A 197,654-nucleotide genomic window follows, 5' to 3' on the forward strand; every position below is an offset into this window, starting at 1 on the left:
ATTTAACTATCCTATTCCCTTAAGGAGGAATTCTCATATGAAAGTAGCCGTTATTGGTTGTACACACGCAGGAACAGCAGCAATTGTCGAAACAGCAAAGCGTTATCCAGATGCTGAAATTACCGTATATGAACGTAATGATAATATCTCGTTTCTATCTTGCGGGATCGCATTATACGTAGGTGGTGTGGTAAAAGATGCGCAAGGCCTCTTCTACTCTTCGCCAGAGAAAATGAAAGAACTTGGTGTGAAGATGCATATGCTCCACGATGTAACTGAGATCGATATTGAAAACCATACGCTGCACGTCCGTGACTTGCAGACAGATGAGCAAAGAGAAGATACATTCGACAAGCTAATCATTACAACAGGCTCGTGGCCAATCGTTCCTAAGTTTGAAGGCATTGAGCTGAACAATATTTTGCTCTGCAAAAACTATAACCATTCGAATACAATTATGGAGAAAGCGCAAGAAGCTAAAAACATTGTCGTTATCGGAGCTGGCTATATCGGTATCGAACTAGTAGAAGCTTTCGAAGAAGCTGGTAAACAGGTAACACTGATAGATATGGAAGAACGTATCATGCCGAAATATCTTGATCCTGAATTTACAGCTCCTGTAGAAGCATCGTTCCAAGAACGTGGTGTGAACCTTGCACTTGGCGAAAAAGTAGAGCGTTTCGAAGGTACAGATGGCAACGTTCAGGCAGTTGTGACAGACAAAGGCCATTACGATGCCGACCTCGTTATTTTGTGCATCGGGTTCAAACCTAATACAGAGCTGTTCCAAGGACAATTGGAGATGCTTGATAACGGGGCAATTAAGGTAGACGAGTATATGCGCACAAGCCATCCTGATGTCATGGCTGCAGGGGATTGCTGTTCCATTTTATACAACCCAACAGGTGAACAAGTGTATATCCCACTAGCTACAAATGCAGTACGCATGGGTACGATCGCAGCTTGTAACTTGAAAGAAAATCGCATGCGCTCGCTTGGAACGCAAGGTACATCGGGTATCAAAATTTATGAGCATCATATCGCATCGACAGGTTTAACAGAAACAGCTGCTGCACAACTTGGCATGAACGCAGCAACAAGTACATTAGTTGATACGTATCGTCCAACATTTATGCCTACAGCTGAACCGCTGACTTTGAAAGTTGTTTACGAAGCTGATACACGCCGTATACTAGGCGCTCAACTCGCTTCGACAATTGACTTAACACCAGCGATTAATACGATGTCGGTATGTATCCAAAACAATATGACCATAGATGAACTCGCGGTTGTCGATTTCTTCTTCCAGCCGCATTTCAATAAACCGTGGAACTACTTGAATGCCGTAGCTCTGCAAACTTGGAATGAAGCTCATTAATCCGTTTCTGCTTACTCGTACAGGATTGTGTAGTATCGATATCATCTTAATATTGCCCCACCATTATATATAACAAAAGAGGCTGCTTATCCTAATGGATAAGACAGCCTCTCTATCATTATCGGTTCTCCGATACTTTAAGACGCGCAATTGCACGTTGAAGCGACAGTTCCGCACGACGGAAGTCAACATGATCCTGCTTACTGCGATCTGCCATCGATATACGCTGCTCCGCACGAGACTTAGAAGCCTTCGCACGATCCACGTCAATATTTTCAGGCAATTCTGCACTTTCTGCCAGCAAGACCACTTTATCCTTTCGTACTTCCAAGAAGCCGCCATGAACAGCTACGAAATGCTCTTTGCCGTCCACTTTGATCTTCATTGGAGCGATCTGAAGTGGTGTGACCATCGGAATATGCCCAGCCAAAATGCCGAGCTCCCCTTCAACGCCTTTCACGCTGATGCTGTTCACTTCCTGTGCAAATACTTTGCGCTCGGGAGTAACAATCTCCAACATAAAGGTGTTCAAACGCGGTTCCTCCTTCCGTTCCGAACTTCGTTAGATGAAAGAATCGGACCGTATCACATCAAGCTGTTATTATAGCGATTTCGCTTTCTCAACAGCCTCTTCGATCGTACCAACATACAAGAATGCTGCTTCTGGAAGATTGTCATGCTTACCTTCCAAAATCTCTTTGAAGGAACGTACTGTTTCTTTAACAGGTACGTATTTTCCTTTGTGACCTGTGAATGGCTCTGCCACGTGGAATGGCTGGGACATGAAACGCTCGATCTTACGTGCGCGCGCAACAGTCAGCTTATCTTCCTCGGACAACTCGTCCATACCCAAGATTGCGATAATATCTTGAAGCTCTTTGTAGCGTTGAAGAATACGCTTAACGCCTTGAGCAACGTTGTAATGCTCTTCACCTAGAACTTCAGGTGTCAAGATACGAGAAGAAGATGCCAATGGGTCAACCGCAGGGAAGATACCCATCTCGGAAATACGGCGCTCCAAGTTCGTCGTTGCATCCAAGTGAGCAAACGTCGTTGCTGGAGCTGGATCCGTATAGTCATCCGCTGGAACGTAGATCGCTTGGATCGACGTAACGGAACCTTTTTTCGTAGAAGTAATACGCTCTTGCAATTGACCCATCTCTGTTGCCAATGTAGGCTGGTAACCTACTGCGGATGGCATACGTCCTAGCAATGCAGATACCTCAGAACCTGCTTGCGTGAAGCGGAAGATGTTATCGATGAAGAGCAATACGTCTTTACCTTCTTGATCACGGAAATATTCCGCCATCGTCAAGCCTGTCAATGCAACACGCAGACGAGCTCCAGGAGGTTCGTTCATCTGACCGAATACCATCGCTGTCTTCGCGATAACGCCGGATTCACTCATCTCATGGTACAAGTCATTACCTTCACGTGTACGCTCACCAACACCTGCGAATACGGAGATACCGCCGTGCTCTTGTGCGATGTTGTTGATAAGCTCTTGGATCGTTACCGTTTTACCTACACCCGCACCACCGAAGAGGCCGATTTTACCGCCCTTCGCGTATGGAGCAAGCAAGTCGATAACTTTGATACCAGTTTCAAGAATTTCCGCTTGAGTGGACAACTCATCGAATGTTGGTGCTTGTCTGTGAATTGGGTTAACCAAGTCACGGTTTACTTCACCAGCGTTATCGATTGGCTCACCCAATACGTTAAATACACGACCCAATGTTACACTACCAACCGGTACTGTAATCGGTGCTCCGAGGTCTACTGCTTCAATACCACGAACCAAGCCGTCTGTAGAAGACATCGCAACGCAGCGAACTACGTTATCGCCCAAGTGGACGGATGCTTCCAACGTCAGATTGATATCAGGTACGCCAGGAGCTGTCGATTTTTGTTCGATCTTGATCGCGTTCAAAATTTCCGGAAGTTGACCACGTTCGAATTCAATGTCAATAACCGGACCTGTAACGCTTAACACGCGTCCTTTGTTCATCTCGTTCCCTCCTACTGAAAAACTGCCTTATCCATTAAGCCTGAGCGCTCGCTCCTGCTACGATTTCGGAAATTTCTTGCGTAATAGCCGCTTGGCGCGCACGGTTGTATGTCAGTGTCAAAGAAGAAATCATCTTCGTTGCATTCTTCGTCGCACTGCCCATTGCCGTCATTTGCGCACCGAACTCACTCGCTTTCGCGTCGAGTACTGCGCTATAGATAAGCGTTTCTGCGTACTTCGGCAGCAAGTGAGCCAACACCGTATCCGCATCTGGCTCATACTCGTAGGTTGCCGTAGCTTGCACCGCTTTAGCACCGCTTACAGCGTTATCTTCTAGCGGAAGCAAACGCTTTTCAACCGGAGTTTGCGTAATCGCATTGATGAACTCGTTGTAGAATAGATTCAATTCATCGTATTGACCTTCTTCAAAATATTGAACCGCTTTGTAGGCGATTGTTTTGATGTCGGCAAACGTTGGTGAATCTGGTACTTCCGTAACATCCTCTACGATTGGCAATCCTCTGCGGCGGAAATAGTCACGGCCTTTGCGTCCAATAACGAACAACGCGTACTCATCTGTCGAACGATGTCGCTCTGCAATCGTATCCATCAGCTTACGAATGACGTTGGCGTTGTAACCGCCTTTCAATCCGCGATCTGATGTAATGATGAGATAACCCGTCTTCTTGATAGGACGCTTCACTAACATCGGATGCTGAGCACTTTGCGTACCTGCCGCGATGCTGTTTACAACTTCTTTAAGCTTATCTGCGTAAGGACGAGCTGCTGTCGCAGCCTCCTGTGCACGACGAAGCTTCGCTGCTGCAACCATTTCCATCGCTTTCGTGATTTGCTTCGTGCTCTGAACGCTCTTAATTTGGCGCTTTATTTCGAGCATACCTTTAGCCACTTACGTTTCACCTGCCTTATCAGCCCTGCATGAGGCAGAGCTTGCTTCTTCGCTTGAACGTGGTGAACCGGGACGCGACATCGCGCACCCGGCTACCCTTTATATTTCATTAAGCCGAAACGGCAAAGCTTTTCTTGAACTTTGTCACTGCTTCAACGATCTGATCTTCAGTCTCTTTGGAGAGATCTTTTGTGTCACGGATCGAATCAAGAATCGCTTGAGCATTAGACTCAACGTGAGCCAAGAACTCTTGCTCGAAGCGACGGATATCGGACAATGGAATCTCGTCAAGATGACCACGAGTAGCAATGTAAAGACTCACTACTTGCTTCTCAACCGCAAGCGGTTGGTTAACACCTTGTTTCAAGATTTCCATCAGACGGTCACCACGGTTAAGACGAGACAACGTGGATTTATCCAAGTCGGAGCCGAACTGGGAGAATGCTTTTAACTCACGGTATTGTGCGAGGTCAAGCTTCAACGTACCAGCTACCTTCTTCATCGCCTTAATCTGTGCAGCACCACCTACACGGGATACAGAGATACCAACGTTAGTCGCTGGACGCTGACCCGAGTAGAACAAGTCTGACTCTAGGAAGATCTGTCCGTCTGTAATAGAGATAACGTTAGTAGGAATGTACGCAGATACGTCATTCGCTTGCGTCTCAATGAACGGCAATGCCGTCAAGGAACCGCCGCCATTCTCATCGCTCAGCTTCGCTGCGCGCTCTAGCAAACGGGAGTGCAAGTAGAATACGTCACCCGGATATGCCTCACGGCCCGGAGGACGACGTAGAAGCAACGAAAGCTCACGGTATGCAGCCGCTTGCTTGGACAAGTCATCATAAACAACGAGAACGTGCTCGCCTTTGTACATGAAGTACTCACCCATCGCACAACCAGAGTAAGGCGCCAAGAAGAGAAGCGGAGCCGGCTCGGATGCGGATGCCGTTACAACGATTGTGTAGTCCAAAGCACCGTGACGGCGAAGCGTCTCAACTACTTGTGCTACAGTAGATTGTTTTTGGCCGATAGCAACGTAAATACATTTTACGCCGTTACCTTTTTGGTTAATGATTGTATCGATTGCAACTGTCGTTTTACCTGTTTGACGGTCACCGATGATCAACTCACGCTGACCACGACCGATAGGAACGAGCGCATCGATAGATTTAAGTCCAGTTTGCATAGGCTCATGAACCGATTTACGGTCGATAACCCCTGGTGCTGGGGACTCAACTGCGCGGAACTCTGTCGTAGCGATTGGCCCTTTGCCATCTACTGGCTGACCAAGCGGATTCACGACGCGGCCAAGCAATGCTTCGCCGACTGGAACTTCCATGATGCGTCCTGTACGTTTAACTTGGTCACCTTCACGAATGTCTTTGTAAGGACCAAGAATAACGATACCGACGTTGTTCTCTTCCAAGTTCAGGGCCATACCCATGACGCCGTTTGAGAATTCGAGCAACTCACCGGACATACATTGTTCTAGGCCGTGAACACGGGCAATACCGTCACCGACTTGAATAACGGTACCGACCTCTGCCACTTCGATTTGAGACTGGTACTTCTCAATTTGACTTTTAATCAGCGTGCTGATCTCTTCAGGTCTGATGCTCACTCGCTTCACCCCATTCTTCCGTGCTTTATCTATTACCGTGCAATTGCATTCAATTGTTGTTGTACGCGTGCCAATTGACCGGACAAGCTGCCATCATAGAGACGGTCGCCGATACGGACTTGGATACCGCCGATCAATGTAGGATCGACGACATTTTGTACACGAATCGTCTTGTTATCTTTCTTGCCGAACACAGCAGCGATCTGCTGTTGTTCTTCTTCACTAAGAGCAACTGCTGAACGAACCTCAGCATTTGCCACTCCAAGTGCTTGGCCTGCAATGCGGACATAATAGTCCAACAAATCGCCAAGCAGCAAGATGCGACCGCGTTCCACGAGCATTTGCAGCGTGTTCAACACGATCTCGGAAGCATTTCCTGCGAAAGCCGCTTTCAATACATCCACTTTTTCCGAACTATTAATGTTTGGCGTTGTCAGAAGCAGTTCCAACTGATGGTTGTTACGTACTGCCTCTACGACCGAGCGCAATTGCTGCTCCGTCTCAACAACGGATTGACGTTCGTTCGCCAATTCGAACAGCGCCTTGGCATAACGTTTAGCAACTACGGATTCTCGGCTCATTGTTTGCCTCCTACCTCATTCAGGTATTCGTCAACCAATTGAGCTTGGTCCTTCTCATCCACTTGTTTCTTCAACAATTTGGAAGCGATTGCGACAGACAAGCTGCCCACTTCTTGACGAAGCTCATCAACTGCTTTGTTCTTCTCATTCTCGATATCGCGTGCTGCTTCATCTTTGAGACGAACCGTTTCTTGCTTCGCTTTGTCAATGATCTCGTCTGCTTGACGAACAGACGTCTGCTTCGCTTGCTCAATAATATCGTACGCTTCTTTGCGAGCTGTTGAGAGAGCTTCTTTCTGCTCTTCCACATACGCTTGAGCTTGTGTACGGCTATTTGCTGCATCGTCCAACTGTTGCTTAACCAATTGGCGACGCTTTTCCATTACTTCTAGCAATGGCTTAAACGCATATTTCTGGAGTAGCACATATAGAATAAGGAAACCCAGAATTGCAAACACGAAATTCTCCCAAATAAACGCCACTACAGTCACTCCTTTCCGGTAACCTCACTTACAGGTCCTAACAAAACGAAGGCGCGGATGGCATCGGCCTTCCCCGCCAAACCGTTTGACTATGAATTAAGCTCCGAAGAAAATCAAGAAAGCGATAAGAGTAGCTGCAAGAGGGATAACCTCTACTACACCGACACCGATGAACATAGTCGTTTGCAATTGACCACGTGCTTCTGGTTGACGAGCGATAGACTCAACTGTGCGGGATACGATCATACCGTTACCAATACCTGCGCCCAATGCGCCCAAACCTACTGCTAATGCTGCTGCTAAAAATTCCATTTGTTACATCCTCCTTAGAACTGGTTAATTGTTTTGAAATGATAAATACTGGAACATTTCTTACCTTCGTTATTCTCGAGGTGAGTCATAACAGCTAGTTCATTAATGTTCCTCATGAATCGAAGCTTGAGCGATGTATACCATCGTCAGCATCGTGAAGATAAACGCTTGCAATGCACCGACGAACAAGCTGAATCCTTGCCAAGCCGCAATGAACGGCAAACCGAAGAAACTAGCCTTGATAAGCGTCGATAGAATTACTTCCCCTGCAAAGATATTCGCAAACAAACGAATACCAAGCGCTACCGGCTTCGCCAAGTTCTCCACGATATTGAGTGGAAGAAAGACTGGGAATGGCTCAATGTAGTGCTTCAGATAATGCTTGCGGTTGTGTTTCAAACCTAGGTAGTTTACCAGAATGAAAATCACAGTCGCTAGTCCCATGGTTACCGCGATATCTGCTGTTGGAGATTTCCACCAGAGCAATTGAATATGCTCGCCTTCGCCAAGTGCGTCAAACGCTGCTTGGTTCGTAGCCAAAATCTCGAAACCAAATATCGATGTTGGTCCATGTGGTTCTGTAATGATTGCAAATGGTAATCCTAGTATGTTGGAAACGAAGATAAATAGCATTAGGGTCATACATAACGATATGTATCCCAAACCTTTCTTCAAATCCATTGTACTGCCGATAATGCCTTGCACGAATTCGACAAGCCATTCCATGAAATTCTGCATACGGGTAGGGTTGTCAACAGACAAGTTTCGGACAGCCAAGCGTGCTAGGATAAACACGATGAGACCGGAAATGAGGAGCATTCCTATCGTCGATAGGTCAAAGTTTATCCCCCAAATCTGAATTATTGGAGCAAAATGCATGTAATGTGTTCACCCCTTTCCATAGCTTTATTTATTTTTAGATGCTACTGAAATAGCGACAACCAAGATTATGAGCTGCGATAAAAACAACCCGATAATTGTCGACATAAGGGATATCTGTTCAAACTTCACTGCGATCATAACGACCAACAGCGAGATGCACATTCTTGTGAGCAGGCCGAAATTAACTCGTCCTTTCTCTTGATTGGCCGCCATTTCCGACAGGCGCATAACCTTCATGGCTAAATTGCGCACCGTAAGCAAACCTGCGACCAAGCCTAGTGCTAAACCGGCCATTAACGGCCGATGTTCGGGTAAGAACGCCCATGCGAACAGCGCTGCTGACATCAGTAGAAACACTGTTCTAGTAGCTGCGTTCACTATGGAAGATAGTTCACTCATTTTGTTCCCCCATGAACTTTGTCACATAGAAGATGATATGAATCACCCCGGCCACGAATCCGACAATGACACCAAGGCCAATCCAGATTCTAGGACCCTCCCATTCTTGCTTCAGCCAGCTCCCTATCAAGTATCCAACAAGTATATACAAAATAAGGGTAACGCCTGCTCCGCCGATAGCAAGGGCTGTACGCCATGTGCTCTCGTTATGATTACTAGGTTTCATAGGCTATAATTCCCATTCATTTTACTTAAAACTATAAGAACTTGTCAACGAATGTTAGCCAGATTTTGCCACGTCTTGTAGACAAATGTCCAAACTGTACGGCTTGTACGACTATTGCACAAAACCGTACAGTACTACTGTATGCTGAACCGTTTTCAAAGAGAAGAGCCTAACGCATTAAATTGTGAACTTTGTGTGAAAAGGTTCAGGTCTTTCTTCGTTTATACCGAAACTGTGAAGAATTGCACTGACAATTCTCGCAGAAGCCTTGCCATCTCCATATGGATTGGCAGCTTGGCTCATGCGCTCATAAGTAGCGGAATCTTCAAGCAACGCCTTCGTACGCGCATAAACCTGTTCTTCTTCCGTACCAACTAACTCTAATGTACCAGCTTCGATTCCTTCTGGACGCTCTGTCGTATCACGCAGCACGAGTACAGGAACACCAAATGATGGTGCTTCTTCCTGCATCCCTCCGGAATCTGTCAGAATGAGATGCGTATGCGGATAAATATTGTGGAAATCTACCACATCCAACGGCTCAATGAGCTTAATGCGTGGATGATCACCCAACATTTCATGTGCTGGCTCACGTACAGCCGGACTTGGATGTACCGGATACACGATAGCAATATCTTCAAACTCATCAGCAATACGGCGTACAGCACGGAAAATATTACGATGCGGCTCACCTTGTGATTCGCGGCGATGTGCAGTCATGAGAACAAGACGCTTACCCTTCGCCCACTCTAGCACTTCATGCTCATAATCATCCCGTACTGTATATTGAAACACATCTGTTGCTGTGTTGCCTGTGACATAAATCGATGATTCTGATTTGTTTTCTTTACGCAGGTTGCCAGCAGACCAATCTGTCGGGGCAAAATGCAAGTCAGCCATAACGCCAGTCAGCTGACGATTCATTTCTTCCGGATAAGGAGACATTTTATTCCAAGTGCGCAATCCAGCCTCAACATGACCAATCTTGATCTGCTGCATGAATGATGCGTAGCTTGCCAAGAATGTCGTCAACGTATCTCCATGAACAAGCACGATATCCGGCTTTGCTTCACGAAGTACAGGTTCAAGCCCTTGAAGAACTCGAATGGAAATATCATTCAAAGACTGCTGCTTCTGCATAATGTCTAGATCGTAATCTGGTGTAATCTTGAACACTTCAAGCACCTGATCAAGCATTTGACGATGCTGAGCGGTTACACACACAATAGACTCAATATGCTCTGGGTGCTTTTGCAGTTCCAAAATCAATGGAGCCATCTTAATTGCTTCCGGTCGAACACCGAAGACCGTCATGACTTTGATTTTACTCATAGGTCAATCCTCCGATATATCATCATGAATGTAAGCGGCATACCGAATAGGCTGCCGCTTTGTTAATCGTTTTACTTTGTTCCAAACAAGCGATCGCCTGCGTCACCAAGACCAGGTACAATGTAGCCGTGATCATCAAGTCTTTCATCCAGAGCAGCCAAATAGATGTCTACATCAGGATGCGCTTCTTGAACAGCTTGTACACCTTCAGGAGCCGCAATCAAGCACATAAGCTTAATTTGTGTGCAATCGCGCTTCTTCAAAGAGTCGATAGCTGCAATAGCAGATCCACCCGTTGCCAACATCGGATCAATAACGATCAATTGACGCTCTTGTACATCTGTAGGCAGCTTTGTGTAATACTCAACGGGCTGCATCGTTTCCGGATCGCGGAATAGACCTACGTGGCCGATTTTCGCACCTGGAATTAGCTTGACAACACCTTCAACCATGCCAAGTCCAGCACGCAGAATTGGAATCAAGCCAAGCATTCTTCCTGCTACAATTTTTGCTTCCGTTTTCGCCACTGGCGTCTCAACAGTTGTAGTTTGCAGCGGCAGATTACGCGTAATCTCATATGCCATCAATGTTGCCACTTCATCAACTAGTTCACGGAAATCTTTTGTCGACGTTTTTTTGTCACGAATCAATGTTACTTTGTGCTGAATTAATGGATGATCACAAATGACCAGTTTGCTCATATAAATAATTCCCTCCGCAATTTACTCTCATCGTTGAATGCAAACAGCAACACTCGTCCGTCTTCAAACAGCCTCTATTATAACATTTTTACCTATTGACTGCACGTCAAAGAGCTTCCCATTTCTTGTCCGTACACATTTTCGTAGGATGCACAATTGAAGCTTACCCTATTTGCCGATTGACCTTCCGTGACAGATTACATATCGCTTTACCTTTTAATAATTAAGATGATTAAGAACTGCCGCATCCCGAGCCACATGAACTACCACAACTTGAGCTGGAACCAGAATCACTGCCGCCTCCGTTATCATTCCCACTATAATCACCGCTAGACGAGCCACAAGCGCTCGCTCCTGAGCAGCTGCTCTTATCATGTTCCGACATCTCTTCTTCGTAATCTACATGATCCGTCGTGGATGCGATAAACATAACCGAGGCCGCCAGTCCCCATTGAAGATAGCTTTGATCTTGCTGCGATTGTTGACGTGAGACTAGATGACCTTGGCGATCCTCCAATCGATCACGCAGATCACGAACACTTTTCATATCGCGCCATTCATCGGCTTGCTGCATTTGCAAACGAGCTTGTTGAATCAAATAAGTCGCTGCCTCTCTAGCCTCAGGAACCTTTCTCCAGCAACTGCTGCGAAACAATCGACGCTCCAGCTCTTCCCACTCCGAATGCACAAAATCCTGCTGAAAAACAGGATCTAATGGATAACGGAAAAACTTCCCCCACAGTTGCTCTGTATATTCAGTCGGGGCGAACAATTGACTATAAACCCAATCAAACCATGCTCGCAAATGAGGAGTCGCACTCACCGTAACGGCAGGCTCATGATGAATTTTTTCTCCCATATAACGTGTTGACCATTGGTCATAATTATTAGTAAACATAAGCATTTCATGCCATATTGCATCCACTTTGCTGCTGAACATAGGCACTTCTTTTAAAATGGCGCATATCACAAAATACCGATCTAACTCCAACTTGCGCCAACTGTATTCTGAATCGGTCATACCCGAAAATTCTTCAAGCATTCGCAGCTTCAGGCGCTCCTCGTATTCCGTATTCCAGCTATGTAAATAATGCTTAACAAGCGGGTACACAGGATGGCTATGTTCTACACCTAGATAAGCCGGGGCATTCCCTGTATAGGGCTTCTCCTTGTTCAATCGTCTATTTCTTGCTTTGGGAGACGAAAGTGTAATAACAAGCAATAAAACGAAAATGATAGCAAAGACGATTAATATTATCTCCATCTGTTACCCCTCCTCTTCAACCATTACTATATTATACGCTCACATTTCGAAAACGGATCAATATTTCATTTTATAAAATCTTCATAAAAAAACCGTTCGCTACCACTAGGGCAACGAACGGCTGGTAAACCTATACTGCATGATGCTATACCTTGCTAATACACATGCGGTCACGCTTATGCGTCGTAGGACAACTGTGTATACAGCGGATACTGATCCGTCAAAGCACGAACTTTACCACGAGCCTGCTCCAACGTTGCTTCATCTGTAGGATTTTTCAACGTCATTGCAATTACTTCTGCAATTACACGCATCGCTTCGCCATTCATACCACGCGCTGTTGCTGCAGGCGTACCAACGCGAATACCGCTCGTAATGAACGGGCTCGTTGGATCGAATGGAATCGCATTTTTGTTACAAGTGATGCCGACAGAATCAAGCACTTTTTCAGCATCTTTACCCGTAATATTGACACTGCGAGTATCAATAAGCATCAAATGGTTATCTGTACCGCCAGACACCAAGTTCAAACCGCGAGCTTGCAGCTCTTCAGCCAACACCTGTGCATTGCTGACAACGTTTTGTGCGTATGCTTTGAATTCTGGCTGCAGTGCTTCACCCAATGCAACTGCTTTTGCAGCGATAACATGCATAAGAGGTCCACCTTGCGTACCCGGGAACACAGCTTTGTCGATCGCTGCTGCCCACGCCTTACGGCAAAGAATCAAACCGCCGCGAGGACCACGAAGCGTCTTGTGCGTTGTTGTCGTTACGAAGTGTGCATGTGGCACTGGATTAGGATGCAATCCAGCTGCAACAAGCCCCGCGATATGAGCCATATCCACCATGAACAATGCTCCTACATCATTCGCGATAGAAGCAAGTGCTTCAAAGTCAATAATACGTGGGTATGCACTTGCACCAGCCACGATCATTTTCGGACGGTGCTTGAATGCTGCCTTACGCACTTCTTCATAATCGATGCGGAATGTTTCTTTATCCACACCATATTCTACGAAGTTATAGAGAACACCTGAAGCATTAACTGGACTTCCGTGCGTCAAGTGACCGCCATGCGCCAAGTTCATACCTAGAACCGTATCTCCAGGTTTCAATGCTGCCAAATACACAGCCATATTTGCTTGAGCACCAGAGTGCGGCTGCACATTTGCATGTTCAGCACCGAACAACTCTTTCGCACGGTCGCGTGCGAGATCTTCAACGATGTCGACATGCTCGCAACCACCATAGTAACGACGACTTGGATAGCCTTCCGCATATTTGTTCGTCAATACTGTTCCCATTGCTTCCATAACTGCTTCGCTTACAATGTTCTCAGATGCGATAAGCTCGATGTTGTGACGCTGACGCTGCAGTTCCAAATCCATTGCCTTCAATACTTCTGGGTCTTGCTTTCTCAAAAAATCTACCATCGACGTATCCCTCCCACAATTCATCCATACTTCACTATGCTCAACACTTTTATATAAATTGACCGAAACGACTATGCCATTCATGATCGTTCCGTGAGCAAATCAATTCCTCTACTATGTTGTTCCAAGTTCGAACAACCATGTGATTAAACAATCGTTACGAACAACTGCCGACTTCATCATTTCCACGATGTAGCTCATGGCTATATACCGCTCTCTCGCCGCCGATTAGTTTAGGTCGACTGGTCGCCATCGTAACGCGTGCAGCACCAATTGTTCGGACAGCGGTTCGTAACGGGACAGCCACATGGCGCACATGCATACCAATTAGTGTTTCCCCAATATCTATCCCTGCATGTGCAGACAAATGCTCCACCACACACGGATCGCTCATGTTGCGATAAGCGATGGATGGCATGGAACCTCCTGCTCGTGGAACCGGAATGGCACTGACTTCTTCTAAGCGCATAGCTTCGCACAGTGAGCGCTCTATCACCAATGCCCGATTCAGATGCTCGCAGCATTGAAAAGCCAATTGTAACTGATAGCGCGATTGAAGAACTTGCAATCCATTATAGAGCGCACTTGCTACATCCAATGTACCAGATGTGCCAATGCGTTCTCCAATCACTTCACTTGTGCTGCAACCGATCACCACAATTTGACCAGGCCGTAGTTGAGCAGCCTCTACTAGAGCATTGGCCGCTAGCTCTGCTTCAGCACGAATGGACTCAAGCTGATCTGGATGCTGCATGATGAGTCTCCTTTCCGCTTAAGGAGCTGCGTGATATTTGCGCTCGATCTCCGCTACTTTGTTCAAGCGGCCTGTATGACGCTCCCCTTGACTAAACTCCGTAGACAGCCATACTTTTACAATTTCTTGCGCAACACCTGGACCTGTTACACGTTCTCCTAGAGCTAATACATTCGTATCGTTATGCTCACGCGTCGCTTGAGCGGAGAAAAGATCGGTTACAAGCGCACAGCGAATGCCTGTCACTTTATTCGCCGCAATGGACATGCCGATACCTGTACCACAAATGAGGATACCGCGATCAGCTTCTTTATTAACAACTGCCTCTGCTACTGGCAATGCATAATCCGGGTAGTCAACAGATTGGTTGCAATCACAGCCATAGTCCTGTACTTCATGTCCCATTTGTTGAATCACTTCAATAATATCTTGTTTCAAACGCACACCTGCGTGGTCTGCTCCGATTGCAATTTTCATAGCAAGTTACCTCCTACGGTTTATGCCACTATTATAACGAATTTTGTAGAAAAAGACGCATTTCTCGCAAATTCGTCACAAGGGATTAACATCCAGATGCACAAGTGACATGCAGGAGAGGTATGCAGATAACAAAAAAAGAGCGAAGCATACGCTATATGCGTACACTTGCTCTTCTGCCCAGGCGACCGGCCGTATTATTCGATGCTCCATCGTGGTATTTCTCCACTCTTGTCGCCAGTCACATCGAACCTCGCGTTTGATAATTGAATCATATCGCAAACCGATAACAAATTCAATTTATTTTTGGTCAAGCTTGTCCAACAAACGTTCTAAAGCGGATCGAATCTCTTCGGCTGTTGATTGATATTGTTCCAAGTTTCCACCATATGGATCCTGAATATCCAAACTAGGCATGCGTGCCTGGAGTTGATAGACTCTTGCTATTTCCAGTTCAGAGGGCTGTTCTCCCATTGATAACTTCAATTGCAATTCTGCCATCAGCGAATGCAGCTCTTGATGGATCTGCTCTTGCTGACTGGACGTATCGTTCTCCTCCACATATTCCTTAAGTGTAAACACTTTATCAGCGACACCCTCGAATTTGTGAATCACATGCTGTTTGTGACTCGCGGTAAGCGTTAGTATAATATCCGCCCAATCTATACTTGCCTTTTCCAAAGAACGGGAGACAAAAGATTCATTCGACATATTCCGTTCATACAGCACCGACTGTGCATGCCTCGACATCGACATTCCGTCCGTTGCTGCCACTCCTGCCGAGCGTACTTCAACCGCGATCCCACGTTGAGACGCCATATGACGCAGCAGGGATTCTGCCATTGGACTGCGGCATGTGTTACCAGTGCATACAAATAAGATGCGTGTCATCGTTGTCCCTCCACGGTGCATTTTCGTGCGCTCAAGCGCTCTTTATATCTATTGTACCCGATTCTACGATGGAATCAAAAAAAGAATACCGAAGATAAGCAGCACCGCTCCTCCTATCGCCTCGCCATACTCGCCTATACGCTGACCAACAAGGTGGCCCAGCTTTAATCCCAATATAGACATGATTCCACCAAATATACCGAATAAAATGACCGTAACAAACAAGTTCCAATGGAACATGCCTAGCGAAACACCAACCGAAAAAGAATCCACGCTGACGCTTAACGCAAACAACAATGTTCCCCACCATGTACCTGTCTGAAATAAGCCCGCAGAATCACCTTTCAGCGTACTATATATCATATGTATGCCTAGCAAGAGCAAGAGCCCCCCAGCCGCATAACTTGTAACTTGTCCGAACACCACGCTCATATAGGCTCCCGTTAAGAGCCCTAGCAATGGCATAGCTATATGAAAAAGAGCGATGCTAATACTGATACGCACCATATCAATCGCCCGCATCCCCTGCATTCCAATACCTAAACAGAGAGAAAACGCATCGCAACCAAGCGCTAGCGCCATAATCATAATGGTCATCAGTTGGCCAAACGGAACAGCCACTATATCTCCCAAGCACTTCCCCTCCTTGTCCGATATCTAATTCAGCCTATGCGGACAAGGAGGGAATCATGACAGAGCAGGCCTGCAATCTACAGAGCGCGAACGACCTCATCGCTGCAGCATCACCTTGCGCTAACATACGACGATGCTATGAGCGCCATCTTTTGCGGCGCTGGCCTACTCTGTTTGGGTCGCGGTCGCCATCGTTCCACTGGAACGAAAGGCGTAACTGACGCGTGCGTTATGGCACGCGGACGAGACGGTGTCCGGCGGCCTTTACGAGGCGGTTCATGACCGCCAAGCCAATTCCTTCGGCTGGACATGTCTCGGCGGCGATGTACGTTGCGCCCGCTTCATCGAAGCGGCGGAGCGCATCGTACAGCAGTTGGGCAGCTTGCTCTAGCTGCTGCAAGCTGCCCAGCTCTACGACGACGTCGGCGCGGTAGCGTGCGGCATGCTCACGGAAGGTGAGCACGCCTGTCTTCTCACCGCGCTGCTTGGCGTCGTCGAGGTCGGCTTGAATGTATGCCGACACAGCTGTATCATCATCGCCTTGCACGAGATACATCGTGCCCTGCGGCGCATAATGCGCGTATTTCATGCCCGGCGAGCGCGGAGCGACCGCCTCTGCCACCGATGAAGTAACCTGGCTATCCTTCGCAGGTTCTACAACCAATTGCTGTGGTGGCTGTTGCAGTTGCTCGATATCTGTACCATTTACGTTCACTATTTTCTTCTCAAAGCCTATGCTAATTACTGTTTCATTTTCAGCCGCTGCAGACTCCCTCGGGATGATTTCTTTACCCGCATGGATATAGTTCGGAGCAACCTCAGCACCTACTAATGTCGGGTCCACTGCACGATCAACCGTAACAGGTGCACCGAGCTCTGCTAACATATCAAGCGTCACACCGCCTGGTCGCAGCACGTGGATACGATCTCCATCAAGTTCCACAACCGTAGACTCTACGCCAACTCCTGTTGAACCACCATCGACAACACCTGCGATTCGCCCAGCCAAATCCGTCACAACATGCTCGGCTCGCGTTGGGCTTGGCCGACCTGATCGGTTGGCACTCGGTGCCGCAATCGGCTTGCCCGACGCAGCAATAAGACGAAGTGCAACTTCATGATCCGGCATACGCACCGCTACCGTTGATAGGCCTGCGGTTACCCGCGGGGAAACTGCACCAGAGCGTGCAGGCAGAACTAATGTCAATGGCCCCGGCCAAAAACGCTCCATGAGTCGCCGGGCAAGCTCATTATACGGCTGTACGAGATCATCAAGCTGTTCTCGATGCGCTATATGCACGATAAGCGGATTGTCAGATGGCCTTCCTTTTGCCATAAAAATAGATTCAACAGCCTCGGTAGATGTAGCATCCGCACCTAAGCCATACACGGTCTCTGTTGGAAAAGCGACCGTCTTCCCTTCCGCCAAACACAATGCCGCTTCATGAATCCACTGCTCTGCTAACGCTGGTTCTGTACCTTGCAGCTGCCATACTTTTGTTCTCTCTTCCGGCAGCAATCCAGATCCGCTGTATTGAGGATCCTTATTATTTATTTTCATGATGCCTATTGCCTCCTGTCACTTTGCACAACATGTACACATCCTATTTAGCAACAGACACTGCGCTGCCAAACTAATCTATTTTCACTGCTGAACGCTATATTCATTGTCAAGAAAAGCCTAACCGTAATAAAGAAGATGCCGGGATCAGCGGCATCTTCCTGTCATTTCTCTCGGATCTTGTTATTCATAATAAACCCTCAAGTCTTGCTGCAATGGTTCTTGCTAAGAACAAGTCATTTTTACTATACCAAACAGTCTCTGCGACACTCTGCATTCCGTACTTTCGCTTAGCGACTCTCGACTGTATATCTCACATTGTTGAACTACATTTATTATAAATGAAATGATGGCCATGAAACAATGATTATCCAATTCCTTAGAACGCTTAGAACTCGTAACAACTGGTTTAACCAAACTCATTCTCTTACTACATCATGTCGGTATATCCACCATGCATATCACATCAACATTTAAAATATGGACTTAGCTGTGTTAGCTATCCACTCAAAAATGGATACGAGTACATCCCATAAGAAAAAACGAACTTCCCGATCCGGTGTACCAGCTTCTTTCTTATTTGCAGTTTCAACCGTTTCAGCTGCTTCTGCCTTTTCCGCCTCAGCTGCGACAGCTGTGCCTTGTGTACCATCTACAAAACATAATGGAGGAAACAATACACACCACCAGTTCTGACCTTCACCACTGCCTAACGTAATCCGTAAAGCCTCATAGTTGCCAGCTGGATAAGCTTGACCTCCGTATAACTTCGCAGGGAACGGAACAACCTTCAACTCCACCTTTACTCCATAAGCATATCCCGCTTTCGCAACCACTTCATCTGCAATTTTTTGAATTTGTTCGAGATGTGATTCAATCCAATTTCTTGCCTCTTCACGGGAGCGAGGCGTGCTGCCTTCTTCTAACCAACCATTCATCCCTTCGACGACAGCATCACGCACCTGTCTTTTCACAGCCTGATCCGCTTCTTTATCAGAATGAGCTAATATACGAAGTCGAATAGCATCTTCTGGAATAGCCTCTGTAACAGCTGTCACTTCTGTAGCTTCTATCGTTTCATTTCCATCCCAACTCATCACGATACCAACAGCTAAAGTTGCTAGCATCAGCATGTTCAGCCAAGTGCGACGTTTCATAACGGTTATGCTCCTTGTGAGGTTGGGCGCGCCTCTTAGCCATCATTATGTCCCCAACCTCTCAACGCTAAACCTATGAAACTATCAAAAAATGAAACTTCTACTGTGCACACTCAAAATCTACTATTCAAACTTCTTATTTACTATAACAAAGTTTTAAATATTCATACCTCTTACCCGATCATGCATCGTAATGTACTGAACCTAGCCTGCTTCCTGTAATTGCTGCCTCTCACTTCGTATCTTCACAGCATACAAATCGATAGATTTGTCCTAGCAAAAGTGGACATGCATTTTCCAAAAGACGTATACGCTTTCGCCAAGGTAATTAATCATTTATATACCATATATTGAGAATAACCCGTACAGCCCCCTACATATTGATTAGATGAAGGCGTTAGCCCCATTCTCTCCAATGTCCACTTTTGCGAAGACATTTCCACTCTTATTCTCCAGCACACAAACACTTTCGAAATATAAGACCTTTGCTTGAGAAGTTATATACCCAAAGCATCATTTACCACATAAAAGGAACTAGATCCTCCATCCACAAAAATAAAAATAGACGAGCATCGCCCGTCTATTCAGCAGTTTTACATGTTAAGCATCTATGCACCTAAAATTAAGAATCTAACATACCTAACACATGCCGCTCAATCCCTGCAAGGTCGTTAACGATACGGATGTTAGGATAACCGGCTTCACGTACGAGCGCGGCAACATCCTGCGCCTGACCACGACCAAGCTCAAAGGCAACAATGCGCGGTAATACGGCAAGTCGAGGAAGCATCGCCATCATGCGTCGGTACGGTTCCAGACCATCCTGACCACCGAATAAAGCGGTATGCGGTTCATAGTCACGTACTTCACGCATTAAGCCTTCTCGATCTTCATCAGGGATATAGGGAGGATTCGATACGAGAACATCCAGCTCCAGACCTTCAAGGGGCAACAATAGATCCCCTTCCAGCCACTCCAAACGCTCTGCCACGCCCAACTGCTGCGCATTCGAGCGTGCCACACTCAATGCCGCGGTAGATATGTCGACCGCCCTAATATGCCAAGAAGGACGCTCTGATGCTAATGCACAAGCAATAGCACCACTGCCTGTACCAACATCCGCTGCACGAATGGATGCTGTCGCTCCCCATAGGCGATCTGCCTCTTCCAGCACCGCTTCCACAAGCAATTCCGTTTCTGGACGAGGAATCAGGACGTCTGGCGTAACTCGGAAGCCTAGGCCATAGAAATATGCCTCTCCAATAATGTATTGAGTAGGCTCTCCACAGCCACGGCGCTCGATTATTTCACGATATGGTTCGCAGCTTACTGCAGGCAGTTCCTCTTGCATCCGCATCAGATACGTCACGCGCTCCCAATCGAGCGCATGTCGCAACAGCAGCTCTGCGTGGTGTCCAGCGTCCTCCACACCAGCAGCAGATAAATAAGAAGAAGCCTGAACCCAGGCTTCTCTTATCGTAAGTGGAGGAATAAGAGAGAACGGCTGTAACGGTCCGTCAATCAAGTTCCGTTCACTCATCCTTGATTCTCTCTCTCCATAATTTCCGCTTGCTCTGTTACCGTCAATGCTTGGATAATCTCTTCCATATCGCCATTCATGACTGTCTCCAGCTTATGCAGCGTGAGGCCGATACGGTGGTCCGTTACACGGCTCTGCGGGAAGTTGTACGTACGGATACGCTCACTGCGATCACCTGTACCTACCTTACTCTTACGTTCTCCCGCATATTTCGCTTCTTCCTCTTGACGCTTAATGTCGTAAATACGCGCGCGTAGAACTTGAAGCGCCTTGTCTTTATTTTCGTGCTGCGACTTACCGTCCTGACACTGTGCTACAATGCCCGTTGGAACGTGTGTTACACGTACCGCGGACTTCGTTGTATTAACCGACTGGCCGCCTGCACCAGAGGAGCAGAACGTATCGACACGAATATCTTTATCGTGAATTTCGATTTCGAAATCATCAATTTCAGGCATAACCGCCACAGTTGATGTGGATGTATGAATACGTCCGCCGGATTCCGTTACTGGAATACGTTGTACACGATGTGCGCCGCTCTCATACTTCATTTTGCTGTAGGCACCTTTACCTGTAATCATAAAGATAACCTCTTTGAAGCCGCCCAAGCCGTTCACGTTTGCTTCCATAAGCTCTGTACGCCAGCCTTGTGAATCTGCAAAACGAGTATACATACGATAGAGGTCTGCCGCGAACAAAGCCGCTTCGTCACCGCCAGCTGCACCGCGAATCTCAACGATTACGTTCTTATCATCATTAGGGTCCTTCGGCAAGAGCAGAATGAAAATACGTTCTTCCAGTTCTTTTTGACGAGCGGAAAGATCCTCAATCTCCATTTTTACCATTTCGCGCATTTCATCGTCGAGCTTTTCTTGCATCATCGTCTTAGCCGCTTCTAACTCAGACATGACGGACTTATATTCCGTATATGCTTCATAAGTTGGCTGAAGATCAGATTGCTCCTTCGAATATTCGCGAAGTTTCTTAGAATCATTAGCGACATCCGGGTCACATAGTAGCTCGCTCAGCTTATCATAACGATCAGCCAACGATTGCAAACGATCTAACATGAAACGTTCACCTCTCCTCACAATTATTGTGTATATATCGAAATCATCTATTGGGACTAAGCCGTCTATGATGGCTATTTATTAAACGTTAAAGCGGAAGTGCATCACATCGCCATCTTGAACAACATACTCTTTACCTTCAAGACGCAGTTTACCTTGCTCTTTCACCACATTCATAGAGCCACCAGCAACCAAATCATCATAGGATACAACTTCAGCACGAATGAAGCCGCGCTCGAAGTCGGAGTGGATAACACCAGCAGCTTGTGGAGCCTTCATGCCTTTACGGATCGTCCAAGCACGAACTTCTTGTACACCAGCAGTGAAGTACGTGTACAAGTTCAGCAAGCGATACGCTGCTTTGATAAGACGGTTCAATCCGGACTCTTCCAGGCCAAGCTCTTCAAGGAACATGTCACGATCTTCGCCTTCCAGCTCAGCAATCTCCGCTTCTACCTTCGCACTGATTGGCACAACTTCTGCGTTTTCTGCCGCTGCAAACTCACGAACTTTTGCAACATATTTATTGTCTTCCGCAGATGCCACTTCATCTTCACTTACGTTCGCCGCGTACAATACAGGCTTAATCGTCAACAAATGAAGCTCACGGATAGCAACCTTTTCATCGTCAGTCAGCTCGATACCACGAACAGGCGTATCGTTGTAGAGAGCTTCCTTCACTTTTTCCAACACTTCTACTTCAAACGCAATTTTTTTATCTCCGCTCTTCAAGTTCTTCTTGGAGCGATCAAGGCGTTTCTCGACAGACTCCAAGTCAGCAAGGATAAGCTCAAGGTTAATCGTTTGAATATCGCTGATCGGATCAACTTTTCCATCAACGTGTGTAATGTTCTCATCTTCGAAGCAGCGAACAACGTGAACAATGGCATCCACTTCGCGAATATGAGCCAAGAACTTGTTACCCAAACCTTCACCTTTGCTTGCACCGCGCACGATACCAGCGATATCAACGAATTCAAAAGCAGTTGGAACTGTGCGGTTAGGTGTAACCAGCTCTGTCAATTTTACCAAACGCTCATCTGGAACTTCTACAACCCCTACATTTGGATCAATCGTACAGAACGGGTAGTTTGCAGATTCTGCCCCTGCTTGTGTAATTGCATTAAATAGTGTAGATTTACCTACGTTCGGAAGTCCGACAATACCTGCCTTAAGTGCCATATCAAATATCTCTCCTTCTCATCATCATGTCATGTATCCAATCAATCCGTGCACACTTATGCCCGTAATAAAAACATAAGCTCACTAGAACAACATGTTCCCTTAACAACGTATCCAGACGTGTCTTACTACGTCCTGCAAAAATTCCTTAACCATTATAACCAACAACGCAAAAAAAACCTAGTCATCGACTAGATTTTTTCCGACTTCTCTACATATTCTGCTAAATAAGGAAGGCCGTGTGACATTTTTAAAAACGACCATGCTTATCTGCGAATTAACTCTCGTTTATTTACAGCTTATTTATAGTCCATTTATAACGTTACCAAAGTCATTCAATTGATGTTTTTTATCATTTTCTGTATTAATCATTATCTGTAATAAATAAAACCATGGAACGTCTGAAACCTAACACCTCATTGTCCCCTTGCAGCAGTGCTATAAAGTTTTCCCGCTCTTCTGCCTGATTATCCTCAACAAGCGGCAGTTCGTACACCTTGCTAGTCTCACCATCTTTAAAGGTAACCGTGAAGATCGTATCTACAAAATCTTTTCCTGCTTTCGCAGAACCACTGCAGAAGCACATCGTCGCTTCAATTGTACCTTTTTTCCCACCAACTCGCTCTACAGCAATTTTAATAGTGTCTCCCTCAACAGCAGATGTATTTGGTTTGCTGAACTGGATCTTGCCGCGTTGTTCCGTCTCACCGCAAGCTTTTCGATCTGTAACCGCAGTTGTCAATGTCTTGCTGTAGTTCTCATCCTTAATGGTGAGTGTTACTTGATCGTCTCGCTTTTCACTTTTCACCGAAAACACATCATTCGATTTGCCCGGCTGCAAAATTTCAAAGCCACTATCCTCAAAACCAGACATACCTTTTGTAAACCAATTTACCTTAATAACCGAACTACCATGATTGGATACACGCCATTTGTCGAAGCCTTTGTTGTCCGAACATACATAAACAGCCTTCACATTTGCTTGCTCAGGAGCTTTATTTGCATAAGCCTGAGACGGTGCAACGACTCCCATAACTACAAGCATAAGTACAAATAAGGAAACTAATAATCGCCTGTTACCATTATAGAAAACAGAACTAGACATCGCACTACTCCTCCTCGCTTTATTGGTATTGATACAATATGTAACGAGACTATAGTACGATACTAATCGTATCATTGTCAATGAAAACGTATAGTTTTTTTATCCTAGTTGCATCTTACTACTGCGACAATATGCGACCTTAGAAACATAACTAATGAACTATACAAAATGTATCGAAAGGATGATAGGAATGGAAAACAAGACACATCGCGGCAATTATAAAGGTACGACCCACATGCATGCCAAAAATCAAGATATGGCATTCGTCAATGATACGTTGGAGCAAGCTAAAACAGCAGTTCCCTTTCAACAAAAGCCAAAGAAGACAGATTAGCGAAGGCTCTCCCTTAACCATTGCCGCCTTAACCTACCGCGATAAGTATAAGTCCGTTTATTAGACGCATAACAAAAAAACCTCGAACGCCTACCTAACGCGTTCGAGGTTCCTAATTATTCGTACCTACCTACAATCAATGAATTGTAGCTGCCGCCGTAGGCAAAAGAGCTAATCATCGCGTGGCGAACCGTCGCTTCTTGGCGCCCACTTGTAACAAAATCCACATCCACACCTTGCAATGGCTCATTCAAATGAAGCGTAGCAGGGATACGACCCGTTTGCATAGCATTTAGCGCTGTCCACAATCCGATAGCTCCTGCCGTACTATGTGTTTCACCAAAGTAAGACTTAGGTGCACTCACAGGAACCGAACCAGCGAACACACGATTAAGGGCATGTGCCTCTGCATAATCGAATATACGATGCCCGCAAGCCGCGGCTGCCACGTAGTCAATGTCCGAAGCAGACAACTCCGCATGATGAAGGGCAGCTCGGAAGCTATCCGCCCATTCTGTTCCCCTTGGATTGATGCCGCCAAGCAAACGAACATCAGATGTCATGCCAAATCCCTTCAACTCCCCCCGCACATTTGCATTGCGCTCAAGAGCCGCTTCTTCACTCTCAACGATGTAACAAAAGCTACCGCTGCCTAACACCGCTCCATCTCGATGTTTATCAAACGGACGAATAACACTTTTACTCAAATAGCCTGAAACACGCTGGTACCCTGCCAATAACGGCTCATTGAACTCATCCGATGAAACAACGAGCACTGTCTTGCATTGTTCAAGCTGAATCATAGCATTTGCATAATAAAGCGCATTGATAAATGAAGTTCCACCCGCCGCTATAGTAGATGTAGGCCCTTTAATATTAAAGTTTAATCCGATATGGCCTGCTGGCGCATTCGTAACTGTATTCGGGAACAGCTTCGCATTGGCCGCCTTGATACCATCCTTAATAATTGCGCGATTAAAGGCATCCACCGTCTCAATTGGGCCTGTCCCTGTCGCAAATATAACGCCTATCTGCTCCTGATTGGCACGATTAACCACAATCCCTGCATCCAGCAAGGCCATTTTCACAGCTGCTACAGCTTGCTTGCTAATCGTATCCATTTTACGCAATAGGTTAGGATTGATCATCTTCGCATACGCAAGTTCAGGGACTTGTCCAGCCTCATGAAGCTGATATGCATTCGAATCGAATAGTCGAATCGGACTAATTCCACTCTCGCCACGGTCCATCAGCTCTTGCAGTTGCTGAATAGTAGCAGCATTACCAGCTAGTCCACCAACCCCTGTTATAACAACCTTTTTACGAGCAGAAGATAAGCTTTTTCCAGATGGTTCTTTAGACTTTCCGAGCAAAATGGTTGCATTATTGCCACCAAATGCAAATGAGTTGGAGAGCGCCACCTGTACATCTGTGTCCCGACCCTCATTCGGAATAAAGTCCAAATCGAACTTCTGATCAGCAGCGTTAAAATTGATCGTAGGCGGTATATAACCATCTTGTATGGCCAATGCAGACACAATGGATTCCGCTGCTCCAGCAGCGCCCAGCATATGCCCTACCATCGATTTGGTAGAAGAAATCGGAACGTGTTGATCCTGAATGAGAGCACGCATCGCCTTCGGTTCAGAAGAGTCATTTGCAGGCGTCCCTGTGCCATGTCCGTTAATATAGCTAACATCCTCTACCGTAACACCAGAACGCCTAAGTGCACCTTTCATCGAACGCAGCGCACCGGCCCCACCCGGTTCAGGCGCTGTTTGATGATACGCATCAGCGGATAGATCATAGCTGAGTACCTCAGCAATAATCGTAGCACCGCGCTGCAAGGCTACATCCATTCGCTCTAGTACGAGGATGGCTCCACCCTCACCTAGATTCAAACCCGCACTCGTGCTGTATGGTGCACAAGCTCCAGCACTCAATGCCTGCAAGCCATTGAAGCCGCTATAGGACAGACGTGCCAGTGGATCAACGCCGCCAGTAAGCATGATATCCGCTGTACCCATCCGAATCATGTCAGCTGCATAACCGATCGAGTTTGTACCGGCCGCGCATGCGTTGGCAATAACACTTCGCGGTCCTTTCAAACCAAGATCATGTGCAATATTGTCGCAAGGGGCATGCATCGGATATTTCATCAGCAAATGCTCTTCTGTATGCTCCAGCCCTTGAGTAATCCATTGTTCATGAAAAGCTTCCCCGCTTCTCAATCCGCCTAAGCATGTACCCAATACGATGCCAAGTCGATAAGGATCAAAGCTAGCTATATCCAGCCCTGCTCTTTGCACGGCCTCACGTGCTGCAATGACTGCGAATTGGCCAGCGCGATCTAGGTGCTGGAGTTCTTCAGGGGTGAAGTAGTCTTCAGGACGAAAACCATCAACCTCACCACCTAGCTTAGCATCAAGATCTGCTGTATCAATTGTTGTCACGAGTCGTATCCCACTCTGACCAGCTGTCACATTGCGCCAGAACTGATCAATATTTTGTCCATTTGCACAGATGATGCCGACACCAGTTATCGCAATCTGAACCTGATCGTTTGCCATAGGATCACCTCATATCATCTTAATGGACCATGATTTTGGGAGCACATAAGGAGAAGATACCGTATGCAGCACAACAGATTCCCCAGCTTCATTGATACCTTCCAACTCAATTCCAGATACAGCACAAGCATCATCCAACAAAGCTAGGCCGAGCTTTTTCTCAAGTGTAGGACTGTAGACGATCTGAACGATGTGTCCCACCTTATTACTGGACAACATAACAGCGTTCCCGATTTCAAGAGTTAAAGTATTAACCGCTGTAAAACCAACGAGATGCTGCTTGTTCTCCTGTTGAAGCTGCTGCTGCAAAGCATTGTAGCCTACATACTCTTCCTTGTGATAGCTTACAAACCATTGCACAGCCGCTTCATAAACCGTCAATCCATTACCTTCAACTTGAGCACGAGGCTGGCGTACCTCTAACATGGCGATCTCAAGCGCTTCGAGACCAACAGGTTCTACCTTAATCTCTAGCTCTCCCTCTTCCTCTTCCCATTCTTTCAATTGGCTCCAAGTAGACATCGCTTGATGATGCGGAACGATGATCTTATATCCATATTCACCCGTAAATCCACTGCGGATAAATACAATCTGCTCGTCCTCTAGCTCGATCTCAACGAATGCTTGATAAGGGACTGAGGAAATATCAAATGGCACGATTGTTTGCGCAAGCTTCCAAGCATAAGGCCCTTCAAATCCGATCATCGTTCTTGAAGCATTCCAGTTCTCAATTTCAACGCCATCGCTTTTACGCTCAGCAAGCCAAGCTCCAACTTGGTCCCGTCTTGCTGCAGAGGTCTCAATAAGAATGGCCTGTTCCAAACGATATACACTCACCATATCGATGATCTGACCATCTTCATCCAACATAAGACTCGTCACTGTTTTTTCTATATCAAGGAATTCAATATCCTTTGTTAGTAATGAACTAACGAACTCAACAAAGTCTCCCCCACTAATCAAATAAAGACCTGATGCGGACAAATCAATTAGGCCAACATGATTGCGCAATGTATGATATTCATGTTCTGCGCCTTGGAAGGTGGCAATTACACCGTATCCTGATTCATCACGTAGTACCCCGTGCTCAGCTAAACTTTTTGTTAATTCGGACATGTTCAATACATTTATCATGTGATCACCCGATTTCATCATAGTATGAGCGTTAATCTGTTACCGTTGGAAGACTGCATAATTCTCTATTAAGAAGCAGCTTTCGTATTGGATACAATATAGTCAGCCACTTTATTTACAGATCCAAAAACCGCCATATTATCATCAAATATCGTTACGCCAAATTCATCTTCAATCGCTACCAATAGCTCTAGAGCATCGATAGAATCCAGACCAAGACCACGTCCAAAAATAGGCTGGTCGTCCGTAATAAATGCTGGGTCAATATCCATATCAAGTCGCTGTACGATAATTTCTTTAATTTTACTTGTGAGTGCCATTCTCTCCGCTGCCTGTGCAAAGCCAGCCTCATACGTATTCATCTATGCATTCCTCCCTAGGCTATATACACATTTTCAATCCATTCACTGCTTCTGCCATAACGTGCCGTTATGATACTGCTCAATCCGTTCTCTCATCGTTCCTGGAAGCTGATAAATCGTCTGTCCTTCTGTATTCATCAACGTGTGAACGGAACGGCCTTCTGCGAGAAGTTCGCGACCATATTTACGTAGAATACGATATTCAAATTCAAGCAGTGCCTTGTCCGGCGTCTTCAGTATCGTTTCGATAATGACGGTTTGACCGAAGCGAGCAGATGCTTTGTAAGAACACTGAATATCAATGACAGGGAAAACAAAGTTATTTTTGTTAACAAACGCTTTTCCCCCGATAACACGTATAATTTCAACGCGCCCCAACTCAAACCAAACTAAATACGTACAATGATGCGCTACTCCCATGAGATCGCATTCAATGTAACGGACAGGAACTTCCATCGTTACCGGCTTAAAAATAGGAATTCCTCCTTCGTGGAATGAACGATATGAATGCAAACCTGCACGAAAATAGATACAGTAAAATAGAACGGTAAAGTCAAGTACAGGAGTAACCGCTTACAATTCGATCAATTCATTCATGTGATGTAATTTCAGAAATGTAAAAAATGTAGGACTGATAAGAAGAAATGATAAGGACAATCTCAGAAAATAAATATTGAAAGTGTGGACTTACAAATAAATCGATGTATTAGCGATGATGTATGTAGACATGAAGTAGATTGAACTAGCATGAGTAACGATTATAGACATACGGACTTGCCGAAATGATTAGGAACATTTCCCCTCCATTCAAATTACAATTGATGACAACATCAGTCATTCAACCCTTTTTTCTGATTAAATAGTCGCATTTTCGACATTTCTTTTATATTCGCTTCTTTCTTTATTTTTCCTTCTCCTTTCAAAAAAATTTTAACGTTTCAACTTCATAGAATGTGGTGATTAATTGTTAGCATGTTTCCCCTTAAATATATAGCGAGCAACCTTGGTCACTTCAAGCGGCTAAGGTTGTTTGCGTGTATCCGTCTAAGCCCATTAAGCTTGCTCAACACGGTGAGAAACATTCAAGCTACCTTCAGCTACAATGTGCTTATCCACCATAGCGGACACCTTTACTTGATATAATGCGCCTAACGACCTTCCCACTTGAACTTTTAACAGCAATTGATCGCCTGGTACAACTGGCTTCATAAATTTGAAATCCCTTATTGATGCTAAATAGCCCACTTTAGAGGAAATGTCTTCGCCTTCTCCAGCCATCAGCTTCAGTATATTTTCTCGGCTAACTGCTGTTTCACTATCAGCCTGTTGGATTTCATATAAAGCTCCTGTAATATGTACGAGTGCTGTCATTTGAGCCAATGCCTCTACGATAAGAACTCCCGGCATAATTGATTCTTTAGGAAAATGTCCTTCGAAAAATGGCTCGCTTACCGTAACGTTTTTAATTCCAATCCCACTCACACCAGGTTTTAATTCGACTATACGGTCAAGTAGAAGAAAAGGCCAACGATGCGGCAATAGCGAACGAATATCATCAGCATTTAGTATTGTCTTCATTTGTAAATCCCCCTTTACATGTATAACAGACATAGTCGGTCATTCATTCTGCCTACCCATTCACCATTCCGCCATCCACCGTATACACTTTACCTGTAATGTAAGAAGCTCGGTTTGAGGCTAAAAAGGAGACCAAATGTGCGACTTCCTCTGGACGACCCATACGTTTAAGCGGAATATGCTCGATATATTTTGACAGTACCTGCTTGTCCATTTTCTTTGTCATATCTGTCTCAATAAACCCCGGAGCTACAACATTCGCCCGTATCTGATAGGCCGCTGCTTCAGCTGCCAAGCTTTTTGTGAACGATATCATTCCACCTTTTGAAGCTGCGTAATTGGTTTGTCCCGGTGTGCCTGTAATACCACTAGTCGAAGCCACATTTATAATAGAGCCCGACTTATGCTTCATCATCACTTTGAGCGCTTCACGCGCACATAGGAACGTTCCCTTCAAGTTCACTTGCAGCACGTCATCCCACTTCGCCTCGCTCATGACCGCCAAAAAGCCATCTTGCGTAATGCCTGCATTATTTACCAAAATATCAAGTCTGCCATACTCTGTCTTCACGATTTGAAACAGTCGTTTAATATCCTGTTCATAAGCCACATTTACTTGTACAGCTTTTGCGTTGCCGCCAGCCGCCTTTATGTCAGCTTCAATGGTTAATGCTGCCTTTTCATTACTAGAATAAGTGAAAACAACCGTTACGCCTTGGCTCGCTAGATCCTGTACAATTGCTTTGCCGATCCCCTTCGATCCTCCAGTGACAACCGCAATCTGTCCTTGCTCAAACCACGCCATCCTTATGCCCCCTCTTTAAACTTCCGCATCAGTTGCAATACTTTCTCAAGCTCCATAGGAGAATTCGTAGATTGTCCTTTCCAATGGCTGCCGAATGAGCGCATCATCCCTGTAAGCGTATTTCCAGCGCCTACTTCAATGACATGTTGGACTTCATACTGACCAATCGCTTCAATAGTTTGTCTCCAAGCTACTGGCTTTGTGCACTGTGCGCGAATATCCTTCATAATATCCACCACTGCTGTCGTTACTTTTGCTGATTCATTCAACACGACCGGTACTTGAGCATCATAGAAGGATAAACCTGCTGCATAAGCCATCAAAGGCTCTTCCATTTCCACCATTAGGCGAGAATGGAATGCATGCGATACGGCCAATGGCTTCGTCCTTATTCCTTGTATTGCTTGCAACTGCTCCAATAGCATAGGAACGATGTGATTAGCGCCGGATACGACGATTTGACTCGGTGTATTCATACCAGCAATATCAAGTTCCATGTTCTTAACCTCTGCTATCACCTGTGACATTTGCTCGGGTTGGGATACAACAACAGCAGCCATCGCTCCCGGTGTTCGCACAGCTGCCATGAATTCACCACGCTTGTGCACTAGCTTCACCGCATCTGCAAACGATAGAACACCCGCAGCTACTAAAGCCGAATATTGACCTACACTATGCCCAGCTACAATGTCAGGACGTAGACCTTCCCTTTTAAGCACTCGCAAAATACCACTGCTAACTGTGACAATGGCTGGCTGTGCAATTTCCGTCTTCATCAGATCACGCTCGGGGCCTGCATAACATAGCTGCCTTAAATCAAAACCAAGCGCATCATTAGCCTCTTCAAAAATAGATTCAAAGTCATTACCAAATCTTCTAGCATAGTTTTTACCCATGCCTACGATTTGAGATCCCTGACCAGGGAACAAGAAAGCCACTTTGCCCATAGCGCCCCTCCAGCTTATGCATTTAGATATAGGCGTCTGCTTCTTACCGTTTTGCAGCGCTTGTATACTGCTTTAAAGATATAACGAATGAAAGAAAAGAAGTGAACTTGGATACTAATAAAAACCGAGGCAATTGCGGCTCCCTCCGAAAAAGAGAGAGGTTACATCTTCTTGCGGGTATTATCTCGTTCATACATACTTCTAAATTTGGCTTTCTGCCTCCTTTGTTACGTTATAAATGACATAGTCGAGGATTCGACAATATTTGTATTCGTCATCTTCCTTTTTTATCCTTCTGTCGAATCAAAAAAATATTTGAAAATGAATAGTTTAACCTATTGACAATAAATTCTACATTTCGTCAAACAAAGACATGTTTCAACACCACGATAAGCGGTTAATCCTAAAATAGAACGACATTCTCCCTTTTTTATATAAGAACAAAACACCCCCAGCTGCTAAGAGTAGCTGGGGGTGTTTGTATTACTTAACTGGTTCAGGGAGTACGACGATTACATAAGCACTGCTTTGCGCAGGAAGTGAGAAAGTAGTCGCTAGGGAGTGATAAGCAGCTACCTTTGTACCTTTCTTAATCTCTTCTGGCTTCACCGGTGTACCTACAATGTTAATAATAGAAGTATCCTCATTGAGATGAAGGATGATATCGTTCTCGCGCTTTTTGTCACCTGCTGTATCGATATAGATGCTCTTCGCATCTTTACTCATATCTTTTCCTACAACGCCTTCTACGTGGCTTGTTTCACCCAAGACAACAATCTTTTGCGCCGGGCTAATTGGTGGCAAGCTTGCTGTCATCATCGGGCCATAGTGAGCTTCAATACGCTGGCCAGCTTTCAGATCAGACTGCTTAAGCGTTTTACCATCTTTATCTGTGATAACCGTCTCTTCAGACAAGTTCAATACGATTTTGCTATCGCCAACCATAACGACACGGTCTTTTCCTGTGGAATCAATGATACCTGCAGATACCATCGCTTTCACCTCCGGACGCTCAACTACGAACTTCTCTGCATTTCCTTTAGCTGGCAAGCTCTTCGTAATTGCTGGATTATAATAAGCTGTTACCGTCCATTCTTGCTGCAAAGCTTCCAACAAATCAGCCGGGTTACCATGCTGATCAACAACTGGTACGCTGCTAGATACATTCAAGATAATCGTATCCTGATCTACTGGGCGTACCCCTTCGCCTTTAACAAAAACTTGGGTGCCTTTCTTAGTATGTACAATTTGCTCCAACAATCCTTTAGTTCCTGCTTGCTCAACTGCCTCTTGCTTAGTTTCGATAACTTTTGCAGTAGGAACTGGCTCTGCGGAATTAACGCTGCTAAGAGCGGATGCTGATAATGGTAATGCTAAAAGTGTAACGGCTGTTGTAGTTAGGAGAAATTTGCTCCATGCTTTCATAACTAGTGCCTCCTCAAAGTTGTGTTGTTCTGTCGTTCATGCTCTAGACGGACTGTATATGTCGAAGGTTGCACATACGCACATTTATTATGAGTGGCAATTTTTCCTAATTAATTTCTGTACAAAAAAGAAGCAAACCGCCCCAAACAACGAAGGTGGCTCACTTCTTATTTATTTAACGCTACTTTTCAATTCTTAATTTGAAACGCTCGTTTAAATAATACCCGCATACTTAAGGAAGATAAGCACGATTAGAATTGGGGCAATATAACGCATCGAGAACAACCACGCCTTAAGCCACCATCCTTTTAGACCCGTCTCTTCCCCTGCACCTTTCCAGACAAATCCGACTAAGATCGTCACGAACAAACCGCCGAGCGGAAGCATAATATTCGACGTTACAAAATCCAGCCAATCGAACAAGTTGCGACCTGCAAACGTCACATCTGTCAGCACACCGCCTGCAGCTAACGTAACAGGCAATGCCAGCACATACATCGCGATCATAACGAATACAGTCGCCTTCGTGCGGCCATGGCCGTATTTACGCATTAAGTACGCTACCGGCACCTCAATCAACGCCAAACAAGACGTAATTGCGGCGATTGCTAGTAAAATAAAGAACAAACCACCAAACAGATTGCCAAATGGCATCGCTGCAAATGCAGCTGGCAATGCTACGAATACGAGGCCTGGACCTGCATTCGGTGCGATTCCGAATGTAAATGTCGTAGGGAAGATGATGAGACCTGCAATTAGAGCATAAGCCAAATCCCCTGCACCAACGGCAAGCGTAGCTGCCGATAAAGACTGATGCTTCTCTACATATGCTCCGTACGTTAGCATCGCGCCCATCCCTAGAGAAAGGGAGAAGAATGCTAAGCCCAATGCCTCAAGAGCAGATTGGAAAGTAAGCTGCGAGAAGTCAGGATATAAGAAGTAACGAATACCTTCCGCAGCTCCATCCAACGTCAGCGTACGTACCAACATGATAACGAGAATAATGAGCAAGCCCGGAATAACAATTTTATTAAACTTCTCGATACCACTTGATATTCCTTTTGCGATAACAATACCCGTTATGACGAAGATAGCAATTTGCCACCAAATAGGGGCTGAACTTGCTGTAAAAGCATCATACACGGCTTGATAATCTGTACTTTCAAATAAAGTTCCGCTTATCGACTGTACTGCATAGTGCAGAGTCCAACCAGCGATTGTACTGTAAAACGTCATTACGAGGAAAGCAGCCATGACAGCAACAAAACCGAGTGCTCCCCACCACTTCTTGCCTGACAACTTAGAAAAAGATATAACGGCGTCGCCACGTCCTGCACGACCAACTGCCAACTCTCCCATTAATACGGGCAAGCCAACAATAAACAAGCAGGCAATGAACAATAGGAAGAAGGCTCCCCCGCCATTCTGTCCTGTCACATACGTAAACTTCCACATATTACCCAAACCTACAGAGCTTCCGATTGCCGCCAAAATAAAGCCCGCGGAACTGAAACGTTCTGTTGTGCCAGCCTTCTTGTCTACAGTAGAAGGACTTTCTTGCTTGTTTGACATGCTGCTGATGGACACCTCTCTACTCTAACTCCGATTGTGATTTGGTCGTAAGACCGATAAGTATAAAGACCATTGTAATCACAACAAACCGCTAATTGCTAAAGGTAAATGTTACCGGTATCCAAAGTCTATATGGCAGTACCTGTTTGTGATTATTTTCTATCCTTTACTGTTCCCATAATGCTCTTTACTACTCTTACCTGTACGTACTGCATCTTACTTCTCTTACTATTTCTTACTACCTATCTTTGTTGTTCAAGACGGAATTTATTGACTTGTTCGTCAAGCCCGTATGCCATTTCATATAGTTCATCCAAAATAGTAGATATGCGACTCATCTGATCCAGCTGAGTTGTCGTCATCGTTGTCACAAGCTGAACTTCTTCCGCTGCATGTTCAGACAAGGCTGCCATCTCCGAGCTGGCAGCTGTAATTTCTTCTGTACAAGCACTCATCTCTTGAACAGACGCTGACACAGACTCCGTTTGCTCCACCACTTCGTTAATTTGCTGATGAAGATCTCTAAACATAACACCCGCTGCTGTTACCTTTTCTTGCCCCGCTTGTGTTTGGTTCGATACTTCAGACATCGCATTTGCCATGTAGCCCGTATTGCGTTGGATCGCATCTACCATACTGCCTATTCGTTTCAAAGACTCCCCGCATTGCTCGGCAAGCTGACGGACCTCATCCGCAACGACACTAAATCCTCTGCCATGCTCACCAGCACGAGCAGCTTCTATAGACGCATTAATCGCCAATAAGGATGTCTGAGAACTAATTTGCTGAATAATTGTAATCACCTGAACGATTGCTTTGGAATGCTGCTGCAGCTCTTGCAGCGTATGTTCAGCACCCTGAACAGATTGATGAACACGATCCATCTCAGTAACGGCCTGTTCCATCGTTACGACGCCCTGTGCTGCGTGCTGACCTGCATATTGTGTTATATCGGCAACTTCGGTCGTAGCGTGAACAATATGCTGGATGCTATTTGCCATATCTTCCATGGCACGCAATGTTTCGCCAGAAGAAGATTGTTGGCGCTTAGCGCTCTCGTCCGTCCGCACCATTGCTGCTGCCGTCTGCTGAGCACTTTGCTGAGACTGTACAGCAAATTCTGCAACTACAGATACATTGTCCATTAACACATTTGTACTCGTTTGAATGAGTTCAACAAGCCGCTTCAAACCTAGAATCATTTCGTTGTAGCTGACAGATAAACGTCCCAGTTCGTCGGTTCCCACATTCGTGCTCGTCGCACTCAAGTCCCCTTCTGCTGCTCGGGCCATTAAATGCTGTATAGAATCAATCGGCCTTCGGATCGCCTTCATCGTGGCTACAGCCATCCATATGCAAGCAATAGCTACAGCTATCGTCATAACAACATTCAAAATCCGACTTTGTGTCGCATCTGACTTGTTAGTCAAGTAAATTTGCTCTGCTGCTTGTATACTGCTTTCTTCAATAAGCAGCATATCAGCAAACACTTTTTTCTCAATCGGTCTTATTTCTGCTTCGATCTCTGGCTTAAACTGTTCCAGCTTGCCATCAGCAATATATCCTTTCATCTCGGCAGCCAAATACTCCAACTTAAATAAATGTGTTTCAATGGCTTCCAAATACTTTGCTGCCTGCTCTCCATGTTCACTATTCACAATCTCTTGTAGTGGCTGGCGAACCTCCATAATAAAGCGCATATAGTCATTCACATGGCCTGTCGCCTCTTCCATCGATTCACTCTCAATCGTACGTTCCAAGAACAATTCGGACTGCTTGAAAGCAAGCATCATTTTTTCTGCACGAATAACATTTTGCATATGTTCGTTATACATCTGGTCCATGCTATCGACGAGTGTTCTCGAACTAAGATTGGACACCGTCCCTGCAATCATAAAGCCGAGCGTAATTATAGTTACAAGAATGATGAAACGCTGTTTAATAGACATTCTCTTCTTCTGAAAAACGCCTTGCATTGAACGAGCAATTGTTGCTACCTTCTGTTTCATGCTGTCAGCCCCCTGATGTATAGATTCGACTACTTTGCACACATTGCCGATAATACGGCTCCGCAATTACAAGCAGTTGAACGACTATATGTACCTATAATTAAATGTATATGTAGATGCATACTCATATAAAATACAACATATAATAACTATAATTTCAAAAAGCCGATACAGCGGCTACCCACTGTCATCGGCTTAATAGAACATAGCAAATATGAATACGAACTTACTTATGCTCCTGCTATTCCTTTTTCAAAAGTCGCTTTGTACAGCGCAGCTCCTCGATCGTACGCGCTCCAATACCGAACATCGTTACTCTTAGCTCAAATTCAATTTGAGCCAGTACATCATCAATCGCTTCTTCAGAATCGACAGCTGCCTGCAACAGCGAACGCCCAAAGCCCGCTGCATCCGCACCTAATGCGATCGCTTTAGCTGCCTCAACCCCGTTGTGCAGACCGCCGCTTGCGACAATTTTCATATCCGGAAGCGCTTCGCGAACTTGAACGACACTATCAGCAGTCGCAATTCCCCAGTCTGTGAAAGCATCAGCTGCACGTCGCTTCATCGCGTCGTTAGAGCGGTATTTCTCTACCTGAATCCAGGAAGTCCCGCCTGCACCCGCAACATCGATAAATTCGACACCGGCATTAGCAAGCTGCACCGCTGTATCGGCAGCGATACCCCAACCCACTTCTTTCACACCAACTGGTACAGAAAGCGTACGACATATTTGTTCGATCTTAGCCAGCAATCCGCTAAAATCAATATCTCCTTCAGGCTGAAAAACTTCTTGCAGCGCATTCAGGTGAAGAATTAACGCATCAGCCTCTACAATCTCTACCGCCCTTTGGCATTCCTCTATACCCATACCAGCATTGAGCTGAACGGCACCAATATTGGCGAAGATAGGTATGGTAGGCGCAACATCCCGCAAACGGAAGGTCGAAGCTACTTCTGGATTCTCCACCGCCGCGCGAACAGATCCTACCCCCATTGCCCATCCACGTGACTCAGCCACCTCTGCCAATCGGCGATTAATACTGCCTGTACCGTAACTGCCACCTGTCATTGAACTAATGAGTAAAGGAGTCGAAACTCGCTTGTTGAACCATGCCGTAGTCAGATCAATGTCATCGAAATTGATTTCGGGCAGTGCCTGATGAAGGAACCGATACTGCTCCAATCCCGTTAATACACCAACACTGTTTACTGCTTCATCCAAGCAAATACGGACATGCTCCGCTTTGCGCTGCTCGGTTGCACCGTGCTTGGGCGCATCCTGACTATTCCATTCTGACATCGGTTACGACCTCCTTGCAGTACGCTGCTTCAGCTTGGATTTATGCGTATAGAATAAATGATGGAGCAGTAGCTTATTATTACAGTTAACTTGAAAAGCTATCTTTATAAGCAAATAGGCAATAACGCCGCTTAAATAAGTATAGGTTTGGCTTGTCCACTATTCATTTACGCCAGTGCATTTCCAAAGAAAGATTGGAATGCACCTATTCATTGTTACATTTAGAATATCAAATATTTATTATACCGTATATGTCCAACTGTTTAACATAGCAACATTCCATCGTATGACAAGCTTCCTCATCATGAGCACCTGCTCTCCTACTGCATAATTTGCTTCTTCAATCGTTCACCTGTAGGTGTTGCAGCAAGACCGCCCTGCGCGGTTTCTTTCAAAGCAACCGGCATCGTTTGACCGATTCGATACATCGCATCGATAACCTCATCACATGGAATGACGCTCTCAATGCCTGCGAGCGCCATATCTGCCGCCATCATTGCCACAGCCGCCCCCATCGCATTGCGCTTTACACATGGCACCTCAACCAATCCTGCTACCGGATCGCAGACAAGCCCTAGCAAGTTCTTAAGAGCGATTGCCATTCCTTGAGCAGATTGCTTCGGTGTTCCTCCTGCCAAAGCGACAATCGATGCTGCCGCCATGCCTGAAGCCGTACCCACCTCGGCCTGACAACCACCCGCTGCACCGCTAATAGATGCATTATTCGCAGCCACAAGCCCAAATGCTCCAGATGTGAACAAGTAATCGATCATCTCATCCCGACTTGGATTCAATTTTTCACGTAAGGCAAACAAAGTACCTGGTACAACACCTGCGGAACCAGCCGTTGGTGTTGCGCAGATCATGCCCATTGCAGCATTGACCTCATTGGTCGCAATGGCCTTACATACCGCATCAAGCAGCGTGTCTCCGCTTAAGCCTCGCCCGCTGTTCATGTATGCTTTCAGCTTCACTGCATCTCCGCCTGTTAAGCCAGAGTGAGACTTAACACCTGCCAACCCGCGTTCTACCGCTTGCTCCATCACATCAAGATTGCGGCCCATCTGAGCGCGTATCTCTTCCCTTGTTCGATCCGTAGCCTTTATCTCCAGCTCAATCATAATCTCCGCGATCGAACAGGAATGCTCCTCCGTTAATGCAATCAGCTCCGCTACATTGCGAAACATAATGTACCCCCTCATTTATATATCCAATATTAATCTTCCATTCGAAGCACACGAATGACGCCCGCCAGAGCGTTAATCTCATCCAACAACGGCTGCTTCATTCGTTCATCGGTTTCTATAATCATCAATGCGCGCTCGCCTTTTTCCTTACGGGATACTTTCATATTCCCAATGTTCACTTGTTCTCTGCTAAGTAATTGTGTAACGGCAGCTACGACTCCAAATCGATCCTCGTTCACAATTAAAATAGCAGGACTTGTGCCAGACAGCTGAAGCGGAAAACCGTTCAGCTCACAAATTTCAACTTTACCGCCGCCAATCGAGATCCCGACAATCTCCATCTTGTCCCGCTCATCCTGCATGCGTATACGAGCTGTATTGGGATGCTCGGGCACCGCTTCCTCTGTCGTAATGGTTACTGCCATCCCTGCTTCCTCTGCATAACGCGGAGCTTCCGGCAGCCTCATATCATCCGGCTCATAATCCAACAATCCGCCGATTAAAGCCACATCTGTTGCGTGACCTTTATAGGTCTCTGCAAATGATCCATACAACGAGATATGCACCGACTGCGGCTGACGCCCAAAAATACTGCGAGCAAGTCTGCCAATCTTAGCAGCTCCCGCAGTATGCGAACTTGATGGCCCTACCATAATGGGCCCGATTATATCAAAGACGCTGCGATATTTCATAAAGCGCACCTCCGTCTTCTATTCAATATGATTTCTCTATCCACTGTGTGCGTAAAATGCACGAACAACCCTAATTGTACGCGACAACGATACATTCTCCAACTTCAATTTTTCATTTCTGATTTGAAAATATTTACAGTGATAAATCTGATATCTCCTCCGCAGAAAAATAAAGCAAAAAGCCCGCCCCTTCTCATCCATATAGGAGAGAGGGCGGGCTATATATTAGTACTTCAATATTGGTGCAATAGCAATTATTTCGCGGCCACTGCCAAAGCAGAATAATCCGTAGCTACCGTACGCAACAAATCCGCATTTTGCTTGAAAGAGAGTGCATCTTTGATGCAATTGCGTCCTTTTCCATGAGGTACACACATCGGTGTACCGAAGATTGGGTCGCAACAGATCATGCAGTCCATCTGGAATACATCCTTCACAAGCTGTGGGGATAGTATTTCTTCTGGTGCACCTTCTGCGTAAATGCCTTTATTTTGCACAGCAACGATATAATCTGCGTAACGACAAGCCAAGTTCAAGTCATGCAGTACCATGACAACCGTACGGCCTTCTTCACGGTTCAAATCGTACAGCAAGTCTAGAATTTCAATCTGGTGGCTGAGATCCAAATAAGTTGTAGGCTCATCCAACAGAATGATATCCGTATTTTGAGCCAATGTTAGCGCAATCCACGCACGCTGACGTTGACCACCTGATAGCGCATCTACCGGACGGTGCTTCAGTTCTTCCATACCTGTAACTTTCAAAGCATGATTAACACAGCGCTCATCTTCTTCTGACCACTGCTTAAGCCAGCTCTGATAAGGATATCTTCCCTGCTTCACCAGCTGTTGTACTGTCAAGCCTTCTGGAGCGACAGGCCCCTGTGGCAAAATAGCAAGCTTGCGTGCAACTTCCTTCGTGGAAGAAGTATGGATATCATGTCCATTCAAAAGGACAGAACCTTCGTTAGGCTTGAGCAATCGAGCAAGCGAGCGCAATAGTGTTGACTTGCCGCATCCATTACTGCCGATTAGTACTGTAATCTTCCCCTGTGGAATATTTAAAGACAACTGATCCACAATGACCGTGTCATCATAAGCTAACGTTATCGATTCAGTCTGTAATCCAGCCATTGACGGCCCTCCTCAACGTATGGGCCCAGCTCGAATTCCAACCCCATACCTAAATTGATAAACTGCAAGCGTTAAAAATAATGATAATCGTTCTCATCTTTTCTCTATGATGACATATGCCCATTAGATAGTCAATCGTTTCCATGGCACAATATAGGTTGAATTTTTTCGTCCTATAATAACGGAGAGAATAAGCGAGCCAAAGACTCCAAGAACCTCGTTCTTTTCTTGCGCTTCTTGAATTGCTCTTCATTAATACGGGCTGCTGATTGAAGATCGCGTTCAAAGTCTGTCACAAGCCGTTCGATACTATCTGTACGCACAAGCAGTGCATTTACCTCAAAGTTCAAGTAGAAACTGCGCATATCCATATTCGTCGTGCCAATGGTCGCAATTTCTCCATCGACAATGACGAGCTTGGAGTGCAAGAAGCCCTTTTCGTATTCATAGATTTTGACACCAGACTCGATTAGCGCCGGAAAATAAGAATGTGACGCAAGAAAAGGCAACCAGCGATCTGGCTTTGCAGGAAACAACAAACGAATATCCAGCCCTGATAAAGCCGCTACTTTAAGTGCTGTAAGCAAGTCCTCATCTGGAACAAAATACGGTGTCGCGATCCATATCGACTTCTGTGCAGATGTGACCATGGAGAAGAACAGATTCTTCATCGTCTGAAATTCCTGATCAGGTCCGCTCGCAATAATTTGGACAGCCCCATGCTCTGCTTCTGGATTTAAGGTGTTGCAAGATACAAAATATTTCGGTTCTACAACCTTCTCCTTCGTCATATGACGCCAATCTTTGAGGAAAATAGCTTGCAGCGTTTGCACCGCTTCCCCCCTAACAATCATATGCGTGTCCCGCCAGAAACCGTATGTCTTGTTACGACTCAAATATTCGTCCCCAACATTTAATCCCCCCATAAATCCGACGCTACTATCGATAACTACAATTTTACGATGGTTACGATAATTAACCTTATTGGACACAAGATGGAATCGCACAGGACCGAATACAGCCACCTGAACACCAGCTTCACGCAGTTCTTTTATGAAGCTTTTTTTCAAATACACACTGCCTACACCATCATACATAAATCGAACATGTACCCCGGCTTTTGCTTTTTCAATAAGAATTTGCTGAATTTCTCTACCAATATCATCATCTCGGTATATGTAATACTCCATATGGATGTGATGCTGAGCCATTCGCAATTCATGCAGCAGGGCGGAAAAGGTCTCTTCTCCATTCGTCAGTACCTTCGTCTCTGTAGAGAAGCTAACCGTGCTGTTGCTAATGCGATTCATGAGCAGCAGCAGCTTGCGTTGTTCTGCCGTAAATTCTCTGGCTGAGTATTGACTTTCGATCCACTGCGCCTTAAGGAACGCATATTCTTCTTTATCACGTTTCGCCTTCTTCGAGTACTTGCGCCGTTTGCGATAATTTTGCCCGAATAACAGGTAAAAGACGAAGCCTACCACAGGTATAAGTGCTAGAATTAACAGCCAAGCCATCGTACTGGATGGATGCCGATTCTCCATAAAAATAATGATAGCCAGCGTTACAACTGCTAATGGGGTTAAAATACTTAGCGCCGTGGCAATGGTTCGCCCAAATGTATCATTTACGTAGTACCCGAGCGTTAAGAGCATGATAAGAAATAATGTAATTTGTATGCTCCTTCTCATTACGCTTACCCTCCACTTCGGATGTCTATCTGTTTATTATGCCCTTAACTCTCTTCTCTTGCCAGCCTACATTTCCTAACGATCCTTACACCTCGTATTTGAGGTTTAATCCTCAATACTAACAAATGCAGCAAAAAGATCTTTTCTTATATATATTGACAGACATATCGACGTGTGAAATAATAGCAACATATTAACTAACGACCGTTAGGTAGTTGATAAAGCATACAGAATTCTCTAGCTTGTATGTCCAGTAGAAACAACATGCTTGGAACAAAATAATACAAATGAGGAGGTCTCCTATTATGACAGCGAACCGAATCCAACAAGTCGCACTTGCCCACTTCGCGGAGCATGGCTACGCGGAAACTTCACTCGCCATGATTGCTGAAGAAGTCGGCATTAAGAAGCCTTCGATATATGCACATTTTAAAAGTAAGGAAGATCTCTTTTTGCGGGTCGTTCAAAATGTATTTCAATCTGAGCTTGACTACATCACGAAACTGACTGAAGCGAATCGTGAACTGCCCTTGCAGCAGCTGCTGCCGTTGGTGCTTACAACGTACCATGAACGGTACGATACGAACCCAGACATGAAATTTATGCTGCGTATATCCTTCTTCCCACCTGCTGGGATGGAACAGGAAGTAATGGAGCGGCTGTATACGTATTTGGACACATTGGAGAGCTATGTAGCTTCACGCATTGCGGCTGCCGCACAAGCTGGAGAAATTGACCATATAGACGCAGAGCAAGCGGCTGCTGCGTTTCTGTGCTTACTTGATGGGTTTCTTGTTGAGTTGCTTTACGGCGGCCCGGAACGTGCAAATAGAAGATTGAACGCGGCTTGGCTAATGTTCTGGAGAGGATTAAACAGTTAACAACCACTAAGGCAATCCATTCAATTAGGGCAGTTTGAACTATTTAAAATATATAAAACGTAAAGGAGAGAATCACCATCATGAACAAACATTGGGGATTGGTGTTCTTAGCTGGATTTCTGGAGATTTTCTGGGTATCTGGTTTGAAATATTCAACGGAATGGTGGCATTGGGCCCTAACAATCGGTGCAATTGCCCTTAGCTTCAAGGTTCTAATTGAAGCTGCTTCCAAGCTTCCGCTCGGCACGGTATATGCTGTGTTTACCGGTATCGGTACTGCTGGTACTGTTTTAATGGAAATTCTTGTATTCGGAGAGCCTGCGAATCCAACTAAACTGTTCTTCATTGCAACGCTGGCTGGTGCCGTTATCGGGCTTAAGCTGGTAACGAAAGATGAGAATGAAGAAACGAAAGAAGGTGCAGCATAATGGCATGGTTGATATTGATTACTGCAGGTTTGTTTGAAGTGGCGGGTGTACTTGCGATTAAACGTGTTACGACACATCGCAACTGGCAGTCTTACTTGATGCTTGCCGTATCCTTCGGACTAAGCTTCTCTATGCTTTCTTATGCAATGAAGTCCATCTCGATGGGTACTGCTTATGCCATCTGGACGGGTATTGGTACAGCGGGTAGTGCTGTATTAGGAATGACCCTGTTTAAAGAACAGAAGGACTGGAAGCGAATCTTATGTATCGCAGTTATCATCGCTTCTGTTATCGGTCTAAAGCTGTTAGCATAACCGATTTGTTGAAATATCGATCAAACAATAAAAGCAAAAAGACCTGCCTCAAATGGCAGGTCTCAAGGGCTATCTCCATACATTTAGATGATGGAGATAGCCCTATTATTATTTTTAAAGCTCTATTACCTATGCTGCGTCCCCTTCTAGTGCCCAACGTGCTTCACGCGCCACAAATTCTTGCAGCATCATAGCAATAGCACCGTACAAAGGATGTGTCGTATACTGCTTCAAATCAGCAGCGAAACGCGCCGCCCAACATTGCAAATGTTCTTTCACAAAACGACGCTGCCCATTCATATAACGGCTGAATCTTTCTTCGGTCATAACCGTATTCAGCATTTTTTCAATTAACGTAATCATAAATTCGAGTTCAATTGCAATATGATCGTCCGTCTCGCCTCTCAACTTCTTAAAGTGAAGGCTAAACTGTTCATATTCCTTGCAAACCTCTTGTGCATAAGACTTCGGCAGCATCTGCTCATTCGCACGATACATCGTCTCACATGGAGTTACAGGCAACTCGCCTCCACGGTTGAACAAACGTGCATACTCATCACGCAAGCGAGCGAACAAACGATACATATCCTCCGCTGTCATCTTGTACAACGTCTCATGAACGATACGTGCTCCTTCTGAGATCTGTGACAATCTAATCAGTTCTGGATGATTGCGCCATGACATTATTACTTCCAATGTCGGTGCTTCTCCAAGAAAATCAACCAATAGTTGATAACCGGCCTTCCGTATCTCTAACTGTTCTACTGTATGTTCATTCCAATGGACTGGCTGTTCTGCCGTTGTCGCCATCGTCGGTCCCCTCCATCAAAATCATCCTTTTCCTATCCTTACATTTCCATTTTCCCACAATTGAAGATGAAATAGTGTGGCAAAAATCAAAAAATCGAGCTAGAATTCGAATATTATGTGAACCTCATCTCAAGGTAAGAACAAACTGTTCTCAGTTCGGCACTAGTCGGAAAATGATACCACATCTTTCCTACTTCTCTGTTCATACCTATATTTATCGCCACGATCATTCGTTATCCCGTATATTTCAACACACCCGTAGTCGAATATAGTCGAAAAATGTTCCACGAGGAACGTGAAGCATTTGGAAATATGTTTGATGTGTAATCCTGCGTGCGTATGGTGTTAAGGTGAAACTCTTTCGTCAGCATTGCAATTGCACTCCAGCATGGAAGCGGTATGCCACTTGCTTTTAGAACATACCTAACCACTTAAAGCGTAGGACGAGACATTTATAGAACGTTCCTGTGCGTACATAGTGTCACAATCGCAACCGCTCTAGCATGGAGCTCATGAAGCTTCCTCCTCTAACGGTTGCCATTGACGTTATTGTGGCAAAATCGATGGGTTACAATTGTAACGGTCGCAGGTGCACTTATTTTAACTACTACGCTTAATGATATCGCTCACATTGAAAAATAAGCTCATTGGCGTCCCTTACAATCCAAAAGAATCAAATTTGAGCTAAATAGCCTCTGTGGCGACCGTTTCGTTTATGCAATCCATGTAATCCAAGCAACCCATGAAATTTTTGCAATTTATACAATGCACATAAGCTCTCCCTTCACCTTTTTTAACATGCCAATCTCCTTCAACTATTCAACTAACTATTCGACTGTTAACTATTTCAACTAATCAGCTATTTCACACCTACTCTAAGCACTCCAACTTCGACATTTAAAAAATTACTTCTACAACTACCGCGGCTTTCCTAACCAGATTCGCATTTATGGGGTAAACATGATATCGTCGATATATATCAAATTAGAACGGAAAGGATGACCACACCATGAATAACCTCGTACAACAACTCTATACTGCTATGGAGCGCAATAAGTGGGATGCTATGCTTATTACCGATCCGAAGCATGTGTATTACTTTACAGGCTTTGCTTGTGACCCGCATGAGCGGTTCCTCGGCATCGTACTTGCGCTAGGACAAGATCCTGTCCTGATCGTCCCTGCTCTAGATGGAGACAAAGCTGCTGCTGATTCCTCCATTAAGCGCATCGCAACACACAAAGACACGGACAATCCTTATCTAATTCTACGTGAACAGCTACCTTCATCCCTTCACACATTCGGGATTGAAAAGGCACATATGACAGTCCAACGCTATGAAGCACTGCAAACTGTCGTACAAGCTGCAAACGTAGAAGATATTGGGCAAGAGCTACAGTCACTACGCGTTGTAAAAACTGACGAAGAAATCGAGCGCATGCAAGCTGCTGCTGACTGTGTAGAAACGGTGCTTGGAAACGTCGTAGAGCGCGTTCGCGTCGGTATGACGGAAGCAGAAGTTGTAGCAGAGCTAGAGTATGAAATGAAGAAGCAAGGCGCTGAAGGCCCTTCCTTCTCGACTATGGTGCTGACAGGTGACAATTCTGCATTGCCGCATGGTATTCCAGGCAATCGCCGCATTCAAGAGGGCGACCTGTTGTTGTTCGACCTTGGCGTTTATTTAAACGGCTATGCTTCCGATATTACGCGTACGTTCGCAGTTGGCGAAGTAAGCGACGAATTAAAAGCAATCTACAACACCGTCTTAGTAGCAAACGAAGCTGCCATCGCAGCCGTGAAACCGGGTGTTACATTCGGTTCCCTTGACCGTACAGCACGCGACCTCATTACAGAGAAGGGCTACGGCGAATACTTCACACATCGCCTAGGTCACGGTCTCGGTATCGATGTACATGAGTATCCTTCGATTCATGAGCATAATGAAGATACGCTTCAACCAGGCATGGCATTCACGATTGAACCTGGTGTATATGTGCCAGGCGTTGGCGGGGTACGTATTGAAGATGATGTCGTCGTTACGAAGGATGGAGTACGTGTATTGACCTCCTTCCCTAAAGAACTGACGGTTATTGGTGTGTAACAGCTATACAAGTGTGCGGAAATTCTAACTTTCCGCACACTTTCTTTATGCCTTCTGCCTCTGTTTCTCGGCCACTACACCCGTTGATCTCCTGCCCCTTTATATTCCAAAACATTTTAAATCACATCTATTTCTATATCGATGTAGAAATGATATTGCCCCTACTTCAACCCGTTCGGCAATCGGCTTGAATTTTTGGAGTGGCATGCGAACTGTCATACGTAAAGGAAATCTACGTAAATATTTATTAATAACTTAGTTGACAAGTTGGTTTACTATGAAATAATATAGTGGAAATATTAGTATTAGATGCAACAATGTGAATCAGATATATAGCTGACCGTACGGACGGAAGCCCTATTTCTACACGATGGATGCACCCCACGCAGCCATCGATGAAATCTGGGCTTTTTTATATCCTTTTTACAAGGAATGTCCTATCCAGGTTCCTACCCTGCAGCATACTCCTGTCCCCGCACCCTCCCTCGTCGTCGCAGGAGTGCGCGGGAGTAGGAACCGATCCCACTATCCTATACTGTGCTCATTGGAGTTACCGAAGTCGTTAAGGCAGGACAGCAAAACATCAATTGGTCAGGGCTCTACATCTGAAAAATCAAGTACAGCAGGGTCTAGTGCAAGTGGATGTGTGAAGCAAATCAAAGACTGTGGCAAGATCGATCTTATCCTAGCTAATATGACCATTACAGACGGACGTGGAGATGCCTATGCACAGGACAACATTATCCTTTAGGTATGGGCACGAAAAAATGCTGGCTACACCGTACTTGCAGACAAGTTAGAAAAAGAGGCCCCTATCACTCCGGCGAGGAAAAAAGGCGTTTATCGTATATAGATGTGATAATTTCTTTTGATACTCGAAACACCCCTTATCCTACTCATAGGACAAGGGGCTTTGTGCTGTCGATTTTCACCATTTCGTAGGTTTACGGAATAAATCCTTGAGGTTATAATAATCATAGAAAAAAGAGCCATGCGTCAACATGGCTCCGGCACAACACCGCAATAAGAGCGGTCGGCTGCAATAAGCACCGGTACAGAAATAGACCGAACCTTTGCGGGGGGCGGTCTATTTCCGTTTATTGACGGATATCAGCGCGATGAGAAGCGTCCCAAAGCTTATCATAAGCGTAAGCGCTTCGTACACTGACATGGGGCATCACCTCCCTCTGGGGAAGCTAGCCGACCGCGCCCTTATGGCCCTTTTTGTGCTTGTCTCATTATATCATGATTTACGCGCTAGAATTAACAAATGTTTCTCATATGGACTACTTTTGGTAAAAATTTATCCAACTTTAAGATTCATGTTCGAGCTTGCACAAAGTTGCTTCGTTGGATCACCGACTTCTCCTTCGTACGGACAAAAGTGCAGCTATTTTAAGTAGAAATCATCATTTTGAGATACATAAGGACAATTGTGCAGTTATTTTCTCGATTGTGCACTTGAAACGGAAAAGTGGACGATAATAAATGCATATTTGACCATAATTCCCCGGATACGTATGTTTTCAGATGAAACAACTGCATACTTGTCAGTAATCTAAACGAGAAGCCCTCCACTAGCCGCTAGTGGAGGGCTGTCCATTCTAGTTGGATGCACTTGCTAAATCAATCACCGTTTGTCCATCTGCCTTTTTCATTACGACCTCCAGCTCTAATGCTTGAGCAATCTCACGAATAGGCACATACAGCGTTCCTTTCACCAGGATAGGGCCGTGATACTGCTTCTTATCCACTTTGCAAACATCAGATTCCTGTACACAAATTTGTTCAGGCTTATAGATCTTCTTATCATGAGGACCGCTATCTTTACCTACAGGACGAGTTTGAATCCAGAAGCCGCGGTGCTCGTTGCCCCAGACCATTACTCGCTCTTCATTGAAACTAAACTCATACTGATGATAATCGTAAAGCTCAGAATGCTTGGTATAACTGATTTTGGCTTGTAACTTATCCGTTAACGCTCGCAACGACACATAGCTCTTTCCGTCATTTACATATACGTGAGAAGTGCTCACGTTTTGCCCAAATACCGATACTACATACTTAGATTGTTGAGCAATTGCTTCCCCTTTTGTAAGGAACCCAGCCGTTAAAATAACAAAAGCAGTTAGCAATCCCATAGCTACCCTCATCGTTGTTCGCTTTATCTTCATAAACGAACCTCCTTATTTTTAAAATGATTTATACCATATGAATCACCAAATGATTTGCCATTGAATTGCTAACTTGATTTAATCAATCGATTCACCAATAAACCTACATGAAAATAAAAGAGCGCAGAAAAGCCAAAAGCAAGCATATAAAATAGAACATTATTAATGGTCAAGGTATGTCCAGCAATTAGCCGACTAGCAGCAATATAAGCCCAATAAATAATCACGCCTGATAAAAAGAAACATACAAGACCGACCACGTATTTTATAAAAGAAGAGCATTTCAACTTTTGAACCATCGAAGTCAAAGCAATTGAGGTAGGTACACCGATTAGAAGGGAGAATGGGGCAGCAAATGTAAGGTAGATGAGTACAAGATTGATATAGGAATAGTTCAAATAGAGTGAATGATAACCTGCTCCTTGATTAATATTGTGCATCCAAGCTACCAACGGACAAGCGAGCAAACTAGATATGAGTGCCGTAATCAGTTCTTTCTTAAAAAGCCTCTTAAACCACATCACACCAACTCCTACTCATCCTATTTTCAGAGTAATTATATCCAATTGGAAATGCAGATGAAATAACATTAAGCTTATTTTTTCATCACTTCTTTGCATTTAAAAAAGGTTGGCTGTCTCTCCACATATTTGTAGAGAGCAGCCAACCTTTGCTATTATTTCATGCCGAGCGTGAAAATTTCCGCTGCGCCAAGATCCACGTTAGCGCACTGCGCGTCTGCGCTGGCGATCGCTTCGCCTGCGCGCTCCAGCACGTCCGAGCGGTAGAACCTGCTCGCTGCTGCTGGCAGCGTTACGCTAAGCGCGCGCGGCTCGTGCGCAAGGTTGTACCAGCGCGCGACCATGTCGCCGGTCTCTTCCGCCATCTTCAAGGAAGAGAACGCGACACCTTCGCCTTCCCATGCCAAGAAGGCGTGGTCTGCCGCGAAGCGGCCTTCGTGCACGTCCGTTTGACGCACGAGGAATGGCACTGGGAAGCTGTAAGCTTCCGCATAGGCACCAGACGTCACAACGTCGCCCGCATGCGGGATGATGCTGTAGGAAGCGGTATTTGTGCCAAGGCACTGCGCTTCTGGCGTCGGGAAGTAACCCCAGTCACCAAGCTCGCCCGAAGAGCGAAGCAATGTCACTGCAATCGTGTTCTTGTTGTCTTGCGATACTTCGTATTCGCATAAACCGATGTTCGCAACCGTCAACCCATGCACGTCATCGCTCACGCTGACGAATGCTTGCTGGTGCTGGTCGTTGCTCGGGTTATGCCATTCTCCCGCAGGCACGTTGTTGCGGCGCGCCACTTCGAAGATGGAATCCGCGACATGCGTCTCCGCCGTAAAGCCAGTTGGGAACAACGCACGTACACGATGGTCCTTAGATTGATTCTCCATCGTCACGTTCACATCCACACGCTTCGCACCACGATCCAACGTGTAGCGTGTCACGATCACGAAAGGCACCATCTCTGTGGAACGCTGTGCCTGACGTTTCGGGAAGTCTACGATGTCCAGCATTTCTTGCTTCAACATCTCATCCGCAGATACTGGGATGCTCCAGTTATGTGTTACTTCAATTACCGCACGGAACGGTGTATTTTCGATCAGCTTACGCTCCGCCTGAACACCTTTCGTCGTCAACGGCGTAGAGCCTTGCGGCATACGGAACATGTACTCGTTGCCGATGTCACCCGCGTCTTCGTAGACGTTAAGGCCATCGTACACGTGTCCTGTACGCTTATCCGTCAGCTTCAATGTACCGTCTACTTGAACTTCTGCTTGCAGGAATTCGTTCTCCAACGTGAACTCGCCTGTAACGAGGCTAGCAGAAGCCTCTGCCGTTGCTGCTGCACCCGCTTCTGTAACAGGCACCCATGCCAGTGTCTTGAAGCCGAACGCCTTAATATGCTTCGCCTGCACGCGAACCTTAATGATCCGTGCCATATATGGCTGGCGGAACTTATCTTTCGGCAGATCATAACCGAACATCACACCTGCATCTTCCCACTCGCAATCGATTGCGTTGCCGTTCGCATCGATAACAACACCTGGCTCAATCGGCTCTGGCTTCATTTCTGCCGCCAACACCGTTGGATGAGCTTCACTGAAGTAACGGCGCTTCAATTCAAGCGTTACTTCTACGACACCATTGCGTTCATAGCCAGCCGTGTTGAACACCGTAAACGGCACAGCACGCTTACCGTCAAATGCCATCGTATCGATCTGTGGCAATAAGGAATCCAAAGACTCGTTCACGATCATTTCAGTCATATGCTTCGACTTCTCAAAGCGCGTCACCATTTCGCGGTGAACCTCATCTACGGAGCAGCCGCAAATGCTGTCATGCGGATGGTTCTGCATCAATGTCTTCCATGCGTAGACGAACAAGTGATGTGGATATGGCTTGCCTGCTTGATGAGCGAATGCCGCCAATGGCTCTGCTACTTTTTCCAACAACGTCTGATTGTCTGCATTCATCTGCTTCAAATACAAACGAGAAGATGCCGTATTTACAAGGGTGTACCAGCCATCTGTGCGCTGACTGCGCAATTCGCCTTCTACCGTCTTCAAGTTCTCAGGCATTTCCTCGCGCACACGGTCCACATACTCGTTAAAGTTGGAGTGTACGAAGTCTACGTCAGGGAACAATTTTTTAGCCACTTCGATAGCTTGTGAAAGATCAGTTTGAATCGGTTGATGGTCACAACCGTTCATAAACAACAAATGATTCGTCGAGGCGAATTTCTCCGCGTCTGGAATGCGCTTCTCCCAATAAGCTACTGCTTGCGCTTCATCTACTGGCACTTCCATTCCGTTGCAGTACCAGTTCGCAAATAGAATACCGATGACGCGCGAGCCATCTGGAGACTGCCAGATCATTTCAGAGAATGGTGACTCATAGGAAGCATCTTCAGATACTTGGTTGTTGAAGCCTGTTGGCTTAACGCCGCGGCCAAACATCGCCACATCAATATCTGCTTGCTTCAAAATTTGCGGTGCCTGCCCCATGTTCCCGAAGGAATCTGGGAAGTAGCCTACTTTAGAAATTTTTCCACCATACTGCTTTGCATCACGATGACCGATCTGCAAGTTACGAATATTCGCTTCGCTGCTCGTCAGGAATTCATCTTGAAGGATGTACCATGGACCGATATGAATACGCTCTTCCGCAATATATCGCTCCAACTTGCCTTTCATCTCTGGACGTACTTGCAAGTAGTCCTCCAGCATAATCGTCTGTCCATCGAGATGAAAGCTCTTATAGTTAGGATCACGCTCAAGTGTTTCTAGCAACGTATCCATCAATTCTACTAAGAGTGCATGATGATATTCATAAGGCATATACCATTCACGATCCCAGTGTGTGTGGGAAATAATATGAGCTGTCTTTTTCGTCATCGTTGTCTCTCCTCTCCAATAGAAGGGCGTTTAGAAATGATTTTCATGACTATCAGGTATCATTGTCTCTGTTTGGTTAATAGATCATGTTTCCGTTCGGTTGTATTCCAGTTCCTATGTTCTTGCCTTCTATTTCTTCAACCAGAATTCACGGTAAATTAGCTCAGAGAACAAGCTGTTTGACCAAGCGAACCATTCACGCGTAAATTGCTTCGCATCGTCTTTGTGGAAGCCTTCGTGCATATAGCCTAGTTCTGCATCTGTATCTACTAACATCGCGATAACTTCTTGAATTTCTTCATCCGTGCTAGCCGTCAAGCCTTGCATAGATAAAGCGATATGCCAAATGTAATCTTTCGGCGTGTGCGGACTGCCAATACCGCGTGCTTGCTCGCCTGCGTAGTAGTAAGGATTGTCTTCGCTCAAAATAAGCTTTCTTGTATTCTGATAAATCGGATCGTCAGCAGACGTATAACCAAGGTACGGAATCGCGAGTAAGCTCGGCACGTTCGCGTCATCCATCAAGTTGTAGTTGCCGTATCCGTCTGTTTCATACGCATATACTTTTCCGTATTTTGGGTGATGGAAGATACCATAGGCTTGAATGCCTTCATCAATCTCTGTGCTCAATCGACGCGCCTTCTCTGCAAACAGCTCATCCTGGTACACATCGCGTGCAATCTCCTCCAAATAACGAAGAACAACAACCGCGAACATATTGGACGGGATCAAGTAGCCAAACGTACATGCATCATCACTTGGACGGAATGCAGACCAAGTCATGCCTGTATAGTTAACGGGCATACCCATGCCATTATTTTTAAGCGTATCTGTTGGACGGCAATCTTGACGCTGGAAGCGATAAGAAGACTGCTCAAAATGGCGCTGCTCTGTCGTCCACAAGTTCATAATGATATGCGCAACATGGTGGAATTCGCTATTGAATAGCGATGCATCGCCAGTCGTCTTCCAGTACAAGTATCCAAGCTGAATCGGATAGCAGAGTGAATCAATCTCGTATTTGCGCTCCCACACCCAGCCGTTCAGTTCCGTTATATCACGGTGATGAATCTCTTCTAGCGGAACAGGAGTCTCGTTGAATGCATTTGCATACGGATCGATCTGAATATATTTCAATTGCTTACGTACAAGGCCAGCAATAATACGGCGTACGTCTGCATCTTCTGCTGCCAAAGGCAAGTACTGGCGAACTTGGGCGCTGGAATCACGCAGCCACATCGCAGGGATGTCACCTGTAAATACATAAGATGTGCCATCCTCATGGAGCTTTGTCGTTGTTTTCAACGTATTCGGAAAACAGTTGAGGAACAGCTGCTTCAGTTTCTCATTATCATGTAATCGAATTGATGCTTCTTCCATCACGCGAAGTACGGCTTGGGGTAGACGTTCCATATCGATTCTCTCCTTCTCTCCATTAGACATTGAAAAGTGCATAGACTTGCCTATCGTTTTAAGAGCAAATCGTTTTTACGATCGCTGTTGTAGTCGAATGCTTGGATGACGAAGATGGTTAGCATTCGACCACAAAGGCGACCACTTCGTTTCTCCAAAACGATTTTGCTCTCTTTCTTTTAGCAAGTCGAAAGCCATTCAATTTCTATCCAATTGAACTTTCCATTCGGAAGTTTCTATTTAACAAAAACAAAGACAGTAATCCCTGTAATGCACAATCAGGTGAAGCCGATGCTCCACCTGATTGCATAGATCGGGCTATTCACTTCGCTTCTGCGGATGTTCCATTCTTGTTGTCAATGCTGCAGCAGACGAAGGCTCGCCCCAATCACATCGAAACTTATTTTTTGGATGCTTTCCACTCATCCAATTGCAATTGCATTTCAGCTTGAACTTTATCCAAGCCAGCTGCTTTGAACTTCTCGATTGCTTTAGGAACGTAAACTTTAGGGTCTACTGTACCTGTGAACAAGGAAGCGTAGAACTCTTCTTTCACGTTTTGCAATGCTGCCACTTCAGATTTCACTTTATCAGCGTTGAAGTGGAATCCAAGCAATGGTGCATTTTCAGCAGAGTTGTTGAACTTCTCGAATTGCTCCCATTTGTCTTTAGGGTCTGTAGGCAGCTTATCCAAGAGGAAGAAGTTGCCCAATGTGAATCCTGGCATATCGTATCCTTCTGTCTTAGCAGGCAAGAATTCGATTGTTTCTGCGTCAATACGCTTGAAGTGCTCGCCTTCGATACCATGGTTGATCATGTTACGCAGCGTCTTGTCAGAGTTCAGCAAGTTCAAGAACTCCACTGCTTTCTCTGGGTATGCAGAGTTAGCAGATACCGCGTGCATCGCACCCATTACAGACCAGTTGTATACATATGGTTTCGTGTAAGGTGTAGAAACGACTTCATAACCCATAGATTGAGACCACAATGCGTCAGCAAATGGTTGTGTATCCGGCATGTCTACGAGCCAGTTACCTGTTTTCATTTCATCGCCGCTGGAAGCAGTAGAAGCATCTTTCTTCAGGTAACCTTTTTTGTAGTACTCATGCATCGTTTCCAAGTCTTTCATTGTATCTGGCTGTTCCAAGACGTTTACGAGTTTCATTTCATTCGTATCTGTCAAAGCAACACCGATCGGCAAGTTCTCCGATATCAAGTCATAGTTCAAACCGAATTTGAACTGCTTATCCGCAGATAGCGGATACATGCCTGGCTCGCCTGCTTTTACTTTCGCAAGGATCGGCTCTAGGTCTTGAAGCGTTTTCACGTTTTTGTAGTCGATACCGTATTTATCTACATACTTCTTGTTGAAGCGGAATACTTTCTGTGCAGGCAACTCTTTGTTAACGGGAATTGCATACGTCTTGCCATCGATCTTCGCACCTTCTAGGAAGGATGGGTGAACGTTTTTCGTAATATCTTGGCCTTTTGTTGCCATAAGCTCATCGAGTGCTAGGAAAGCACCTTTCTTCGCGTTTGTTACATAGTCGAATGCCCAAGAAGCTGTGAACGCGATGTCATAAGGCTCACCGGAGTTCGCGATTACTTGCATCTTCTCGTTGTACTCGCCCCAATCATACATTTTCATCTTGACGGTTACACCGATTTTTTCTTTTGTATACTCGCTGACTTTTGCCATTACTTTGTCAACGTCTTTTTGTGGAGTACCGATTGTGTACCAGATTAGCTCAACTGGCTTTTCAGCTGTGCCTTCTGTGCTACCGCCAGTTGCTTCTTTTTTACTGCCGCAGCCTGTGAGAACAAGAGAAGCGACCATTACGAGACAGAACGTCATCATGAGCAATTTTTTTGCTTTAGCCATTCTTGTCAACCCCTTTGTATAAGCGTGATGAATTGCATATATGGTGTCTGCCCTGACCACTTTTGACCCTGAATCCCCTATCACTCAGTGGCCAGAGCAGGAATACCCGGCATTACTCTTTTACTGCACCAATCGTCAAACCTTGAACGAAGTAGCGCTGGAAGAACGGATACGCACAAGCGATAGGTACCGTTGCCAGTACAACAAGTGCCATTCGCGTTGCTTCTGCAGGCAAGGAACGCATGAGATCCAAGGATTGACCCGATGCGCTTAGCTGCGCGTTGTTCATTAAGAACTGCATACTGTTCTCGATTCGCATCAACATCGCTTGCAATGGAACGATGTTCGGATTGTCGATGTAGAGCAAAGCGTTGAACCAGTCGTTCCAATAACCAAGCGTCGAGAACAATCCAATCGTCGCGATACCTGGCAAGGAAATCGGCAATACGATCGTTATGAACGCCCTTAGCTCGCCCGCACCGTCAATTTTCGCAGATTCGATAATCGCATCCGGAACGGAAGTGCTATAGAACGTACGCATAATCAAAATGTAAAATGCATTTACTGCCAACGGTAGAATTAGCGCCCAAATGCTGTCTTTCAAGTTCAGCACTTGTGTAGCGACCATATACGTTGGTACGAGACCACCGTTGAATAGCATCGTGAAAAAGGCCATGAAGGAGAAAAATCCACGATACTTGAAGTTCTTACGAGAGATCGCATAAGCGAACAAACAAATCGTAACCAAGCTGATAAGTGTACCTACAATGGTAATAAAGATCGTTACCCCATAAGAGCGAAGCAATTGATCGCCTGCTTTGAAAATGTACTCATAAGCAGCGAAGCTCCATTTTTCAGGCCAGATCGAATATCCATTTTTGTTCAATGCCGCCTCATCCGTAAATGAGATAATGACGACGAATAAGAACGGGAATACACAGAGTAAAGCGAATCCGCCTGCGATAATATTGAACACCAGATTCATCATCGGTGAGAGATGGTGGACGTCGCGGTGTTTTTTCTTGCGCATAGTCAGTCCTCCCTACGTTAGAACAACGCGTTGTCTTTGTTGAATTTACGTACGATCCAGTTCGATGAAATAACGAGAATGAATCCGATGAACGACTGGTATAGACCTGCTGCCGTACTCATCGTAATTTCCCCTGTCGCCTTCAAACCACGATAGACGTACGTATCGATAACGTTCGTAACTGGGTACAGCGGACCAGAGTTCCGCGGTATTTGATAGAACAAACCGAAGTCTGCGTAGAAAATACGACCAATCGCAAGCAGCGTCAAAATCGTTATTAGTGGTGTAATAGATGGTAGCGTGATATGGCGAATTTGCTGCCATTTGCTCGCTCCGTCAATCATCGCTGCTTCATAATACGTTTTATCGATACCAACAATTGCTGCTAAGTAAACAACGCTGGAGTAACCGACGCCTTTCCATATGTTCATGAAAGTTAAAATATAAGGCCAATACTTTGTCTCGGAGTACCATGAAATAGGTTCCGCACCGAACCAAGCAAGAATTTGGTTCATAACCCCTTTATCTACACTCAAGAAGCTGAATGTAAAGTAGCTGACGATAACCCAAGACAAGAAGTGTGGCAAGAACATCCCTGTTTGATACACTTTTGCTAGACGCTTGTTTACAATCTCGCTTAGGATGATAGCCATTGCGACCGAACATACTAAGCCCAAAATGATAAACACAAAGTTGTACAAGATTGTGTTTCGTGTTATTAAGAACGCATCATTCGTACTGAACAAATATTCAAAGTTCTCGAAGCCTACCCATTCACTCTGCATCAACCCAGCAAAGAATCCATCTCGATGAATTCGATAGTCTTTGAAAGCGATAACAGTTCCGAGCATCGGTAGGTAGGAGAAGAACAAGAACCATAGTGCTCCCGGGAGTACCATGAGAAGAAAAATCCGGTTGCGATAGAGGTTCTTTAAGCTGTTCATAATCGTTTGCATCCGATTCATCCCCCGTTGCTTTAATGTAAATTAAGCGTAACGGATCTGGGATATTTTCTATAGTCAACAAACTTTAGATTTGGTGTACAAAATAAAGAAAGGGCTTACATTGGCTATAATTAGGACACCAAATGATACGAACATCCTCATTAGCTATAGCTGTGTAAGCCTTTTATCATGTGAAAAAGGAGGCTGCGCACGCATGTGAGCATGCACATCCTAGCAAGATGGCGCTAACGATCGCCACAGAGGCTATTTGGCCTCTTTGTACCTATTTTGCAATGTAACGGTTGTCAGCGAGCCTATTTTAAAGAGTTATCGAAATCATTTAGGAAAATTTCTAAAATAGGCTCTCTCACGACCGTTAAAATTCTAATATGGACGATTTCTCTAAAATAACGTCAATAGCGATCGTTAGAGGGAGCTGTATTGTACGCCAACGACACATGCTCACAACGCATGTTCCACGGCCCTTCTATTAAGAAAGCAGGCTTTGTTCACTACCTTGCCGTTAGGAACGCAGTTCTTGTTCCACACCGCTTCGCATTTCCCGATACTCCTTAGGTGAAGTGCCCACATACTTTTTGAACTGTTTGTAAAAATAACTTTTATCCCAATAGCCCACTTTCTCAGCAATTTCGGTCATGCGATAGTGTGTCTCTACTAATAGACGCTTCGCATTTTTAATACGTGTCTTGTTCAAATAATCAGAGAACGTACCGTTCATTTCTTTCTGGAACAGCTGCCCCAAATAAACAGGATTAATATTGTATACCTGGCTTAATGTCTTCAACGACAGCTCTTCCGCGTAGCGTTCCTCCATGTGCTGCAGCACCTGCTTTACAACTGGAGACATATCTTGCGGCTGCGTGAGTAAGTCGATAAGATGGTCCGCTATTTTCTCCACATGCTCTCTTATCGCATCTAGCGAATGCAAACGATAGACTTCACTAAACCAATCAATATCCTTAACAGGGAGTTGAACAGCTGTCTCCTTAATAGACTGCTTCCACACCATTAACAACTCAACAGCAAAATTGCGCACATCGCGCGGCTCCGCTCCATCTGTTTCTGTAAGATGGAGGAAGTCCTGCTCCAATTGCTCATGCAGCTGCTCCCTACTTTTTGCGTACAACAGCCGCACATAAGGCTCAATATCAGGTTGCAAGGAAGATGGTCTTGATGAACGGTAGCGCATCACTTCCTCGTAATCTAAAATATTTTCATCCATCCGCACAAGGTGGTACGGCTGAAGTTGTTTTGCATGAGTATAGCTTTGCGCTGCTTTCGTGTAGCCCGCTTGAATACTGCCAGTCGTCATCTGTAGGGTGATGCCACCCAGCTTTTGTTCCATCTCTTGCTTCCAACGCTTTAGCAATCCAAGCAGCTGCTCCTTATCTGACTGTGTATCTCCTATTCCGAATACAAACACAACTTCGCCGTCCCATTCACGCACAATAAAGCTGTATTCATAGGAGCGGATAAATTCATTTGCAACACGCCACAGCTGTTCCTGCTGGGTCTGTTGAATGTCAGGCGTAAATTCCCCCTCCATACGAACGAGCACCGTCCAATAATACGCATGCTTAAATTGTAAATTTAGCATGTCCGCTCGCTGCTGCAACTCCTCCATATGAATCTGATCCCGTATCCAGCGATACAACACGTTTTCACGCAAAATATCACGATTATGCTGCTCAACCAACTGACTAGAGCGCGATTGCTCCATCTTCTGTACGGTTGCCTCCAAGGTAGAACGGAATTCCTCTAGATTAATCGGCTTCAGCAAGTAGTTTTCTACCCCAAGCTTAATGCCTTCCTTCACATAGCCGAATTCATTGTAGCCACTCAAAATAATGAAACGTGTATGAGGATGTGTATGCTTCATACGCTCGATGAGCTGCAATCCTGTCATTTTCGGCATCATAATATCCGTTACAACCAAGTCTACTGGCCTCTCCTGTAAAGCTTGCCAAGCCGCTTCCCCATTTTCAGCCTGACCTACAATCGTTAAGCCATAATCGTTCCATTCTAAAATGCTTTGCAGCCCTTCTATGATGAATGGTTCATCGTCTACTAGAAATACTTCAAACATGTCGTATCCCTCCACATCAGATGCGTGCGTCACTAGCCTATTGGAATGCGTATTGTTACCGTTGTACCCTCTTGATAAATACTGTCGATCTCTATCCCCGCCCCATCGCCGTACAAAATTCGAAGACGGTTATGGACATTTTTAATGCCTAAAGAGCCATGGTCCTGCAAATCATCGCTGCTTAATTCTTCTTGCAGCTGCTGCAAGCGCTCAGGTGCAATACCCGAACCATTGTCACGAATGCGAATGATGAGGTCATCTGCCTCGCGAAGCACATGTATCCATATATGATTGTCTGTTCGCTCCAAGCCCAAGCCATGGACCAGATAGTTTTCAATCATGGGCTGTACAGATAGCTTCATCACCTGGTAGCCCCCGAGTCCAACATCCATCTCAATCGTGTACTGCAGCTTGTCTCGGTAGCGAATGCGAGTCAGCTCTAAGTAGCGCTTACAGTTCTCTATTTCTTCTTGCAGCGTAATATGCGTCTTGTCCTTAACCATATGTCGGAAAATGGAAGCCAAGTTATAAATCATATCGCCTACATCATGCGCGCCTTTTGCTACAGCACGCATGCGGATCACTTCAAGCGTGTTATATAAGAAATGAGGCTTAATCTGTGATTGCAATGCCACAAGCTCAGCATGCTTCTGCTTCAACTCCGACTTATAGACACGATTAATGTAGTCCGACAAGTCGTTCACCATATGATTGAAACTATGTGCAATATCAGATAATTCATCTTCTTGCTGAAAATTAATACGTGTGTCCAGCTTACCAGCCGGCACTTGCTTCATCGCTTTCACAATGACTTGCGTACGTCTAGAAATACGAATCACGGTTACATAAGCGATGCCAACGACCAAAATGACACACAACACCGTCACAACACCAATAGTTGTTCGTACACCTGCCAACCGATCCGTCACCTCATGCGATGGAAGCATAGAAATGACTGTCATCCCCAACTTATTCGTTTGCGATAAAGTCACGTACGTTTCACCTATTCCATCCAATATCAGCTTCAACGGTTGATTGCGCTTCATTGCCAACAGCTCAGCTCGATTATGCTCATAGGCGGTCGCCATTTTCTTATTATTGAAATAAATGATTTGATCCTGCTCATTCAATACAATAACGGAATCAAGCTGCTGAGCATCCACCAATCTGTGGCGAATCCCATCTATGCCGAAGTCGATCATAATCTCACCAGATGTCGTTAACGTATCTGGGTTGTTGATGCGATTGGTTACCGTAAAATAAGGGAGCGCAGATGGCTCTTTGTCTGCCTCTAATGAAGCCTGTTCCTCTGCCTCCTCGCTGTGTTGAGATGCAATAGAGTTATCGGTATCTTTAACTGCATCCTGTACTTCATTTTGCATTTCATCTACATCTGAGGCCTTTGATTCATTGCTTTGCAATGGATAACGATCTCGGAGAAATTGAGGATCAGGAGTAACTTCCCACGGATACACTTTGCGGAAAACACCGTTATCGCTATACATAAAAGCAAAGCCTTGTCTCGGGCTTACTAGGACAATATTTTTCAAATCAGAATCTTTCCAGAATTGATTCGCATAGAACGTGTGGAAGTCCCGCACAAAGAAGCTATTGCTCTCGCTATACGTATCTAGTCGATATCGTAAGTAGGACTCATAGCCATTTTCCAAAAAGTATACGGTATCTCTTATTAGAACGTTGTCTTGATAAAGCTGCTGTATAAGCAGTTGCGAAGTTTCGTACTTCTGATCAAAATAGCGATTCATCGCGTCGACCGAACGCTGCTGTTCTAGCAGCATAGAGCTCATATCTTTTCGAACAAAGAATTGATAGGTAAAGAGAGATAGAGTTACTAACGATATAAGAGCGATACAAGAGTATACGACAATTAATTTATTAAATAGCCTGCGTTTAAAATGAGTCTGATAGATTCTTTTCAGCATCAAACAAAGCCTCTTTTCCCCGTACAATCGATACGATAAGTGGCATTACTCCAAAATGTAAGCGCATACGATTATGATTATCGCCTGTCTTTCTAGTATTAATATAAATGATATATATGTATATAACAAATGAGAAATGCCATATGATTGGCAAAAAAACGACTTAAAATCGCTGCCCAAATCCTCTTTATTACCTTTTTGTAATCTTTACCTCTCCCCCTTAATCTCCCAATATAGCGGGCCTTACAAGCATTATCCATAATGTGGGTGATCATTTTATACAGCTAACCGTTTGACATGGTTACAATTTTGTAAGACAATAATCCATGTATTAAGAAACTGTCATAACTGATACTGTTTACATACATTCACGTATTCGTGATATCAGATTTACAGGTTACGACAGCTTCATATGAAATTCCAAATACTTATGTAGTTACTTACAGGAGGCGATGATTTGAAAACGGCAATAAAGACAGTTCTCCTAGCGGGAGCGGTCTTCGGATGCATGCTCTTTACGGATGGCGCGCTCGGAACGAAAGCTTACGCCTATGACGGAGACAAAAAAGCTTCAATTACAATTAACGGTCAACAACTTACCTTTACAAATACAGTACCTGTATTGGAAGATGGGGAGACGATGTACGTCCCGCTTCGCGATTTCGTGAACAAGATGGGATGGACGATGTCCACATCTAACATTAACAGCAACCATATGAAAATTATCGTCAAAAGCGCTGATGCGACAGTTGAATTCCGCACAGATTCCGCTACAGTGAAAGTAAACGGAAAATCGGTTAAGATGTCGGATAAGCCTTGGTTATATAAAGATACAACTTACATTCCATTGCGCTTCTTTGTAGATGAAATGGGCGTAAAGTTCACTTGGGATTCGAAATATTTAAAGACAATTCCATCTGTAGATCGCTACAAGAAGGAAGTTTCTATTCAATCCAGCAAGCAAGACTTGAGCAAAGCAGATGCTGTTATTAATACAGCTTACAGCTACCTAGGTGTACCGTACGTTTGGGGCGGAACAACTCCAGCTGGATTTGACTGCTCTGGCTTCTTGAATTACGTATTTGGCAAGCACAATGTAGAGCTTCCACGTACAGCACATGATATTTACAAAAATGCGGGTACAGCAGTTAAAAACCCTCAAAAAGGAGATCTGGTATTCTTCTCTTCGAGTGGTTCACGTATTACGCATATTGGTATATACCTTGGAGATAACCAATACATTCACGCTTCCTCTGGGAAAGTTAAGGGTGTTACGGTGTCTAGCCTTGGTTCCAGCTGGTCTAGCAAGACTTATGTTGGAGCGAAGCGCGTTCTATAAAAATTTAATAAGAAGCTATTTATCTAAATGTCCAAAAACATGATAAGGGTTGCCCACACGTCACATTCGTTGACAGGGCAACCCTTTTTTTCTATACCTATACTCTTCATTTTTTACACGGTGTCAAAATAAATCAATAACGTTCTTTATCCGCAATGTTTTCTTCTTGGTGCAGCTTATATGTAGATTGCGGCAGCCTCTCTTTGTTAACGACAACGCCGTTCCGTTTCTTTATGCGATACGAATCAACGATAATTCTCGACTGTTCCGGGGCTAATTTATCCGTAATCTGATTGCTAATCTTCAAGACAGGGCTAGTGCGCTGCTCAGTTATAACATCATACGTAATTCCAGGGAGCTGTTGACCATACACTTGCACCCGTAAACGATCGCCATCCACTTGCGTTGTCCAGACCATATCTCCACTCGTTTCATTAGACAATACAAGGTCAGGACCACCCGTTGAATACGTAGCATCCCTTCCGAGCGGCACATAGGGGACAGGAAGCGAGTGTGAATTACGCTCAACGACCCCCATACCCGCTAGTAGACCTGCATTATACATCGTCGTAGACGTTTGGCATATCCCTCCACCAATTCCATCTACCATGCGACCATTTTCTATGACAGGGGCTATCATCAGCCCGTATTGATCCTCTGTCTGCTTGACGATGTCACTGTAGCGTATTTGCTGATTCGGGCTCACAACGACGCCGTTCAATGCCTTCGCACTTGCACGTACGTTATGAGCATGGCCTTCTCCACGGTTTGCAATCACCGTTGTGTATTCGCCAAGCAGCGCATCAGGCTTACGTGTCTTCAATGCGTTGACAGTCACATCCGCTGGTATCGTAACAAGCGGCATCCGCACGGTCATCGGCTGTTTGACATCAGGATGGGATTTCAATTTGCTCACAAGCTGAATAAGCGACTGCTCTAACTTATCTTCATCCAGCTCCCATCCATCTACTTCTTGCTTATAATTAACTTTAAAAGGTGTTATGTATTGGGCTTGTGCATTTTTGGGCTTACGATCAATTGTGGTTCCGAACGACTTGCGTACAGCCGCCGTCATCTGATCGACATGAAAGCTAGTTTCTACATCCAAGCTTTCTTCAGCTAATTCACGACCAAGCTTCCATTTATGTGCGACGTTTCCTTCTTCCCATTGCTGCAACTGATAAACAGCTTCTTCGTTGCCAAATGTGAAGCCAAGCTCTTTTAGTGTAAAGGTCTGTTCCGTTAAAGGTTCCAACCTTTGATCCGTACGATCTGGGACAAATTGAACAGTCATTCCCTCAAGCGCAGCAACGTGTTCGTTCATTTTCACCATTACTTCATCAGGCTGTAATCCACCTGCATCTATGCCCATCACGCGATATCCATGTGGAAGCGGAGCTTCGTCCAGATGCATCGCGAAGTAAGTTCCTAAACCTATAATTACAAGCGAAATCATGCCAAAAGCAGCAGCAACCTTTCGTTTATGGGGTTTGACCCAACCAAAGAAGCGGCTGTACCAAGAGGATGAAGGTTGGTTTGCATTTACAGGATCATGCTGTTTCTGAGAATCCCTGTCCAACGGTTCTTTATGTTCATTCATGCAGTCTCAATCCTCCTTTGCGCTTACCACTATATCGGAATATCCATACAGAAGGGTTACAACGAGTTTACGTTTTGATAATTTCCTTCTCTTATCGTGCCTTCCTTCCCCCTAAAAGTATACAGAAGTCGTCGTATTTATGAATCTTTTGCTGAAATGCACCACAACACCAAGAAATACAGTACAAGCTCAAACGCGTAAAAAAGCCTTTTCCTCTACCATAAAAGTAGAAAGAAAAGGCTCCTCAGCAAATGTTATATTTAGTTCTTCGGCAGTTGGAAGGAACTCTTCAACGATACGATCAAGTTAAATACGATCTTGCCGTCCTTCGTATGCTTCGGATCAGCGTTGAAGTAGCCGTGACGGAAAAATTGCAGCTTGTCATGCGGCTGAATATCCTTCAGATTCGGTTCTACGAAGCCTTGATCAACAACCATTGAATTGGGATTGATTCGATCAAGGAATGTTGTCTCTTCCGTTGCTTCTTCTTCTGTTTCATCAAGAATGAGCGGCTCGTACAAACGGAACTCCGCAGGAACAGCATGTGTTGCCTCCACCCAGTGGATCGTGCCTTTTACTTTACGACCTGTAAACCCACTGCCTGACTTCGTTTCTACATCATACGTACAATGGATTTCTGTAACGTTGCCATTCTCGTCTTTAATGAAGTCGTTGCATTTAATGAAGTACGCATGCTTCAAACGCACCTCATTGCCAGGGAACAAGCGGAAATATTTCGCTGGCGGGTTCTCCATAAAGTCATCCTGCTCGATGTAAATTTCACGAGAGAATGGAATTTGGCGCATCCCCATTTCTGGAACTTCAGGGTTTACTTCCGCATCCAGCCATTCCACTTGACCTTCTGGGTAGTTCGTAATAACCACTTTCAGTGGTTTCAAGATCCCCATCGTACGAGGTGCTTTCAGCTTCAAGTCTTCACGAATGAAGTGATCCAAGTACTTAGAATCAACCGTACTATCAGACTTCGTCACACCAATCTCACGACAGAAGTTGCGGATCGATTCTGGTGTGAAGCCGCGACGACGCAGGCCTGAAATGGTAGGCATACGCGGATCATCCCAACCATCAACGACGCCTTCATCAACAAGCTGCTTCAACTTACGCTTACTCATTACCGTATTCGTAATGTTCAAACGAGCGAACTCATACTGATGCGGCGTGCTCACCATATCTGTTTCAGCAACAACCCAGTCATAGAACGGACGTTGATCTTCGAACTCCAGCGTACAGATCGAGTGCGTTACACTCTCAATTGCGTCTTCTAATGGATGAGCGAATGCATACATCGGATAGATGCACCAAGCATCACCAGTATTGTGGTGTGTTGCATGTGCAATTCGATAAATAACAGGATCACGGAAATTGATATTCGGTGAAGCCATATCAATCTTCGCACGCAATACTTTTTCACCATTACCGAACTCACCGTTACGCATACGTTCGAACAGATCAAGATTTTCTTCTACCGAACGGTCGCGATAAGGGCTGTTCTTACCTGGCTGCGTCAATGTACCGCGCATTTCACGCATTTCATCTGCATTCAATTCACAGACGAACGCTTTGCCCTTTTTAATGAGGAGAACAGCACGTGCATACATTTCCTCGAAGTAATCGGAAGCAAAGTATAGTCCGTCCCAGTCAAATCCGAGCCATTTTACATCTTCCTTAATGGACTCTACATATTCTGTATCTTCTTTTAATGGATTCGTATCGTCAAAGCGTAAATGTACACGGCCTTTGAACTCTTTAGCCAGTTCAAAGTTCAAGCAGATCGACTTCGCATGACCGATGTGCAAATAACCGTTAGGTTCAGGAGGGAAGCGAGTAACAACACCATCTACTTTGCCTTCCTTCAAATCATTTACGATAATATTGCGTATAAAATTCGATGCGCTCGGAGTTTCCACCATAAATCAACCTCTCTGTCTAATAAAACTTTGTTACATAAATATAACGTCAAACCCCCATCAGTTCAACTCTGGGGGTTATAACTTCCAACCTTTTATACGAGCAAATCAAACAGAAGCGGATTTTTGTTCAGCTCAACGTAGTCGAGCCCCTTCTTATTCATTCGTTCAATAAGCTGCGTATAATCATCCGCATGCTTCAATTCAATACCTACAACAGCTGCGCCATTGTCTTTATTATGCTTCTTATGATACTCAAAGCGTGTAATATCATCATCTGGCCCTAGTACATTTTGCAGAAACTCACGCAGTGCACCTGCACGCTGCGGGAAGTTAATCGTAAAGTAATGTTTCAATCCTTCATAAATGAGCGAGCGCTCCTTGATCTCCTGCATACGGTCGATATCATTGTTGCCACCACTAATGACACAGACGACATTTTTACCTTTAATTTGATCCTTATACAGATCAAGTGCAGCAATAGACAATGCACCTGCTGGCTCAACGACGATAGCACTCTCGTTATACAGCTTCAATATCGTTGTACACACTTTTCCTTCAGGCACATGAATAACATCGTCCAGTACTTTTTCACAAATTTCATAGTTCAGTTGTCCAACGCGTTTTACAGCTGCACCATCGACGAACTTGTCGATCTGATTCAGTGTAACGACATGCTTCTCAGAAAGCGATGCCGTCATGGAGGCAGCACCTTTCGGCTCGACACCTACAACTTTAGTAGTTGGGCTTATCATTTTCACATAAGTACCGACACCAGCAGCCAAACCACCGCCGCCAATCGTGACAAATACGAGATCAGCAGGCACGTCCAACGACTCCATAATTTCCATACCGACTGTACCATTACCTGCAACAATATGAGTGTCATCGAAAGGATGAATAAAAGTCATTCCCTGTTCATTGCAAATGCTCATTGCCTTTTCGTAGGCATCGTCGTACGTATCGCCTGTCAAGACAACAGTAACATAAGAGCCACCGAATCGCTTGACTTGGCTTACTTTTTGACTTGGTGTCGTACTTGGCATCACGATAGTGCCTTGAATCTGCAAAGCTTGGCACGAATAAGCTACCCCTTGCGCATGATTACCCGCACTCGCGCAGACGATCCCTCGCTCCAGTTCACTCTGGGAAAGATGGCGAATTTTATTATAGGCTCCGCGAATTTTAAATGAGCGTACAATTTGCAAATCTTCACGCTTCAAATACACATTGCAATCATATCGAGCGGACAGTATCGGATCGCGCTGCAGCGGAGTCCGTACAATTACTTCTTTTAATACGTGATGGGCACGTACGATATGTTCCATCATGCCAGTCGTAGTCGTCATGGTCTGTCTCTCCTTCTCCATCCTATGTCTGTGTAAGTCTGCCATCACATCTGAAATGCTTAGTTGTTTGCCGCATGGTATACGTACATAATCTATAAAAATGAGTACAAAAAAACTCGCCCCTAAAAAGGGACGAGTTGATCTCGTGGTACCACCCTTGTTCCGCACATCGCCAACTCCAACATAAGGAATCTAGAATTCCAGCATAGCCAGATATTCTATGTTCCATGAGATGAAGCTGCCGTTCCGATCTGCGACACTCCGCTGCGCATTAGCGCTATCCCGATAACGTGGGATTTGCCGTCTGCACTTACTGTCTTCCTTATACAAGTAAGACCCGTTCAGCGCAGCATGTCAGAGAGGATATGTATCTGCTTCCGTCACCGACTTACACCAACCGTCGGCTCTCTGTGGACTTCCCGCTGACACACCTAGTCTCTTCAACCATATTGAATCTCTAGCACAGTTCATCACTGTACTACTGTAGGATTATCACGTACAACCGATATAAATTGCACGCAACTAGAAAGGTAATTCATTCCTGTTTCCTGCAAGTTATTAATCCCTATTATGTGCTCGCTGATGTTAAAAAGTCAATCGTTCCTTGCGGAATTTGTCTTCCTTGGGTAGACAATTTCCATAAGGAAATAGCTTATTAACATGACGAGCGGCAGTTACTTTGAACTCGCAATGGCAGCCTGCTCTGTTAGGTCCCCTAATTGCTCGGATTGTCGCATACGAAGAATAGAGATAATCGACAATATGCCAATAATGAAGAGCACAGATGATATGCTGTACATATAAGATAGTGGCAGCATGCTCTTCAAAACGCCAGCCAATGACATCGTAATCACCATCGCACCCATAAACATCGGGCTTAAAATACCATTAACTCGACCGATAAAGCTGGACTCCGTATTTTTAAGAATCAACGTATTGATACCGATCTGGATGGCTGGAAGGAAAAGCCCACTGAAAAATTGTGCCGTTAAGGTTAGCCACCACAAATGGGACACACCGATTACGACGAACACAATCGAACTAACCGCCATCCCAATTGCAAGCATATGCTGTGGCTGGAGCCGCTTAGACATTATCATTGCCAACGCTCCGCCAATCAGCATCGCACCGCCATTGACCATGAGTAAATACTGCAAGTGCCCTTTGGGAAGCCCCAACTGCTCTGTAACGACTAATATGCCAAGCGGTTGAATAAGGCCGATGGCCAATCCCGCCATCGCAAAGCAAGCCATCAAAGGCTTAAGAATGGAACTGCTCCACACATAACGTGCCCCTTGCGCCAATTCATAACGCAAAGATGTGTTCACTTCTTTCTTTTCTTCCTTACGATCAGCCGGCAAGAACAACAACGCAACCGCTGAAAGTAGAAACATGAAACCGGTAATAATTAATGAAGTTTGAATGCCGTATTGTTCATATATAATGGTACCAATAGCAGGACCTGCGACCATAAATAATGCAACCATCGTCTGAAAGATAGACATGCCTGCTTGTAATAGCTCCTCAGGTACGTGCAGCTTGAACAGTTTCATAGATGAAGGTTGTGAGAACTGTGACAGAATGGCTGAAACAAAGGTTGTGAAAAATACGGCTTCCCACGAACCCTTTATAATCGTTAACAGTACAACAAAAACAGATATTGCGCTTAAAACATCACACCAAATCATCGTGCGTTTTGGACGCCACCGATCTGCAAAAGCACCACCAATAAAAGAAAATATAAAGATAGGTGCAAATTCCACAACCGAGACCAGCGATAACGCTATCGGGTCATTGTTGGTCATCTCCACGACATACAATAGAACAGCAAAGTTCCGTATCCATATGCCTAACTGCATAAATAGGCCAGCCAGCATAATCGCCTGTACGAAGCGATTGCTGAACAAGCTAACTGCAGAAGGTGTTGCTGCTTGATTCATTTGAGTCCCCCCATTTATTTCTAGTAACATTAGATCATAAGTTTAACCATAACATAGTTGAACTTCAATACATCGATAGCATCGTTTCTATCTCCATCTCTAGACGTACATCGGGAGTATAAATTGGGCAATATATGTGCTAAAAAAGGGAGATTGGAGGGATAGTAATGAAATAGAATCATAATCCACTCTTTACTTCATCTTGGTAAAGTGGTAATGTATTAGCAAACAAACGCAATTTGCAATTTTATTTTCATATCCTTGAATCTTATATCCGTTTACGACACGTGCTCATTTCTATTTAAATGGAAACGGTACCTATCATCCTGTATTCAAACATGGATGTTACATGACTTTCATACTTTTACAAGACGGGTGACTTTCTATGAATGCTGTATTACTATCATTGGCTGTTCTTTTCATCATAAGCCTATTCCGAATCCAGGTCGTATTCGCTCTCTTGGTTGCAGCCGCTGTTGGCGGTATTGCAGGAGGCTTATCGTGGGCCACTACCATTGAGACCTTTACGACAGGCCTTGCTGATAGTGCTACCATCGCTGTGAGCTACGCTTTGCTTGGCGCTTTCGCCGCTGGCTTGACCGAGACAGGTCTGCCCTCCCAATTGGTTAACGGAGCGCGCAAGCTGCTAGGACGCTCTACCCAAGATGGCAGCTCGCGCCGTACAACAATTATCGTTCTTATGCTACTCGCAGTTGCCTTTATAGCCAGCCTATCGCAAAATGTTGTACCGATTCATATCGCCTTCATTCCGATACTCATCCCACCGATGTTGGTCATCTGGAATGAGATGCGCGTGGATCGACGCGCGGTTGCATCTGCATTGACGTTCGGCTTGATTATGCCTTATATGCTAATCCCAGCCGGGTTCGGGGCGATCTTTCATGACATCGTTGCGAAAAATATGACGCAGAACGGTCTCGCTGTTGACGCCAGCATGCTGCCGCAGGCGATGTGGATTCCGGCGTTAGGCATGTTCGCCGGACTACTTGTCGCAATCGGCGTGTCCTACCGCCGTCCGCGCAGCTACACGTCAACAGCAGCGGCGGCTCAGACTAACGCCGCTGCTGTTGACGAGCGCGACTCGAGCGCAGCGCAGCTGCCAGGCGCTCGATGGCGCACGGTGGCAGGCATCGCGTCCATTGCCGCGATGCTTGCCACGCAGTTGGCGACCGGCTCCATGATTGCCGGGGCCGGAGCAGGGCTTGGCGTGCTCCTGTTAGCACGCCTGATGACGCGCCAGCGCGCAGAGCGCGTCTTTACAGAAGGCATGCGCTCGATGTCATACATCGGCTTCGTCATGATGTCTGCCGCTGGCTTAGCTGCCGTCCTACGCGCAACTGGAGACATTGATGCGCTAGTTCAGACATCAGTTGCTTATGTAGGCGATAGCCGCGCCATTGCAGTCATACTCATGCTGCTCATCGGTCTGCTCGTCACGATGGGGATAGGCTCGTCATTTTCAACGATTCCGCTGATCGCAACGGTGTTCGTCCCGTTGTGTATGGAATTGGGCTTCAGCCCACTGGCTACGATTTCGCTGATCGGTACCGCAGCAGCACTTGGCGACGCAGGCTCCCCTGCATCTGACAGTACGCTCGGCCCCACAGCAGGCCTAAATGCCGACGGACAGCACGATCACATTTGGGATACATGTGTACCAACTTTCTTGCACTACAATATCCCACTGCTCATCTTTGGCTTTATCGCTGCCATGGTGCTGTAGAACAGGAAGAACAACACAATACAACTATCTACAAATGAAAATGAAAAAGTGCTGGGCTCCAAGAAGAACAATCGTCTTCTCGGGACTCAGCACTTTAATGTTTACTATACTCATTAGCCGACATGAGATGCCTTAGCTCTCTTGTCACGCTCTGGTTTCTCAGCCTGGATGCGTTCTCCGCCCATAAGCGCAATCGAAATAAGCGCGAGGACAACCGGAACGAGAATCCAGCCGAACGTACCGCTAATCGACTCTGCCAAACTGTTAATCAACTGATCATATACATCAGGCGGAATTTGCTTACGCGTCTCCTCAGCCAACAACACTTGAGCATCGATTCCTTGCATCGCCTCTGCACTAGGCATCGCTTGTGAAATGCTGCGATTGAACAACGCAGACTGTACCGCTCCAAATACCGTGATGCCAAGGGTCATCCCAAGCGAACGGAAGAACGACTGCGTAGCATTCGCTGTTCCACGCTGATTAAAGTCCATTCCATGAACAGAAGCCAAACTGATAAGTGAGAACGAGAACCCTACTCCCATTCCCGTAAGCACCATGTACAACGTCATCATCGTACGAGGAGTATCAGGCGACAGTGTACTTAGCAGACCAATTCCTGCTGCCAACAATATACCCGATACGATCATAAGTGAACGGAATCTAAGTCTGGACAAGAGAATACCCGCTGCTGTACTAGTCACAACCGAACCAAGCATCATCGGTGTTAAAATGAGACCGCTATTCGTAGCTGTTCCCCCATACACCCCTTGAACAAACATCGGAATATAAACAACCGCAAATACGAAAATCATCCCATACAAGAAGCCAATACATTGGCTCGTTGCAAACAGCCTTCGTTTAAACAGCGAGAACGTAATGATCGGCTCCTTAGCCTTTGTCTCAATCCATAGAAATAGAGCCAAAAACAGTGCAAATACGACGAACAAACTAATAATTGGTACAGAGTTCCACGCATACGTCTTTCCGCCAAGCTCAAGCGCGAACATGAGACTGACAATTGCTATAATAAGCGTAAATGCGCCAGCCCAATCGATCTGCTGCTTCTTCGTTGGTGACGTTTCCTTATAGAACTGCATAATAAACCAGAACGAAACGATACCGAGCGGCAAGTTAATATAGAAGATCCATTCCCAGCCCCAGAAATCTGTAATGTACGCACCGAGCAGCGGCCCCATTACACTAGAAGTACCAAATACGGCACCAAAAAGCCCTGTCATTTTACCGCGTTTCTCTGGTGGGAATATGTCAAAAATAATCGTGAAGGCAATCGGTACGAGCGCACCACCGCCTATCCCTTGAATGACACGATATACGGCCAACATTTCGATGCTGTTTGCTGTTCCGCACAGTATACTGCCTAACAAAAACATCAATAGACCAAATATGTAAAATCGTTTACGGCCAAACATATCAGAGAGCTTACCGAAAATCGGCATACCCGCCATCGTAGCAACAATATAGGCCGAGGTTACCCAGACAAATTTCTCCCAGCCCCCTGCTCCGCCGATATCGGCAAGAATGGTTGGCATCGCGGATGCGACGATTGTGTTATCCATCGCAGACATTAATATACCGAGCAGTAAACCCGCCACGACAAATGGGAGCTTATTTTGATGTTGACTCATTACCATATTTCTCGTCTGTCCCCCTTTATTTATCGACCCTTTATGCCGATAGATCTACTACACACCTTTTCACCATGCTGAATTGACCCCTAATCACTAAACTTCCCCTGTATACAATGATGCAGCAATAGCGACATGATTATTTTTCTATTTTCTGTTATCATTTCTTACAACACTACAACTATACCATAGTTAATGAACCACCAGTCAGCCTAACAAACGCTCTTATGATACCATAAAGTATACTCACCTTCAGGCAACCTTCTATTATTCAATTACAACAACCTTCCGTTAGCATTCCCGTCACAGATTAATATCACAATTCCATGTTTATTTATTATGTAGAATGCAGATATACACACTAGATTGTAAGTCAGCCCTTTAAAATAGGATACCACTTACGTAACTGCAGCATCCTGTTACACCATTCCATGATTACATCATCACACTCATTTCCATAGCAAAGGAGAAACGTACCCATGCTTAACTTAGCACATTCACACGGCCGTGACCGTTTCCTATATGCAGGCTTATTTTTACTTCTCATTGTCGCAAGCATCGCTCTAATTGGCTGCGGCAACGGCAGCCAGCAGGAGCTTCTCCCTCCTACGTTTGTAACACTTCCACAATGGGGGCATATTCCCATTCCTGAAAAAGTGAAAGAAGATGAGTCCAAAGGTGATCGCCTGAACTATTTGATTGCATACGAATACAGAGCTTTTGTTGATTACTATTTAAAAGAACTACAAGCACTGGGCTGGCGGTTGGAGGAGTTTGAGCCGAACAAATTATTTCATGCCAGCAAAGGGGAAGACGACTTCGTCATTATAATGACAAAAACAGATAAGAAGGATGTCGTACGACTAACCATTAAGCGAAAAGAAGTAACGGGAAGATAAGTGACGAACCAGATACAGCAATTATTAAAAAAGCGTACTAGGTGGTCTACCAAGCCGAGGTTAACCCTCCGTGTAGTCCTAATACGCTTTTTCCGCTATAAATATCTAGATTTCTATCAACGAATATCGTGCATGCGCACTTACATACATACTTATACACGCAGTCACGCTCTCTGCACTTTACCGAAGCAGCGCCTGAACATCTTGCTTCAAGCGTAAAAATTGTGGGTTGCTCAGCAGCTCTTCACGACGAGGACGTGCAAAAGGCACATCCATTCGCTGCACCACACTAGCAGGTCGCGCGCTTAATACATAGATAGCGTCGGACAATAGCAAAGCCTCTTCGATGCTGTGTGTAATAAACAGCACCGAGCGGCGATGACGCTCCCACAGCTCCACAAGCCAACGCTGCATATCGCTGCGCGTTAGCGCGTCTAAAGCGCTGAAAGGCTCATCGAGCAGCATCAGCTCATGCGGGCTCAGCAGCGCACGCAGAAATGCCGCACGCTGCTGCATACCGCCGGACAGCATATGCGGATAAGCCCGCTCATAGCCTGCGAGCCCGACATTGCGCAACCATTCGCGAGCCTCAGCTCGCAGCTCGCGTTTCCCGCGTCCCGCAATCTCTTGACCGAGGATGACATTGTCCTCAATCGTACGCCACGGGAACAGCGCCGCCTGCTGGGGCATGTAACTGACATGGCCTGTCTCGCCCACTACCGACTTGCCATGAATGGATATATTGCCAGCTTCGGGCTTTAACAGCCCACCTATCAAGTGGAACAACGTACTTTTACCAGAACCAGAAGGCCCTAGCAAGGATACGAATTCACCCTTTCGGACGGATAAGGAGATGCCATCTAGCACTTGCACCCTCCCTTTTGCTCCTTTAAACGACATATCGACCTGATCAATATGCAAAGCCAATGGAGAGCTGCTGTCAGCAGCACATTGCTGCATCTGTTGTTGTAATCGTTCTTGCGCTTGTTGTTGCCCGTCTCCCTCATTGTTCGGATTGAACTTCGTCTTATCTTCATTCAGCATGTTCATCGCCCCCTTCTACTCTTCATCCGTGGAACGCTGTCCTTGCCAATGAATAAGCTTACGCTCAATAAACTGAATGGCATGGAACAATATGACGCCCAGCAGCACAACGATGACGATAGCAACGAACATGCGATCGGTACGATAGGCGGCTTGCTGCAGCAGCATATAATGGCCGATCCCTTTATCGGTTCCGATCCATTCCGCTACAAGGGCACTCATAACGCTATACGCAGCAGCAATTTTCAATCCGGAAAACATCGAAGGCAGCGCATGCGGCAGCTCCAGCTTCCAGAACAGCTGCATACGGCTCGCCCCAGCCATTCTCATATAATTGAGCATCATGCGATCCGTACGAGATAACCCATCCATCGTGGCAATGGTAATCGGGAAGAAGCAAACAAGTGCGATCACTATTATTTTAGGCAGCAAGCCAAATCCGAACCAGATCATAAGCAGTGGAAGCAAGGCGATCGTCGGTACATTTTGACTAATAATAATTAAGGGATACACAGCTCTTCTTATTATCGGAACAGGATGCAGCACCATCGCAACGAGTAGCCCTATAGCTGAACCAATGCCGAAACCAACTAGTGTCAGCTTAAGCGTCGCCCAAGTATGACCTAGCAGCGATTCCCAATTATTTATCGCTTCTCGTACAATATCGGATGGACTTGGCAGCATCCATTTTTCAATATCGAACACCGATACGGTAACTTGCCATACAATTAGGAGCAGAAGAACCGCCACTAAGGGCGGTCCGACTTGTACCATTTTCCTGCGCAGCATTAACGGTATTTCTCCGTCAGTTTATCCATACTGATGCCGCTTGGATTGTACACGATTTTCACTTGTGACATCACACTTGCACAGCCCATCTCGACCATCGCTTCACTCATTTGTTCAATGACACGCAGCAATGTGGAGAGCTCCCCTTCCATTGTCGTTTCCAATGGATTCACTTGATAGTTCACACCTGATGCTTCAATAATAGCAATTGCACGGTCTACATAAGGGATAACGTCCTCACCATTTGGTGTTTTCGGGATAATTTGAACACTTACTAAACTGTTTGCCATGTTCATCTTCCTTTCCTCAATAAAGGTACGCTGCCCTATTGAATCAACAATATCAACAATAAGGCTTATTATATATTCAACTGCATCATCACTAAGTTAAACTTACTTCTATTTTCACAATTACTTGGCACTAGGCAAGAAATCATTCGTAAACGCCTTGTCCACATCAATCGACTTCTCCATCAGCTTGTTGTCCACAAGCCACTTCGTATAGTTTTCCCATACTTCGCGCTTCTGCTCGCCCCAACGCGGGGCATCGTCTTGATACTTCGTGGCAAGCCACTTTTGACTAGCATGTACAAGCTCTTTGTTCAAGTCCGGCACAGCCTTAAGCAGCAAGTCTGCCGCTTCCTCCGGCTTCTCCATCGCATCTTGATAGCCTTTCGCGGTTGCTTTCATAAAGGCTTTTACTAGCTCAGGATCTTCCGCAATCAACTTTTCATTCGTTGCAATGACAGGTGTATAGAAATCCAGCTCTTTCGCAAACTCATTCATATAGAGCATATCAACCGGCTCGCCGCGCAGTTCAGCCTCAATCCCTGTCCAACCGTAGAACACCCAAGCAAAGTCAATATCACGCTTCACGGCTGTAAAGTAATCGGCCTCGCCGATATTTATATTTTTCACTTTGCGATAGTCAGCACCTGCTTGCTCCATTACCGTACGCAAGATGGCTTCTTCTACCGGAGAACCCCAACCGCCGTAATTTTTGCCTTCAAAGTCTTTTGGTGACTTGATCCCTTTGGACTTCGGAGCAGCAAATCCAGATGTGTTGTGTTGAATAATCGCTGCTAGCGATACGATTGGTACTCCTTGCGAACGCGCTTGCGTCAATGACTCTTGTACAGAAATGCCGAACGGAACTTCACCAGACCCAACTAGCGTATTCGGGTCCCCAGCTGTGGATTGAATAATATCCACATTCAATCCTTCCTGCTCATAATAGCCTTTCTCCTTCGCGACATACAGACCTGTGTGATTCGTATTTGGCGTCCAATCAAGCACAATCTTCACATCACGCAATTTGGCTGCCTCACCAGCTTGTCCATTCGGCTCTGTTGCTTGCTTCTCTTTTGCTCCACAGGCCGCCAATGCTAGCCCCATCATGAACACTAAAAAAACGGCGATTGCTCGCTGCTTACTTGAAAATTGCATCTCATATACCTCCTTAAGTAGGTGAATCTTTCTGGATATGGATAACAAAAAAGACGCCCCTTCCGGGACGCCATCGCTGCGTAATTGGATTTCAATGTATGGTGATCAAACCATCGTGCATATGATTTCCTATGTGCCTCTGGTGTTCATCTTGCAAACAGACACGCGTATTTCTGGAAGTCATTCTCTTAGATGTTATCTCAGGACGTACAACTTGACGCCCTATCCCATATTCACTGAATCAATGTTTCCTACGCTGGCATTACCCAGATCAGGTTAAAAGGGTCGGTATCTTCATGGGATACATTCTCAGCCGGCCATATTCCAGCTCCCCGAGTGCTATAGTCACTCGTAAACAAACGTTTACAACTCGTAATTATAGACTTCCCTATAGGGATTGTCCAGATATTTCAACAAAGTTCGACTCATGCTATTATGATAGTACTAGGACTTTGATCGTCATATGTTATAAAGCTTCACTTTAACCTATCATCGTTATAACGTGGTGCATAACCTTTACGAAAGGAACATGTAATGAGTAATGTGTAATGCTAATAATAACGAGCCTATAAGCTCCGATCAGTCGGTACTGAAACGAATAAAGAAGCGAGCCGAGCAGTTCTGGGCGGCTAGCAAGTATGATGTGATGGCACGTGGGTATGCTTCCTATAAACAAATATCTGCTCGCTATCGCGATGCATCTACTACAACCGATTATGAAGCAGCCATATATAGCATATCTCATACACTTAACGTTCTTCCCTATACGAAGAAAGGCCTTCGAACCTCGATTGAGCATATGTGGGGATATGTGAGCAAGCATGTGCATGAAGAAGAACGAAGCCTATTTCAGCGAACATTCGAGGCAGTGGATTGGCAGTCAGAGACTTCTGAGCAAGAGGCATTCGAGGCAGTGGATTGGCAGTCAGAGACTTCTGAGCAAGAGGCATTCGAGGCAGCAGTGCCGCTGTTGTCCCTTATTCAAGAGTTAGCTGCAAAATACGATGTCGCCTATATTAAGCAAACGATGGCTAACAGCTTTACACGATTGACAAGATTAGCCGAGCAACATCAACAAGATCACAGTGAAGAACAGTAATAAGCTGCATGAGCATGCTCGAACTGCGGTCCAAATCGCTAACTACTATGTTACATCCATTATACCTATAACCATATACATGCGGCATGACTTCATGTACAGACAGGAGGGTTATTTCAACGATGCAAGATGTACTTATCGGAAGTGCCGTCTCCGCAATGTCCACGGGGCTCGGAGCAATTCCTATTTTATTTATGAAAAATGTTACCCATCGCTGGCGTGATATTTTGTTGGCTTACACGGCAGGGATTATGACCTCCGCTTCGATGTTCAGCCTTATTCCAGAGGCACTAAGCTTATCCAACACATGGATCGTTGCATTCGGCTTAATGCTGGGCTGCTTAACTTTATTATGGTTAGAAGGCATCGTACCTCATGTAGATCTTGAAAAAATGGAACATGCTTTAGGCAGTGGAAGCGGTCATGCTCACGCTCCTATTGACCACAAATCGATGCTTATTATTGCAGCGATTACGCTGCACAATCTCCCTGAGGGACTATCCGTTGGGGTCAGCTATGCAAGCGGAAGTGAGGCGCTCGGTCCGTTAATTGCCTTTTCCATCGGCTTGCAAAATGCACCGGAAGGTTTTCTAGTTGCTCTCTTCCTCGTTACTCAAAATGTGAACCGTTGGAAGGCGCTAGGCGTAGCTGCTTTAACGGGCGGCGTAGAAATTATTACTGCACTGCTGGGGTTTTATTTAAGCTCAGTCGTGAGCAATCTCGTTCCTTATGGTCTATCTTTTGCCGCTGGTGCGATGCTGTTTATTATTTATAAAGAGCTTATCCCGGAAAGTCATGGCGATGGGCATCAACGTTCAGCTACCATTTCCTTCGTTGCAGGTATTATTACGATGCTCGCTCTGACGCAGTGGGTTTAATGGTGAATATATTGGATACGACAAGCAAAAAGACGAGGCTGTGATTACTCACAATCTCGTCTTTTTTACCATCAGAAACAAGCGCCAGAACGGTTAAATAGCCTTAAACTTCACTGGAGACGAAAAATTGACTAGCGTTGTAGATACCGAATATTCTGAAACCTCATCAATAAATGCCTCTACGTCATGAATGGACTCCGCCACAATTTTAACGATATAGCAATATTGTCCCGTAACGCGGTGGCACTCCATAACAATAGGTGACTGTTGGCAAACTTGTTGGAACGCGAGCATTTTTTTCGTTTCAAACAAAATAAATCCGGTAAAGCTTTTGTTTAATTTCTCAGGATTGACGATAGCACGATACCCCTCAATTACGCCAGCACCTTCCAGCTTCCGCACTCGTTCCGTAACCGCTGGAGTCGAAAGATTCACCATCTGACCTAGCTTGGTCATGGAAATACGTCCGTCCTCTTGGAGGATACGCAGCACTTTTTCATCAATATGATCCATCTTGACGTTCTCCTTTATTTTTTTAGGTTTGATCGCAATATAGCTAAAAATATTTAGTTTCGAGGCTGAAACACCTTCGAAATGTTATGTAAGTTCTTTCCTGTAATTCATATACTTTTAGTATAACGAATACATGTTCGAGGGGGAACTTAAAATGACACTAAAGATGATGACGAATTGCAAAAGATGCAGCCAGCGTATTCAAGAGAACGGCGCAGCCTATATATGTGTTGAAGAATGTACGTATTGTGAATCTTGTGCGGATGTACTGGAGCATACTTGTTCGACTTGCAGCGGAGAGCTCGTTCGGAGACCTCAGCCTGCCATGTCGGCACATAAAACAGCAAATCGCAGTGGATGGAGTGCATATGGGATGCTTCCTTACTGAATGCTTCGTGTAAAGGCTCAAATGTGAAAATAAATTGATACTTATTGAATAACCATATGCATTCCTAAAGTGAATGGGGCAATTAAATTGGGCTAATGGTTGCCACGGAGCCTATTTAGGCTAAACGACTGTATTTTGAATGCTAACGGTTGTCACGGTGCTTATTTGTGGGATAGAGCGTGTTCATTCGCCCATTTGACTTAAATAAGCTCGCCTACAACCGTTACATTACCATAGCGTGCAATATCACGGAAATAGCGTCCATGGCAACCGTTAGGGAAGACGTATAAGATGATGGGAAAATAGCGGAAGACAACCAAAAACAAACAGACCCAACTAACAAATAAAAAGGCAGCCAAATAGCTGCCCTCTACTACATCGAGCAATCTTATCCGCTATAGGGTAAGATTGCTCTTTCATTTTCTATTTTCATTTATATTCACAAACACCATCTACCACTCACGCGTGCGAATGTTGCGCGCCCAGTACAGGAACGGTGTCGATGCAATCGATACAATTAGTTTGATTACATACGTTGTAATGAAAATCTCAAACCATACATCCCATGGGAAAACGAACGCAAAAGCGATAAAGCAAAATACGAACGAATCTGCCAATTGACTTAGTCCCGTACTTACATTACTGCGAATCCACAGCTGATTCGGCTTATCGAACTTCTGCTTGATGATGCTAAACAGCTTCACATCTAAGAACTGACTAATAAAGTAAGCCGTCAAGCTTCCGATTGCGATACGCGGCATCAATCCAAAGATCGATTCCATCGCATGCTGCATCGTCAAATCTCCTTGTGGTTCAAACACAAGTACAAGCTGCATCAGGACTGTCGTCATAATAAGCGTAAAGAACCCAAACCATACAGCGCGGCGCGCTTCCTTCGGTCCATACTTCTCATTTAACAAGTCTGTTGTGAGGAACAAGGTGGCATTCGCCGTATTGCCTAGCGTCATCACAATTGTAAACATTTCAATCGTCTTTGTTACTTGGATGTTAGCAAGAACAGTCATAACCCCGATCCATGCATACATCCCAGCTTTACCGAATTGACGGTAACAGAGTAGGAAAAATACGAAGTTCACGAGAACGAACAGTATCCCCCAATAAAAATTAAACATATGGATTTCCTCCTAGTTTTGATATCGCGGGATGGTTACGAACCGCGGTGCATATCGCACATTGTATGAGCACAATGAGTAACTATATCACAATTAAAATAGAGCGCCAATATTTTTTTGTTTTCCGCTGGAATTGTGATATTTATCATAGTAATTTAGCGCTAATTTTGCGTATATTTCTGGAATTGTGATGAAAATTTGAACATTGTTATCGATCTCTCAATATGATGCAAAATACGTCCTCTCAAGGCTTGAATCGTATTGCGAAAGTGCTACAATGGACTTGAAATTAGTAAGATATTTTTTTCACAAAGTAATAATAACTTAAATTTACAAATTAAAAAGGTGGGGGAAATCATGAAAAAACTTTCATTGATCCTTGCAGTAACTATGGCATTTGGTTTACTCGTTGGTTGTGGCGCGAAAGAAGAAGCGAAAGACGCGGCTCCTAAAACAGAAACAACAGCTCCAGCTACAACCGAACAACAAGCAGCGTACAAAGACGGCTCTTATCGTGCTGAAGGCAAAGAATTCGATGCCAAATCCGGCTGGAAAGGCACTGTAGAAGTTACCGTTAAAGACGGTAAAATTGCAACTGTAAACTGGGATGCAGTCCATAAAGATGGTGGAGACACGAAAAAAGTCCAATCTCAAGATGGCCGCTATGACATGGTAAAAGGCGGAGGCAGTTCGCATTGGCATGAGCAAGCTGCATCGATGGAGAAAGCACTTATTGAGAAGCAAGATCCAGCAGCTATCGTGTTAAAAGAAGACGGTAAAACAGATGCAGTAACAGGCGTGTCGATTCACGTATCTGAGTTCGTTCAATTGGCTCAAGAGGCTCTTGCAAGCGCGAAATAATGAAATGCTAGTCATGAGACAGCTCCGCTGTAGAGAAAGCACGTATGGATCTCACATTTTGTGGAGTCCTCCCCTTTTCTGCAGCGGAGCTCCCTTTTACGTATAGATTGATTTAAATTTGAACCTTTCCACTATATCACTAGCATGATAAGTCCAATTGGACACTAAACATTTTAGGGGTGACCAAATACCATGAAGAAAATCGTTGTACTCGGTGGCGGTTATGGTGGTGTCTTAACAGCGAAAAAGCTGGCGAAGCGTTTAGCGAAGCATAAAGACGTTAGCATTACACTTATCGACCGCCATCCATACCATACGATGATGACGGAGCTGCATGAAGTAGCAGCGTGTCGTGTTGATGAAGAAGCGATCAAGATGGATCTGAAGCAGATCTTTGCAGGACGTAAAGTTGATGTCGTATTAGATGAAATTAAAAAGATCGACTTTGATGGCCAATCGCTAAAAGGAAGCAAGAAAACGTATGACTACGACTATCTTGTTATCGGTACCGGCTGTAAGCCTACATTCTTCGGCATTCCAGGTGCTGAAGAGCATGCAATGACACTATGGTCGTTCGATGATGCCGTGAAATTGAAGCGCCAAATTCGCGATATGTTCAACCTTGCTTCGAAAGAGCTAGATGAAGAGAAACGCAGACAGATGCTGACGTTTGTCGTCGTTGGAGCAGGCTTTACAGGTATTGAGCTAATTGGTGAAATTGCAGAATATCGTGATGAGCTATGCCACGAATATCATATCGATCCGAAAGATGTGCGACTCGTCGTAGCCGATATGGCACCGAAGATTCTGCCTATTTTGCCGGACAAGCTTATTAAGAAGTCTGAGAAGTATTTGCAAAAAATGAACGTGGAAATGATTACGAGTGCGAAGATTACAGGCGTGACGGAGAACTCTGTCGTGCTTGGTGATAAAGGCGAACTGCAAGCACAGACAATCGTCTGGACTGCTGGCGTGGAAGGTTCGGAACTAGTTGGTAACCTTGATGTACAGCAAAATGGCCGCAAGCGTATCGTCACGAATGACAAGCTGCAATCGGCTGATCATAAAAATGTATACGTTGTTGGTGACAACATCTTCTATGTGCCAGAAGGCGAAGAACGTCCTGTACCGCAAATGGTTGAAAATGCAGAGCACTCTGCTACACTAATCGCTCACAACATTACGGCCGATATTAAAGAAACAGGTAAGTACAAATCTTACAAACCTACGTTCCATGGTACGATGGTATGTATCGGTGGACGATATGGGGTTGCCGCTATTGGCACACCGAAGAAAATGTTCCATTTCACAGGCTTTATGGCGATGTTCTTCAAGCATATGATTAATATCGTCTACTTCCTGCAAGTGCTTGGCTTCCATAAAGTTTGGTCTTATAAAATACATGAGTTCTTTAAAGTGAAAAATAAGCGCAGCTTCGTAGGCGGACATCTCGCGATGCGTTCACCGAACTTCTGGCTCGTTCCACTTCGTATTTTCCTAGGCTTCAAATGGTTAAGTGAAGGTTTGGCGAAGCTTCCTAAAGTGTTGGAAAATCCATCGAACATCTTCTTAATTCCGCCAAAAGCAGCCGATGGAACGACAGGTGCTTCACAAGCAATTGAAGCTGTTCAGCAAACCGTTGACGGGCATACCGCTGCTTCTTCCGTCCAAACAGCAAAGACAGCTGTTGAAGCGATTCCGGTTCCGGATTTCCTCAAGAGCATGGTCGACGGAAGTATGGATATGTTCTTCTACACAGCGGATGGAGGATACACGGCGTTAGCGTCTATTTTCCAAACGGGAATGGTGTTCGCAGAAATTATTTTCGGGGCAATGCTAATCCTAGGCTTGTTCACATCGCTAGCGTCGCTTGGCACAATTGCAATGGGCGTTATGATCTATACATCAGGTATGGCACCATTTGAAATGCTGTGGTATTTCTTCGGTGGTATCGCTCTCATTGGCGGCTCAGGCAGCACACTTGGCCTCGACTACTACTTGTATCCGCATCTCAAACGAATTTGGAAGAACATACCTTTCGTAAAAAAATGGTACCTTTACACGGACTAATCCGTAGTAATTAGTATATTCATTTATATAGGAGCAAAGTAATGTGTACATCGTGCACATTACTTTACTTATTTTATCGGGAGGCGGGGGATCATGATAACGCAATTCATTCAAGACATGTATGAACAACTAGAGCGAGAGCTTCCACAACAAGCCGGCATACAGCTCAACGCAGATCTATACAACATAAGACTTCAAGACATGGCCGTTCGCTTGCATCATGTTGAAATGGCTCATAAAGAACGACTAGCATTGCTTGGCTGCTATGCACTTGTCCTTCTTTCCTTGCGGATTCATGATCAACTTCCTACCGACCCAGCAGCTGCTGGACGTTCTGTGCTGGATGGAGACTTTATTATGAGTTTCTATTTGCAGTTCGCCCTGCGCCATGGATTCATCGACTTGATTGCCGAGCTCGCCCCTGTCATTAAGCAAGTACAGATTAAGCGTGCTGAGCGCAAGCAAACGGATGAAGCCCACATTCACAAACAAACCGTAAAATATATAACTAAACGATATAAGAAACTGTATCCATTGACTCAAACGTTTAAGCAGGTGACGTATGACGTTGTCTAACTCTTCCCTATCCGACCAATTGCAAATTTCAATGAAGCAGATTAACCGTGATTTGGAGCGTATCGTCACGGCCGATCCTGATGTGGCATCCCGCTCTATTGTCAGAAAGAGCGTGCTGGAGCTCATTCGTTCTGGAGGCAAAAGGCTCCGCCCCATCATGGTTATCATCGGCAGCCGATTCGGAATTAAACCTGAGCGTACTAATGTATATCAACTAGCTGCTGTGTGCGAGTTCATTCATGCAGCCTCCCTTGTACACGATGATATTCTAGATCAAGCTGACACCCGCCGTGGTCAGCCTTCCTTACACAAAACAACAAACGTACAAACAGCCGTACAGGTTGGTAATTATATGATGAGCCGCGTATTGGAACTGCTGTCTGCTCGAACGAAGGATCGTGACCGTAACATTGATGAGCTTGCTTCTTTAACAACGACGCAATTGTGTCTAGGCGAGTATCAGCAGATGGATAATCGTTATAATTTTGACCTCACCTTGGAACAATATTGGGAGAAGACACGAAATAAAACAGCAATACTTATGGCTACCTCGCTGCATCTAGGAGCTAGAGCAAGTGAAGCCGATGAAGAAGTAGCTAAGCAGCTGTACGAATTCGGTGATCAACTCGGCATGGCGTTCCAGGTGCGAGACGATGTGCTCGATCTGCAGCAGTCGGCAGAAGCACTCGGCAAGCCAGCAGGAGCTGATTTGCGCAATGGACAAGTTACCCTACCAGTACTACTGGCCATGGAGGAACCTGCTATTGAAAGCCATTTACGCAAGCTGCACGAAGGAGCGCCCGATCAGCTCTTCGATGAAGCGATCAAGCTCATTCGAAACAGCGGCGCAATAGAACGAGCATTAGAAGTAAGCCACACCTTTATGCAGCGCGCATGGGATATTACCGAACAGCTAGCTGACTATCCCGCTCATCGAGACTTGCAAACGTTGTGGCATTATTTTGAGAAGCGTACGTATTAATATCATCAGCCATCAACTGGCGAGTACGGCTGACAACATAATAGGAACCAATATTGTGGAAATATAAATAAGCTCTTCGCTTGTGTACGATGTACATGCGCGGAGAGCTTTCTGTTATACGGCATGAATGACTCTTTTTCGTGTATAATCACAATGGTAAAATAAAAAGTGGGACAACGGCACTCACATTGTCCCTTACAAACCACCTGCACGATACTATTGCTTATAGGTGGGCGTTCATAAAGGAGGACCGAAATGTGAAGCCACGGCGATTCGTAATTGAAGCAATCATGTTAGCCGTATACGGTCACCTATTCGTCCCGAAACGGCCTGTAGAATATATGATTCCATATTCAACGATTAGTGAATTGTATGAGATCCGCATTACAGGGGAGCGCATCATGCCTGATCCGGAAGATGACCAGCATGCTAAGGCACATGTGGACTTGCTGATCGAGCTGTTCGAAAGACCGTTTAATAAGAAAAAGATTGACCGTGCACTTGGTATTCCTTGGCGGCAGAGCGCTCCTTTGCTCATTAACGAGCATGTATCTATTATCATCATTAATGGGATGGACAGCATGCAGTACGGCGAAACTTTTGATCCGATCGAAACAGAGCTTATTCTTACTTGCATGCGCGAGCAAGCCCCATTGCTGACCGACCAATTGGAATACATGGAGCGACTTATTCAGCATGAGGTGCCAATTCCGATCTACGATATTGAAGATTATGAGTATGCGTTAGAGCATACGGAGGAATAATCCGGATTGAAGATTGAATTCACAAATGGCGCAGGACGGTTAAATGACGACTAAATTCATAACATGCAGTTGGCGAAAAACGAAGCTTCTCGTTATACACATGTATAGACGGATGAACGGTCCTGTTCGGTTCGGTGACCTAGAACATTCGTGCCTTTTATTTTTCGCCTCTGCAACTATGAAGATGCGGCATAATTGCCACAGCCACACCAACCGTTTCTGCTTCCTTGCACAAGTACAATAGAAACACCTTTCACAACGTAACGAATCAGCAGTATGACCGCGCTAACGGTTGCCACAGAGGCTATTCCGCCTTTTTTACTTGTTTTTGATATGTAACGGCTGCCAGCGAGCTTATTTACGATGCATAGCGCTCATATTCACCCATTTGACTGAAATAAGCGCTCGTGGGACCGTTACAATCTAAATACGAACGATTTCGCGAAAATAACGTCAATAGCGTTCGTTAGAAGATTGTTGGATGAACACCACTCCATGCCCAACACTAACATTAGGTTTTCGTTTTCGTTTTGGTTTTGGTTTTGGCTCATTAGGCTTTAGTTAAACCTCAGGTTTTAACTCACTAGGTCTCACCGATCACACGATTCAACGAAACTTGGAACAGCTTCCACTCCTCTGTTTTTTCTTGAAGCTGCTTTTTCCCTTTATCGGTAATGTAATACGTCTTGCGAGCCCGGCCCTCTGCTTCACTCCATATCGCTTCCACATGACCTTCATTCTCCAATGCATGAAGTATGGGATACAGCGTTCCTTCTTTCAATGCAAATACTCCATTCGATTGAGCATCCAACCGCTTAATGAGCTGATAACCATACATCGGCTGCTGCTCCAACATGGAAAGCACGAGCATAACTGTGCTCCCCTTGAGCATTTCTTTGCTCACTTTCATCTATCATCTTCCTTTCCCAATTACAACTGTCCTATCCCATCTAGCTTCATGTTGAGGGAGAGTGTCTTTACGCATATAAATATTCGTACATATGCCAAGCGCAAACATCCATATGAGCATTGAATTGGCACCATAGCTTAATAGCGGCAAAGTCGCCCCATTCATAGGAACTGCACCAATTAGCCCACCTATATTGAATATAACAGGGATTGTAACATAGCAGCTAATGAATAACATTAAGCCTCTCCCAAAACGCTGCTTTACTTGATACGAAGAACGGAACAGCCAAGTCAATCCTCCAAGTAAGGCCACCAGTACTCCTAACCCAACAATCCAGCCGAATGCATAAACAATAACGACTAATATATGATCAGAATGGGGATATGGAATATCCGCTCGTTCAACCCATCCTTTTCCCCACCAACCTGCTTGTACAAATAAATCCTGCAAATGATAGAGTAACGCTGATGCATCCCTCGTATGATGACCTAGCAAATGGTTTCCCCACGCTTCTAACCTCTCAATCTGTATTTGGTAAGATGGTAAACTTAGAAATGCCAGCACGCCTATCGTTATTGCAGTAATTGCCCCAATCATTAGAGCTTTCAAAGAAAACGAATGTATGAACAATATCAGAATGAAGCCCAGTAAATAGACAACGACTGCATAATATTGTGAACTGATAACAAAGGTGAGAACCGGAATAATCCCAATGAACGGAAGAACCAGCTCCCTTCTAATACTAAGCTCAGGATACTCGGCACGATATTGTGAAATGATTAAAAAGATTGCAAATAAAAATAAAAAGGTCGTCAGAAATCCAACATCCAATGCAATAGCACCGATAGCAATCCAATATCCCGTTCCATTTACCTCATCCCCTATTAATTGTCCAGAGCCGAATAAACCTGTTGCAGTCACATATAGCAACCATCCTTTATTGCGCCACCAACGATAATCGATTAATGAGGCAATAATGAATATAACAAGTCCAAAGCCTAGAAAAACAAGGTGTCTATCCAACAAGCTCCTTACCGCATAATTACCATTCACGGTATGTTGAACCGCCCAAATACCCAATGTACTTACAAGCAATAAAATAGCGATCATGCCCCAAAACAACCATGGGAACCGTGTTCGATGCACGATATTAAACTTCTCTGCTATCGTATTTACGGATCCCATATGTCTAATCGCAGTCGCTTCGGCTTTAGAACGAGACATCCCTTTGTCCATTTGCTCCTCGACCTGATTGTACAGATGATCCTCCAGCTCTGCTCGTATGCTGGCTCTCATTTCTTGCGCATGAATCCCTGCCTCTACTTGATCCACAAAAGAATCTAATAAAGAGCGTTTATTCTCTTCTCGATCCATGGACAGACATACCTCCTCTTATTCGCACTATTTTCCATAACGCACCAATTTTATACCTAGAATTACTATACATAGATTTACTATGTGTGTAAAGGTACCTATTTATTTTCTAATAAGCAGATACGATTCACATCAACCGAGGAGCGCGCTTGAAAGTACGCGTAAGTAGCGTGTGCATCGGTAATTCAACGATCGTTCCATAGAAAAAGGAGCAGCTAGTAGTTTCGCTGCCCCTTTCATGACCTTAGTTTCCTCCCCCGATTATAAGACTCCTCATGTTAAACAAATCCCGCTTATGGCTTTATTCTACTTTCTACTCCCTCCCCCTTGTCATTCCTATCCTCTAACTCCTATCGCAACGTGGGCTAGCCTACTCCGTCGTTCATTCCCCTTCTACAACCTATATGCTTACTCTACCCAAGTCCCTGAACACATTTCCGCCGTAAAACCTGGTCCGAATGCGGCTAATAACCCTTTATCCCCAGGCGAGCACGTTCCCGCTTCGAATAGACGAGCTAATACATCAAAAACAACAACGCTGGATAGGTTCCCACACTCTGCTAAGCTCTCTCTACTCAAACCGACACGCTGCTCTGCAATACCAAGATGCTTCACCAGCTCATCTAATATGCGCCGCCCCCCTGTATGGAATACGAAGAAATCAAGATCGGATGGTGTCCGCTGAACCGTCTCTTCCACAAATTCGCGCATAACAGGAGCCACCGTCTCAATCGTATACATGACCTGCTTGTCCAGCACAAAATGAAATCCGGTGTCTTTCATGTCATAGGCGATATAGTTCTCCGTATGCTTAATCAAATAAGAGGCATTCGACTCTACCTGAAATCCTATTCCTGCCGTACTTTTCATAACACAAGCAGACACGCTGTCTCCGAATAAAGCAGCCGATACAAAGTCAGAGATCGCACGCTCAGCAGGCTGGAAGCAAAGTGAGCACAATTCTGCGCTTACGATAAGGACGTTGGCACCAGGGAAGGCTTCGCAATATTCAGCAGCACGATTAATCGCAGATGCCCCAGCAGCACAACCAAGCTGTGCAATAGGAAGCTGTTTTGTTTGTTCACGGAATGGCAAATCACTTATGAGGTAGGCGGTTAAGGAAGGCATCATAAATCCGGTACAAGATGTCACAATGATGAGGTCAATTTGAAAAGCTTCTAGTTCAGCATTCTCCAGCGCTTGCTCAACAGCTTGGACACTAAGCCGTCTCATTTCTTCTTTGTAAATAAGGCTGCGCTCTTCAAAACGAGAATGTGCAATAATCTCTTCGATGGGACGGACGATATACCGCTCATTCACTTGTGTGTTGCGAAGCATACGGTTAATTTTGCTCCAGTCGGGATGATTGGGATGGAGCTGGTGGAGCATATCCACCATTTCATCTTGCGTAATGCGATAAGGTGGTCGTACGATAGCTGGCTTCGTTAATATACCCATGCAGGTCACCTCTTCCTATACAATTGGGATGGAAAACGATATACACAACAAATGAGCTTCAAGCAAGGATGGCATTATCATTTCATAAATTAGAAAATGAAAAACTTCTTGATAAAATGAAAGGTGTCCGGCAGGAACAGATGGTAGGAAGAGAGTAAGCTTTCCCGTGAGTGAGTATAAATCTTGATTATGCATGGCTTTGTTGCCATTCATGAGGCAGCGGATGGTTAGAACATGTAGGATTTCTGTCTGTAGATTAGAATACAATAATTTTTCCGATGGGGAAATATGTATTTTTTCATGTGTTTCTTGGCTCTCCGTACCTATTTCTGTCGAAAGATAGGAGAATAAAAATAGCCACTGGTCGAAAATACGAATCGTTCGTACTTCTACAGCGGCACGTTTTGCCTCTATTTATAGGCGACTCATTTTATAAATACGACTTGTTAAAGCTCTGCTCCCCAGACTATCGATAAACTTACGATAAGAACTGATCCAATAGTGTACAAGCTAATATAACCATACTAATGACTTGATTCAAATTGTACGAAGCAACATTCATCCGCTCACGGCTAGATGGCTTAATAATTCGGTGTTCAATCGCAAGCAGGACAATGGCCAGGCCTATCCCTATCAAATATACCAATCCAAGCGAATCTCGGAAAAAGTATAGCACAATAAGCAGCAGCACCATCACCGTATGCAGCGTACGTGCAATAAACAAGGCATCCTCATAACCGAATACACGCGGAACGCTCCACAACCCCGCGTTTCGATCAAATTCGATGTCCTGCGTAGCATAGATGATATCAAAGCCTGCAATCCACAGCATAACGACCGTACCAAGTATGAATGGCGTCAACGCAAATTCACCTGTCACCGCAAACCATGCACCAATAGGCGCAGAAGCAATTGTAAAGCCGAGGTACAGATGGCTCAACCATGTAAACCGCTTCGTGTACGAATAGCTAGAAATAAGGATAATCGCCACTGGGGACAAGGCCAAGCATAGCGGATTCAACATCCCCGCTGCAAGGATGAATAGCGCATAGTTGCATACGATAAATACGGTTACTTCTCGCTCCATAAGTAAACGTTTAGGCAAGTGACGATGAGCTGTGCGTGGATTTTGTGCATCAAATTCCCTATCCACGAGACGGTTGAACGCATTCGCTCCATTGCGTGCTGCCACAAGTGCAAGGAGTGACCACAGCATCACCTCGCCAGCAGGCAAACCATTGGCTGCCCATACCATCGAAATAATAGCGAAAGGCAAGGAGAATAACGTATGCGAGAACATAACCAGTTCTCCGAACATACGAGTCTTATAGAAGGCCTTATGAATCGCGTCCATCTTCCGTCCCCCTCTCTTCATCGGCATAAACCGCTTCAGAGAGAACTTCATCTAGCACCGAGAGCATCGCATCGATCTCCGCTTCTGGCATGATAAGCGGAGGCTGGAAAGCGAGGACGTTGCGCCCGACACCATTTTTACCAATCAAATAGCCGCGATTTTTCATCTTCTCCAGCACACGATCCGTCAAAGCTGCATGTAATGACGCATTACCGGTATTTAGCTCGGCTCCTACCATAAGCCCTTTGCCGCGCACATCTGCAATGCAACCGTGCTTGACTTGGAGTGCACGTAGTCCATCTTTCAGTTGATTACCCAACTCGGCGGAGCGCGCTACAAGCTGCTCCTGCTGAATATAATCCAACACCGCCATGGCCGTAGCAGCAGAGACAGGATTACCACCAAATGTCGAAGCAGATGGACGATTAAAACTGACTGCAATTGCGTCTGTCGTAGCAAAAGCTCCGATTGGCACACCGTTGCCAAGTGCTTTCGCCATCGTAATGATGTCTGGCGCAACCCCATAATAGTCCATCGCGAACATACGCCCCGTGCGACCGAAGCCAGTCTGGATTTCATCTGCGATGAGCAAGATCCCGTACTCTGCAAGCAATGCTTTCATTTCGCGGAAATACCAGTCAGGTGGGACGATCATCCCTCCATTGCCTTGAATCGGCTCCACGATCATGGCAGCAAATGTATCGCCCTTTTCCCCAAGCACCTTTCGCAGCGCCTCAATGGAACGATGAGCTGCATCTTCCACGTCTAGCTCTTCATCGTAAGGACGAGGAATAAAGGTAACATGCGGGTCGAGGTAATCATCCGTTCGCCACATTGGCATCCCTGTGACTCCCATCGTGAGGAACGTTCTACCGTGCAGGCCGTACTCCAGCGCAAGGAAGTCTTTGCGCTTCGTATGCAGCCTTGCCAACAGCAAAGCCCCTTCATTTGCTTCAGAGCCGCTATTGCAGAAGAACGTTCGCTTCAACTCACCTGGCAAGCATTCATTCGCCAACCGCTCTGCTAGTTGAACCATGGGCTCTGTTAAATAAATGGTCGTCGTGTGCTGCAGCTTGGTTAATTGCTCTGTCGTCTTAGATGTAATCTGCTCGTTGCAATGTCCGCAAGCAACGACGGATACACCTGCAAAGAAATCTGTATATATCTTACCTTCATGATCAATAAGCTGATGCATGCTTCCCTGCACGATTTGTGGCGGGTCTTCGTAAAAATGATGGGTACAAGGAAAGAAATATTGTTTACGCTTCTCTAGCACTTTTTCTGGACCTATATAGGTTGTTGGATGCATTGTTGTCACGCTTGTCATGCGTATTCACCTCGTCACATATTGACTCCGTACTTTCTGCTCGTTTACATGTTCATCGTTATGGACCCTAGAATTTATATCATTACAATCACATAAAATAGCTTGAGCTCGGCCTACGCATTCGTGCTTATCAGCTCCATATGGCGAGCCGCTCCGAACTGCAAGCTTCCTAGCGTATAGCCTGCATAAACAGGATTCATCTGAGCGAATAAAATACTGCATTGATCCAAGTGATCCGCTGCTTGACGGTATGTGCGTACAATGGTCCGCAGCTGCTCGTCCGTATATGTCTTGCCTTCAATTCGGAAATGACGGACCCCTGCTTCATACAACTCTTTCATCATCGGCAAATAGCACAATTCTTTGGACAAAGCGAGATGATTGCGTCCGCTCCAATCCCGATAGACCGGACTTTCTCCTTTGTCCGTCATAAGGACAAGGTATTGATTGTCCACATAAGCGTTATCCTCTTGGCCAATCGACTCCATCACTTCTGTATTTTCATAGAGATCAAGCTCCAAATACATCACAATCGGCGAGCCATGAACCGTCATCTCCACGGGTACTTTTGTATGCTCAATGAAGTTCGCCAAATCATGGAGCGGCAGCTCCATCGAAGCGTGAACCCGCTCCACGCCGAAATACTTTTCATACACAGCAGCAGACATGTAGTTGTACACATTCAAATTAGCATCGCCAATCATAGGTAGCCCTAACTCTAATGAACCAAACTTATGCAGCGCACCGAAGTTAGATACAAGCAAGCCATCCAGCCCATACATCCCTCTTTGCTTTCCTTGCTGCAAGAAGTGCGTATACTGCTCCATATGAAGCTCCGTCATCATCCGAGGTGTGCCTAGAATAATTTGCGACGCGCCTTTAGATGCAGTTAGCCGTTCTATATCTTCAAGACTGTATGGACGATCTGGCATGTATACATCACCAGTCAAATAGATGATATCTGCTCCTTCTTCAAGCGCTGCATGTGCCTGCTGTACATTGTTGACATGTACAGCAATCTGGGGCAGAGCCTGCTTAGAAGTGTGATCGATATCTCTTTTTGCATCAGCAAGACGCTCCCGAATTTGCGTAACACGCTCTTCTTTCAGCTCACGTTCAGCGGCAGGTGTACTGAACACCTTCCCTGTACTGTAGAACTTCCCTGTCCCTTCATATCGTCTATTAATATAGCTAAGACCAGGCTTGCCAAATGCATAGGCGGTTGAAAAATCTCGCTTCCGATTGTCATACAGCTTGTCCGCATTCTCCGTGCGGTTAAAGCCAATCGGGTCAGCTATATAACGATCAATCGCATCCCCATATTGATTGACCAACAAGTTCAAAAACTCGATATCACGCATTCTGCCTTCAATTTTGAATGACATAATGCCTGACTTGATCAGTTCTGGAATATGCTCATACATGTACATGTCTTTCGCTGCAAGAGGATATTCTGTCGGGTAAATATGCCCGTCCTTCTTTACGCGATAATCCCAACGACAAGGCTTCATACAGCGTCCACGCTGAGCACTGTTACCAAAAATCATCGAGCTAATCGTACAATTCGCACCGTGAACCGTGCACATGTCGCCATGAACAAAGTATTCGAACTCCATCCCGCTTTTCGCTTGCAACAGCTCTGCTGTATTCAGATCCATCTCACGAGATGCAACAACCCGAGTTACGCCAAACTTCTTTATCGCTTCGATCATTTCCAAATTGTGAATGTTCATCATGACAGAAGAATGCACAGGTATATTTGTATAGTTCTGCTCGTGAATCAATGGAAATACCGCCATATCCTGCGCAATAATCGCATCGGGGCCAACCTCATTTAGAAATTCGAAATAGCGCTTCGCCTCATCCAAATCTTCTTCGTTTAATAAATTGTTCACGGTAACATACGCACGCTTGCCTCGATCATGTGCCATTTGAATAGCTTCGCGAACTTCGTCATAGGACAAATTGTATCCTTTGCGCATCATCCGCATATTGAGCGATGGTCCACCGAAGTACACCGCATCACAGTTCATATCAATAACCTCTTGGAAAATAGGAAACGTTCCCGCAGGAGCCAACAACTCTATCTCTTTACCGTTGAAATATCTAGCCATAATCGTTCCTCCCCATCCTCATTAACGTGAACATTTTCACAAATTAATTGCTATTTATGCATACGATTAAAGTTTGAACCCACATAAGAATTAACATATTTAGCGAAATCTCTAGCGCCTACCTCTATTATTTATGGAAACAATTGAAGCTTGCTCTACATCACAAAAGTGAAGACAAGCATCGCTGCAAAGCCGATAAGAAACAGCGAATCGATTCGCCTCCACTTCAACATACGAAGTGAAGTCCGTGCTCGATCCAGCACATATCCCCTCGACTCCATCGCATGCACCAAGTCTTCCGCTCTGCGAAAAGCCCCTACAATAATCGGAATGAGCAGGGTCAGCAGCATCTTCCCTTTTGCCGCAAACTTCAAATCGTTAATATCTGCTCCACGGGATGCTTGGGCCTTTAATATACGATCCGCTTCCTCAAATATCGTCGGGATAAACCGCAACGCGATCGTAATCATCATCGTCCACTGCTGTGGAGAAACACCGACAAGCTTAAGCGGCTTCAATACTGCCTCAAGGCCAAGATTCAATTCGATCGTTGTCGTCGTAAAGGTTAGAATCGACGTAAAGCACACCAGCAGCAGCATGCGCCATACGGCTGATAGCCCTAGTAATATACCCTCGCGGCTAACTTGGAAGCTGCCTATTTCAAACCATACGCTGCCACCCTGCTCAAACAGCGTATAGAACAAAAACATAAAAAACATAAGCGGCCATAGCGGCTTGGAAGCCCGACCAAAGCGGGATAACGGAATGCCTGAGCTTGCTAAAATAAGCAAGGCGATTGCGGTTATCGCAATCAGCTCTACGATTGAATGAGCGCTAATAACAGCGGCTAGAAACAGCAGCATCGCTACTAGCTTCGCACGCGGATCTAATCGATGTACCCATGACGAAGCGTCTATATAGCGGCCCATCACCAGCTTAGATGACCTAATCATCGTTCTTCCACCCCTCTAGGAAGATGCAGAGCACGATACGCACTTTCACTTCCCCCCGTTACCGCATAGTAAACATTAGCCTCTGGCTCTGTTGATTGCTTGGATTGATACCGTTGAAGCAGCTTTTCCCTGCTAACGCTAGCAGACAGGGCTTGCTCTCCGTGTTGTTCCTGCTCACGCATCTGACTCATCTCAATCAGTCGTTCTGCCCATTCACTGGCCGTAACGGGCATTTCTTGCCCCTGTACTTCCAATCCACAGCGCTGTCCTCTGCATCGCTCTCCCACCAACTGCCCAAGCCGCAATGCGGCAGGCAAAACGACTCCAGCGTCTTGCAGTTGCAATGGCTGTGCCAGCAGCTCAGCTCGACTACCTTGAAAGACGATTCGTCCAGCCTTCATTAACAGATAGTGGCTCGCAACAGGCAGCACTTCATCGAGCCGATGCGTAACGACCACAACCGTCTTACCTTGCTCGACTGTAAGCCGGTGCAAGAGGTCGAGCAGTTCGGTTCTACTAAGCGGATCGAGCGTAGCAGTCGGCTCGTCCAACACGAGCAAATCTGGATTGGATGCCAGCACAGCTGCAATGGCCGCCTTGCGCATCTGTCCGCCGCTGAGCTGGAAGGGGTTCATCGTGAGCACAGCTTCAGGCAGTCCCACCTTGCGCAGGGCCCCCCAAGCCGCTTGACGTGCCTCCTGCTCAGACATGCCAAACTGCAAAGGGCCAAACATAAGGTCCTGCTCCACCGTATCTGCGAACAGTTGCTGCTCAGGGAATTGGAAGACGAGCCCGACTCGTTTGCGCAGCGGCTTTAGCCCTTTTTGCTTTATCCCAGCCTCGAACGTCATATCCAGCACACGAAGTCGCCCCGTGGTCGGCTGGAAAATACCGTTTATGTGCTGCAGCAAGGTCGACTTGCCGGAGCCAGCAGCACCAAGAATCGCATAGAATTGTCCTTGTTCCCATTCGAAGCTAATATCCTTAAGCGCAAACGATGGTTCACTGCCACCGTTAGCAACATATTGATAACTTAATTTTTCACTGGACACGATGGCCATAGTGCATTCACCAACTCTTCCTCATCCCGGCATATATCTACATCAACACCACGACGCCTTAGCTCTAGCGATAACTCTACAGCAAATGGCGGACGTAAGCGGCATTCCTCCATCAGCTCTTCCCGCGCGAACAGCTCCATCGGTGACAAATCAGCTACCAACTGGCCATCCTTTACAACAAGAACTCGATCCGATGCCATAATTTCTTCCGCATCATGCGTCACTGATACAATGGTAAACCCTCTTTCAGCACGCAATTGCCGCATATGAATCATACACTCTCGCCTTGCCTGCTCATCTAACATCGACGTCGCCTCATCCCAAATCATGACTTCCGGATTTAGCACAAGCAGCCCAGCAATCGCAACGCGCTGTTTCTGTCCCCCAGACAAGGAAGATGGATGGCGACCCAACCAATCTCGAATACCTAGCTCAACCGACACCTGATCGATCCTCCGCTGCATTTCTGCTTGCGGCAAACAGCGGTTCTCCATTCCAAATGCCATATCATCTTGCACCGTATTCGCTATAAACTGATTATCTGGGTTTTGAAATAAGTAGCCGACTCGTCCACGTATATCACTAACCGTATGGCCATCCAGCTTTACACCGCCGATCTGAATCGTGCCTGACTGCGGCACAAGCAAGCCATTCATCAGCTTCGTCAATGTCGATTTGCCAGAACCATTCGGACCTACAATGGTTACCCATTGTCCCTGTTCGATATGAAAGGACAAGTCTGTAAACATTGGCTCACCCTTCGAATACTGAAAAGCCACTTGATTGAATCGTAGGATAGCTGCCACCGCCTTTACTGCATTTCTGGTGCAAATGGTTCAAACAACGACAGCTTGGAAAGTGAGGCAACCACGTATTTCACAGCGATTCCGATAAAGATACCGGTCACAATTCCGAGCAGCATTAAGGCTGGAAGATAGTAATAGATCTTGGTTGTTTGAAAAACAATATACGCCGCCGTTAATTGCCCCACATTATGCGCTACGCCGCCCATTACACTAATTCCGATGAGACTAAGACGACCTCGCCCGATTCGGATAAGACCGTACATAACAATGAAGCTAAACAGCGCACCTAGAAAGCTAAATAAAAACGCGGAAAACGCACCGTATATCAAAGTCATAATTAAGGCTTTCAATATAACTAGCGCCATCGAATCTCGCCAAGACAGGAAGCATAAGCAAGTCAGAACCATAATATTGGCTAGACCTAGCTTGGCACCTGGAATCATCATAAACATTTGTGTCGGGAGCATCGCTTCTACTAATCCCAGAACAGCAGCTACTGCCGCAAATATGGCAATGATGACCGTCTTCCTTAACTTAAGCGATGAAGAGACCGAGGAATCGTTAGCTGACAACCGCATCTAGTTCACTCTCCTCTGCTTGATCCGTTTTCAGTTCCACAAGCACGCGATGCGGCAGACAAACAATGGTATCTCCTTTGCGATTCACAAAGCCAAAGGACAAGCACACTTGATCAGGACAATCCGCCTCAATCATTTCGATTCCATAGTTATGAACTTTCAAAATATTTGTACCGTGATCAGTCGGCACTGTAATTATTTGCTCTTCTTCGGTTAGCGTTACTGTCTTAAACAGCTTGCCATCGACCGTAATCTCTGCTGTCATTGTATTATTGTGATTATTTTCACTTGAGTTCTGAATCAACCACTTAGGAATAAAAAATGCAAGAGCAGCCACAATGACGAGGCAGATTACTACTACATCCCCGCGTTTCATACCTAGCATCTCCTTAAGCTCTTAAATAACAATCTATAAAATTTTAATGATTATAAATTTCAATATTATTATACTGCCACCTCATTTTTCGTTCAATGTTGACGGCTTGGACAAATGCCAGAAAAACCCTTATGCAGCGGGATTTTGGCTGTTTTTTTGTGATAAACTTCCTAGGCAATGCATCTTCATTCTGATATAATGTTGTGCTAAAAGACAGGCAGATCGTACAAGCCTTAACCTATGGACAGATTACGGAGGGACAACTATGAGAGGAATACGCTCGATGAAACTTCCACGCTGGGCTTACATTGTTGCAGTGGCGCTATCCATCACGATGTTGGCAGTAGGATGTGGTTCACCATCATCTGATTCTAAACAGGTGCAGCAGCCAACGATTCAATCCAAGTCCTACTTTATATTTGATACCATGGTTACGGTGAAATTATACGATGATCCTGCTTACGCGCAACATTTTGAACATATTTTGAACATTATGAAAGACATCGAAAGCAAGATGAGCCGTACGCTGGAAACAAGCGAACTGTACAAGCTGAACACCCATGCTGGCAAAGGCCCTTATCAAGTTTCTGATGAAACTTTCATGGTTATCGAGAAGGCATTGGACTATGCGGAGAAAACGAATGGACGCTTTGATCCAACGATAGGACCGCTCGTTAGTTTATGGGGGATCGGTACCGAACAAGCCCGTGTACCAGCTCAGGCGGAAATTGATGAAGCACTCAAGCTAGTTGGCTATGACACAGTAACGCTTGATGCTGCCAACAAAACGGTGTCCATGGCGAAGCCCGGCATGGAGTTGGACTTGGGCGGCATCGGCAAAGGATATGCAGCTGACGCTATTGTCGATTACATTCGTGAACAAGGCGTAAAGAGCGCCATTATTGACTTAGGCGGTAACATTTATGCAGTTGGTACCAAGCCAGCCGGATTCGATTGGACGATTGGCGTGCAAGATCCGAATGAGACGCGCGGCAATCAGATCGGTACGATGAAAATAAAGGATCGCACCATTGTGACCTCCGGCGTGTATGAACGTTATTTGGAGCATAATGGGCAATACTATCATCATATTCTCGATCCGAAGACAGGCTACCCTGCTAAGAGCAATCTAAACAGTGTTACTATCGTAACGGATCGCTCTACGGATGCCGATGCGCTGTCGACATCTGCCTTCGCGCTTGGCGTTGAAGAAGGGATTGCCTTCATTGAAGCGAAGCCGAATGCCGAAGCTATTTTTATAACAGAAGACAAGCAAGTATATACCACGTCAGGCATCCCCAGCTTTTTCACCCTGACGGATGATGCATATAAATATAAGTTCAACAAGTAAGGTGTTCAGCATCAAAGAATGCATCCCTTTCCGTACGCGGACTGAATGCCATGAATGAACATTTTCAACACGAAGTTCGACACAGACTAGACCCGCCCATAGAAAAGGCTGACCGGTCAAAAGGACCTGTTACGTCTTTTCGCTGGCGGGTCTTTATCTATATACAGCTGTAGGTATGAGAAAGGCCACTGTAAGAAATGAATGCATGTAGCACGCTCTATCCAGCACTAGTATCAGCTTTGTTCAACAGAAAGGAAGGAGCTACGTTATATGTTTCTATTGCAATTAATTATCGTCTTGCTGGCCATTTATTTTGGATCAAGACTTGGAGGAATAGGTCTTGGCGTTATGGGCGGGCTTGGACTTGCTATCCTTACGTTCGGCTTCGGACTCGTCCCTTCCGATCCGCCAATTGATGTCATCCTGATGATCGCGGCTGTCGTAACAGCGACCGCTACGATGCAAGCGGCAGGCGGTATGGATGTGCTCGTCAAAATAGCAGAACGAGCGCTGCGCCGCAATCCGCATCACATTACATTTATGGCGCCTGTCGTTACATACTTGTTCACGCTATGTGCGGGAACTGGACATGTCGCTTACTCGGTTATGCCTGTTATCGCGGAGGTAGCGCGCCAATCCGGTGTGCGCCCTGAGCGTCCGATGTCGGTAGCGGTCATCGCATCGCAGCAGGCAATTACGGCAAGCCCTATTTCTGCGGCTACCGTTGCGCTCTTGGCTCTGCTTGCACCGCAGGGTTATACGCTGCCGAACATATTGATGATCAGCATTCCAGCTACGATTATTGGCTGTGTCGCGGCTGCGCTTGTGATGAACCGCTACGGCAAGGCACTAGCAGAGGATGAAGAGTTCCAGCACCGTGTAGAAGCAGGAACGGTGCCGCCAATTGGCGAAGCGGATCGCTCGGGCTCTGCTGCCAGTGATGACGGCACACTGCCGCGTGGAGCAGTTGCATCGGTATTTATTTTCCTAGTCGGCGTGATTGCCGTTGTGTTGTTCGGCTCTTTCCCAGAGCTTCGCCCATCCTATTTGGATGCAGAAGGCGTTATGAAGACACTCGGTATGCCGCAAGTCGTTGAAATCGTCATGCTGTCGGTCGGCGGTTTGATTTTGCTCGTATCGCGCGCTCCAGCAGAACGCGTGGTGAAAAGTAATATTTTTAGCGCAGGAATGCAGGCTGTCATCAGCATCTTTGGTATCGCATGGCTCGGGGATACATTCTTCCGTGGCAATATGGAGATTATTGATGCAGCCATTAAAGACACGGTTACAGCTGCGCCATGGATGTTCGCAGTAGCCTTGTTCTTTATGTCCATCCTGCTTAGCTCGCAGGCAGCGACAGTGCGTGGATTGATGCCGCTTGGTATTGCGTTAGGCATGCCAGCACCAGCCTTGATCGCCATGTTCCCATCGGTAAACGGCTACTTCTTCTTGCCGAACTATCCGACGGTTATTGCGGCGATCAACTTCGACCGCACAGGTACGACGCGAATTGGCCGCTATTTGCTGAACCACAGCTTTATGGTTCCGGGCTTAGTGGCAACGATTGTTTCTGTGGCCGTGGGCTTTGGCTTAACAAAAATTTTGTTATAGCAGCATACAATAAGTAAGCATAAGGACGCAGGCATCTCCATCATCACGGGAGACGGCTTGCGTCTTTTTATAATAGAAAGCTAACTTATGGACTCACCACTACCTCAATTTGTTTATTATCAACATGCATCGGTGAAGAAGGAATCGGCTCGGCAGATACATGTATCGTAAATGGAATAAGGATGGCGATTACGACTAAGGCTAGTGTTAAAATAGCTTGTGAGAAATCAATAGTAGCTCCGTTGTTCATGTTTAGGTTCGCTCCCTGCTTGTTTATATGGCAAGTATAGCGAATGTTCAATCGAGGTGCCTTCGATTTAGCTGTTGGAACCTTTCAATCTTGTCATCCAACTGCAAGCTCGATGAAGTTTGAGTTAGTACTGCGTCACGTCCTAATCTTATCGCCTCGTCGAGCTTACATGCTTTACCCTATCAGCTTGACATCTTTATCAATTTATATTATCTTTAATTCAAGATAATTAATATCGAGATATAACTCACCACCCTTGAGGAGGTTCCCATAATGAATTTGAAAGGGATTCACCACGTTTCATTACTAACTGCAAATGCCGAGAAGAACCTGGCATTCTATACCGATATACTAGGCATGCGTCTTGTGAAGAAGACAGTTAACCAAGATGATACATCGATGTATCATTTGTTTTACGCTGATGCAGAGGGCAACCCTGGAACAGAGATTACCTTTTTCGAAATTCCGATGGCAGCTGGCCAACAATACGGCATTAACAGTGTTTCCGCTACTTCTTTGCGAGTCGCTTCAGACGAAGCGCTATTGTTCTGGAAACAGCGCTTCGAAACACTCAAAGTACCGCATGGTGAAATTACAGACCGTACGGGGCGCAACTCGCTATCTTTTACTGACTTTGAAGGCACCAAATTGATTCTTGTCTCCGATGAGCATAACAGCGGTGTTGCTGGCGGAACCGCTTGGACGCACAGTGACATTCCATCACAGTACGGTATCATTGGACTAGGACCAATTAAACTAACGGTTCGCAAAGCTTCATCAACGATCAACGTACTAACATCTGTGATGGGCTTCCGTCGCAAAGCCTCCTACCCATCTTGGTTCGATGGCCAGCCAGATATTATTGTCCTTGAAACAGGCGAGGGTGGAACGGGTGCTGAAGTTCATATCGAAGAACGCAATGACCTGCCGATGGCAAGACCGGGGCGTGGTGCTGTGCATCACGTCGCCTTCCGTGTCGATAATGAAGAGGAAATGCATCAATGGGTTAATCATATTGAACAGCACAACCTGCCAAGCTCAGGCTTTGTAGACCGTTTCTACTTCCGTTCGCTTTATTTCCGCGAACCAAACGGTATATTGTATGAACTAGCAACAGATGGGCCTGGCTTCGACACCGACGAAGATATGGAGCATCTAGGTGAGAGCCTAGCCTTACCACCCTTTTTAGAGCCACAACGTGAAGAAATTGAAGCGAAGCTGAAACCTCTTCGCACAAAATGAGTGTTCCTTCTTCAATCTAATATACAAGCGTTACTGTAGAGCTATTTATATGCAACGTGAAAAGAGACGACAGTTTTATTCCTACATCGGATAAAAGTCGTCTCTTTTCATGTTTGTAATTGTTCTATAGTAGACTCTCTATTTCTTCGCCTGCTCCAATGCTTGCTTCACAGCAGCGATGACACCTTCGGACGACTTCGTTGCACCAGTCAGCGCTTCAACCTCATCCGCTCCCTGCTTCTCAATAATTTCAGGAACTGTATTGTCCGTTACCGCTTGAATCATTTGCGCAGTCTCTTCATGCTGCTTCACTTCAACGGATTCTATCTTGCCAGACTTCACAGTTACAGCTACAACGATATCACTAGTTGCTCCTCGTGACTTGCCTTCATACACTCCATCTTTATAAAGACCGCCGTTTCCACAGCCCGACAATGCGAGCATAGCTGCAATCCCTAATATGATCCATGCTTTTCTCTTCATCACAATCTCCCCTTGATGTCTATATACGTAAAGTAAAATTACGACAGTTCCTCAAAATGTCCCGAAGCCATTCCGTCCCGCTACTTTATGCCAATAGTCGTAATAGCTCATTACTGCTCTGCCTTCACATAATTGAACGCATTCAATCCTGCAATTTTTCCGAACGTAATAATGTCTGCCAACGCATTGCCACCAAGTCGGTTGCCGCCATGAACCCCACCTGTTACTTCACCTGCTGCGTATAGACCCTTTATCGCTTGTCCATCCTTATTTAGCACTTGTGCATCTGTATTAATCTTTACCCCACCCATTGTATGGTGTACAGCAGGTGTTACCTCAATCGCATAGAACGGACCGTTGCTCAACTCACGCGGCAGATCTGGACGCTGGAATTGCTCGTCTTTGCCTGCCTTCACACCTTTGTTGTAAGCATTCAATGTGTTATCTAGTACAGCAGACTCTACCCCCAGCTTTTCAGCTAGCGCCGCTATACTTTCTGCTTCAGTTACGAGCTGCATGTTGAAATACTCTTCTGTCGCCTTCAAGCTGTCCCGAAGCCCTTTATCGAACAATAAATAGGCACGACCATCCTGCTGACTTAAAATAGCCTTGGACACAACATCACGAGTAAGCAGCTCATTAACAAAACGCTCACCCTTTTTATTAACTAAAATAGCGCCATTGCCTCGGACTGCCTCCGTCACCATCACACCTTTATCTGGAACAACAGTTGGATGTGTTTGAATTTCAGCCATATCAACAAGAGCCGCACCATGCTTCTCCACAATCGTGATGGCATCCCCTGTCGCTCCTGGATGGTTCGTTGTGGCGAAGCCTTTCAAAGCTGGCTTATATGCTACGACCATCTCTTGATTCGCAGAAAACCCTCCCGATGCCAATACAACCGCGTTTGTATTTATCATATACTCCTTGCCTTCTTTGTCCTTTGCCTTTATACCAGTAACTGCGCCTTCTTTATTGATAACGATATCTGTCATTTCATGCCGCGTACGTACATCAATGTTCTTTTCCTTGGCTGTCTTCTCTAGCACCATAGCGATATGAGAGCCTACTGCCGCTCCACCTGCTGGACGATGAGTACGATTAACGCTGGCACCAGCCATTCGACCAACATCAGACATGTCCGCACCATACTTCTCCAACCACTCTACGGAATCTTTCGCTTGCTCCGTGAGCAATTTGACCAGTTCTGGGTTGTTTTTGTCATAGCCGCCTTTCATCGTATCCTCATAGAACAATTCCACACTATCTGTAAAGCCCTTATCTATTTGCTGCTTCGTCCCAGCAGCATTCAAACCACCTGTCGCACGCGCCGTATTCCCGCCCACAATCGGCATTTTTTCCAACACAATCACATTCGCACCTTCTTCTTGCGCACGAACCGCGGCCGCCAGACCTGCACCGCCCGCTCCAACGACAACAACGTCTGCCGACTCCTTCTTTGCTCCACACCCCGACAATAATGACAACGCCATTGCAGCCGCAAGTACGGTAGGTATCCACTTTTTCATGATGCAGCACTCCCTTATGATGATGTTCTCTCTGTCTATGAAGTGATAGGCTATATGCTCGCTAATAACTAGTAAAGCTCGCCCACACTTCCTCAAGTGATTGTTTTCACTTGAAATCAACATCATCGTAGCACATCACCAACTTCATATATGTGAACTATTTCACATATAATTCTGAACGACGTATTCAGCCTCGCTTCCTAACTAGCTAGCACCTATTAAAATCGAACCATAACATAGCACAACATATGTCTTCCAGATGCAAAAAGCTAGCAAGTTCCAACCAACTCATTGCTGGCTCTACCTTGCTAGCTCTATCATTCATTGCTCATTCTACCATATAAATATACGATGAATATTGACCCTGCTCTGATAGCTTAATCGGTAATCGGATATGCACGTCAAATCCACCACCTATACTTGTAACGATCTTGATTTCCCCTTCTAGGCTGCGTACGCGTTCATAGATGCTCGATAATCCCATATGCATTCGATTATGCTTCCAAGCTACTTCATCCATCCCGATCCCATTGTCTGTATATCGGAACAAAATATATTCATCGCTTTGACGCAGCTCAATTATGGCGCAATCTGCTTGAGCATGTTTGTCTGTGTTCCGAAGAAGCTCTTGCACGATACGATATACACCTGTCATCAACTCGTTGCTCAGTGTAGCGTTCATAGGAAAGGCTAGCAGCTCTATTGAAAAGTTTACTCGAAGCAGCTCATGCTCAATAAGATGCCTAAGCGATTCAGCTAAGCCCATTTCTTTTAACAATTGTGGTCTCAGTTCTTGACAGGTCTCACGTATTTGGTGAATGACATCAAGCAAACCTTCCTTAATCTCCAGCAGCTCACACTTCAGCTCAGGGCTCATCGGGTAATCCATCATAGACGTCTCCAGCTTACGGTACCAAATAATTTGATCTTGTAAGGCTGCATCGTGTAAATCGGAAGCAAGCTTTTGTCGCTCATTTTCAGATAAGCAAAATAATAACCGCGACATCCAAGGGGAAGTTAGCTTGCGATTGTTCAACTGATCTTGCAAGTCCTCCACCATACGTTCCACAGAGTATAGATTTTCATAAACAAGACTGGCATAGCGCGTAATCGTTTGCAGCCACTTCCATTCATCGGGATTGAACTGTGTATGATTGGACTTATTGCTCAGCCATCCTACTCGATACGTATGCTTGAAACAGCCTAGCACAAGAAGAACACCATCTGGCAATTGAACAAGCTCGGCTATACGAAGCTCACTCACCTCATTAAGAATAGACTTGGAAGCATGTCGTGCCATGACGGTGTTGGGTAGCGGGGTCACCTGCTTGGCAGCCAAATTTACATCGAAGAACTGATAACTGCACAGCGGTAGCATTTCGGTCAATTCCTGTCCAAGAATACGCTCCAGTTCTGCATGCTTCATAACCCCTGACAGCTGGCGAGAGAACCGTTCCAAGCTATCCTGTCCATTAAACGACTTACTAAAGAGACGAGAACGAAACTGATTCTGTAGGATCTCGTTCCCATACAAAAGCAGCGTAATCGATAGAAGCATGACAAGGAAGAGTTTTACTAGTTTACCCGTAACGAGGACAAATCCGAAGTCAACAACGGTAGCTATTACCGAAACGATAATAACGGCTGGGAGAAAGGCAACAACGAGAAATTTTCTAAATCGGTTCACGATAAAATCGATATCAAATAACTGCTTGGATGAAATTAAATACATGTAGCTAATAGGCAAGCTGAACAAAAATAACGTACTAAAAGGGACATTCGTGTCCTCTCCATTGAAAAAGTACGGCATAATCACATTGAGCACAATGAATGGTGTAAATGCTACGATATGCACAATGAGGAAGATTTTAAATAGGGGAGGAGAGCTATCGCGTCTATGACGTAAAAAAAGTTGAATTAAACGAAATAAACAAATCCCATAACCAACCGCAAGCGTTCCTTTTATTAGTAACGGGTTCGCTCCTTTTATATCAATGAATGTAAATACATAGCGATTGGACCAAGCAAAGACACTTATGATTACATCAATGACAAATAAGAAGGCAAGCACTTTCTTTGAAATAAAAGATAAGTAAAACTTCTCCAAGAAAACGTTCATAAAATGCATAAAAATATAGGGGAGAGCAGGAAGAGCAATCATGATAATGGCTCCACCTACTACATCCATATTGTAAGATGCAACGTTTCCATAAAAGGATATACCAATGATAAGAAAGCAGACGATAAGAATTCGAGCATCTGGCTGATCTCGTTTATTTTTCCATAAGTAATAGGACATATAAGAAAACAAAATTAAAAAAATAGGAGACAAAATAAAGAGGACAATAAACAAATCCTGAGGCAATCCCTCACGCCAATTCTCTTTTAACAAAGCTGTCTGAACTTGTTCATCTTGTTTCTGTATCGTTAGTTCCTGTACAGTTCTTGGAATGTTATAATAACCATCCATACGGTCTTGCTCCGAATAATACTCATGGACAGGAATACCATCTAGCTTAAGAAGCTTATCCCCCTTCTCGATTGGAGCATCATATACGGCTGTATCTGATAATACATAATGAACAACATAATGCTGCCCATCGATTCGATCGAGAGTTATCGTTCTAGGCGGAGCAAAATAGGAAGCACACGTCAAATACACAACAATAGACAGTAAACCTATGATTACTGCGTATAGCTTTACATTAGTTTCTATTCTTTTAAACATGGACAGACAACACCTTTATACATAAATAGTTTTTCTGCATGCCTATGCAAAAGCATATATTTATTTATGTTCTACTGTCCATCATATGTAAACGAATTGTTGTCTCGTAATTTCCACAATTATTATTGCGGTGCGGCTTCTGTCTGCTCAACGCCCAGAAAGATAGCTTTGAATTCTTCTAGGTAAGGAGCAGTTATCGAATTCTGCTTGAACAAATCTTGAAATTGATAGTAATGAACTCTCATTCTCACAGCAGAAGCAATAAATGTCCCTGTCTTTTGGCACGCTTCATGAAGCTGCCCTATCTTCTCTTCGGGAATATGATCGGAATGCCCATTCACATAATCCTTAATCCATTTATATTCGTGCCCATCAATGGCTTCAGCCAAATACAAGAGCGGTGCTGTACGCTTTCGATTATGAAAGTCGTTTTTTGTGGTAAGCTGATACAAGTCCTTCATATCATTTTTCAATTGTGAAGCAAGGCCCATTTCCTTCGCATAAGCGGCTACCGTTGCATCCCACTGTCCTGTTGCCAAAATGACCCCTGTCATACATGCCATTACGAACATAGATGCTGATTTGTGCTCCACCATTTCCATATATGCAGGAATGTCAGCGATATCATTTTCAAGATCGGCCATTTGCCCATTTAACGCAACTACCATCTGGTGATTCATCATCTCCAATGCCGCACACACGTATTGCTCATTCATGGTTGAACGGCATTGCTTCATGGCTACAGGCACTAACTGCAACAGCCCTAACGCTACGTTAAGTGACAATGGCATCGGTAACTGCATCCAACGCTTACCCTCATTATCTTGATCCTGCAAATCATCAATCACATCGGATGCAAGCAAAAATAATTCAATTGCCGCACATGCCGAGTAAATGCCTTCCTCTGTTCCTCCGAACATGTTGTAATGATACTCGGCCAGAAGCCCGAATCTTGAATGTTCTTCTACTCGTTTATCTTGTAAAAATTCATGGGCATACTGCCGCATTTTCGACTGTGTAAATGATTCGTCGATCAAATCCTTAATGATGGTATCGATTCGGACCACTTTATGTTCCATAGTATCTCCTCTTTATTAGGACTAAGAAAAATAGGACAGCAGTAATCAATCAATTGATCTGCGAGCACTATAACTTTATTGAAATAGGTATATACATTCATTTATTCAATAGAAAAAGGCTCATTCCTCCTATATTTCGAGATGGAATAAGCCTTATTTTCATACGATGTACGATATTTAATTTGCTTGTGCCTTAACCTTATCTAGTGCAATCGTATTATTGTTTACAGCAACAGGTGCTGTTTCGGAGCAAGGTTTCAAGTATGCTATATAATAGGCTCCCGCGACGAACAACATCCCGCCAACAAGGTTGCCAAGCCAAACGGGGATAAAGTTCATGAAATAATCTCCCCATGTATAGTAGCCTTCAAAGATGGCAGCAGGGATAACGAACATATTCGCTACAACGTGTTGAAATCCTATCGCCACGAATGCCATCGTCGGGAACCAGATACCTAGAATTTTACCGCTGAAGCTCTTAGAACCATAACTGACCCATACCGCAATAGCGACCAGCCAGTTACAACCAATCCCTGATATAAAGGCTTGCAAAAATGATTCATCCAGCTTATGACCAGCAACGGCTATCGTCTTCTCCAAATATACGCCGCTAGCTGTTAGCCCGACAATATGCCCGAATGCGTATGCAACGAATATGGCTCCTGCAAAGTTAGCAAGCGTAATGATAATTAAATTTCTGGTTACCTCCCAAGTCCTAATACGCTGTTTCATACGAGCTAAGGGCACTGCCATCATATTTCCAGTGAGTAATTCTCCGCCACCCAATAGTACAAGAATGAGTCCTACTGGGAATAAAGATGCCCCGATGAGCCCGCCAATACTTCCCCATTCACTAGGTACTGCCGCCGTAATACGGATATATAATAAATAGCCAAGTGCAATAAAGGCCCCTGCCATAAATCCAAGTACCAGCATTACGGGTAACGGGTTTCGTGCTTTGGCAGCTCCAGTCTCCACAGTTGCTTCCGCAATTTCATGCGGTTTTAAGTATCCTGCCATATTGCCATTCCTCCCTTACCACTCGCGAATGATCGATATACTTTCATTGTATTCATCGCATGCGAGCTATTATGTGATTATAATCACATAATAAACAATAACCTTACTATTCCAGCACCATGCATGAGGTAGGACATTTGATGCCTTTCCTATCATATGTCTATGTTTCTTTCCGCACACTCCAAGATTCAACTTCATGCATATTCTACTAGTAAGATAAGATAGAAATGGAGAGGTGCGCATATGCCGAATCAAACCGTATTCAACACCTCATCGATGCCATTGTTTACATCTATGACAAATACGTATACGAACCCTGGTGTAGGATCAAGTGCTGCGCAAGCGGCTGCATCAGCAGGAGTCGGCTTTCGGCTAACGACAGCTAGTGCAAGTGTAGGAGGAAGCCAAAACCTACTGCTTCAGATTACAAACCCCGCAGCCAGCGGTAAAAATATTTATTTAGTGGATATTTCAGGAGGCACTACCGCAGCTGCCACGATCAACGTATCGTCAGGCGGCACTATCGCTGGAGGCACGACTCCTGTACCTGTTAACACTCGACTCGGTACAGCCACGACCAGTGTCGTCACTACAAGACAGCTTAGCGGAACCTTGGGCGGAACACCAACGACATTTCTAACCACCTACGTCACTGCCGGGGCTTATCTTCTCGTTTTCGATGGCGGGCTAATCGTCCCTGCTAACCAAGTACTCACCGTCTCATTAGGCGTAGGCGCCTTAACAGGCTCGATTAACTTGCAATGGTGGGAACTATAATGCCCAACTTCGTACCATTCAACCGTTCCGACCGCCCTGTCTTCGATCAAATTACCAATGCACTTGATTCACCAGTCATTGTACTGGGAGCTCCGTACAGCGCAAGTGTTGATGGCAATGTATTCAGCGCATTTACTACAACATCCGCCTCATTAGGTTTACTCGGAGGTACCGTGCAATCCTCCATCCGCCTAAACAATGCAAGCAGCACGAGAACTTGCTACATTATACGTATTGCAGGAGGTGTTGGAGTCGGTTTAAGCTTGTTATCCAGCTTAAACGCCTCCTACTCCCTATATCAGAATGGGACTCACACATCTCCCGTTACCCTTACACCGCAAAATGCTAACTTAGGCAGTACAAACACGAGCAGCATGACTGTAACTGGTTCAACTGGAGCCATCACCGGCGGAACTTTGCTGCTCACGGTACCTGTCACTGCCGGAGCGATTACGGCTGATTACAACGGCAGTATTGTCGTACCACCATCCACGACGCTTTCCCTTGCCGTCAGCGCCTCCCTTACCGTTGCAGGTACCTTGTCTACACAAGCAAGCCTTCTCTGGTGGGAGGTGTGATGAACCGCTGTTACAGGCAAAAAGCCCGTCAATCCATTCCCACACGAATGAGTTGACGGGCTATAATTATATTTATATTTGGTTAGCTGCGCTTTGCAATAATGCCGCGCGCGATATGCACGCCTGCCGCTCCTGCTTGTGCGAGACCTCGCGTGATCCCCGCGCCATCCCCGCCACAGTACAAGCCTGCAATCTCGGACTCAAAGGTAGCGTCCAACTTCGGGCGAGCCGAGTAGAACTTCGCTTCTACACCATAAAATAGCGTATGCTCAGATGCTATACCCGGGGTTACTTTCTCCAATGCATCCATCATTTCGATCAAACTTTTCATCGTATTATAAGGAAGAACAAGTCCTAAGTCCCCTGGAACAGCCTCTCTCAACGTAGGCTCTAAGAAACCTTCACGAATCCGATTCTCCGTCGAACGTCTGCCACGGATAATATCACCGTATTTCTGCACAATAACACCGCCGCCTGACAAATCATTCGCGCGCTTACATATTTCACGAGCATACTCATTCGGCTTATCAAAAGGCTCCGTAAATTTATGCGAAACGAGCAAGGCAAAGTTCGTATTTGGCGACCCCAGCTTCGGATCTTTGTAAGAGTGACCGTTCGCGCACATAATGCCGCTATGGTTCTCAACGACAACATGCCCTGATGGATTGCTGCAAAATGTACGGACACGTGTACCTACAGAAGTGTTAAAGACAAATTTCCCTTCATATAAATGGGTGTTAATTTCACGCATAACGACATCGGATGTCTCTACTCGAACACCAACATCGACTTGGTTGTTGTACATTTTCAAACGGCGCTTCTTCAATATATCCGTTAACCACGCCGATCCATCACGACCAGGAACAATGACGACAGCGTCCGCTTCATAGCGCTCACCGTTCTTCAGCTCAACGCCCTTTATCGTATGACGACCCTCTTCTTTCACCGTGATAATATCCAACACTTCCGCTTTATAAATCATATCCACATGAGTAGCAAGCTTCTCATAAATTGATTTCAATATTTCCAAGTTCTGCTCTGTCCCTAGATGACGCACTTGTGCACGCAGCAGCTTCAATCCAGCTGCATATCCCTGCTGCTCAATTCGACGCACCGTATCTGTTGTTGGATCCGTAATATCTGTCGTTGCACCATGCTCCAAATTAATTGCATCTACATAACGAATCAAGTCTAATACTTGCGTCGGAGGAAGATAGTCCGTCATCCAACCGCCGAATTCCGTCGTAATATTAAACTTACCATCACTATAAGCTCCGGCTCCACCGAAGCCATTCGTAATCGAACATGCCGGCACACAACCAGCAAAATCCTTCTTGCCCGCCGCAGGAGGGCATTTCTGAATTTTCTCCTCCAAGATTGGACAATTACGTCGATAAATATCATGACCTTTATCAATAAGTGCCACCTTCAACTGTGGCGCCTTCAACATTAATTCATAACATGTAAAAATACCTGCTGGTCCTGCCCCGACTACAATTACATCGTATTTGCTCATGAGCTCCTCCTTAAGGTCCATTCGAATCGTTGCCTGCTGTACACTTTCCTCATCCATTGGTTTTGACGATTGAACATGCCAAACCTGCCTACACGAAGGTGCGTCAAAGCGCGCCTCGTCGTAGACAGGAATTTACGGCTCCTTGTAGAGACCCCTGAACCTTATTATCAGGGTTATACGAACGAAAAGGATTTCTATTTATAGTAACCTTCGTGCAACAACACTTATTGTAGAAGGATAACACGAACGAGTCAACAATAAATTTATTTATTGTTCGTGTTTTAATATTTCTTAATAGTTTTCATCTATAAATAGATCTTTATATATTGTATTTTACGAACATTATTTTGATACCCGCAAATAACCATATTTTATCTAACTTATTGAAATATTTCGTATTATCATTGTTAACAACTTATTTTCGCCCACAATTTAACTACAAATCACTTTCTTTATGCAACTGTATGGCAAAACAGATAAAGCACGTATTCAGTCCTTACTGCAGCTCGTTGGTCTTAAAGATAAGCAGCATATTGCACTTGGAAAGCTTACCCCTTCCGAGCAGCGGCGATTTCATTTGGCACTAGCAGCCGCACAGCGTCCTAAGCTGTGCGGCTTATTTTAATTGAAGATCCTGAGTTCAAGCTTGATAAGGAAGGAAGCTATTTGCTAAGACTATGGATTCAATCTGTGACTGAGGAAGGAATAACGGTATTACTGACCATTCCCGCCCTTGAGGATGCACTGATGCATTAACATTAATACTAACTCCAAATGTAATCCTCTGGACAAGAACAGGCTTCAAATCCGTCATTATAGAAGGGGAAGAAGAACGATGTTACCGATAGTAAAGCTAACATTCAAGCTGAGTATGCTTTTCCAAACAATTTTGAACCTGAAACAGCTGCAGCAGTAGGAGTTCTGTGAAACGGCGGAACCGTTGCAGAAATTTGGAAGCCAATCGCAATTATAAGTGCATGGATGACAGCTTCTATCTTTGCTTGCTTAGCACGTTATCGCAGCAAACGATACGACGGATAACGTCAATTGATGACAATATTTCCCGAGAAATAACACAATAATCCCTGTTAAGGAAAGCTAGATCATTCTTTAACGGGATTTTGATGTAATTGGAGCACAACATCTAGTTTTCGATATCTAACATCCAGTATGTAAGTTCTAATTGTCGGCCTCTTCCATTTCTTTTGTATAGCGAAATTCCACTACATACATACGAACCATCTTTTTGTTGGAATACTACTATTATTGTAAATAATATTGTAAATGAACATGAACATACATAACCGTTGAACGCAATTGAACAAATACACTTGATGAACACATATTCCACTAACGAGCGCCATGGGCGCTATTTTCATGAAATGGTTCATTTCAGATTTTTAGCGGTTGCCGTTGAGCTTATTTTAGCAATGAGGACAAATGATATCGATCACTCAGAGAAATAAGCTCCGTCGTGACCATTACATGTTAAAATCCATCCATATTCACGGAATAGCCTCCGTGGCAACCTTTAGGACATCAGGGAGTCGGAGGCATCCGTTCCCTTGACATAAGAGGTAATATTTCCGTTGCTCAAGGCGAAAAATTGTCCTAGACAGGAATGTTTAGTATGTGTTAATAACTTCCATGCCCTAGAGGGTTGGAATTTGACCTAGAATATTATAAAGTTGTCCTTGTTGCATATTTATACTTATTTCGGTATAGGAGATACAGATCATGAATTCACATAAAGAAACGGCACCGTCGCCGGATAAATGGCCAGCACTCGCTTCTATTTTAGCCTTTGCTATCCCATCCATCATCGGCCTTATGCTGTTCGTTGTTCCAGTTACATGGAACGGTGAAGTGACGGTACCAATCGCTTTTTTAGCAAAATATATTCAGCACCTGCTCGGCGACTTTATCGCTCCAGCTACGGTAGCCATCATAACAATCGCATGGATCGGCTCTACGATTTCTCTACTACTTAAGCCTAAACAGCTGTTAGCAAAATCGTTATGGCGCACCTTATTTCATATACCGCCATTTTGGTATGCGGTTCGCACGGTAGGACTTCTATTTGCATGGTCCGTCTTGTTTAAGATCGGTCCTGAGTGGATTTGGTCAGCGGATACAGGCGGAATGCTGCTCGAAGGGTTGCTCCCTGGCTTATTCGTTGTATTTTTACTGGCAGGCTTGCTGCTGCCATTGCTCGTCGACTTCGGCTTACTGGAGTTCGCAGGCACATTGATGACCAAAATTATGCGTCCACTCTTCAAGCTGCCTGGCCGTTCCTCCATTAACTGCATGGCTTCTTGGCTTGGAGACGGTACGATCGGTGTCATGATGACAAGCAAGCAGTATGAAGAAGGCTATTATACCAAGCGTGAAGCCGCTGTTATTGGTACAACCTTTACAGCCGTATCGATTACATTCAGTTTTATCGTCTTGTCAAATGTTAAGCTGGGACATTTGTTCCTCCCGTTCTATGCGACAGTTACAGTTGCAGGTATGGTGGCAGCTATTATTATGCCTCGTATACCGCCTCTGTCTCGCAAATCCGATACGTATTATGAAGGTGTAGAGCCGCAGCAGGATGAACTAATTCCTGCACAATGGACACCTTGGCGATGGAGCCTGCATCAAGCAGTTGTGAAGGCACAAAGCCACAAAGGGCCCGGGGCATTTGTGAAGAACGGCTTCCATAACATTTTAGACTTATGGATCGGCGTACTTCCTGTCGTAATGGCAATCGGTACAGCTACCGTTGCGTTGGCAACGTATACGCCATTGTTTGAATGGCTCGGCAAACCGTTTATCCCTATTTTAAATGTACTAGGTGTGCCTGAAGCTGCAGCAGCATCGCAAACAATCATGGTCGGTTTCGCAGACATGTTCCTGCCTACGGTATTGGCATCTGGTATAGAGAGCGAACTCACTCGCTTTGTCATTGCTGCCTTATCAGTAACTCAACTTATCTATATGTCTGAAGTAGGCGGACTATTGCTGGGATCAAAGCTTCCTGTGAAGCTGCACGATCTAATCATTATCTTCTTGCTGCGCACCATCATAACATTGCCAATTATCGTTGGCATGGCACATCTCATTTTCTAAAATGAAGAATCCTCACTTACAATAAGTAAGGATTCTTATCGTTAAGCACCTCGAATCGTAATCAATGGGAACCTTTGGCAGCAAAGAATCGTTCCTGTGCATACGATAGGGGTGCTTTTTTACTTACACATTGCTGGAGTGTGTTAGCGTTACTTAGCCTATATTTAATGCAAAATAATCAGCATTTGCCCGCCCTGATAAAAGAAAGACATGATATTCCTTATTTTCAGGCTAAATTGTGTATTGCAGACCCCGACAGACAGGAGTATCGTTAACTATTACATCCAATAGTAAAGAATGGATATTTGTATACATTCCCTTACATATAAAGCGAGGTGTCACTCTGATGTCACAACCATCAGCAATCACTACGAATCATACTGCCGTATCTCAATCGAACAATGCCCATAAGCTCCCTGCACAGCAAACGACACCAGCTCCCAGAACTCTGTACAACATTTTGCTGGCAATTAGCTTCGTTCATTTGTTCAATGATTCGATACAAGCGGTTATCGTAGCCATTTTTCCGATTTTAAAAGACTCTATGCAGCTTAGCTATACCCAAATTGGCTGGATTTCGTTCGCACTGAACGTCACTTCGTCCATTTTGCAGCCTGTCATTGGCTTTGCCTCAGATCGCAGGCCTACACCCATGCTGCTCCCAATCGGGATGTGCTTCACCTTTACAGGTATGCTTGTGCTCGCCTTCGCTCCGACCTATGCAGTCGTAATGGCAGCAGTTATCTTCGTCGGACTAGGCTCGGCCATCTTCCATCCAGAAGGAATGCGAGTCGCTCATATGGCTGCCGGTGGACGAAAAGGCTTAGCCCAATCTATTTTCCAAGTTGGCGGCAACATGGGACAGTCACTCGCTCCACTATTAACGAAATGGGTATTCATCCCCTTCGGTCAAATGGGGGCACTAGGCTTTACTGCTATCGCCGCAGCAGGTATCGCTGTTCAGACCTATATCGCACGCTGGTATCAAGCTTCCTTGAATAACGGCTACGTATTTGCCAAACGTAAACCACAAGGTCAAGTAGATGCTGCACAGCGTAGAAAAGTATGGGCGATAACGGCTATTATTATCGTACTTGTCTTTGTGCGGTCATGGTATTCGTCGGCGATCGGCACCTATTATTCTTTCTATTTAATTGAGAAATACCGATTGTCTATTGATGAAGCTCAAGTCTATATTTTTGTCTTCCTGCTTTCAGGTGCAATTGGAACGTTCTTTGGTGGTCCATTGGCAGATCGTTTTGGCAAACGGAATCTCATCATTGCTTCATTGCTCTCCGTTATTCCATTCGCACTTCTACTGCCCCATTTACCACTATCTTGGGCAATGGTTGTACTGGGCTTAAGCGGCTTCGTCTACTTCACAAGCTTCTCGACTACGGTCATCTATACACAAGCGCTACATCCCGGTAGCATCGGTACCGTATCTGGTCTTATCACAGGCTTCGCCTTCGGTATGGGTGGATTAGGAAGCTTAGCGATTGGGCAGTGGATTGATAGTAGTGGCATTGAAACGGTTATGTTTATTTGTGGATTTCTGCCGCTGTTCGGGTTGCTAAGTCTATTACTTCCAAACGACAAAGAGATTGATTCTTGGACTTCGACAGCCAAACAATAATTGCATAAAAAATAGCCACCGCAATGGTGGCTATTTGCATCATCTATAGGTATCACTCAAACGAGATTTTGTCTTATCTAGATGTAATGGAAATGCGAATATGAACGGATTGTGGTTGATCACTCAACAACGCAGCATATTTTTGCAGCATTTTTGAAGTCGCTACGCCAGAAGCGAAGCCTTGCACATCTAATTGGATATCACCGTTTGCCAAATGAATCTCTTCCTGAATCGGTAGGGAAGGAACATGTACAGAACGACGATCATTATCAAGTGGAATCGACAAATCATACTTCTTCGTCACTTGATCGTAGATTTTGTGTTTCTTCAACCACATATAGTAAGCATTGTTGTGCGGGAATCCTAACCCTTTGCGTATATCTGATACTTTGTAAGTTGCTCTTAAAGATTTAAGCGCCTCAACTTTTTGGTCATTATCTAACTGTTCCAGCTCGGAAAGTGTAATAGATAGGTCCATAGCTAGCCTCCCTCTTATATTATCAATTTGAAATATTAGAAACATAATAACACTAAAATTGTAAGAAGGAAACGGGATGAACAGCTCTATATACACTATTTTTCACTTTTTTTTTAAAAAACCGACCCGAAATATGTTAGGAATTACATGATATCACCAATAATATCGCAAATAGTATGGATTTTTTTTCTATTCCACCATTATGAATAGTTATGCACGCTCGCTAACTTTGACTTGAACTTTTCCAATGACGAAGATCAAAATCAACAATCCCGCTAAGACGGCGCCTGCAATTCGTAATCCCGTATCATAACTGTTTGTTAAGTAACCAATACCTGAAGAACCACCTACAACACCAAGCGAGAAAAATGCATAGAACATACCGAATGCTTTACCTTTATCTTTCTCTGAAACATGGCGGATCAGCAGCGTATTCATCGAAGGGAACAGCAGCGCGTAACCTATGCCGTATACAGCCATCGTTACATACATCATGGTCTCATTCGTAGTAAAAGAGAGTGCAAGTAAGGACCCTATAACAATCCCGCCGCCAAGCATAATGAGCTTTATTGGTACGACCCGATCAAATAATCGATTCGTCGGCAGCATAAAGACCATAATCGCAACCAAGCCAAACGTACTCATCATCATGCCTGAAGCTTGGCCTCCAAATTCTAGTGCATCTGTCTTTATCGGTAACGCGTAAGTAAGAGAACCCATCCCGAACATAAGTGCAAACGCAGCAATATAAGATTGGACGACTGGACGCACAGCAAACAAGGTTCTGAAACTACTCTCCGGCTGGTCCTCTTGAAGTTGCGAACCTGCATTTCCGTTATTATTTTTTCCCTTGCTCGATTGTTCGCCTTCCGTACGAGGAATAAATATCGTCAGCAGCACGCCAAGTGCCAGCAGAGCCGCCACGGTGAGAAATGGAGCTTCGAATCCTAGCTTTGCTTTCATAATGCCACCTGTAGCTGGTCCAATAATGGCAGCTAAGCCAACTGCTGCCCCAGACAACGCCATCGACTTCCCTTGACGTTCGTCAGGTACATGACGGGATATTAAGGTGAACACACTTGGCACAAGTAGTCCCCCTGCTAAACCATGTAGAAATCTTACCGCAATGAGCTGGGTATCATTATTCACTTGTGAGTACAACAGCAATATCGCGGAAGTAAGTATAAAACCAATCAACAGCACGCGTTTGCCGCCGTAGCGATCAATCCAACGTCCTGCTGCAATATTGCCCAGCATATTGGTCAACGAATACATACCAATAGCCAGCCCAGCGCCGAAAGAACTCGCCCCTAAGTGAAGTGCATAAGGTCCGACGACTGGCAGTTGTACAAATGTATCCATAAAGCAGATGATGACCAACATATACATCAATGCTTTCATCTAACTCGTGCAGGAGATCACTACCTCTTATTAAGTAAGGAAGTAATCGTATCGAATTCGTCAGAGTCTAGCCCATTCTATTATCCGATACTTTCCCCTGCCCCTCCTTTCCGAGATAAAGTTTGGGAGTTATAAATATTGCTTCTACTCTCATGAAAAAAGGAATGCGTACATGCATTCCCTTATATTTTACGTGATTTGACCGTAACACGCGATAGCAGGAATACAGAAACGTATCGGAAACGTTTGATTCTGTTCACGGTTTGGACATATACGGTCTTCCTTTCTTACACACCGACCATGCCTGCTTCCTAGCTGCTATAGCATCGTAATTACTCACTAATTACAGGGGCGAATAAGGACGGCCTGAATAAACATTACAGCATTTACAACTGCACCTTCATACTATCATAAGCTACCCTAATGCCTTGTGGCTCGAACAAATGACATAACTCCTGATGGGTCAGATGTGCATTATGGCAAAAATGCGTCACGATAAATACCGTGTGAGGATCAGCCGCCTCACACGCAATTAAGCGCTCTTTCGTCTTAAACACCTCAGCTGCGTTCATATGCGTACCGGAATCAGGGTCATTCCCCATCGTACATTCCAAGATGGCAGCACTCAGCCTATTTCCTTCCCGACCTTGCTGTTCCAACCAACTCCACGTCTCATCAGGAAACCAACCGCTGTCATGAGCATGTAGAACACTATGACCATTCTTTTCGATCCAATAAAGGAGACAGGTCTCTTCATCCATATGATAGGCAGGCAGCGCAACGACTGTGGCCGTTTGAGTCACCGTTGGTACAAACAACTGCACTCGATGTAGAACATATTTACTCGTTTGGCCTACTCGTTCACGAATTCGAGCTAAGGGCATGTCATGAGCGTAAATATGGATGGGTTCTTCACCTGATTGCGCGTACCCTGGCAATCTTGCTTCTAAGTCTTCTGCATACAGATGATCAGAGTGGGAGTGAGTAATGAGCAGATCTTGAATTTCCTCCAAGTCGAGATCATCACGCAGCATATGCAGCAGCGTATCTGGCGGAAAGTCTATTTTCAGCTCATGATCAATAACAACTGAAGTGCGTGTACGAATATCTTTCCCCTTGAGCTTTCTAGCTTGTTGGCATAGTGTACAGCGGCAAAACAAGGATGGAATGCCTTCATAGGCAGCTGTGCCAAGCAAATGGAGCAGCATACTGACTTCCCCCTTCTTATTTCACTTATCCTATGCATATGCAGCAGCATGACTAAATTGGCTGTAAGTTGTACCGGAGATGTTGTATGACAGGAAAATATACATAAATCGAAGTATGATATGAAAATTAAATAAAACGAAGCAAGCCCCTGACTGAATTAAAAAAGAGACCATCAAAAGATAGTCTCTGTTACATGCTGCACTCTGGTAGTTCATGAAGATGAAGCTCTTACATCCACTCTTGTCCATGCTTGCGAATGAATCGAAGCTCCTCTTGATAATGATCATAATGTCCTTCGTCGATCATCTTTTGAAACGCCATATCGCCTTCTTTGGCTTTTCTTTGAATGGTTTTACATAATCCCTCTACTCGCAGTATTACCATTTCTAAAAAACCGCGTTCCATTCCCTCCATACCATAGGAATCGAAAAACAAGGCAACTCTCTGTTTGATGCGCTCCGCATCCTTTAACGAATCATAATAAATAGCTTCGCCTGCTTCTGTATGATAAAGCCTGCTTAATGGGACGCAAGTATACATCGCATAGGCGATATCCCAAAGCCTCGGCCCAGGAGCAGCCATATCAAAATCAATCACACCTACTGGCTTCTTATCACTAAAAATAATGTTATAGATAGCGAAATCATTATGGCACACTACCTCAAATGGCTGCGGGGTATTATCAAGGGGCCGCCAACGTTCATCTATTGGAAAATCACTCACAGCATCATGATAACTACGAAGCATGTTCGCAATCTCTTTTAACGCCTCATCCGACCACATGTATGGTTGTAATGGATAATTGCCAGCTTCTCCTTCGATGAAGGATACAATTTCTCTCCCTTGTTCATCTATACCTAGAAACTTTGGCACACCGTGTAAGCCTTTGCTTTCAAGGTGCTTTAGCAATGTATGAGTATTAACACTATCAGGTTTTAATTCTCGTCTAACCGTATTTCCCAGACGAGATACAGAGGAGACATTTCCTCCCGTTAATGCTTCTTCTTTTTCTTTTTCGTAGTGATTGCTCATGTAAATTCCCCCAAGTTAGGGACTCTATAATGGTGTCAATCGAGATGTATATTTACCCCTAAATAAAAAAACAGATATACAAAGGTATCTGCTCGGCAATAGGAATGTAATTGTCCACACCATGTATCCCTTGAATGATTTAAGATAGACAAATAAACGCATCCTTACATACAAAGGACCGCCGCTGTCTCTATCCGATTAATTCGTCATTTCAAGGTTATTCCACATGTGTACAGATTCCCCTCTCTTTACATCTCTACACTCTACTTTACCATTGATTACTAAATATGAAAACCATTTTGGACAGATAGTCAACCGTCCTTGATATAAAGCAAGGAGGAAAGTAAGGGGGAAATACGCCAATGGTTGCCACAGAGGCTATTCCGTTCATATCGATCGATTTTAAAATGTAACGGTTGTGACGGTGCTTATTTGTCAGAGTGAGCGGTATCATTTGTACTAATTGCTAAAATAAGCTCAATGGCAACCGTTACGATTCTGAAATGAACGATTTTACGAAAATAACGTTCATGGCGCTCGTTAGAGGAAGCCTTGTAAGTTATCGAGCGATGCATCGCGGTCTGAGACCATAATTACAAACAGAAAAGAAATGTATCTTATTTAATTGTTCAATTGATTATATTATTAGATTTTTAGTAGATTATTAGATTATTAGATTATTCAGTTAATTGGTTCATTTGCTCAGGTGCATGAACTACCACTTTTAGCATTTACATTACTGCATACTATTATGTTCAAATGAATATTGTTGTATGTAAATCAAATAGCCGAACCCCTATGGGGAATCGGCTATTTGATTATGTGCTAGAAGGTTTGGTCCGTCTCGTTGCCACTGCTTGCAACGGATCGTCTGGCCAATAGTGCTTCGGGTAGCGGCCTTTGAGGTCTTTTTTGACCTCAAAGTACGTATTCCGCCAGAAGCTCGCCAAGTCTTGCGTAACCTGCACCGGCCTCTGTGCCGGGGACAGCAGGTGGAGCGTCAGCGGGACGGCGCCGCCTGCGATGCGCGGCGTCTCCCGCATCCCGAACAGCTCTTGCAGGCGTACGGCCAGCACGGGCTGTTCGGGGTTGGTGTAGTCGACAGCGATGCGCGACCCACTCGGCACAGCGATGTGGGTCGGGGCTTCGTCGTCGAGCTGCTGCCGCTGATTCCACGGCAGCAGCCCTTCCAGCAGCGCAGTGACCTGCAGCTTCTGCAGGTCATGGCGGCTGCTGAGGCCGTACAGATGCGGTGCGAGCCAATCTGCCATACTGGCGGTGAGCGCGGCATCTGATACATCCGCCCAATCATGTGGGCGGTGATGATGCAGGAACGCGAGCCGCGCTTGCAATTGGCGGGCGTTCTTCGTCCATGGAAGCATGCCAATGCCTATTGGGTGTCGGGAGATCCCTTCCATTAAGGCAGCCAACACTTTATCCGCGTCTGGATTTGGATATTGCCGCTCACGAAGAATGATAGCGCCAAGACGGATGACTTCTCGCGCTCGAACAGCTTCTGATGACTTGTCCCACTCTACAGTAACGACACGCTCGATTTGCTCATCCATACATTGTTCCAGAGCATCTTTCGTCACTTCTACTGCCAAACGAATACGACTATCAGTACCTTGATCGTCCAAATCAACAGCCACAATATAAGATGCATAATGAATAGTATGCTGTGCTCTGCTTATAGCTCTCCCTATATTTGCAAACGAACCTACACCCGATGAGCTGCCGCCATGCTGCCCCGTAAAACTAGCTCCACGACCGTTGCTTAGCAAATAACGTCCATCTTCACGCCGCTTGCCAATTCGATCTGGATACGCCAAAGCCAACAAGACACTAGTTACTTCACTTAGATCGTTGGTGCCGCTTGTTGCAACAGCTTTATTGAACATTTTATCAAGATATAGCTTGCTGGCAACATTCGCATTATCCGTCTCGACAGCAGAACCTGAAAGGCCTGCTTTATATACATTACTTGATTCATTAGTTGATACTTTACTTGATTCTTTGCTTAATAACTTTCCAGTTACACGTAACGCTCTATCGTCTACAGCAGCAAAATCAGAATCTTGTGATGCAGTTGGCCATTTTTCACCAATCAGTCTAGATAAACGCCTTGCCTCTTCATGAATTCGGTGGACAATAGCTTCATCTAACGAGAGTGGACTTCCTGAGCCGATGGTAGATACGAAGCTCGCCTTCCCAGCATTCGCCTCCCTGTCTACTTGCCCATGAGCAAGCAGCAGCTCTAGTCGGAACAGTAGATCCGGGTTAGAAATATCGTATGATGGCACGCCTGAATGCCCTCTTGCCCCTTCCCTACCGCTTGTTCCTCGCAGCAAATCCCGCTCCTGCAGCATCGCTGCCAATAAGCAAGCTTGTTCTACCGCTCCAAGCAGAACCGCCTTCAACAGCATATGGGCAAGCCTTGGATGCAAACCACTCACTGCCATACGGCGTCCGTGTTCCGTTATGCTGCCATCCATATGCAAAGCACCTAGCTGCCCTAGAAGCTGCTGCGCCTGCTGCATAGCCGCAGTTGGCGGAGGAGTCAACCATGCTAGCGAATCGACATCTGTACCCCATGCTGCCAGCTCCAGTGCCAATGGAGCTAAATCTGCATCCAATATTTCCGGCAAGCGCTGTTTGGCTAAGTGCCCGTGCTCCGCCTCTGACCACAGCCTATAGCACACGCCAGGCCCTAGCCTTCCCGCACGTCCTCGGCGTTGATCCGCTGCATCCTGTGTTACACGCTCCGTGACGAGTCTTGTCATTCCCGTACGTGGCGAATATCGGGAGACACGCATCATTCCGCTATCAATGACGATGCGAACCCCTTCTACGGTCAAGCTTGTCTCGGCAATGGAAGTCGTGAGAACTACTTTGCGCTCACCCCGTTTTGTGGGGGCAATCGCCTCGTCCTGAGCCTCCTGCGGCAGTTGACCATGCAGCGGAAGCACACGTATAGGTTCGCGCCCCAATACTCCGTGACGCTGATTTTCTCGAGATAAGATACGAGCCAGCTCTTGCTGAACTCGACGTATCTCGCCAACCCCTGGGAGAAATACGAGCATATCACCGCTCTCCTCTTGAAGAGCCGCTTCGACCTGCCTTGCCGCTGCCTCTTCCATTCGTTCTTGTGCACGACGCGGCACATAACGAGTCTCTACCTGATACATACGCCCCGCGCTGCGGACGATTGGCGCATCACCAAGCAGTTCCGCTACTGGCTCAGCCGCAATCGTTGCGGACATCACAAGCAAGCGCAAATCCTCACGCAGCACCGCTTGCGCTTCTAGCGCCAAGCTTAGTCCCAAGTCCGCATGCAAGCTCCGCTCGTGGAACTCATCAAAAATAATCAGTCCGACCCCTTCCAACGAGGGGTCTTCCTGCATCATGCGCGTCAGGACACCTTCGGTCACGACCTCGACGCGCGTAGCCCGGCTCACCCGGGTGTCCATACGCACCCGGTAGCCGACCGTCTCGCCGACGCGCTCACCGAGCGTCGCCGCCATATACTGCGCAGCCGCGCGTGCCGCCAAGCGGCGCGGCTCCAACATGACGATGCGCTGGCCAGCCAGCCATGGCGCATCTAATAACGCAAGCGGGACACGGGTCGTCTTGCCCGCCCCCGGCTCCGCCACTAACACCGCTCCGGTCCGCGCGCTCAGCACTTCGCGCAGCTCGGGCAATACCTCATCTATAGGCAATGTGCCAGACATTTCATTCACTCCACAATCGTTATCGTCTCCTCATCATAGACGACAATAGAATCGAATGCCAACTGTCGATAATCGTTGTCCAATTAGACCAATTTCCTACATTGCATAATGGGTCATCAAATAACGAAGGCCCACCCTACAAGCGAGTATCGTTTGTAGGGTGGGCTTTCGGGGTTTGCTATATTATATAAATAGGTGACTATCCTTGATTCCGCTTCAAAAATGCAGCGACTTGACGACAAGCTGTAATATTGTTCTCCGTACGTGCAATACCATGACCTTCATCCTCAAATACAAGGTACTCCACATCTACTCCCTTCGTGCGAAGCGCCTCTACGATTTGATCGGATTCGGCTTTTACCACACGCGGGTCATTAGCCCCTTGGATAATAAATATTGGATTCACCATCTGATCGAGATACGTAATCGGAGAATCCTTCACAAAGCGATCATGATCTCGCTCTGGATCACCAATCCAACGATCCATCATCGGTTTCCAGAAGTCCGGCACGGAATTTACAAACGTAAATAGATTGCTTACCCCTACAATATCAACTGCTGCACGGAAGTAGTCCGCATTGCGACCTGCCAGCAGCAACGTCATATAACCACCATAGCTTCCACCCATCACAAACAATCGATCTCGACTGGATATTCCTTGCTCGAACAACCAATCCATGCCTGCAAGACAATCTTTACGCGGTCCTTCGCCCCATTCACGTTCTACTAACTTCGTGAAGGAACGGCCATAGCAAGTACTGCCGCGGAAGTTTGGACAGAAGAGATTATAGCCCTCAGCCAGCAAGTATTGGAACATTGCGCGGAAGTGCTTGCGTTCTGCATACTGTGGTCCGCCATGCGGCCAGAAGATTGTATGACCGTTGGCCAATTCATCTTTAGCGCGGAACAACAGTGCCTCAATTTCCATGCCGTCAAATGACGTATAGCGTATCGTTTCAGGTGAGACGAGATCTTCCCTCGCAAGTCCAAGCACAACGTTGCGGGTCAGCATCGTCCATTTTCCAGCATCATAGCGATAAATATTATCTGGATCTACTGATCCACGAGCCAAAATATAAACAGCCCCTGATTGAGCTATATGCAATTGTGCTACTACAGTAGTTGGAAGTTCCAACTCCTCCAAGTTACCTGTATCTAATGCGTATACATACAACGCATCCTCTACTCCCTTTTCGGCCAACGCATAGAGAGAGCGAGATGGTTTATGCCAGTAGAGCTCGGACACACTCGCTTGCGGAATATCGAACAAAACCTCAAATGTCCCTGAAGAAATGGTGTATTTCGCTACATACGCAAATTCAGCCTTATAGTCAGTCGTAAAAATAATCGTATCCTCATCGATAAATCGTGCGTTGCTTGTCAGCTGCTCTTCATCAGCACTTGGCGTTAAGCACGCCTCCGCTCCATCTACTCCTCGAACGAAGGACAACCCATATGTATTGGAATAACCTTTCCCGTACACGATGTTCTGCTCATCTGGACTTACAGCAAGCAAAGACGTCATTGCATCTTTGCCTTCTACGATCAACTTCCGCTCTTTTGTTGCCAAATCTAGTACATATGTATTCAAAAACTGCGGATTATTTTGTGAAGTCCCATAATAGAGACGCTGCCCGTCTTCGGAGAGAGCACTAAAGAAAAACTTGTCCGTCGGCTCTGCCTCTATTAGCTTGAACGGGACACCACCTTCGGGACGCAGCGCATAGAGATGATAGTTCTCATTTCCGTCATGGTCGAAACCAGATAAAATATGACGACATTTGGGATCTATTTTAATAAAATTGCTGGATTGCCCTTGATACGTTAGCGGGTAAGGATAAGAGATTTCGTCATGAAGTTCGATCGCATAAACATCTAGCTTTCCATTCATATTCGAAGTGAATACGAGTCTTGACTCATCAGCACTTACATCAAAATTACGAATGACATATGATTTGTAATATTGCTCTGCATCAGGCTTAGGAAATTGGATCATGAAATACTCCTCCTTAAGATACAATCTTAGTTGTCAAAAAGTGGATGTCACCTTTTCATCATTATATAGACTCCATTCCGTTCTCACAACCAACTTTTAACGTATATCTGCTCCGTCTATAGACTGAGTTTACGAATAGACAATACCCGCACTAGACCATTGACACGAATATTTTCCAATGTTATGATAACTGCCAACTAAAATACCAAGTAATCACATGGGTATTATAAATCTACCGGACAACCGGAGATGACCATCACTTCTTTATGGGAATGAAGAAGGAGGCATCTCCTTTTTTGCGTTCCTTAACGTGACCTATATGTGAGAACGGAGCAATGAAGTGACTGTTGCCGTTGCTGTAATAACGAAGAAAAGGGGCGTGATGAACATGCTGCTAAGAACGATTCGTGCATCCAAACGAATTGCTGTTGGAGCTTTATTGTTGATGGTGCTAAATGCTTGTGGCGGTGTACAGCAGCAGAACGCCGCGACCGAAGGAGACGATGGCAGTAAGGCTAACCTCATTCGGATCGGCTATCAAAAATACGGAGTACCCAATTTCCTAAAAGCACGTGGAGAGCTCGAGAAAAGGCTGGAAAAAGACGGAGTAGCAGTAGAATGGACTGAGTTCCCCGGTGGACCGCAGCTGCTAGAAGCACTTAATGTCGGCAGTATTGATCTCGGGCATACTGGCGAAGCTCCACCAATTTTTGCGCAAGCAGCTGGAGCTCCGCTTGTTTATCTGGCTCATGAGGCATCACGGCCTCATAGTGAAGCCGTCTTAGTACTTAAAGATTCTCCTATCCAATCGGTCGCTGACCTTAAAGGGAAAAAGGTTGCGTTGAACAAAGGCTCTAATGTTCATTATTTGCTCGTAAAGCTACTGGAGCAATCTGGACTGCACTACAGCGATGTAAAGCCCATATTTCTGCCGCCTGCTGATGCTAGAGCTGCATTCGAACGCGGAAGTGTAGATGCATGGGCAATCTGGGACCCATACCTCGCATCTGCTCAAAAGAACCTCGATGTAAGAATCGTTGCTGACGGTGAAGGCGTCGTTAACAACTACGAATTTTATCTGGCTGCACGCAGCTTTGCCGAAAACAATCCTGCCATTATCGACGCTCTATTCGAAGAACTGAACAAAGCTGGAGACTGGGCCAATGCCAACCATAAAGAGCTGGCAAAAATACTATCCCCACAGCTTGGCATCGATGTCCCTTCTCTTGAACTAGCTTCCAGTAGACGAGAATATAATAGCGTTCCTATCAGCGACAAGGTCATAGCTGAGCAGCAAAAAGTAGCTGACACCTTTGCGAAGCTTGGCTTGATTCCACAACCGATACAGGTTAAAGAGGCACTGCCCAACCGCAAATAAATAAGGTATGGAGGGATTTCATATGGAAATGTTCTGGTTTATTCCGACGCATGGTGACGGCAAATATTTAGGTACAACAAAAGGCGCACGCGCAGTCGACTTTCCTTATATGAAGCAAATTGCGCAAGCAGCAGATCGATTAGGCTACAGCGGTGTGCTGCTGCCTACTGGTAAGTCCTGTGAGGATGCTTGGGTAACAGCATCTGCCTTGATATCCTCTACCAATAAGCTGAAGTTTCTCGTTGCCCTCCGCCCGGGGCTAATGTCTCCGACTTTAGCTGCTCGTATGGCTTCCACTTTCGACCGTATTTCTGGTGGCAGGCTGCTCATTAACATCGTGACAGGCGGTGATCCTGTAGAACTGGCTGGTGAAGGCGTATTCCTGGATCATGATGCTCGTTACGAACTGACGGATGAGTTTCTTCATATTTGGCGAAAAACATTGCTCCATGAAGAAGTCACTTTTCAAGGCAAGTATTTGCAAGTTCGCGGAGCGAGCAACCTATATCCTACGATTCAAACTCCTTATCCGCCTCTATACTTTGGTGGTTCATCATATGCGGGGCAGCAGGTGGCGGCCGAGCATGTAGACGTATACTTAACTTGGGGTGAGCCTCCTCAGCAAGTGAAAGAGAAAATCGATCATGTACGCCAACTTGCTGACCAGCAAGGAAGAAGGCTGCGCTTTGGCATTCGCCTGCACGTCATCGTACGTGAGACGAACGAAGAAGCATGGGACGCTGCGCACCAGCTCATCCAATATGTTGATGATTCTACCATTGCTGCTGCACGCAAAGTATTCGAGCGTTATGACTCCGAAGGACAGAGAAGGATGGCACAGCTTCATCACAGCAGCCGAGAGTCGTTAGAAATCAGCCCGAACTTGTGGGCTGGAATTGGGCTTGTAAGAGGTGGTGCAGGAACGGCACTCGTAGGTGATCCTGCAACGGTTGCCACTCGCATCAAGGAGTACGCCGAACTTGGTATCGAGACCTTTATTTTATCCGGTTACCCGCATTTAGAAGAAGCTTATCGCACTGCCGAATTGCTCTTCCCGCTGCTCCCGATTCGACACTCTCACCAACATGATGAAGCCCACCTTTCAAATAGTCCTCTCGGTGAAATCATCGCCAATGACCGACCACCAAGTCATGCAGCTATGCGTTCCACGAAAGAGGTGACTTCCGATGCAACGAATACGGCTCGACAGCATGCTTAGAAGATGGCAGACCCGCTCGTGGATCGCATGGATCATGCCTATTACTTTGCTCATATTGTGGCAAATTCTTGGTCAGCTCGGGTGGATATCTACTCGTATCCTACCTACACCCATCGCTGTCATAGAGGCATTAATTACCCTAGTCAGCAACGGCATGCTGTTTGACTATATTGGAACAAGTACAGGACGCGCGCTCATTGGTTTTGCGATTGGCGGGAGCATCGGCTTTAGCCTTGGTCTGCTAAATGGAATGATTCCATTGGCTGAGAAGCTGACAGATACGTCGATTCAGATGGTACGCAATATTCCCCACCTCGCGCTCATTCCGCTCGTCATTCTGTGGTTCGGCATTGATGAAGCAGCAAAGCTGTTTCTCGTTGCACTGGGAGTGGCATTTCCTATTTATCTGAATACATTCCATGGTATTCGCAGCGTCGATCCGAGCTTGATTGAGATGGGCAAAGTGTATGGATTGCGCGGCTGGGCATTATTCCGCAATATTATTCTTCCTGGTGCACTGCCCTCCATTCTCGTCGGGGTTCGCTTCGCTCTGGGTACGATGTGGATTACCCTTATCGTTGCAGAAACGATATCGGCGGATTCAGGCATTGGCTATATGGCTATGAATGCTCGTGAATTTATGCAGATGGATGTCGTTGTCTTGAGTATTCTTTTATATGCATTGCTTGGCAAGCTGTCTGATTCCATCGCCAAATGGTGTGAAAGGCTGTTCTTGCAGTGGCATCCGAATTACGGAAAAGGACAGCAGACCGGCAAGAAAGGAGTGACATCCTCATGAGTACTGGTGTATTCGGTTCATCTCTCTCCGCTTCCGGGTTGTGGAAGCAGTTCGATCATGTAACCGTGCTAGAGGAACTAAACCTTCAGGTCAAGCCAGGAGAATTTATCGCCATCGTAGGAAAAAGCGGCTGTGGCAAAAGTACGCTGCTGCGCTTAGTAGCTGGCTTGGATGAACCAACGGATGGGACGCTGCTGCTAGATGGAAAAATGATACAAGGCCTCGACCCCGATACGAGAGTGCTGTTTCAAGACGCTCGGCTGCTTCCGTGGAAAAAAGTCATCGACAATGTACGAATCGGCGTGCGTGGCGGCAATCCAGACGATGCAGCAGCAGCATTACGCATGGTGGGCCTAGAAGACAAAGCCCATGTATGGCCAAGTACACTATCTGGTGGACAGCGCCAAAGAGTCGCGCTCGCAAGGGCATTAGCTGGTAACCCACGACTACTACTGCTCGATGAACCATTAGGCGCGTTAGATGCATTGACCCGCATTGACATGCAGGACCTCATTGAGAGGCTGTGGCAGAAGCAGCGATTCTCTGTCATCCTCGTCACTCACGACGTCAGTGAAGCAGTAGCTCTTGCGGACCGCGTCGTACTTATGAAAGAGGGCGCCATTGCACTGGATGTAGCCATTACACTTCCACGCCCGCGGGAAAAGGATAGCGGCTTCGCCTATTTTGAACAGCTCATCTTGGACCGTGTTATGGAACGCAGTTCTCAATCAGATCGAGCTGCTAGACGACAGACTTCCTATTCCATTTGAACAACATACCTTGTAAGGCATAAAGCCTGAGGCTTCAGGGGGTCGCCCCCTAGCTTTTGGCTTTTTGTTATCGTATCGAACCTCATATCAAATACGTGTTCTGAACATAAAAACTCTTTCCCTTACTATGAAACAATTCCAGATTCACAACTGTGTACTCTCCAGACGGGTACGGCATTCCTCAACAAATGCCCGTGGCTCATCCAGTGTCAAATATATATCTGTCACCGTTCGATTAGCGCCTAGCATAATTCCAACCCTCGTCGCCTCTTTTAGTCGAATGTGAACATTTGTCGATAGTCCAATCGGGATGAAGGAATTGTTCTCTTCTTCTCCAGACAGCTCCACATTGTTCACGACCTCCACCGACTCGATCTGTTCAAACAAAAGAGATGTCCGCAGCTGATTGCCCAATCGAATCCACACCCCTTGCGCAGATACGCCAATTGGGTTGAGCTTCATTGCTCGATAATCGGAGATAAGCCATATCATCATATATACATTGCAAATGGACATAATCCATGCAAATACAGAAGACCATTTTGCAACAAAGAAATGAACAAGGATACCCTCCAAGATAAGAAGCTTAATGATAAACAAAACCATCGTCAGCCAGCCTGATTCCTTATGTGCTGTATACGACTTCGCATGATCCCGCTCAAAAGAACGTTTACCCCAAGAAAGCAGCGCATAATAATATACCCCCAACTCATACGCAAGATAAGAAGTTACGCCTCTCCTACCAAACAATGATGCAAGGCGCTCATAAAGTGCTTCCATCGGATGAATACGTGACGTTCTCATGTCAACCTTCCCCATGCCTGCACACCCCTTCATTGGATCATTCAGCAATGCTCCGTTCCTTATAACATAACTAATCATACCTCCCTCTCCTTTCCGTCAGCTTTCATAATTCTTACATTAATCTTACATAAGAGGAAAAGGGTTCCGAATGAAGAAAATTTACAGTACGCTAAGAGAGAAAGGAGGAGAATGACATGTCTCACACCATTTTAATCGTCGATGACGAGCCAGAAATTATCGAGATGCTGCAATTATTTTTAGAACGGGAGTCCTATACAATTGTCGCGGCAAATGACGGTCAAGAAGCACTGCAACGGCTGCAAGAACATACCATCGATCTGGCCATTGTCGATATTATGATGCCGCGAATGGATGGTCTCCAACTGCTAACAGAGCTGCGCTTGACGAACAAGCTCCCTGTCATTCTTCTATCTGCTAAATGTGAAGACAGCGATAAAATTGTTGGATTAGGTCTAGGCGCTGACGATTTCGTAGCCAAGCCATTCAACCCGCTTGTCGTGCTTGCCCGCGTGCAAGCTCAACTGCGTAGAACGTATACATTTAATGAAGAAGAAGTGCTGCCTTCTATGCTGCCTACACGTGTCGGCGAACTAACCCTTGATCATGATTCCTGTTCGTTATTGAAAAGAGGCAAGCTTATTAATTTAAGCGCAATTGAATATAAACTGCTTCATATGCTGATGAGCGCACCAGGACGAGTGTTTACGAAGAAGCAAATTTTCGAACAAGTATGGGGCGAGCATTATATGGCTGATGACAATACGATTATGGTCCAAATGAGTCGGTTGCGAGATAAAGTCGAGGATACACCGAGAAATCCGTTGTATATAAAGACGGTACGCGGGCTTGGTTATCGCTTTGCAAAGCGAGATGAGCTGCATGCGTAAACCGAAAAAGCTGAAAGCCACAAAGCTGTTTAGACGACTACTTAGCTATTACATATGGTTCTCGGTTACGATTACTTGTATCGCTGTTCTTGTCTTCGGCATCATCATTATCCGAGCAGTCGGGCCCGTCGAAGAAGTTTTGTTCCCTAACATACGCGCTGAGGCAATCGTAAAAAGTGATTACACTCATATCAAAGCTTCCTTTATTCAATCTCTCGGTGGCTGGGTAGAAATTATAGATTCAAAGCGGCAAGTTATCCATATCATTGGTGAAAAAAAAGCAGGCCCTCTGCAATACGATTCTATACAGTGGCAAAAGCTATTTTATGATAGTAAGACGAAGCCCTATTATGTATCATCTTCCCCTGTTCCAGGTACGAACGATCAGCTGTTGGCAGTCGTGTTTGTTTCTTCCGAATATGCCATACAGGAGCCCCTCCTTCACAAAGTGGCAGAGGAAATGAACGAAGATTTTCACATTTCCCTAGTTATTGGACTAGTGCTTCTACTCATTCTATTTATGATCAATCTGTTTATTTATGGACGCTTGGCCTCGAAGCGAGTTACTCGGCCCCTCAAGTCCATCTTAGAAGGCCTCCACAGCATTGTAGATGGGCAGTACGACAAGCGACTCCAGTACTCAGGTGATTATGAGCTGCAGCAGATTCAAGATCATTTTAATACAATGGCAGAGAAATTGGAGCAAGCTGAGCAGATGAAGCACGAAATGGAAGCGAGCAAACAGCGGATGCTCACTGGTATTTCACATGATTTGCGAACACCAATTACGACGATTCAAGGATATACACAAGCATTGCAAATGGGCCTTATTGAAACAGAAGAAAAACGGCAGCAAGTGCTGAGGACGATGCTGCAGAAATCACAACGCGTCTCGGAATTGATCGACGATTTCTTCGAGCTTTCGAAATTGGAAAGTTCCGATTATCCTTGCGAGCTTGAGCAAACGGACTTATCTGAGTTTATTAGAGAGATCGCAGCTGAATACTATCCCCTATTTGAAGAGCAGGAATTTGTGTTTAACTATCACATCCCAAGCAAAGTAGTTTCCATCCCTGCAAATAGCAGACTGCTCTATCGAGCGGTATCGAACCTGCTTTCGAATGCGATTCATTACAATCCTTCGGGTACAACCGTGTCTATAGTGCTGGATGTCATGCCCCAAGAGGTACTTATTCGCGTCGAGGATAATGGCGTAGGCATTCCAGAAGAGCTGCGGCCTACTATATTTGATGCCTTTTCGCGAGGTGACCGCGCTCGTAAGAGTGATGGTGGTACAGGATTAGGTCTTACGATCGCAAAGCATATTGTAGAGAAGCATAATGGAGAAATCAAACTGCAAAGTGTCGTCGGAAAAACGGTATTCGATATATGGCTGCCCATGCAGCAAACGAATCAAACTACACAGACAGTAGTAGGTAGAAGCATTCGAAGAAAGCAAGTGGAAGATAAGAGTTACCTGAAGCAATGACGTCCCAAAATGTTTACGTTTGAAGCTTCTGTACCATACAAATAAGCAAGCCCTTGATCAACTCTTCTTAGAAGAGAGATCAAGGGCTTTATTCGTATAGGCACACCCCTAATCACTTTTCTAGCAAGTAAAATCAGGGTATTGTGCAGCATTTTATTTTAGAAGGATACTACGCTAAATATTTGCTAATACTAGCGATTGCGTCTTGCTAGCATTGGCAAAATAAGACCAAGACCAAGCAAAGCAAACGGCGTTATGACGTTCAGGCCGAATTGGAAGTACCACTCGCTCGTAAACATAGGTACTTTCGGGAACATCCCCATTAAGCACGCGAATGCCGTAAACACGAAGCACCACAATCCAATGGCGAAGCCAACTTTATTATTTTTCACAAACTTATAATCGGAAATAAACCTATCAGACAGCTTCATCAATGCCATGAACGCCAAGAAGACGAACAAGTAACGAAGCGGCATCACGATAGAATTCAAATCTAGCAGCCAGTTGAACAGTGTATTCATGTTACCGATACCGAATGCTGGCACCATAATAAGTATACCAACTAGCACCGCTGTCATAATGTAGCCATTCACCGGTGTACCACGCTTATTCGTCTTAAGTAACGAACGGGGTACATAACGGTCATCCGAGTCAGAAAGCAACACTTTAAGTGGTGCATCGATGGAAAATGCCAAAGCAGAGATTTGTGCCAATGTATTTGCCAATGCATACATAATCATTAGTACATTGCCGATTCCATAGTATTCCCCGAGAATTTGGAATGCATAGTATTGACCATTCATTTTCAGATCATCTGGGATATTATTCGAGTCGAACATCATACCCATAGCAAATGAGCCGAGAAGCGCACATACCGCGACCATAATCGCCAATACGAGCATACCGCGCGGAAATTCCTTCGTTGGGTTATGCGTATTATTTACATAAGGAGATATTTTCTCCGCTCCACCTACTGCAAACACGAGCATAGACAATGTCGTGAAGTAAGCAAAGTTGAACTCTGGAATAAAGGATGATACTGACATATCTGCGGTCGCGACTTGAACCCCTGTCAGCATAGGTGCTGTAACAGCAAGTGCAATGTACAAGAGAGACATGACAAAGACCGAAATACCTGCAATCGTACCGATACGCTTCAAGGAAGAGATACCCCGAGAAGCAATCCATAAGAAGAACAAGAAGATAAGCAAGGTAATCGTCTGCAAAGCTACTGGAGAGAACTCTTTTACTAGTGTTCCTTCTCCTGTTGCAGCCCAACCTAACGCAATGACAATTGCTTGTGGCTTCTGAGCCAAATAAGGAATGTGTACAACCCAATAGGTCCATGCTGCGAAATAAGCAAGGTTAGCCCCCATCGTTTCTTTAATCCAGCTGCTAACGCCGCCTTTACCATCCTTGAATGTAGAACCAAGCTGTCCAACCATTAGCGCATAAGGTATAAAATATAACGCGATAATGAGAATCCACGAGGTGATGACACTTAAGCCTTGGTTCGCATAGTTATTCACGACATTACCGAATCCCCATACGGACACGAAGGCCATGAGCGCGATGTTATGCCATCGCAACTTTCTTGCTTCATTGTCAATCATTGATGTCCAAGCTCCCTTTCCATCTGTTAATCTACGTTGTTATTTGGTTTGGCATGTCCTGTACGCATGTCGAATGACACTGTACCTATTTGTACAGCGTTGTTGTCCATTCATCATTTCATACATTTTCAAAAATTGATGTATAGAATTACATATACAAGTTGTGCCTTTCTCAGTATACTCCTACCTTTTCAACAACCCTAGCGGAAATAGTATCCTCTTATTGGCATTTTAAGGTGGTAGATGGTATAACTCATACTGATTGAGATACGGCTATCTATCACTCTTGTAATTGATAATTATTATCAATATAATAGGTATATGTTGTCATTATAACCGGGGAGTGTGTACTTATGTTCATCGAGACGAAGACGATCGTTGTAAAAGAAGGCTTTTCCCAGCAAATTGTAGACCATTTTACAGGACCGGGCATTATCGAGCATTCTCCTGGATTTATCGATCTTAGCGTTCTCGTTAAGCGGGTTCGTCGTGGTGACGAAGAAGTTATCGTTCTAATCCGTTGGGAGTCTGAAGCTGCATGGAAAGGCTGGGAGACGAGCGAAGCTCATATCGAAGGACATCGTCAAAGCCGTGGCAAACCGAAGCCCGACTATGTAATCAGCTCTGCACACGCAACCTATGATGTGAAGTCCTCCAAAGGCCCTGCGGTAGAAACAGCTGCGGTTGAGCATTAATGTTTGACTAGTTGTTTGTTCGAATGCAGATGAACATAGAAACGTTTCATAGGTTAGAGAGGCTGCTCCTATGAGGCACGGTACTTTTAGAAGGTTAGCGTATACTACCTTTCAAATTACTGTGCCCTATAAGAGACAGCCTCTTTCCGTGTATATTGCTCATATGATATTGGGTGGAAACAGATACAGATAAAAATGGAGTCAATTTTCGCTAACAGCGCTGACAAATCTGACAAAGCTAGCTGAGCTGACACAATTACACGCATGAGTATCCACCTTTTATATTAGGACAATTATGCAGTTATTTAATCTAAAAATAGGCTTATTTGAGCGTTTATCGTCAAAAATGCATTTATTTCTGTCTCTTTACCCCTCTAGAGTGCCTAATCGAGAAAATAAATGCAGTTTTGTCCTTATCTAACGTGAAATGATGGTTTCGACTGAAAATAACTGCCATTTTGTCCAAGTCATCATGTTATATGCACCTTAGTGATTGAACTGGTGAACGTCATAACTATTGTGGTGGTGCCAAGTAAGCCACCCCATTCATATAAGGGCGCAAAGCATGTGGAATGTGTATGCCTCCATCCTCATCCTGATGATTCTCTACCAGCGGAATCAAGATACGTGGCGTAGCGACCGCCGTATTGTTCAACGTATAGGCATATCGCAGCCGTCCCTCCGTATCTCGGTAGCGAATACCCGACCGCCTCGCTTGGAAGTCCAGCAAATTCGACGACGAATGTGTCTCTCCATATGCCTGTCGACTTGGCATCCACGTCTCAATATCAAACTGTTTGTACGTCTTCTGCGACATGTCCCCCGTGCAAACTGCCATCATCCGATAAGGAAGCTCTAACCGCTGCAAGATTGCCTCCGCATGCGCAGTAATCTCCTGATGCAACTGCTCTGCCAACGCCTGATCGGCCTCACAAATAACAACCTGTTCCACTTTGGCGAATTGGTGCACTCGATATAGACCGTGCACATCCTTACCTGCCGAGCCTACTTCACTGCGGAAACAAGTCGACACAGCTGCCAATCGAATTGGCGTACTCACATCTACCATTTCATTGCTGTAGTAAGCAACAAGTGGCACCTCCGACGTACCCACTAACCACTGATCCTCGTCTACAATCGCATACGACTGGTCTTGCCCTGTGGGGAAGAAGCCTGTGTTCATCATTGCAGCTGTTCGTGCCATAAGCGGAACTTCCAGCGGTGTAAAGCCGCGCTCCATAAGCAGATCAAGTGCTAGCTGCTGGACCGCACGATGCAGCAGAACACCTGCCCCTTTTAAATAATAATGACGAGTGCCCGCTGTCTTAACCCCTCGTGGAATGTCAATCATATCGTGCAGTTCACCAAGTTCGATATGGTCTCGCAGCTTGAACGTTGGAGCTGCTGGCTGTCCTACCCGCTTCATCTCCACATTGTCCGCCTCCGAGCTCCCTCGGGGTGTATCAGGGGATACGATATTGGGGACAAGCATCATCCCCTGATCTAACACAAGCCTCACCTGGGCAAGCTGCTCCTCCAATGCCGATAAACGATCATTCATCGCTCTCACATGCTGCTTCAACAGCTCGACTTGTGTATAATCCCCACCTTGAACAAGTACACCGATCTGTTTCGACTGTTCGTTGCGCTGCTGGCGCAGCACCTCCACCTGCTGCAGTAATTCCCGCCTTTGTACATTCAAGCCCAGCAACTGGGCAATATCAATATTTATTCCTTTCAGCTCAGCTACTTGCTGCACCTCATTCGCATTCATCCGTAACCATTGCAGATCCAACATACCACCGCACACTCCTTCTCTTGTTGTGTAAAAAGACAAAAAGAGCCCTCATCCGTATGGGACGAGGAGCTCTCTGCTCGCGGTGCCACCCAACTTGATCGAACTTGTTACCGTTCGATCCTCTTTGGTTCCGCGATAACGGGCGGGCCCGGTTAACTTAGGGGAATGCTGTACGCTACAGGTCAGCTCCCTTAACGAAAACGCCTCCGAGTTGGATGCTCTTCACTGGCGAATGGTCGTGTTTATTTTGAGTGATTATAGCAGATTTGCTTCAGACAAATCAAGTGTGTCTAGAGCTTGAATTTTTGCATTTCGGCATTCATATCTTTCATCTTACTGCCCAGCCAAGCAGCTGTACTTGCCATTTCCTCCACACTTGCCAGCTGCTCTTCCGAAGAAGCTGCGATACTTTGAGCGTTATCGGCTGCGTCTTTCGCAATCGCGGCCAAGCCATTCATCGAAGCAGATATTTGCTCGGTACCAGCCGACATTTCTTCTGAAGCCGCTGATACTTCTTCAATATGCTCTGCAACACGTTGTACCGCTTCGTGAAGGCTCTGGAACTGCTTACCTGCATCTCGTGCAATTTTGGTGCCCATTTGTGTTTCTTCCGCGCTGCGCTCCATGGTCACCGATAACTTTTTAGTTCGAATGATAATCGATTGGAGTTGTTCGCCAATTTGTTCAGCAGCGTGACCTGTTTGTTCCGCAAGCTTCCGTACCTCTTGTGCAACAACAGCAAAGCCCTTGCCGTGATCACCTGCTCGCGCAGCTTCAATAGAAGCATTCAAGGCAAGCAAGTTCGTCTGCCCTGCAATTTGCTGAATCGACGACACAATAGCTTCAATTTGCTGCGATTGCCCAGCTAATTGATTCGCTTGCTCCGACGACTGCTGCGCGGCATCTTGAATACGATTCATCTGTTCAATCGTCTGCTTAATCATGCCGCTGCCTTGCTCCACTGTCGCTGAAGCATCACTGCTCATTTCCGACACGATTAGCGCTGATTCTGCAATTCGTTGAATCCCGATTGATACTTCTTCCATCGCGACCTTACTATCTTCAACCGTCGCCAAATGTGTATTCGAACCTGACGCCACTTCCTCCACCGCTGCCGCAACATGTTGAGCAGATTGAGCATTTTGATCAGAGATAATTGCCAACTGCTCAGCAGATGCCGTAACTTGTTCGGTTGTCTCTCTTACGTCAGCCGTAATTTTCCGTAAAGCCTGAACCATTTGATTAAAGGATTGTGCGAGTTGACCAATTTCATCTTTGGATGTATTCGATATGGATACTGTGAGATCACCCTGTGCTGCTTCTTGTGAAATTTCAGTCAGCTTCTTAAGCGGTGCTACTGTACGGCGAATCAACAAAATCATGACCGCCATAATACCCAAGCCCGTAGCTACACCTACGCCTGCTGTCTTCCATAAAATAGTGTCTAGCTCGGCATCTATCGTGTCATAATTGAAATCGACCGCAAACAAGGCCACCACTTCTTGCTGCTCATTACGAAGCGCCGTCATCGTCGTAATCCATTGACCGCCTAGATCCTGATACACATCGCTAATCGCCAATCCTTCGCGCAGCAGATCATCCTCCGTTTGCATCCATTCCTCTGGAAGGATGTATAGTTGCCCTGGTTGAACACCACTGTCTTTAATAAATTCAGTATTGGCATGAAGCAGACGCTTGTACGTCTTGCCATCTTGGTGCTCATCCTCTGGAAGCAGCAAGTAGCTATTGCTAATGAAACCGTCTCGGACCATACTATTGAGGCTTTCGCTAATCCACACAATACCCTCGTCTTTCAAATATTGTTCGGGTGTAAGCTTGTTCATCTTAGCTTCTGCGCTAATGATTCCCTCTAATTCAACTTCTACTTGCTTCGTTAATGTCTTATGTAATTCCGTAAGCTCGTTATAGTAAATCCCTTTTTCCGCTACATAACTATAGCCAGTAAGAATACCAGTAAGCGTAACAATAAGGATAAAAATACTTAACGCAGACTTCACCACGATACTTTTGGAAATAAAGCCTCGCATCATAACCCCTCCAAATTTTTAAACATAAAATCCCTATATTACTTATAACATCCTATTTGTATGTCGGTTTATAGTAATATATCGACATTATTCGACAAATGTTAATACCTTCTCGAACTTTCTTTATTTCTTGGTTAGACTCCTTCTTACAGTCGACCTGCAAAAAAAGCTGCCCTGTAATAGGTGCAGCAATACTTTTGCACACTTATAGCATTAAAGCGGCCTAATCTTCTTAAACGAATTGAAGCAGCTTGAAACAAAAACATAAAAAAAGTGCCTTCCCTATTGGGAAAGCACGTTTCAACCTCGATCGATTGGATTAGTGCGCTGGGAAGTAGACCATTTGCAGCGCAAAAATAACACCGAAAATATATAGCAACGGATGCACTTCGCGTCCTTTGCCGTTAAACAACTTCATTACCGGATACGTAATAAATCCGATAGCAATACCTGTAGCAATGCTGGACGTCAATGGCATGCTCACAATAATTGCGAATGCCGGGAATGCTTCATCGAACTGATTCCACTTAATACGCGCCAAGCCATCCATCATAAAGCAGCCAACAATAATTAATGCCGGTGCTGTAATAGCTGGCAACCCCGAAATCGCTTGAATAACTGGAGCGAAGAACAAGGACACTCCGAACATAATCGCGACCACAACCGTAGTCAAACCTGTACGTCCACCCGCTGCTACTCCTGCGGAGGATTCAATGTATGCTGTACATGGAGTTGTACCCATAACTGAACCCGCGGTCGTTGCGAACGCATCTGCCATAAGCGCCTGCTTCGTGCGTGGCAGCTTGCCATCCTTCATAATACCTGCTTGTTCAGCAACACCGATCATCGTACCTGTTGTATCGAAAATCGTTACAAGCAAGAAAGCAAATACAACCGTGTACAGACCATGTGTGAACACACCCTGTACATCAAGATCAAACAACACAGGTGCTGCCGGCAAAGATACAACGCCCGCATCAAAGTTCAACAGCCCCATAAAACTGCCGACAATCGCCGTCAAAGCCATACCGACGAACAATGCGCCCTTCACGTTGCGTACCATTAAGATCAAGGTCACAAGCAGACCTAACAACGTCAAAATCGTAACCGGTTGATGCAGATCTCCGAAGCCGACCATCGTCGCTTCATTCGGAACAACGATACCCGAAGATTTCAAGCCTAGAAACGCGATAAACAATCCTATTCCCGCCGTAATACCGAACTTCAATGCTGGCGGAATCGCTGCGATCAACATCTCACGCAGCTTCGTGAACGTCAAAATGACGAATAATATAGCAGCCAAAAATACTGCGCCAAATACAACTTGGTACGTTACACCTTGTGAAGCAACGACAGAAGCAAAGTAAGCATTCATGCCCATGCCTGGCGCGATCGCAATTGGGTGGTTAGCAAGCAAGCCCATTAGCAACGTTCCGATAATCGCGGAAATAACCGTCGCTGTGAACACCTGCTGAAAAGGTACCCCTGCGGATGATAGAATAGCTGGATTGACGACAACGATATAAACCATCGTTAGAAACGTTGTCATACCTGCGGTAACTTCTGTGCGGACATTCGTTCCGTTTTCCTGAAGTTTGAACCATTTCTGCAACATACGGATTTTGCTGCCCCTTTCAATAAGAACACTTGTAATACTTTATGCATGCTACCCTATATACGATCTAATGTCAATTAAAAAACTGAATTTGTTCGGTTTTTAATATTTCCAAATGACTTAAATGCCCTATTTATAGACATATGCGACCAAAACACGAACATTAAATAAATGACTGTCACATTTATCCTCTATCCCATCTCGCTCTGTTACGGATTGCAACCCTGTATGCGAATGAGCTGTGCCAATTTCCTCATCGCAAATTTCATTTCCTCAATAGAAGCATAGGCATACGACAGGCGTAATTGTCTGCTCGCTCCACGGTCATAAAGTGTACCGATATTCAGTAATATGCCTGCCGAAAGCGCCTGCTCGAACAGCTTGTGTAGTGGAAATACCCCTTTCATGGTTACCCATATGTAGAACCCACCGGTTGGCTGTTGCCAAGTTGCAATGTCTTGCCACTCCTGCGACAGCAGCTCCAACATAACATCTCTTCGAACACTTAGATGTTCACGCAGTTGTTCCATATGACGCTGATGAGAGCCAGATTGCAGCCAATGGTACGCCATAAGCTGCGACACGGAGCTGGACCCATAATCCGTCTGCATTTTAATATCTGCTAACCGTTCGATCACTCGCTCTGAACCTACGATCCAACCGATTCTCAAGCCAGGACTGACTGTTTTGGACAGCGTGCCAACATAAAGCACTTGCCCACTTGTATCTCTCGCTTTTAACGAAGCGGGCGGTTGATGATCAAGCCATAACTCTTCGTAAGCACCATCTTCTAAGATAGGCAATCCCATCTGTCCGCACACCTGTAGCAATCGCGTTCGCCTCGCTTCACTCATCACGATTCCAGTTGGATTGTGATAGGTCGGATTCGTGTAGAGCAGCACAGCTTGATGCAACTGCTTCAAGCGAGCCAACGCAGAAATTTGCAATCCTTCGGCATCCATAGGGACACCCGCCAGACGAATTCCTGCTGATTGAAACGCATGGATGGAATATAAATAAGAAGGCTTCTCCAATAGTATCGTCGATTGTCGCTCTAATAATCCTGCTGATATAAGCTGAAAGGCTTGCAAGGCCCCCGATACAACGAGCACATTGGAAGGTGAAGCGTTAATGCCACGCTGCTCCATCTTCAAACATAGCTGACGACGCAGCTGCAAAGAGCCCAACGGCTCTTCATAGCTGAGCGGTACTGTATCCACGGAAGATGCTATTTCAGAAAATAAATGCCTCATAGACTGCTCTGGCAGCAGGCTCGGTGAAAGCTCACCCGTTCCTAGTCGAATCATGCGAGGGGCGAATTCCATCTTATTTATCGTCTGTACAAGCGGTAAGTTCGGATAATGGGTACCATCTTCCACATAATCATTCCAATGCCTGCGGGGCAACGATGATGCTTGCTCAACTTGGCTGTCATGCAGAGACAGTTCTTCCTTTCCAACACCAGCTACTCGTGTTCCTCCTCCGCTGTTACCTTCTAACACTCCTATAGATACAAGTCTGTCCATCGCTGCGACAATTGTACTTCGGTTAACATCGAACTGCTTGGCTAACACCCGCTGCGAAGGAACCTTCATACCCTGCGTCCATTCGCCTCTCTTTATTTTCCCGATAATGTACGCTTCGATCTGCTGGTAAAGCGGTACCGAATCATTTATATTCGGCCGCCATTGTGATAAGTTGTTCATTTGACACGCTCACCTTTTTACAAAGGTCATTCCACATAGAGTGTACGAGCTACTAGTACCTATCGAGCTTGCATAGAGAATACAGCTTACTAGTGGGGCCCCATCTTATTTGGAATGATATTCCTTCTTCTATTTGTGCTTATTATAAATTTGGTTGGCTGCGTGTTCAACCAAATGGTTGGGTACATCTGCCCAACCATTCGATATGATTAGATATATCAACGAACGCGAAGCTATACATAAATCCTCAGGAGGAAACAAGATGGTAGAAGCATTCATTCATGGTGTTTTGCTTGCTTTCGGACTTATTTTGCCGCTAGGTGTGCAAAATGTATTTATTTTCAACCAAGGAGCAATACAACCACAATTTAAGCGGGCATTGCCTGCTGTGCTAACCGCTGCATTTTGCGATACGCTGCTTATCCTGCTTGCTGTACAAGGGGTATCGCTTATTATTTTTCAATGGGACTGGTTAAAGCAGATATTGTACGGGGTGGGATTTGTATTCATGCTCTGTATTGGGTACAGTCTATGGAAATCTGCTGGAACTCAAACCACAGTTGAGAATCGGGGGAAAACAGCACTAACAGGCCGCAAACAAATGTTGTTCGCAGCTTCTGTTTCTATATTTAATCCGCATGCCATTTTGGATACGATCGGGGTCATCGGAACAAGCTCGTTACAGTACGAGGATGAACGAAAGTGGGCATTTACGTTAGCCGCAATCGGCATCTCATGGTTATGGTTCCTCGGCTTGGCGGCCGCTGGACGAATCCTGCGCACCGCCGACACCTCAGGTAAGCTGATTGCTGTATTTAATCGCATTTCTGCTATTACGATATGGGGTATTGCCAGCTATATGCTCATTACGTTACTCAGAGGCTGAACTAGCTATTTCCCAGTCTCCCATAAGCTCGTAAAGTAAGCAGCCTATCTATTGTCATACTACCGCGCCATTCCAACTCGCAGGCTGGACTAACCGCTTCCCAGCGAATCGGCCACCCTCCGTCCGCCTGCTGCTCGGTCAGTAAATAATCCAAGTGACGGCTTATCTCTTCCGCTGTTACCAGCTTGGCTGCTGGATGATCGGGTGCAGGAGCCCAGTCGAGCACTTTGTGCACGTAACCTTCCGCATGCGGATCAAGCTCGATAATGCCCGGCCGTCTAATGAGTTCGTCCAACCACACACGATACTCTTGTACTTGCTCAGAATCAGGAGCATGCTCCAAAAAAGTTGCAGCCTGTACAATATCATGATAATCATACGGATTCAGATCATCCAACTGACGCCACATGTATGCAACAGAAGTTTGGAACCATTCCTCTTCCTGAAAAGAATGATGCCCCGCCAATTTGTACAACAAGCCGATGATGTTGCCCGTCGGGTTCAAGGACGGGGAATGATCTTCCTCCCTATGCCACCATGGAGCGTGAGGATAATCATTCACCGCTAGTGTCGCTAACGGAAATCCTCCCTCAGGACGCACGATGCCGCGCAAATAACGACCAATCCCATCCATAATCCAAGTATCCACATACCCGATCTCATCCATCAGTCTAAGCGCTATTTCTACAGGAACAGGCTGACTATGCGGACAACGAATATCCGGCTCCAGCGCCTGCCCGAAGCCACCATCCTCGTTTTGATACGCCCGTAAGGCTGCAATGACCTGTTCTGGACTGCCCTGTTCAAAATGAAATTCGTATCTCCTCCTGTCGAGAAGCCTCGCCTGTCGGTATATAAATGGCTTTGCTTGTCCTAACACATTTACACTCTTCTGTCCTGTCATCTCCTTATTCCCTCCCATATTTCATTTAAACCAACTATAATCCCAAAGCTTTACGGAATGCCTTAACCGCTTCAGGCGTGCATACCGAAAACAACCGTTCTTCCAGCTTAGCCTGTGCTTCGTCCCGAGTCAGTTGTTCCTCTGCCAAGCCGATACCGCGCATCCAATCCCCCAGCGTCTCAAAGGACGTATTGCGCCAACCGCCTTTTCGCTCACCTGTCTCATCCCGACCTTCTGTTACTCCTGAAATGACAATATCCATCGTGCTCTGAAGCTCCAATAGACCCCGATCAAAATCTTTCTTCTTATCTTGCGCCTTCATTCCCGCTTCAGCCCGAAGCGAGCGTGTCTCGATACCAGGATTGGCTGCAATGATGGCATACAGCTCTTTCGCCTCGCGAGATAATTGACCACCTTCGTAACGTTCCTCCACAGATTGCTCACTTCCAATAAGTGCCCTAAGTGCAGATACAAGATCAGCGGACACAAGTACTGACTTTTTCTTCAGAAACTTGCCATACGCAGCACTCCCATCACTAGGAAAGCGAACTCTCCAACGCCACGGATCATTGTCATCATCCGTATGCCACTGTTCACTAGGTGTAATCACATCCAGAGAAGGATGATTCGGTATTAGCTTCGCGAGTGGCAAAATACCAACCTCGCGTATCACTTCAACCGCTTCATCATACGTACAAATAGGTTCGTGCTTCATACTTACGGCCTCCTATAGAAATGAATCGATACACATGTACATGTAAATGTGAATTTGCAACTCATTTAACAAGGGCATTCCAATCATTCGCCCAATATTGCTGGGAACAATACGCGCCCCTATTATCCTGTATCGTCAATTAGACTTCCCTTCATAACGGGCATACACTTGAGCGGCCAACTTCGCAATCTCTTCTCGCAGTTCAAGAGGTTCCAACACTTCAGCATCCATGCCAATTCGATAAAACCATTCCACGGCCCATTGCCACTCTGACCTTGGAAGCTCGGCATCCAGTTCCCACTCATCATCACCACATAGATGAACCTTCTCACCCAAATGCTCGTCTTGTTCGACCAGCCGAACACCACGGTATGTAAGTCGAGCCACGATTCGTACGCGTTCCGTGAGTGGTTGGAATACGTCTCGTTCCACATATGCCGATAATTCTTGGCCTCGTGATACTTGATAGGAACCTCTTTGGTGAGCATCCATACCATCAGCCTCATCAGCCACTGCTTGATCGCCCAACAATCGCAGTTCCGTAACGCGATCGACTCGAAACGAACGTGATTCACCATGTGTGAAAGAGTACGCTTCACAGTACCAAAAGCCATTAGCAGTATATACCCGCTGCGGTAATAGCTTCAGCCACCGTTCGTGACGCATCGAACGATAAAATGTCTCTATGGCATGCCCTTTTACAGCGGATTCCAACAGTTGGGTCAAATGAGGTGTCCGGTAACTCCGCTTAGGCATAAACAGTTCCATCTTATTCAGCTTCGTATGCAGCTGCGAACGATAGGAGGGTGCCAGTGCATGCTTGATCTTATCTATAACCGTCCAGCGTTCCGCATTGAAAGGCGAGTCTGCTAGTCGAGTCATCCCTTGCAGTGCAACTAGCGTCAACAGGGCCTCTTCTTCACTCAACGCAAGCGGGGGCAAGTTGTATCCTTCCATGAGTCGATAACCGCCGTGCGGACCACTCTCGCCATATAACGGTATTCCCATTTCACTAAGCGTCTGCATGTCACGCAAAATCGTCCGTTTGGACACCTCGAATTTGCCAGCAAGCGATTGGGCTGTTTCTGCTTGCTGCTGCAAAGCCATCACGATAGCGGTCAAGCGATCACTTCGCTTCATGACTGTACCTCCGATCCCAATTACCCTTAGTATAACAACCTATTAGTGACAGCTTGTGTGTCACCAATTTTTGTGCGTCATGTAAACCCTAAACTTTCTGTTACCAAATTGAAATCCAATTGTATCCATTTAAATCGATTTCGCTAAGAATTTCGTAACATTCTCAATCCTATTCTGATCTATTCTATACACGCAACTTCATAATCTATAGGAAAGGCAAGTGAATCGCATGAAAAATAAGCTCATGAAAGTAACGCTCGTTTTAAGCTCAGCCGCTTTGCTATCAACAGGAAGCTTACTAAACAGTACACCCGCTTTTGCTTCCAACACCACTCTGCAATCACAATCATCAGAAGCGAAGACTGACTCTGTCGTATTAACCACTCAAGCGACCAACAACAAACCGACACCCACCAAATCATCCAAACATCAAAATGTCATCGCAAACATGAAAAAACTAGCCAGCAAAGCTAAATCCGCATATGAACTAATTGCGTACATGGATAAACATATTCACAAAGTAAAGCCGGAGCAAGCCACAGAAATGCTTCTCATTTTAGAAAAATACTATAAAAATCACGTCGAACAAGTCATTGGCCAGCTAAATGAAATCATTGCAAATCCTAAACTACACGCCCAACTTAAGAAGCTAGGCCGCAATCTAAATGAGTTCGATAAAATTAAAGATAAGTCGTTCAAGAAATGGCTGCTCCTTCAACAAAAAGGCAAGCTAAAGCTAAATTACGACGGTGCCCTCTACTTCTACCACGTTGACTATGGAGCGATCCAAAACGCCTATCGCTCTGCATTCAATAAGGATACAGCCTTCTACCTTCAATATACGGCACTCAGTAACAAAGAGCTTTATTATATTTATGACGATAACAAAAAACCTCTCTACGAAACACTAATGAAACGTGCTCATGTCATTGACCAATATATACAGAAGACACCTAAAAGCCGTCACCTGAAGGAGTTAAAGGATTTACACCATGGCTACCTGTGGCAATTTTTCAATCGAAATTGGGATGATGTCACCGAGAAAAAGACAGGGAAGCTGCATCCTAAAATGAAAAAGACATATGCGAAACTAATTGAAAAGTACGGAGAAACGAGAAGTGGCAGCATCTTAGTCAAATATGTAGATTTAATCGAACAGCATAAAGATGCCATTTTAGATAGTGATGGTAAGATTCTGCCGTATATGAATAAGTTTTGGGATGAAGACTATAGCAAGCTTTATAAAGAGACATTTAAATAGAACTCCGAACTCCAGCATGACACAGACTCTATCCCAAAGAGCCCCCTTCCAACATTAAATCATCGCAGCTCCATATTTCCCTTAGCAATTCAATACAAAAAGGTACCCATACACTAAACACTTTTTTAAAAGTGTCCAGAGTATGGGTACCCGTTTAAACAACCCTTTTTCTTATTGCCACATCAATATGCTATCCCTATGAGTTGCTAGCACTGCTAGCACAACAAAACTCGCTTCTCATCTTATATAGACAGCTAGAGCCTTACAACTTAAGCAGCCTTAGCCTTCTTCTTCGTACCTTTACGGCTAATTTTGCTAACTACCTCATACACGATTGGCACGACTAGCAACGTAAGCAGGGTAGAGCTCGTCAATCCGCCGATAACCGTTACGCCAAGACCGCGGGAAATAACGCCGCTGCCTTCCATACCGATCGCTAGCGGAATTAGTGCACCAATCGTCGCGATAGCCGTCATCAAGATCGGACGAAGGCGTGTCACTGCTGCTTCAAGCAACGCTTCGCGAACAGAGTACCCTTCTTCTTCCTTCTGGATAACGCGGTCGATTAATACGATTGCATTTGTGACAACGATACCGATAAGCATCAACATACCGATAAGTGCCGATACGCTGATCGTCTCTCCTGCAATAAACAGCGCTACAATGGCACCAATAATTGTGAATGGCAAGGAGAACAAGATTGCAAACGGTGCTAGACCGCCGCCAAATGTAATGACAAGTACCAAGTATACGATTGCGATTGCTGCAAGCATCGCGATACCAAGCTGTTTGAACGACTCTTCGATATCAGCCGTTACCCCACCAGTAGAAATTTCAACGCCTACAGGAAGTTTCATTGCATCGACTTCTTTTTGTACAGCAGCAGAGACTTCTGCTACATTTGTACCTGTAATCTTACCGCTCACATCTAGGACGAGGCGACCATTTTTACGCGTAATCGTATCAGATGTGGAACCTTCGTTCAACTCAACAACATCCTTCACTTTCACTTTCGTGCCTAGTGGAGTTGTAAGCTCTCGATTCAACAAATCATCGATAGAGTTGGCTTTCTTTTCTTTCACTTGCAAGTAAACATTCAGTTCTTCGCCATCTTTCTCAACCGTCGTCAACACTGGACGCTCTCGCTGCTGGCTAAGCTCCATACCGACTTGAGCAGATGTTAAGCCATATTGACTTAGCTTCTTATGATCGATCGTCAATGTATACTCATCGTATGCATCAGACAAGCTGGATTCAACATCTTTCAAGCCTTCAACTTTAGACATACGCTCTTCAAGCTCAGTAACAACTGGCTTCATTTTCTCCATGCTGTCGCCGAATACGTACATCTTCATATCATTGCCGCTGAATCCACCTGTAGCAAAGTCCATTTGCCCCCACTCGCCTTTTGGCGTCTTCGCTTGCAAATCAGTGATAACCTGCTCTTTCAATGCTGTGAAATTAGGCGTATCTGGATTATAGCTGATGAAGAACAACGCCTGATTGCTAGCCCCTGGGCTCATTGGATTCTCGCTACCTACTGAATACTGCACAACATCTACGTATTCACTAGCTTGGAAATACTCTTCTGCCATTGTTGATGTCTTTTTCACATCTTCCAGCGTTTGACCTGCTTCTGGATTGAACGTTGCAATAATCATCTTCTGTTCTTCAGCAGGCAGGAAGCTGACGCCAACGAATGGTGTAAGCATTAAGCTGCCGACCAACAATGCCACCGCAATTAGCGATGTAACTACTTTGTGATTCAAAGACCATTGCAGTGTACGCTTATAAGCCAAAGCAAGGCGGCCTGGATTATCTTCATGATGCTGATGCTTGTCATTAATTCCGTTCTTAAACATTTGATGCGCCATCATTGGCACGATCGTAATAGCAACGACTAAGGATGCAAGCAATGCAAATACGATCGTCAAGCCGAATGGCAAGAACATCTCGCCGACCATTCCCGAAACGAGACCAAGCGGCAGGAATACCGCAATCGTTACGATCGTGGAGGACATAATCGGCATAAACATTTCTTTCGTCGCTTCACGAATAAGATCGAATCCTTTAAGCTTCTCTTGCTTCAAGGACATGCGACGGTAAATATTTTCAACGACAACGATAGAGTCATCGACAACACGTCCAATTGCGACCGTCATCGCGCCAAGCGTCATAATATTGAGCGTGATATCCATCTGATGCAGTAGAAGAACCGCAATAAGCAAAGACAACGGAATCGATACAACCGAGATAAGCGTTGTACGAAGGTTTCGCAAGAACAGCAAAATAATAAGCATAGCGAAACCTGCACCGAACAAGGCTTTGCTCAGCATCGTGTGCACGGAATCTTCAATCGGCTTTCCTTGATCAGATGTAGAAATAAACGTTAAGTCTGGATACTTGGCTTCAAAGTCTGCAACGACAGCCTTAACTGCATTTACAACTTCAACTGTATTCGCGTCAGCAGCTTTTACAATCTGCATACCGATAGCATCTTGTCCGTTCGTACGGGATACAGACTCTGCTTGACCTGTAAGTTTAATGTCAGCTACTTCACTAAGCTTAACTGTCGGCAGCTTCATGTTTGCAGCTGCTTGACCTTGTGCACTAGGTGGAAGTGCTTGAGCACCTGCACCAGCAGCAGATTGACCCGCTGCACCTGGCAATGCTCCCATTCCTGCTCCAGATGTTGCTGGTTGTTGCCCAGCAGTTCCTGCACCACCCATAGCAGCCGGATTGTACGGAATTTCAAGATTGCGCAGCTCTTCTAGCGTCGTCAACTTGCCATCAACTACAACAGACTGCTCAGTCTCCCCAAATTGGTACAAGCCTAACGGGAAACGCAAGTTAGATGCTTGCAGCAGTCCACGAACCGTATCCTCTTGCAAGCCATATTTCTTCATCTGATCGTCTTTGAACGTCAGCTGTACTTCATCGACTTGTTGACCGGAAACTTGGATGCTGGCAACGCCATCTACACCCTCAAGCTTGGGTACGATTTCTTCTTCTACTTGCTTCGTCAGCTCTGCGAGTGACTGCTTGTCATTCGCTGCACTCAACGTAATAACAGGGAACGCACTGAAGCTCATACGAGATACTTTCGGAGACTGCACGCCTTCTGGCAAGCTAAGCTCAGCCATAATGCTCTTCACTTCTGCTTCAGCCTTCTCCATATCGGTATCGAAATCATACATAATCGTTATCGCAGATGCATTCTGGAACGAGGACGAATCGACACTGTCGACTCCCGGCAAGTTCTGTATCCGCTGCTCGATTGGCTTGGTGACTTCATCGGCCACTTCCTGCGGAGCAGCACCTGGATAAACGGTCGTTACCGTTACGACAGGTGTTGTAATATCCGGCAGCGTCTCCATCTTCATTTGCGTTCCTGAGTACAGACCAGACACGACTACAATAATCGTGATCAACCATAACGCAAATTTGTTTTTCAAAGAAAAATTAATAATACTATTCAACGTCTTTCCTCCACTTCTATTTAGCTCTCTCTTCCCTGCTCTGCCAAGGCATGATATCAGTAACAGAAACACGGGTAACTTATTGAGTTACACAAACATCCTACACATAAGTTTTGACTGACTAGTCATAATACTATAAAATATAACTGACCGGACAGTCGGAGTCAACTGGTGGATGTCGTTAAGAATGAACATTGACGAACAGAACATTCACGTCATAATAAAGGTACCCGACATAAATAGGAGCGTATCAAATGAAGGAAAAAGAAAAATGGTTAATTGAAGCTGGTATGAAGCTGTTCGCTCGCAAAGGTGTATTAGCCACTTCCATACAAGAAATCGCCACCGAAAGCGGCATTTCCAAGGGTGCTTTCTACTTATACTTTGATTCCAAAGAAGATCTGCTGCTGGCGATATTCCGATATTACTACGACCTCATCAACACCAAAGTTCATGAAGTGGGACAACATATAACCGACCCTAAGGAACGGTTCATCCGGCAACTCCAAGTTCAACTTGAGGAGATTGAAAAGCATAAAGAATTCATCGTTATGCACGCACGCGAGCATGCTATTCCATTCAATCAGGAAATTGCAGAATTCGTGTTCACCATGCGGGATGAGATGTTTACTTTTTTCCGCAACCATCTCATTCATATGTTTGGAGAAGAACGCGTTCAGTCATATGCAACAGATCTCACCCTGCTCATGCAAGGTATGATGCAAGTATTTTGTGAAATGATGCTGCTTCATAATAAACCGAGCGATCTTGGAGAAGCGGCTGCTTATATGGTACAGCGTATCGAACATTTACTAGAAGGCTTTGAGCGTTCTGGCGATAAACCGATATTCGAATCTTACAGTAACAATAGCATGTGCTTATCGTATGCAGCGGCACCTGCCGATCCTAAGCAACAACTACTACAGGAACTTCATACGATTGCAAAGGAAGCTTCACATACGGCTAATGATGACCATCTTCGTATTACATTGGACGTGTTGATTGAGGAGCTGACAGCTAATGAACCGCGTCTACCTCTTGTAGAAGGCATGCTGTACAACTTACGAAATTATGAAACTCTGGCACCAATCATTGAAAAAGTTCGAAATCATTTCTGTACCTCTTCTGATTCATCGAAATGAAGATAAGGCAGAGGATGGATGAGATTGTTGGGTTCATGTATAGATCCTTGTTATTTAAAATAAAAGAGGCGAGAGAAACCATGCGGATTCCTCGCCTCATCTATGTGCTCCATAATCTGTTCCCAGATGCTAAAGTAGACTTAGTGATTCCAGCAAATCAAGCTAGCACGCACCTACTACCCATGTATCCGAACTTGATTGCGTCCTGCTTGCTTGGCTTCGTACATCGCTTGATCCGCTAATTGTATGAGCGAGCTTTCTTGTCCTTCTTGATCGGACTGTACTTGCATCGTAAAGCTGCCCAAGCTGCAAGTCACGACTGAGAATGCTGGCGGCACACCATGCACGATGCCTAGATGTTCTACCGTTAAGCGCACAGCTTCAGCAATAACGGCTGCCTGCATCTTATCGGTATGCGGTAAAATAATCGCGAATTCTTCACCACCATAGCGAGCTACAATCGCATTGGAATCCGATAATGCATCTCGGACTGCATGAGCAACACTCGTTAGACACTCATCCCCTTGCTGGTGACCATACGTATCATTGTACAATTTAAAATAGTCCAGATCGAACAGCATAAGCGTTAACGGCGTTCCTGCTTCTCCTGAAGACTGCCATTCCTGCTGCAATACTTGGTCGAAATATCTTCGATTGTACACACCTGTTAAGCCATCTCGGAACGAGAAATCTTTTAATAGACGGTTGGCCATTTGCAGCTTCTCATTCGCTTCTTTCATCCGCTGCTCTGACACAATTCGTAACGTAACGTCGCGGTAAAAGATCGAGACCCCCTCTTCTGTCGGGTACATTCTCGTCTCCAGCCAACGCTGCTTAGGCTCATCGAACCAAAGAAATTCGGTTCTAACCTTCTCTGTCATGGTTCGCATACTATGCTCATACCATTGTGTATCTAGCAAATGCGTATTAAATACCCAGAAATGCTTTCCCTTTACTTCTTGAAAGGAAATTCCCTCAAATTGTTCCGCACTCTTATTGACAAACATATATTTCCATTCGTTACTCAGCGCCACGAAACAATCTGATAAACTGTTTAACGTGTTATTGAGATGCGTCTGTGACTGTTTAAGTTGAGCCTGTGATCGAGTCAAACGAATGTAAAGTTGATTCACCTCAAAAAACAGCACAGCCAGAGCCGCCGTAGCAGACAGCAGCGCATTAAAGCGAGCCACATACCAGCCAACACTATATCGCTCACCAGCATACAAGGTTAGAATCACGTCCAAACAGAACGTAAAGACGGATAATGTCAGCCATATATGCAGCACACTATTAAATTTCGTTCTTAACAACAGCATCGTAAACGCGATTACATTTAAGACAGCAACAGCAGGCCCTATCCCTGAGTAGACAAGCTTTTCATAATTATGTCCATTCAAAAATGCAGGAAGTGCCGCGCGATAGGAGTACAGCAAATAAGTCACAATAACAACGATAGCCCCTGTTCCTAGCAGCATGCCCCCTCGCAGCCATTTCTCCCTGCCCATTTTTAGCGGCTGACTACTATTTTCACTTTTCAAATGCAACGAATATTTAATAATGCCAATAGGATAACCAATATGCCATACCAGCCATAACCAAAGGGATAGCTGCTCCAAATTGCCTACCCACTGATACGGGAGTATACCAGGAAATGCAGCTGCATGCGGAATAACGATAAGTGCAGTAAATAAGAAGGTCGCGGAAAGAATAAGCAGCGGCTTTTCACCAGATGCCCGATATTGTATGTAAAAGAGATGGGAGGTTACAAAGTCTCCAATTAATACCCACGCAATAAATAGAGGATAGAAAGCATTCACTTCTAGAAAATGGTTCTGTGCATAGGGGAGAACAGACATCGACAGACCAATGATCAACAAACCAACAACCGTTGCAATGACCGTCTGTTTTCGTGTTGGCGGTAACTTTAAAATGGTTGCCAATGGATCTTTCATATCTGGCATTACTCGTTCAACCTTTCTTCATCATTAGTTGCTGCATTGCATGATTCACAACTAAATTTGCTCTCTGCATGACTTGTTTACACGTACTTCTTATTTTCCCCGAAATGTAACTTTTATCTTACTACAAGGAAGATGCAGTGTACACCTACAGCCACGTCAGGGTTTATGCTGCTTGGATTTTCTATTTGCAATCTTAAGACGTACAGCAGATGCACATACGAAACTAACTTTATGCTAAAGCTATTGACTGCTGAGGCACAGCCCTATAGAATAAGAGAAATTTTATATACCACTATCTCGTATAGGGTCGGAAATAAGGTCCGGCTGTTTCTACCGAACTACCTTAAATAGTTTGACTACGAGGAAGGATTAGGCTGTTCCGAGCTGGACAAGCTTTGGAATCAATCGGGAATTTAGATAAGACAGCAGATTAGGAAGGCAGTATTTTGTATGAACAATATGAACACTGCGGCTCTTTCCTGCTTGTCTTGTTATAATCTACCCATTTGAGAACAGATCGAATAAATAACCGATGCAGATGCAGCCTCTAGTTCCTTCTACTCCAGTCAAACTCTAAGTGTTCGATTCGATACGCTAGAGTTTTTTTCATTTGGAGGGGAATTGTAAGTGACAACGGGACAAACAGACAAAGAAATAGCTATGCAACAATGGATTGCCGCTGCTTCCAAGCGTGAACAGGCAGATATCGTCATTCGCAATGGACGCATCGTAGACGTATTTCAACACGAAATTAGACAAGGTGATATCGCAATCACGAATGGTCGCATTGTCGGTATTGGCGAGTATGAAGGCAAACAAATTATTGATGCGGAAGGACGCTATATTTGTCCTGGCTTTATCGATGCACATGTCCACATTGAATCATCGATGGTAACTCCATCTGAATTCGCACGTGTTGTGCTGCCTCATGGCGTAACTTCTGTGATTACAGACCCACATGAGATTGCCAATGTTAGTGGCACAGCTGGCATTCAATTTATGTTAGATGCATCCGAAGGCTTGCCGCTAGATGTATATGTGATGCTTCCATCTTGCGTACCTTCTACTCCCTATGAGCATGCTGGAGCCGTGCTGCATGCAGAAGCATTAGAGCCCTTCTACCAACACCCGCGAGTGCTTGGACTAGCGGAAGTTATGGATTACCCTTCTGTACACAACGGTACGCCAGATATGATACGCAAGCTGACAGACGCTTATGCGAGTGGCAAATATATGGATGGCCATGGCGCTGGACTAACTGGAGATCAGATTGATGTTTATCGCGCAGCAGGCATTCGCACAGATCATGAATGTGTATCTGCTGAGCAAGCAAGAGAACGACTTAGCCGTGGCATGTATATATTGCTGCGAGAAGGCTCTGTTGCTAAAGACGTACGTAATCTTGCATCCGTCGTTACTCCTCACAACGCACGCCGCTGTTTATTTTGTACAGACGACAAGCATTTGGATGAACTTGTACAGGAAGGCAGCATCAACTGGAATATAAAGCTCGCGATTGAATCCGGCATCCCAGCTTTGACTGCCATTCAAATGGCGACCTTAAATGCAGCGGAATGCTACGGGCTTGAAACAAAAGGAGCTGTCGCTCCTGGGTATGATGCCGATTTGCTATTTCTCAATCAGCTAGACACGGTAGAAATCAGTCACGTATTCAAAGCAGGTCAGCTTGTCGCTTCTAACGGAGCCTATGTAGGGTCAAAATTGACAATTACCGCCCCACCATCGACTGTATTGAACAGTGTTCGATTAAGCGATGTACAAGTTGAGCAGCTCGCCATTCCGTTACCTGAACACACTCATTGTTCGATCATTGGTATTCAGCCAAATCGTTTGATAACCGATCATCTTGTCGAAGAGGTAACCATATTGAACGGTAAATTCCAGCCTTCGGTACAAGCTGATCAGTTAAAACTAGCCGTACTGGAACGTCATCACCATACCGGACATATTGGGCATGGTATTGTAAAAGGCTTTGGCTTCCGTGCAGGGGCAATTGCATCCACTGTTGCTCATGACTCGCATAATCTTGTCGTCGCAGGCACGAATGATGCTGATATGCTCATCGCAATCGATGAACTTCGTCGATCAGAAGGCGGACTAACTGTTGTCAAAAATGAAGTCGTACTTGCCACGCTGCCGTTACCGATATCAGGTTTAATGGCGACTCTGCCCTATGAAGAAGTATTGAAACAATTGGAGCAGCTTCATCATGCGTTAGAACAAATCGGCGCTTCGACTGAGTTTCATCCATTCGTGACTTTATCTTTCCTGTGCCTGCCTGTTATTCCAGAACTCAAGCTGACGGATATGGGGTTGTTTTCATTCCAATCCTTCAGTCATATTTCAATATGGGAAGCACGCTCATAACCATTATCGCTGCCATTATGTAACCAAACTGTTCGCTACTAGAATGTGATCAATCAACAAGCTGATTTTGATGAAAAGGCGCCTACGGGAGGCGCCTTTGTTTATTTTTATGAAGCATGCCCGTTTATTTTGTAAGCAGGCTTGTTCAGCAATTCAGGTACAGTTACTAGCTCTATTCCTTGTTCTCCCAATTGCTTAATGATTTGCGGCAGAGCTTGAACGGTTCCGCTCAAGTCCTCCCCTTCCCCTCCTGCAGAATGCTGAAGCACAATAGCCCCTGCTTTTACATCACCCATTACATTAGCCAGCACCTGTTCCGCATTTAAACCTTTCCAATCCAATGAATCTACATTCCAATTCACGATGGATATGTTTTTGCTTACGAGCCATTTGATCTGTTCTTCGGTAATATTTCCGTAAGGTGGTCTCAGATACCGCATCGTTTTACCTGTTAATTTTTTGATCGTTTGCTGGGTATCCAATACTTCTCGTTGAAATATGGTATTCGATACCTTTGCCAAATTAGGATGGTTATACGTATGGTTTCCTAATATATGCCCTTCTTTTACGATACGATTGATAATATCAGGATGTTTCTGCGCCCTGTTGCCAACAACGAAAAACGTCGCCTTCACTTTGTATTCCTTCAGTACATCCAGCACTCGCGGAGTAAACAATTGATCAGGAGCATCATCGAACGTTAACGCGACACGAGGCGGCGTTGATGAACCTGAGAAATGAAAGTTCGAACGGTATTTTTTGCGGAGCTCTTCTAGCGTCAATGGATGCGTATTGCGGTTCTTATTTTCAGATCCACCTGCTAGCTCAGGCGCTCCATTAGGCACAAGCTTGTACTCTTTAATCGTATTATTTTTAACAGACTTCGCCTGATTAGCATTCGATGTCCCATTTGTATTGGAGTTGGAGTAACAGCCTGTAGTCATCACAGCAAAGAGAAGCATCATAAACAAGCAATACCGCAAATATCTTTTTCGCACCATCATTTTCATTGCCCCCTAAATGTATATAAGGTTACAATTCCCCAATCAAGCGAGGTTCATGATGGCATCTTATCCCTTCATCTATTGTCATACCAATCACAAAAAAAATCCCTAGTTCGCTGATAAGCAACTAGGGATTTCATTTAACCTATCACGTTATACAGCTTGCCCTTCATCTGCAAACTGACTGTTGTACAGGCTCGCATAGAAGCCATCTCGCTCCAACAGTTGTTCATGCGTACCTTGTTCAATCACACTGCCCTTATTCATGACAAGGATGAGATCTGCATCACGAATCGTGGACAACCGGTGAGCAATGACGAAGCTTGTTCTACCTTCCATCAGCGTGCTCATCGCCTTCTGAATATGAACTTCTGTCCTTGTATCAACGCTGCTCGTCGCTTCGTCCAGAATCAATATTGTCGGATCAGCAAGAATCGCACGCGCGATAGTAAGGAGCTGCTTCTGACCTTGGGAAATGTTTGAAGCTTCTTCATTCAATACCGTGTCATAGCCATCAGGCAGCGTACGAATGAAGTGGTCGGCATGCGCCGCCTTCGCTGCACGAATAATATCTGCCTCCGAAGCCCCTTCACGTCCATAGGCTATATTGTCACGAATCGTGCCATTGAACAACCACGTATCCTGTAATACCATACCGAACAAACTGCGCAGTTCCGCACGCTTCATTTCATGGATAGGTACGCCATCAATCGTAATCTGTCCACCATTAAGCTCATAGAAGCGCATAAGCAAATTGATCAGCGTCGTCTTGCCCGCACCAGTAGGACCGACTATCGCAACCGTCTGACCTGGTTGCACCTGCACATTCATATCCGTCATCAATAGTGCATCAGGCTTATAGCCAAATTGCACATGGTCGAAGACGATAGTACCTCGTGGCGCTTGCAACTGCTTCACTTTATCGGAATCAGGACGTTCCTCCTCTTCATCCAACACTTCGAATACACGCTCTGCCGAAGCAATGGTGGATTGAATCAAGTTCGCAATATTTGCTGCTTGAGCCAAAGGCTGTGAGAACTGGCGAGTATATTGAATAAAGGCTTGAATATCACCGATCTGAATCGAACGGTTCGTTACGAGCACACCACCAACGACACAGACAAGAACGTAGCCGATATTACTGACGAAGCTCATTAAAGGCATAATCATACCCGACATAAATTGTGCACGCCAGCCTGCATCATATAGACGGTCGTTCACTTCATCAAATTTCTGAAGCGACTTCTCTTCACGGCCAAATGCTTTTACAATTTGATGACCTGTGTACATTTCCTCAACATGTGCATTCAATTCACCTAGAGAATCCTGCTGGTTTTTAAAATGCTTCTGGGATCGACCTGCAATGTTCTTCGTTGCGATAACGCTAAGCGGCAATGTCACCAATGTAATGAGTGTCAATAACGGACTAATCGTCAGCATCATAATAATAATACCGACAATTGTAATCACCGATGTAATCAATTGCGACAAGCTTTGCTGCAACGTCGTACTGATATTATCTACATCATTCGTAACACGACTAAGCATCTCACCATGCTGCTGCCTGTCATAATAGGATAACGGTAATTTAGCCAGCTTGCGGTTCACTTGTTCGCGTAGATCGTAAACGACTCGCTGAGCAATACCAGCCATCACATACTGCTGAACATACATAAACAAAGCACTAAACACATACAACACAACTAGAATCAATAAAATATTCCAAATGTAATCAAAGTCAATGCCTGCACCAGGGACCCCATTCATCATATTCATAAGCCCCTCGAACAATTTCGTAGTGGCTTTACCCATAATCTTCGGGCTAACGATGGAGAACAAGGTTCCCAGTACAGCCATGAAGAAAACAATAATGAGCGAAGTTCTGCTCGGCTTTAGGTAGCCAAGCAAACGGCGCAATGTACCCTTAAAGTCTTTTGCCTTCTCACCAGGAATAGCCATACCAGGTCCCATAGGCCCTTTTGAATCTTGATGTCCTTGAGGGGATCGTTCTTTTTGTTGACTCATGCGATCTCCTCCTCTGTTAGCTGGGATGCCACAATCTCCTGATACACGTCGCTCGACTTAAGAAGCTCTTGATGCGTACCGACACTTGCTATTTCCCCATCGTTCAACACGATAATTTGATCAGCATCCATAACCGTACTAACCCGCTGAGCAATAATAATGAGTGTGGCTTCTTTTGTTTCTTGCTTCAAAGTAGCACGCAGCATGGCGTCTGTCTTGAAATCCAAGGCAGAGAAGCTATCATCGAACAAATACACGTCAGGTCGACGCACTAATGCTCTCGCAATCGATAAGCGCTGTTTTTGCCCACCAGATAAGTTCGTTCCGCCCTGAGACACCATCGTGTCATAACCATCATTCATTGCTTCAATGAAGTCAGCAGCCTGAGCAACTGCCGCAGCATGTCGCATCTCTTCATTTGAAGCATCATCTTTACCATAACGAATGTTTTCAGCAACTGTGCCTGAAAATAGAACTGCTTTTTGCGGGACGATACCTATCTTTCTCCGCAACTCTCCTTGTTCCCATTCACGAACATCAACGCCACCCAATCGGATAGAGCCTTCACTCACGTCATAAAATCGCGGAATTAAGTTCAACATGGTGGACTTACCCGATCCTGTACCACCAATGATCGCCGTTATCTCACCCGGACGGGCTGTAAAGCTAATATTGCTAAGTGCAGCCTCTTCTGCACCAGGGTATCGGAATGTTACCTGATCAAACTCCAAATATCCCTTCTGCGGATCACTTGCCTTCTTTGGCTGATCTGCATCTTTCAATTCTGGCTTCATATCAAGTACCTCATTAATACGAGCTGCAGAAGCAGACGCACGAGGGATCAATACGAATACAAGCGAAAGCATAACAAGTGAGAACATAATTTGCATCGCATACTGAATAAAGGCCATCAAATCACCGACCTGCATACTGCCACTCTCAATACGAATGCTACCGAATGCTATAATGGCAATGGTCGTTACATTCATAACCAGCATCATAACAGGCATAAGCAACGCCATAATACGATTGACTTTGATTCCTGTATCTGTTAAGTCACGGCTTGCCTCTTCAAAGCGCTTCTGCTCATGCTCAACACGATTGAAGGCACGAACAACACGAATACCTGTCAGTCCTTCACGGACAACAAGATTAAGCTTATCAAGCTTCACCTGCATCGCTTTGAAGAGCGGAATACCTTTACGAGCAATGAAAAAGATAACAAGTGCCAACACGGGCAATCCAACAGCCAACACCATCGTGAGCGGGCCATCTTTGGATACCGCCATAATAAGACCACCGATACACATAATAGGCGCCATCACCATGACGCGTAGTATCATCACCAACACTTGCTGTACTTGGTTAATATCGTTGGTTGTACGCGTAATCAAAGAGGATGTCCCCACCTTGTCGAACTCCTGCAAGGAGAAGTTCTCTACATGGCGAAATACTTGAGCACGTAAGTCTTTACCAAACCCAACTGCCACTTTGGATGACCAGTAACTTGCTCCGATTGCACACAGCATGCCGCCCCCTGCAATCAGAAGCATCCAACCGCCCATTTTCCAAATATAATTAACATCACCCGTTACAATCCCTGTATCCACAATATCCGCCATCAACGTCGGCAAATACAACTCTGATAACGTTTGAATAAAGACGAGGGCGAGTACGATTGCTGTCGGAAGACGATAAGCCTTCAAAAAGCGAATCAGCTTCATCATAATGATCCATCTCCTACTCCAAAATCCAGTTCACTACACTTACTGTTTGTCTTGTTTATCCATACAATTCTTGCGTTCAGCACTTTCTTGCTGGTAGTAGTCAAACACCTTCATTAACAGCTCCGCAAGGCGCTCACTATCTTCAAGACCAAGATGATCAAGAAGCCCGTTAAACGACTCCATAAATCTCTTCTTTGCTTGTGCTGCAATCTGTTCCCCTTCCAAAGTCAGCTTCACTCGAACTACCCTGCGATCCTCTGGGTCCATATATCGTTCAACCCAACCACGCTCTTCTAATCGATTAATAATTTGAGTAATCGTTGGAGATGTAACTTGAAGCAGTTGGCTTATATCGGATACCCGCATCGCCTGCTCTCCTTCAAGCTGCGTTTTTTGGATACAAAATAGCACCGTCATGTCACTCCGCTTCTGCCCATCTTGCTGCTGCCATTCCGCACGTTGAAATTGCCGAAAGGACCTCATTAGCTTCTGTGATACTTCATCTCTTCTCGACTCAGTTCCTCTGTCAGACATCATTGCCACCCCAGTTCTCTATTCACTGCTTTCTTGAAGTCAATTCGTAATTATTAAATAGCCAACTAATTAATTAGGTTCCCTATCTATTAGGTTACCTAATTATATGGCTATAGCAATTCCAATGTCAAATCCAAAGAAAAGCAAAAAAATAACCTCCAAATCTCAAGATGGTCATCCTAGATTGGAGGTTATTTGCGTTTATTTAGTTCGTCAGCCACACCTGCATAAGCGAGAATAACTGCTCCATATTCAGTGGCTTGCTAATATAATCAGAAGCGCCAGCATCCAGACACTTCTCTCGATCCTGCTTCATGGCCTTGGCTGTTAAAGCAATGATAGGCACATCATCATAGCCAGTCATCTCTCGAATACGGGACATCGCCTCGTACCCATCCATCACAGGCATCATAATGTCCATAAGGATTAAGTCCACCTGCTCATTCCGATGGAGTTCATCCAGCGCTTCCTGACCGTCGTGAGCCGTAATTACCTCAACGCCTTCTTTTTCCAGTCGGTTCATCAGTGCAAATACATTCCGCACATCATCATCGACCACTAACACACGTTTACCTTGGAACAAGTAGGCTCTTCCCGTATGCTCACTGTTCCCGCTCTGGTTGTAATGAGAAGCTATCTCTGCATCTGCATCCTTTGAATAATGGTCCAGACGAAGTGGCGTCTCTATCGCAGCAGCAGCTTGATGATAGTTTAGCTCTTGTTGTATGGCCATTCCTGATTCAACATCCGTCAAAGATGGAATGTATACGGTGAACTTGCTTCCTTCCCCATGAACGCTGCTTACCTCGATTAAACCATTTAATAAACGGCATAGCTCGCGGCATATAGATAGACCTAGGCCTGTTCCACCATATTTACGATTCGTGTTGCCATCAGCCTGACGGAACGCATCGAATATCATAGCTTGCTTATCTGCTTCAATGCCTATGCCTGTATCCGTAACTTCAATGGCGATCCATGATGATAAGTCAGCCCGCAATCCTGAGCGCATTACTTTTTTACACTCTTCATCATTCAATCCTCGCAAATGAAGCTCGACAGAACCCTGCGATGTAAATTTGAACGCATTAGAGAGCAAATTGCGTACGATCTGCGTCAGGCGCTGTTCGTCCGAATGTACCACTTTAGGTAAAGAAGCTTGGTCTAGATTCACATGGAAGGCAAGGTTTTTCTGCTCTGCCATGGCTGCAAATTGAGCTCGCATATTATCGCCAAGCTCTAATGGACACATGGCTTCGATGAAGATATCAAGCTTACCCGCCTCAACCTTCGATAAATCGAGAATATCATTAATCAGATTCAACAAGTCGGTACCCGCCGTATGAATAACACGGGCATACTCCTGCTCTTCTGTAGATAAGTGTCCTTCCTCATTCTCATGAAGCATCTGCGACAAAATAAGCATACTGTTTAACGGAGTGCGCAGTTCGTGAGACATATTCGCTAAAAACTCCGATTTATACTGCGAACTTTTCTCCAACTGCATCGCATACTGCTCTAGCTCGATTCGAATCTGATCCAATTCATTTGACTTCTGCACAGCATTACGATTCTGTTCCTCAAGCTGCTCATTCGTCATGCGCAGCTCTTCCTGCTGCATTTGCAGCTCTTCAGACTGAGATTGCAGCTCCTCCGCCATAGCTTGTGCTTCTTGCAGTAAGCGTTCGATTTCCATCCGGCTCTCGACGCTATTAATCGTTCCGCCGAAGGAAGAGATAATGCTTTCCACCAGCTTCAACTGCTTCGCTTGGAATACATCCACCGTAGCCAGCTCAAGCACAGCAATGACTTCACGCTCATATTCGATCGGTGCGATTAAAATACTTCGCGGCTTGCCCTGTCCAAGCGCAGATGACACTTTGATGTAATCATCAGGAATATCATGGATAACCATTGTTCGATGGTCCGCAACCGCTTGCCCCGCTAGCCCTTCTCCTATAGAGAAGGACGCTATACCAACATCCGATTGAGCTCCTGCATAGCACGATGCCTTAACATAACGTGATTGCGCACGTCTTCCGGTTCGCGTATACATCACGCCATAAGAAGCACCGGTTAGTTCGGACATTTTTGTAATGAACGTTTTGGCCAGCGTTTGCATATCCTCTACTTCTTGATGCATCTCCATCACTTCGTTCAAACTAGACTGAATCCAGTTCTGCTCCGCATGTGTATCAATCAGTTGGTTCGTGGCTGTTGCCAATTCTCCAATCTCATCATTGGTTTCTGCTTTAAGTCGATCTGTGTAGTCTCCCTTTTTGGAAGAAATATAGTTGATTGTCGAGGTTACTTCTTTGAGCATCGTTACAATAGAGCGCGAAATGATAACTCCTATACCTAGAGACAACACCGTAAGAACAATGAATAGAGCATACATGCCCCATTCCAATAGGTTGCTTTGCCTCTCTAATTCATTAACCCGCTCTTGCGTAATTCGCTGCTCCTCCGTCTGAAAATCGACAAAGTGTTGACGCAGTTGGTCTACATAGCGCTTGCCTGTCATATTTTCCTGCAGCAAATTATTGAACGCACTCTGTCGTTCATTTGCAGGCAAGGTGAGTAACGGTTCACCGAAGTCCCCAATCCAACTCTTAAACATCGAATGAATCGAATAGAGGCGTTCTACCTGCTGTGGATCAGAAGCTACAAGATTATAGAGCTGCTCCCAATCTTTCTCCCATTGACTCAACGCGAACGTATAAGGCTCCAAATAAGCACCATCATTAGACAGTAAATATCCTCTTAAGCCCGTCTCAAGGTCAAGCATATGCTTCTCTACTTTATGGCTCAACAAATGAACTTTCATATCGTTGTTAACGATGTTATCCGTTTCATTTTTGATCGAACTAACTTGTACATTCACGCCTACTATAGAAATGATTAAAAATATTAAAACTAACACATAGCCCAGCAAAATTTTCTGACGTATCGTCATTTTTAACTTTTGCAAAAAAATAGCCCCTCCTAACTGCCTGTAATAGGGTCAATCTGTTGCGTACATGTATGTCCTTAAATAAAGCTCACGTATGATTATACCTATAATCGCCTTAAAATGAGATAAATTTTGCGAGATTTACAATAAAGTTAGGTTTTAAACCATCCTTCGTATAACAAACGAACCCCTTCTTCAATCTCTTGTTCGGTCAGTCCCCCGAATCCAATCAGCAATCTAGTTGCTGTACAGTGTTCTGAGTTCATCCAGAAGCGAGAGGTTCCGTATACACGCACGCCTTGATTGGCCGCAAGCTTAATAAGCTCTTCTTCCGTATAATCGCTGTGTACTTCTAACACCACATGAAGACCCGATCGGTGACCGATAACAGATGCTTTCTTTCCGAAGTAACGATAAATGCATTCAACGAGCAGCGCATGTTTCTTCTGATACACTTTTTTCATTTTGCGTAAATGTTTCTCCCAGTGACCTTCCGCCATAAATCGTTCCAGCGTATGCGTATGAATCGTAGAAACGGTAGGCTCTAGCTCGCAGACTCGCTCCCGAAATATAGGCACAAATCGCTCGGGAAGCACCATATAGCTCATACTAATGCCATACAGCAATGCTTTGGAGAAGGTACCCATATACACAACGCTATCTGTTTTATCCAATCCCTGAAGCGCGGGAATTAAGCAGCCCTGATAGCGAAATTCACTGTCATAGTCATCTTCTATAATAAGAGCCTGCTGCTCAGTCGCCCATTGCAGCAGCTTCAAGCGCTTATTAACAGACATAATCATTCCTAATGGAAACTGATGTGAGGGGGTAACGAACACCAACTTAGCTTCAGATCGCTTCACTGCTTCAACATCGATTCCATCTTCTTGGAGTACAATAGGGGTAATCCGATAATTCTGATGAACAAATGCCGACTTCACTCCATTATAGCCAGGCTCCTCCATCGCTACTTCACGATGATCACCACCGATGAGCTGACATAGCAAAGTCGTTAATTGTTGAATACCAACACCCAGAACGATCTGTTCTGGCCTACATTTAACACCACGTGAATACCGCAAATAACTAGCTAGCTGATAGCGTAAGCCATACTCACCCTGAGGATTACCCTCTCTAGTCAGTGCTTTTGTATCAGCCTGCATCGTCTCTAGAGATATTCGATTCCATACGGAATAAGGAAAATAACGCATATCTGTCGAGCCATTACGGAAATCAATCCGTATCTCACTTGCTGTATCTGGTCTATTCCAAGAGTCCGGGGCGCTTACTTGTGCTTTCATTTGCTCTGCTCCGGCCTGCTGCTCAGAAAGCAAGTAATCTTGCTCCAACTCTACTACGTACAATCCGCTGCGCGCTCGGCTCTCGGTATAGCCTTCTGCGGTCAATTGCATATAGGCAGCTTCTACTGTATTTCTGCTAATGTGCAAATGTTCAGAAAGTTGACGAATGGCTGGCAGGCGAGTTCCCGCTGGCAAATGTCCATATTTAATCTCATCTCGAATATGCTGGTACAGCTGAACATAATAGGGAACATCGCGATCACGACGCAAATCTATCATCAGCTCTAACATAAAAGGTACCTCCTGAACCTATTCGCCTATCCGCTCGTATAACGAATTCATTTTCCCCTCCATGCATGATTGACCCTACTATAAAAAGCGGAATTGACCCTAACAATTAGGGTCAGATCTACGTATACTGAAAACCAACCAAACCATTCTCTATTTATCAGGTAAAAGATTGTCTACATATATCTATCATATCATATACTTCTACCCTGCTGCTCTGAGGAGGTTTTCCTATATAAAAATATAAACTTTGTACCTATAAGCTATTTTTGAAATCCGGTACATCGACGCAGTGCTAGACTCTAGTTTATTAACATGAATGAAAAATCAAGCTAGCTTTCACAAGTGAAAAGGATGTAGCCTCCGTCGTATTGATATTTCGTAAGCAATATCAGCCAATTTGGAGTTTTTCACACTGTAGAGCTTATTTACTACCTTTCCCTGCCAAAAAAACTACTGTTACAATATACATAGTTACGATTGACGTAACGATAACTGTCGGAGGATCATACAACTATGGGCTGGTGGCATCAGGCAAGAAATGATGTGAAACGATGGAATCGCAATGTTAAGCTTTTCTTCTTATCTAATATGCTGTATCAGTTCGGCAGCGGTATGTTCATGGTACTGTACAACTTATACATACAAGCGCTCGGCTACGGAGCTGATATGAATGGCAGTATCGTCAGCATTCAATCACTAGCCACAGCCTGCATGTTTATTCCCATTGGCTTGGCGGGCGATCGGCTAAGTCGAAAATATATTCTTATTATCGGTGCTCTGCTGACCGGACTTAGCTTTATGGGCCGATCTTATGCCGAAGATCCTTTCAGCTTGCAGACCTATGCGGTCATTACCGGTTTATTTATTTCTTTCTATCAAGTTATCGCCATCCCATTTCTAGCTGAAAATGTGAGTAAATCGGAACGTTTGTCGCTGTTCAGCATTCACTTCTCAGGAGTACTTGCCGCACAGGTGGTCGGTAGTATTGCCGGTGGATATGGTGCCGATTTCCTTCAAGCGATTGGTTGGAGCAAAATTAATAGCTTGCAGACTGTTCTTATGCTTGGCGGCGCTGCTACCGTTGCTTCGTTCCTTCCGCTTCTCTTTATTAAGGAGAAAAAGAAAGCCGCAGTGGAAATTCTGCCGAATCCAGCTCCTGTTGAAAAGAGTGGCTATGCGGACTCTAACGAAAATGACCATTCATTATTTGTACCGACGGACGCTGCTGTTGCGGATCCTAAGCAAACGAAGCGAAATGATTGGATCAACATCACCCAGTTTACAACGGCCCAACTGCTCGTTGGCTTCGGTTCAGGACTAGTTATTCCGTACTTAAATATGTACTTTACCGATCGATTCGCCATATCATTGACAGCGGTTGGACTACTCGTGTCACTCGGGCAAGTAATGACAATCGTCTCGATGTTAATCGGGCCTACGCTTGTTGCCAAAGTAGGGCAAGTACGAGCCGTCGTTATTTTTCAACTGCTATCCTTACCATTTCTACTATTAACAGGCTTCACAACGCTATTCACCATCGCTGCCTTCAGCTTCTTGTTCCGTCAAGCACTTATGAATGCAGCAAATCCGATTCAATCCGCCTTAATGGTAGAACGAATCTCGGATGCACGTCGTGGAATTGCCAACTCATTTACACAGACTGCGTTCATGCTTGGATGGGCAACGATGGGACCCGTTCAATCCGCTATATTAAAAGCCTACGGAACGTATTGGGGCTACGCTGTGACATTTTGTATAACAGGCATTTTATATATTACTGCGGCCGGATTGTTCTACTATGTATTTCGAGATTCGAAGCAAATGAAGAATAAATCTCAGCTGCTCAGCTAACCAGCATTCCACTGTATGCAACAGCTTAAGAAAGAGAGTGATATCGCTCTCTTTCTTGCATTTTTCAGCATAATTATATCGCTTTAACATATGTATAGGTGAGAGACAGTGTGAGGTTAACAAACACAAATCTATACATACATCATAATGAACATATAAATATTTATATCTACGTCAGCAACCTCGTCGTCAATGTCGAATGGTGTCGATTCATAAAATATTTTACTAATTATCAACAAAGTTGTTGTAAGCGCAATCAAAACTTTATACAATGAAAACAATTAAAAATTGGAAATCTACTAGACACCTAGAATCTCTCCCATAATACCTACCTTTTCAATCCATTTCTACCATGCTTACCATGACTTACTCACCATGATCTTCACACCTACCTACATAACAGCTTGTCCTTAACTCTATTTACTTAAGGAGGTGATGCCCCTCTTTGAGCGGGTATATGCCTTGAAACTTTGCCGCGTCTTACCGGTAACGTATTAGCATGAAACAAGCAATAAAGCATCTGTAACAACAGAACGAATCTATTCGATTGATGAATACCTCCTAGCTCTAGCACCCAAGAAGGAAACATCCTATGTAGCTTACGCGAACAGATATTAAATTCTTAAAAGGGAGTGTTATCGGATGAAAAAAAGTTTGAACTTGTTACTCGTTACAATGATGGTTTTTGCCCTTGCTCTTGCAGGGTGCGGCGGTGGTGGCGAGAAGAAGCCAGCCGACTCAGGTAATGGTGCTGCAGGCGATCCACAGGTGGAAGAATTCTCTCTTGTCGTTAGACATATTAACGTCCGGGCTACAGCCCAAAAGACGCTCAAAATCCTTGAAGATGTCGTGAAGAAAACCGAATCCGAAGTACCGGGCTTGACCTTCAAGCTGGACGGTGTTGAAGATACAGTCAACCGTGACGTCAAGTTGAAGGCGGAAATGCAAAACAACAACCAACCGCCTATTTTCAACTTGTTTGGTGGCGCTGACACTCAGAACTATGCAAAAACAGGACGACTGCTTAACTTAACTCCAATTTTGGAAGAGTTGGGCTTGGCTGACCAGTTCTATAACTTGCGTGAGTTCACAGTAGACGGTAAAGTTTACGGCTTGCCAGAATCCGGATTCGTAGAAGGATTCTTCTATAACCGCAAACTGTTTGAAGAAGCAGGCGTTCAAGTGCCTAAGACGTGGGAAGAGTTCCTAAAAGTATGTGAAGCCTTAAAAGCGAAAGGCATTACGCCAATTGCACTTGGAGCAGGCGGCGGTGATGGCTGGGCTGCCAACATGCTTCTTAACAACTTGTTCGTTGGTTTAGGTGGACCAGAGATTCAAGAGGGCTTCGTAGCTGGCAAATCCAAATGGACAGATGCCCCTGTCGTTGAAGCATTTAAGCGCATCATAGATTTGAAAAATAAAGGTTACATCGATCCGAATGTCCTCGGACTTAAATATTCTCAAGGTCAAGCTAACTTCTACACAGGCAAAGCAGCTATGCTGTTTGACGGTAGCTGGGCAGTTAGTGCGATTACTGGTCAAGATTCCAAAGTAGCCAATGATGCTGGATTCTTCCGTATGCCTAATGTTGGCGGAGGCGGAGATGGTTACATTAACGGCGGCTGGTCTAACGGCTATGGATTCTCTGGGAAGTTGAAAGAGCATGAGCTTAAAGCAGTTAAAGTATTCATCAAAAACTTCTACACCATTGAAAACCAAACACGTGGACTTGTTGAAACAAGCCGTATTCCTTCCATGAAGGGTGTTACAGACTTGTCTGGTGCTAATGAGCTGACAAAGTCAATTGGTGAGCAGCAAGCTTCTGCTAAAGGTGCATTCCCTGCCTTCGATGCCGTTGTTCAACAAGAAGTTAAAGTTACGTTGGAAGGCACGATTCAGGAAGTACTAGGCGGGCAAATTTCCCCTGAGGATGCTGCGAAACGCCTCCAAGAAGTACAAGAATCGGCTAACAAAAAATAAGATAACCGGTTATACACAAGAACCAATTAGAACCTCTAACGGCAGATCGGGGCTGCAATTCACATTGCAGTGCCCGGTCTTTGCCCATTAGTGGGTCATAAGGACTTAGGAGATGAGCCATGAATAAAATACAGCGCAACCTTGTGGCATTTGCCATATTTGTCGTCCCTGCCCTAGCCTTGTACATAACGTTCTATTTGGTACCGCTCTTTAATTCCTTGCAATATTCCGTTACTGAGTGGAATGGCATTAACGACCCCGTATATACAGGACTAGATAATTTCCAAAAAGCGATGCAAGATGAAAAGTTCTGGGTAGCCTTTTGGAATAACATTTATTTCGTATTGTTCTCTGTCTTTATACAAGTACCCGTTATCGTAGTCGTATCAATTATGATCAGCAGTGTAAGAAGAATGTTAGATTTCTACAAGTTGACCGTATTTTTGCCAAGTATCTTATCGACCGCCTCCGTTGGGGTCATCTGGCAGTTTATTTATGCGCCAGATGCAGGACTATTGAATCAACTACTACGTTCCGTTGGACTCGAATCTTGGGCCAAAATTTGGCTTGGAGACAAAACAACAGCAATGTTCTCCATCCTCGTTACGAATGGCTGGCAATGGACGGGCTTCTACATCGTCCTCGTGCTGGCAGCCATATTCTCCATTCCAAAAGAAATGCTGGAGGCTGGCGAAATTGATGGAGCCGTCGGTTGGAAGAAAGCATGGCTGCTCACAATACCGCTCATTCGTCCTGTTATCGTCGTAACGATGCTGCTATCAATTACAGGCGCGATGAAGGCGATGGATATCGTTATGATTATGACAAACGGCGGGCCATTCCATTCTACAGAAGTTATGGCTACGTATATGTATAAACAAGCGTATTCCTTAAGTGATTTTGGCTACGCAAATGCAATCGCCATTATTATTACGATATTTACAGCGATCTTGGCGTTAGTGTATCACGTGATCAACAAGCGGACGGAGGTAGACTACTGATGAAGCAATCTCGTTCAATCAACTTTGTATCCCACATCATTCTCGTCATCTATGCATTGCTCGTCATCTACCCGCTGTTCTTTGTCATCTCGTCTTCATTCAAAAATAACAGTGAAATATTCGATGATCCATGGGGCATGCCTATGAGCTTCTCATTGGATAATTATATTGAAGCTATGTCCAATTCTCATATCGACAGTTACTTTATCAATAGTTTGTATATTAGTTCAATCTCTACTTTTGCAACCATTTTATTATCGACAACGATTGCCTATGCGGTGACACGCATGAAGTTCCATACGCTTAGCAAAGGGGTTTACAGTTTACTCTTGTTATCCTTATTAATACCACCAGCGTCACTACTCATCCCGTTGTACAAAATGATTAATGATTTCGGTATCTACGATACGCCATTGGCACTTATTATTCCATACTCTGCATTTGGGATTCCTTTGACCGTGTTCGTTATCGCTGCCTTTTTGAAGTCCATTCCACTGGAACTTGAAGAAGCAGGAGTTATGGATGGCTTAAATACATACGGTCTACTCTTCCGTATCGTCATTCCGCTCACATTACCGACACTCGTTACCGTATTTATTTTGAACTTTATCGGCAACTGGAACGAATTCGTTATGGCTAATTTGTTCATTTCCAATGAGGCATCACGTACGCTGCCTGTCGCGGTCAAATCCTTTGTCGATCAATACAATATGAACTATGGTGCACTAACCGCTGCAATCACGATAAGCATTATCCCTGTCATACTCATTTACAGCTTCTTGCAGAAGAAGATCATTGAAGGTGTTACGGCAGGAAGCGTGAAAGGCTAGTAGCAACTGAATGAAATCGTACATAGTACGTAAAGTCATCTCAACGATAAGGTTGGGATGGCTTTTTTTGTGGCAAGATGAGTAAAAGCATGATTGTTATGGTTTACAAAGACATGGTGAAGAGATATAGTATCGTTTTGAGGGTTGGAGGTGGAGGCACATATGATTAAGAACTTAAAAAAACAAATGACTACCTGGACGCCGTCTCGAGTACTCTTGTTCGGATTCATCGCGCTCATCGCACTCGGAACTATACTCTTAAAGCTGCCCATTGCGGTGCATGACGGGCTCCGTATTACTTGGATAGATGCTTTCTTTACGGCTACTTCAGCTATTTGTGTCACAGGACTTACTGTCGTAGATACAGGTGCGACGTTCACCGTCTTTGGTGAAACGATTATTATGTTACTCGTCCAACTAGGCGGTATTGGATTTATGACCGTAGCGATGCTCGTCTATTTGATGCTCGGTAAACGTATTTCGCTTCGCGAGCGCCTCATTCTGCAAGAAACGATGAATGCAGGCAGCATGGAAGGAATCGTCCGCATCATTAGACGTACGATTATATTCGTATTCGTCATTCAAACCGTAGCCGCTCTCATTCTCGCTCTGCACTGGATGCCAGAAATGTCTGCTGGACAAGCACTATATTATGGCGTATTCCACAGCGTATCGTTATTTAATAACGGTGGCTTTGATTTGTTCGGCAACAGTTTTCAAAACTATGCTGATGACCTGATCTTTAACATAATAGCCTTTATTCTCGTTATTTCCGGTAGCTTGGGCTTTATCGTCCTTGCCGAGCTATATGATTATCCTCGCCTGCGCAAACTTTCACTGCACTCAAAAGTAGTGTTGTCGGTTACAGGCATTTTGATCGCAGTCGGAGCTATCTTTATTCTGCTGTTCGAGTGGTGGAACCCTCATACACTTAAAAACATGTCCATGGAGGGTAAGCTCTACTCTACCATGTTCCAATCGATATCAACTCGCTCTTCGGGGACGACAACGATCGATATTACAAATATGAATCAAGTTACACAATTCTTTATGATTATTTTGATGTTCATTGGTGGATCGCCAGGCTCTGCCGGGGGCGGAATTAAAACAACGACATTTGCTATTCTCATCGCAGCTGTATGGGCGATGATGAGAGGACGCGAAGATGTCGTATTGTTCCGCAATCGCCTTTCCAAAGACCTTATTCTTAAGGCACTCACGATCATCTTCTTAGCGATCTTTATGGTACTATCCGTTGCCATGCTGCTAGCCATTACCGAAGATCAGCCATTCTTGGCCATTCTGTTCGATACGACCTCCGCTGTTGCTACGGTAGGCTTGTCCATGGGCGTCACAGAACAGATGTCTGAATTCGGTAAAATTGTACTTTGCTTCGCTATGTTTATCGGACGTCTTGGACCAATGACACTTGCTTACGCACTTGGCAGCCGTCGAGAACAATCATTGTATCGTTATCCAGAAGGAAAAATTATGATTGGTTAACGACAAGAGACAGCTCCAACCATACAAAACGCTCCGCCGTAGCTTGTACTATGGGGAGCGTTTTTCGCTTATCAATAAGGAAATAGACATGGGCAGTAAGTAACTATTTTTACATAAACTATTTTTCTACTTGTAAATTTCAGCTATTCAGTTTATCTTCTGATCATATCCACATCAGGGTGGTGGTACATACAAGAGTACGGCAACTAAGAAAGCGCATTCATAATATTTATACGATTACAAAGGAGAGAATTTATGTTTAAACGAAAATGGACAAGCTCTATGATGCTGCTCAGCTTAGGATTAGCGTTAACCGTCTTCACACCTGCTTCGGTTTCTCAACCTGCAATTGCAGCTGGCTCAGACGCACATTGGTCCTATGAAGGTTCTACTGGGCCCGAACATTGGGGAGACTTGAGCGAAGCTTACCAAATCTGTAAAGTAGGCAAACAGCAATCACCGATCAACATCGACACCGATGAAACAACCGAACATGATAACGGCAAAGGATTTTCGGTAAAATATAAACCATCCTTGTTCACTATCGCCAACAACGGCCATACCATCCAAGCTAATGCTACCTCCACAGACAACACACTTCTTATCGATGGCAAAGCCTATTATCTGCTCCAATTTCATTTCCACACACCTAGCGAACACACCATTAATGGCAAGGCGTCTCCATTGGAAGTTCACTTCGTTCATAAAAGTGCAGACGGGCGGCTTGCTGTGCTCGGCATTCTTATTAAAGAGGGAAAAGCCTCATCTGCACTAAACGAGATGTGGTCGAAGCTGCCTAAAAAGGAAACGAAGACAGACATCAAGTTAGCGAAAACGATTGATATTAATCAAATACTGCCTAGCGATAAAGATTCTTTCCGTTATGCGGGATCTTTGACGACACCGTCTTGCAGTGAGGGAATTAAGTGGACTGTGCTCGACGACCCTATTACCATGTCGACCAATCAATTAAAAGCATTCCAAGCTATCTTCCCGAACAACAGCCGCCCTGTCCAACCTGTACATGGTCGCGTTATTCATCAGCATGATTAACGCTGATGAAAGCAAAAGATACGATTACTAAAAGTCTTCGCAACCATTGATCTCAACAAAAAAAAGGGTAACCCAATAGTCCGTTTCCATAACTTTTGGGTTACCCTGTTCTATTTATCCATGTCGCTTTGCAATTTGAGCTTCTATTTGCTGGTGGTGACGTTGACGCAGCCAGTCTTCCAAGCCCCCCGAACCGAGAAGCACACCCATAATAATAAACAGGAAGCCACCAATCTGTGCCAAAGTAATCGTTTCTCCTAGCAATAGCACAGAGCCAACTAAAGCAAAAAACGGTGTAAAATTCATAAAGATAGCCGATTCAGCCGCTCCTACTTTGCCAACCGCATAATTATAAATAAGATGGCCGATTGCCGTCGACACGGTAGCCGACAAGGCAAAAACAACCCAAACATCAGCTGTTGCGCCTACCATACTGCTCAATCCATCAGGCTCTGCGATTAAGCTGATAACGAACAGAACAGCCGAACCAAGAAGCAGCATATAGCCTGTCATTAGACGCGGATCTAACGTATCAGCTGCTTTTTTAATCAAAATATAACTAAAAGCCTGGGCAACGATAGCTAAGAACACCTGAACGTCTCCTAAGGAAAGCCCACTAACATCTCCCGAGCTCTTTAGCATAATAAAGGCAACGCCAGTAAAACCCAGAATGATACCAATCGTCTTAAACCAAGTTGCTCTAGCTCCTAAGAAAATCATAGCCATAATGGCAGTCAACAGCGGACCTGTCCCCAGAACGAGTCCTGCACTGGAAGCAGACGTCCCCGTAAATCCAAGCGATAAAAAATAATGATGTGCAACAACGTTAAACAAAGAAGCAGCCGCCACATACTTCCATTCTTTTTTGGTAAGTCTGCGTACTTTGCCAAGCGCGAATAAAATGATAAACACCGTAACGGCAGCTAATAATATGCGAAAAGCCGTCATGGTCAGCGGCATAAAGTTCGCTACTAATACCTTCATCATGATCGTGTTCATTCCCCACGCCAGCATGACAAAGATGAGCAAGCCATAGATCCCCCATTTTTTCATTCATAACACTTCTTTCTGTCTACAAGTTGTGTATCTCTCCGACCTTTATCATAACGGAAATGTCCACTAATTCCAATCATTTTGATCTATTTGTATGCCAACGAAGGACAAAAAGCCCGTATTATGGATAAATCCATACATACGGGCTGTGATTAAAACGAATATGATGTTACTAACGTAAGTCTATTTCAACACATAATCCGCGAGAACAGACTGTACTTCATAAATGTTCAGGTTCTTATTGAATTGCTTCTGCATCGGCACAGGGTCTCCAGACACCCAAACCTTTAGCTCAGCATCCATATCAAAGCTGCCCGCAGTTTCAATACTGAACTGAACAATGCTTTTATACGGAATGGAACGGTACTCAACTTTTTTTCCCGTAATTCCTTGCCTATCTACTAAAATGAGGCGCTTGTTCGTAAACAGGAACATATCACGAATCAGCTTATACGCCTTTTCGATTGACTCTGAACGGGACAGAATACTTGCATACTCTCGATTCGCTTCCTCTAGATTTACCTCAGAAGCATTGCCCATAATTCCATCTAAAAACCCCATATCTCTTCCTCCTCAAATAACTAAGCAGTCTCACACTTAGTATATCATGGAAATAGAGGCGAAGGTCTCCCTATCAATGATGCCACATTACAAATTGTTCAGGATGCTTACGAATATCCCTCGCAATAGCAGAGCGAAGTTCCGGGAACAGGGTAATTACGACCTGGTCAAGCTCTTCCATCTCCCGCTGCAAATCAGGGTAATCCGCCATATGCTCGCCAAAATAATCGCAAATTTTTCTACCATTCCGCTGTGCTAACTCCGTCATCTTGTCTCGTAAAGCCCGCAGCTGTATAAAAAATGCGCTCGCTTCTTTACCAGCCACGCGCCGAATATATACATCAACTACATTCCAGAACGGCCCATGAGCGAATAAATATTCCAAATGACAAAACCATCCGTACACCCCATGTTGACCCAGATGCCTATCAAAGGTCTGAAACAAGAACAAAGACCGCTGACCTTCCGTTAATGTATAAAAAATATCGGTTGATATTCGCACCATTTTTTTATCTACCTGATGAGCAATTGGCTCGTTGCATACAATTAATAACCGTTCATCATCCAGTGTTTCAAATACATGCTTTTGTATAGTAACCAGCACCTCAACGCCCTCCTGACGATCAACAACAGAACAAACCATATATTGCCATACTATGGATCCAACTCGATTATAGCCGTCTATGTATAGAACGGGCAATAGATTTCATCGTCTGCAGCAAAATACTCTAGTAAATGGCAAAGTATCTGCCGTCTCCTATAAAAATACATATATCGATAACACTATCATAAATAGTTGCTTCCTCACTCTTGATCATTACGTTCTATTTCTATTAAGATAAGTTCAACATTATAATTGTAAGCGCTTTATATACGGTATTACAGGGGACAAACTACTATTTTTAAGGAGTTGATTACTTTGTTGTTGGTTAAAAAACAGAATAGAGGTAAGAAGTTTTTTCTTCTAAGCGCAAGCTTACTACTTGCTATCAGTTTATTCTCGACAGCCCTGCCCCCAGCTTCAGCAGAAGCAACAGAGCCAAGCACAACTACGAATCAGCCCTCTTCTATCCCTGCAGCTATGGATATTTCTCGAACCGCAGTGCCAGCAAACAATCCTATCACAAACCCTAACCAAGCTTGTCGGCCAGCAGGTTTGTATGACTCTGGTGTACAAGGCATCCCGTATTGTACGGTCTATGATAGTAATGGACGCGAGAAGCTTCCTAATGAATCGAAACGCCGCATTATCGGTTACTTTACAGACTGGAGAACAGGGACAGATGGTAAACCGAAGTACCTAGTGAACGATATTCCTTGGAGCAACATTACTCATATCAACTACGCATTTGCTTATATCGACAATAGTAATCAAGTATCCGTCGGGGCGATGAGTCCTACGAATAAAGCGATCGGCATGCAATGGCCTGGTGTACCAGCAGCAGCAATGGACCCAGCATATAGCTATAAAGGCCATTTCAATCTTCTCAATAAATTCAAAAAGCAGCACCCTGGTGTCAAAACGTTAGTATCGATTGGCGGCTGGGCGGAAACAGGTGGATATCCTGATGCATCAGGCAACCGTGTCAACTCCGGTGGTTTCTACACTATGACTACAAATGCTAACGGCACAATTAACTATGCAGGCATTAACACGTTTGCTGATTCTGTCGTCGCCTTTCTCCGTCAATATGGATTCGATGGAGCAGATATCGACTATGAGTATCCAACCACTATGGAGCAAGCAGGCAATCCACTTGATTGGTCCGTCTCTCAACCTCGCCGCGCTGGCCTAAATGCAAGCTATGTGGAATTGCTAAAAGTATTGCGCACAAAGCTGGATCAAGCGTCTGCTCAAGACGGGAAGTACTATATGCTCACAATTGCTTCTCCGGCTTCTAGTTATCTACTTCGCGGCATGGAAACTTCTCAAGGATTGAAATACCTCGACTACGTAAATATTATGTCCTACGATCTGCATGGTTCATGGAATGAATTCGTTGGTCCAAATGCAGCCCTATTTGATGATGGTAAGGATGCAGAACTTGCTGCGGCAGGTATGTACACATCACCCGATTACTTAGGTATGGGGCACTTAAATACAGACTGGTCCTATCACTACATGCGCGGCATGATGCAAGCCGGACGAATTAATATCGGCGTTCCCTACTATACTCGCGGCTTCAAAAATGTCCAAGGCGGCACAAACGGGCTCTGGGGCAAAGCGGCGACCACGAACTGTATGCCAGGCGAACAAAAGTGTGGAGATGGCGCTATCGGCATCGATAATATTTGGCATGATAAAGTAAACGGCCTTGAAACACCTGGAGGATACAGCCCAATGTGGCATGCAATGAACCTTGAAAATGAAATTCGCGGATCTTATTTAAACATGTTCGGGCTTCCTCAAGCGCAAATCGTCGGCACTTATAATAAGCACTTTGATAATACACTAGTTGCCTCTTGGTTGTGGAACCCACAAAAAAATGTGTTCCTCTCTACAGAAGATGCACAATCCATTACGGCTAAGGCGGATTACGTCGTACAAAAAGGTATTGGCGGAATTATGATTTGGGAGCTCTCAGGGGATTATGACTTTTATCCTCAACGCAATAACGGTCAAGGCGAGTATTTTATGGGCTCTACTCTAACAAAAATTATTCATAACAAGTTCAAAATGGCTGCACCATACAGCAACGTTAACCCGGGAACTTTGCCTCCACCAGCAAGTCAGCTAAATGTGAAAGTAGAATTAGTTCAATTTCCGATGGGCGGAAATAATTTCCCAGTAGCTCCTAAGCTTGCTATTACAAACAACACCAATGCGGTAATTCCAGGCGGGTCGGTACTGCAATTTGATATTCCAACATCAGCACCTAGTAGAGTAGAGAATTGGAATGGCTATCCGATAATAGTCACGCCGGGTCATACGGGACCTAATGTCGGCGGTCTGCAAGGGGACTTCCATCGGGTTACGATGACAATACCAGAGTATGAATCTATTCAAGCTGGCCAGACAAAGTTGATTCAAATGGCATTGTTCCTACCTCTTTCTGGTCCAACCAATTACAGCCTAACCGTAAATGGAGTAAGATACGGCATTCATTATTAGTGATTTATCGCTAATCATTTATTTCATTGGAAAGTTAAAAGCCAGGCAGATCCTACAACTGCCTGGCTTTTAATCGTGAATATGAAAATCGTGCTGAAATTGGGTAGTTATGAGTCGTAAGGTCACAACTTATAATTAAGCAGTATAGTGCTTCGCAAACCAAGCTGTGGAAGCCTTCACTTCATTTGATGTAAGCTGGTGTCCATGATGATCCCAGAATAATTGTACCTCAGCACCCGCCCCTTGCAGCAATGCAAACAAATCCTCTGTTTCGGCAGGCGTGCACATCCGGTCGTTCGAGCCAGCTCCGATAAACACTGGCATACCCTTTAAGTCAGGCAAAGATACCCCTCGTCTAGGCACCATCGGATGATAGAGAACAGCTCCATTCAACGCATTGGAATGATGGAAGAGCAAGCTCCCGGCAATGTTCGCTCCATTGGAATAACCTACTGCCACGACACGGTCACGGTTAAAACCATACTGAACCGCTGCTGAATCGATAAAATCATACAGCTCTTGTGTGCGGAATAGAAGATCCTCTTCGTCAAATACGCCTTCAGCTAGACGGCGGAAGAAACGAGGCATGCCGTTCTCCAATACATTACCGCGAACGCTAAGTACCGCAGACTTTGGCGATAATGCTTCAGCTAGCGGCAGCAAATCCTGCTCTGTACCACCTGTACCGTGCAGCAGAAGCAATACAGGTGCGTTAGGATCTGTTCCTTCTTTAAATATATGCTTCATGATATATCCTCCTTAACGAATAGTTACATTGTCTCCTAACATGCGGGGAGACTAGCCTCTCCGTTGTTACCTTTATATCCATTGCAATCCTTTATATCTTGAAATCGAGATATTTGATATAAACATATCATAGCTTTTTAAGCTCTATCTGTCAAACTGGACTTGTCGCAGTGAGATTGCGACATCAGCCTATCCTCTCCTCTCCTCTCCTCTCCTCTCCTCTCCCTATTGGACCCTATCTGCACAAAAAAAATCACAGCTACTGTCCTTAGGACAGCCACTGTGATGTCTAGGTTATACCATCTTACTTGGAGGAAGCACTCTCTTTATTCGATCATGATTACGATAATCCGACCGCCTTCATAACAAGTGGTCGGTCCAATTGGTACAGGCGGCGGTAACGCGCCTCCTGCTTCATTAATTGTTCATGTGTGCCGCGCATAATGATGCGGCCTTCTTCCATGAAGATGACTTCGTCCATCTGCTCCACTCCTACGAGGTGATGAGTAATCCAGATGAGCGACTTATCCGCCATTGCGTCGAACATCGTCGCCAGCAGTTCCCGCTCCGTGCGCGGGTCGAGACCTACCGTTGGCTCGTCGAGAAGCACTACCGGCGTCTGCTGCAGCAGGATGCGCGCTAGCGCAACTCGCTGGCGCTCTCCGCCGGAGAATCGCTGCCCCGCCTCATGCATGGGCGTGAGGTACCCTTCGGGCAGCGATTCAATTAAGCCATCCAGCCGCGCTTGGCGGGCGGCTTGGCGAAGCTCTCCCTCGGACGCATCGTAACGTCCGAGGCGAATGTTGTTCGCCACGCTCGTATCGAACAAGTGCGGGCTCTGATTGAGCACCGATACGAGCGTGGCGATGCGATCTGCGCCGGCGTAAGTATCCGCCGGCGTTCCATTAATGGTGACCGCGCCAGACGTAGGCGCAATTGCACCTTGAATCAGCTTGAGCAGCGTGGACTTACCTGCACCGCTGCGACCGATAACCGCTATCTTCTTGCCCTGCGGAATATCAAGCGACAACTCTTCCACGGCCATCTCGCTTCCCTGCTCATAACAGTAGCTCGCCTGTTTAATACGGATGTGCGCCGATTGTCGAGCAGCTTGCACAAGCTCTTCCTTCACAAATTTCTCCGAAATGAGGGAGGCGTTAGCAGCTTGCCCTACTTTATCGCTAACCTGTTGTTCCCCTAAAGTAAGGCTTTTCTTCTTAGCACCCTCACTTCCGCCTTCATTTTTGCTTTTATATTTGCTTTTACCGTCGTCTTCACCTTGATCTACCTTAGCCATCCGATCCAATGAGTCGGTATACTGCGGTAGTTTATCAATCGCATCCGATACAGGCAGGAACGCCTCCATCATCGGAAATACGACAAGAACAAATGCCGCAATCAGCGTGGCATCCATCGCTTGCTCAGCAAACATCTGAGCTGTCCAATAAATCATCGAGATCACAACAGCGCCAACCACTCCCTGTGCGGCAAATGTCCGCCACTTCGACCAATTACTCAAGGAGCGCTCCATACGCGCTACTTCTGCTTCTTCTCGTTCATAGTCGTTAACAAATGTCGCCTGACGTCCACTAATGACCCAATCTCCCATACCGAGCACCGCATCGGTTAGCTTTTGATACAGCTGGTTGCGTTTCTGTTTCAACTGGCGGTTACGTGCTTTATTCACGTACAGTGACAACGCTGGCAATACGAATATAAGCAGTGCAATATAGAAAGCCATCAACAACGCGAAGGCTGGGTCGAACCAGCCAAGTGCTGCAATAACGACCACATAGGCAGCCAGCGCTACAATGCTCGGGAAAATAGTCCGCATAAAAATATTTTGCAAATACTCGATATCATCTGCCAACATCCCAAGGATATCTCCTGTGCGGAAGCGAGAGCGAATAAACAGTGCTTGCGGCTCCAACAGACGATACAAGCGTACACGCATATGAGACAAGATGCGAAGGATCGTATCATGACCGACCAAACGCTCTACATAATGCACAACCGAACGACTAATACCGAATGTACGGACTAGAACGACGGGAACGTACACCATCAAAATATTTTCCGGACGAAGCGATGATTTAGAAATTAAGTAGCCCGACGTAAACATCAAGGCAGAAGCACACAGCGCCGTTAATAGACCGAGGAAGACGATGAGCGCAAAGCGCCACGAATGTGTTGAGAAATACGGTCGTATCCAATCTTCACGTTTCACCCTTCGTCCACCCCTTCCATCTGCATGCGCATCATCTCGTAGTATAATCCCTTACGTTCCAACAGCTCTTCATGTGTACCACTTTCCGCTATACGGCCATGCTCAAGCACAATTACCGAATCCATCTCCATCATCCAGTGCAGGCGGTGAGTAGCCATTAGAACCAACTTGTTCTCCAATAACGGAAGCATCGTTTCCTTCAATTCATACTCTGTCTCAATATCCAAATGTGCCGTCGGCTCATCCAACAGCATAATTGGACGCTTGCTTAAAAATGCACGAGCCAGTGCAATACGCTGCTCCTGTCCACCACTCAGGGAACGTCCGCCATTACCAATTACTTCGTCCATGCCTTGAGGCAGGCGTGCCACAACCCGCTCAAGTCCAGCAGCAGCGATGGCTTGCTTCACTTCTTTCTCTGAAGCATCAGGAGTATAAAAGCGAACATTATCCGCTAAGGAGCTATTGTACAGATACGGCTGCTGTGGAATATAAGTCAGCTGCTGTCGCCAGCCTTCTCCCGTTAAGCCCTTAATAGATTCTCCATTAAGCAGTACATCACCAGACGATGGAGCAAGGAAACCGCCGAGTATATCGATTAGGGTCGATTTACCCGCTCCACTCGCACCGATTACACCGATCTTCTTCATTCCTTGTAACGTCAGATCAATAGCACTAAGCGAAGCTGGACCTTGCAATTCATGCTTCAAACCAACATCTTTCAACGTTAGTGTACTATCCTTCGTCCACGTCCACTTCGCTTGCTCAGCCGCATGTGCAGAAGGGGAAGACGCAAGTCTCATCGCTTCGGCTTCACCCTTTTCAATAACAGCACGAATGGCCTTTCCCGCTTCCTTGCCCTTTAGCGTCGCATGATAATCTGCACCTACCATGCGAATAGGCAAGAAGTATTCTGGTGCTAGAATCAATATTAATAGCGATGGATACAACGTCATGTCGCCTTCAATAAGACGCAAACCGAGATTTACCGCTACCATCGCGACAGACAGCGTCGTAAAGAAATCAAGTGCAAACGAAGACAGAAATGCCATGCGCAGCGTCTTAATCGTTGCGGAGCGGTAAGAATCACTCACACGCTCAATCGTGTCGCTGTGCGCTTTACTTTGACCAAGTACTTTCAGTGTCTCTAGTCCACGCAGCGAATCCACAAAATGATTGGACAGTAGACGATAGGTCTTCCACTGTCGTCCCATATGCGACTTTGTTGCCAATCCTAGCAGAATCATAAATACAATCAAGATTGGCATCGTTACCGCTAAAATAATTGCAGCTACAGGGTCCAGCCAACATACATAACCCAGAACGATAATTGGTGTAATCCCAGTGCCTATCATACGTGGAATAATAAGCTCCACATACGTTCGGAACTGAGCAATTCCGTCCAGTACGAGCGTTACGACGTTGCCCGTCCCTTCGGATTGGACAAGACGTGGCCCGAACTCAAACAGCTTGCTAACCAACTGCTTGCGCAGCTCACGCCCTGCCGTCTCCGCATATCGATAGGCAATCTTCTGCATGAGAAGCGCCGTCAATTGCCGGATAAAGAAAGCGAGCAGGAACTTCGCGATCGAGTCGACTTGTTCCTGCAGCGCTTGGCCTGCAAATAGGGAGGAGATTGTCTCCGCCAGCCCTATTGCAATATATAGGATGGACACACTGTGAATGAAGGCCAGCAGCACAATAGCCGCTATGACAAGTTTGCTTCCTTTAAATCCAAGTGTGTGTTTATCCATTAGTATTCTAGATGCTCCTTCTCCGTAACACGTTTGTGGAAGACGAAATAACTCCATGCTTGATACGCTAGTATGAACGGCAGCAGCGTAACCGCCACAATCGTCATAATGCGAAGTGAATAGTCACCCGATGCAGCAGCATAAACCGTCATGTTATAGGCACTGTCAATCGAACTAATCAAGACATTTGGGAACATCGATATAAACACAGAAGCAACCGCTAACGCAATAACCGCACCTGTCATACCAAATGCCCAACCATCGCGCTTCTTGCTCATAAAATAACCAGCCATAATATAAGCAACAACGCCTAGTACAGCGATAACAACCATAACCGCACTGCGCGATTCAAATGCTGTCGTCATCGTATATGTCATACCACCGAAAACAACTAACAACACAGCAAGTGGGATTAGTAACATTTTCCCTTGTGCACGCGCTCGTTCTTGCAAGCTACCTACCGTGCGAAGCGTTGTAAACATCAAGCCGTGTACATAACATAGCAGCGTAACAACAAGACCACCTACTACCGTATACACATTCACCACTTGGAAAATAGTTGCGTTCATCTCCATGTTCTGATCGATTGGCAAGCCTTGTAGGAAACTTGCAAATACGACACCGAACAAGAATGGTGGCAAAAGGCTTCCTAGTAGGATAACGATATCCCAGTTCTTCTTCCAGCGCTCTGTATCGCCCTTACCTCTGAACTCAAAGGCTACACCACGACCAATCAAGGCCAATAACAAGAATACAAACGGGATATAAAAGCCACTAAACATCGTTGCATACCAGTGTGGGAATGCCGCGAACATGGCTCCACCCGCCGTCAACAACCACACTTCATTAGCGTCCCAGAACGGTCCAATTGAATTAATAAGTACGCGACGCTCCATATCGGATCGAGCTAGAAACTTCGTCGCCATTCCTACCCCGAAATCAAATCCCTCCAAGAAGAAGAACCCGACAAACAACACCCCGACCAGAACAAACCACAGTTCACTATACGCCATGGTGCACCTCCCTATCGAACGGGTCATTTGTTTTCACTTCGACCTTATCAATAATCGTCGGTCCTTTTTTAATTACTTTCAAGAACAGACGAACAAGGATATAAGCGAGAACACCATAGATAGCGGTAAACGCGATGAGTGAGAACAGCACTTCATTCGCTGTAACATTAGGAGAGACACTGTCCTCCGTTGTCATATAGCCAAATACGGTCCACGGCTGTCGACCGATCTCTGTCATAATCCAGCCCGCTGTATTACCAATGAACGGCATCGAGATAGCAGCGACCATGAAGCGATTAAACCATTTGTTCTTATGAGATAGCTTGTTGCGAGCAGACAAGTACACACCGTACATCGCAAGTACGATCATAATACAGCCTGCCAATACCATGATGCGGAAACTCCAGAAGGTCGTGCGTACAGGTGGAATGTAATCCCCTGGACCGTACTTCTGCTCGTATTCCGCTTGCAGCTCATTCATTCCTTTTACATCACCAGAGAACTTGCTGTACGTTAAGTAGCTGAGCAAATACGGGATTTTAATTTCCGTTCCGTTCTCTTTCTTCTCTGGATCAATGGTAGCAAACAACGTCCACGGTGCAGGATCTTCACTTCGATCCCACAATGCTTCACTCGCAGCCATTTTCATTGGCTGTGTATGCATCAAATACTGTGCCTGCTGATGCCCATATACCGCGATTAGAATCGAGGAGATAAGAGCCGCAACAATCGCAATGTTAAACGAAGTTTTGAAGAACTCTGCGTCTTGCTTCTTCAATATTTTATAAGCACTAATACCCGCAATTAAAAATGCGCCTGTTGCAATTGCAGCAAAGATCGTATGCGGATACTCCACCCATAACTGACCGTTCGAGAGCAGTGCTCCAAAATCATTCATTTCTGCTCGTCCATTCACAACCTCAAACCCTACTGGCTGCTGCATAAACGAGTTCGCTACGAGTATCCAGAAGGCCGATAACATCGTACCTATCGATACAATCCATATACATGCCAAGTGAACCTTCTTCGATAGACGATCCCAACCAAATATCCAAAGACCGATAAATGTAGATTCCAAGAAAAATGCCAGCAGCGCTTCTACCGCTAACGCAGGACCGAACACATCACCGACAAATCGTGAATAATCCGACCAGTTCATCCCGAATTGGAATTCTTGAATAATACCGGTAACAACGCCGACCGCAAAGTTAATGAGGAACAGCTTGCCCCAGAACTTCGTCATTCGCTTGTACTTCTCGTCTCCCTTGACGACATACATCGTCTCCATAATCGCGACGAGCAGTGCTAGACCAATTGACATCGGAACGAAGAAGAAGTGAAAAATCGTCGTCGATGCAAACTGGATTCGCGATAACATAACCACATCCATGGCTATTGACTCCACCTTTCTATTGGAAATATCCATTTCAACTTAAACTTTCTTACTTGCTGCTTACCCCACTAACATGCATCGTTGAATGTTTATCTTGCTATTTACCTCTTACAAGAGACGAACGTGACTTATTTCACATTTTGTCAGAAAAACAAAGCTGCCAATGTGATATTTATCACGAAAACAGCCCAATAGTTTGATCAAAATGTAAACATTGCTCACCTGTCACAATTTCGCTACAATGCAATGTATTGATTTATGTGAAAACATTCACTTTAATAAATGGTCTCGTGCGAATATGGACACATTTCAACCTTTCATCCTACATCCCGTGCATATCATCAGGAGGTAATTATTTTGAAAAAGTTCCACTCCCTCATCGCCCTTCTGGCTATCGTGTTACTTTTCATTGGATGCACATCACCACAGTAAACAATGGGCAGCAAGAAACAAATAACACTAGCGGAAATGAAACCGCTTCGTTGTCCTTCAATTTTCCTTCGTCGATGAGCTAGCCTCACTTGGCGTTAAGCCAGTAGGTATTGCCGACGATGGCAAGATAGACCGTATTATTAAGCCACTTGCTGATCAGGTCACTGGCTACACATCGGTCGGTACACGCAAGCAGCGATTGGCGAAGCACGAACAGATTATCGCGGACTTAATACGATAAATAGTACTATCGACAGCAGGATCGCCGTTTCCTATTTCTGAAACGTGCTACTGCTGTCGATACCTGCTACTTACTAGCATTCGTTACTTCTTCCCATGGGAAGCCGCCTCCTGATGTATTGGCAGCCTCTACATGAACTGAATAGGAAACGAACATCACACACGCTAAAACTACTAAAATGGCACTTCGTTTGTTCACAGTATGATCCTCCACTCGTTATACAGAGCACACTCGCTCATAAAATTGTTCTATTTCTATTAGGGTTGAAACATCTTTGAATTGAGTATCTTGCCTCAATAGCTTAAATAATAAGCGCATGCATTGCCGCTCATTGTGAACATCATTAATTTGTGCATAGGTCAATGCACTTTGCATATAGCTGTTAGCTGCATCCTCTAGTTGATTAATCTTTACAAAATAATCTCCTTTGAGTCTATAAAAGCTAGCTAACTCGTTATACTCCATCGGTGTCGTATATGAAATAGCCAAAATGGTTTCTTCCATAGATAGAAGCCGACCAGCCTCCTCTACATCATCCATACTCAAATATAGCGCTATATATTCCGTTAAAACATGTACAATAAAATCCTTACTGCACGTTTGTAAACATTGATCAAATTGCGTTATAGCTCGCTCAACATCGCCTCTCTTAGCATGAAGCATCGCCTCTAGCAATTTATCGTTATCAGCTGCCCTTGTATGTTCATAGGCCTGATATTTTTCCATATACTGCTCAGATCGTTCATAATCATTCAAATAGAAATAGGAAAAGCGTAGAATACCAATTGCGTGTATATACAATTTGCTCTCTTTATCATCCTCTTGAATGATTACCTTACAAAAATCCACACAATCCTGATATAAGCGCAGCGTAAAGGCATGGACCGCCAACTTATAGTACACTTCTATTTGCTCTCGCTCCGGTAGAAGATCAATATAGTTCAAAATATACTTACCAAATTGATAGGTTTCCTGTAGATTACTGAAATCATTTCTTTCAATACAATATTGCTGATATAGTCCTTTAGCAATGTAAACCATGATGCCATGACTTCGTGAGTATTTTACGATAAGCGTGTACAAAAGAAGCTTTAACGAGGTGTCGTGCAAAGAAGCGGTAGTTGTAAATAGTTGCTCAACCAAATCATAACTGTCTTCTTTTTCCGTTTCTAGAAACTTGGTTGCGATTTTGCGAATGATGGAGTTAGACTGGGAGCTTGCTATAGCTTCTTCCAACAGGCTCCACAATACGGAAGCCCGTCGCTCTACTTCCATATAGCATTCCACATACTCATCAAATGGGATATCCAGTAGAGATGCAATCAAGGCTACCGTCTTGAAATCTGGCCTCCTCACTTCTCTATTCTCAATCTTTGAAATGGTCCCCTTATTGATATTTGCTCTTCTGGCAAGCTCCGAAAGGGTTAGGTTAGACTTTAGCCTATATTGTTGAATCAAGTCAGCTAATGACAGTACGGTCATACTGGATCACTCTACCTCCCTAGCAAATTGCGCACATTGAGTAATCAATTATGCCTATGCCACGATTCTATAAGAAAGTAGGCAAACGATAAACGTTATACCATACCTAATACATCCTTTTTTTGCTAATTTTTAGAGTACCATGTTTTTGCAAATCTCGCAACCAACTAACCTATATAGCAGGCATTGTCGAAACCTCACCTGCTGTGCCTTCCAAAAATAAAAATACCCCAGCAATGATAAAATGATATCCTACTGCAGCACGATCGCCACTATAAGCACAAGAATACGAGCCGCATTCAGTTGAATAAAATTTTTCACCACGATTCCAAATGTTCGTTCTTTCGAGCAATCCTGCATAAATACAGAAATACGCTTACGAAGTGGAAGTAACGTCAACAAAACTGGCAGCACGACGAGCGGATGAATGCCAAGTGCAAGCAGTACGATAAGATCAAGATAAGATACGTAATAGGCATTACGGAACAAGGCAAGCGCGGACTTCTTGCCAATATAAACAGGCAATGTGTACCGTTTATTCTCAATATCCTCGTCTTTGTCGCAAATGTTGTTAGCCAGCATAATGTTGCCGATCGTCAAAATTGTTGGAATTGAGATGAGAAACACGAGCAGAATCTCTTTCACATTAATGTCCAGATAAACATGCCCATGCTCCCAAGCGATACCCGCCAGTTGAGCAGGTTCTACATGTACATAAGCAGAGATAAAGATGATGACGAAACCCATAAACAGTCCTGAGAATAGCTCACCCAGGGGCATTCGAGAAATGGGAATCGGACCTAGTGAATACCAAAAACCAACGAGGAAGGAAAGCCCTCCTAACAGTAGAACTAACAGATTTGTCTTCAGAAACAACGTAAAGCCTGCCATTATAGCTATCGATAACAATATGTAAATAAGTAAAAGCACACTCCGCTCACTCAACTGGTGTCGGACAATTGCATTATGCACTTCATAGCCGTAGCCGTTTCGCTTCACAGCCTTTTTATAGTCACCATAATTGTTAATAGCCGTCGTAGCCATGTCAAATGCCAGTAGTGAAGCGAGCATCAGCAAAAAATGATCCCATTGAAATTGATCAAATCGATACAAAGCATATAAGCTTCCTATTGCAAATGGAATCATGCTCGCGGCCTTCGTTCTTAGTTCTACTACTTGTAAAAAACTTTGAAACGTCATAGTACTACCCCTCTTTTATAATCTTCATACGAAGAAATACACCGATTGTATAAGAAAACAGGAGGTACCGACTAGGATATTTATCACAAATTTTATCTATTTCTATGATGCAAAAAGCAAAGACACTCGCCCTCCGACTTAGGAGCGAGTGTCTTGCTTATATTCGTTCTATACGATTACGCCTTATTTGAATACTTTAAGACGGCTATCTAGCGGCTGGAATGCTTTCTCACCTGCTGAAACGGTCGGCTTGCCAAATGGCATTTGCCCTGTCAGCTTCCATGTGGATGGAATGTTCCATTCCTCAGCAATTCCAGCGTCGATAAGTGGGTTATAATGCTGCAGCGTTGCGCCGAAGCCTTCTGCATCCAATAGCGTCCATACTACCAATTGAAGCATCCCGCTAGATTGCTGTGACCAGATTGGGAAGTTGTCACTGTACAGAGCAAACTGTTCTTGCAGCCCTTTAACAACCGTCTCATCCTCGAAGAAGAGTACCGTACCATAGCCGCTGCGGAAAGCGTCCATTTTTTCTTTTGTCGGTGTAAAGTTTTCAGCGGGAACGACTTTGCGCAGCGCATCCTCTGTCAAATTCCACAGCTTATCATGCTGCTCTCCAAGCAATACAACAACACGCGCGCTTTGAGAATTAAATGCGGATGGTGTATGTTGTACCGCTTCAGCAACCAACTCTTCAATGCGTGCATCCGATACGACATGTTCCTTGCTAATTCCATAAATACTGCGTCTTTCCTTCAATGCTTGCAATAAATCTTTACTCATTTTACATTCTCCTCTGCTTGTAAATTTCACTTTCTCTTTAAACGAAAATATTTTATATATACTTACTTTTATATAGCTTTATTTCACTTTCTTTATTATATCTCTATAATAAATAATGTAAATTACGCACTTTGAAGATATAAAGTATCTTTAAAGATACTTATAGGGGGATAGGCATGGAGAAGAAAAATCCTGATCTATGCAAAGTTGAAAATACGCTTCATATTTTGATTGGAAAATGGAAGCCCCTCATCATTATGCACTTGATGTTTGGTGGTACGAAGCGCTTCAGTGATCTCCAACGTGCACTTGCAGGTATTACTACGAAAACATTGACGACACAGCTTCGGGAGCTGGAAGAACAGGAAGTTATCCAGCGAGTCGTATACCCAGTAGTACCTCCACGTGTGGAATACTCGATTACGGAATATGGGATGACACTCCAACCTGTTCTTCATTTAATGCATGAATGGGGAAACGCGCATCTCGAACGACAGCTGAGTAAAGAGCAAGCTTCATTCCACAACCAATAAACGCAAAAACAGCCTTGGCTCGGTTGAATCCCGAACTAAGGCTGTTTCTTCTAACGCTATAGCCATGCTTACGCCTATAGCGTGGACGGATACGTATTACTGAGGGTTTGTCGTCCATATTCCCGCTGTTTTCACGAATACACGCGCAGGCAGCTTCAAAGTAGCAAGTGCAAGTTCTGCCACATCTTCAGGCTGCATCATGCGATCCTCGTCGCCGATTTTTAGACCAGCATTTGTAGCTAGCTCTGTATTTACCGTACTTGGTGTAAGAGCTGTCACGCGGATATTGAACTTACGCACTTCTTGCATAAGCGCTTCTGTCATACCCATAACCGCGAACTTGGACGCATTGTAAGCAGAACCTGTTGCAAAGCCGCGCTCACCTGCTGTAGATGCAACGTTAATGATGTTACCGCTGTTTTGGCTGATCATATGAGGGAGCACCGCACGTGTTACATAGTACGTACCCATCAAGTTAACTTGGATAATACGCTCCCATTCTTTTGGATCCATATCAACAAGCGTCCCGAACGTAGCAGTACCTGCGTTATTGATGAGGATATCTACTTGACCCAGCTCGCCTACGAGCGCAGCAACCGCTTGATCAACCGATTCTTGGTTCGCAATGTCTGCTGACACGATGCTGACACGGATACCGTACTGTTCTTGAAGCTCAGCCTGAAGCTTCTCCAAATCCGCACTTGTACGAGCGATAAGTCCAAGATTCGTTCCTTCCTTAGCAAGTGCATGAGCAATTGCTTTGCCGATCCCTTTACCTGCGCCTGTAATAAGAGCTACTTTATTTTTAAATTCCATTATTATTCTCTCCTTCTGACTCGGATGCCTATACTCGATGTTGTCCTGCTTCTATGAAATACGATTCCGAATGCTTCTATGTTGAAGTGTAACCACAGTGCTATGCTTGACTGGAAACGACCATTTCATACTTATTTAAAGAAGCTCCGAGCATGTACTGCTTCGATTCTCCACCACCACGATGTGATTCACGGAAAGATTCGCTCGATGTCCAGTTGCGGAAGGACTCTTCATTTTCCCACACGGTACATACCTTAAGCTCTTCTTCCCCCTCCTTACCTTCGCCAAGCCATACTTCCAATCGTATAAAGCCAGGCATCTGCTGTACACCTCGCCCTGCAGCAAAGCGTTCTGCCACCTGCTTTCCATGTCCCGCCATGATTCGAATAGTGTTCGTTACGACAAACATCGCTTCTCCTCCTATACAATCTAATACTTGCATGAACAAGTGCACGTTAGCTTACCTCACCTATTATAGTAGAAACAAGCTCTTAGTACCAATCCTCGACTGAAGATGGAAACCCTTGTTAGATAGCCCTGTATCTTCGAAAAGTAAAAAGGTCTGCACGTATACAAATGAGTTTCCTTTACAGGCTTCTCACTTCATACGTGCAGACCTCATCGTTATTTGTTCCTTACCTTCATCTATGAATGATGCGCTGTCGCTTCATTGTTAGGTACAACTTTCTCCTTTGACATGAACCAACCAGCTACAGCGATAGTAATCATGACACCCCAGAAGATAAGCTTCCATACTGGGTCTTTCGGGAACGTCTTCGCCAATACACCGATATCAGGGTGCGAAAGCGTAGATACTGTCAACTTCACGCCTACCCATCCTACGATAAGGAATGCAGCTGTTTCCAAGCCAGGGCGTTTAAGCAGCAATGTCGTGAAATAAGATGCTGCGAAACGCATGATGACGAGGCCAATAATACCACCTGCCAAAATAACGAGGAAGTGTCCACCGTCCATACCGCCGATTGGAGGCAAGCTCGTCGTCGGCAATGTAATCGCAAGCGCAACTGCTGCCAAGATTGCATCAACCGCGAACGCAAGGTCCGCCAACTCTACTTTTAATACCGTAACCCAGAAGTTCTCTTGCTTTTCCTTTACGTCCTTCTGATGACTGTCTTTCTTGAGCACGTACCTCTTCACCATGAAGCTTATCGATATAAAGAGAAGATACGCAGCACCTATCGCTTGTACCTGCCACACATTTGCCAAGTAGGAAATGACGAACAAGGAACCGAAGCGGAATACAAACGCTCCAGCCAAGCCGTAGAAGAGCGCCTTCTTTCTCTCTTTCTCAGGCAAGTGTTTAACCATAATCGAAATCACGAGCGCATTATCCGCTGCTAAAATACCTTCGAGCGCGATGAGTACGAGCAATACCCAGCCGTACTGTAACAACAAACCAACATCCATTGTAACTCCTCCTTTGTCAATCATACATGTATTAGATGTAACCAATGTGAAGGCATATAAAAACCTCCACCCCGTTCATACGGCGGTGAAGGCAGCACACGTACGTATTCCAAGAGGATACGCCTTCACCGATTGGCAAAGGTCTCGCAACAACGTCCAACGTTGTGAATAAAGCCGGAGACCCTAAGGTCACGTAATGACGACTTTATTACGGAGCTACTCCCCTTTACTATTACGAGTATTATATCATGGGTTTAAAAAATGGAAAACATGAAAATCGACTGTTTATAACGAAAATCAGATAAAATGCGCTAATTAGCCCCTATAATATTTTATATACTCTTTTTTTCTTTCATTTACAACGCTATACTTTTCATTCCTTCTGTTTATTATCTCAACCATGGGGATTGTGACCTGTATCAACCCATGCTACGATGGGTATAATCTTTTCCTAATGTCAACCAATGTGAGGACTGTCTATGATGACTTCTATGAATAGTAACCATACTACGCCTACAAATAAATATAATGAACTCGGCAAGGAATTTTCCAATATGCTGCTGTTAGACCGTACACATGAAATTGAGGAGCTTGATTCACTCTACTCCTTTGCGCTGGACGAGCTGCTATGCCGCCATACGGGGGAGGGTGGACCGCCAATTTGCCATCTATGGCGGCATCCAGCGGCATTTATTATGGGGTTGCGCGATAGCCGTCTGCCGCAGGCAGCTGAGGCGGAGCGCTGGTTACAAGGACAAGGCATGTCTACTGCCGTACGCCATTCTGGCGGAGCAGCGGTTCCGCTCGATCTTGGTGTCGTGAACGTTTCGCTCATTCTGCCGAAGGCGGATTTGAGCGATCGTCATTTTCACGACGACTTTGAGCGGATGTACAAGCTGATTCAGCTTGCGCTGCAAGCGCAGGGCGAACGAGTCGCTAAGGGCGAGATTGCAGGAGCTTTTTGCCCAGGCGATTACGACCTGAGTATCGACGGGCTGAAGTTTTGCGGCATTGCGCAGCGGCGACAGACAAAGGCCTTTATCGTCCAAGCCTTCGTGATCGCCGCTGGCTCGGGGCAGGCGCGCGCACAACTGGTGCGCGACTTCTACGACCGAGCCGCTGTTAGCGGTGCTGCGCCGTCCGACCACCCACTGGTGGTAGCGGACAGCACCGCTAGCTTGGCCGAGCTCACTGGGCTCGGCCCGGATGCCGCGCAAGCGTTCACGGACGCGGTGAAGCGCGTCATCCGTGAACAGCAATCGCCACAGGCTATTGCAGATGCGGCATCCAACTTCCATCTCCCCGAACCTGCGCATGTTCGGGAGATGGCTCTAAAGCTGCGCAGCCGCTACGCGATTCAATCGTAGCGGCTGAAGCAGCAACGCAGTCCCTTTTTTCGAGCAACAGCATGGAGCTCGAAAAAAGAACTTTCAAAAAGGTAAAAGGTTAACTTCAAAAGGTCATTTCCCATAGAACGAAGGGATCTAACATATACGGAATAGAGTTATCAAAATCAGCAAAAAAACAGATAAACAAAATGTAAAATGATCCGCTTTTATGTTGAAGATCACCCAAGATCCGAGTAAACTAATGTCACGGTTCCAATTCATGATTTGAGCATGATGTTGAGGAAGACCGACCCTATTATTTGATATATCCGGTACGAACTTTTACAACATTATTGATTCATCAAATCTTGAGGAGGAATGAACGTGGATAACAATCAAGTCATGGATATTTTGCTGCAAATTAAGACTCAAGTGGAAGGTCTGCATTCTACTGTATGTACGGTTGAAGCTCAAGTCAGCAAACTCGAAACTAAAGTAGATTCCATCGAAACTAAAATTGATGGCCTGGAATCCAGAATGAGCGGCATGGAGTCGCGAATGGACCGCATGGAGTTCAAAATGACCAATATAGAGTCAAGAATGGACAACATCGAATCCAAAGTGACTAATAT

Annotated in this window: 164 protein-coding genes, 1 pseudogene, 4 riboswitches and 1 other annotated feature; of the genes and pseudogenes, 47 read left to right on the forward strand and 118 right to left on the reverse strand. The window is 45.1% G+C overall.

The window, feature by feature from the left end:
- Nucleotides 1-37 precede the first annotated feature (37 nt).
- On the forward strand, nucleotides 38-1,378 hold the full coding sequence (locus tag H580_RS0105160) for an FAD-dependent oxidoreductase (protein WP_028593836.1): 1,341 nt from the start codon (nucleotides 38-40) through the stop codon (nucleotides 1,376-1,378).
- A gap of 118 nt (nucleotides 1,379-1,496) precedes the next feature.
- Here H580_RS0105160 and H580_RS0105165 read toward each other — a convergent pair whose 3' ends face one another.
- From H580_RS0105165 to H580_RS0105280, 24 genes are all read right to left on the reverse strand, one after another.
- Nucleotides 1,497-1,910: a F0F1 ATP synthase subunit epsilon gene (locus tag H580_RS0105165; RefSeq protein WP_028593837.1), complete on the reverse strand. Its 414-nt coding sequence runs from the start codon at nucleotides 1,908-1,910 to the stop codon at nucleotides 1,497-1,499.
- A gap of 69 nt (nucleotides 1,911-1,979) precedes the next feature.
- Nucleotides 1,980-3,386 (reverse strand): F0F1 ATP synthase subunit beta, encoded by a 1,407-nt coding sequence (gene atpD / locus H580_RS0105170; protein WP_028593838.1) that lies wholly within the window; start codon nucleotides 3,384-3,386, stop codon nucleotides 1,980-1,982.
- A gap of 34 nt (nucleotides 3,387-3,420) precedes the next feature.
- On the reverse strand, nucleotides 3,421-4,296 hold the full coding sequence (gene atpG, locus H580_RS0105175; RefSeq protein WP_028593839.1) for an ATP synthase F1 subunit gamma: 876 nt from the start codon (nucleotides 4,294-4,296) through the stop codon (nucleotides 3,421-3,423).
- A gap of 109 nt (nucleotides 4,297-4,405) precedes the next feature.
- The gene (gene atpA / locus H580_RS0105180) at nucleotides 4,406-5,920 is read right to left on the reverse strand and encodes a F0F1 ATP synthase subunit alpha (RefSeq protein ID WP_028593840.1); all 1,515 of its coding nucleotides are present in this window, start codon (nucleotides 5,918-5,920) and stop codon (nucleotides 4,406-4,408) included.
- A gap of 32 nt (nucleotides 5,921-5,952) precedes the next feature.
- The gene (locus H580_RS0105185; RefSeq protein ID WP_028593841.1) at nucleotides 5,953-6,501 is read right to left on the reverse strand and encodes a F0F1 ATP synthase subunit delta; all 549 of its coding nucleotides are present in this window, start codon (nucleotides 6,499-6,501) and stop codon (nucleotides 5,953-5,955) included.
- The gene (gene atpF / locus H580_RS0105190; RefSeq protein ID WP_028593842.1) at nucleotides 6,498-6,983 is read right to left on the reverse strand and encodes a F0F1 ATP synthase subunit B; all 486 of its coding nucleotides are present in this window, start codon (nucleotides 6,981-6,983) and stop codon (nucleotides 6,498-6,500) included. Before atpF ends, H580_RS0105185 begins: the two co-directional genes overlap by 4 nt.
- A gap of 96 nt (nucleotides 6,984-7,079) precedes the next feature.
- Complete coding sequence (atpE, locus tag H580_RS0105195; protein WP_028593843.1) at nucleotides 7,080-7,295, reverse strand: F0F1 ATP synthase subunit C; 216 nt, start codon at nucleotides 7,293-7,295, stop codon at nucleotides 7,080-7,082.
- 102 nt (nucleotides 7,296-7,397) lie between these two features.
- On the reverse strand, nucleotides 7,398-8,174 hold the full coding sequence (gene atpB, locus H580_RS0105200; protein ID WP_028593844.1) for a F0F1 ATP synthase subunit A: 777 nt from the start codon (nucleotides 8,172-8,174) through the stop codon (nucleotides 7,398-7,400).
- A 27-nt stretch (nucleotides 8,175-8,201) separates the two neighbouring features.
- A complete protein-coding gene (locus tag H580_RS0105205; protein ID WP_028593845.1) occupies nucleotides 8,202-8,576 on the reverse strand; it encodes an ATP synthase subunit I in 375 nt (124 codons plus the stop codon).
- Nucleotides 8,569-8,802 carry an AtpZ/AtpI family protein gene (locus tag H580_RS0105210; protein ID WP_028593846.1) on the reverse strand — a complete coding sequence of 78 codons (234 nt, stop codon included), beginning with the start codon at nucleotides 8,800-8,802 and terminating at the stop codon, nucleotides 8,569-8,571. The genes H580_RS0105205 and H580_RS0105210 overlap by 8 nt, the downstream gene beginning before the upstream one ends.
- A 177-nt stretch (nucleotides 8,803-8,979) precedes the next feature.
- Complete coding sequence (gene wecB / locus H580_RS0105215; RefSeq protein ID WP_028593847.1) at nucleotides 8,980-10,134, reverse strand: non-hydrolyzing UDP-N-acetylglucosamine 2-epimerase; 1,155 nt, start codon at nucleotides 10,132-10,134, stop codon at nucleotides 8,980-8,982.
- A gap of 71 nt (nucleotides 10,135-10,205) precedes the next feature.
- Nucleotides 10,206-10,835: a uracil phosphoribosyltransferase gene (upp, locus tag H580_RS0105220; RefSeq protein ID WP_028593848.1), complete on the reverse strand. Its 630-nt coding sequence runs from the start codon at nucleotides 10,833-10,835 to the stop codon at nucleotides 10,206-10,208.
- A gap of 232 nt (nucleotides 10,836-11,067) precedes the next feature.
- Nucleotides 11,068-12,099 (reverse strand): glycine-rich domain-containing protein, encoded by a 1,032-nt coding sequence (locus tag H580_RS0105225; RefSeq protein ID WP_028593849.1) that lies wholly within the window; start codon nucleotides 12,097-12,099, stop codon nucleotides 11,068-11,070.
- Between the two features lie 176 nt (nucleotides 12,100-12,275).
- Entirely contained in the window at nucleotides 12,276-13,532 is a 1,257-nt protein-coding gene (gene glyA, locus H580_RS0105230; protein ID WP_028593850.1) for a serine hydroxymethyltransferase, read from the reverse strand.
- Between the two features lie 157 nt (nucleotides 13,533-13,689).
- Complete coding sequence (locus tag H580_RS0105235; protein ID WP_028593851.1) at nucleotides 13,690-14,286, reverse strand: TIGR01440 family protein; 597 nt, start codon at nucleotides 14,284-14,286, stop codon at nucleotides 13,690-13,692.
- Between the two features lie 18 nt (nucleotides 14,287-14,304).
- The gene (gene rpiB / locus H580_RS0105240) at nucleotides 14,305-14,763 is read right to left on the reverse strand and encodes a ribose 5-phosphate isomerase B (RefSeq protein WP_028593852.1); all 459 of its coding nucleotides are present in this window, start codon (nucleotides 14,761-14,763) and stop codon (nucleotides 14,305-14,307) included.
- A 171-nt stretch (nucleotides 14,764-14,934) separates the two neighbouring features.
- A riboswitch (ZMP/ZTP riboswitch) is annotated at nucleotides 14,935-15,018 on the reverse strand.
- 45 nt (nucleotides 15,019-15,063) lie between these two features.
- A complete protein-coding gene (locus H580_RS0105245; RefSeq protein ID WP_028593853.1) occupies nucleotides 15,064-15,654 on the reverse strand; it encodes a low molecular weight protein arginine phosphatase in 591 nt (196 codons plus the stop codon).
- A gap of 63 nt (nucleotides 15,655-15,717) precedes the next feature.
- Nucleotides 15,718-16,251: a manganese efflux pump MntP gene (locus tag H580_RS0105250; RefSeq protein WP_051217286.1), complete on the reverse strand. Its 534-nt coding sequence runs from the start codon at nucleotides 16,249-16,251 to the stop codon at nucleotides 15,718-15,720.
- Nucleotides 16,252-16,516: 265 nt separating this feature from the next.
- Complete coding sequence (locus H580_RS0105255; RefSeq protein ID WP_051217270.1) at nucleotides 16,517-17,848, reverse strand: L-threonylcarbamoyladenylate synthase; 1,332 nt, start codon at nucleotides 17,846-17,848, stop codon at nucleotides 16,517-16,519.
- A gap of 473 nt (nucleotides 17,849-18,321) precedes the next feature.
- Nucleotides 18,322-19,005 carry a stage II sporulation protein R gene (spoIIR, locus tag H580_RS0105260; RefSeq protein ID WP_028593856.1) on the reverse strand — a complete coding sequence of 228 codons (684 nt, stop codon included), beginning with the start codon at nucleotides 19,003-19,005 and terminating at the stop codon, nucleotides 18,322-18,324.
- Nucleotides 19,006-19,627: 622 nt separating this feature from the next.
- The gene (prmC, locus tag H580_RS23455) at nucleotides 19,628-20,545 is read right to left on the reverse strand and encodes a peptide chain release factor N(5)-glutamine methyltransferase (protein WP_036604675.1); all 918 of its coding nucleotides are present in this window, start codon (nucleotides 20,543-20,545) and stop codon (nucleotides 19,628-19,630) included.
- Complete coding sequence (prfA, locus tag H580_RS0105270) at nucleotides 20,542-21,615, reverse strand: peptide chain release factor 1 (protein ID WP_028593857.1); 1,074 nt, start codon at nucleotides 21,613-21,615, stop codon at nucleotides 20,542-20,544. Before prfA ends, prmC begins: the two co-directional genes overlap by 4 nt.
- Before the next feature lie 81 nt (nucleotides 21,616-21,696).
- Nucleotides 21,697-22,797: a redox-regulated ATPase YchF gene (ychF, locus tag H580_RS0105275; protein WP_028593858.1), complete on the reverse strand. Its 1,101-nt coding sequence runs from the start codon at nucleotides 22,795-22,797 to the stop codon at nucleotides 21,697-21,699.
- Nucleotides 22,798-23,161: 364 nt separating this feature from the next.
- On the reverse strand, nucleotides 23,162-23,902 hold the full coding sequence (locus H580_RS0105280; protein ID WP_028593859.1) for a Calx-beta domain-containing protein: 741 nt from the start codon (nucleotides 23,900-23,902) through the stop codon (nucleotides 23,162-23,164).
- Between the two features lie 190 nt (nucleotides 23,903-24,092).
- On the opposite strand from H580_RS0105280, the gene H580_RS26360 reads away from it, so the two are divergent.
- Nucleotides 24,093-24,236: a hypothetical protein gene (locus H580_RS26360; protein ID WP_169449350.1), complete on the forward strand. Its 144-nt coding sequence runs from the start codon at nucleotides 24,093-24,095 to the stop codon at nucleotides 24,234-24,236.
- A gap of 116 nt (nucleotides 24,237-24,352) precedes the next feature.
- On the opposite strand, the gene H580_RS0105290 is transcribed toward H580_RS26360, so the two are convergent.
- The 15 genes from H580_RS0105290 to cls all read right to left on the reverse strand — a co-directional run bounded on the left by H580_RS0105290 (nucleotide 24,353) and on the right by cls (nucleotide 42,644).
- Nucleotides 24,353-26,806 carry a beta-ketoacyl-[acyl-carrier-protein] synthase family protein gene (locus tag H580_RS0105290; protein WP_028593860.1) on the reverse strand — a complete coding sequence of 818 codons (2,454 nt, stop codon included), beginning with the start codon at nucleotides 26,804-26,806 and terminating at the stop codon, nucleotides 24,353-24,355.
- Nucleotides 26,807-26,815: 9 nt separating this feature from the next.
- Complete coding sequence (locus tag H580_RS0105295; protein ID WP_028593861.1) at nucleotides 26,816-27,940, reverse strand: glycine cleavage T C-terminal barrel domain-containing protein; 1,125 nt, start codon at nucleotides 27,938-27,940, stop codon at nucleotides 26,816-26,818.
- Between the two features lie 68 nt (nucleotides 27,941-28,008).
- Complete coding sequence (locus tag H580_RS0105300; RefSeq protein ID WP_028593862.1) at nucleotides 28,009-28,302, reverse strand: acyl carrier protein; 294 nt, start codon at nucleotides 28,300-28,302, stop codon at nucleotides 28,009-28,011.
- A gap of 42 nt (nucleotides 28,303-28,344) precedes the next feature.
- Complete coding sequence (locus H580_RS0105305; RefSeq protein WP_157282705.1) at nucleotides 28,345-28,815, reverse strand: acyl-CoA thioesterase; 471 nt, start codon at nucleotides 28,813-28,815, stop codon at nucleotides 28,345-28,347.
- A gap of 540 nt (nucleotides 28,816-29,355) precedes the next feature.
- Nucleotides 29,356-29,880 (reverse strand): 3-hydroxyacyl-ACP dehydratase FabZ, encoded by a 525-nt coding sequence (gene fabZ, locus H580_RS0105310; protein WP_028593864.1) that lies wholly within the window; start codon nucleotides 29,878-29,880, stop codon nucleotides 29,356-29,358.
- Between the two features lie 52 nt (nucleotides 29,881-29,932).
- Complete coding sequence (fabG, locus tag H580_RS0105315) at nucleotides 29,933-30,685, reverse strand: 3-oxoacyl-[acyl-carrier-protein] reductase (protein ID WP_036604680.1); 753 nt, start codon at nucleotides 30,683-30,685, stop codon at nucleotides 29,933-29,935.
- Between the two features lie 2 nt (nucleotides 30,686-30,687).
- Nucleotides 30,688-31,632 (reverse strand): ACP S-malonyltransferase, encoded by a 945-nt coding sequence (locus H580_RS0105320; protein ID WP_036604681.1) that lies wholly within the window; start codon nucleotides 31,630-31,632, stop codon nucleotides 30,688-30,690.
- Between the two features lie 483 nt (nucleotides 31,633-32,115).
- A complete protein-coding gene (locus H580_RS0105325) occupies nucleotides 32,116-33,057 on the reverse strand; it encodes a hypothetical protein (RefSeq protein WP_028593867.1) in 942 nt (313 codons plus the stop codon).
- 213 nt (nucleotides 33,058-33,270) lie between these two features.
- Nucleotides 33,271-34,629 carry a sodium-dependent transporter gene (locus tag H580_RS0105330; protein ID WP_028593868.1) on the reverse strand — a complete coding sequence of 453 codons (1,359 nt, stop codon included), beginning with the start codon at nucleotides 34,627-34,629 and terminating at the stop codon, nucleotides 33,271-33,273.
- 242 nt (nucleotides 34,630-34,871) lie between these two features.
- Nucleotides 34,872-36,638: a methyl-accepting chemotaxis protein gene (locus H580_RS0105335; protein ID WP_028593869.1), complete on the reverse strand. Its 1,767-nt coding sequence runs from the start codon at nucleotides 36,636-36,638 to the stop codon at nucleotides 34,872-34,874.
- Between the two features lie 241 nt (nucleotides 36,639-36,879).
- Nucleotides 36,880-37,941: a type 2 isopentenyl-diphosphate Delta-isomerase gene (gene fni / locus H580_RS0105340; protein WP_028593870.1), complete on the reverse strand. Its 1,062-nt coding sequence runs from the start codon at nucleotides 37,939-37,941 to the stop codon at nucleotides 36,880-36,882.
- Nucleotides 37,942-38,261: 320 nt separating this feature from the next.
- Complete coding sequence (gene sdaAA, locus H580_RS0105345; protein ID WP_028593871.1) at nucleotides 38,262-39,128, reverse strand: L-serine ammonia-lyase, iron-sulfur-dependent, subunit alpha; 867 nt, start codon at nucleotides 39,126-39,128, stop codon at nucleotides 38,262-38,264.
- Nucleotides 39,129-39,157: 29 nt separating this feature from the next.
- On the reverse strand, nucleotides 39,158-39,820 hold the full coding sequence (gene sdaAB, locus H580_RS0105350) for an L-serine ammonia-lyase, iron-sulfur-dependent subunit beta (protein WP_028593872.1): 663 nt from the start codon (nucleotides 39,818-39,820) through the stop codon (nucleotides 39,158-39,160).
- Between the two features lie 254 nt (nucleotides 39,821-40,074).
- A complete protein-coding gene (locus H580_RS23460; RefSeq protein ID WP_051217271.1) occupies nucleotides 40,075-40,953 on the reverse strand; it encodes an ABC transporter ATP-binding protein in 879 nt (292 codons plus the stop codon).
- A gap of 173 nt (nucleotides 40,954-41,126) precedes the next feature.
- Nucleotides 41,127-42,644, reverse strand: a complete 1,518-nt coding sequence (gene cls / locus H580_RS0105360; protein ID WP_028593873.1) for a cardiolipin synthase — start codon at nucleotides 42,642-42,644, stop codon at nucleotides 41,127-41,129.
- A 305-nt stretch (nucleotides 42,645-42,949) separates the two neighbouring features.
- Between cls and H580_RS0105365 the strand changes: the two genes are divergently transcribed.
- From H580_RS0105365 to H580_RS0105375, 3 genes are all read left to right on the forward strand, one after another.
- On the forward strand, nucleotides 42,950-43,525 hold the full coding sequence (locus H580_RS0105365; protein ID WP_028593874.1) for a TetR/AcrR family transcriptional regulator: 576 nt from the start codon (nucleotides 42,950-42,952) through the stop codon (nucleotides 43,523-43,525).
- 80 nt (nucleotides 43,526-43,605) lie between these two features.
- Entirely contained in the window at nucleotides 43,606-43,953 is a 348-nt protein-coding gene (locus H580_RS0105370) for a DMT family transporter (protein ID WP_028593875.1), read from the forward strand.
- On the forward strand, nucleotides 43,953-44,267 hold the full coding sequence (locus tag H580_RS0105375) for a DMT family transporter (protein ID WP_028593876.1): 315 nt from the start codon (nucleotides 43,953-43,955) through the stop codon (nucleotides 44,265-44,267). Before H580_RS0105370 ends, H580_RS0105375 begins: the two co-directional genes overlap by 1 nt.
- A gap of 129 nt (nucleotides 44,268-44,396) precedes the next feature.
- On the opposite strand, the gene H580_RS0105380 is transcribed toward H580_RS0105375, so the two are convergent.
- A complete protein-coding gene (locus H580_RS0105380) occupies nucleotides 44,397-45,077 on the reverse strand; it encodes a TorD/DmsD family molecular chaperone (protein ID WP_028593877.1) in 681 nt (226 codons plus the stop codon).
- Nucleotides 45,078-46,086: 1,009 nt separating this feature from the next.
- Here H580_RS0105380 and H580_RS0105385 point away from each other — a divergent pair.
- Complete coding sequence (locus tag H580_RS0105385; protein ID WP_028593878.1) at nucleotides 46,087-47,178, forward strand: M24 family metallopeptidase; 1,092 nt, start codon at nucleotides 46,087-46,089, stop codon at nucleotides 47,176-47,178.
- A 1,087-nt stretch (nucleotides 47,179-48,265) separates the two neighbouring features.
- Here the strand turns inward: H580_RS0105385 and H580_RS26955 are convergent.
- The 10 genes from H580_RS26955 to H580_RS0105435 all read right to left on the reverse strand — a co-directional run bounded on the left by H580_RS26955 (nucleotide 48,266) and on the right by H580_RS0105435 (nucleotide 62,080).
- The gene (locus H580_RS26955) at nucleotides 48,266-48,349 is read right to left on the reverse strand and encodes a putative holin-like toxin (protein WP_222429819.1); all 84 of its coding nucleotides are present in this window, start codon (nucleotides 48,347-48,349) and stop codon (nucleotides 48,266-48,268) included.
- Between the two features lie 433 nt (nucleotides 48,350-48,782).
- Nucleotides 48,783-49,352 carry a hypothetical protein gene (locus tag H580_RS0105395; protein ID WP_028593880.1) on the reverse strand — a complete coding sequence of 190 codons (570 nt, stop codon included), beginning with the start codon at nucleotides 49,350-49,352 and terminating at the stop codon, nucleotides 48,783-48,785.
- A gap of 68 nt (nucleotides 49,353-49,420) precedes the next feature.
- Nucleotides 49,421-49,873 carry a hypothetical protein gene (locus tag H580_RS0105400; RefSeq protein ID WP_028593881.1) on the reverse strand — a complete coding sequence of 151 codons (453 nt, stop codon included), beginning with the start codon at nucleotides 49,871-49,873 and terminating at the stop codon, nucleotides 49,421-49,423.
- A 155-nt stretch (nucleotides 49,874-50,028) separates the two neighbouring features.
- Nucleotides 50,029-52,761 carry an alpha-mannosidase gene (locus H580_RS0105405; protein ID WP_028593882.1) on the reverse strand — a complete coding sequence of 911 codons (2,733 nt, stop codon included), beginning with the start codon at nucleotides 52,759-52,761 and terminating at the stop codon, nucleotides 50,029-50,031.
- A 129-nt stretch (nucleotides 52,762-52,890) separates the two neighbouring features.
- Nucleotides 52,891-54,174: a glycoside hydrolase family 125 protein gene (locus tag H580_RS0105410; protein ID WP_028593883.1), complete on the reverse strand. Its 1,284-nt coding sequence runs from the start codon at nucleotides 54,172-54,174 to the stop codon at nucleotides 52,891-52,893.
- Nucleotides 54,175-54,574: 400 nt separating this feature from the next.
- Nucleotides 54,575-56,056, reverse strand: a complete 1,482-nt coding sequence (locus H580_RS0105415) for an ABC transporter substrate-binding protein (RefSeq protein WP_028593884.1) — start codon at nucleotides 56,054-56,056, stop codon at nucleotides 54,575-54,577.
- A gap of 112 nt (nucleotides 56,057-56,168) precedes the next feature.
- The gene (locus tag H580_RS0105420; protein ID WP_028593885.1) at nucleotides 56,169-57,086 is read right to left on the reverse strand and encodes a carbohydrate ABC transporter permease; all 918 of its coding nucleotides are present in this window, start codon (nucleotides 57,084-57,086) and stop codon (nucleotides 56,169-56,171) included.
- 17 nt (nucleotides 57,087-57,103) lie between these two features.
- Complete coding sequence (locus H580_RS0105425) at nucleotides 57,104-58,051, reverse strand: ABC transporter permease (RefSeq protein ID WP_425414111.1); 948 nt, start codon at nucleotides 58,049-58,051, stop codon at nucleotides 57,104-57,106.
- 502 nt (nucleotides 58,052-58,553) lie between these two features.
- Nucleotides 58,554-60,137, reverse strand: a complete 1,584-nt coding sequence (locus tag H580_RS0105430; protein ID WP_028593887.1) for a response regulator transcription factor — start codon at nucleotides 60,135-60,137, stop codon at nucleotides 58,554-58,556.
- Between the two features lie 32 nt (nucleotides 60,138-60,169).
- Nucleotides 60,170-62,080, reverse strand: a complete 1,911-nt coding sequence (locus H580_RS0105435; protein ID WP_028593888.1) for a sensor histidine kinase — start codon at nucleotides 62,078-62,080, stop codon at nucleotides 60,170-60,172.
- A gap of 457 nt (nucleotides 62,081-62,537) precedes the next feature.
- On the opposite strand from H580_RS0105435, the gene H580_RS0105440 reads away from it, so the two are divergent.
- Nucleotides 62,538-63,419, forward strand: coding sequence for a C40 family peptidase (locus H580_RS0105440; protein WP_028593889.1), 882 nt, complete (start codon nucleotides 62,538-62,540; stop codon nucleotides 63,417-63,419).
- 133 nt (nucleotides 63,420-63,552) lie between these two features.
- Here the strand turns inward: H580_RS0105440 and H580_RS0105445 are convergent, their stop codons facing one another.
- The 4 genes from H580_RS0105445 to H580_RS23465 form a co-directional block, all read right to left on the reverse strand.
- Nucleotides 63,553-65,019, reverse strand: a complete 1,467-nt coding sequence (locus tag H580_RS0105445) for a VanW family protein (RefSeq protein ID WP_028593890.1) — start codon at nucleotides 65,017-65,019, stop codon at nucleotides 63,553-63,555.
- 260 nt (nucleotides 65,020-65,279) lie between these two features.
- Nucleotides 65,280-66,950 carry a glutamine--tRNA ligase/YqeY domain fusion protein gene (locus H580_RS0105450; RefSeq protein ID WP_028593891.1) on the reverse strand — a complete coding sequence of 557 codons (1,671 nt, stop codon included), beginning with the start codon at nucleotides 66,948-66,950 and terminating at the stop codon, nucleotides 65,280-65,282.
- Nucleotides 66,951-67,042: 92 nt separating this feature from the next.
- Nucleotides 67,043-68,296: a threonine ammonia-lyase IlvA gene (gene ilvA, locus H580_RS0105455; protein WP_028593892.1), complete on the reverse strand. Its 1,254-nt coding sequence runs from the start codon at nucleotides 68,294-68,296 to the stop codon at nucleotides 67,043-67,045.
- A gap of 125 nt (nucleotides 68,297-68,421) precedes the next feature.
- Nucleotides 68,422-68,749 (reverse strand) — a binding site (T-box leader).
- 221 nt (nucleotides 68,750-68,970) lie between these two features.
- Nucleotides 68,971-70,236: an MFS transporter gene (locus H580_RS23465; RefSeq protein WP_051217272.1), complete on the reverse strand. Its 1,266-nt coding sequence runs from the start codon at nucleotides 70,234-70,236 to the stop codon at nucleotides 68,971-68,973.
- A 385-nt stretch (nucleotides 70,237-70,621) separates the two neighbouring features.
- Between H580_RS23465 and H580_RS0105465 the strand changes: the two genes are divergently transcribed.
- Nucleotides 70,622-71,980 (forward strand): Na+/H+ antiporter family protein, encoded by a 1,359-nt coding sequence (locus H580_RS0105465; protein ID WP_028593893.1) that lies wholly within the window; start codon nucleotides 70,622-70,624, stop codon nucleotides 71,978-71,980.
- Nucleotides 71,981-72,093: 113 nt separating this feature from the next.
- Here the strand turns inward: H580_RS0105465 and H580_RS0105470 are convergent, their stop codons facing one another.
- Complete coding sequence (locus tag H580_RS0105470) at nucleotides 72,094-73,629, reverse strand: MDR family MFS transporter (protein ID WP_028593894.1); 1,536 nt, start codon at nucleotides 73,627-73,629, stop codon at nucleotides 72,094-72,096.
- 479 nt (nucleotides 73,630-74,108) lie between these two features.
- On the opposite strand from H580_RS0105470, the gene H580_RS0105475 reads away from it, so the two are divergent.
- On the forward strand, nucleotides 74,109-74,528 hold the full coding sequence (locus tag H580_RS0105475; RefSeq protein ID WP_028593895.1) for a hypothetical protein: 420 nt from the start codon (nucleotides 74,109-74,111) through the stop codon (nucleotides 74,526-74,528).
- Between the two features lie 180 nt (nucleotides 74,529-74,708).
- Here H580_RS0105475 and H580_RS0105480 read toward each other — a convergent pair whose 3' ends face one another.
- From H580_RS0105480 to H580_RS0105495, 4 genes are all read right to left on the reverse strand, one after another.
- Nucleotides 74,709-75,488: an ABC transporter ATP-binding protein gene (locus H580_RS0105480; RefSeq protein ID WP_028593896.1), complete on the reverse strand. Its 780-nt coding sequence runs from the start codon at nucleotides 75,486-75,488 to the stop codon at nucleotides 74,709-74,711.
- Nucleotides 75,489-75,587: 99 nt separating this feature from the next.
- Nucleotides 75,588-76,361, reverse strand: coding sequence for an ABC transporter permease (locus H580_RS0105485; protein ID WP_028593897.1), 774 nt, complete (start codon nucleotides 76,359-76,361; stop codon nucleotides 75,588-75,590).
- Nucleotides 76,361-76,651, reverse strand: coding sequence for a thiamine-binding protein (locus H580_RS0105490; RefSeq protein WP_028593898.1), 291 nt, complete (start codon nucleotides 76,649-76,651; stop codon nucleotides 76,361-76,363). The genes H580_RS0105485 and H580_RS0105490 overlap by 1 nt, the downstream gene beginning before the upstream one ends.
- 120 nt (nucleotides 76,652-76,771) lie before the next feature.
- Nucleotides 76,772-77,806, reverse strand: coding sequence for an ABC transporter substrate-binding protein (locus H580_RS0105495; protein ID WP_028593899.1), 1,035 nt, complete (start codon nucleotides 77,804-77,806; stop codon nucleotides 76,772-76,774).
- 229 nt (nucleotides 77,807-78,035) lie between these two features.
- Nucleotides 78,036-78,151: riboswitch (TPP riboswitch) on the reverse strand.
- Nucleotides 78,152-78,347: 196 nt separating this feature from the next.
- Here H580_RS0105495 and H580_RS25385 point away from each other — a divergent pair.
- Entirely contained in the window at nucleotides 78,348-78,905 is a 558-nt protein-coding gene (locus tag H580_RS25385; protein ID WP_028593900.1) for a YbgA family protein, read from the forward strand.
- A gap of 122 nt (nucleotides 78,906-79,027) precedes the next feature.
- Nucleotides 79,028-79,783 (forward strand): ZIP family metal transporter, encoded by a 756-nt coding sequence (locus tag H580_RS0105505; RefSeq protein ID WP_028593901.1) that lies wholly within the window; start codon nucleotides 79,028-79,030, stop codon nucleotides 79,781-79,783.
- A gap of 93 nt (nucleotides 79,784-79,876) precedes the next feature.
- Here the strand turns inward: H580_RS0105505 and H580_RS0105510 are convergent, their stop codons facing one another.
- Nucleotides 79,877-80,296 (reverse strand): Lrp/AsnC family transcriptional regulator, encoded by a 420-nt coding sequence (locus tag H580_RS0105510; protein ID WP_028593902.1) that lies wholly within the window; start codon nucleotides 80,294-80,296, stop codon nucleotides 79,877-79,879.
- 154 nt (nucleotides 80,297-80,450) lie between these two features.
- Here H580_RS0105510 and H580_RS23475 point away from each other — a divergent pair, with 154 nt between their 5' ends.
- Nucleotides 80,451-80,684, forward strand: a complete 234-nt coding sequence (locus H580_RS23475; RefSeq protein ID WP_084508985.1) for a DUF1272 domain-containing protein — start codon at nucleotides 80,451-80,453, stop codon at nucleotides 80,682-80,684.
- A 452-nt stretch (nucleotides 80,685-81,136) separates the two neighbouring features.
- Here the strand turns inward: H580_RS23475 and H580_RS0105520 are convergent, their stop codons facing one another.
- Nucleotides 81,137-81,817, reverse strand: a complete 681-nt coding sequence (locus tag H580_RS0105520) for a queuosine precursor transporter (RefSeq protein WP_028593903.1) — start codon at nucleotides 81,815-81,817, stop codon at nucleotides 81,137-81,139.
- A 357-nt stretch (nucleotides 81,818-82,174) separates the two neighbouring features.
- Here H580_RS0105520 and H580_RS0105525 point away from each other — a divergent pair, with 357 nt between their 5' ends.
- The 5 genes from H580_RS0105525 (at nucleotide 82,175) to H580_RS0105545 (ending at nucleotide 87,070) form a co-directional block, all read left to right on the forward strand.
- Nucleotides 82,175-82,678 (forward strand): FMN-binding protein, encoded by a 504-nt coding sequence (locus H580_RS0105525; protein ID WP_157282707.1) that lies wholly within the window; start codon nucleotides 82,175-82,177, stop codon nucleotides 82,676-82,678.
- Nucleotides 82,679-82,870: 192 nt separating this feature from the next.
- Nucleotides 82,871-84,748 (forward strand): FAD-dependent oxidoreductase, encoded by a 1,878-nt coding sequence (locus H580_RS0105530; protein ID WP_028593905.1) that lies wholly within the window; start codon nucleotides 82,871-82,873, stop codon nucleotides 84,746-84,748.
- Nucleotides 84,749-84,841: 93 nt separating this feature from the next.
- Nucleotides 84,842-85,324 carry a hypothetical protein gene (locus tag H580_RS23480; protein WP_036604686.1) on the forward strand — a complete coding sequence of 161 codons (483 nt, stop codon included), beginning with the start codon at nucleotides 84,842-84,844 and terminating at the stop codon, nucleotides 85,322-85,324.
- Nucleotides 85,311-86,306: a polyprenyl synthetase family protein gene (locus tag H580_RS0105540; RefSeq protein WP_028593906.1), complete on the forward strand. Its 996-nt coding sequence runs from the start codon at nucleotides 85,311-85,313 to the stop codon at nucleotides 86,304-86,306. The genes H580_RS23480 and H580_RS0105540 overlap by 14 nt, the downstream gene beginning before the upstream one ends.
- Before the next feature lie 257 nt (nucleotides 86,307-86,563).
- Nucleotides 86,564-87,070 (forward strand): hypothetical protein, encoded by a 507-nt coding sequence (locus H580_RS0105545; RefSeq protein ID WP_028593907.1) that lies wholly within the window; start codon nucleotides 86,564-86,566, stop codon nucleotides 87,068-87,070.
- A gap of 176 nt (nucleotides 87,071-87,246) precedes the next feature.
- Here the strand turns inward: H580_RS0105545 and H580_RS26785 are convergent, their stop codons facing one another.
- The 12 genes from H580_RS26785 to H580_RS0105600 all read right to left on the reverse strand — a co-directional run bounded on the left by H580_RS26785 (nucleotide 87,247) and on the right by H580_RS0105600 (nucleotide 99,381).
- Nucleotides 87,247-87,369 carry a hypothetical protein gene (locus H580_RS26785; protein WP_281167957.1) on the reverse strand — a complete coding sequence of 41 codons (123 nt, stop codon included), beginning with the start codon at nucleotides 87,367-87,369 and terminating at the stop codon, nucleotides 87,247-87,249.
- A 284-nt stretch (nucleotides 87,370-87,653) separates the two neighbouring features.
- Nucleotides 87,654-87,980, reverse strand: a complete 327-nt coding sequence (locus H580_RS0105550; protein ID WP_028593908.1) for a PadR family transcriptional regulator — start codon at nucleotides 87,978-87,980, stop codon at nucleotides 87,654-87,656.
- A 3-nt stretch (nucleotides 87,981-87,983) separates the two neighbouring features.
- Nucleotides 87,984-89,354, reverse strand: a complete 1,371-nt coding sequence (locus tag H580_RS0105555; RefSeq protein ID WP_028593909.1) for an FtsW/RodA/SpoVE family cell cycle protein — start codon at nucleotides 89,352-89,354, stop codon at nucleotides 87,984-87,986.
- A 408-nt stretch (nucleotides 89,355-89,762) separates the two neighbouring features.
- Nucleotides 89,763-90,812: a type III polyketide synthase gene (locus tag H580_RS0105560; RefSeq protein ID WP_028593910.1), complete on the reverse strand. Its 1,050-nt coding sequence runs from the start codon at nucleotides 90,810-90,812 to the stop codon at nucleotides 89,763-89,765.
- A gap of 478 nt (nucleotides 90,813-91,290) precedes the next feature.
- Nucleotides 91,291-92,166: a UbiA-like polyprenyltransferase gene (locus H580_RS0105565; RefSeq protein ID WP_028593911.1), complete on the reverse strand. Its 876-nt coding sequence runs from the start codon at nucleotides 92,164-92,166 to the stop codon at nucleotides 91,291-91,293.
- Nucleotides 92,150-93,493, reverse strand: coding sequence for an aspartate aminotransferase family protein (locus H580_RS23485; protein WP_245583496.1), 1,344 nt, complete (start codon nucleotides 93,491-93,493; stop codon nucleotides 92,150-92,152). The genes H580_RS0105565 and H580_RS23485 overlap by 17 nt, the downstream gene beginning before the upstream one ends.
- A gap of 113 nt (nucleotides 93,494-93,606) precedes the next feature.
- Nucleotides 93,607-95,607 (reverse strand): peptidase U32 family protein, encoded by a 2,001-nt coding sequence (locus H580_RS0105575; protein ID WP_028593912.1) that lies wholly within the window; start codon nucleotides 95,605-95,607, stop codon nucleotides 93,607-93,609.
- Nucleotides 95,608-95,762: 155 nt separating this feature from the next.
- Complete coding sequence (locus H580_RS0105580; protein ID WP_028593913.1) at nucleotides 95,763-96,560, reverse strand: energy-coupling factor transporter transmembrane component T family protein; 798 nt, start codon at nucleotides 96,558-96,560, stop codon at nucleotides 95,763-95,765.
- Nucleotides 96,557-97,621 (reverse strand): ATP-binding cassette domain-containing protein, encoded by a 1,065-nt coding sequence (locus tag H580_RS23490; protein WP_084508987.1) that lies wholly within the window; start codon nucleotides 97,619-97,621, stop codon nucleotides 96,557-96,559. Before H580_RS23490 ends, H580_RS0105580 begins: the two co-directional genes overlap by 4 nt.
- Nucleotides 97,594-98,427 carry an energy-coupling factor transporter ATPase gene (locus tag H580_RS0105590; protein WP_028593914.1) on the reverse strand — a complete coding sequence of 278 codons (834 nt, stop codon included), beginning with the start codon at nucleotides 98,425-98,427 and terminating at the stop codon, nucleotides 97,594-97,596. The genes H580_RS23490 and H580_RS0105590 overlap by 28 nt, the downstream gene beginning before the upstream one ends.
- Nucleotides 98,428-98,432: 5 nt before the next feature.
- Nucleotides 98,433-99,005, reverse strand: a complete 573-nt coding sequence (locus H580_RS0105595) for a Gx transporter family protein (RefSeq protein ID WP_028593915.1) — start codon at nucleotides 99,003-99,005, stop codon at nucleotides 98,433-98,435.
- On the reverse strand, nucleotides 98,989-99,381 hold the full coding sequence (locus tag H580_RS0105600; RefSeq protein ID WP_028593916.1) for a NusG domain II-containing protein: 393 nt from the start codon (nucleotides 99,379-99,381) through the stop codon (nucleotides 98,989-98,991). The genes H580_RS0105595 and H580_RS0105600 overlap by 17 nt, the downstream gene beginning before the upstream one ends.
- A gap of 265 nt (nucleotides 99,382-99,646) precedes the next feature.
- On the opposite strand from H580_RS0105600, the gene H580_RS0105605 reads away from it, so the two are divergent.
- Together H580_RS0105605 and H580_RS0105610 are read left to right on the forward strand one after the other, a co-directional pair.
- Nucleotides 99,647-100,732: an FAD:protein FMN transferase gene (locus H580_RS0105605; protein ID WP_245583497.1), complete on the forward strand. Its 1,086-nt coding sequence runs from the start codon at nucleotides 99,647-99,649 to the stop codon at nucleotides 100,730-100,732.
- A gap of 270 nt (nucleotides 100,733-101,002) precedes the next feature.
- Nucleotides 101,003-102,343 carry an anaerobic C4-dicarboxylate transporter family protein gene (locus tag H580_RS0105610; protein WP_028593918.1) on the forward strand — a complete coding sequence of 447 codons (1,341 nt, stop codon included), beginning with the start codon at nucleotides 101,003-101,005 and terminating at the stop codon, nucleotides 102,341-102,343.
- A gap of 85 nt (nucleotides 102,344-102,428) precedes the next feature.
- Here H580_RS0105610 and H580_RS26130 read toward each other — a convergent pair whose 3' ends face one another.
- On the reverse strand, nucleotides 102,429-102,593 hold the full coding sequence (locus H580_RS26130) for a hypothetical protein (protein ID WP_157282709.1): 165 nt from the start codon (nucleotides 102,591-102,593) through the stop codon (nucleotides 102,429-102,431).
- Between the two features lie 273 nt (nucleotides 102,594-102,866).
- Here H580_RS26130 and H580_RS0105620 point away from each other — a divergent pair, with 273 nt between their 5' ends.
- A complete protein-coding gene (locus H580_RS0105620; RefSeq protein ID WP_028593919.1) occupies nucleotides 102,867-103,835 on the forward strand; it encodes a ring-cleaving dioxygenase in 969 nt (322 codons plus the stop codon).
- A gap of 138 nt (nucleotides 103,836-103,973) precedes the next feature.
- On the opposite strand, the gene H580_RS0105625 is transcribed toward H580_RS0105620, so the two are convergent.
- From H580_RS0105625 to H580_RS23495, 5 genes are all read right to left on the reverse strand, one after another.
- Nucleotides 103,974-104,318, reverse strand: a complete 345-nt coding sequence (locus tag H580_RS0105625) for an FMN-binding protein (protein ID WP_028593920.1) — start codon at nucleotides 104,316-104,318, stop codon at nucleotides 103,974-103,976.
- Between the two features lie 110 nt (nucleotides 104,319-104,428).
- Entirely contained in the window at nucleotides 104,429-105,850 is a 1,422-nt protein-coding gene (locus H580_RS0105630) for a flavocytochrome c (RefSeq protein ID WP_036604689.1), read from the reverse strand.
- Nucleotides 105,851-106,178: 328 nt separating this feature from the next.
- Nucleotides 106,179-108,578: a sensor histidine kinase gene (locus H580_RS0105635; protein WP_028593922.1), complete on the reverse strand. Its 2,400-nt coding sequence runs from the start codon at nucleotides 108,576-108,578 to the stop codon at nucleotides 106,179-106,181.
- A 122-nt stretch (nucleotides 108,579-108,700) separates the two neighbouring features.
- On the reverse strand, nucleotides 108,701-109,657 hold the full coding sequence (locus H580_RS0105640; RefSeq protein ID WP_028593923.1) for a polyprenyl synthetase family protein: 957 nt from the start codon (nucleotides 109,655-109,657) through the stop codon (nucleotides 108,701-108,703).
- A gap of 177 nt (nucleotides 109,658-109,834) precedes the next feature.
- Nucleotides 109,835-110,677 (reverse strand): formate/nitrite transporter family protein, encoded by an 843-nt coding sequence (locus H580_RS23495; RefSeq protein ID WP_036604690.1) that lies wholly within the window; start codon nucleotides 110,675-110,677, stop codon nucleotides 109,835-109,837.
- A gap of 243 nt (nucleotides 110,678-110,920) precedes the next feature.
- Between H580_RS23495 and H580_RS0105650 the strand changes: the two genes are divergently transcribed.
- Together H580_RS0105650 and H580_RS0105655 are read left to right on the forward strand one after the other, a co-directional pair.
- Complete coding sequence (locus H580_RS0105650) at nucleotides 110,921-111,454, forward strand: hypothetical protein (RefSeq protein ID WP_028593924.1); 534 nt, start codon at nucleotides 110,921-110,923, stop codon at nucleotides 111,452-111,454.
- A complete protein-coding gene (locus tag H580_RS0105655; RefSeq protein ID WP_028593925.1) occupies nucleotides 111,454-112,032 on the forward strand; it encodes a hypothetical protein in 579 nt (192 codons plus the stop codon). The genes H580_RS0105650 and H580_RS0105655 overlap by 1 nt, the downstream gene beginning before the upstream one ends.
- Nucleotides 112,033-112,114: 82 nt before the next feature.
- On the opposite strand, the gene H580_RS0105660 is transcribed toward H580_RS0105655, so the two are convergent.
- Complete coding sequence (locus H580_RS0105660; protein WP_028593926.1) at nucleotides 112,115-113,548, reverse strand: NAD(P)/FAD-dependent oxidoreductase; 1,434 nt, start codon at nucleotides 113,546-113,548, stop codon at nucleotides 112,115-112,117.
- A gap of 101 nt (nucleotides 113,549-113,649) precedes the next feature.
- Nucleotides 113,650-113,750, reverse strand: a riboswitch (purine riboswitch).
- 252 nt (nucleotides 113,751-114,002) lie between these two features.
- On the opposite strand from H580_RS0105660, the gene H580_RS26135 reads away from it, so the two are divergent.
- The 3 genes from H580_RS26135 to H580_RS0105680 all read left to right on the forward strand — a co-directional run bounded on the left by H580_RS26135 (nucleotide 114,003) and on the right by H580_RS0105680 (nucleotide 118,298).
- Nucleotides 114,003-114,173, forward strand: coding sequence for a hypothetical protein (locus H580_RS26135; protein ID WP_157282711.1), 171 nt, complete (start codon nucleotides 114,003-114,005; stop codon nucleotides 114,171-114,173).
- Nucleotides 114,174-115,285: 1,112 nt separating this feature from the next.
- Nucleotides 115,286-116,662: a YjiH family protein gene (locus H580_RS0105675; protein WP_028593927.1), complete on the forward strand. Its 1,377-nt coding sequence runs from the start codon at nucleotides 115,286-115,288 to the stop codon at nucleotides 116,660-116,662.
- A gap of 364 nt (nucleotides 116,663-117,026) precedes the next feature.
- A complete protein-coding gene (locus H580_RS0105680) occupies nucleotides 117,027-118,298 on the forward strand; it encodes an MFS transporter (protein WP_028593928.1) in 1,272 nt (423 codons plus the stop codon).
- Nucleotides 118,299-118,371: 73 nt separating this feature from the next.
- Here H580_RS0105680 and H580_RS25390 read toward each other — a convergent pair whose 3' ends face one another.
- From H580_RS25390 to H580_RS0105710, 6 genes are all read right to left on the reverse strand, one after another.
- The gene (locus tag H580_RS25390) at nucleotides 118,372-118,776 is read right to left on the reverse strand and encodes a hypothetical protein (protein ID WP_051217273.1); all 405 of its coding nucleotides are present in this window, start codon (nucleotides 118,774-118,776) and stop codon (nucleotides 118,372-118,374) included.
- A gap of 210 nt (nucleotides 118,777-118,986) precedes the next feature.
- Complete coding sequence (locus H580_RS0105690) at nucleotides 118,987-120,177, reverse strand: MFS transporter (protein WP_028593929.1); 1,191 nt, start codon at nucleotides 120,175-120,177, stop codon at nucleotides 118,987-118,989.
- Between the two features lie 386 nt (nucleotides 120,178-120,563).
- Nucleotides 120,564-121,385, reverse strand: a complete 822-nt coding sequence (locus H580_RS0105695; RefSeq protein WP_028593930.1) for an MBL fold metallo-hydrolase — start codon at nucleotides 121,383-121,385, stop codon at nucleotides 120,564-120,566.
- A 229-nt stretch (nucleotides 121,386-121,614) separates the two neighbouring features.
- Nucleotides 121,615-122,418, reverse strand: coding sequence for a phosphotransferase enzyme family protein (locus H580_RS0105700; protein ID WP_028593931.1), 804 nt, complete (start codon nucleotides 122,416-122,418; stop codon nucleotides 121,615-121,617).
- Nucleotides 122,419-123,236: 818 nt separating this feature from the next.
- Entirely contained in the window at nucleotides 123,237-126,149 is a 2,913-nt protein-coding gene (gene hrpB / locus H580_RS26625) for an ATP-dependent helicase HrpB (RefSeq protein WP_028593932.1), read from the reverse strand.
- A gap of 199 nt (nucleotides 126,150-126,348) precedes the next feature.
- The gene (locus H580_RS0105710; protein ID WP_028593933.1) at nucleotides 126,349-128,145 is read right to left on the reverse strand and encodes a S9 family peptidase; all 1,797 of its coding nucleotides are present in this window, start codon (nucleotides 128,143-128,145) and stop codon (nucleotides 126,349-126,351) included.
- 388 nt (nucleotides 128,146-128,533) lie between these two features.
- Between H580_RS0105710 and H580_RS0105715 the strand changes: the two genes are divergently transcribed.
- Genes H580_RS0105715 through H580_RS0105730 form a run of 4 tightly spaced genes read left to right on the forward strand, consistent with a single transcriptional unit; the run spans nucleotide 128,534 to nucleotide 132,311 of the window.
- A complete protein-coding gene (locus H580_RS0105715; protein WP_028593934.1) occupies nucleotides 128,534-129,523 on the forward strand; it encodes a sulfonate ABC transporter substrate-binding protein in 990 nt (329 codons plus the stop codon).
- Between the two features lie 22 nt (nucleotides 129,524-129,545).
- Complete coding sequence (gene ssuD / locus H580_RS0105720; protein WP_028593935.1) at nucleotides 129,546-130,742, forward strand: FMNH2-dependent alkanesulfonate monooxygenase; 1,197 nt, start codon at nucleotides 129,546-129,548, stop codon at nucleotides 130,740-130,742.
- Nucleotides 130,735-131,541 (forward strand): aliphatic sulfonate ABC transporter permease SsuC, encoded by an 807-nt coding sequence (gene ssuC, locus H580_RS0105725; RefSeq protein WP_051217274.1) that lies wholly within the window; start codon nucleotides 130,735-130,737, stop codon nucleotides 131,539-131,541. The genes ssuD and ssuC overlap by 8 nt, the downstream gene beginning before the upstream one ends.
- Nucleotides 131,538-132,311: an ATP-binding cassette domain-containing protein gene (locus tag H580_RS0105730; protein ID WP_028593937.1), complete on the forward strand. Its 774-nt coding sequence runs from the start codon at nucleotides 131,538-131,540 to the stop codon at nucleotides 132,309-132,311. The genes ssuC and H580_RS0105730 overlap by 4 nt, the downstream gene beginning before the upstream one ends.
- 144 nt (nucleotides 132,312-132,455) lie before the next feature.
- Here the strand turns inward: H580_RS0105730 and H580_RS0105735 are convergent, their stop codons facing one another.
- Nucleotides 132,456-133,193, reverse strand: a complete 738-nt coding sequence (locus H580_RS0105735) for a hypothetical protein (protein ID WP_028593938.1) — start codon at nucleotides 133,191-133,193, stop codon at nucleotides 132,456-132,458.
- Between the two features lie 116 nt (nucleotides 133,194-133,309).
- On the opposite strand from H580_RS0105735, the gene H580_RS0105740 reads away from it, so the two are divergent.
- Nucleotides 133,310-134,023 (forward strand): response regulator transcription factor, encoded by a 714-nt coding sequence (locus tag H580_RS0105740; protein WP_028593939.1) that lies wholly within the window; start codon nucleotides 133,310-133,312, stop codon nucleotides 134,021-134,023.
- The gene (locus H580_RS23505) at nucleotides 134,016-135,512 is read left to right on the forward strand and encodes a HAMP domain-containing sensor histidine kinase (protein WP_051217275.1); all 1,497 of its coding nucleotides are present in this window, start codon (nucleotides 134,016-134,018) and stop codon (nucleotides 135,510-135,512) included. Before H580_RS0105740 ends, H580_RS23505 begins: the two co-directional genes overlap by 8 nt.
- Nucleotides 135,513-135,703: 191 nt before the next feature.
- Here H580_RS23505 and H580_RS0105750 read toward each other — a convergent pair whose 3' ends face one another.
- Nucleotides 135,704-137,125, reverse strand: a complete 1,422-nt coding sequence (locus tag H580_RS0105750) for an amino acid permease (protein ID WP_028593940.1) — start codon at nucleotides 137,123-137,125, stop codon at nucleotides 135,704-135,706.
- Nucleotides 137,126-137,478: 353 nt separating this feature from the next.
- Here H580_RS0105750 and H580_RS0105755 point away from each other — a divergent pair, with 353 nt between their 5' ends.
- The gene (locus tag H580_RS0105755; RefSeq protein ID WP_028593941.1) at nucleotides 137,479-137,820 is read left to right on the forward strand and encodes an antibiotic biosynthesis monooxygenase family protein; all 342 of its coding nucleotides are present in this window, start codon (nucleotides 137,479-137,481) and stop codon (nucleotides 137,818-137,820) included.
- A 514-nt stretch (nucleotides 137,821-138,334) separates the two neighbouring features.
- Here the strand turns inward: H580_RS0105755 and serS are convergent.
- The 4 genes from serS to H580_RS0105775 form a co-directional block, all read right to left on the reverse strand.
- Nucleotides 138,335-139,618: a serine--tRNA ligase gene (serS, locus tag H580_RS0105760; protein ID WP_028593942.1), complete on the reverse strand. Its 1,284-nt coding sequence runs from the start codon at nucleotides 139,616-139,618 to the stop codon at nucleotides 138,335-138,337.
- Between the two features lie 290 nt (nucleotides 139,619-139,908).
- Nucleotides 139,909-141,669 carry a methyl-accepting chemotaxis protein gene (locus H580_RS0105765; RefSeq protein WP_245583498.1) on the reverse strand — a complete coding sequence of 587 codons (1,761 nt, stop codon included), beginning with the start codon at nucleotides 141,667-141,669 and terminating at the stop codon, nucleotides 139,909-139,911.
- Between the two features lie 316 nt (nucleotides 141,670-141,985).
- A complete protein-coding gene (locus H580_RS0105770; RefSeq protein ID WP_028593944.1) occupies nucleotides 141,986-143,281 on the reverse strand; it encodes an NCS2 family permease in 1,296 nt (431 codons plus the stop codon).
- Nucleotides 143,282-143,490: 209 nt separating this feature from the next.
- Nucleotides 143,491-144,987, reverse strand: a complete 1,497-nt coding sequence (locus H580_RS0105775) for an aminotransferase-like domain-containing protein (protein WP_028593945.1) — start codon at nucleotides 144,985-144,987, stop codon at nucleotides 143,491-143,493.
- Between the two features lie 262 nt (nucleotides 144,988-145,249).
- Between H580_RS0105775 and H580_RS0105780 the strand changes: the two genes are divergently transcribed.
- Nucleotides 145,250-145,873 (forward strand): LysE/ArgO family amino acid transporter, encoded by a 624-nt coding sequence (locus tag H580_RS0105780; RefSeq protein WP_028593946.1) that lies wholly within the window; start codon nucleotides 145,250-145,252, stop codon nucleotides 145,871-145,873.
- 1 nt (nucleotide 145,874) lies between these two features.
- Here the strand turns inward: H580_RS0105780 and H580_RS0105785 are convergent, their stop codons facing one another.
- The 3 genes from H580_RS0105785 to H580_RS0105795 form a co-directional block, all read right to left on the reverse strand.
- Nucleotides 145,875-146,777, reverse strand: coding sequence for a prenyltransferase/squalene oxidase repeat-containing protein (locus H580_RS0105785; protein ID WP_036604695.1), 903 nt, complete (start codon nucleotides 146,775-146,777; stop codon nucleotides 145,875-145,877).
- A 34-nt stretch (nucleotides 146,778-146,811) separates the two neighbouring features.
- Nucleotides 146,812-147,492 (reverse strand): AlkZ-related protein, encoded by a 681-nt coding sequence (locus tag H580_RS0105790; protein ID WP_028593948.1) that lies wholly within the window; start codon nucleotides 147,490-147,492, stop codon nucleotides 146,812-146,814.
- Between the two features lie 135 nt (nucleotides 147,493-147,627).
- A complete protein-coding gene (locus H580_RS0105795; RefSeq protein WP_028593949.1) occupies nucleotides 147,628-148,632 on the reverse strand; it encodes a helix-turn-helix transcriptional regulator in 1,005 nt (334 codons plus the stop codon).
- 220 nt (nucleotides 148,633-148,852) lie between these two features.
- Between H580_RS0105795 and H580_RS0105800 the strand changes: the two genes are divergently transcribed.
- Nucleotides 148,853-149,893 carry a hypothetical protein gene (locus H580_RS0105800; protein ID WP_157282713.1) on the forward strand — a complete coding sequence of 347 codons (1,041 nt, stop codon included), beginning with the start codon at nucleotides 148,853-148,855 and terminating at the stop codon, nucleotides 149,891-149,893.
- A 269-nt stretch (nucleotides 149,894-150,162) separates the two neighbouring features.
- Here H580_RS0105800 and H580_RS0105805 read toward each other — a convergent pair whose 3' ends face one another.
- Nucleotides 150,163-153,372, reverse strand: a complete 3,210-nt coding sequence (locus tag H580_RS0105805) for an efflux RND transporter permease subunit (protein ID WP_028593951.1) — start codon at nucleotides 153,370-153,372, stop codon at nucleotides 150,163-150,165.
- A gap of 254 nt (nucleotides 153,373-153,626) precedes the next feature.
- Between H580_RS0105805 and H580_RS0105810 the strand changes: the two genes are divergently transcribed.
- Nucleotides 153,627-154,514 carry a TetR/AcrR family transcriptional regulator gene (locus H580_RS0105810; protein WP_028593952.1) on the forward strand — a complete coding sequence of 296 codons (888 nt, stop codon included), beginning with the start codon at nucleotides 153,627-153,629 and terminating at the stop codon, nucleotides 154,512-154,514.
- 176 nt (nucleotides 154,515-154,690) lie between these two features.
- Here the strand turns inward: H580_RS0105810 and H580_RS0105815 are convergent, their stop codons facing one another.
- Nucleotides 154,691-156,478, reverse strand: a complete 1,788-nt coding sequence (locus H580_RS0105815; RefSeq protein ID WP_028593953.1) for a diguanylate cyclase domain-containing protein — start codon at nucleotides 156,476-156,478, stop codon at nucleotides 154,691-154,693.
- A 277-nt stretch (nucleotides 156,479-156,755) separates the two neighbouring features.
- Nucleotides 156,756-156,857: riboswitch (purine riboswitch) on the forward strand.
- Between the two features lie 281 nt (nucleotides 156,858-157,138).
- Between H580_RS0105815 and ade the strand changes: the two genes are divergently transcribed.
- Entirely contained in the window at nucleotides 157,139-158,866 is a 1,728-nt protein-coding gene (gene ade / locus H580_RS0105820; RefSeq protein WP_028593954.1) for an adenine deaminase, read from the forward strand.
- 107 nt (nucleotides 158,867-158,973) lie between these two features.
- Here the strand turns inward: ade and H580_RS23510 are convergent, their stop codons facing one another.
- The 6 genes from H580_RS23510 to pdxR form a co-directional block, all read right to left on the reverse strand.
- Nucleotides 158,974-159,870: a polysaccharide deacetylase family protein gene (locus tag H580_RS23510; protein WP_245583499.1), complete on the reverse strand. Its 897-nt coding sequence runs from the start codon at nucleotides 159,868-159,870 to the stop codon at nucleotides 158,974-158,976.
- A 153-nt stretch (nucleotides 159,871-160,023) separates the two neighbouring features.
- Entirely contained in the window at nucleotides 160,024-161,895 is a 1,872-nt protein-coding gene (locus H580_RS0105830) for an ABC transporter ATP-binding protein (protein ID WP_028593955.1), read from the reverse strand.
- A complete protein-coding gene (locus tag H580_RS0105835) occupies nucleotides 161,892-163,622 on the reverse strand; it encodes an ABC transporter ATP-binding protein (RefSeq protein ID WP_028593956.1) in 1,731 nt (576 codons plus the stop codon). Before H580_RS0105835 ends, H580_RS0105830 begins: the two co-directional genes overlap by 4 nt.
- A gap of 39 nt (nucleotides 163,623-163,661) precedes the next feature.
- Nucleotides 163,662-164,159: a MarR family winged helix-turn-helix transcriptional regulator gene (locus tag H580_RS23515; RefSeq protein WP_245583500.1), complete on the reverse strand. Its 498-nt coding sequence runs from the start codon at nucleotides 164,157-164,159 to the stop codon at nucleotides 163,662-163,664.
- 202 nt (nucleotides 164,160-164,361) lie between these two features.
- A complete protein-coding gene (locus H580_RS0105845) occupies nucleotides 164,362-167,127 on the reverse strand; it encodes a response regulator (RefSeq protein ID WP_084508991.1) in 2,766 nt (921 codons plus the stop codon).
- A 134-nt stretch (nucleotides 167,128-167,261) separates the two neighbouring features.
- A complete protein-coding gene (gene pdxR / locus H580_RS0105850) occupies nucleotides 167,262-168,701 on the reverse strand; it encodes a MocR-like pyridoxine biosynthesis transcription factor PdxR (protein ID WP_028593958.1) in 1,440 nt (479 codons plus the stop codon).
- Nucleotides 168,702-169,214: 513 nt separating this feature from the next.
- Here pdxR and H580_RS0105855 point away from each other — a divergent pair.
- The 6 genes from H580_RS0105855 to H580_RS0105880 all read left to right on the forward strand — a co-directional run bounded on the left by H580_RS0105855 (nucleotide 169,215) and on the right by H580_RS0105880 (nucleotide 176,919).
- On the forward strand, nucleotides 169,215-170,552 hold the full coding sequence (locus tag H580_RS0105855; protein WP_028593959.1) for an MFS transporter: 1,338 nt from the start codon (nucleotides 169,215-169,217) through the stop codon (nucleotides 170,550-170,552).
- Between the two features lie 642 nt (nucleotides 170,553-171,194).
- Entirely contained in the window at nucleotides 171,195-172,532 is a 1,338-nt protein-coding gene (locus tag H580_RS0105860; RefSeq protein WP_028593960.1) for an extracellular solute-binding protein, read from the forward strand.
- A 119-nt stretch (nucleotides 172,533-172,651) separates the two neighbouring features.
- A complete protein-coding gene (locus tag H580_RS0105865) occupies nucleotides 172,652-173,533 on the forward strand; it encodes a carbohydrate ABC transporter permease (protein WP_028593961.1) in 882 nt (293 codons plus the stop codon).
- Nucleotides 173,533-174,363, forward strand: coding sequence for a carbohydrate ABC transporter permease (locus tag H580_RS0105870; protein ID WP_028593962.1), 831 nt, complete (start codon nucleotides 173,533-173,535; stop codon nucleotides 174,361-174,363). Before H580_RS0105865 ends, H580_RS0105870 begins: the two co-directional genes overlap by 1 nt.
- 165 nt (nucleotides 174,364-174,528) lie before the next feature.
- Nucleotides 174,529-175,866 carry a TrkH family potassium uptake protein gene (locus tag H580_RS0105875; RefSeq protein WP_028593963.1) on the forward strand — a complete coding sequence of 446 codons (1,338 nt, stop codon included), beginning with the start codon at nucleotides 174,529-174,531 and terminating at the stop codon, nucleotides 175,864-175,866.
- A gap of 255 nt (nucleotides 175,867-176,121) precedes the next feature.
- Nucleotides 176,122-176,919 (forward strand): carbonic anhydrase, encoded by a 798-nt coding sequence (locus H580_RS0105880; RefSeq protein ID WP_028593964.1) that lies wholly within the window; start codon nucleotides 176,122-176,124, stop codon nucleotides 176,917-176,919.
- Nucleotides 176,920-177,033: 114 nt separating this feature from the next.
- Here the strand turns inward: H580_RS0105880 and H580_RS0105885 are convergent, their stop codons facing one another.
- The 3 genes from H580_RS0105885 to H580_RS0105895 form a co-directional block, all read right to left on the reverse strand.
- Nucleotides 177,034-177,972 carry a DMT family transporter gene (locus tag H580_RS0105885; protein WP_028593965.1) on the reverse strand — a complete coding sequence of 313 codons (939 nt, stop codon included), beginning with the start codon at nucleotides 177,970-177,972 and terminating at the stop codon, nucleotides 177,034-177,036.
- Nucleotides 177,973-178,155: 183 nt separating this feature from the next.
- On the reverse strand, nucleotides 178,156-178,533 hold the full coding sequence (locus tag H580_RS0105890) for a PH domain-containing protein (RefSeq protein ID WP_028593966.1): 378 nt from the start codon (nucleotides 178,531-178,533) through the stop codon (nucleotides 178,156-178,158).
- Between the two features lie 73 nt (nucleotides 178,534-178,606).
- Entirely contained in the window at nucleotides 178,607-179,137 is a 531-nt protein-coding gene (locus H580_RS0105895) for a hypothetical protein (RefSeq protein ID WP_028593967.1), read from the reverse strand.
- Between the two features lie 315 nt (nucleotides 179,138-179,452).
- Between H580_RS0105895 and H580_RS0105900 the strand changes: the two genes are divergently transcribed.
- A complete protein-coding gene (locus tag H580_RS0105900) occupies nucleotides 179,453-181,645 on the forward strand; it encodes a glycosyl hydrolase family 18 protein (protein ID WP_051217278.1) in 2,193 nt (730 codons plus the stop codon).
- A 135-nt stretch (nucleotides 181,646-181,780) separates the two neighbouring features.
- Here the strand turns inward: H580_RS0105900 and H580_RS0105905 are convergent, their stop codons facing one another.
- The 5 genes from H580_RS0105905 to H580_RS0105925 all read right to left on the reverse strand — a co-directional run bounded on the left by H580_RS0105905 (nucleotide 181,781) and on the right by H580_RS0105925 (nucleotide 188,776).
- Nucleotides 181,781-182,392 (reverse strand): alpha/beta hydrolase, encoded by a 612-nt coding sequence (locus H580_RS0105905; protein ID WP_028593969.1) that lies wholly within the window; start codon nucleotides 182,390-182,392, stop codon nucleotides 181,781-181,783.
- A 340-nt stretch (nucleotides 182,393-182,732) separates the two neighbouring features.
- The gene (gene cydC / locus H580_RS0105910; RefSeq protein WP_028593970.1) at nucleotides 182,733-184,619 is read right to left on the reverse strand and encodes a thiol reductant ABC exporter subunit CydC; all 1,887 of its coding nucleotides are present in this window, start codon (nucleotides 184,617-184,619) and stop codon (nucleotides 182,733-182,735) included.
- Nucleotides 184,616-186,373, reverse strand: a complete 1,758-nt coding sequence (gene cydD, locus H580_RS0105915; RefSeq protein WP_028593971.1) for a thiol reductant ABC exporter subunit CydD — start codon at nucleotides 186,371-186,373, stop codon at nucleotides 184,616-184,618. The genes cydC and cydD overlap by 4 nt, the downstream gene beginning before the upstream one ends.
- A complete protein-coding gene (cydB, locus tag H580_RS0105920) occupies nucleotides 186,373-187,386 on the reverse strand; it encodes a cytochrome d ubiquinol oxidase subunit II (protein WP_028593972.1) in 1,014 nt (337 codons plus the stop codon). The genes cydD and cydB overlap by 1 nt, the downstream gene beginning before the upstream one ends.
- Nucleotides 187,376-188,776, reverse strand: a complete 1,401-nt coding sequence (locus tag H580_RS0105925; RefSeq protein WP_028593973.1) for a cytochrome ubiquinol oxidase subunit I — start codon at nucleotides 188,774-188,776, stop codon at nucleotides 187,376-187,378. Before H580_RS0105925 ends, cydB begins: the two co-directional genes overlap by 11 nt.
- A gap of 478 nt (nucleotides 188,777-189,254) precedes the next feature.
- Between H580_RS0105925 and H580_RS26365 the strand changes: the two are divergent.
- Nucleotides 189,255-189,446: pseudogene (locus H580_RS26365) on the forward strand (iron citrate ABC transporter substrate-binding protein); the annotation flags it as partial.
- Nucleotides 189,447-189,518: 72 nt separating this feature from the next.
- Here H580_RS26365 and H580_RS26790 read toward each other — a convergent pair.
- From H580_RS26790 to H580_RS0105945, 4 genes are all read right to left on the reverse strand, one after another.
- The gene (locus tag H580_RS26790) at nucleotides 189,519-189,650 is read right to left on the reverse strand and encodes a hypothetical protein (protein WP_281167959.1); all 132 of its coding nucleotides are present in this window, start codon (nucleotides 189,648-189,650) and stop codon (nucleotides 189,519-189,521) included.
- An 18-nt stretch (nucleotides 189,651-189,668) separates the two neighbouring features.
- Entirely contained in the window at nucleotides 189,669-190,934 is a 1,266-nt protein-coding gene (locus H580_RS23520) for a helix-turn-helix domain-containing protein (RefSeq protein WP_084508993.1), read from the reverse strand.
- Between the two features lie 252 nt (nucleotides 190,935-191,186).
- Nucleotides 191,187-192,134: a 1,4-dihydroxy-2-naphthoate polyprenyltransferase gene (locus H580_RS0105940; protein WP_028593974.1), complete on the reverse strand. Its 948-nt coding sequence runs from the start codon at nucleotides 192,132-192,134 to the stop codon at nucleotides 191,187-191,189.
- Nucleotides 192,135-192,317: 183 nt separating this feature from the next.
- A complete protein-coding gene (locus H580_RS0105945) occupies nucleotides 192,318-192,917 on the reverse strand; it encodes a nitroreductase family protein (protein ID WP_028593975.1) in 600 nt (199 codons plus the stop codon).
- Nucleotides 192,918-193,093: 176 nt separating this feature from the next.
- Between H580_RS0105945 and H580_RS0105950 the strand changes: the two genes are divergently transcribed.
- The gene (locus H580_RS0105950) at nucleotides 193,094-193,450 is read left to right on the forward strand and encodes a winged helix-turn-helix transcriptional regulator (protein ID WP_028593976.1); all 357 of its coding nucleotides are present in this window, start codon (nucleotides 193,094-193,096) and stop codon (nucleotides 193,448-193,450) included.
- 96 nt (nucleotides 193,451-193,546) lie between these two features.
- Here H580_RS0105950 and H580_RS0105955 read toward each other — a convergent pair whose 3' ends face one another.
- The 3 genes from H580_RS0105955 to H580_RS0105965 form a co-directional block, all read right to left on the reverse strand.
- The gene (locus tag H580_RS0105955; protein WP_028593977.1) at nucleotides 193,547-194,266 is read right to left on the reverse strand and encodes a 3-ketoacyl-ACP reductase; all 720 of its coding nucleotides are present in this window, start codon (nucleotides 194,264-194,266) and stop codon (nucleotides 193,547-193,549) included.
- A gap of 100 nt (nucleotides 194,267-194,366) precedes the next feature.
- Nucleotides 194,367-194,675: an antibiotic biosynthesis monooxygenase gene (locus tag H580_RS0105960; protein WP_028593978.1), complete on the reverse strand. Its 309-nt coding sequence runs from the start codon at nucleotides 194,673-194,675 to the stop codon at nucleotides 194,367-194,369.
- A 236-nt stretch (nucleotides 194,676-194,911) separates the two neighbouring features.
- Nucleotides 194,912-195,694: a TerC family protein gene (locus H580_RS0105965; RefSeq protein ID WP_028593979.1), complete on the reverse strand. Its 783-nt coding sequence runs from the start codon at nucleotides 195,692-195,694 to the stop codon at nucleotides 194,912-194,914.
- A gap of 554 nt (nucleotides 195,695-196,248) precedes the next feature.
- Between H580_RS0105965 and H580_RS23525 the strand changes: the two genes are divergently transcribed.
- Nucleotides 196,249-197,061 carry a lipoate--protein ligase family protein gene (locus H580_RS23525; RefSeq protein ID WP_036604757.1) on the forward strand — a complete coding sequence of 271 codons (813 nt, stop codon included), beginning with the start codon at nucleotides 196,249-196,251 and terminating at the stop codon, nucleotides 197,059-197,061.
- A 345-nt stretch (nucleotides 197,062-197,406) separates the two neighbouring features.
- Nucleotides 197,407-197,654, forward strand: a 248-nt coding sequence (locus H580_RS0105975) for a hypothetical protein (RefSeq protein WP_028593980.1), incomplete at its 3' end; no start/stop codon positions are given.

The organism is Paenibacillus assamensis DSM 18201, from assembly GCF_000422445.1.
Lineage (GTDB): Bacteria > Bacillota > Bacilli > Paenibacillales > Paenibacillaceae > Paenibacillus_B > Paenibacillus_B assamensis.

What these genes read in the sequence shown, in the direction of transcription:
- H580_RS0105160 (WP_028593836.1), top strand. Translation starts at nt 38, where the DNA reads ATGAAAGTAGCCGTTATTGGTTGTACACACGCAGGAACAGCAGCAATT.
- atpD (WP_028593838.1), bottom strand. Translation starts at nt 3,386, where the DNA reads ATGAACAAAGGACGCGTGTTAAGCGTTACAGGTCCGGTTATTGACATT.
- H580_RS0105185 (WP_028593841.1), bottom strand. Translation starts at nt 6,501, where the DNA reads ATGAGCCGAGAATCCGTAGTTGCTAAACGTTATGCCAAGGCGCTGTTC.
- atpE (WP_028593843.1), bottom strand. Translation starts at nt 7,295, where the DNA reads ATGGAATTTTTAGCAGCAGCATTAGCAGTAGGTTTGGGCGCATTGGGC.
- atpB (WP_028593844.1), bottom strand. Translation starts at nt 8,174, where the DNA reads ATGCATTTTGCTCCAATAATTCAGATTTGGGGGATAAACTTTGACCTA.
- H580_RS0105205 (WP_028593845.1), bottom strand. Translation starts at nt 8,576, where the DNA reads ATGAGTGAACTATCTTCCATAGTGAACGCAGCTACTAGAACAGTGTTT.
- H580_RS0105210 (WP_028593846.1), bottom strand. Translation starts at nt 8,802, where the DNA reads ATGAAACCTAGTAATCATAACGAGAGCACATGGCGTACAGCCCTTGCT.
- wecB (WP_028593847.1), bottom strand. Translation starts at nt 10,134, where the DNA reads ATGAGTAAAATCAAAGTCATGACGGTCTTCGGTGTTCGACCGGAAGCA.
- upp (WP_028593848.1), bottom strand. Translation starts at nt 10,835, where the DNA reads ATGAGCAAACTGGTCATTTGTGATCATCCATTAATTCAGCACAAAGTA.
- H580_RS0105225 (WP_028593849.1), bottom strand. Translation starts at nt 12,099, where the DNA reads ATGGAGATAATATTAATCGTCTTTGCTATCATTTTCGTTTTATTGCTT.
- glyA (WP_028593850.1), bottom strand. Translation starts at nt 13,532, where the DNA reads ATGGTAGATTTTTTGAGAAAGCAAGACCCAGAAGTATTGAAGGCAATG.
- H580_RS0105235 (WP_028593851.1), bottom strand. Translation starts at nt 14,286, where the DNA reads ATGCAGCATCCAGATCAGCTTGAGTCCATTCGTGCTGAAGCAGAGCTA.
- rpiB (WP_028593852.1), bottom strand. Translation starts at nt 14,763, where the DNA reads ATGAAAATTGCAATCGGAGCAGACCACGCAGGTGTGCGTTTGAAACAA.
- H580_RS0105245 (WP_028593853.1), bottom strand. Translation starts at nt 15,654, where the DNA reads ATGACACGCATCTTATTTGTATGCACTGGTAACACATGCCGCAGTCCA.
- H580_RS0105250 (WP_051217286.1), bottom strand. Translation starts at nt 16,251, where the DNA reads ATGACCATTATGATTATGGCGCTAGCGCTTGGTTGCGATGCGTTTTCT.
- H580_RS0105255 (WP_051217270.1), bottom strand. Translation starts at nt 17,848, where the DNA reads ATGAAAATAAATAATAAGGATCCTCAATACAGCGGATCTGGATTGCTG.
- spoIIR (WP_028593856.1), bottom strand. Translation starts at nt 19,005, where the DNA reads ATGAAACGTCGCACTTGGCTGAACATGCTGATGCTAGCAACTTTAGCT.
- prmC (WP_036604675.1), bottom strand. Translation starts at nt 20,545, where the DNA reads ATGAGTGAACGGAACTTGATTGACGGACCGTTACAGCCGTTCTCTCTT.
- prfA (WP_028593857.1), bottom strand. Translation starts at nt 21,615, where the DNA reads ATGTTAGATCGTTTGCAATCGTTGGCTGATCGTTATGATAAGCTGAGC.
- ychF (WP_028593858.1), bottom strand. Translation starts at nt 22,797, where the DNA reads ATGGCACTTAAGGCAGGTATTGTCGGACTTCCGAACGTAGGTAAATCT.
- H580_RS0105280 (WP_028593859.1), bottom strand. Translation starts at nt 23,902, where the DNA reads ATGTCTAGTTCTGTTTTCTATAATGGTAACAGGCGATTATTAGTTTCC.
- H580_RS26360 (WP_169449350.1), top strand. Translation starts at nt 24,093, where the DNA reads ATGGAAAACAAGACACATCGCGGCAATTATAAAGGTACGACCCACATG.
- H580_RS0105290 (WP_028593860.1), bottom strand. Translation starts at nt 26,806, where the DNA reads ATGGCAAACGATCAGGTTCAGATTGCGATAACTGGTGTCGGCATCATC.
- H580_RS0105295 (WP_028593861.1), bottom strand. Translation starts at nt 27,940, where the DNA reads ATGATAAATGTATTGAACATGTCCGAATTAACAAAAAGTTTAGCTGAG.
- H580_RS0105300 (WP_028593862.1), bottom strand. Translation starts at nt 28,302, where the DNA reads ATGAATACGTATGAGGCTGGCTTTGCACAGGCAGCGGAGAGAATGGCA.
- fabZ (WP_028593864.1), bottom strand. Translation starts at nt 29,880, where the DNA reads ATGAAGACAATACTAAATGCTGATGATATTCGTTCGCTATTGCCGCAT.
- fabG (WP_036604680.1), bottom strand. Translation starts at nt 30,685, where the DNA reads ATGGCGTGGTTTGAGCAAGGACAGATTGCGGTTGTCACTGGAGGATCG.
- H580_RS0105320 (WP_036604681.1), bottom strand. Translation starts at nt 31,632, where the DNA reads ATGGGCAAAGTGGCTTTCTTGTTCCCTGGTCAGGGATCTCAAATCGTA.
- H580_RS0105325 (WP_028593867.1), bottom strand. Translation starts at nt 33,057, where the DNA reads ATGAAAGCATGGAGCAAATTTCTCCTAACTACAACAGCCGTTACACTT.
- H580_RS0105330 (WP_028593868.1), bottom strand. Translation starts at nt 34,629, where the DNA reads ATGTCAAACAAGCAAGAAAGTCCTTCTACTGTAGACAAGAAGGCTGGC.
- H580_RS0105335 (WP_028593869.1), bottom strand. Translation starts at nt 36,638, where the DNA reads ATGAAACAGAAGGTAGCAACAATTGCTCGTTCAATGCAAGGCGTTTTT.
- fni (WP_028593870.1), bottom strand. Translation starts at nt 37,941, where the DNA reads ATGTCAGAATGGAATAGTCAGGATGCGCCCAAGCACGGTGCAACCGAG.
- sdaAA (WP_028593871.1), bottom strand. Translation starts at nt 39,128, where the DNA reads ATGTTTCGCAATGTAGCGGAGCTGATTGCATTAACGGAGGAGCATTCC.
- sdaAB (WP_028593872.1), bottom strand. Translation starts at nt 39,820, where the DNA reads ATGAAATATCGCAGCGTCTTTGATATAATCGGGCCCATTATGGTAGGG.
- H580_RS23460 (WP_051217271.1), bottom strand. Translation starts at nt 40,953, where the DNA reads ATGGCTGGATTACAGACTGAATCGATAACGTTAGCTTATGATGACACG.
- cls (WP_028593873.1), bottom strand. Translation starts at nt 42,644, where the DNA reads ATGAGAAGGAGCATACAAATTACATTATTTCTTATCATGCTCTTAACG.
- H580_RS0105365 (WP_028593874.1), top strand. Translation starts at nt 42,950, where the DNA reads ATGACAGCGAACCGAATCCAACAAGTCGCACTTGCCCACTTCGCGGAG.
- H580_RS0105370 (WP_028593875.1), top strand. Translation starts at nt 43,606, where the DNA reads ATGAACAAACATTGGGGATTGGTGTTCTTAGCTGGATTTCTGGAGATT.
- H580_RS0105375 (WP_028593876.1), top strand. Translation starts at nt 43,953, where the DNA reads ATGGCATGGTTGATATTGATTACTGCAGGTTTGTTTGAAGTGGCGGGT.
- H580_RS0105380 (WP_028593877.1), bottom strand. Translation starts at nt 45,077, where the DNA reads ATGGCGACAACGGCAGAACAGCCAGTCCATTGGAATGAACATACAGTA.
- H580_RS0105385 (WP_028593878.1), top strand. Translation starts at nt 46,087, where the DNA reads ATGAATAACCTCGTACAACAACTCTATACTGCTATGGAGCGCAATAAG.
- H580_RS26955 (WP_222429819.1), bottom strand. Translation starts at nt 48,349, where the DNA reads ATGTCAGTGTACGAAGCGCTTACGCTTATGATAAGCTTTGGGACGCTT.
- H580_RS0105395 (WP_028593880.1), bottom strand. Translation starts at nt 49,352, where the DNA reads ATGAAGATAAAGCGAACAACGATGAGGGTAGCTATGGGATTGCTAACT.
- H580_RS0105400 (WP_028593881.1), bottom strand. Translation starts at nt 49,873, where the DNA reads ATGTGGTTTAAGAGGCTTTTTAAGAAAGAACTGATTACGGCACTCATA.
- H580_RS0105405 (WP_028593882.1), bottom strand. Translation starts at nt 52,761, where the DNA reads ATGACGAAAAAGACAGCTCATATTATTTCCCACACACACTGGGATCGT.
- H580_RS0105410 (WP_028593883.1), bottom strand. Translation starts at nt 54,174, where the DNA reads ATGGAACGTCTACCCCAAGCCGTACTTCGCGTGATGGAAGAAGCATCA.
- H580_RS0105415 (WP_028593884.1), bottom strand. Translation starts at nt 56,056, where the DNA reads ATGGCTAAAGCAAAAAAATTGCTCATGATGACGTTCTGTCTCGTAATG.
- H580_RS0105420 (WP_028593885.1), bottom strand. Translation starts at nt 57,086, where the DNA reads ATGCGCAAGAAAAAACACCGCGACGTCCACCATCTCTCACCGATGATG.
- H580_RS0105425 (WP_425414111.1), bottom strand. Translation starts at nt 58,051, where the DNA reads ATGAATCGGATGCAAACGATTATGAACAGCTTAAAGAACCTCTATCGC.
- H580_RS0105430 (WP_028593887.1), bottom strand. Translation starts at nt 60,137, where the DNA reads ATGTTTGAAGTATTTCTAGTAGACGATGAACCATTCATCATAGAAGGG.
- H580_RS0105435 (WP_028593888.1), bottom strand. Translation starts at nt 62,080, where the DNA reads ATGCTGAAAAGAATCTATCAGACTCATTTTAAACGCAGGCTATTTAAT.
- H580_RS0105445 (WP_028593890.1), bottom strand. Translation starts at nt 65,019, where the DNA reads ATGAATGAACATAAAGAACCGTTGGACAGGGATTCTCAGAAACAGCAT.
- H580_RS0105450 (WP_028593891.1), bottom strand. Translation starts at nt 66,950, where the DNA reads ATGGTGGAAACTCCGAGCGCATCGAATTTTATACGCAATATTATCGTA.
- ilvA (WP_028593892.1), bottom strand. Translation starts at nt 68,296, where the DNA reads ATGACGACTACGACTGGCATGATGGAACATATCGTACGTGCCCATCAC.
- H580_RS23465 (WP_051217272.1), bottom strand. Translation starts at nt 70,236, where the DNA reads ATGAATCAAGCAGCAACACCTTCTGCAGTTAGCTTGTTCAGCAATCGC.
- H580_RS0105465 (WP_028593893.1), top strand. Translation starts at nt 70,622, where the DNA reads ATGAATGCTGTATTACTATCATTGGCTGTTCTTTTCATCATAAGCCTA.
- H580_RS0105470 (WP_028593894.1), bottom strand. Translation starts at nt 73,629, where the DNA reads ATGAGTCAACATCAAAATAAGCTCCCATTTGTCGTGGCGGGTTTACTG.
- H580_RS0105475 (WP_028593895.1), top strand. Translation starts at nt 74,109, where the DNA reads ATGCTTAACTTAGCACATTCACACGGCCGTGACCGTTTCCTATATGCA.
- H580_RS0105480 (WP_028593896.1), bottom strand. Translation starts at nt 75,488, where the DNA reads ATGCAGCAATGTGCTGCTGACAGCAGCTCTCCATTGGCTTTGCATATT.
- H580_RS0105485 (WP_028593897.1), bottom strand. Translation starts at nt 76,361, where the DNA reads ATGCTGCGCAGGAAAATGGTACAAGTCGGACCGCCCTTAGTGGCGGTT.
- H580_RS0105490 (WP_028593898.1), bottom strand. Translation starts at nt 76,651, where the DNA reads ATGGCAAACAGTTTAGTAAGTGTTCAAATTATCCCGAAAACACCAAAT.
- H580_RS0105495 (WP_028593899.1), bottom strand. Translation starts at nt 77,806, where the DNA reads ATGCAATTTTCAAGTAAGCAGCGAGCAATCGCCGTTTTTTTAGTGTTC.
- H580_RS25385 (WP_028593900.1), top strand. Translation starts at nt 78,348, where the DNA reads ATGTGTAATGCTAATAATAACGAGCCTATAAGCTCCGATCAGTCGGTA.
- H580_RS0105505 (WP_028593901.1), top strand. Translation starts at nt 79,028, where the DNA reads ATGCAAGATGTACTTATCGGAAGTGCCGTCTCCGCAATGTCCACGGGG.
- H580_RS0105510 (WP_028593902.1), bottom strand. Translation starts at nt 80,296, where the DNA reads ATGGATCATATTGATGAAAAAGTGCTGCGTATCCTCCAAGAGGACGGA.
- H580_RS23475 (WP_084508985.1), top strand. Translation starts at nt 80,451, where the DNA reads ATGACACTAAAGATGATGACGAATTGCAAAAGATGCAGCCAGCGTATT.
- H580_RS0105520 (WP_028593903.1), bottom strand. Translation starts at nt 81,817, where the DNA reads ATGTTTAATTTTTATTGGGGGATACTGTTCGTTCTCGTGAACTTCGTA.
- H580_RS0105525 (WP_157282707.1), top strand. Translation starts at nt 82,175, where the DNA reads ATGAAAAAACTTTCATTGATCCTTGCAGTAACTATGGCATTTGGTTTA.
- H580_RS0105530 (WP_028593905.1), top strand. Translation starts at nt 82,871, where the DNA reads ATGAAGAAAATCGTTGTACTCGGTGGCGGTTATGGTGGTGTCTTAACA.
- H580_RS23480 (WP_036604686.1), top strand. Translation starts at nt 84,842, where the DNA reads ATGATAACGCAATTCATTCAAGACATGTATGAACAACTAGAGCGAGAG.
- H580_RS0105540 (WP_028593906.1), top strand. Translation starts at nt 85,311, where the DNA reads ATGACGTTGTCTAACTCTTCCCTATCCGACCAATTGCAAATTTCAATG.
- H580_RS0105550 (WP_028593908.1), bottom strand. Translation starts at nt 87,980, where the DNA reads ATGAAAGTGAGCAAAGAAATGCTCAAGGGGAGCACAGTTATGCTCGTG.
- H580_RS0105555 (WP_028593909.1), bottom strand. Translation starts at nt 89,354, where the DNA reads ATGGATCGAGAAGAGAATAAACGCTCTTTATTAGATTCTTTTGTGGAT.
- H580_RS0105560 (WP_028593910.1), bottom strand. Translation starts at nt 90,812, where the DNA reads ATGGGTATATTAACGAAGCCAGCTATCGTACGACCACCTTATCGCATT.
- H580_RS0105565 (WP_028593911.1), bottom strand. Translation starts at nt 92,166, where the DNA reads ATGGACGCGATTCATAAGGCCTTCTATAAGACTCGTATGTTCGGAGAA.
- H580_RS23485 (WP_245583496.1), bottom strand. Translation starts at nt 93,493, where the DNA reads ATGACAAGCGTGACAACAATGCATCCAACAACCTATATAGGTCCAGAA.
- H580_RS0105575 (WP_028593912.1), bottom strand. Translation starts at nt 95,607, where the DNA reads ATGGCTAGATATTTCAACGGTAAAGAGATAGAGTTGTTGGCTCCTGCG.
- H580_RS0105580 (WP_028593913.1), bottom strand. Translation starts at nt 96,560, where the DNA reads ATGATTAGGTCATCTAAGCTGGTGATGGGCCGCTATATAGACGCTTCG.
- H580_RS23490 (WP_084508987.1), bottom strand. Translation starts at nt 97,621, where the DNA reads ATGGCCATCGTGTCCAGTGAAAAATTAAGTTATCAATATGTTGCTAAC.
- H580_RS0105595 (WP_028593915.1), bottom strand. Translation starts at nt 99,005, where the DNA reads ATGCGGTTGTCAGCTAACGATTCCTCGGTCTCTTCATCGCTTAAGTTA.
- H580_RS0105600 (WP_028593916.1), bottom strand. Translation starts at nt 99,381, where the DNA reads ATGAAACGCGGGGATGTAGTAGTAATCTGCCTCGTCATTGTGGCTGCT.
- H580_RS0105605 (WP_245583497.1), top strand. Translation starts at nt 99,647, where the DNA reads ATGAGAGGAATACGCTCGATGAAACTTCCACGCTGGGCTTACATTGTT.
- H580_RS0105610 (WP_028593918.1), top strand. Translation starts at nt 101,003, where the DNA reads ATGTTTCTATTGCAATTAATTATCGTCTTGCTGGCCATTTATTTTGGA.
- H580_RS26130 (WP_157282709.1), bottom strand. Translation starts at nt 102,593, where the DNA reads ATGAACAACGGAGCTACTATTGATTTCTCACAAGCTATTTTAACACTA.
- H580_RS0105620 (WP_028593919.1), top strand. Translation starts at nt 102,867, where the DNA reads ATGAATTTGAAAGGGATTCACCACGTTTCATTACTAACTGCAAATGCC.
- H580_RS0105625 (WP_028593920.1), bottom strand. Translation starts at nt 104,318, where the DNA reads ATGAAGAGAAAAGCATGGATCATATTAGGGATTGCAGCTATGCTCGCA.
- H580_RS0105630 (WP_036604689.1), bottom strand. Translation starts at nt 105,850, where the DNA reads ATGAAAAAGTGGATACCTACCGTACTTGCGGCTGCAATGGCGTTGTCA.
- H580_RS0105635 (WP_028593922.1), bottom strand. Translation starts at nt 108,578, where the DNA reads ATGTTTAAAAGAATAGAAACTAATGTAAAGCTATACGCAGTAATCATA.
- H580_RS0105640 (WP_028593923.1), bottom strand. Translation starts at nt 109,657, where the DNA reads ATGGAACATAAAGTGGTCCGAATCGATACCATCATTAAGGATTTGATC.
- H580_RS23495 (WP_036604690.1), bottom strand. Translation starts at nt 110,677, where the DNA reads ATGGCAGGATACTTAAAACCGCATGAAATTGCGGAAGCAACTGTGGAG.
- H580_RS0105650 (WP_028593924.1), top strand. Translation starts at nt 110,921, where the DNA reads ATGCCGAATCAAACCGTATTCAACACCTCATCGATGCCATTGTTTACA.
- H580_RS0105655 (WP_028593925.1), top strand. Translation starts at nt 111,454, where the DNA reads ATGCCCAACTTCGTACCATTCAACCGTTCCGACCGCCCTGTCTTCGAT.
- H580_RS0105660 (WP_028593926.1), bottom strand. Translation starts at nt 113,548, where the DNA reads ATGAGCAAATACGATGTAATTGTAGTCGGGGCAGGACCAGCAGGTATT.
- H580_RS26135 (WP_157282711.1), top strand. Translation starts at nt 114,003, where the DNA reads ATGCAACTGTATGGCAAAACAGATAAAGCACGTATTCAGTCCTTACTG.
- H580_RS0105675 (WP_028593927.1), top strand. Translation starts at nt 115,286, where the DNA reads ATGAATTCACATAAAGAAACGGCACCGTCGCCGGATAAATGGCCAGCA.
- H580_RS25390 (WP_051217273.1), bottom strand. Translation starts at nt 118,776, where the DNA reads ATGGACCTATCTATTACACTTTCCGAGCTGGAACAGTTAGATAATGAC.
- H580_RS0105690 (WP_028593929.1), bottom strand. Translation starts at nt 120,177, where the DNA reads ATGAAAGCATTGATGTATATGTTGGTCATCATCTGCTTTATGGATACA.
- H580_RS0105695 (WP_028593930.1), bottom strand. Translation starts at nt 121,385, where the DNA reads ATGCTGCTCCATTTGCTTGGCACAGCTGCCTATGAAGGCATTCCATCC.
- H580_RS0105700 (WP_028593931.1), bottom strand. Translation starts at nt 122,418, where the DNA reads ATGAGCAATCACTACGAAAAAGAAAAAGAAGAAGCATTAACGGGAGGA.
- hrpB (WP_028593932.1), bottom strand. Translation starts at nt 126,149, where the DNA reads ATGTCTGGCACATTGCCTATAGATGAGGTATTGCCCGAGCTGCGCGAA.
- H580_RS0105710 (WP_028593933.1), bottom strand. Translation starts at nt 128,145, where the DNA reads ATGATCCAATTTCCTAAGCCTGATGCAGAGCAATATTACAAATCATAT.
- H580_RS0105715 (WP_028593934.1), top strand. Translation starts at nt 128,534, where the DNA reads ATGCTGCTAAGAACGATTCGTGCATCCAAACGAATTGCTGTTGGAGCT.
- ssuD (WP_028593935.1), top strand. Translation starts at nt 129,546, where the DNA reads ATGGAAATGTTCTGGTTTATTCCGACGCATGGTGACGGCAAATATTTA.
- ssuC (WP_051217274.1), top strand. Translation starts at nt 130,735, where the DNA reads ATGCTTAGAAGATGGCAGACCCGCTCGTGGATCGCATGGATCATGCCT.
- H580_RS0105730 (WP_028593937.1), top strand. Translation starts at nt 131,538, where the DNA reads ATGAGTACTGGTGTATTCGGTTCATCTCTCTCCGCTTCCGGGTTGTGG.
- H580_RS0105735 (WP_028593938.1), bottom strand. Translation starts at nt 133,193, where the DNA reads ATGATTAGTTATGTTATAAGGAACGGAGCATTGCTGAATGATCCAATG.
- H580_RS0105740 (WP_028593939.1), top strand. Translation starts at nt 133,310, where the DNA reads ATGTCTCACACCATTTTAATCGTCGATGACGAGCCAGAAATTATCGAG.
- H580_RS23505 (WP_051217275.1), top strand. Translation starts at nt 134,016, where the DNA reads ATGCGTAAACCGAAAAAGCTGAAAGCCACAAAGCTGTTTAGACGACTA.
- H580_RS0105750 (WP_028593940.1), bottom strand. Translation starts at nt 137,125, where the DNA reads ATGATTGACAATGAAGCAAGAAAGTTGCGATGGCATAACATCGCGCTC.
- H580_RS0105755 (WP_028593941.1), top strand. Translation starts at nt 137,479, where the DNA reads ATGTTCATCGAGACGAAGACGATCGTTGTAAAAGAAGGCTTTTCCCAG.
- serS (WP_028593942.1), bottom strand. Translation starts at nt 139,618, where the DNA reads ATGTTGGATCTGCAATGGTTACGGATGAATGCGAATGAGGTGCAGCAA.
- H580_RS0105765 (WP_245583498.1), bottom strand. Translation starts at nt 141,669, where the DNA reads ATGATGCGAGGCTTTATTTCCAAAAGTATCGTGGTGAAGTCTGCGTTA.
- H580_RS0105770 (WP_028593944.1), bottom strand. Translation starts at nt 143,281, where the DNA reads ATGTTGCAGAAATGGTTCAAACTTCAGGAAAACGGAACGAATGTCCGC.
- H580_RS0105775 (WP_028593945.1), bottom strand. Translation starts at nt 144,987, where the DNA reads ATGAACAACTTATCACAATGGCGGCCGAATATAAATGATTCGGTACCG.
- H580_RS0105780 (WP_028593946.1), top strand. Translation starts at nt 145,250, where the DNA reads ATGGTAGAAGCATTCATTCATGGTGTTTTGCTTGCTTTCGGACTTATT.
- H580_RS0105785 (WP_036604695.1), bottom strand. Translation starts at nt 146,777, where the DNA reads ATGACAGGACAGAAGAGTGTAAATGTGTTAGGACAAGCAAAGCCATTT.
- H580_RS0105790 (WP_028593948.1), bottom strand. Translation starts at nt 147,492, where the DNA reads ATGAAGCACGAACCTATTTGTACGTATGATGAAGCGGTTGAAGTGATA.
- H580_RS0105795 (WP_028593949.1), bottom strand. Translation starts at nt 148,632, where the DNA reads ATGAAGCGAAGTGATCGCTTGACCGCTATCGTGATGGCTTTGCAGCAG.
- H580_RS0105810 (WP_028593952.1), top strand. Translation starts at nt 153,627, where the DNA reads ATGAAGGAAAAAGAAAAATGGTTAATTGAAGCTGGTATGAAGCTGTTC.
- H580_RS0105815 (WP_028593953.1), bottom strand. Translation starts at nt 156,478, where the DNA reads ATGCCAGATATGAAAGATCCATTGGCAACCATTTTAAAGTTACCGCCA.
- ade (WP_028593954.1), top strand. Translation starts at nt 157,139, where the DNA reads ATGCAACAATGGATTGCCGCTGCTTCCAAGCGTGAACAGGCAGATATC.
- H580_RS23510 (WP_245583499.1), bottom strand. Translation starts at nt 159,870, where the DNA reads ATGATGGTGCGAAAAAGATATTTGCGGTATTGCTTGTTTATGATGCTT.
- H580_RS0105830 (WP_028593955.1), bottom strand. Translation starts at nt 161,895, where the DNA reads ATGAGTCAACAAAAAGAACGATCCCCTCAAGGACATCAAGATTCAAAA.
- H580_RS0105835 (WP_028593956.1), bottom strand. Translation starts at nt 163,622, where the DNA reads ATGATGAAGCTGATTCGCTTTTTGAAGGCTTATCGTCTTCCGACAGCA.
- H580_RS23515 (WP_245583500.1), bottom strand. Translation starts at nt 164,159, where the DNA reads ATGATGTCTGACAGAGGAACTGAGTCGAGAAGAGATGAAGTATCACAG.
- pdxR (WP_028593958.1), bottom strand. Translation starts at nt 168,701, where the DNA reads ATGTTAGAGCTGATGATAGATTTGCGTCGTGATCGCGATGTTCCCTAT.
- H580_RS0105855 (WP_028593959.1), top strand. Translation starts at nt 169,215, where the DNA reads ATGGGCTGGTGGCATCAGGCAAGAAATGATGTGAAACGATGGAATCGC.
- H580_RS0105860 (WP_028593960.1), top strand. Translation starts at nt 171,195, where the DNA reads ATGAAAAAAAGTTTGAACTTGTTACTCGTTACAATGATGGTTTTTGCC.
- H580_RS0105865 (WP_028593961.1), top strand. Translation starts at nt 172,652, where the DNA reads ATGAATAAAATACAGCGCAACCTTGTGGCATTTGCCATATTTGTCGTC.
- H580_RS0105870 (WP_028593962.1), top strand. Translation starts at nt 173,533, where the DNA reads ATGAAGCAATCTCGTTCAATCAACTTTGTATCCCACATCATTCTCGTC.
- H580_RS0105880 (WP_028593964.1), top strand. Translation starts at nt 176,122, where the DNA reads ATGTTTAAACGAAAATGGACAAGCTCTATGATGCTGCTCAGCTTAGGA.
- H580_RS0105885 (WP_028593965.1), bottom strand. Translation starts at nt 177,972, where the DNA reads ATGAAAAAATGGGGGATCTATGGCTTGCTCATCTTTGTCATGCTGGCG.
- H580_RS0105890 (WP_028593966.1), bottom strand. Translation starts at nt 178,533, where the DNA reads ATGGGGTTTTTAGATGGAATTATGGGCAATGCTTCTGAGGTAAATCTA.
- H580_RS0105905 (WP_028593969.1), bottom strand. Translation starts at nt 182,392, where the DNA reads ATGAAGCATATATTTAAAGAAGGAACAGATCCTAACGCACCTGTATTG.
- cydD (WP_028593971.1), bottom strand. Translation starts at nt 186,373, where the DNA reads ATGGATAAACACACACTTGGATTTAAAGGAAGCAAACTTGTCATAGCG.
- cydB (WP_028593972.1), bottom strand. Translation starts at nt 187,386, where the DNA reads ATGGCGTATAGTGAACTGTGGTTTGTTCTGGTCGGGGTGTTGTTTGTC.
- H580_RS0105925 (WP_028593973.1), bottom strand. Translation starts at nt 188,776, where the DNA reads ATGGATGTGGTTATGTTATCGCGAATCCAGTTTGCATCGACGACGATT.
- H580_RS23520 (WP_084508993.1), bottom strand. Translation starts at nt 190,934, where the DNA reads ATGACCGTACTGTCATTAGCTGACTTGATTCAACAATATAGGCTAAAG.
- H580_RS0105940 (WP_028593974.1), bottom strand. Translation starts at nt 192,134, where the DNA reads ATGACGTTTCAAAGTTTTTTACAAGTAGTAGAACTAAGAACGAAGGCC.
- H580_RS0105945 (WP_028593975.1), bottom strand. Translation starts at nt 192,917, where the DNA reads ATGAGTAAAGATTTATTGCAAGCATTGAAGGAAAGACGCAGTATTTAT.
- H580_RS0105950 (WP_028593976.1), top strand. Translation starts at nt 193,094, where the DNA reads ATGGAGAAGAAAAATCCTGATCTATGCAAAGTTGAAAATACGCTTCAT.
- H580_RS0105955 (WP_028593977.1), bottom strand. Translation starts at nt 194,266, where the DNA reads ATGGAATTTAAAAATAAAGTAGCTCTTATTACAGGCGCAGGTAAAGGG.
- H580_RS0105960 (WP_028593978.1), bottom strand. Translation starts at nt 194,675, where the DNA reads ATGTTTGTCGTAACGAACACTATTCGAATCATGGCGGGACATGGAAAG.
- H580_RS0105965 (WP_028593979.1), bottom strand. Translation starts at nt 195,694, where the DNA reads ATGGATGTTGGTTTGTTGTTACAGTACGGCTGGGTATTGCTCGTACTC.
- H580_RS23525 (WP_036604757.1), top strand. Translation starts at nt 196,249, where the DNA reads ATGCTGCTGTTAGACCGTACACATGAAATTGAGGAGCTTGATTCACTC.